The sequence below is a fragment of the Micromonospora carbonacea genome, from assembly GCF_014205165.1.
Lineage (GTDB): Bacteria > Actinomycetota > Actinomycetes > Mycobacteriales > Micromonosporaceae > Micromonospora > Micromonospora carbonacea.
This window is the reverse complement of the sequence record NZ_JACHMZ010000001.1, coordinates 1,090,001-1,320,686: the sequence shown is the minus strand read 5'-3', so window position 1 is coordinate 1,320,686 and position 230,686 is coordinate 1,090,001. Positions and strand designations below refer to the sequence as shown.

Here is a 230,686-nt window from a genome sequence, read left to right as displayed (position 1 = left end):
AGCGGATGGGCTTCAACGTCCTCGTCTACGACTCGGACACCCAGGACCTCAGCTCCCAGTCCCGGCTGGGCTGGTCCACGTTCACCGGCGTGCGGGCCGACCCGTACCGCTACGGCCTGGCGACCCTGCCCGGCTACACCCCGGCGGCGCGGCAGCCCAGCGCCCCGGTCTTCCCGGACACCGCCGCGCGCAGCGTGCACAGCCCGCAGACCATCGCCCAGTCGGCGGTCGACGGGGTGGCCCCGGCCGCCGTGGCGCGGCTGCCCGAGAAGGCGCTGCGGCTGACCGACCAGCGCCGGGTCCCCGGCGGGGTGAAGGTCACCCTGCGCGCCGACCGGTCCGGCACGGCCTACCTGTACGCCTGGGACGGCTCCGCCGCCCTCGGTGACCGGACGGTCGAGCTGAAGGCGAACCGGTCGGTGACCGTCGTCGTGCCGGTCGCCTCGGGCCGGCCGACCGCCCTGCTGGCCGCGTACGAGTCGCACGGCGCGGCCGTGGCCCGCAGCCTCCCGCTGCGCTGACCCTGTTGAAAGGAGGGGCCCCTTGTTAACGCATTCTGTTGTACAAGGGGCCCCTCCTAACACCTGGGCCGGGGCGCACGGACCCACCGGGGCGCGGCGCGTGCCTCAGCGGAGGCGGTAGACCGCCGTCCGGGCGTTCGTGTAGCGCAGGTCGGCGAGCGTGGCCAGCGCCGGGGACTCCGGCGCGACCCGCCGGTCCACCAGCAGCCAGCGCACGCCGTACGTGTCGCGCAGGTCGGCCAGCCCGTCGGCCGTGGGCGCGGTGAACGCGGCGTCGTTGGCGCGCAGCCGTCCGGCGTCCCAGAACGGGGCGTACGGGCCGCCGGGCAGGCCCACCATCCGGGGCGCGAACGCCCACCCCTCCACCAGCACCGAGCGCTCCGTGTAGGCGCTGACCCAGAACGACCGGGCGTCGCACCAGCCGTTGACCACCGCCCGGCAGTGCGCGTTGGTGGCCACCACGTCGCCGGGTGCGCTGTGCTCCTGCACGTAACGGGCCGCCGCCACCCGGGACGCCGGCATCCGCTCCACCGGGTACGCCCCGCCGTTGGGGAACCGGTGCGCGGCGGCGGCGTCCAGCACCAGCCCCGGCGCGCCCGCGACCAGGGCAGCCGTGAGCAGCACCGCCCCGCCCCGGCCGGCGAGCCCCGGCCAGCGGCCGACCAGCGCCGGCCAGCACAGCCCGACCAGCAGCGCCACCGCCGCCAGCGCCGCCGCCCAGGTCAGCAGCGGCAGCACCGGCGCGTACGACGGGGTCGACGGCGACGCCGCCGGACGCCAGAGCTGGACGGCGGTGAGCAGCACGGCGAGCCCGGCCGCGCCAGCGCCGAGCAGCGCCCGGCCCCGCGCGCCCAGCGCGGCGGAGTCGACCAGCTCGGCCCAGCCCCACGCCGACAGGACCACCCCGAACGCGAAGCCGGCCCGGGTGAAGTACTGGTTGCTGCTGCCCGGGTGCCCCACCAGCAGGTAGATCGCCGGGCCGGCGAGCGCCCCGCCGAGCAGGAACACCTGCACCGGCTCCAGCCGCCACCGGCGCAGCCGCAGCAGCGCCACCACCCCGGCCAGCCGGAGCTGGAGGTTGAGCAGGAACGCGACGGACACCGCCACCCACAGCAGCGCGGTCGTCGCCGCCGGGCGGCCCGTCCCGACGTAGGGCCGCAGCCCCGAGAACGGGTCGACGGTCACCCCGTGGCTCTCGAACGCGAACAGCACGGCGGTGGCGAACAGCTGCGCGGCCAGCGCCAGCCCGGCCGCCGCCAGCACCGCCCGCGGCAGGGTGCGCCGGAACGCCAGCGACACCGCCGCGGTGAACGCCAGCGCCGCCAGCACCACCGGCACCGAGCTGGCCTTCGCCCCGGTCGACGCGGCCAGGAACAGCGCCGCGAGCACCCACGCGCCGCGCCCCAGCGCCGGCACCGTCGAGCCCCGGGCCCGCCCGACCAGCTCGCCGAGCGCCGCCACCAGCGGCAGGAGCAACACCCAGCTGTACGTCATCGACGGGCTGCCCCACACGATGAACGTGGCCTGGGTGCCGAAGAGCTGGCGGATCCCGTTCTCGTAGCCGAACTCGCCGACGGTGAACATCAGCGCGGCGGCGGCCACCCCCGCGTACGGCCGCCCGGTGACCCGCCAGCCGACCACCGCCGCCAGCACGGCCGCCAGCGCGCAGAGCGTCGGCACGCCCAGCCGGAAGAACACCGTCGGCAGGTCCACGCCGCTGACCAGGCTGGCCGCCGCGAAGTGGGCGAACCCGAACCAGTGGTAGTGCAGGGGCTCCCCGGCGACCTGCGGCACGTCCAGCGGCACCTGGTGGGTGGCCGCCCCGGCCAGGGAGAGCTGGAACGCGAGGTCGATGTATTGCGCCTGCCCCTCGTCGCTGGGCAGCACCGGGTTGACCCGCAGGAACGACTCGTAGAGGTAGAGGGTGAAGCCGGCGACCACCCCGGCGAGGGCCCAGGCCCAGCCCGTCGGCACCGGGGTGTTCCCGGTGGCCCGCCAGTGGCGGCGCAGCCGGGGCACGACGGCGAACGGCACGAGCACCGCCAGGGGCCACAGCCACAGCAGGTGGGGCAGGCCGGCGGCGGTGAACGCCGCCCACCCGGCCAGCTCCAGCACCAGGCCGACGGCCGCGCCGAACGCCACGTCCTCGACGAGGGTGTGCGGGCGGCGGCGCAGCGCGCGGAACACCAGCGTGCCCGGCAGCAGCACGGCCAGCAGCGCGTACCCGGTCCAGCGGGCCAGGTCGGCCACGGGCGTGCCGGTGGCCAGCAGCGCGGCGGCGACGACGGCGTAGCCGGCGACGGCCGGGGCGTACCGCAGGGCGGCGGGACGCCGGGCTGGCCCGTCGCCGCCGGCCCGCGTGGCCGGGGCGGGTACGGCGTCGGCGGTCGCGGGGCCCGGCGTGGCGGCGGCGCGGCGGCGGGGGCCGGTCGGGTCTGCGCCGCCGGTGGCGAGCGCGGTCACCGGAGGCTGTCGGCCAGCTCGGCCGCGTCGCCGGCCGCCGGACCGGCGGCGTCGGCCGCGCCGGGCCCGGCGGTGTCGCTGGCCACGAAGTACGCGGGGCGGCCCTGCACGGCCGTGTAGATCCGGGCCACGTACTCGCCGAGCAGGCCGAGGCAGAGCAGCTGCACCGCGCCGAGGAAGAGGATCGCCACGTAGAGCGAGGGCCAGCCGGTGACCGTCGAGCCGGCCAGCCAGGCGGCGACGGCGACCACCACCAGCACCCCGCACACGGCCACCCCGACCAGCCCCAGCCAGGTGGCCACGCGCAGCGGCGCGGCGGAGAAGCTGGTGACGCTCTCGGCGGCCAGCCCCGCCATCCGGGACAGCGGGTACTTCGTGCGGCCGGCGGCCCGCTCCTCGCGCTGGTAGGTGACCTCGCCGCTGGGGAAGCCGAGCCAGGGCACCACCAGCCGCAGCACGGGGCTGCGCTCGGGCAGCTCGCGCAGGGCCTCCACGGCCGCCCGGCTGAGCAGCCGGAAGTCGCCGGCCTGCGCGGGCACCTGCTTGCCGACCAGGCGGCGCATCAGCCGGTAGTAGCCGGCGGCGGTCCACCGCTTGAAGCGGGTGTCGCGGCTGCGGTCGGCGCGCACCCCGTAGACGATGTCGAGGTCGTCGGCGCGGGCCCGGCGCAGCATCTCGGCGACGGTCTCGGGCGGATCCTGGAGGTCGGCGTCGAGGCTGACCACCCACCGGCCCCGGGCCCGCAGCACCCCGGCGACCAGGGCCGCCTGGTGGCCGCTGTTGCGGCGCAGCCGCAGCACCCGCAGCTGCGGCCAGCGGGCGCGCAGCCCGGCCAGGCCGGCGGGGGTGCCGTCGGTGCTGCCGTCGTCGACCACCAGCACCTCGTACGGCTCGCCGAGCGCGTCGAGGACGGCCCGCAGCCGCGGGGCGAACAGCGGCAGCACGCTCTCCTCGTTGAACATCGGCACCACGACCGACAGCGCCGGCTCCGGTGGCGTCACGGGGCTCGCCTCCGTCTCGTCTGCGGCGCTCGGACAGCCGCACGCTACCAGCCGGGCCCGGCCCGCAAGGCCCGTGCGCGCCGACCGCCGGCCGCCGCCGGTGGTCAGTTTCCGCAGGTCGTCGCGGGCAGCCCCGGCACCGGCACCGGGGCGCGGCCGGTCGGGCGGGCCCGGCCGGCGAGCACGTTCGCCAGCGCGGTCATCGACGCGGCGCTGGAGGAGTACGTCGCCAACAGCGTCGGCGACTTCGCCTTCGCCAGCACGTACGGGGTGTCCATCGCCACGGTCACCGCCGCGTCGGCGGCGAGGTCGCCGCTGCCGTCGCCGTACCCGACGAGGTGCACCCGGGTGCCGCCGCTCGGCACCACCTGCACCCCGGCGGCGGTGAGCGCCTGCGTCAGCAGGTCGCGGGTCTTCTCCCGGCCGCCGGAGGAGGTGACCGTGACGGGGGCGGCGACCCCCTTCGTGCAGGAGCCGCGCAGCACGGTGACCGCGCCGGCGGCGAGCGCCTCGGCGGCCTGACGGTGCTCCGCGTCGTTCAGGGTGGACATCGCCGGGGCGGGCGTGCCGGCCAGGGTGAACTTCATGGTCAGCACCCGGGTCACGGCCTCGACCAGCCGGGCCCGGGGCAGCGAGCCGTCGCGCAGGGCGGCGAGCAGCCCGTCGTACGCCTGGGTGACGTTGGGCGGCATCAGGATCAGGTCGTTGCCGGCCTTGAGCGCCCGCACCGCCGCCTCCCCCGGCGACCAGCGCTTGGCGGGGGCCATGTTCATGCCGTCGGTGATCACCACGCCCTTGAAGCCGAGCTGGCCGCGCAGCACGCCGGTGAGCAGCTTGTGGGAGAACGTCGCCGGGGTGCCCGGGTCGACGGCGGTGACGTCGAGGTGGGCGGACATCACGGCGAGGGCACCGGCGTCGATGCCGGCGGAGAACGGCGGGAACGCCGTGGCGTCGAGGACCTTGCGGCTCTGGCCGACCACCGGCAGCTCCTCGTGGGAGTCGGCGGCGCTCAGGCCGTGGCCCGGGAAGTGCTTGACGCTGGCCGCCACCCCGGCGCCCTGCAACCCGCGCACCGCGCCGGCCACCTGGGCCGAGGCGCGCTTCGGGTCCGCGCCGAACGACCGGGAGCCGATCACCGTGCTCCGGGTGACCAGCACGTCGGCGACGGGGGCGAAGTCGAGGTTGATCCCCATCGCGGCCAGCTCCTGACCGGCGGCCCGCCAGGCGGCCTCGGTCAGCGCCGGGTCCCCGGCCGCCCCGGCGGCCAGCGGGCTGGGCAGCAGGGTGACCCCGTCGGTGATCCGGGTGACCACCCCGTACTCCTGGTCGGTGCCGATCAGCAGCGGGGCCGCGCCGGCGGGCAGCTTCCCGGCGGCGTCGCGCAGGCCGGTGGTCAGCTCGCGGACCTGCCGCGGGTTGTCGACGTTGGTGGTCTCCTGGTTGCCGGAGGTCGGGTCGTCGGCGCTGAAGCCGACCAGGATCAGCCCGCCCAGCCGGTACTTCGCCACCATCTCGGCCGGGGTGTCCACCCCGGCGAGGGCCCGGTTGCCGGCGGCGGAGCCGGTGGAGACCTTCGTGGCGTTGTCGCCGTACGCGTAGGGCATCAGGACCTGGCCGACCAGGTCCTCGTCGGCGAGGGCGGCGACCAGGGCGGCGGCGCGGGCGGCCGGGTCGGCGGCCGTCGGCGTCGGCGCGCCCGACGAGGTCGGGTCGGCCGCGGCGGGGCTGGCCGACGGGGCGGGGCGGGGCCGGTCCGGCTCCCCCGTGCACCCGGTGAGCAGCACGGCGGTCAGGACGGCGAGCGCGACGCCGGCACGTCGCGGGGAGTTCGACACGCGGTCCATCCCACCAGTTCACCCCTTATCGGGGCAACTCGGCCCGGTCAAGTCACCGCGCCGGGGACCGGGGACGGTCGGCCGCCTCCGGATGGACGCGCGTGGGGCGGCGCTCAGCCGACCCGGGTGAGCAGCGTCACCGGCGCGCCGTCGCCCGCGTACCGGTAGGGCTCCAGCTCGGCGTCCCAGGCGGTGCCGAGCGCCTTGTCGAGCGCGTGCGCGAGGGCCTCGGGGGCCCGGGCGGCCGCCATGATGCCGCGCAGCCGGTCCTCGCCGAGCTGGATGTCGCCGGCCGCGCCGACGGTCGCCCGGAACAGGCCCCGCCCCGGAACGTACATGAAGCGTTCACCGTCGACGCCCGCGCTTGGTTCCTCGGTCACCTCGAAACGGATCATGGGCCACTGCCGGAGGGCAGCAGCCAGCTCGGCGCCCGTCCCCGGGCGACCGGTCCACCCGCACTCGGCCCGGCGGGCGCCGGGATCGACGGGCTGAGCCGTCCACTGCAGGTTGACCGGCGCGGCAAGGACGCGCGCGATCGCCCACTCGACGTGTGAGCACACGGCGAGCGGGGTCGAGTGGACGTATACGACGCCACGCGTTGGCACGGTGACCTCCCGGAGAGCGAGGTGCGTCTTCCCCTACGACCTCGGCACCCGAGTGGCTGTTGGAACACATGATGACTGGTGGGACGGATGGTGCGCCAGGGAATCGGAAAATCCGCCGCTGCGGATCGGGCGCGACGGGCGCCGCCGTTGCCCGCCCCCGGCCGGAATGCCGGGCCGGTGGCCTCGGTTGTGCCCTGGCGACAGTCGCGGTGACCAGCCAGGCATCGTGGTCGTGTACAGTTCTCTCGGCGGCTTGTGCCGCGCACATCTTCGGCGGGGCGAGGCTCTTCCCGGGCGTCACCCGTCACAGCCCCCGGACGTTCCCGTCCTCCCGTACGTCTCCAAGGAGTACCTCCGTGGCGAGCAACACCTCTAAGACCGCGCGCGCGTCAGTCCGGGCCGGCCAGGCTGGCCAGGGTGGGGCCCTCAGCGTGCTGGGCGAGTTCAAGTACCTGATCCCGCTCAACGGCGGCAAGCACGCCTACGTGCGGAACCTGACCAACGGCAAGACCGCGCACCTGCGCACCGACTCCGACGCCTTCGTCGAAGAGATCCGGGTGCTGGCCGCCGCCGGCCACGCCGCCAAGATCCGGGCCGAGCTGAACAGCCTCGCGGCCGCCCACCCCGACCACGGCTGGGACGCCACCGAGAAGCGCCTCGCCGAGGCCGGTGTCTTCGGCGGCTGAGCCCGCCCGCGACACCCGCCCGACCGCTTCACCTGCGCGACACCCGCTTCACCTGCGCCACCCCGAACCGCCCGCCGGGCCACCCGGCGGGCGGTTCGCCGTCTGCGCCCCGCCCCACCGCACGGGAAAGGTGAGAAGGGGACCCTTCTCTACCGCAGGCGTTAAGAAGGGGCCCTTCCTTGCACAGGGTTGGCGTGGTGTCATGGCGGGTAGTCGGTTTGTTACTGCTGGGTCACCCGGCGGTGAAGTTTCCGTGGCGGCCCGAGGGGAGGCGGCGATGCCGGAACACGTCGAGGTGCGGCTCGCGGACGACGTGCGCCTGCACGTGGAGGCGTCCGGGCCGGTCGACGCCGAGGTCACCGCCGTCCTGCTGCACGGCTGGACGCTCGACGGGCGCAGCTGGCACCGGCAGCTCGCCGAGCTGCGCGAGCGGTTCGGCGAGCGGGTCCGGGTGGTCACCTACGACGCCCGGGGGCACGGCCGGTCCGGCTGCATGGCGCTGCGTACCGCCACCCTGGCCCAGCTCGGCGACGACCTGGCCGCCGTGCTCGACGCCGTCGCGCCGGCCGGGCCGGTGGTGCTGGTCGGGCACTCGATGGGCGGCATGACGATCATGGAGTACGCGCACCGGCACCCCGGCCACTTCGCCGCCCGCGCGGCGGGGCTGGTGTTCGTCTCGACCACCGCCGAGGGGCACACCCACACCGTGTACGGCCTCTCCCCCCGCATCGCCCGGCTGATCCGGCTGGCCGAGACCACCGGCGCGGGGGTGCTGGCCCGCTGCGGCGCGTGGCGGCCGCCCCGGGCCCTGCTGCGCGCCCTGCGGCCCAGCATCCGCTGGATGCTCTTCGGCGACCGCTGCGACCCGACCGACATCCGGCTGGTCACCTCGGCGGTGGCCCGGGCCACGCTGCGCTCGATCGGCGGGTTCCGGGCGTCGATCGGGGCCCAGCACCGGCTGGACACCCTCGCCGCGCTGGCCCACCTGCCGGCGGCGGCGCTGGTCGGCGACCGGGACCGGCTCACCCCGCCGCCGTGCGCGGAGTCGATCGCGGCGGCCCTGCCGGCGACGGAGCTGACGGTCTGCCCGGGCGCCGGGCACATGCTGATGATGGAGCGGCCCGCGCAGGTCAACGCCGCCCTGACCGGAGTGCTGGACCGGGTGCTGGCGGGGGCGCGCGAGGCGTCCGCGCGGCCCTGACCGGGGCCGCACGGCACCTGACCGGGGCCCGCGCCGGGCCGTCCGGGACGTGGGGTGGATCGCGGCGGCGGCATGGCCCCGCGAACCCGTCGGCTGCTGGCCGTACCCTCACCCGGTCACCCCGGCGCGCCGCCGCGCCCCTGGCGCGGCCGATGCCGCCGTCTGCGAGGAGCCCGTACGTTGACCGACCGCACGACCCTGGAGCAGGAGATCGCCGCCGAGCAGCGGCACCTCGACCGGGTGTACGCCCGCCTCGCCGAGCTGCGCCGCTTCGCCGCGCAGGCCGAGAAGGACGGCTACCGCCTGGCCCGGGTGGGCAACTTCGGGGCGCTCGTCGAGCGGGACGCGATGGTCTTCCACGCCGCGCAGCGCCGGCACGTGCTCGACGCCGAGCACGAGGGGCTGGTCTTCGGCCGGCTGGACCTGCGGGAGGGGCAGGTGCTGCACGTGGGGCGGCTGGGGGTGCGCGGCGAGGACGCCGAGACCCTGGTGGTGGACTGGCGGGCCCCGGCCGCCGCCGCCTTCTACCAGGCGACGCCGGCCCAGCCGCTGGGCGTGGTGCGGCGCCGCACGATCTCCTCGTCGGCGGAGCGGGTGACCCGGATCGAGGACGACCTGCTGGACCCGGCGGCGGCCCCGCCGGACATGGCGGTGGTGGGCGACGGCGGGCTGCTGGCGACCCTGTCCCGGGCCACCGGCCGGGGGATGCGCGACATCGTGGCCACGATCCAGCGTGAGCAGGACGAGGCGATCCGCTCCCCCGCCTCCGGGGTGACGATCGTCTCGGGCGGGCCGGGCACGGGCAAGACGGCGGTGGCCCTGCACCGGGCGGCGTACCTGCTCTATTCCGACCGCAGCCGCTACGCGGGCGGCGGCATCCTGGTGGTGGGCCCGTCGGCGGTGTTCGTGGAGTACATCGCCTCGGTGCTGCCGTCGCTGGGCGAGGAGACGGCGACGTTGCGCTCGCTGGGGTCGCTGTTCCCGGGGATGGGCGCGACGCGCACCGACCCGCCGGAGGTGGCGGCGGTGAAGGGGTCGCTGCGGATGCGCCGGGTGCTGGAGCGGGCGGTGCGGGACGCGGTGCCGGGCGGGCCGGGCGAGCTGCGCCTGCTCTACCGGGGTGAGCTGCTGCGGCTCGACCGCCGGGAGCTCGACGGCATCCGGGACCGGGCGCTGGGCCGGGGCGCCCGCCGCAACGAGTCGCGCCGGGCGGGCTTCGACGGGGTGTTCGCGGCGCTGTGGGCGCAGGCCCGGCGGCTGAGCATCGGCCGGCTGCCGGAGCAGCGGGCGTTCGAGGACGAGATCGCCGAGCGGCCCGAGTTCCGCGAGTTCCTCAAGGCGTGGTGGCCGCGGCTGCACCCCCGGCACGTGCTGGGCTGGCTGGCCCGCCCCGACCGGCTGCGGCGGTACGCCGCCGGGGTGCTGTCCCGGGCGGAGGCCGGCCTGCTCGTCGAGGCGTACCGGACGCTGGACGCCGAGGGGCTCACGATCGCCGACGTCGCCCTGCTCGACGAGCTGGACGCGCTGTTGGGCAAGCCGGTGCAGCCGAAGCGGGCGAAGCGCGACCCGTTCCAGCTCGCCGGGGGCGTCCGCGAGCTGAGCACGCACGCCGACCGGCAGCGGGCGGCGCGCGAGGCGGCCCGGGAGCGGCCGGAGGACTACCGCGACTTCGCGCACGTGGTGGTCGACGAGGCGCAGGACGTGTCGCCGATGCAGTGGCGGATGATCGGCCGGCGCGGCCGGCTGGCGTCCTGGACGGTGGTGGGCGACCCGGCGCAGACCGCGTGGACGGGGGACCCGCAGGAGCTGACCCGGGCGCGGGACGCGGCGCTGGGCCGGCGGCGGCGGCACGAGTTCGAGCTGACCACCAACTACCGCAACTCGGCGGAGATCTTCGCGGTGGCGGCGGCGGAGATCCGCCGGCTCTACCCGGACCTGGCGCTGCCCCGGGCGGTGCGGTCGACCGGCGTGGCCCCGGTCGAGCTGACCGTGCCGGCGGCCGGGCTGGCGGCGGCGACCGTCGCGGCGGTCGGCGACCTGCTCGGCGAGGTGGAGGGCACGGTCGGGGTGATCACGCCGGTGCCGCGCCGCGACGAGGTCGCGGGCTGGCTGGCGGGCCGGGCCGCGCCGCGCCTGCAGGTGGTGACCAGCCTCCAGGCCAAGGGCATGGAGTACGACGGGGTGGTGCTGGTCGCCCCGGGCGAGATCCGGGCCGACCCGGGCTCGGGCGTGCGGACGCTGTACGTGGCGCTGTCCCGGGCGACCCAGCGCCTCGTCACGATCGACCCGACGGGCTGACCGCCCGCCCCGCCGTTCCCGGGGCGGGCCACTGTCGATCACTTGCACATATTGCGATGTGAGCATAGATTGGGCCCGGCGGGGATCACGGACGGAGGGTGCGGGCATGGGCGCAGGGCATGACCACCACCACGGGGCGGCGAACGTGGCGGACCGCCACTCGGGGCGGCTCTGGGCGGCGTTCGCGCTGCTCGCCGCGCTGATGATCGTCGAGGCGGTGACCGCGCTCGGCACCGGCTCGCTGGCGCTGCTCTCCGACGCCGGGCACATGTTCACCGACGTGCTCGGCATCGGCATGGCGCTCGCCGCGATCACCGCCACCCGCCGGGCCACCGCCGACCCGCAGCGCACCTTCGGGCTCTACCGGCTGGAGGTGCTCGCCGCGCTCGGCAACGCCCTGCTGCTCAGCGGCGTCGCCGTCTACGTCCTCGTCGAGGCCGTCCGCCGTTTCGGCGACCCGCCCGAGGTGACCACCGGCCCGATGCTCGTGGTGGCGGTGCTGGGCCTGCTCGCCAACGTCGCCGCGTTCGCCCTGCTGCGCAGCGGGGCGAAGGAGAGCATCAACATGCGCGGGGCGTACCTGGAGGTGCTGGGCGACCTGCTCGGGTCGGTCGGCGTGATCGGCGCGGCGGTGCTGATCATGGCGACCGGCTGGTGGTGGGCGGACCCGGCGGTGGCCGTCGCGATCGGCGTGTTCATCCTGCCCCGCACCTGGCGGCTCGGGCGGGCCGCGGTGCGCATCCTGGTGCAGGCCGCGCCGGAGCACCTCCAGGTGACCGCCGTGCACGACCGGCTGGCCGCCGTGCCCGGCGTGGTCGAGGTGCACGACCTGCACGTCTGGACGCTGACCTCCGGCATGGAGGTCGCCTCGGCCCACCTGACCATGGCGCCCGGCGCGGAGGTCGGCGCGGTGCTGACCGCCGCCCGCACCGCCCTGCACGAGGACTTCCACATCGAGCACGCCACGTTGCAGGTCGAGCCCGGAGCGGCCCGCGACGGCTGCGGCCCGGCCGGCTGGTGAGACCGGAATCCATCAATTTTTGCGACATTCGCGGCCGAATGGCCGACTTGACAGGTTTCATCCGCGTACCCTCCGTCACGGAGGCAGCGCTGGCCCCATATGCACCGGTAGGCTCAGCCCCGGCCACCGCCGGGCGGCGCCCTCCGGCGCCTGTGGTGGCCGCCGCCTAATCGCCCGTGGGCGAGCCGGGGAACCATGTGTGTGGGGTGCATCCGCTCCAGCGGTAGGGATCTTCCGTCCCGAACCCGTCAGCTAACCCGGTCGGCGGCTGACGGAAGGACACGCACATGCCAGTAGTGGCACCTGTAGGAAGGATCGCCGCCCGGGTGGCGGCGGCGCTGGCGCTGACGCTCGCCGTCGGCCTCGGGGTCGCGCCGGTGACGCCGGCCGGGGCCGCGCCGCCGGTCGGCCTGCTCGCCGCGCCCGGCGACGACGAGGAGGGCGGCACGCCCGCCCTGCGCGCCCAGCTCGAGGCGGCCAGCAAGGGCTACCTGGAGGCCAAGACCGCCCTCGACCGCTCGGTGAAGCGGCAGCAGCAGCTCGGCGGCCAGCTCAAGACGGTCGAGGCCGAGCTGGTCACCCGGGGCGCCAAGGTCGGCGAGATCGCCGGGGTGGCGTACAAGAAGGGCCGGCTCACCGCCGCCTCGGTGCTGCTCGACAGCAGCTCCCCCGAGGGGTTCCTCGACCGGGCCGCCGCGCTCGACACGATCGCCGCGAACGAGGACCGGGCGCTGCGCGAGCTGCTGACCACCCGGGACGAGGCGACGAAGACCCGGCAGGCCCTCGACGGCGAGATCCGCGAGCAGCGCAAGCAGGTCGCGCTGATGGGCAAGCGCAAGGAGCAGGCCGAACGGGCCCTCACCGTGGCCAACGACAAGGCCAGCAGCAGCGGCGGCGGGTCCAGCCCGGGCGGCACCTCCAGCGCGAACGCCACCCCCGCGAAGCGCAACTCCGACGGCTCCTGGCCGGCGGAGTCGTGCAGCGTCAACGACCCCACCCCGGCCAACGGCTGCATCACCCCGCGCACCCTGCACGCGCTCAACCAGGCCAAGGCCGCCGGCTTCACCCGGTACGTCTCCTGCTACCGCCCCGGCGGCTCCGGCGAGCACCCGAAGGGCCGGGCCTGCGACTTCGCCGCGCAGAAGGGCGGCTTCGGCGGCGTGGCCAGCGGCGGGGACCGCACCTACGGCAACAACCTGGCGGCGTACTTCGTGCGCAACGCCGACCGGCTCGCCGTGCTCTACGTGATCTGGTTCAAGCAGATCTGGCTGCCCAGCAGCGGCTGGAAGGCGTACAGCGGCGGAAACGGCGACCCGTCCAGCGACCACACGAACCACGTGCACCTGTCGGTGATCTGAGCCACGCGCCCCGGCGGCCCTCCCCCACGGGGGCGGGTCGCCGGGCGCTACGCCGCCCGGCCGAGCACCTCGCCGAGCCGGCGGGCCAGCCCGAGGTGCGCCGAGCGGGCCTGCCGGAAGGCGTAGCCGAACAGCGGCGTCGGCGCGGCCAGTGTGATCTCCACGTCGACGCGGAGGAGGCCGTCCGGCTCGTCGCGCAGCCGGGTGTGGTTACGCACCGTCGTGGCCGGCCGCTGCCGGGCCACCGTGACGATCTCGTCGTCGGTCACCGTCAGCACGTCCGCCTGGTACGTCACCCCGAAGCGCAGCGGCCCGGCGGCGAGCTGGTCGGTGATCGCGTAGCTGGCCAGGGTGCCCGGCCGGGGCGGCAGCCGGCGCACCCGCGTGATCAACGGATGCAGCTCGGTCTGCCGGGCGGGGTCACTGAGCAGCGCCACCGCCTCCGCCCGCGGGCAGCGGGCCTGGACCGAGTACTGGAAGCTCTCGCGCCGGGGCATCCGTCGATCGTCCCCCACCCGGGGGCGTGGGGGAAGGGCCGAACGCCCCGGCACGTGGACCTGCGCCGGCGGCCGCGTCAGGCGCCCGGCAGCACCTCGGGGGTGGCCGTGCCCGCGAGGTAGGGCTCCGGGGCGCCGAAGAGCCCGAGCAGGCCGGTCACCCAGAGCTGCCGGTGCACGAACCGGCTCGGCTCGGTGACGACCAGCTTCACCCCGCTGACCTCGGCGGTCTGGAAGCCGGCCACCATCGCGCTGATGCCGACGGAGTCGATGAAGGTGACGAGACGCATGTTCAGCTCGATGCGGGCGGGCCGCCCCTTGGTGAGCACCTCGGCGATGGCTTCACGCACCTCGTACGCGGTGTCGACGTCGATCTCACCGCGCGGGGCGATTTCGATGACACCACCGGAAAGAACCGACTTCACGATCGACAGGCTCACGCGAGCACCTCCACTCGCCCGTTGACGGGCGCCTCATCAGTACGCGGGCCGCGACCGAGAGTATTCCTCCGATGGCCTCGGTCGCCACCCCTCGGGATGAGCAATTCGTGGATCAGGGCAAAACACGCTGCCCTTATCCGGACTTTTCAGATCCTGTTTGCCGGACGACCGGCCCGGGGCCGGTGTCGCCGACCCAGGGTAGCGGTCTCCCCCGACCTTTGCGCGCACCCCGCACCCCGGGCGTGTGACCACCTTCCGTCACCGGCCGGACCCGCCGCCGTTGCCCGCCCCGCCTAGCATCGGCGGCATCCACACCCGTAGCACGGAAGGGACCACCCCCATGATCCGGAGACTGGCCGGCCTGGCCGGCGTCGGCGCGCTGCTCGCACTCATGCTGGCCTGCGGCTTCGGCGGCGCCGGGGACGACGACGATGACGATGACGACGACGACTTCGCCCGGGGCGCGGCGGTGGTGTCCGTACGCTGAGGGCACGGCCGACGCGCCGGGGTTTGCGGCGGCGTCGGGCGGGGCACTGCCCCGGTGGGCGGACCGCGCCGGGACAGTGCCCGGCGCGTCGGCCGCCCACCGGTCCCACGCCGCAGTCCGAAGTGGCCGCAAGCTTCGGCACCCGAGGAGGTAGCACGATGTTCGGAACCAACCTGCTGGAGCGCCGCAGCAAGCCGGAGCGGATCGCGGACCAGGCCTGGCAGCACCTGGCCTCCGCCGTCGTCTCCGCCGGGGACAGCGTGCGCGACACCGCCCGCTCCGCCCGGCGCAGCGGCTCGGGCCTCGCCGACGACGCGGGCGACCTGGTCGGCTCCGCGGCCGACGAGGCGCGCCGCCGGGCGGTGCGGGCCTTCGACGCGCTCGCCGGTCGCCGGCCCGCCCTGCCCTGGGCGCTGCTGGTCGGGGCCGCGCTGGCCGGGGCGGCGATCGGCTGGGCCGCCGGTTCGGCGGCGCGGGCCGCCGGGCGGCGGGGCGAGCGCGACGTCGAGGAGATCGAGTTCGTCGACGTCGACCGGCCCAACTCCCCGGTCGGCCTGGACGGCTGACCCCTGTCCGGCCGGGTCCTGGACGGCCGACCCCTGCCCGGCCGAGTCCCGGGCGGCTGGCCCCCGGCCGACCGTCGCCGCCGGTCCGCCGAGGAGCGCCCGAGGCCCGGCGAGCACGCGGGGCCGGCAACCGTCCGGGCCCCTTCGAGACACGAACCGGGCCGGCCTCCGTGCGGGGAGGCCGGCCCGGCGTGTCGGGACCGCGCGGGGCGGTCAGTGTGCGGTCAGTTGGCCGTGCAGGTCAGGATCGCCGGGGTCGAGTTGGCCCCGGTCCCGCTGGCGACGAAGCCGAAGGTGGTGCTGCCGCCGACCGGCAGCGCCCCGTTCCAGCCCGCGTCCCGCACCACGACCTGCGCCCCGGTCTGGGTGTAGGTGCCGCCCCAGAGCTGGGTGATCTGCTGGCCGCCGGGGAAGTTCCAGACCACTCCCCAGAAGCTCTTCGGCGAGCCGCTGTTGTTCTTCACGGTCACCTCCCCCTGGAAGCCGCCGGACCAGGAGGTCGTCACCTTGTACGTCGCCGAGCAGGCCCCGGCCGGAACGGGCGTGCCCGTCGGGGTCGCCGGAGGCGTCGTGACCGGAGGCGTGGTGGCCGGGGGCGTGGTGGCCGGCGGGGTCGTCGCGGGCGGGGTGGTCGCCGGCGGGGTCGTGACCGGGGGCGTCGTCGCCGGCGGGGTGGTCGCCCCGCCGAGCCGGTCGGCGACGATGATGCCCCGCCCGTTGGTGCCCAGGTAGGCCCGCCCGTAGACGCGCGGGTCGCCGGTCAGCGCCTCGCCCGCGTTGCCGTACTGGTGCTTGTCGTCGTTGATCCGGACCCAGGCCGCGCCGGTGTTGTCCGACCGGAACAGGCCGGCCTGCCCGTCGACGGTGCCGAAGACGAACAGCGCCGGGTACGTCTGCCCGGGGGCCGCCTTGCCGAAGCCCACGTTCACCGCCGACGACACGCCGGCCTGCTTGACGAAGGTGGCCCCGGAGTCGGTCGAGCGCCACAGCCCGCCCTCGCCGGCCAGCCAGATGTCGCCCTCCTTGCCGGGCACCGCCTTGAACTTCACGTTCCCGGTGCTCGGCAGCCCGGTGGCCGCCGACGCGGTGAAGCTCGCCCCGCCGTTGGTGCTGACGTAGAACCTGCCGCCGGAGAAGCCGTAGAACTTGTTCTTGTTGACCCGGTCGGACTCGACGACGGCGTTGGCCGGGATCCCGGTCGCCGCGGTCCACGAGTTGCCGAAGCCCACCGAGCGGACGACCTGCTGGCCGGCGTCGCCCGGCGACCAGACGAACTGGCTGCCGTCGGCGGACGCGGCGACGGTGCCGCCGTTGTTGATCCCGCCCGGCTCGCTGCCCTGGAACCAGTTGGCCCCGCCGTCGGTGGAGAACGCGACATGGCTGTCGTTGGGGCGGTCGGCGTCGGTGAAGTTGCCGGCCCGCACCATCGTCGCCGGGTTGGTCTCGGCGTAGTCGATGCTGGTGGTGCTGGTGAAGACCGGCTGGCTGAAGATCTTCGCCGGCACCGCGTCGAGGTCGGTGTGCCGGAAGCCGCCGAGGTCACCGAGCGCGCTGACCAGCGGGGCCCCGGTGGGCGGGCTGATCAGGTCGAGCACGGCGGTCTCCTCCAGGCCCTTGACCATCGGCTTGATGGTGAGCTGGCCGCCGGTGTCCCACTTGGTCAGGTCGGTGCTGCCGTAGATGGTCGCGCCGGTGCCGTACATGAACCGGTTGGAGTCGTGCGGGTCGATCTCGACCGACTCGTTCATCCAGCCCAGCTTCGGCGTCTCCTCCGGCGGGGCCGGGTTGGTGCCGAAGGTCAGCCACGGCACCGAGGAGATGTCCATGGTGTACTTCTTGCTGCGCTCCGGGTAGCTGGTGAACTCCCAGATCCGGGACCAGGTCGCGCCCCCGTCGGTGCTGCGCCAGAAGATCGCGTCCGGCCACCAGGAGATCTGGGTGGCCACCATCAGGGTGTTCGGCTTCTGCCGGTCGATGGTCAGGCCGGAGTAGCCGAAGTACGCGTCGGAGCTGGACGACGGGATCGGGCTGATCTGCGTCCACGCGCCGGTGGCCCGGTTGAACTTCCACACGTCGCCCTTGGCCCCGTCGTACGGGCCGCCGGTGTCGCTGGTGGCGATGTAGAGGTAGCCGCCCACCGGGTCCACGACGCCCTTGTGGGCGAGGTAGCCGGTCGGCTGGCCGGGGATCCGCTCCCAGGTGGCGCCGCCGTTGGTGCTGCGGTAGACCGGGTTGGCCTTGTCGGCCACGCCGACGTAGATCGTCTGGGTGGCGTTGCCGGCCGTGCCCGTGCTCTTGTCGAACGAGACCCAGGTCAGGCCCTGGTTCTGGCTCTGGTAGCCGGTGGTGTCGTTCGGGTCGGCCTTGTAGTTGCCGACGTTGGGGAAGTTGGCGACCTTGGCCCAGGTCGCGCCGTAGTCGGTGCTGCGCCACAGGCCGTTGCCGCCCTCGGCGCCGTAGTAGATCGTGCTGTTCTTGTTCGGGTCGACGGCGAGGCGCTCACCCATGCCCCGGCCGGGCATGTTGCCGCCGTTCTTGAACGGCAGCTCGGTGGCCTGCCAGGTCGCGCCCTTGTCCGACGAGCGCAGGATCGCGCCGTTGTTCGGGTCCCAGTCGTTGGTGTACATGCCGACGGCGGCGTACACCCGGTTGGTCTGCACCGGGTCGGTGGCGACGCTGACCACGCCGTTGTAGCCCCACTTGTCCGCGCCGACCCAGTCCAGCAGCGGCGTCCAGGACTGGCTGGCCTGCTCCCAGCGGTACAGGCCGCCGATGTCGGTGCGGGCGTAGATCAGGTTCTTCTCGGTGGGGTTGAAGACGACGCCGGGGACGAAGCCGCCACCGTCGATACGTACGTTCTTGAAGGAGTACGGCTCCGAGGCGGCCGCGACCGCCTCGGTGGACGGGGCGACGGTGAACTGAACGGCCACGACTGCCGTGGCGGCGGCCAGCACGGTGGTGACCGCGCCGACAAGACCTCTCCGCATCTGCGGTTTCCTCTCGGGGATGCCCGTGATGGTGGGACGAGCACGACGTCGGCGGTCGACGGACGACCGTGCCCAGGCCCGACGTCGGGGCGCGGGAAGCCTGCCCGGGCTTCCCACCGGCGCGCGCGGCTCCCGCTGCCGAGGAAGGCATTCACGGTAACCTCTACCGGGCCGAGTTAGGAAGCACTCCAAACAAACTCGCCCGGCCGGCGGGACGGCGACGGCCGATCAGTCGAGGTGGTAGACGTACCAGTCTCAGTCGAGGTGGTAGACGTACCCGTCGCCCACGGCCTCGCGCCGCACGCCCAGCCCGTCCACCGGCCGGGTCTCCGCGCCCTGCCACGGGGTGCCCGCCGTGTAGGCCGGCAGCACCACCACCGTGCGCACCCCGACGCCCCGCAGGTACGCCACCGACGCGGCGTCCGGGAAGCCCGCGCTCGCCGCCCGGATCTCCTGCTGCTTGGCCGGGACGAACGACGCCAGCCCGTTGACGATCTTCGGGAAGCCGTCGGTGGACCAGAGCATCACGTGGAACTCCCGGATGCCGTCGCTCGGCAGCACCAGCGCCGGGCCGCGCAGCCCGTGCATCGCCGCCGGCGCGACCGGGGCCGGCACGTGCGGCGTCCGGTTGACGCCCTCGGCGAGCACCAGCAGCACCGGCAGCACCAGCACCAGCCGCCCCCAGCGCCGCCACCCGCCGCCCGGCCGCCCCGCCTCCTCCGCGCCCGGCTCCGAATCGGTGTCGCCCACGGTCAGCGCCCCGGCGGCCAGCACGCCCAGCAGCAGCGTCGTCCACAGCACCAGCCGGCCCGGGGTGCGGACCCCGTCCCAGCCCGGCACGTGCTCCACCAGCGTGACGTACCCCGGGTCGCCGTCCCCGCCGAGCGTGGTGCCGGCGGCCAGCGCCACGGTCACCAGCGCCCCGACGGCCAGCGCCACCCGGTGCCGCACCCGCCAGGCCGACACGAACAGCCCGGCGGCGGCGAGCCCGATCAGCACCATCCCGGGCAGCAGCGTCATTTCCCCGGCGAAGGTCAGCGAGGCCCGCGCCGTCTCGTGCCGCTCCCCCCACAGCCACGACTCCGGCGGCGCGGTGAGGAAACCGCGCAGCGGCGGGGAGAACATCGCGATCTGCTCGACCGTGCGCCGGCCGTCCGGGTGCCGGGCCACCACCTCGAAGTAGGGCGCGGCCATCAGCAGGGTCACCCCGGCGAAGAACACGCCGCCGGCCAGGTCCGCCACCAGCAGCCGGCGGCCGAACGCCGGCCGCCGCCGACGCCGCCACCACAACCAGCCGTACCCGCCGGCCGCGCCGAGGCAGAGCAGCGCCAGCGCGTACGCGAAGGGCAGGCCGATGCCGAAGCCGAGGCTGACCTGCCAGGCGGCGACCGCCCAGCCGGCCACCGCCCAGCCGGGGCGCGCCCGCTCGGGGCGGTAGCCGTGCCGCAGCGACCAGCCGTGGCCCCGGGCCAGCATGGCCAGCGCCAGGGCGATCCCGCCGATGCTGAGCACGTGCAGGTGCCCGGCCTGGGCCAGCTTCCACGGCGCGTACGCGAAGGACGCCCCGGCCACCGCCGCGCCCGCCCGGCCCGCGCCGAGCTGCCGCGACAGCGCGTACGCGCCGACGAAGGCGAGCGCGTGCACCAGCACGTACAGCAGGTTGTAGCGGGCCACGGCGGCGACCGGCCCCTCGCCGAAGAAGCCGAACGGGGCGTAGCCGAGCAGCGTGTCCGAGTACGCGTACGTGTACGGCTCCGGCCAGAACGTGTTCGAGTGCCAGAGCTGCGTCGGGTTGGTGAGCACCGCGTGCCCGCCCCAGGCGACCTGCCACGCCTGCAACGTCGGGTCGCCGACGTCCTGCGGGATGGTGCCGGTCAGGTCGCGCGCCGTCGGCCAGGTCAGCACCACGGCCAGCAGCAGCGACCCGAGCACCGCGAGGGTCCACTCGTGCCGGGCGAACCGGGCGAGCCGTCCGGCCACCGCCCGCCCCCGACCGACGGCCGCCGGCGGCCCGGTGACGTCGACCGGTGCCGCCTCGCCAACCTCACCCATCGCCTGCTCCCCGCTCCCGACGGTCAACGCCGCCCCAGATCGTGCCGGACCGCCCGCCGTCTTGTCGACCATCATCACTGCAAGGCGGGGCCCCTTGTTAACGCTTTCTGCATAGGAAGGGCCCCTTCCTAACCGCGCGGCCCGGGGAGCGGCACGGGCGGGCCGTCAGATCAGGCGCAGCTCCCGGGCACGACGGACGGCCTCCCGGCGGCGGGTGGCGTCCAGCTTGCGGTAGATGTTGCGCACGTGCGTCTTGACGGTGTTCACCGACAGGGACAGCTCGGCGGCGATCTCCACGTTGGACAGGATGCTCTGCAGGTAGCGCAGGATGGTCAGCTCCCGCTCGGTGAGCGGCTCGTCGAGCGCCCGGTCCGACGCGGGACCCGGCGCGGGGCCCGGCCGCGCGGGCGGCTCCTGTGCCGCCCGGACCAGGTCGCTCACCGTCGGCCAGTGGGCCGTGCCGGAGTCGAGGTGCGCCGCGAGCAGGTCCCGCACCCCGGGCTCGGCCCGGGTGAACGGCCGGCGGAACCCCTCGTCGGCCGCCAGCTCCAGGACCCGCTCCAGCGTCCGCCCGGCCCGTCGGGCGTCCCCGGCCCGCGCGGCGAGCGCCGCGTCGAGCAGGCCGGCGTCGAGGCGCACCGGCAGCGGCCAGGCGGCGGCGTCCGGGCCGTCCCAGCGCGGCAGGGCGCGGGCGGCGGCGGCCGGGTCGCCGGCGCGCAGCTCGACCCGGGCCAGGGCCACGGCGGCCGCCCCGGCCGGGCCGTCCGGCCGGCCCGGCGCGCCGGCCAGCAGCTCCCGGGCGGCGTCGGCGTCGCCGTGGGCGGACCGCAGGTCCGCCTCGGCGGCCAGCAGCCAGGCCGCCAGCTCCCCCGCGCCACCGCCCCGCCCGGCCGACGCAGACGCGGACCGGCCGGCGACCCAAGCGGGCCCGGACCGGTCGACGACCAGCACGGACCCGGACCGGCCATCGGCGGGCGCGGGCCCGGACCGGTCGGCGGTGGGCGCGGGCGCGGGGCCGTCGCCGGTCGTCGGTGGGGCGAGGGCGTCCCGGGCCGCCGCCAGCAGGCGTCGGCCGGCGGCCGGGTCGCCCCGGTCGCGCAGCAGCGTCGCCCGGCACAGCGCGGCGAGCGCCGCCGCCGCCGGCTCGTCGGCGGCCGGGCCGGCCAGCGCCAGGTGCGCCTCCGCGTCGTCGGGCCGGTCCCGGTGCAGCGCGACGACGGCCAGCGCCAGGTGGGCGTACGCGCAGTCGGTGCGGCAGGACCAGCCCTGACCGGGCGGCATCGCCAGGGCCTCCCCGGCGGCCCGCTCGGCGGCCCGCAGCTCGCCGAGGGCCGCGTGCAGCAGGGCGGAGCGGCTCGCGCAGAGCAGCGCGGTGCGCGCCCGACCGGCCGCCCGCGCCGCCGCGAGCGCGGCGTCGAATTCGGCCGCCGCGCCCCGCAGGTCGCCGCCGGAGAGCGCCACCAGGCCGAGGGCCGCCCCGGCCGTCGCCCGCACGTCGGCGTCGTCGGCGGCGCCGGTGCGCGGGTCGCCCGCCGACCCCTCGGGGGTACGCGTGGCGAGCAGGCGCGCCGCCGCCCGGCGTACCTCGTCGTGGTCGCCGGCCAACCGGGCGAGGGTGACCTCCAGGGCGACGGCCAGCCGACGGAACCGGTCCCGGCGCGGCACGGGCAGCGACCGCGCGTGCCCGGCGGCCCGGCGCAGCTGCGCGGCGGCGGCGTCGGCGTCGCCCGCGTGGGCCCGCTCGGCGGCGGCGGCCAGCGCCAGCTCGGGGTCCCGCCGGACGGCGGCCTCCGGGGGCGCGGCGGGGACGGGCCCGCCCGCGCCCTCACGGTCGTACGGCACGAGGTCCGGCCAGCCGGTGACCAGCAGCTCGGTGGCCGCGTCCCAGCGCCCGGCGGCGAGGGCGTGCCGCAGCGCCTCGGCGGGGCGGGCGTGCCCGGCGTACCAGTCGGCCGCCCGCCGGTGCAGGTCCCGGCGCTCCTCGTCGGTCAGCTCGCCCAGCTCGGCGCGGAGCAGGTCGGCCAGCAGCGGATGGCAGCGGTACCAGGGCGGCCGGCTGTCGTCGCGGTCCACGAAGCCGCCGGCCGCGGCCAGCGCGGTCAGCGCCCGCCCGGCGTCGGAGCGGCCGGTCAACGCGTCGACCAGGTCGGCGCTGACGGCGTCGGCCACCGTGCTGCGGCGCAGCGCGTCCCGGGCCGCAGCGTCGAGCGGGTCGAGCACCTCCGCGCGCAGGTAGCCGGCCACGTCCGGCTCGTCGCCGCCGAACTGCTCCAGCCAGCGCACCGGGTCCGGCCGGTCCCGCGCGGCCAGCGCGGCCAGCCGCAGCCCGGCCGCCCAGCCGCCGGTACGCGCGCGCAGCCGGGGCACCGCCGCGGCCGGCAGGAGCACGCCGTGCGCGACGAGCAGGTCGGCCACCTCGTCGTCGGTGAAGGCCAGCTCGGCGGGGCCCACCGTGGTCAGCTCACCGGCGAGCCGCAGCCGGTGCAGCCCCGCCGGCGGGTCGGTGCGGGCCCCGGCCACCACCCGCAGCCGCCCCCCGGCGTGGCGGAGCAGGAACTCCAGGCCGGTCAGCGCCGCCGGGTCGGCGACCCGGTGCACGTCGTCGAGGACCAGCAGCACCGGGCGGTCCCGGGCGGCCAGCGCGGCGGCCAGCAGCTCCAGCCGGTCGGGCCGGGCCGGGTCACCGGCGGGCGCGTGCGGGTGCAGGGCGGCCGTCAGGTACGCCCACAGCCGCGCGCCCGGGTCGCCCGCCTCGACCGACACCCACGCCGGGGCGGGCTCGACGCTGCGGGCCCAGGACCCGAGCAGGGTGGTCTTGCCCCAGCCGGCGGGAGCGGTGACCAGGGTGAGCGCCCCGGCGACGCCCTCGTCCAGCCGGCGCAGCAGGCGGGGCCGGACCAGCACCGGCTCGGGCAGCGGGGCCGGCGTGAGCCGGGACGCCAGCAGCGGCCCCACCGGCCCGGGGTCGGCAGCCACGGTCGCGCCGTCCACCTCGTGCTGCGTCATGCGGCACCCCCACGCCACGCGTCCCTCCCCGGCTCGTGCGGCGGGCGGTTACCCGGCCCCGGCCGGTTCACCCCTTCGGGGGGATCCCGGTTCACCCGGCCGCCGCCGAGGCTGGGGGCACCGGCCGTCGGCCGCGCGGGTCCCGCCGTGCCGACGGCGGACCGGCGGGGCGAGCCCGTCGGCGGCCGCAGTGGAGAGGCGGGTGGGACGGATGGGACGGGGCAGGCGGGGCGGTCGGGCGCTGGCCCGTACCGCCGGGGTGGTGGCCGGTGCGGTCGCCGGGGTGACGGTGGCGCGGGTGCTGCGCGCGCCGTTTCGGGGCGGCCGCCCGCGCGAGGCCGGCCCGCGCGACGGCTGGCAGGTGGTCACGATCGACCGGCCGCCGGAGCGGGTGCTGCCCGGCGGCCGGTGGCCGGAGCCGCTGCGCCGGCTCGACGGCGCGGTGGAGGTGGCGCAGGGGCCCGCGCCCGGCGGGCGCGGCACCGAGCTGGCGGCCCGACCGGTGCGCGGCGTGCCGGTCACCGGGATGGCCGCCCACCTCGTCGGCGGCGACCCCGCGCCGCTGGTCCGCGAGGCGCTGCGCCAGGCCAAGCAGCTCGCCGAGACCGGTGAGCTGCTGCGCGCGGACCGTTCCCCGGTGGAGGGACCCCGACCGGTCGGCCCGGCGGGACCCGGCGGCGACCCGGCGGGGCCCGGATGAGGGCGCTGTGCTGGCTCGGCGCGGACGGCCTGGCGGTGCGCCAGGTGCCCGACCCCGAGCTGCGCAACTCCGCCGACGCCATCGTCCGGGTGCGGCGCAGCGCCACCTGCGGGGCGGACCTGCCGCTGCTCGCCGGGCGGGCGGCGGCGCTGTCCGTCGGCGACGTGCTCGGCCACGAGTTCCTCGGCGACGTGGTGGAGGTCGGCCCCGGGGTGCGGCGGCACCGCATCGGCGACCGGGTGGTGGTCTGCGCGGCCGTGGCCTGCGGCAACTGCTGGTACTGCCGGCAGGGCCTCTTCGCCTGCTGCGACAACGGCAGCACCGGGCCGGCGGCCGCCGAGGCGGCGTGGGGGCAGCCCACCGGCGGCTGCTTCGGCCAGCCCCGGTCGGCCGGGGGCTTCGCCGGCAGTCACGCCGAGTACGTCCGGGTGCCGTACGCCGACGTCGGGGCGTTCCCGGTGCCGGAGCCGGTGGACGACGACCGGGCGGTCTTCGCCTCGGACGCGGTGCCGGCCGGCTGGCTCGCCGCCGAGCTGGGCGAGGTGTCCTCGGGCGACGTGGTGGCGGTCTGGGGCGCGGGCGCGGTGGGCCAGATGGCCGCGCAGGCGGCGCTGCTGCGCGGCGCGGACCGGGTGGTGGTGATCGACCGCTACCCGCAGCGGCTGAGCCTGGCGCAGCGGCACGTCGGCGCGGAGACCCTCGACTACCTGAGCGTCGACGTCCCGGCCGAGCTGCGGGAACGCAGCGGCGGGCGGGGCCCCGACGTGTGCGTGGAGGCCGTCGGCATGGCGTGGGACGGCGTCGAGCCCCGGTCGCTGGCCGAGCGGTTCGCCGCCGCGTGGCCCGGCGCCGCCGCCGACCGGCCCATCGCGGTACGCGAGGCGGTGCACGCCTGCCGCAAGGGCGGCACGGTGGTGGTGCTCGGCACGTTCACCGGGTTCGTCGACACGTTCCCGCTCGGCGCGGTGATGCAGAAGGGGCTGACCGTGCGCGCCGCCCGGCAGCACGGGCAGCGCTGGATCCCGATGCTGCTGGACCGGATGGCGCGCGGCGAGATCCACACGGGGCACCTGGCCACCCACCACCTGCCCCTGGAGCAGGGCGCGCTCGGCTACGACCTGTTCCGCACCCGCGCCGACGGCTGCCTGCGCACGGTCTTCACGCCCTGAGCGCTCTGCGCGGCCTGCCGCTCTGCGCGCTCTGCGCGGCCTGACCGCTCTGCGCGGCCGTCGTCGTGCCGGGGGCTCGCCGACGGTGGCAGACTCGCGGGATGCGTGAGGATCGGGCGTACGACGTCGTGCTGTTCGGGGCGACCGGGTTCACCGGCGGGCTCACCGCCGAGTACCTCGCCCGGCACGCGCCGCCGGGGCTGCGCTGGGCGCTGGCCGGACGTAACCCGGCCAAGCTGTCGGCCGTCCGGGACCGGCTCGCCGGCATCGACCCGGCCCTGGCCGGGCTGCCGCTGCTCACCGCCGACGCCGGCGACCCGGAGTCGCTGCGCCGGGTCGCCGGGGACGCCCGCGTGGTGGCCAGCACCGTCGGGCCGTACGTGCGGCACGGGGAGCCGCTGGTCGCCGCGTGCGCGCGGGCCGGCACCGACTACGTCGACATCACCGGCGAGCCGGAGTTCGTCGACACCACGTACGTGCGGCACCACGCCGAGGCGGTCCGCACCGGGGCCCGCCTCGTGCACGCCTGCGGCTTCGACTCGGTCCCGCACGACCTGGGCGTCTGGTACACGGTCACGCAACTGCCGGCCGACGGGCCGGTCACCGTCGACGGGTTCGTCCGGGCGGGCGGCCGGTTCTCCGCCGGCACGTACCATTCGGCGCTCACCGCGTTCTCCCGGGCCGCCGAGGCGGGCCGGGCGGCGCGGGAGCGGCGGGCCGTCGAGCCGCGCCCGCCGGGCCGCCGGGTCCGGGCGGTGGCCGGCAGGGTCGGCCGGTCGGCGGAGCTGGGCATGTGGGCGGTGCCGCTGCCGACCATCGACCCGCAGGTGGTCCGCCGGTCGGCCGCGGCCCGGCCGGAGTACGGGCCGGACTTCCGCTACCGGCACTTCGCCGCCGTGCGGCGGCTGCCCACGATCGTCGTCGGCGCGGTCGGGCTCGCCGGGCTGACCGGGCTGGTGAAGGTGCCCCCGGCCCGGCGCTGGCTGCTCGGCCGGCTCGCCTCCGGGCAGGGGCCCAGCGCCGAGCAGCGGGCGAAGTCGTGGTTCCGCGTGCGCTTCGTCGGCTCCGCCGGGGACCGGCGGGTAGTGACCGAGGTGGCCGGCGGCGACCCCGGGTACGACGAGACGGCGAAGATGCTCGGCGAGTCCGCCCTCTGCCTGGCCCTCGACGACGGCCTGCCGCCGGTCGCGGGCCAGGTGACCCCGGTGACCGCGATGGGCGACGCGCTGCTGCGCCGCCTCACCGCCGCCGGCATCGCCTTCCGCACGCTGGAGGTGTAAGGAGGGGCCCCCTGTTAACGCTTTCGGTATAGGAAGGGTCCCCTGCAAACATCGCCGCCCGACGAGCGGCGTGGGCGCGGCTTGACCCTCGACCTGGTGGAGGGCACAGGATCCTCGGCGTGGAGAGCGAACTGCGCAGCATCGGCGAGCTGGCCCGCGCCAGCGGCCTGACCGTCAGCGCCCTGCGGTTCTACGACCGCTCCGGGGTGCTGGTGCCGGCGCTGGTCGACCCGGTGACCGGTTACCGCTGGTACGCCGACGAGCAGGTCGTGCCGGCCCGGCTGGTGGCCGGGCTGCGCCGGGTCGGGATGCCGCTGGCGGAGATCGCCGCCGCCGTACGGCACCGGGCCGAGCCGGCCGTGGTGGGCCGGCTGCTCGACGCGCACCTGCGCCGGCTGGAGGACGGCCTCACCGACGCCCGCCGCGAGCTCTCCCGGGTCCGAGCCCTGATCGACCACGAGGAGCAACCCATGACCACCCGTCTCGTCCTGTCCCGCGCCGACCTCGCCGCCGCGATCGACGCGGTCCGCTTCGCGGTCGGCACCGACCCGGAGCTGCCGGTGCTCTCCGGCGTCCTGTTCGACGTCGCCGCCGACGGCGTACGCCTGGTGGCCACCGACCGGCACCGGATGGCGGTGGCCCGGGTCCCCGGCACGGTCGACGGGCCCACCCGGCGGCTGCTCGCCCCGGTGGCCCTGGTCGACGCCGTCCGCGAGCTGCTGGGCGGCACCGGCGACGGGCGCGCGCCGCTGGGCGGCACCGGCGACGTGGGCGCACTGCCGGGCGGCACCGGCGACGGCGTCCGCGCACCGCTGGGCGGCGTCGGCGGGGGCGACGCCCACCTGCGGCTGGACGGCGACGGCCTCACCGTCACCGTCGCCGGCCGGGAGGTCGGCGGGGCCGCCCTGCCCGACGAGTTCCCCGACTACCAGCGGCTGCTGGGCACGCGCGTGCCCGCGTACCGGGTCACGGTGGACGTGCCGGCGCTGCGCGCGCAGGTCGCCGGCCGCCCGCCGGCGCGGGTGCTGCGGCACGAGGGCGTCGACGTGCCGGTGACCGTGCTGGGCCTGGACGACGCGGGCAGCCTGCGGGTCCTCGACGACGCCGCGCCGGCCGACGCCGCGCCGGACGCGGTGCGGCTCGGCGTCAACGGGCGCTACCTGCTCGACGCCCTCGACGCGGGCGACCGGGGGCAGCTCCTGCTGGAGCTGGACGGGCCGATCAGCCCGCTGGCGGTGCGCCGCCCGGACGACGCGGACGCGTACTCGATCCTGATGCCGATCCGGCTCTGAGCCGACGCCGCGCCCGCGCCGCGTCGGTGCCGCGCGGGGCCGCGCCGCGTCGGTGCCGGCGCGCCATGTCGGCGACATCGCGGCTTCCCACACCAGGGGACCCCGCGATGTCGCCGACATGGCGAGACCGCATCGCGGCGCGACGGCCCCGGCCGGTGGGCTCACGGCCGGGGCCGGGCGGGGGAGGCGACGACGGTAGCATCGGTGGGTTCCCACCTGAGATTCCCGGACGGAGGCGTACGGAGCGCATGCTCGACATGGAGTTGATCCGGAAGGATCGCGAGGCGGTGGCGACCGCGCTGGCGAAGCGACTGGATCCCGCCGAGGTCAACCGGGCGCTGGACGAGATCCAGCGGCTCGACCAGGAGCGCCGCGCCCTCATCACGGAGATCGACGCCGAGCGGCAGCGCCGCAAGGCGGAGGCGCGGGCGTACGCGGCGGCGAAGCGGGCCGGCACCGCGCCGGAGAGCGTCGCCCCGGAGGCCGAGCGCAAGCAGCTCGCCGAGTTGGAGTCCCAGCTCGACGAGGTGCAGTCCCGGCTGCGCGAGCGGATGAGCGAGCTGCCGAACCTGCCCGCCGACGACGTCGTCCCCGGCGGCAAGGAGGCCAACCGGGTCGTCCGCACGTTCGGCGAGCCGCCGGCGATCGAGAAGGTGCGGGACCACGTCGAGCTGAGCCGCCTGCTGGGCCTGGTCGACCACGAGCGGGGCGTCAAGCTCGGCGGCTCCGGCTTCTGGATGTACACGGGCGTGGGGGCCCGGCTGGAGTGGGCGCTGCTCAACTGGTTGATCGACCAGAACGTCGCGGCCGGCTACGACTTCCTGCTCCCGCCGCACCTGCTGCTGGACACCGCCGGCTTCGCCGCCGGCCAGTTCCCCAAGTTCTACGACGACGTCTACCACCTCGACCGGGAGTCCGCCCCGCGCGGGCAGTTCCTGCTGCCCACGGCGGAGACGGCGATCCTGGGGGCCTACCAGGACGAGATCCTGGACACGGCGACCCTGCCGCTGAAGCGGTTCGCGTACACCCCGTGCTACCGGCGGGAGGCGGCCGGTTCGCACTCCGACGAGCGCGGCACCGTGCGGGGCCACCAGTTCAACAAGGTGGAGATCTTCCAGTTCACGCTGCCCGAGCAGGCCGCCGCCGCGCTGGAGCAGATGGTCGCCCACGTGGAGGGCCTGGTCGCCCGGCTGGGCCTGCACCACCAGACCAGCCTGCTGTCGGCCGGCGACGCCAGCGCCTCGATGAGGAAGACCCTCGACATCGAGGTGTGGATGCCGAGCACCGGCAAGTACAAGGAGGTGTCGTCGGTGTCCTGGGCCGGCGACTACCAGGCCCGCCGGGCCGCGATCCGGTACCGGGAGGCGGGCGGCAAGCAGACCCGCTTCGTGCACACCCTCAACGGCTCGGCGCTGGCCACCAGCCGGCTGTTCCCGGCGATCCTGGAGCAGTTCCAGCAGGCCGACGGCTCGGTGCTGGTGCCGGAGGTGCTCCGCGACCGGGTGGGCACCGACCGGCTCACGCCGGGTCGCTGACCGTCACACCGTCGGCGGGGGTCGGGGTAACCCGGCCCCCGCCGCTTTCGTTACGCCCCCGTGCCCTGCCGGAGGCGTTAAGAAGGGGCCCCTGCTCTACAGAATGCGTTAACAGGGGGCCCTTCCTTACCCCGAGCGCAGCGAGGGCAACGAGGGCGGCGGCCAGCAGCCCGGGTCCGGCCGCGTCCAGCGCGCCGACGAGGGCCTGCTGGACGCGGGCCGCGGCGACCACCACCGGGTCGCCGAACGCGTCGTGCCGGCCCTCGGCGAGCCGCACCTCGTACCAGCCGTACCAGCCGACGTAGCCGCCGGCGGCCAGCAGCACCAGCCCGCTGAGCCGGGGCACCCACCGGCCGGTCCCGCGCAGCCGGGCGACCACCCGGTCGCGCAGCAGCGCCACGCCGAGGGCGGCCACGGCCACCACGAGGCCCATCCCGAGGGCGTACGCGACGAACAGCGCCAGCCCGCGCGGCGTCGAGCCGGCCTGGAGGCTGGTCGCCACGATCGCCAGGAACGGGGCGATGGAGCAGGTCAGCGACGCCAGCGCGTACGCCGCGCCGAACAGCACCGTCGACGGCAGCGTGCGGGTCAGCCGGGGCGCGCGGGTCAGCGGGCGCGGGGTGGGCAGCCGCCGGCCGGCGAGCAGCCATAAGCCGAGCAGCACCAGCCCCACGCCGAGGGTGACGGTGAGCCAGGGCAGCCGGGGGCGCAGCCAGCCGGCCAGCGGCGCGAAGGCCAGCCCGAACGCGCCGAAGACCAGCACGTAGCCGCAGGTGAGGCCGGCGGCGGCGGTGAGCGCCCGGCCGACGGCGCCGCGTCCGTCGCCGGGCCCGGCCACCAGGATCGACAGGTACGCGGGCAGCATCGCGAACCCGCACGGGTTGACCGCGCCGAGCATCCCGGCGGTCAGCGCCAGCAGCAGCGGGGCGTCCATCAGGCGGCCGGGGCGGTCAGCAGCGGGACGGCCAGGGCCGGGGCGGTCAGCAGCGGGACGGCCAGCGGCGGGACGGCCAGGCCGACCGGCGGCAGGAGCGGGGCGGCCATCAGCCGGCCTGGGCGGCCAGGGCGGCGACCCGGCGGGTGAGGTCCTCCCCGTCGAGGAAGCCCTGGTGGATCACCTTCCCGTCCCGGTCGATGATCAGGAACGTGCTCTGCTCGACGACCTCGAAGCGCCGCCACAGCGTGCCGGCCCGGTCGTCGAGCTGGAGGGTGCCGCCCAGCTCGAACTCGGTCACGAAGTCCCGCATCGCCGTGCGCTGGCCGAGGCCGGCGACGCCGACGATCGGCACCCGGTCACGGTACTGCGGGGCGATCTCGGCGACCGTCCACGCCTGGCTGGCGCAGGTGGCGCACCAGGGGGCCCAGAACCACAGCACCACCGGCCCGCCGGCCAGGTCGGCGGCGGCGAAGGGCTTGCCGTCGAGGGTGGTGCCGGTGAACCGGAGGCTCTCCGGCACCCGGGCCGGGGCGGCCGGCGTCGGCGGCGCGCCGGTGGACGTGCCGGTGGACGTGCCGGCCGGGGTCGCCGTGGGGTCGCCGGCGTCGGCGGGCGCGGCGGCGGCCGCGTCGACCGGCGGTCCCGGGGGGCCGACGGCGCAGGACGCCGCGCCCAGCAGGGCGGCGGACAGGGCGGCGACCAGCGCGGCGGCTGTGCCGGCCCGCCGTCGGCGGGGCGACCGTCCACCCGGGCCGGTCCGGCGGCGCGACGGCCGGCGGAACAATCGCATCCGCGTCTCCCTTCGGTAGCGGGCCGCGCGGGGCGGGGCACCACGGCGGCGCTCCGGTCTCCGCCGGTCCCGGGTGCGCTACTCGGCCTTGACCAGCCGCAGCGCGAGTTCGGGGCACACCTTGACGGCCTTCATGGCGCCCTCCCGCAGCCAGGTCGGCACGGGGGTGGTGGGGAAGGCGGGGTAGCCGTTGCCGTCGAGCCGGATGAAGTCGGGCACGACGTGGGCGCAGAGCCCGTGACCGTCGCACCGGGACCAGTCCAGGGTCAGCTTCCTCGGGTCGGCGTCGGGTGCGCCGGGCAGGCCCATGACGCCCTTGGTCCGCTTGCCGCACCCCTCGCCCGTGGTGTGCAGCTTCAGGTCGTCGGCGAAGACCTCCATGGCGGAGAGGGCGAACCGGGCGGTGCCGTCGGGGTGGCTGCACGCGCCGCGGCCCTTCACGTCCCCGGCGGCGGCGCGGACGATCTCGACGGGGGCGCTGCCGGAGACGGCCAGGTCGACGGCGCGGGCCAGGTCGGGCAGGCCCATCTTGCAGGGGCCGCACTGCCCGGCGGACTCGCCGGCCAGGTAGCGGACCACCTGGGCGGCCTCGCCGAGGGGGCAGGTGTCGCGGGCCAGCGGCACGATGATGCCCGCGCCGAGGGTGCCGCCGACGGCGGTGAGGCCCTTGCGGGACACCTCGGCCCGCTGCGCGGCCGCGGCGGTGATCCACTTGCCGTGGTACCCGCCCATGAGGATGCCCGGCCCGTCGGGCACCTCGCACAGTTCGAGGATGTCGCGCAGCGGGGTGCCGGCCGCGCACTCGACGACGGCGGGCCGCTTGGCCGAGCCGGTCACCGTGAGCAGCACGGTGCCGGGTTCGTCGTCGGTGCCGAGCGCCGCGTACTCGTACGGGCCGAGCCGGGCGGCGACGGCGAGCTGCGCGTACGTCTCGGCGTTGGACAGCAGGGTGGGCAGGCCGCCGACGCCGGAGTCGCTGGAGCGCTTCTTGGTGCCCGGCGGGATGTGCGGCAGCCCGTTGATGCCGTTGACCAGCGCGCCGCCCTCGCCGGAGATGAACCGGTGCGGCACGGTGACGATGCTGGTGGGCACCGGCATCCGGCGTTCCTGGAGCGCCTCGGTCAGCGACGGCCGGCCCACGTCGTCGTCGGCGACGCCGATGACGATCTCGTCGGCGTCCAGCGCGTACGCGACCAGGGCCGCGCCGTCGAGGATGAGGTGCGGGGCCCGGGTGAGCAGCACCTTGTCCTTCCAGCTCGCCGGCTCGCCCTCGGTGGCGTTGACCACGACGATGGCGGAGGCGTCCTGCCGCTCGCAGGACTCCAGCACGGCGCGCAGCTTGCGGGCGAACGGGAACCCCGCCCCGCCCTTGCCCTTGAGCTGGATGGCCTCGGCGAGCCGGAGCAGGTTCGCCGGCTCCATCGGCCCGATGGGGCCGTGCACCTCCTCGTGGGCCATCAGGTCGAGGCGGCCGAACTCGGCGAAGCCGGCGGTGAGCCGGGGCTCGCCGACGCACGCCACGGGGGGCACCGTCGTGCGCATCACTTCGCCTCACCCCGCAGCCCGGCCCAGTACGCGCCGTCGACGGCGTCGGCGTTGGCCCGGTCGCGGTCCCGGTCCCGCTTGCGGCGGCCGGGCCGGCCGTCCCCGGCGGCCCGCAGCGCCCGCCGGGAGGCCAGGTCGACCAGGGTCGGGGTGTCGTCCATGGGCGGCAGGTCCTCGGCGACGAACCGGGCCGGGGGCCGCCAGTAGTCGGGCTCCTCCGGGAGCTCGTCGTCGACACTGTGCCGGCCGGACCCGCTGCGCGGGGTCGCGGAGATCGGTTCGGCGGAGACGGGCGTCGAGGACTCCCAGCGGCGCGGGCTGTCCCACGGCTCCTCGGGCTCTTCGGCGCGCTGTGGCGGCGAGGAGTAGCGGGCGACGAGGTCGTCGTCGCGGCGCGAGCGCCGGCCGGGCGACACCGGGGCGACGTCCTCGTCGTAGCGGGAGCGCCGGCCGCCCGACACGGGGGCGACCTCGTCGTCGTAGCGCGCCCGGCGACCGCCCGACACCGGGGCCGCGTCCTCGTCGTAGCGGGAGCGCCGGCCACCGGACACGGGTGCGACGTCCTCGTCGTAGCGCGCCCGGCGACCGCCCGACACCGGGGCGACGTCCTCGTCGCGGCGGGAGCGGCGGGGACTGGAGACCGGGGCGACGTCCTCCTCCGAGCGCGAGCGGCGGGGGGCGGAGACGGGGGCGTCCGCGTCGCGCCGCCGCCGGCTCGACCGGTCGGGGGCCGGCTCGGCGGTACGTCGGGAGATGGGCTCCAGCTCGCGCTCGCCGCGCCGGGCCGGGGCGTCCAGTTCCTCGTCGCGGCGGCGGGTGGGCCGTACCGGCTCGCGCAGGGTGCCCGGCTCGGGCACCACCGGCACGGTGAACCGCTCGGGGTCGCGTCGCCCGCGGGCGGTGCCGGTCGGCATCGCCCAGGAGCCGGTGGTGGCGGTGGTCTCCGCCCAGCCGCCGGCGACGCGGGCGCGCCCGGCGCGGGTGTCGCGCTTCTCCTCGGCGTCGTCGCGCTTGCGGCCGATCTTGCTGAGCAGCAGCGTGGTCGTCTTGCCGTCGTCGGTGGACTTGCCGGCCATCGCCTTGTTCAGGGCGGCGGCCTGGTGCTGCTCGCGGCTGCGCTTGCCGAGGTGCACGGAGAGCCGGACCATCAGCGCCAGCACCACGAGCAGCACGCAGGCGAAGTAGCTCAGGGTCACCCAGGACGCCGCCGGCCGGCCCGCGTTCAGACCGTGGAACAGGGCGAACGGCCACGCCAGGTACGCCATCGAGTGCAGCCCCCGCCAGAACCACTTGGGGCCGACACCGACGAACCGGGCCCGGATGATGCCGGTCCACAGCACGCTGACCATGAGGAACGACGCCACCGTGCCGAGCCCGACGTAGAGCCCCCGCCCCCCGATGAACGGCACGAGGGCGTCGGTGGGCCCGGCCCGGCCGATAGCGATCTTGGTGATGACGTGGAACACCAGCCCGGCGACGCCGAGGATGCCGGTGGCCCGGTGCGCCGACTGGAGGAGCACCCGGTGCGGGATGCGCAGCACGAGCCGGTCGGTGGCGAGCAGGCCCATCATCACGGTGAGGCTGAGCGACACCAGGGCGACGACGCCGGCGAAGAACTCGGTGAAGAAGAAGCCGTAGGCGTACATCGCCGTGCCGGCGCCGGCCAGCTCGATGCCGGCCCAGACGATCGCGAGCGCCGACCCGGCCATCAGCGCGACGGAGGTCTTGGACCTGGTCCGCACCCCGCGGCTGCTGCTCGTGGTACGGACGGTCGTGGCCTTGGTGTTCTGCTGTGCCCGAGCCATCTGCTCCTCGATCGTGTAGCGGCGGCGCCCCCACCGGCCGACCCTGCTCCCCCATCGAGTACGGAGCACCGGGTTCAACGGATCAGCCGGGCCGTGAATTTTCCCGGGCTTTTTCCGTGGTGCCGTCGAACCGTTCCGCCGTGGGCTGCGTGTAGGGCGCCCCGCGCAGCGACGCCCGTCCATCCGTTGACACCCGCCGCAACGCGCTTGTAACCTTTCCGAAAATTTCAATCCTGACTGCAAGATGCCGGCAAGCAGCAGTCCAGACCGCCGCACCCTCCCCCCTCCCCCGACCCCCGTCAGGAGTCCCCGATGCATCGACGCCGATGCCGCTCGGCGGTCCTCGCCCTGGGCGTGATCGCCGGCCTGCTCGCACCGACCGCCGTGGCGGCGCCCCCGGCCGCCGCCGCCCCGTCCGGCACGAAGAAGGTCATCGCCAACCTGTTCGAGTGGAACTGGCCGTCGGTGGCCAACGAGTGCACGACCGTGCTCGGCCCGGCCGGCTACGGCTACGTGCAGGTCTCCCCGCCCCAGGAGCACGTCCGGGGCAACCAGTGGTGGCTGGCGTACCAGCCGGTCAGCTACCGCATCGAGTCCCGCAAGGGCACCCGGGCGCAGTTCCAGTCCATGGTGAACACCTGCCACGCCGCCGGTGTGAAGGTGATCGTCGACGCCGTCGTCAACCACATGTCCGGCCAGGACGCCGGGGGCACCGGCTGGGCCGGCTCCTCCTACGGTCACTACGACTACCCCGGCATCTACCAGACGCAGGATTTCCACCACTGCGGGCGTAACGGCGGCGACGACATCGCCAACTACAACGACCGGTACGAGGTGCAGAACTGCGAGCTGGTCAACCTGTCGGACCTCGCCACCGGGTCCGACTACGTCCGGTCGAGGATCGCCGGGTACCTCAACGACCTGCTCTCCCTCGGCGTCGACGGGTTCCGCCTCGACGCCAGCAAGCACATGCCGGCCGCCGACATCGCCGCCATCAAGGGCAAGCTGTCCCGCCCGGCGTACCTCGTGCAGGAGGTCATCTACGGCGCGGGCGAGCCGATCCAGCCGACCGAGTACACCGGCAACGGCGACGTGCACGAGTTCCGCTACGGCAAGGACCTCGCCCGGGTGTTCCGCAGCGAGAAGCTCGCGTACCTGAAGAACTTCGGCGAGGGGTGGGGCCACCTGCCCAGCGGCTCGGCGGCGGTCTTCGTCGACAACCACGACACCCAGCGCGACGTCGGCGGGGTGCTCACCTACCGCGACCGGGGCATCTACGCCCTGGCCAACGCCTTCATGCTGGCCTGGCCGTACGGCTCCCCCACGGTCATGTCCAGCTACACCTTCAGCGACCGGGACGCCGGCCCGCCCTCCGACGCCGACAACAAGACCCTGAACACCACCTGCTACGCGGGCTGGGAGTGCGAGCACCGCTGGCGGGTCGTCGCCAACATGGTCGGCTTCGCCAACGCCACCCAGGGCGCGGGCGTCGCCAACTGGTACGACAACGGCAACAACCACATCGCGTTCAGCCGCGCCGGCAAGGGCTACCTCACGATGAACGACGAGGACGCGGCGGTCACGGGGCGCTCGTACTACACGGGGCTGCCCGCCGGCCGGTACTGCGACGTGATCCACGGCGACTTCACGGGCGGCACGTGCAGCGGCCCGGTGATCACGGTGGACGCGAACGGCTGGTTCACGGCGAACGTCCCGGCCCACGACGCGATAGCCATCCACACCGCCGCCAAGCTGAGCTGAGCTGAGCGCGCCGCGCACGGCGCGCCGAGGTGCAAGGAAGGGCCCCTTCTTAACGCTTTCTGCATAGGAGGGGGCCCCTGCAATCACCCCCCGCCGCCGCCCACCAACGCCTACAGTACGTTTTGTGCTGTTTGACCGGATTGTGTCGCGGTGGGGGCTGGGCTGGCTGGCCGCCGCGCTCGGCGTACCCCTGCTTCTGGCGACCGGCCTGGTCACGGCCCGGGCGCTCACCCCGGAGCCGGCCCGGGTGTCCCCGCCGCCCGCCGCCCCCACCGCGCCCGTCACGGCGGCCGCGCCCACCGGCGAGCCGGTGCCCACCGCCGCGCCCGCGCCGGCCACCCTGCCGGTCGTGACCTACGACCCGGCGCCCGCCGGCTTCCCCGCCGACCCGAGCCCGTCCGACGCCACCCCGCTCACGGAAGGGCTGACGCCGACCCGCAAGGTCGCCGCCTACGACGCGCCCGGCGGCCGGCCGCTGGCCTTCCTCGCCCCCACCATCAACGGCGTCGAGGTGACCGTGCCGATCGTCGAGCGCCGCACCGGCTGGACGGCCGTGCTGCTGCCCTCGGCCACCCGGCGGATCGCCTGGCTGCCGCCCGACGGCGACTGGGCCACCGTGCCGCTGCGCGACCAGATCGTCGTGGAGCGCCGGCCGCACCGGCTCACCTGGTTCCGCGACGGACACGCCGTGCGATCGTGGCCGGTCAGCCTCGGCATGCGCGGCCAGGAGACCCCGCTGGGCCGCACCTTCGTGCTCGGCCGCACGCCGCCACCCGAGGCCGTGTACGGCGGCGTCGACGTCTTCGCCCTCGGCGCGATCCCCGACGACCCGGACGCCATCCCACCGGGCCTGGCCGGCGCGCACATCGGCCTGCACGCCTGGCAGGACGACGACACCCTCGGCGAGGACGTCACCAACGGCTGTATCCGGCTGACCCGCAGCGGCCAGCGCCAACTGCTCGCCGAGGTCCGGCCCGGCAGCGGCGTGCTGGTCGTGGACGCCCTGCCCACCCCACCTCCGACAGCCTGACCCGACGCCGCGCCGGCCTCCGGCCGCACGCTCACCGCCGCCTCGGCCGGCGGGAACACGCGCCCTCGTGGTCCGGCCGCAGCAGACACCGCCGGCCGCCGTCCATGATCCGGTCACAGAAGACCCAGTGTCGTACGTTCTGGTCGTCCTCCCGCGAGACGGTCGCGCCCCCGGGCTCGGTCTGCGGCAACACGTGCGTCCAGTGCGCCACCACCCGGGCCAACCGCTGGGCCGAAAGCAGGTCGTTGGCGACCACTGGCAGGTGGATGACGAACCGCTCGCTCACCGGCCCCACCCCCGCTCGTTGCGGGCGGGCGACGCCTCGGCGCGCAACCGGCACAGCGCAAGCTTGACCTGGCTGGTCTCCCGGCGGCTCTGCGCAAGCGCGTGGTGCGCGGCGGCCAACTCGACGGCGATCCGCTCCAGGAACTCCCGCACCTCCCGCGGGTCGAGCCCGCGCCGACCGAACCGGGCCGACCGGAACCGCCACTCGCGCACCTGCCAGGGCAGCAGCCGGCGACCCGCCGCCGGCTGACGCCCGGCCGCGCCGTGGGCCGGCGGCCGGCGACGCGGCCGGGCCCGGCGGAACAGGAAGACGCGCATGACAGACCTGCCTCTCGTCGAGATTGACCTGTGGAGGGACGGGTCCGCCGGCCCGCACCGCACCGGCGGATCCGCCCGGCACCTGCCACCGCAGCCTTCGATCAGCGAGTACGACAGCAGGGCACGCCATGGCCACTGAGCAGCGGAAATTCCACAGTGCCCGCAGAGGCAGTGAAGCACCGCGTCTGCTCAATTGCAATGTCTCAACGGAGCAGTCGGAGATGTGAATTCTCTATAGCTCAGCACTCGCTGTGACGTGTCTATTGCTAAAGGAGCAGGAGGCGGGTTCAATTGGACGCTCGGGTGTCGACGGATCGCGAGCAGCGGAGGCGAAGAGTGTCACAGGCGGTGACCGCATCGACCATGTTGCGGCGGCAGATCGGGCGCAAGTTCGAGGCGCTCCGCAAGGCGGCAGGGCTGACGATGGAACAGGCCGCCGAACGCCTGGATCGGGCACGGGCAACGCTGCACCGGATCGAGAACGGCGCGGAGCACGTCCGCTTCCGACAGGCCGACGTGCAACAGATGCTCGACCTCTACGGCGCGTCCGCCGAGGACAGCGAGCTGCTTCTCGCGATGACAGCGGCCACCCGGGAGAACAAGAACTGGTGGCACGACTACATCGGCTCCGGCCTGCCGCGATGGTTCCAGCTCTACATCGGACTGGAGGCCGGGGCTTCGCACATCCGGCAGTACGAGGCGGAGCTGGTCCCCGGGCTGCTCCAGACTCCCGCCTACGCGGAGCAGGTCTTCCGGATGCCCGGTGGCGCAATCGACGCGGAAGCCACCGAGGAGCAGCGGCGGGCCATCCAGCTCAGGACCGAGCGCCAGACCCTCCTCACCCGGTTCTCCCCGCCGCAACTGAGCGTGATAATCAACGAGGCCGTGTTACGCCGCCCGGTCGGCAACGCAACGATCATGGCCGAACAACTCCATCAGATCCTGAAGGCCACCCAGCTACCCAACGTGACCGTGCAGGTGCTTACTTTTTCTGCCGGATTGCATGCCGGGGCAATGTCGGGAGCTTTCTCGATCTTGGAGTTTCCACGGGACGAGCATGGCAAGGAGGTGGAACCACCGGTGGCCTACCTGGAAGCCGCAACCGGAGCGATCTATCTCGACAAGCCGCACGAGACAGCCGCCTACAACACCATCTGGGCCGACATGGCCAGCCGCGCCCTCAACGAGTCTCGATCCCAGAGCCTGATCCAGCAAGCCGCAGAGGAGTACTCCCGTGCCTGACCTGACCGGTGCCGTCTGGCGCAAGTCGACCCGAAGCAACAACGGCGGCAACTGCGTCGAGGTCGCCGACAACCTCCCGGGCGTCGTCGGGCTACGTGACAGCAAGGACGTGACCGGGCCGGTGCTGACCTTCACCCCGTCGTCCTGGGCCACCTTCATCGAGGACGTCAAGGCCCAGCCACCTGGCTGCTGAAACTGGCAGGAGGCTGCGCCACGGTTCCTCTCCTGCCCACCGAAAACGCCGGTCAACTCGTAGGCTGTTCACCACCTAGCCTGGACGCCCAGCCACCACTCAGGATGTGATCTTGGCCAGCAAAGTGAATGAAATCCGCGCAGTTGATCTATGGCGCCCCAGGTCAGGAAGCCTGTGCCCCGCGCACGCGGGGGTGATCCTCCGCACGATGTCCGGGTAGCCGAACCCCGGTACTGTGCCCCGCGCACGCGGGGGTGATCCCAGCTCCGCGACGGCCTCGTCATCGCCGTTGGCCTGTGCCCCGCGCACGCGGGGGTGATCCATAGGGAAGTGTAGAAACTGGGGTCACTTCGTCCTGTGCCCCGCGCACGCGGGGGTGATCCCGTCAACTCGACGACGCAGGTCGCCGCCGCGCTCTGTGCCCCGCGCACGCGGGGGTGATCCTCGAGCCGATCGGCCCGCCGACCGATCACGAACCTGTGCCCCGCGCACGCGGGGGTGATCCCGCCACCGACGCCGCCGTCGGCGCACCACCCTCCTGTGCCCCGCGCACGCGGGGGTGATCCGCACGCTGTCGGCTTGACCGCCGTGGACGCGAACTGTGCCCCGCGCACGCGGGGGTGATCCCGTGCTGTCGACCACCGAGGCTTGGCCCGCACGCTGCTCCCCGCGCACGCGGGGGTGATCCTCCCGGCCCGTTGTGCGGGTCCAGCTCCACGACCTGCTCCGCGCGCATGCGGGGTGCCCCGTGTGTCCTGTAGGTGTGAAGCTGCCGCACAACGGCAGTCGGGGCGATGGCGCGCTGCGACTGTCAGCGACTACTATCGATCGGCGCAGTCGCGCACCGGTCGTGATGTTGCAGTGACCTGGAGTCATGGTGCCTCGTCCCGAACGCCAGATTGACCCTGAAGCGGGCCCCATCCAGTCGTTTGCCGCAGAGCTTCGACAGCTCCGCGAAGCAGCAGGCTCGCCGAAGTACCTCCAGATGTCGCGCGCGTCGGGCCGGTCCAGAACCGCCCTGGCCGAAGCTGCCGGCGGCGATCATCTGCCCACCTGGGAGACGGTCGAGGCGTTCGTCAGGGCATGCGGCGGCGATGTCCGTCAGTGGCGGGTGAGGTGGGAGACGGCGCAGGAGGCGATACGGCCGGCAGAGTCGCCGTCACGCAGTGGCGCGGCAGCTACCGTCGCCGATCTCCCTGACGATGCGTCGCCCCTGGTCGCCGGACAGCCGGCGATCCGCCGTCGGCTCCGCTGGGCCCTCCTTGCCGTGGTCCCGCTGGGCGTACTCCTGCTGTCAGTGCCGCTGGCCCTCGGGTCCCGCAGCTCCGAGGGAGGGGGCAACCAGGCACCGGCCGCGCCGTCGGCCGGCGCTCCTGCCGCGCTCGTCGTACAGAACAAGGTGGCGATCGGGCCATCCGGCCTCGCCGAGGACACCACGCCGGCCTACCTGTCCGGCAGGCCGGCGCCGTTCTGCGCCAAGCGGGGTTGCAAGGTGCCCGGCACCGAGGTCTGGAGCGGCGCGGTCCTGGTGGCGCGCTGCCAGGTCGTCGGCGACAAGATCACCAACCGGGATCTCACCAGCGAGGGCATCGAGACGAACCCGAATGGGGTGTCCTCCAACATCTGGTACGAGGTCGTCCTGCACGACGGGCGGACGGGATACCTGTCGGAGGTGTACGTCGAAGCACGGTACCGGGGCGGCATGGGACTGCCGACCTGCACGCCCCGCTGACCTCGCTGCTCTCGCCGGGACGGATGCACGCGGTGCCCCGGCCTGCCGGCGTCGCCGCCGATAGACCGTCGCCGGCCCTGGTAGTCCGTCGCCGGGCCCGAACAACGCTGCGGCGTGCGGAGATGGCATCACCGGGGCACCCGCCGCGGTCGATGATCTCCGGAGGACAGCATGTTGAACCCCAAGCGCGGGCCCGTCCGCGTCGCCACAGCCGCCTTCGCGGGCCTGCTGACGGGGGCGCTCGCTCTCGCCGCGCCCGCCTTGGCGGTCGATCCGACCAAGTGCACCAAGGGCTACAACAACGCGAACACCGCGTGGGGAACCTGCACCGGGCGGGGAGAGTGGCGGGTCGTCACCTGGTGCTACTACGCCGGTTCGACCAACTCGGGCTGGTACGGCTGGTCCGACGGCGGCACCCACACCGCCTACTCGTCCTGCAAGAGCCCGAGCCACGTGACCGACATCTTCATCGAGGCCCGCTGACCGACGCCTCCGCGCGGGGCCCTGCTCGGGCAGGGCCCCGCGCGGAGGCAGTTCCGGAGGCCGGGCGGGTCCGCCCCGGCCACCGCAGCACCTGATCGATCACCGTTACGAATCGCCATCCGAGAAGGGGCTTTCCGTTCGCCTGAAAACAACAATTGAACAATGGTGTTAATAATCGGCAAGCGCATATCCAGCAAATCAGAGCAAAGCCCCCGGACGCTGACTGTCTGATAATGGACTTGAAATGAATACGCCTCCCCCTGTGGCATACTTCTAACTCCGCCACCCAGGATGCGCCGCCGGCGCCGGCCGCCCCAGCGAAAGGACGTCGGATGACCCAATACCAGGCACTCTCTGGCTACGTGGGCCAATTGCAGCAGAAGACCAACTGGTGCTGGAATGCGACCACCGCCAGCGTCGCCCATCACTACAACAAGATGACCGACTGGACTCAGTGCGGCCTGGCCACGGCGGTGCTCAACGACAAGTACAGTGAGTGGTTCAGGCAGAACCCCGGCCAGCCGAAGTTCGACTGCTGCGGACCCAACGGGGGCCCCTGGAACTGCAACGAGGGCTGGTGGCCCGACGAAGGGCCACTCCAGAAGGTCGGGCACAAGGCCGCCGGCCCGAGACTCGGAGTGCTGTCGAAGCAGGAGATCACGCAGGAGGTGGCGAACAACCGGCCAATTCTCCTGAATATCGCGTGGGCAGGCGGCGGCGGCCACATAGTGAACATCTTCGGGTACAGCCAACTCGAAGACGGCACCGTGACGGACGTCTGGGTTCACGACCCCTGGGACGGCACGTACATCATTCCGTACGAGGAATTGCGGGACAAATACAAGACGAATGGCACCTGGACCGCTTCCATGAAGTCCCAGCCCTGAGGAGCTTCGCAATGCCGTTGAATATGCCTGAGCCGCCGGGGCGGATGCGGGAGGAGACACGCGCCAAGCTCGGCCGCGTCGCCGGAGTTCGGGGCATGGGCCTGCCCGCGCTGGGCGCCGCCGCCCCCGAGGACGTGCAGGTGTCCACCCCACACCAGGTGTTCACCATGGGCCTCGACGACGTCGAGGCCGGCGGCGGCCTGGATCGGGCACGCCCGGGAGGCTGGCGCTTCCTGCTCGAATCCGGTGGCGAGGTGATCGCCAGCGCCGAGAGTACGGAGACACCGGACGGCAGTCGTCCGCCATCGTTCAACGAAGGCCCGTACGTCAGAGCCACCGCGACCGCCGTACGGGCCGCGCGGGCGCTGCCCCAACTCGCGACGGCCGGTTTCGAACTACGGCTGCTGCGGATTCCCGCGCTGTACCTGATGGCCCTGTGGCTGCACTCACCCAACACCGACCTGCTCATCCCGCTCGCGCCCTCACCGATCGGAAACGAGGGCAGGGTCGTGCTGCCACCGGTGTTCTTCCGGGAACTCTCCGGCCACGCCCGCGACCGGAGGACCGGTGAACCCGGCCAGGGAGCGGACCAGCCGCAGCCCAACGGGTAGCCGGCGCACCTCCGCGACAGCGGGCGGTCCCCGAAAACGCAGCGACAGGGTAGGCAGAATGCCGCAACCAGCCATGGCCGTCTGCGGGGGAGACGGGCGGCGGCGTGTCGTCTCCGGAAGCGACGGACGACCGTACCCGAGCCGTCCGTGGCCCGGTGAGGGACACGCCGGCCGCCGAAGCCCCTCCCCCGCCCTCCCCCTCCCCGCGCCGATCTTGCACTTGCGGCCCCAGCAAAAGGGGTGAAACGCCCATCTGGGGGGCCCAAAGTGCAAGATCGGCGCAGGGCGGCGCGGGGCGGGGCAGGGCGGGGCAGGGCAGGGCCGCAGCGAAGCCGCGCACCGGGCAGGGCGCCGCAGGGCGCTACGCCCGCTGCGCCTACTGCGTCTGCTGCGCCGGTTCGGCCAGGTGGTGCCAGAGGAACTCCAGGGTCAGGGCCCACACGAACGCCCGTTGCGCGTTGTTCGCCGCCGCGCCGTGCCCGCCCTCCACGTTCTCGTAGTACGCCACCTCGTGCCCGCGCTCGCGCAGCCGGGCGGCCATCTTGCGGGCGTGCCCCGGGTGCACCCGGTCGTCGCGGGTGGAGGTGACCAGCAGCGTCGGCGGATACGCCCGATCTTCGTCGACGTTGTGGTACGGCGAGTATTCGCGCAGGAAGGCCCAGTCGGCGGGGTCGTCGGGGTCGCCGTACTCGGCCATCCAGGACGCCCCGGCGAGCAGCTTGTGGTAGCGGCGCATGTCCAGCAGCGGCACGTGCGCGACGACCGCGCCGAACAGCTCGGGATAGCGGGTCAGCATCACGCCCGCCAGCAGGCCGCCGTTGCTGCCGCCCTCCATGCCGAGGCGCGCCGGGGTGGTGATGCCCCGGGCCACCAGGTCGGCGGCGACGGCGGCGAAGTCCTCGTACGCCCTGGGTCGGTTCTCCCGCAGCGCGGCCCGGTGCCACGCGGGGCCGTATTCGCCGCCGCCCCGGATGTTCGCCACCACGTAGCTGCCGCCCCGGGCCAGCCAGCCCCGGCCGACGATGCCGCTGTAGTGCGGCAGCTCGGGGACCTCGAAGCCGCCGTACCCGGTGAGCAGGGTCGGCCCGCCGGCCGCGTCGGGGTCACCGACCAGGAAGTACGGGACCCGGGTGCCGTCGGCGGAGGTGGCGAAGTGCTGGCGTTCGGTGAGGCCGGCGGCGTCGAAGAACGCCGGTGCCCGCTTGAGCGTCTCGACGGGGCCGCCGACCTGCCCGAGCCGCAGCGTCGCCGGCTGCCGGAACCCCTCGGAGGCCAGCAGGTACGCGTCGCCGACGTCCGGGTCGGTGTCCACGAGCCGGGTGTGCTCGAACTCCGGCACGCCGGCGAGCGGCTCCCGCCGCCAGCCCTCCGCCGGGCCGGAAGCGCCGGGAACGCCGGGGGTGAGCACCTCTAGTCTGCTGCGCACGTCGGCGAGGGTGGCCAGGATCAGGCGGTCGCGGGTCCACGCGTGGTAGCTCAGCGCGGTGCGCTCGTCCGGCGTGAACAGCGTCGTCAGCTCCCGCCCGCCGGCGAGGAACGCGTCGAACCGGGCCGCCAGCAGCGCGCCCGCGGGATGGGTCACCCCGTCGACCGTCCACGGCGAGCGCAGCCCGATCAGCAGCCACTCCCGGTGCGCGTCCCAGTGGGCGTCGGCCGGCACGTCGATGCGCACCCGCTCCCCGGCGGGCGTCAGCAGGTAGGGCTCCGAGCGGAAGAAGTCGAGGCGGCGGCCCACGAAGGTGCGCTCGAAGCCGGGCGTGTGGTCGTGCGAGGCGTACGCGGAGACGTCGTCGGCCTGGCCGGCGAAGACGACCTCGGCGGACGGCAGTGGCGTGCCCCGCCGCCACCGGCGGACCGTGCGGGGGTAGCCGGAGGTGGTGAGCGAGCCGGGGCCGAAGTCGGTGGCGACGAGTATGTGGTCGGCGTCGACCCAGGTGACGTCGCTCTTGGCCTCGGCGAGGGTGAAGCCGTCGGCGACGAAGGCCCGGCGGACCAGGTCGAACTCGCGCACGACGGTGGCGTCGGAGCCGCCCCGGGAGAGGCTGACCAGGCACCGGTCGTGCCCGGGGCGCAGCACCGTCACCCCCTGCCAGGTCCAGTTCTCGCCCTCCTGCGCGGCGAGCGCGTCGACGTCGAGCAGGACGTCCCACCGCGGCTCGGGCCGGCGGTACTCGTCGCCGGTGGTGCGCCGCCAGATCCCCCGGGGGTGGGCCGCGTCGATCCAGTAGTTGTAGTAGAGGTGGTCGCCGCGCCAGCTCGGGTAGGGGATGCGGTCGTCGGCGTCGAGCACCTCGCGGATCTCGGCCCGCAGGGCGGCGAACCGGTCGCCGCCGGTGAGGGCGGCCATGGTCTCGGCGTTGCGGTCGTGCACCCAGCCGGCGGCGTCCGGGCCGTGCAGGTCCTCCAGCCAGCGGTACGGGTCGTCGTCGGTGTCCGTCAGCCTCGTCACGTTTGCCACTATTCCCGGCCGGGTCAACCCTGGCGCCGCCCCGCCGGCATTCGGACAAGGGGGCCGTCGGCCCTGGCATGGGCGGTGTCTCGCGGGGTATGACGGGCAGATGAGGGCGAGTTTCCGGATCGGCCGGATCGCGGGCGTACCCGTCGGGGTCAACTGGAGCGTCCTGGTCATCTTCGGGCTGATCGCCTGGGGGCTGGCGGGCAGCCAGTTCCCCCGGTCATACCCGGACAGGCCGACCTGGGCGTACGTGCTCGCGGGGCTGAGCGCGGCGGTGGTGTTCTTCCTCGGGCTGCTCGCCCACGAGGTGTCGCACGCCGTGGTCGCCAAGCGCAACGGGCTGGAGGTCTCCGGGATCACCCTGTGGCTGTTCGGCGGGGTCGCCGAGCTGCGCGGGGAGGCCCGCGACCCGGGGGCGGAGCTGCGCATCGCCGGCGTCGGGCCGCTGGTCAGCCTGATCGTCGGCGTGTTCTTCGGCGGCGTCGCCGCGCTGCTGGCCCTGGCCGGGGTGCACGGGCTACTGCTCGGCGCGCTGGCCTGGCTGGCCGGCATCAACGTCCTGCTGGCGGTCTTCAACGTGCTGCCGGCCGCCCCGCTGGACGGGGGCCGGCTGCTGCGGGCCGCCGTGTGGAAGGCCACCGGCGACCGGACGCGGGCGTCGGTGGTGGCGGCCCGCGCGGGCTGGGTCCTCGGCGCGCTGCTGATCGGGCTGGGCCTGTGGCAGTTCCTGCGCGGGGCCGGGGTCGGCGGGCTGTGGCTGGCGCTGATCGGCTGGTTCCTGATCGGGGCCGCCGGGATGGAGGAACGGCAGGCCCGGCTGGGCAGCGCGCTGCGCGGGGTGCGGGTCGCCGACGTGATGACCCCGCAGCCGCAGACCGCGTCGGGCGACATGACCGTGGCCGACTTCGTCGACCACTACCTCTTCGCGTACCGGCACTCGGCGCTGCCGCTGACCGACGACGGGCGGCCGGTCGGCCTGGTCACCCTCGACCGGGTACGCGGCATCCCGGCCGAGGCCCGGTCGGCGACCAGGCTGGCCGAGGTGGCCTGCCGGGCCGACCAGCTCGTGCTGGCCGACCCGGACGAGCAGCTCACCGACCTGCTGCCCCGGCTCAGCGAGTGCGCCGACGGCCGGGCGCTGGTGGTGGCCGGCGGGCGGCTGGTCGGCATCGTCTCGCCCAGCGACATCAGCCGGGCGGTGCAGCGCGGCAACCTCCGCGACCAGGCGACGCGGGCGGGCGCCTGAGCGGGCGGGCGCCTGAGCGGGCGGGCGCCTGAGCGGGCGGGTGCTGAGCGGGCGGGTCAGGAGTGCGGGCAGGTGTCGCGGTACTCCTCGATGGTGGCGTCACTCGGGGCGGGGCAGAGGAACTGCTCGTAACGGGTGTCGTCGTCGACGAAGCGCTTCAGCCACGAGATGCCGTACTTCGCGATGGTCACGTTCGGCGCGGTCGGGGTGGCGTGGGTCGCGCCGTCCAGCTCCAGGTACGCCTTGTCCAGGGTCGCCGGCAGGGTGGAGTAGAACAGCTCGGAGTGCAGGGCGACGGGGGCCACCTCGTCGTCCTCCGCGCCCACGATGAACGTCGGCACGCGTACGCCGGGCCAGTTCTTGGTGGTGTGCCAGCCGGTCAGCGAGATCGCCGCCTGGAGCGTGGGCCGGGTGTTCGCCGCCGACAGGCTGCCGCCGCCGCCCAGGGAGTGGCCCATGACGGCGAGCCGGTTGTGGTCGATGCGGTTGCGGACGACGCTCGCGCCGACGAGGTAGTCGAGCGCCGCGAGGAGTTGGGTGCCCCGGCTGTCCGGCGGGTCGTCGGGCGTGAGGGTGTCGATGGTGAGGACGACGAAACCCTGGGAGGCCAGGCGGGGGCCAAGCCAGGCGATGGTGGCCTTGCCCGCCTTGTAGCCGGGCGCGATCGCGACCGCGCCGAACGTGCCCTCGGCCGTGCTCGTCGGATACCACATGGTCCCGCCGCCGAAGCCGGTGACGGCGGACGGCGCGACGGCGGCATCGGCGACGGCGAACGGCCCACGGGGCGCCTCGATGCTGGCGACGGTCGGGGCGGGGCCGCGCTCGTAGGGGTTGTCGGCGGCGCGGGCCGGGGCGGCGTGGCCGACCGTGAGGGCGAGCAGCGCCGTGAGGGCGACCGGGCGCCAGCGGCGACGCGGTCCGGGCCGGGGGCGGGACGGACGGCGGGAGGACGGGCGGGACGGCAGCGGCATGGCCGGGCTCCTGCGGGTGCGGGGCGGGCGGCCCGGCGCGTGAGACCGCCCCGGGCCGGTCGACGAGACACATCGATCGATATCATCGTCGTCGCGCCGACCCGGGCGGGCAATCCCCTGCCCGGACCGCCTGTGCGGCAGGTGCCGGGAAGGGGTCAGCGGGGCAGGTAGCGGTCCAGCAGGTCGGTGCGGAACTTGCCCGCCGGGTCCAGCTCGCGCGCCAGCGCCGCGAAGTCGGCGAACCGGGGGTACGCGGCGGCGACCGCCGCCGGGTCGACCGTGAACACCTTGCCCCAGTGCGGCCGGGGCGTGAACGGGGCGAGCGCCCGTTCCACCTCGGCGAGCACGGGGGCCACCGCGTCGCCGTCGCCGATCCAGGTGAAGTGCACGGCAAGGCTGTCGCGCCCGTGCTGCGGGCTCAGCCACAGCTCGTCGGCGGCGACCGTACGCAGCTCGCAGATCTGGAGCACGGCGGCGATCCGGTCCGCCAGCGGGTCCAACGCGGCCAGCGCCCCGGCCGCCGCCGCCCGCGGCAGGTGGTATTCCGACTGGAGCTCGTCGCCGCTGCTCGGGGTGAAGCCGAGCTGGAAGTGCGGCAGCCGCTCGTGCCACGGCCCCGGCTCGCCGAGCTGGGCGGTGCAGTTGCGCGCCGGCATGCCCGGCACCGGGTGCACGGGCCCGGCCGCCGCCGTGGTGCCGAGCCAGTCGGCCGGCGGCGGTGGGGCGTCGGCGAGCTGCTTGCGCCACACCTGGCCGATCCGGCCGTCGGCCCCGCCGCGCCAGTCGGTGAAGAGGCTGACGCTGTACGCCGACGCGAACGCCTCGTCCAGCGCCGCCCTCGGCAGGCCGAGCCGGACGTACTGGCGCACCTCGAAGGCGGGCACGACGTCCAGGGTGAGCCGGGTGACCACGCCCAGCGCGCCGAGCGCCACCACCATCCCGGCGAACCGGTCGCCGCCTTCGTCCCGGCGTACGGTCAGCAGGTCGCCGTCGGCCGTGACCAGCTCCAGCGCCGAGACGGCGGTGGCCAGGTTGCCGATCCCGTCGCCCGAGCCGTGGGTGGCGGTGGCCACCGCGCCGGCCACCGAGATGTGCGGCAGCGACGCCATCGTCGGCAGGGCGAAACCGGCGGCGTGCAGCCGGGTGGCCAGGTCGCCGTAGCGCATGGCGGCGGCGACGGTGACCGTCGCCCGCTCCCGGTCGACCTCGACCGTCTGCGGCAGCCCGGCCAACGACACCAGGTCACCGGCGGTGTCGCCGAGCCGGTTGAACGAGTGGCCCGAGCCGACCGCCCGGATCCGGTCGCTGCCGGCGACCAGCCGGCGCAGCTCGTCCAGCCCGGCCGGGCGGTGCCGCCGCGCCGCCGCGTAGCGGACGTTGCCGGCCCAGTTGCGCTCCGGCACGCCGGCGTCGTCCGGCCCGCCGCCGCCCGGCTTCCCGTCGCTCGCGTCCACGTGGCCTCTCCCGTCACTCGGCGTCGTCGGGTCGACACCCGGGCGGCACCGGCGGGCCGGGCACTGGTTGCCCGGGGCGTCGTCGGGGAACCATACGCCCATGAGCAGCTACCCGGATCCCGCCCTGCGCGGCGACGTGTACCCGTCCGAGGAGGAGATCGACCCGACCGGCGTCGGCCCGGACCCGCAGACCGACGCGCCGCTCGGGGCGTATCCGCAGGCCGGCCCGGCCGTCGGGGCGTACCCCGCGCCGTCGCCCAGCCCCGCGCCGCCGCCGAGGCCGGCACCCGGGCCGGTGCCGGTGCCGGTGCCCGCGCCGTCGCCGGGGCCGGCCCCGCGCCCGCCGGTCGAGTCGCACTCGATCGTCACCCACCACCTCGACGGCTCGACCGAGGTGGTCACCGACCTCGACGGCGACGGCATCGCCGACGTGGTGCAGTTCGACCTCGACGGCGACGGTGTCCCGGACATCACCTACCTCGACAGCGACCGCGACGGCCGCCTCGACACCGTCGTCCGGGACCCGCGCCCGACGGGCTGAGGGGCAGCGCCACCGCCGCCCTCGCCGCCCGAAGCCGGGGCGTTGCCGGGCGTCCCTACCCTCGCGGTCATGGCCGACGAGGCGAACATGTCCACCCGGGGATTCGAGATCGCGCTCTTCGTCGTCGCCGCGCTGGTCTGCTGCGGCACGCCGATCAGCGGCTTCTATCTCCAGCGCAAGGACAAGGCGGACGAGCCGGGCATGCGCGCCGCCGGCGAGGCGTACCTCGACGCCGCCGTGCGGGGCGACAACGGCGCGGCGTACGACCTGCTCTGCGCGGCCGACCGGCGCGGGCGGTCCCGGGCGGGCTGGGACGCCACCGCCGGCGTGATCGTCGACCCGACCGGGTTCCGCATCACCGACCTCGCCGTCCGGCGGAGCAGCGACGCCCCCACGCAGTACGTCGTGACCGCCGAGGTCACCTACCCGGGCCACCCGAGCAGGGAGGTGCAGTTCCACCTCAGGAAGCAGGACGGCGGCTGGAAGGTGTGCGGCCCGCCGCCGCTGTGACCCGCGCGGGCCCCCACCGGCCGGGCCCGACCCGGCGCTCCTGTCGGTCACCGGCCGGGCAGGCAGACCCGCCCGGACGCCCCCGCCGGTCACCGGCCCGGCACGCAGACCCGGCCGGTGAACGCCGGATCCGGCTCCCGGACGTCCGCCCACGCCGGATTGGCCGAGATGTCCAGCGGCGGCGCCTGCCAGCCGGCGGTGAGCCGCTGGATCAGCGTGTACTCGGGCCGGGTCCGCTGCACCGGCGCGCCCGCGAGGAAGGCGACCAGGTTGTCCCGGACCTGCGTCCGGTCGAGCAGGCCGCCGTGCACGCCCACGGTCTGGAAGACCGGGATGCCGGTGTAGTCGCCCGGCGGCGCCTCGGCGGCCGTCGTGTACGGCAGGAAGGCGACCATCCGCACGCCGGGCACCGGGCACATGAACCGGTTGCGGTAGAACGGCGCGTCGTCGAGCAGCGACCGGATGAACGGCTCGTCCGGCCCCTTGCCGGGCCCGCCGGTGAGGCGGACGGGTTCGAAGAGGGCCCGCAGGTACCAGCCGGTGACCAGGCCCCACCCCCGGCGCGCGCCCGGCGGCGGATAGTAGGCCCGACCGGCCCCGACCAGCGGGCTGAACATGACCAGCGCGTCGACCGCCGGATGGGGCCGCCGGGCGAGGTAGGTGCGGGCCACGAGCGCCCCCTCGCTCTCCCCGACCAGGGCCACCTTCCGTCCGGTACGCCGGTGCAGCCGCTCCACCTGCGCGGCGAGCAGCTCCACGCTCTCGGCCATCGAGATCGTGGTGTCCGTCGGCCCGTAGGGCAGGGGCTCACCGTCGGGGCCCAGCCCCCGGTAGGAGAACCACTCCACCCTCGGGTCGTCCGGCCGCACGCCCCCGTACGCGGAGCCGTAGCCGGCCAGCACCACCACCGCCTGGGTGATCTCCGGTGGCAGCGGCCGGTCGAGCAGCACCCGCTCGGCCCGCAGGCTGGCCGGCACCGCGTCCACCGCCAGCGGGATCAGCACCGGCACGGTGAACGCGACCAGCACCACGAACGGCGTCACGGGCACCCGGGCCCACCTCGGCGGCGGCGCGAGCAGGGCCACCCGGAGGATCCGGATCCACAGCAGCCCGTTCACCACGCCCGCCACGGCGGCCACCAGCACCGTCCACCAGCTCGGCACGCTCCACGCCACCGCGCCGGCCACCGTGAGCGCCACCAGGTTCAGCAGCGACCAGCCGACCAGCCGGACCGACGGCAGCCCGCCCCACCACACCCGGACCATGGCGGCCCGCTGCATGAACGGGGCGATCAGGAACATCGGCAGCAGGGACGCGAGCAGCACCCAGGACAACGCCACCACCGACGCGGCCACCGAGATCACCGCCCACGGCGCGACGACGACCGTGACCACCACGACGAGGACGAAGCCCCGCCGGAGCATCCAGGGCACCGACGGCATCGGCATCCCGTCCGGCCACGCCAGCCGCACCATGAGGACGTGGTAACCGGTGCGGGCCAGCACCACCAGCCAGAACGTCGTCAGGAACTCCGGCCACGACTGGTGGTAGACGAACATCCACCGCAGGTCGTGGTAGGTGTCGTACGGCCAGACCGCGCCGGTCTGCGGCGCGAGCCCCTCGGCGGCCACGAAGCCCATCGCCACGAGCACGACGGCCTCGACGGTGGGGAACAGGCCGGTGAGGACGAGCAGCCAGACCTGCCTGCGGCCCACGCGCCCCCACCTCCGCCCGAAGCTCCCCTCGCAGGTTCCATCAGCGGGGCCCCGGTGTCAGCGGATCCGGCGAACTCGCGCCGACGGCCGGGTCCCCCGCCGGGGGCCGGGTCCCCGCCGGGTGGCCGCTAGAGCTGGGGCATCACCTCGGCGGCCACCAGCTCGACGTGGTCCAGGTCGGCCAGGTCGAGAACCTGGAGGTAGATCCGGCCGCTGCCGATCTCGGCAAACCGGCCGATCGTGTCGACGACCTCGGCGGGGGTGCCAGCGAGGCCGTTCTCGCGCAGCTCGGCCGGCTCCCGCCCGATCCGCTCGGCCCGCCGCCGCACCTCCGCCTCGTCCCGCCCGCAGCACAGCACCAGGGCGTTGGACCAGTTCATCCCGGCCGGGTCCCGGCCGATCTCCGCGCACGCGGCCCGGACCCGCTCGAACTGCGCGGCCGTCTCCTCAACCGAGACGAACGGCAGGTTGAACTCGTCGGCGTACCGGGCCGCGAGGCGCGGCGTGCGCTTCGGCCCCTTCCCGCCGAGCAGGATCGGCGGGCGCGGCTGCTGCACCGGCTTCGGCAGGGCCGGCGAACCCTGCACCGGGTAGTAGCGCCCGGCGAAGTCGAAGGTCTCACCGGCCGGGGTCTCCCAGAGCCCGGTGATGACGGCGAGCTGCTCCTCCAGCCGGTCGAACCGCTCCCCCAACGGCGGGAACGGGATGCCGTACGCGCTGTGCTCCTCGGCGAACCAGCCGGCGCCGATGCCCAGCTCCACCCGCCCGCCGCTCATCTGGTCGACCTGCGCGACGGTGATCGCGAGGGGCCCGGGGAACCGGAAGGTGGCGGCCGTCATCAGCGTGCCCAGCCGGATCCGGGAGGTGTCCCGGGCCAGGCCGGCGAGGGTGGTCCAGGCGTCGGTGGGGCCGGGGTCGCCGCTGACCGAGCCCATCTTCAGGTAGTGGTCGGACCGGAAGAACGCGCCGTAGCCGGCGTCCTCGGCGCAGCGGGCCACGGCGAGGAGCTGGTCGTAGGTGGCGCCCTGCTGGGGTTCGGTGAAGATCCGCAGTTCCATCCCCCGAGCATAGGGAGTCGCAAGGAAGGGCCCCTTGTTAACGCCTCCGGTAGAGAAGGGGACCCCTCTCACGCCCCGGACCTGCCCCGGGGCCACCCGGGGGCCGCCCGGGGCCGCCCGGGGTCCGCCCCGCGACGCCCGCGCCGGGTGGATGACAGACCACCCGCCCGGCAGGTGGCACCCGCCGCAGGGGAGACGCCCGTGGGGCGGGCGGGTCAGGGCTGGCCGAGGCCGGCCTCGCGGGCCCGCCGGATGGCCTGGCTGCGGTCGGCGACCTGGAGCTTGCCGAGCACGTTGGACAGGTGGTTGCGGACGGTCTTCGGGCTCAGGGTCAGGCGGCGGGCGACGACGAGGTTGCTCAGCCCCTGGGCGACCAGGTCGAGCACCTCGCGCTCCCGGTCGGTCAGCCCGGGGAAGGGCGTCGGGCCGCTCGCCCGGCCCCCGGCCAGGAAGCCGATCGCCCGGCTCGCCACCACCGGCCCGAGCAGCACCTCCCCGTTGGCCACCGCCCGGACGGCGCGGTCCACCTCGCCCGGCGCGGCGCCCTTGAGCAGGTAGCCCCGCGCCCCGGCGCGCAGCGCGGCGAAGACGGAGTCGTCGTCGTCCAGCATCGTCACCACCAGCACCCCGGTCCCCGGGTGCCGGCCGACGATCTCGCGGGTGGCCTCCACGCCGGACCGGCCGCCGCCGAGATGGAGATCCATGATGATCACCTCCGGGCGGGTGAGGTCGGCGACCTGGAGGGCCTCGTCGGCGTCCGCGGCCTCGCCGACGACCTCCAGCCCCGGCGTCGACGCCAGCAGCGCCGTCATGCCGAGCCGGAACACGGGATGGTCGTCGACGACCACCACCCGGATCGCCCCCTCGTCACCGCCCACGAACGGTCACCCCCGACCCGCCCGACGCGGCCCCCACCGGCCGCGCACCATCCACCGCGGCGTCCACCGGCAGCCGACCGCCCTCCAGGCGCGGAGCGTCCACCGGCGGCGCACCGCCCACCGCGGCGTCCACCGGCGGCGCACCGCCCACCGGCCGCACACCGCCGGCCGGGAGCCCGACCAGGGGCGGTGGGGGCGGCGGGAGCCGGTCGGCGGGCACGTGCACGCTGACGACCGTCCCGCCGTCCGGACCCGGGCCGACCGCGCACACCCCGCCGATCCCCTCGGCCCGCTCCCGCATCGAGAGCATGCCGACCCCGGCCGCAATGCCCGCCCCGATGCCCCGCCCGGCGTCGGCGACCCGCACGGCGAGCCCGTCGGCGTCGCGCTCGACCAGCACCGTGCAGACCGACGCACCCGAATGCCGTTGGGCGTTGCGGACGGCCTCGGCGACGATGCCGTACACGGCGGTGGCCACCGGCTCGGGCAGCGGCAGCGGCGGGGCGTCCACCTGCACGGCCAGCCCCGAGCCGTCGTACCGCCCGGCCAGCTCGTGCAGGGCGGGGGCCAGCCCGCGCTCGCCGAGGACCGGCGGCAGCAGGCCGCGGGCCAGGTCACGGACCTGCTCGACGCCCTGGTCCGTCTCGTCGCGCAGCCGGTCCAGCAGCCGACCGGCGGCGGCCGGGTCGACCCCGAGCAGGTTGCGGGCCGCCTGGAGGCCGAGCGCCACCCCGGCGAGGGTGGGGCCGAGGCCGTCGTGCAGGTCCCGGCGCAGCTTGCGGCGTTCCGAGTCGCGGGCCTCGGCCAGCCGGGACCGCGAGGCCACCAGCGCCCGGCTGGTGGCGGCCAGGCTGGCCGCCGAGGCGACCACGGGCGCCAGGTCGACCAGCGCCGATCGGGTACGCCCGTCGAGCCGCTCGCCGGCCCGCGCCCACGCGGTGAGCCGCCCGACCTCCCGTTCGCCCCGCCGCAGCGGCAGCACCAGCGGCTCACCAACCGGCCCGGTCGAGGCGCAGTGGGCGGTGCAGGGCTCCGGGCCGTCCACCTCGATGCCGCATGCGCCCAGCCGCAGCGAGTCGGTGAGGCTCCGCGCCACCCCGGTCAGCACGTCGGCCGGGTCCTCGCTGGCGCTGATCCGGTCCCCCACGCCCCGGACCACCCCGAGCGGCTCGGCGGCGGCACCGTGGATGAGCCGGTCCACCCGCCGCTGCACCCACCAGCGGCCCGGCTGCACGGCGGCGGCGACGAGGGCCGTGACCAGCACCCCGGGCACCGCCCGGCTGGCCGGGAGCAGGGCGTCCAGGGTGGTCACCCCGACGACGTACGCGGCGACCAGCAGGAACGTCAGCAGGAACCAGACCAGCGTACGGCGGACGGCGATCTCGATCCCCCACAGCCGCTGCCGCAGCACGACGGCCAGCACGGCGGCCGGGAAGAACGCCTGGGCGGCCAGCATGCCCGTCGGCGGCAGCCAGGGCGGCACCAGGTGCGCCCGGTCGGGGGGCAGCGCCACCGGGGCGAAGCTGACCGCGAGCAGCGCCGTGCCCACGGCGAGCCAGCCCAGCCCGACCCGTTCGGTGGTCGACGCGACCCGTCGCCGCCACAGCAGCCCACCGGCGGCGACCAGCCCGAGCACCGGCACCAGGGCGGCGAGCACGGGCAGTGCCAGCTCGACCAGCGTCGCCCAGGCGGCGCTGCGGATCGGCAGCGGCGACGTGGAGCCGGTGGCACCCGGGCCGGGCCAGGTGAGCTGGCCCAGTTCGAAGGCGGCCACGACCACCGCGCCCGTCGTCACCGCCGCCCGCGCCGGCGCCGGCAGCCGCCCCTCCCGCACCAGCCACGGCAGCACCACGATCAGCGACAGCATGCCCGGCGCCCAGCCCCAGTGCCGGGCCGAGGTGAGCCAGGTGAGCTCGGGCAGCTCGGGGTGCACCCGGAGCAGGTCGGCGTACTGGGCGCCCAGGGCGGAGACCCCGCCGCCGATCCCGGTCACGGCCAGCAGCCAGGCGACCGGGTGCCCCCGGCGCAGCAGGACCAGCCAGGCCACCGCCCCGTAGACGGCGCAGTCGGTGAAGTCGACGAGGAAGTAGAGCTGGGCCAGCCCCCACGGGCGGTGGGCCAGCGCCCAGCACAGCGCGGTGCCGGTGAACAGCAGCGCGCAGACGACGGCGACGGCCCGGGCGGCGACCGGGCGGCGGTGGTCGTCGCCGGCGCCCGGGACGGGGCGGGCACGCGGCGGCGGGTCGGCCAGCATGACGTGATCCTGTCAGCCGGATCGTCGGTTGCCGATGGCCCGTTGCTCCAGGGCGGCTGTCGGTCCCGCGACAGTCGTCCACCGGCGGGCGGGGACGGGGTGGCCGCTGACGGGCACGGGAACCTCCGGGATCTGGCGGCTGGCGGGCGGACCGGCGGAGCGCGCTGCCGGCGACGGCCCGAGCCCGTTCGAGCATGCCGGTCCCGGTGTCCCGGGCGCCTGGTGCGTGCCGTCCCGGCCGGTCGGGAACTTCCGCAGCGCGCCGCGGGCCCGGACCGCCGGTACCGCTGTCCCTTCCCGCCGGGACGTCGGGCGACGGACCGTCTGTGCCGAGGGCGTCGACGTCGGCGTCGCGGACCGTGGCGTCGCAGGGGCGTCGCGGGTCAGGGGTGAGCAGGAGGCCACAGTGGACGACCAGGACCGGATTCGCCTGACCGGGGCCGTGCGGGAGCTGGCCCCGGAGCTGGCCCGGCGGGCGGAGGAGATCGAGGCGGCCCGGGAGCTGCCCGTCGACCTGCTCGACCGGCTGCGGGCCGCCGGCTGCTTCCGGATGTTCGTGCCGCGCAGCCACGGCGGGTACGACGCCGACCCGCACACCGGGCTGACGGTGCTGGAGGCGCTGGCCCGCGCGGACGGGTCGACGGGCTGGACGGTGATGATCGGCGCGGAGACCCCGCACCTGTTGGCGATGCTGTCCCGGGACCAGTTCGACAAGCTGTACGCCCACGGCCCCGACGTCGTGGTGGCCGGCGGCTTCGCCCCGCAGGGGCGGGCGGAGCTGGCCGACGGCGGGTTCCAGGTGACGGGGCGGTGGGCGTTCGCCAGCGGATCCCGGCACGCCGACTGGATCTTCGGTAACTGCGTGCTCACCGGCGACGGTCAGCCGCTGCCCGGCCCGGCCGGCCAGCCGGTGGAGGTCCGCTCGATGCTGTTGCCGGCCGGGCAGGTGACGGTGGCGGACACCTGGCACGCCCTCGGGCTGCGCGGCACCGGCAGTCACGACGTGCGGGCCGACTGGGTCTACTGCCCGGTCGAGCGGAGCTTCGACCTGTTCGCCGGCGTGCCGTGCGTGCCGGGGCCGGGCTTCGTCGCGCCGCTGGCCCAGTTCGTCCTGCACCTGGGCGCGGTGGCCGTCGGGATCGCCCAGGGCGCCCTGGACGACACGGTCGCCCTGCTCGACGGCGACCGACGGCGGCTCTACGCCCGGCAGCCGCTGGCCGACTCGCCGGCCTTCCGGGAGCGGCTGGGCCGGGCCGACCTGCACGTCCGGGCGACCCGGGCGCTGCTGCGGTCGCTGGCCGACGACCTGTTCCGGGCGGCGCACGACGGTGGTCCGGTCGCGCTCGCTGGGTTGCAGCCGCGCATCTCGGCCAGCCTGCCCTGGGTCACCGAGATCGCCACCGCCGCCGTGGACGCCTGTTACCGGGCGGCCGGGGGCGGCGCGGCACGGGACTCCTCGCCCGTGCAGCGCCGGTTCCGGGACATCCACACGTTCTCGCAGCACGCGGCGGCGGCCGAGGGCTGGCTGGGCAACAACGGCAGCCAGCTGCTCGGCCGCCCGGTCGAGCTCGCCTACTGACACGCCGGGCCCACGACGGCGGCCCGGCGCGGGCCCGACCAGGCGTGCCCCGGCCAGGCGCGGCCAGGCCCACGACGGGCCCGACCAGGCACGCCCCGGCCAAGCCCGACCAGGCGCGGCCAGGCACGCCCCGGCGCGGACCAGGCCAGGCCCGACCGGTCCCGACCAGGCGCGGGCCGGCCGGGACCGGTGGGGTCAGTCGCCGGCGCCCAGGGCGGCCACCGGGCTCACCCGGGCCGCCCGGCGCGCCGGCAGCAGCCCGGCGAGCGCCGTCGCCACCGCGAGGGCCAGCACCACCCCGGCGAGCTGCCCCGCCGGGAACTCGACGGGCGCGTCCTGGCCCAGCGCCGCGACGGTCAGCCACGAGTAGGGCAACGCCAGCAGCAGTCCGAGGGCCGCGCCGAGGACGCCGTACAGGCCCGCCTCGACCGTCAGCATCGCCCCGAGCCGGCGACGCGACATCCCGACGGCCCGCAGCAGGCCGGACTCCCGGGTGCGTTCCACCACGGACAGCGCCGTGGTGGTGCCGACGCCGACCACGGCGACGACCACGGTCAGGCCCAGCACCCCCAGCAGCACCCCCAGCAGCGCGCCGAGCTGGCCGTCCAGCTCGTCGCGGTCGTCGGCGGTCACGACGATGCCCACCTGCTGACCGCCGGCGGCGCGCAGGGCCCGCACCGCCGCCGTGCGGGCCTGCTCGTCGTCGCCCGCCACGTCGGCCAGCAGTCCGGTCGGGCCGGCCGGCACACCGAGGCGGTCCAGGTCCGCCGGGTCGACCAGCAGCCCCGCGCCGACCGGGGTGTTCGCCATGGTCGCGGCCACCCGCAGCCGCACCGACCGGTCGCCCCGGGTGACGGTCACCTCGTCGCCCGGCCGCGCGCCCGCCTCTTCGGCGAGGAACCGCAGCAGCACCACCCGCCCGGGGCCGGCGTCGGTGAGCCGGCCGGCGCTCGCGCCGAAGTCCGCCCAGGTGGCCAACGCGCGCAGGTCCAGGTCGGTGGCGGTGAGCCCGTCGACCTCCGCGCCGGCGACGCGCACGTCGGGGCTGCTGCGGTACGGCACCACCCGGTCCAGCTCGCCGATGCCCCGGACCCGCTGCACGAGCCCGGCCGGCAGCGGCCCGTCGCCCCGGGCGGTCACGGCGACGTCGGCCGGCGCCATGCCGGCGAGTTCCCGCTTGAGCAGCGCCCCGAGCGAGGCGCTGCCGACGAGCGCGCCCGCGACCAGGGTGACCCCGAGCGCGACGACGACGCTGACGGCCGACGCCCGGCGGGGCGCCCCGCCGACCCCGCCGACGGCCAGCCGGCCGAGCGGGCCGAGGCGGCGCAGCGGCCAGCCGACGACGGCCAGCACCGGGCGCACCAGCAGCGGGCCGAGGGCCACCAGCGCGGCGTACGCGAGCGCGCCGGACGCCACGATCGCCAGCAGCGGCCCCACCGGGTCGTAGTTCTCCGTGTCGGGGCCGGGCAGCCGGCTCGCCACCAGCAGGGCGGCCAGCACCGCGCCGGCCGCGAGCAGGACGCCGGCTCCGGCGCGCGCCCAGCCGATGCCGCGCCGGCCGGCCGTGGTGCTGGCGGTGCGCAGCGCCTCCAGCGGGGCGACCCGGGCGGCGGTGACCGCCGGGGCGAGCACCGCCAGCGCCGTGACCAGGGCCGCGCCGAGCGCCACGGCGACCGCCGCCGCGATCGGGTGGCCGGGCGAGGCCACGGCGAGGCCGAACGCCCGCAGCACCGGCGGCAGCCCGTGCCCGACGCCGTACGCGGCCAGCACGCCGGCCAGGCCCGCGACGATGCCGGTGCCCGCCCCCTCGACGACCAGCGCCCCGAACAGGCCGGCGCGGGGCGCCCCGACGGCGCGCAGCAGGGCGAGCTGCCGCATCCGCTGGGCGAAGACGATCCGGAACGTAGAGGTGGCGACCAGCACCGCCGCCACGACGGCGATCGCCACGAACATCGTGACGAGGGCGAAGAGGTCCTGGACACGCCCGCTGACCTCGTCGGCCTCCGCGCGGCGGGCCTCCGCCCCGGTGCGGACGACGACGCCGTCACCGGCGCGGTCGGACGGGCCTGCCGACGCACCGGGAGCCGACGCACCGGAGGCCGACGCGGCGCGGGTCAGCGCGGCGGACACGGCGTCGGGGTCGGCGCCGGGAGCGAGCCGCACCTCGACCTGCCGGAGCTGGTCGGAGCCGCCGAGCCGGGCAGCGAACGCGTCCGTGGTGTAGGCGGCCTCCCCCGAGTCGTCCGGCGCGTCCACCACGCCGACGACGGTCAGCCCGACCGGCCGGTCCGGCGCGACGCCCGCGAGCCGCACGGTGCCGCCGACGGCCAGCCCGAGCCGGTCGACGGTGCGCCGGGTGACGGCCAGCTCGCCCGCCGTGGCCGGGTACCGCCCCTGCACGACGCGGGCCGTGGCGAGCGGGCCGGCACCGGGGTCGGCGTACACGGACAGGCCCGCGCCCCGGTCGTCGGCGAACTCGTGGAAGGCGTCCGTGCGGCCGACCGCCTCGGCGACGCCGGGCAGCCGGCGGGCCGCGTCCAGCGTCCGCAGGGAGACGCCGTCGCCGCCGGTGACGACCAGGTCGGCCGCCGCCGGGGTCCCGCTGAAGCCGGCGAGCACGGTCCGCTCGGTGACCTGGTAGGCCAGCACGGTGCCGAACACGACGAACGCCGCGACGATCACGGCCAGGCCCGTCAGCAGCGTCCGGGCGGGGCGGCGGGCCGCCTCGACGAGCTGCGCGCGCAGCAGCACGGCACGCCGGCTCACCGGGCCGCCAGGCCGTGCAGGGCGGCGGTGACCGCGCCCCGGTCGGGCTCGGCCAGGTCGCCGGCGACCCGGCCGTCCGCGAGCAGCACCACCCGGTCGGCGTACGCGGCGGCGACCGGATCGTGGGTCACCATGACGACGGTCTGCCCGAGGGTACGCACGCAGTCGCGCAGCAGGCCGAGCACCTCGGCGCCGGCGCGGGAGTCGAGGTTGCCCGTCGGCTCGTCGGCGAAGACGACCTCGGGGCGGGACACCAGGGCCCGGGCGAGGGCGACCCGCTGCTGCTGGCCCCCGGACAGCTCGCTGGGGCGGTGCGCCAGCCGGTCGCCGATGCCGAGCGCGTCCACCACGTGGTCGAGGAACTCCCGGTCGACGCCGCGCCCGGCGAGGTCGAGCGGCAGGGTGACGTTCTGCGCGGCGGTGAGCTGGGGCAGCAGGTTGAACGACTGGAAGACGAACCCGATGCGCTCCCGGCGGACCCGGGTCAGCACCCGGTCGGACTGCCGGCCGAGGTCGGTGCCGCCGAGCAGCACCTGCCCGGAGGTGGCCGGGTCGAGGCCCGCCAGGCAGTGCATGAGGGTGGACTTGCCGGAGCCGGACGGGCCCATGATCGCCGTGAACGCGGCGCGGCGGAAGCCCACCGTCACGCCGTCGAGGGCGCGTACCGCCGTGGCTCCCCTGCCGTACACCTTGACCAGGTCGACCGCCGCGACGGCCGCCGTGGGGTCGGGATGGTGCGTCGTCATGTCTCCTCCACCTCCGGTGCCGGTCACCGGGACGCCGCCGAGCCTCCCGGCACGGGGGCCGGCGGCGCATCCGTCCGGAGTCGGGTCCGCGCCCGCCGGCTCCGACTTTCGGCAGATCCACCGGCCCGGCCGGGTGGCTACGGTGGGATGCGATGACCGGAACCCTCAGCGGCGGGTGGCGGCGGGCCGGGCAGGCCGCCGCCCTGGCCGGCATGGCCCTGCTCGGCCTGGTCGACGTCGTCGGCGGCCGGATCTTCCCCGTCGACGGCGCGCTGGCCGTGCCGGTCGCGCTGGCGCAGGTCGCGCTGGCCGTCGCCACCGCGGCGGTGTGGCTGCCCGCCCACCGGCAGGGCTCCCGCCGGCTGGCGGCGGCCGGCGGCGCGGTGGCGGCCTGGTCGCTGGCGACGACGATCGCGTGCGCCACCCTGCGCGGCACCTACGGCCTGGACGGCCGCGTGCCGGTGCGGGAATCGGCCCACCTGTGGGGGCTGGCCGAGTCGGCCGGGCTGCTCGGGGTGGTCTTCGTGCTGGCCCGGCGGGCCGCCCCGCTGCCCGCCCTGGCCGCCGTGGCCGCGACCGGCCTCGCCGCCGCCGCGCTGCCGCTGCGCGCCGAGGTCGACGCCGACCACCTGATCATCGGCATGGCCTACGCGTTGCTCGCGGCCGGGGCCGCCGCCGCCGGCATGTACCTGCGGCTCACGGAGACCGCCCGGGAGCGCCAGCTCGCGACGGTACGCGCCGAGCAGCGCGCCGAGTTCGCCCGGGACCTGCACGACTTCGTCGCCCACCACGTCACCGGGATCGTGGTGCAGGCCCAGGGCGCGCGCTACGTCGCCGAGCGGGACCCGCAGCGGGCCGTCGCCGCGCTGGAGCAGATCGAGCGGGCCGGCGCGGAGGCCATGACGGCGATGCGCCGCATGATCGGGATGCTGCGCGGCCAGGGCGGGCCGGCAGACGTCCCGGTGACGCCCCTGGCCGGGGCGGCCGACCTCGCGGAGCTGGTGACGGCGTTCACCGCGGCCGGCCCGGTCCCGGCCCACCTGCACGCCGACGGGCCGCTCGGCGACCTGCCGGTCGAGGTGACCACGTCGGCCTACCGGGTGGTGATGGAGGCGCTGACGAACGTCCGGCGGCACGCCACCGGGGCACGGCGGGTGGACGTGCTGGTCAGCCGTACGCCGCAGTGGTTGTCGGTGCGGGTGGCCGACGACGGGCGGGGGCAGCGCGGCGGCCGGCCGGGGTTCGGGCTGACCGGGCTGACCGAGCGGGTGGGCGCGCTCGGTGGCCGGCTGCGGGCCGGTCCCGGCGTCGACGGCGGATGGCTGGTCGACGCGACGCTGCCGCTGGGCGGCGGGTCGCCTGCCGGGCGGGGCCTTTCCGGCCCGGCGGCTCGGGGGCCCGCGGGCGGGGAGGGCGGCCGGTGATCCGGGTGCTGGTGGCCGACGACCAGGCGATGGTGCGCACCGGGTTCGGGATGATCATCGACGCGCAGCCGGACATGGAGCTGGCCGGCGAGGCGGCCGACGGCGTCGAGGCGGTCGAGCTGGCCCGCCGGCTGCGCCCCGACGTCGTGCTGCTGGACATCCGCATGCCGAGGCTGAACGGGCTGGACGCCCTGCGCCGGCTCGCCGGCCCCGGCGTCGTCGACCCGGTGCGGGTGGTCGTGGTGACCACCTTCGACCTGGACGAGTACGTGCACGCGGCGCTGCGCAGCGGCGCGTGCGGGTTCCTGCTGAAGGACTCCGGCCCCGCCCTGCTGGTGGAGGCGGTCCGGGCCGCCGTCTCCGGCGAGGCCCTGATCAGCCCGTCGATCACCGTACGACTGCTGCGGCAGCTCAGTCCGCCGGAGCCGGCGCGCCCCGACCCGGCGGGGCTGTCACCGCGGGAGCTGGACGTGGTGCGGCTGGTGGCGCGGGGCGCGACCAACGCGGAGATCGCCGCGAAGCTGTTCATCTCCGTCGGCACGGTCAAGACGCACCTCGGCAGCGTGCAGGCGAAGCTGGACGCCCGCAACCGGGTGGAGATCGCCGCCTGGGCCTGGGAACGCCGCCTCGTGGGCTGACGGCGAGCGGGTCACCGGCTGGCCCGGGGCGCCGGTCACCCGGGCCGGCGGCCGGGCGGTGGACGGGCCGCCCGGCCGCCGGACCCTCCGGCTACAGGTAGGGGCGGGTGATCAGCTCGATGGCGTGGCCCGCCGGGTCCTTGAAGTAGACGCCCCGGCCGCCGTGCTCGGTGTTGGTCTCGCCGGGGCGGCGCATCTGCGGATCGGCCCAGTGCTCGATGCCCTGCTCGCACAGCCGTGCGTACGCCCGGTCGAACAGGTCGTCGTCGACCAGGAACGCGTAGTGCTGCATCTGGATCTCCACCGGCGGCTCGGCGAACTGGAGCAGCACGCCGTCGGTGAGCTGGATGTTGGTGAACACGCCCCAGGACGGCGCTGCCGGCAGCTCCAACAACTGGCGGAAGAAGCGGGCCGACTCCTCGCGGTCCCTGGCGGCGATGATGGTGTGGTTGAACGTGACGGTCATTCGGTTGGCCTCGCGGTGCTCGACGCGGACGGGGGACCTGCGGTGCGCAGGCCGCCGGGAGGTCCACGTGCCGAGCCTCGGGGGTGCCCTGCCGGCACCCGCCGTGCGGTCAGCCCTCCACCGGATCGCCGATCCGTGCGTGGCGAGATGCCGGTCCGGTGTTCACGATCGGTGACGCTACCGGGGGCGGATTGCGCAGACAACACCGGCCGCCGAGTCGGAGGTCAGGTTAGGCTAACCTTTGCAGGCATGTCGACCTTCCGCAACTCGCCCAACGTGCTGTTCGAGACGACCGTGACGGCGACCCGGCGACTGTCGCCCGGGTTCGTCCGCGTCACGCTCGGCGACGAACGACTGCGGGAGCTGGCCCCGCACCAGCGCGACCAGCGCATCAAGATCATGCTGCCGGTCGGCGGCGACTACCCGGCCGGGCTGCGGGCGGGGCTGCCCGAGCAGGGGTGGCGGCGCGAGTGGCGGTCCACGCCCGACCGCGAACGGCCACTGCTGCGCAGCTACACCGCATACCGGACCCGGCCGGCAGCGGGCGAGCTGGACCTGGACTTCTACCTGCACCAGCCGCACGGCCCGGCGAGCACATGGGCGGCGGGGGCCCGGCCGGGCGACCGGCTGATCCTGTCGGGTCCGCACGTCCGGGCCGGTCAGCCCGGCTACGGCGTGCAGTGGGAGCCGGGGCCGGCGACGCGGGTGCTGATCGCGGCGGACGAGACGGCGTACCCGGCGGTGCGGGGCATCCTGCCCAGCCTCGGGCCGGGGGTGCGGGCGACCGTCCTGCTGGAGGCCGGCACGGCGGCGGACGCCGCCGCCCTCGACGACGTGACCGCCGGCCACTCGGTCGAGGTCGGGCTGCGCGACGGGGCCCGGGGCGGGACGGCGCTGGCCGCCATGGTGGGCGACTGGCTGGCCGAGCACGGCGCGGCGGCGGCCGGGGCGGGCAGCCGCTTCTACGCCTGGGCAGCTACGGAGAGTAGCAGGATCGCGCACCTGCGCCGGCTCTTCACGGAGGCGCACATCGCCCCCGAGCGGGTCCACACGCAGGGGTACTGGCACGACCGCCCCACCCGTGAGGAGATCGCAGATTAGGTTACGCTAACCTAATCCTACCACCCTGACATCACCGTAAGTCACCAGACGGGAACCTGCACCATGCGCTCGACACCCCCTCGAACAGCCCGCCGACGTCTCCTCGCCCTCACGGTCGCCTCGGCGACGGCGCTCGTCGTGGCCGCCTGCGGCTCCGCCGACTCCGACCCGGCGAGCAGCGTCGGCGACACCAGAAGCGTCGAGCACGCGCGCGGCAAGACCGACGTGCCGGCCACGCCGACCCGGGTCGTCGTCCTCGAACCGGTGCAGCTCGACACCGCCATCGCCCTGGAGATCACCCCGGTCGGCGCGGCCGTGCTCAACGAGGCCGCCGGGGTGCCCAAGTACCTCGGGGACAAGGCCGCCGGCATCACCACCGTCGGCACCGTCCAGGAACCCAACGTGCAGAAGATCGCGGCCCTCAAGCCCGACCTGATCATCGGCACCGAGTCCCGCCACTCCGCCCTCTACGACCAGCTCACCGACGTCGCCCCGACCGTCTTCATGGCGTCCCAGGCCGACCCGTGGCAGGACAACGTGACGTTCACCGCCACCGCGCTCGGTGGCGCGGACTCCGCCGGCAAGCTGCTCACCGGCTACCAGCAGCGGTGCGCGGAGATCGCCAAGAAGTTCGGCACCGCCGGCAAGACCGCGCAGCTCATCCGCCCCCGCGACGGCGTCCTCACGTTGTACGGGCCCACCTCGTTCGCCGGCAGCACGCTGGAGTGCGTCGGCTTCACCACCCCGAAGCGCGACTGGGAGAACTCCATCTCGGTCGACGTCTCCCCCGAGCGGGTGCTGGAGGCCAGGGCCGACCACGTCTTCGTCACCACCGTCGACGTCAACGACCGCAGCACCATCCCGGCCTCGGTCAGCGCCAACGCCGCCGCCTTCCCCCGCCTGCACCTGGTCGACCAGTCCTTCTGGATCACCGGGGTCGGCACGGTCGGCGGGCAGGCCGTCCTCGACGACCTCGAACGCATCCTCGCCGCGTCGAGTTGACCACCACCGCATCCGCCCGCGCGGCACGGCCGGTCCACGGCCGTGCCGCGCGTCGCCGTACCACCCGGCGGTGGCTGGCCGGCGCGGTCGCCGTACTCCTCGGGTCGTTGGTGTTGTCGATCTTCGTGGGCGCGAACCCGGTGCCCCCGTCGGACGTCTGGGCGGCGCTGCGGGGCGCCGGCACCGACGCCGCGCAGTACGTCGTCTGGGGGCAGCGCCTGCCGCGCACCCTGGCCGGGCTGCTGGTCGGCGCCGCGCTCGGGCTCGCGGGCGCCCTGATGCAGGCGTTCACCCGCAACGCGCTCGCCGAACCGGGCATCCTCGGCGTCAACGCCGGAGCCGCGGCGTTCGTCGCCGTGGGCATCGCCTTCTTCGGGATCACCTCGCCGGCCGGCTACATGTGGCTCGCCCTGCTGGGCGCGCTCCTGGTCGCCCTCGCCGTGTACGCCGTCGGCGGCGCCGCCGACCTGCGGGCCACCCCCACCCGGCTGCTGGTGACCGGCGTGGCGGCGGGCGCGGTGCTGTCCGGGCTGACCACCGCGGTCACCCTCACCCACCCCGACACCTTCGACCGGATGCGCGGCTGGAACGCCGGCAGCCTGCTCGAACGCGACACCGCCGTGGTGCTGCCGGTGCTGCCGCTGATCGTGGCCGGGCTGGTCGCGGCGCTGGTCGCGGCGCGCAGCCTCAACGCGCTCGCGCTCGGCCCCGACCTCGCCGCCGCGCAGGGCGTCAGCCTCGTCCGGACCCGGCTGCTCGTGCTGGGCGCGGTGACCCTGCTCGCCGGTGGGGCGAGCGCCGTCGCCGGCCCCATCTCGTTCGTCGGGCTCGTGGTGCCGCACCTGGTGCGCTGGGGCGTCGGCACCGACCAGCGCCGGATCCTCGCCGGCTCCGTGCTGGCCGGCGGGATCCTGGTGCTGCTCGCCGACGTGCTCGGCCGGATCGCCGTCCTGCCCAGCGAGATGCCGGTCGGCATCGTCACCGCGTTCGTGGGCGCGCCGGTGCTGATCGCGCTGGCCCGGCGGCGACGGGCCACCGCGCTGTGAGCGCCGGGAGCCGGCCGGTCCGCCGCGCCGCCGGCCGTCGCCGGCTGGTGCTCGGCACCGACCGCGCCCACGTGGCCGTCGGCGTACGCGAGGCCGCCGTCTGCGCCGTCGCCGCGCTCGTCGTCGCCGCGCTGGCGGTGGTCGGCCTCTGGCTGGGCGACTTCCCGCTCCGCTTCGACGAGGTCCTCGGCGTGCTCGGCGGCCGGACCGGCGGGCTGACCCGCACCGTCGTGCTGGAGTGGCGGCTGCCCCGCGTCGCCGCCGCCATCGCCTTCGGCGCGGCGCTCGGCGTCGCCGGTGCGATCTTCCAGACCATCACCCGCAACCCGTTGGCCAGCCCGGACATCATCGGCCTGGCCAACGGCTCGTTCTGCGGCATGCTGATCGCCCTGCTGCTGCTCGGCGGCGGCTGGCACCTGCTGATGCTCGGCTCGCTCGCCGGTGGCCTGCTGGCCGCCCTGGCGATCTACCTGCTCGCCTACCGGGACGGCCTCTCCGGGTTCCGGTTCATCGTCGTCGGGGTCGGGGTCTCCTCGATGCTCGCCGCCACCAACACCTGGCTGCTGCTCCGCGCCGACCTGGAGACGGCGCTCTTCGCCGCCGCCTGGGGCGCCGGCTCCCTCAACACCGCCACCGCCGAGGTGGTCTGGCCCGCCGCCGGGGTGGTCCTGGCGCTGCTGGCGGTCACCCCCCTGTGGGCGGCGGCCCTGGCCCAGCTCGAGCTGGGCGACGACGTCGCCGCCGCCAGCGGGGTCGCGGTCGACCGGGACCGCGCCGCCCTCGTCCTGGTCGCGGTCGTCCTGGTCAGCGCCGTCACCACCGTCGCCGGCCCGATCTCCTTCGTGGCCCTGGCCGCCCCGCAGATCGCCCGCCGGCTCGTCCGGGCACCGGGCCTGCCGCTCGCCGCCACCGCCGGGGTGGGGGCGGCGCTGCTGCTCGGCGCAGACCTGGTCGCCCAGCACGTGATCCCGCTGACCGTGCCGGTGGGGGTCGTCACGGTCACCCTCGGCGGCGGGTACCTGCTCTGGCTGCTCGTCCACGAGTTCAGGAGGAACCGATGGTCGACCAACTGAACGCCCGGCTCCGCGCGGAACGCGTCACCCTCCGCTACGACCAGCGGATCGTCAGCGAGGAGCTGTCGTTCGCGGTGCCGGACGGCTCGTTCACCGTGCTCATCGGCCCGAACGCGTGCGGCAAGTCGACGCTCCTGCGGGCGCTGTCCGGGCTGCTCCGCCCCGCCGCGGGCCGGGTCCTGCTGGACGGCTCGGACCTGGTCGCCCTGCCGGCGAAGGAACGCGCCCGCCGGCTCGCGCTGCTGCCGCAGACCATGACCGCGCCCGAGGGGATCACCGTCCGGGAGCTGGTCGGCCGGGGCCGCTACGCCCACCAGCGGGTGCTCCGCCGCTTCTCCCGGGCCGACGAGGCGGCCGTCGAAGCGGCCCTGGACTCGACCGGCACGACCGACCTGGCCGACCGCCGGGCCGACGAGCTCTCCGGCGGGCAGCGGCAACGCGCCTGGATCGCCATGGTGCTGGCCCAGGAGACGCCGCTCGTGCTGCTCGACGAGCCCACCACCTACCTGGACGTCGCCCACCAGATCGACGTGCTCAACGTGCTGCACCGCCTGGTCACCCAGGGTCGCACCGTCGTGGCCGTGCTGCACGACCTCAACCACGCCGCCCGGTACGCCACCCACCTCGTGGCGATGCGCGACGGACGGATCGTGGCCGAGGGCCCGCCCGCCACGACGGTCGGCAGCGGACTCGTCACCGAGGTCTTCGGGATGCCGAACCAGGTCGTCCCCGACCCGGTCACCGGCGCGCCGCTGGTCGTGCCGGCCGACACCCGGGAACCGGGGCTCACCGGCCGGGCACCCGCTACTTCGCGAGGAGTTCGAGAAGCGGTCCGTCCGCCTGGGCAAGGGTCGGTGGGCCAGCCGACCGGCTGACCAGGACACGTCGGCAGTGGTCGAGTTCCACGTACAGCTCGCCGCCCGTGCCGTCGCTGGCCCGCAGCACGGCGAACCTGTCGGCAGCGCCCGCGCACCGCGCGGCCGGGGGTAGCGCGGCCAGCGAACGCAGCAGCGCTTCCCGTGCCGAGGGCGGGACCGGACGCCCGTACGCGAACGAGCCGGCGGGCTTACTCGCGCCCTGCTGGTCTGCCGGCACGCGGAACACACAAAGCCGCAGCGGCGCGGCCGGCGGGAAGGGCGGCACGGTGCGACCGGCACGCGGCCGGCTGCCCTGTTGGCCGGTCTCGGTGGCGACCATGTCCGACCAGGACTGGCCACAGCCCGAGGCGGCCGCCCCCGCCGACTCGACCTCCCGCACGACGGCCCGAAACGTGCTGCTCAGTCGTAGGCCCCGGACCGCCTGCAAGACCTCGGGGAGGGGTTTGCCACAGCCGTCGACCGGCAGCCCCGGTCGGATCCACCGGCCTGACGCGTCGAACAGCAGCAGGTTCGGCACCAGCGGGAGTTCCAGGGTGCAGGCGTCGGCGATGGTCCGGCCGTCAGGCAGACGCAGGGCCGCGAGCAGGGCCGTCAGCTCGGTGGACCGGCCCTCGGTGAGGACCAGGTCGGTGCCGCCGTCAGGGCGTCGGGTCCGCTCCTGTCGGCAGATGACCGCCGCCGTGGCCGCGAAGCCGACGCCGAGGCGGGGCAGGGTGAGGGCCCCGGTCGATGGGCCAGCCTCCGCTTCGGGCGCATCGACCGCGCAGGACGTCCAGCCTGACTCGACAGCCGGCGTTCCGGTTGCCCGGGTCAGCGCTGGAGCCGGTCGTGAGCCGGCTGGCGGCTCGGCGACCGCGCCGCACGCTGCAAGCACGGCCACGGCCACGGCCGCCACGCCGAAGACCTTCCGAACGACAGCGCCCACGTCGTTCTCTAACGATCCGCCGCGCCGAGCCGTTGCGCGGAGTTGGACGACGCGCGACCCGCCGGATGTGGTCTCCGTCGCTGCGGTCGCCACGCCAACGCCCCGGCCAGAACCGACCCAGGAGCAACCCCACCACGATCGCGGCGACCCGCTACCGACGAGTTTGCGCAGCCCATCTGGTGCACCGGGTGACGCCATCGGGTCGAGTCGACTAAGTTGTTAGCTAAACGAGGAGGTCGAATGATGTCGGCTGACGCCGTGCACTACAACATGCATGACGCCAAGACCCACCTGTCACGCATCATCGAACGGGTGGAACGCGGCGAAGAGATCATCATCGACCGGGCCGGCACCCCGGTGGCGAAGGTGGTGCCGCTCGTACGACGGGCCAACCGCACCGCGGTCGGCTCCCTCGCCGGACAGGTGGACCTCTCCGGCGACTGGGACTCCCCCCAGACCAACGCCGAGATCGCCGCCGACTTCGGCATCGGCGCATGACCCTGCTGCTGGACACGCACGTCGCGCTCTGGGCCATCACCGGTGATGCGACCCTCGGCGTCGATTTCCTCGACCAGCTTCGCCACGACCCAGACATCCTTCTCTCCCCCGTCACCTTGTGGGAGATCACCATCAAGCAGGGCGCGGGAAAGCTCGTCGGGCCGCCTGACCTCGCCGAGCGGGTAAGGGAGATGGGCTTCCGTGAGCTCCCGGTGACCCATGCCCACGCCATCGCCGCCAGCCGCCTGCCGCCCCACCACCGCGACCCCTTCGACCGCATGCTGGTGGCGCAGGCGATCACCGAGGGTCTGACGCTGGCCACCCGCGACGCATCGATAGCGCTGTACGACGTGGACGTCCTCAAGGTGTGATGGACGAGCTCGTCCCGGCACGCCCGAACGAGACAACCCTGATGACGCCAGGAGCTGGAAAGGTAGAACATCTCGTTCTACACTTTGCCCATGGAGCGCATCGGTGTCCGGGAGCTGAACCAGAACACGAGCCAGGTGCTGGCCCGGGTGAGCGGCGGCGAGACCGTCGAGATCACCGACCGCGGGCATCCGATCGCCCGGCTTGTTCCAGTTGGTGACGACCGGTCGATGCTAGCCAGGCTGGTGGCTGCGGGGCGGGCCGTCGCCCCGACCGGCGGCGGTCCTGTTCCGCTTCCACCGCAACTCGGTGACGAGGATGTGGACGTAGCCGCCACGCTCGCCGCGATGCGGGACGAGGAGCGCTGGTGATCTACCTCGATTCCGCCGCCGTCGTCAAGTTGGTCCGGCAGGAGGCGTGCAGTGCCGACCTTGTCTCCTGGCTCAACGCTCACGACGACGTGCCGCTGGTCTCCTCCGCACTCGTCGAGGTGGAAGTGCCCAGAGCGTTACGCCGGTCGGCGCCGCAAGCCTTGATCGGCGTGCCGGCGGCAGTCGGACGGCTCTTCCGACTGGAGATCGACAGCACGATCCGCGCAACCGCAGCCGCGTTCGATGAGCCGAACCTGCGTAGCCTCGACGCCATCCACCTGGCCACCGCCCAGCTTCTGACCAACGAGTCCGGAACGGCACTCATCGCCTTCGTCACCTACGACCGACGACTGCTCGAATGCGCCAAGGAAGCAGGACTGCCCGTAGCGAGCCCCGGCCAGAACTGACCCACGCGTCCACCACTGCGGATACGCAGTCGGCGGCAGGGCCACGGCATCGGCCGTGGCCTGCGGCGTCGGGCAGTTCAGCCGGACAGCGACGACAGGGCTGCCGTTACACGGCGACCAGGACCTTGCCCCGGTTTCCTCCCCGGTCGTGGTAGAGGCTGTGGTAGGCGTTGGGTATCTCGTCGAAGCCGTGGTGGACGGTCTGCTGGTAGCTCAGCTCCCCGCGACGGATCATGCCGCCGAGTTCGTCGCGCATCCTCGACAGGTTCTCCTCGGTGAACCACTCGTGGGCGAAGATGCCGCGGATGGTCGTCCGGGGATACATGATCATCGGCAGCAGGCGCAGCCCGGTCTGCTCGCGGCCCACCTGGGTGGACCACTGCCAGCAGACCGCCACCTGGCTGTGCACGTTCAGCATCGTGAAGACCATGTCGGTGATCGTGCCGCCGAGATTGTCGAAGTACTTGTCGACGCCGTCCGGGGCTGCTTCGACCAGCTTCTCCCGCACCCGTCCCGGCTCGTCACCGTGCCGGTACTCGACCACGGCGTCGAAGCCGAGTTCGGTGAGGAACGGGACCTTCTCCACGGACGCGGTGCTGCCCACCACGCGGGCGCCGAGCCGCTTGGCGAGCTGCCCGACCAGCGTCCCGATGGCGCCCGAGGCACCGCTGATCACCACCGTGTCACCCGGGCGGACCGTCATGAAGTGAGCCAGCGTGCCCCACGCGGTCACGCCCGGCCCTCCCATGATCCCCAGCGCCGTCGTCACCGGCAGCGCATCGTCGTAGTGCTGCGGATTCAGCTTGCGGTAGGCGGGAAACACCATCGGGAACGTCTCCCCCTGCCACAGCACCTCGCCGCCGGTGCCGACGACGTGGCTGCGCCAGCCGCCGTAGCCCTGGACCAGGTCGCCCACCTGGAAACGGGCGTCCGGCCCGGCCTCGACCACCTCCATGATCGAGTCGCCGACCATGTGCTGCCCGACCGGCGTCTCCAGGGCGAGCCCGTGCAGGTACGGGTCGACCGAGACGTACCGGGTCTGGAACAGCATCTCGTCGTCGCCCAGCGCGACCGGCGCCTCCTCGATCACCTTCTCGTAGATCCGGCCGGCGTCCGGGACGCCGTCGACATGCTCGCGCACGACCCACTTCTCGAACTTCAACTCAGGCTCCTTGCCGGGTGAGGACGGACGGGTGCCCCTGGGCCGTGGAGGTCGGCGAGGGCTTGGCGGGCACGGGCACCACCACCTGCGTGGGCGGCGGCGCCACGTCGTCGATGTCGGCCGTGAAGGGCCGACCGTCGTCGCGGCAGATGAACTGCACGACATGCCGGCCGCTGGCGGCGGCCCGGATGAGGCCGCCGATCGTGGTCCAGACGCCGGCCAGGTAGAAGTTGGCCAACCCGGGCAGCACCGGGCCGTGCTTCTCCAGTTCCTTCTCCATCGTCTCGCCGCCGTCGACGAACGGCTGCCAGCCGGCGATCGAGCCGGCGTAGTTGGCGGTGTAGCGGATCTGGGTCAGCGGCGTCGCGATGTCGTGGGCGACGACCGCGTCGGCGAATCCGGGGTAGCGCTGGTCCAGCAGGCCGAGCAGGGCGTTGCGCACCTGTCGCTTCGCGGCGTAGTACGCCCGGCCCCGCCGCACCCGCAGGGTGTGCAGCAGTTCGCCCTTGCGCACCCGGCTGGCCTGTTCCGGTCCTTCCACCAGTTGCCGCCAGGCGTCGGTGTCGGAGAAGAAGGTGACGAACACGACCGAGGTCTGCGCCGGGGAGAGCTCGGGATAGTGCCGGCTGCGGAACTGCACGTTGATGCTGGGGTGTTCGCCGACGCCGACCAGGTCCGTCGCCTCCTGCGGGGTCAGCAGGTGGGTGGTGCACGGGTCGGCGTCCGGATAGGGCCGGTTGAGGCCGAAGAACGCGCTGACGTACCCGGGGTAGACCTGGCCGGGCTCGTCGATGGTCTCGGTGTAGAGACGCCGGTAGGTCTCGTTGAGGTAGCGGCCGTCGAGGAGCCTGGTGACCGTCGTGTGACCGTCGCAGGCGGAGACGACGATGTCGGCGCGGTGCTCACTGCCGTCGCTGAGCCGGACGCCGACGGCGCGGTCGTCCTCGACCAGCACCTCGTCGACCTTCGCGTTGTACGTGATCTCGCCGCCGAGGCGCAGGTAGCGCTGCTCGATCGAGCGGGCCAACCCCAGCGAACCCCCCTGCGGCACGCCGGCGGTGCGCCCGGCGTGCGCCGCGAGCTGGAAGTAGAACGGCAGCACCGGGAAGCTGGCATGCCGCTCGTACAGGATGAAGTTGAACGCCTCCCGCAACAGCGGATCCTTGAACCTGGCGGAGTAGTCGGTCATCAACGTCGTGATCGACTTCCGGATGGTGTTGAAGTGCGGCAGGAAGGCGGCGAGCATCCGCCACCGTTCCCACGGCCGCATCAGGCCGACCGGCTTGAGGAACGGGTAGGCGTTGAGCAGCCTCTTGAAGGTACGGATTCCGGCGCAGAAGTCGCGGATGAGGCGCGCGTCGGCGGGCGAGTGCCACAGCAGGTGCTCCTGCAACCGGTCGGGATCGGAATAGAAGTAGACGGTCCGCCCGTCCCGGCCGCGCACGATGTTGAACGTCTCGAAGTCGCGCATCTCCTTCCCCTGGAGCGCGCCGAGTTCGAGCCAGATCTGGTGCATGTCGTTGCCCGGTCCGCTGCCGAGCAGCCAGCTCACGCACCAGTCGAAGGTGAACTCGCCCTGGTCCCAGGCGGTGCAGCAGCCGCCCGGCAGCTCGTGCATCTCGAACGTCCGCGTGCGGTAGCCGTTCATCTGGGCATAGCAGCCGGTGGAGAGACCACCCAGACCACCACCGATGATGATCATCGTTTCCCTGGCGGTGCTCGGTTCTGGCATAGTCGACGTCTCCTCCATGGTCAGTCCACCGGGGCGAGCGATGGGTTGCGGGTCGCGGCGTGGTCGGCGCCGGCGAGGACGTCACGGACCAGGCCGGCGTTGCGGGAGACGTACTCCTGGTCGAACATCTCGGCGTGCGTGCCGAACCCGGCGAGCAGCCCGTCCTGGCTGCGCGACGCGCCGGACCAGCTGCCGTGCGCACCCGCCGCGTAGAACTCCACCCGGTGCTGGTCGCTGATCACCGTCACCGGCGCCGCGACGGTGCCCAGGTTCGGGGTACGGGCGCAGAACCCGATGTACTCGCGGGCCTGTTCCCGGGTTTCCCGGGCGACGATCTCCGAGCCGGTGTGCCGGCGCAGGTGCTCGGCGAGTTCCCGCTCGAACGCCGCGAACTGCTCCGGGCCGAACTCGAACTCCGCGCCGATGCGGTAGGAGTCGACGATGACCACGTGCCGCACCGTCCGGCCCCGGCGTTCGAGCTCCTTCGCCACCTCGAAGGCGACGTTCCCGCCGAGCGAGTAGCCGAGCAGCCGGCAGGCCCCGTCCGGCTGTAGTTCGTCGACCAGGTCCGCGTACCGGACGACCTTGTCGTCGCCGGGAACGTGGTTGAACCCCACGACGTGGTACTCCGGCAGGTGCATGACGAACTGCCGGTAGACCAGGCCGTGCCCACCGGCCGGCGGGAAGCAGAACAGCGTCGGTCGGTCCGCCGGGTTGAACGTCAGGTACGGCCGCCCGCCGGCGAGCCGGCCGGTGACGATGAGCTCCAGCGTCTTCGACATGCCGTGCAGGGTGGTGATCTGGAAGAGGCGGCTGACCGGGATCTCGATGTTGAACTCGACCTGGAGGCCGTAGATCAGCTCGACGAGCTTGATGGAGCTCCCCCCGACCGCGAAGAAGTCCTGCTGGAGCCCGACCTCGTCGAGGCCGAGCAGCGCCCGCCAGTGTTCGGCCATCCGGGTCTCGTACAGCGTCACCGGCGGGTCGTACCGCCCCTGCTCGGGGTCGGGCCCGGGCGGCGGGAGCGCCGCCTGGTCGACCTTGCCGTTGGGGGTCAGCGGCAGCGCCGTCAGTTGGTCCAGGTGTGCCGGGATCATGAACGTGGGCAGGTGGTCGGCGAGGTGGCCGCGCAGCTCCCGCCGGTCCAGCACCGCGCCGTCGGCCGGCACGCAGTACGCGCAGAGGACGGGCTCGCCCGCGGCGTCCGGGCGGACCACCACCACCGCCTCCGCCACGCTGGGCAGCGCCTTCAGGCGCGACTCGACCTCACCGGTCTCGACCCGGTGTCCGCGTACCTTGACCTGGGTGTCGGCCCGGCCGAGCAGGTGCAGGACGCCGCCGGCGCCCCAGCGGGCCAGGTCCCCGGTGCGGTAGAGGCGCACCGGGGCGGCACCCGGCCGGCGGCTCAGCGTCCGGGTGACGAAGCGCTGCCCGGTCTGCTCGGCGTCGCCGACATAGCCGGTCGCCACGCCGTGGCCACCGACCCACAGCTCGCCGGGCACGCCGGGCGGCACCGGTTCGCCCTGCTCGTCGAGCAGGTAGACGGCGCTGTTCGGGAACGGCCGCCCGATCGGCACGACGTGGCCGGGGTCGAGGGTGTCCAGCGGGCCCTCGAAGTAGGTGCTGTCGATGGTCGCCTCGCTCAGGCCGTAGGAGTTGATCACGCGGGTGTGCGGGCCGCCGAGTGCGCCCAGGCGCTGGTACTCCTCGACCGTCCAGACGTCGGAGCCGACGATCAACAGGCGCATGAACTCCAGCCGGCGCCCCTCCCGCTCGCAGTAGCTGAGCAGCCCCCGGGCGACGGCGGGGACGAACTCGCCGCAGTCGACGCGTTCGCCGACCATCGTGCGGTACAGCCGGTCGGTGTTGAACAACAGGTCACGGGTGACCAGGACCAGGGTGCCACCGGAGCAGAGGGCGCGGACGAGATCGCCGGCGAACACGTCGAACGCGAAGCTGGCCATCTGCAGGTGCACCCGCACCTCGTCGAGGCGGTACTCCTGCCGCCAGCCGCCGTACACCGCGGCCAGGTTGCGGTGGGTGACCTGGACGGCCTTCGGCAGACCGGTCGAACCGGAGGTGTAGATGACGTAGGCGGGGTCGTCCGGGCCGACGCGCACGTCGGGGGCGGCGGCGGGCTCGTTCTCGGCCTCCCGCAGCAACGCGTGCAGGTCGAGCACCCGGGCAGCCGTTCCGGACGCCTCGGTGAGGCTGTCGCGGGCCGCGCCGTCGGCGAGCACCAGGGCGGCCCCGGCGTTGCGCAGCATGTACGCCAGCCGCTCCTGCGGATAGTCGGCGTCGAGCGGCAGGTAGGCGCCGCCGGCCCGGAGCACCGCGAGCACCGCGACGACCAGCTCCGGGGACTTGTCCAGGCAGAGCGCGACCACCGCGCCGTCGCGCACACCGAGGTGGCGCAGCCGGTGGGCGAGCTGCTGCGAGCGCCGTTCCAGGGTGGCGTAGTCGAGCCGGCGGGTGGCGGCCGCGCCGCCGGAGCCGGCCGGCGCCACGACGGCGACGGCGTCCGGCCGCTGCGCGGCGATCCTGGAGACCAGCTCGTGGACCGGGGTGTCGCACGGGGCCTGCCGCCGTGCGCCGCTCCAGTCGTCGAGCAGGAGTTCGCGCTCGTCCGTGCCGAGCAGTTCCAGCCGGCGGACCGGCTGCTCGGCCGCCGACCGGGTCATCGTGTCGAGCAGTTGGACGTAGTGCCGCGCGATCCGTCGCACCGTCTCCGGCAGGAACAGGTCGGTGTTGTACTTGAGGACGCAGTGGAACTGATGGTCGGCCTCGTCCTCGTAGACCGACAGGGTCAGGTCGAACTGCCCCTCCTCCTCCGGCAGTTCGATGTACTCCAGCCGGTAGCCGTACTTCTCGGTCGCCACCTTGTGGGTGAGCAGGATGAACATCACCTGGAAGACCGCCGAGCGGCTCGGGTCGTGTTGCAGGCCCAGCTGCTCCACCAGCAGCACGAACGGGTACTCCTGGTTGTCCAGCCCGTTGAGCACCGTGGTGCGCACCTGGGCCAGCAGATCGGCGATCGAGGGGTCGCCGGACAGGTCCGCGCGGAGCGGCAACGGGTTGACGAAGTACCCGTAGGTCGAGGCGAACTCCTCCTCGGTCCGCCCGGTCACCGGGCTGCCCACGATGACGTCGTCCTGCCCGCAGTAGCGGTGCAGCAGGACGTAGTAGGCGCACAGCAGCACCATGAACACGGTCGCGTTGTGGTCGCGGGCCATCGCGTGCACGCGTGCGGTCAGGCCCGGGTCCAGGGTGAAGAACTCCGACGCGCCGTTGTTGGTCTGCACCACCGGACGTGGCTTGTCGGTGGGCAGGTTGAGGATCGGCACCTCAGCCGGCAGGTGCGCCCGCCAGTAGTCGAGCGACCTGCGGGCCTGCGGGCTGCCGAGGAACCGGTTCTGCCAGTTGAGGAAGTCCAGGTAGCGGGCGGACACCGGGGGGAGCTGCGCGGGTCTGCCCTGCCGCAGCCCCTCGTAGACGGCGAGCAGTTCCTCGATGAAGGTGAAGGTGGAGATGGCGTCCGAGACGATGTGGTGGACGGCCTTCATGATGACCCACCGCTGCGGGCCGAGCCGGAACAGCCGGAAGCGCACCAACGGGTCGCGTTCGAGGTCGTACGGGCGTCGGTACTCCTGGATGATCGTCTGGTAGGTGTCGGCCCACGCCTGGTCGCGCACGTCGAACAGGGCGACGTCCGCCCGGCCCTGCGGGTGGATCCGCTGCACCGGCCGGCCCTGTTCGAGCAGGAAGTTCGCCCGCAGGCTGGGATGACGCGCGACGAGGACCCGGACGGCCTCGAACATCAACTCCGGGTCCAGTTCGACCCGCACCTCGACCGCGCCACCGATGTTGTAGGCGAAGCCGTCGGGGTTGAGCTGCTTGAGGAACCACAGCGCCTGCTGGTTCTGGGTCAACGGATAGCACTGTTCGTCGGTGTGGACCTCCACGTCGGCGCCGCCCGTGGCGGTGTCCGCGGCGAGCAGGTCGACCAGTCCCTCGTACGCCTGCTCGACCAGGTCGGCCAGCGGCGCGCCGCTGAGCAGTGCCACCACCGGCAGCGACACGTGCATCTCGGCGGCGACGCGGGCGCGCAGCTCCATGGCGAGCAGCGAGTCCAGGCCCAGGGCGGTGACGTTGGCCGCCGGGGCCACCCGCTCCGGGGGCACCCTGAGCACGGCCGCCACCACCGCGGTGAACCGCTCTCCGAGCAGCAGCCGCCGCTGGTCGGCGTCGGCGGCGCGGAACGCGTCCAGGAAGCTGTCGCGGTCGGCGTCCGGCGGCTGCGCCGCCGTCACGGCGAGGTCGGCCACCAGCGGCGGCACGGAGGGGTACCAGGCCAGGAAGGTCGGCCAGTCCACGATGGTGGCCACCAGCAACTGCGCCCGGTCCTGCCCGATCACCCGTTCGAGCACCGCCATCCCCGCCTCCGGCGACAGCGAGCTCATGCCGCGGCTGTGCCGGTAGTGGTGGACCAGGCCGAGTTCGGTGATCATGCCGGTGGCCCACGGCCCCCAGTCCAGGCTCAGCGCCGGCAGCCCGCTGGCGCGGCGGTGCTGCGCCAGCGCGTCCAGGAAGGCGTTGCCGGCGGCGTAGTTGCTCTGCCCGGCGGTGGTGAGCAGCGAGGCGATCGAGGCGAACAGCACGAAGTGCTCCAGCGGCTCGTCGCTCAGGTGGCGGTGCAGCAGGTAGGCGCCGAGCACCTTCGGCCCGTACGCGGTGTCGAACGCCGCCCGGTCGGTGTCGGCGAGCAGCGTGTCGCGGACCTGGCCGGCGAGGTGGAACACGCCCCGGATCGGCGGTGCCTGGCTGGCGCGGTAGTCGGCCAGCCAGCCGGTGATCGCGGTCTCGTCGGTGACGTCGAGCCGGGCCAGGACCGGTTGGCAGCCGAGCATCTCCAACTCCATGAGGAAGGCGATGCGGTCGCGGGTCGCGTCGTCCCAGCCCGGCTCGCCCCACCGCTGCCGGGGCGGGACCGGGCTGCGCCCGAGGAGGACGAGCCGGCGGGCCCCCCGGCGCACGAGGGTGCGGCACAGCAGCCGACCCAGCGCGCCGAACGCGCCGGTCACCAGGTAGGCGCCGTCGGCGCGCAGGCGCAGCGGCAGCGGGCGGGTCAGTTCGTCGGCCGGGCGCAACCGGCTGGTGAACCGGCCGTCGCCGCGCAGGGCGATCTCGTCCTCGTCGGCGACGACCAGTTCCCGGAGCAGGGCCGCCGCCTCCGCCCGTCGGGCGGTCCGGTCCCGGCCGCCGGCCGGGTCGAGGTCGACCAGCTTGCCCGGGTGGTTGAGCAGTTCCTGGTGGCGCAGCACCCGGCAGACGCCCCAGGCGGGCGCGCCCAGCGGCCGCACCCGGTCCGTCTCCTGCACCGCCTGCGTGCCCCTGGCGACGACGTGCAGCCGGCCGTCGGTCCCCTGGGCCTGTAGCGCCTGGGCGAGCGCCACCAGGGAGTAGACGCCGATGCTGGTGTGCTCGGCGACCTCGCCGGCGGCGACGTGGTCCAGCGGCGGCAGGTCCAGGCCCCACAGGTGCACGACGTCGTGCGACGGTCCGGAGCCGGCCGCGCGCAACTCGGTGAGGAGGCGGTGCATGTCGTCGGCGTGGCCCGGCCGCACGGTCGAGCCCGCACCGTCGCGGTCGAGGTGGTAGCCGGGTCCCGGCCGGACCAGGTGGCAGTGACCACCGCGGGCCGCCACCAGATCGGCCAGTTCCTCGGCCAGACCGTCCCGGTCGGCGAGGACCAGCCACCGGTCGCCGGCCAGGTCGGTGCTCCCGGGTCGCGTCTCGGGGTCGGCCAGCGGCTCCCGCCGCACCCACCGGAGTTCGGCGAGCCAGCTGTCGATCGTGCCGACGCCGACGGCGGCGGTGGCCTTCTCCACGTCCGCGGCGCGGAAGCCTCCGACGTGGCCCAGCGGGGTGCCGTCGTCGGCGTAGACCGCGATGTCGCCGACCAGCTCGTCGGCGTCGCGCCGCACGATCGTCGCGTGTGCCCACAGCGCCTGGTCGCCGACCGGGTCGAGGCGGACCTCCGCGATCGACAGCGGCAGCCGGATGCCGGTGTGCCCGTCGTCCGGATCTTCGGCGTCGAGCAGTTGCGGGGTCAGCAGGGTCTGGAAGCAGGCGTCGAGCAGCACCGGGTGGACGTGGTGGCCGGCGGCGGAGCCGTCGAGCACGGCCGGGGGTCGGATCCGCGCCAGAGCCTCGCCCGGGCCGATCCACACCTGCTCGATCCCCCGGAAGGCCGGGCCGTAGTGGTAGCCGAGGGCGGCGAGGTCCGCGTAACACCGCGCGCCGTCGAGGTGGTGCGCCAGGCGTTGCGTCACCGCGTCGACGGCCAGCCGGGAGACGCGCCGGCCGGGTTGGCCGGCGAGCAGGGCGCCGGTGGCGTGCACGGCAGGCTCGGACGAGTCGGCGACGATCGAGGCCACGGTGAACTCGCCGGAGTTGGCGGCCACCGACAGCTGCACGGTCCGGGACTCGCTGGCGGACAGGAACAGGGCCTTGCGCAGTTCGATGCCGGCCAGCGTCGCCGCGCCGCCGTCGGTGAGCGCGCGGACCGCCTGCGCCGCCATCTCGAGGTAGCCGGCGGCCGGGAACACCGCGTTTCCCTGGATGCGATGGTCGTCGAGGTACGGCAGGTCCTCGGTGTCGAGCCGCACCTCCCAGGTGGGTTCGGCGCTGGCCAACCGCCGGCCGAGCAGCGGATGGTCCCGCTGCCCGAGCCTGACCTGCGCGACGGGGCGCGGCTCCGCCCAGTATCGGTCGCGCCGGAAGGGGTAGCGGGGCAGCGGCACCGGCGTTCCGGCCGGGTGCAGGACGTCCCAGGCGATCTCCACGCCGAGGTTGTGCAGGGCGGCGAGGGACAGGAGCATGCGCGCCGACTCGTCTTCCCCGCGCCGGATCGACGGCAGGGTGCGACCTTGCAGGCCCCTGCCGGCGAGGCACTCCTGGATGGAGTAGCCGAGGACCGGATGCGGGCCGATCTCGAGAAAGAGGCGGTACCCGTCGTCGGCGAGCCGGTCGACCGCGCCACGGAACCGCACGCTGTCGCGGACGTTGCGCCACCAGTAGTCGGCGTCGAGTTCGGGGCCGCGGGCCACCCCGTCCTGCCCGGTGAGGTAGACGGGTACCCGGGTCGGGCGCGGGGCGAGGCCGTGCAGCGAGGTGAGCAGCTCGTCCTTGATCATGTCCATGGCGGCGCTGTGGTACGGCACGCGCACCGCGACGAACTTGGCGAACGTCTGTTCCGCGGCGAGCTCGGCGGCCAGCTCGGCGAGGGCGCTCTCGTCACCGGCGAGGGTCACCGCGCCGGGGCTGTTGACCGCGGCCACGGAGACCCGGCCGCCGTAGCGCCGGCTCCGCTGCCCGGCCTCGGCCTCGGTCAGCCCGACCGCGAGCATGGTGCCGGTGCCGACGAGCTTCTGCTGCAACCGGCTGCGGTGCACGACGATCCTGACCGCCTCTTCGAGGGAGTAGACGCCGGCCTCGTAGAAGGCGGCGACCTCACCGGTGCTGTGCCCCACGATCGCGTCGGGACGTACGCCGTAGCTGCGCCACAGGGCCGCCAGGCCGACCTGGACCGCGAAGTTGGCCGGCTGCGCGAGCCAGGTCTCGGCCATGCGCGAGTCGGCCTCGTCGGCGTTCAGCTCGTCGAGCAACGACCAGCCGGTGATCCGCCGGATCTCCCGGTCGCAGCGGTCGACCGCCTCCCGGTACACCGGCTCGTCGGCGTAGAGCTGGCGGCCCATCGCCCACCACTGTGGGCCCATGCCGGTGAACACCCAGACCAGCCCGCGCTCGGCCGCGTCGTGCCGGTGGCCGGTGAGCACGTGTGGGTGCGGCTCGCCGCGCAGGTAGGCGCCCAGCGCCTCGTCCACCGAGGCCCGGTTCGCGTCCGCCGTGGGATACACGACGGACAGGCGATGCTCGTGGTGCTGGCGGCGGCGGGCCAGCGTGTAGCCGAGATCGGCCAGCGCGACGGCGTCGGGTCCGCCGGCCCCGGCCAGCTCCTCGCGGATGCCCGCGGCGAGCTCCGGGAGGGCGGCGGGGTCGCGCGCGGTCAGGGGAAGGATCGTGTACGCCGGTGCGCCGGCCGGGGGCGCGGCCGGGGCCGGCCGTTGTGGTGCCTCCTCGATCAGCACGTGCGCGTTGGTGCCGCCGAAGCCGAAGGAGTTGACCCCGGCGCGGGCCGGCCCCCGGTGCTGCGGCCACGGTGTGGGCGCGGTGGGGATCTCGAACGGCAGGGAGGCCAGGTCGATCTCGGAGTTGACCTGATCGAGATTGATGTGCGGGGCGATGACGCGGTGCTTGACGGACATCGCGGTCTTGATCAGGCCCGCGACGCCGGCGGCTGACTCGGTGTGCCCGATGTTCGTCTTCACCGACCCGACGTAGCAGGTCTCCCCGGGCCGGCGGCCGATCGCCAGCGCCCGGCCCAGCGCGTTGGCCTCGATGGGGTCGCCCACCGGGGTGGAGGTGCCGTGCGCCTCCACGTACTGGAGGCTGCCGGGGGCGATCCCGGCCTCGGCACACACCCGCTCGATGAGGGTGACCTGGGCGTCGGCGCTCGGCACGGTGATGCCGTTGGTGCGGCCGTCCTGGTTGACGCCGCTGCCGATAATCACCGCGTGGATCGGATCGCCGTCCCGTAGCGCGTCCGACAGCCGCTTCAACGCGACCGCCCCGACGCCCTCGGCCCGGACGTAGCCGTCGGCCGACGCGTCGAAGGTGCGCGAGCGGCCCTGCGGGGACAGGAATCCGCCTTTCGTCTCGGCGATGGTGTACTGCGGGGTCAGGTGCAGCAGTGTCCCGCCGGCGAGCGCAAGGTCGATCTCGCCGCGCAACAGGCTCTGCCGGGCCAGGTGCACGGCGACCAGGGAGGAACTGCACGCGGTGTCGATCGACATGCTCGGGCCCCGGAAGTCGAAGCAGTACGAGATGCGGTTCGACACCATGGTCATCATGGTTCCGGTCGCCGTGTGCGCCGCCAGGGTCTCGAAGCTCAGGTCCGAGAACTGGAGGATCTTGTAGTCCAGGGTGAACGCGCCGACGAACACCCCGACGTTCCGTCCGGCCAGCTCCGCCGGCTTCTGCCCACCGTCCTCCAGCGCCTCCCAGCTGACCTCCAACAGCTTGCGCTGCTGCGGATCCATGTGTTCGGCCTCGCGTGGGCTGATGCCGAAGAAGGCCGGGTCGAATTCGGCAATTCCGTCGATGTAGCCGCCCCGACCGCCGACCAGCCGCCCCGGCTTGGCCCGGTCCCGACTACCGAGCGTGGCGATATCGTAGCGATCCACGGGCGTCTCGGTAATGCAGTCCTTGCCGGCGAGGACGTTCTGCCAGAAGGTCCGATAGTCCGATGCGCCACCGGGCATACGACACCCGATACCGATGATGGCGATCTTTTCCGAGTCGCCGGCGCCCGACGAGTTCTGCTCTTGCGCACCGGCAGCACGGGAATACGTCATTGTCGAGTCCTTCTGGGTCGCGGACGGGACGAACGGAAGACACGCATGCGGGGTGTCAGCCACGCGCACCTCGGGCAGCGGCTCGGGAGCGCCACGGGTGCACCAGGCTGGCGACGATTTCACCGGTCGGTGGGAACGATTTCGGATTGTGCAGCCCGACCGCGGCCGGACGGCGGCCCGAACGCCACGTGAAGGTGCCGAAGAGCTGATCCCAGATGGAAAGATCGGAGCCGAAATTGCCGGCCTCGGCGAGGTCCGTGCTGTGATGGAGACGGTGCTGCTCAGGGCTGCTGAAAACATGGTTCAGCCAACCGATGCGCACATCGATGTTGGCGTGGATGAAGTAACCCTGGACGATGACGAACAAGCCGATGGCGAAGACGGCCGGCTCGGAGAATCCGGCGAAGGCGAGCGCCAACTGCACCGCGCCCTGGGCGAGCACGATGTCGAAGATATGGTTGACGCCGTTGTTGCCGACGTTGACCTTGTCCGGCACGTGGTGCACCCCGTGGAGTCGCCACAGCCACGCGTTGGTGTGCCCGAGCCGGTGCATGACATAGCTGGCCAGCGAGCCGAGCAGCACCGCGAACGGCACCTCCACCCACAGCGGGAGCCACCCCTGGGGCACGGCGACCACCCCGACGAGCGCCATGATCGGCAACTGGGCCAGCCCGCCGCCGAGCACCGTGAGCAGAAAGTAGATCCCGTACCAGCGCCATTCACGCAGACTCGGATGCCAGGCCGGTTCGTACGGGATCAGGCGCTCAAGGACGGCGAAATAGGTGAGCGAACCGACCAGAAAGGCGAAGTTGACGGCCCCGAGGTTCCACCCGTACCGCAGCGCGGCCACGCCGACCACGACCATGGCGACGACCAGTGTCGGGTAGGCCGCGATCCGCCCGACGGCGCGCGCGGCCGAGCTGGCACGGGCCCTCGGCGCGGGCGACGCCAGAGCGGTGTCGCAGTCATAGGAAATGTCCACGCTCTCTCCATCGCAGGTCTTGTCGGCCGCTCAACCCAAGCGGGCTGGCGATTACGTCTTGGCACACCGTGAGGCGCGGTGGAGACGGGCTGTCTCAGCGCACGGAACAGCCGGTTCGACACGACATGACGACAGCACGGGACGGGGTACGGCCGTCTTTCGGGGACACGCTTGCATCAACAACGAAATGGCATTGGCGAGCCTGGGATTCTTACGCGGCCCAGGTTTGGTGCGGCATCGGCCCGACATCGACCATGCGGGCATCTTCCGTGAGCGCCGAGCGTGGGCGCGAGTGGCACAAGACCCCTCTCCCCCTTTGCACTGCCGTGCTCACAGACAGTAAAACGATTGGCGTCGAGATCGGTAGCCGCCTATCACCATCTGAACGCTGCAAACCTGACACCCGGAGCGGACCGGGTTACTGTTTGTCACGAAATTACAGTCTTTGGTGGATCAGAATTGCCGACCTGGCGCGCAGGATCGGATGCGTGCGCGCCGGTCCTGCGGGACACCCACCTGGGAATGGGCGCACCGCTGTCGGCCTTGGCGCGACTAGTCGGCTCGCGCCCCACCCGGATGCTCGACAAGCGGATGGCCTCGAACGATTGGCGCGCTGGCGGCAACACCGGTCGCGGCGGAACGTCGCGGCGGCCGAACGGCATCAACAGCCGCCGGTCGGCGAGGGACCGGGGTATCTGTTTCGGGTGGGGCGGACGGGACTCGAACCCGTGACCGAGGGATTATGAGTCCCCTGCTCTAACCCGCTGAGCTACCGCCCCGCAACCGCGCCGGATCGTAACCCGCCCGGCGAACACCGGCCAGCACGAAACGGCCCCACCCGTCGGCGGCGGATCGATGATCCAGCACGATGGGCAACGCGAGGATAACAGCACGCAGCGGTCCGCGACGGCCTCAGCCCGGCGCGCGCAGCTCGGCCAACACCGCCCCAGCGGCCCGCCAGCCGCTGGCCAGCGCGCCCTGGATGGACGGGCTGTCGCGGTGGTCCCCGGCGACGAAGAGGCCGCCGCCGAGCGCCACCGGTTTGCGCAGCCGCCCCTGCGGCGGCGGCGCGGCGGGCAGCGCGGCGGGGACGTCGACGGTGGTCAGGTGCTCCCAGTCCGCCGTGGGGCGGCCGTAGAGGCGGGCCAGCTCGGCGCGGACGATCGGCTCGGGCGGGGCGGACGGGCCGACGACGGAGGTGGCGACGAGGTGCCGCCCGGCGGGCGCGTACGTGGGCGCGGCGTGGCTCAGCACGACGGTGTTGGCGACGAGTTCCCGGCGGTCGCCGTCGACGAGCAGGATCGGCTCGTCCAGGGGCGGGGTGTCGGTGGCGTGGTAGTAGGTGGTGTAGGCGTGCATGCGTACCCGGTCGAGGGCCGGCAGCAGCGTGCCGGCGGTGGGCGGGTCGACGGCGACGAGCACGGCGCGGCAGCGCAGCTCGCCGGCCTGGGTGCGTACCCGGTGGGGGTCGACCCCGGTGACGGGCGCGCGCAGCTCGACCAGGTCGGCGGGCAGCGGCGCGGCGATGGCCCGGGGCAGCGCCCCCATCCCCTGCGCCGGCACGCCGACGCGCCCCCGGGCGAACGAGCGCAGCACCATCGCGAGCACGTGGCCGGAGGTCTCCAGCGCCCGGCCGACGAGCACGCCGGACAGGAAGGGCCGCAGCAGTTCCTCGATGATCGCGCTGGAGAGGCCGGCGCGGCGCAACGCCGCCTCGGCGGTGGTCTCGGGGGCGTCGAGCAGCCGGCCGGGCGGCAGGGTGGCGCAGCCGGCGGCGAGCGCCGCGAACCGGAGCCGGTCGCGCAGCGAGCCGACGCCGGCCCGCGCGGTGCCCGCCGCCCCGGCCGGCTCGCGCAGCGGGTTGACCAGCCGGGCGACGGTCGCGCCGCGCCGGACCAGCACCCCGGGGGTGAACCAGCCCAGGTCGAGGGTGGCCAGGTCGAGCAGCGTGCCGAGCCGGGGGTACGCGGTGTTGAGCACCTGGAAGCCCCGGTCGATCAGGTACCCGTCGACCGTGTCGGTGGCGACCCGGCCGCCGAGCCGGTCGCCGGCCTCCAGCAGCCGCCAGGACACGCCGGCGCGGTGCAGCCGGCGGGCGGCGGCGAGCCCGGCGAGGCCGCCGCCGACGATGACGACGTCGTGCTCAGCGGGCATGGCGCGCCTTCCGGTCCGTGCGGCCGAGCCGGCCGGGCCACCAGATCCGGGCCCCGATGTCGTACGACAGGGCGGGCACCAGCAGCGACCGGACGACGATGGTGTCGAGCAGGACCCCGACGGCGACGGCGACGCCCAGCTCGACGAGGACGACCAGCGGCAGCACGGCGAGCGCGGAGAACGTCGCGGCGAGCACGATGCCGGCGGAGGTGATGACGCCGCCGGTGACGGCGAGGCCGGCGAGGACGCCGGGGCGGGTGCCCCGGTGCACCGACTCCTCGCGGACGCGGCTCATCAGGAAGATGTTGTAGTCGATGCCGAGGGCGACGAGGAAGACGAACGCGAACAGCGGGAACGACTGGTCGACGCCCGGGTAGTCGAGCAGGTGGCGGAAGATCAGCGCGCACAGCCCGAGGGTGGCGAGGAACGACAGCACCACGGTCGCGATGAGCAGCAGCGGGGCGAGCAGGGCGCGCAGCAGCAGGGCCAGGATGACGGCGATCACCAGGAGCACCACGGGGATGATCACGTTGCGGTCGCGGGCGGACGCGTCGGAGGTGTCCACGTTGATCGCGGTGAACCCGCCGACGACGGAGTCCGAGCCGGGCACGCCGTGCACCGCCTCGCGCAGGTCGCGGATGGTCCGCTCCGCGCCGTCGCTGTCGGGCGGGTCGGCGAGGGTGGCCTCGAACTCGACGCGGCCGTCGACCACCTTCGGCGGGGCGTTCGGCTCGGGCGGGCCGGCCTGGCTGCCCTGGGTGACGGGGCGGACGGCGGCGACGCCGGGCACCCGCTGGGCCACCTCGGCGACCTGGCCGGCGGTCTCCTGCCGGGTGAAGATGGTGGCCGGGCTGCCGGTGCCGGCCGGGTAGTGGGCGGCGATCACGTCCTGGCCGGCGACGGAGTCGGTGCGCTGGGTGAACATGGCGCTCTGGCCGAGGGTGGTGACGCCGAGCTGGGTGAGGCCGATGGTGAGCAGGGCCAGCACGGCGGCGGTGGTGAGCCAGACGACCCGGGCGCGGCGGGCGACGAAGCCGGCGATGCGGCTCCAGAGGCCGTGCTCGGTCTGCGGGTCGGCCTGGTCGACGGCGGGGCGGCGCGGCCAGAACGCCCAGCGCCCGCCGAGCACGAGCAGGGCGGGCAGGAAGGTCAGCATGACCAGCAGGGTGGCGGCGATGCCGATGGCGGCGATCGGGCCGAGCGCCCGGTTGGAGTTGAGGCTGGACAGCAGCAGGCAGAGCAGGCTGAGGATGACGGTGCCGCCGGAGGCGATGATCGCCGGGGCGGCGCCGCGCCAGGCGGCCCGCATGGCGGCCCAGGGGCGTTCGTGCCGGTGCAGTTCCTCCCGGTAGCGGGCGATGAGCAGCAGCGCGTAGTCGGTGCCCGCGCCGAAGACGAGGACGGTGAGGATGCCCTGCGCCTGCCCGTTGAGCTTGACCACGTCGTGGTCGGCGAGGAGATAGACGAAGACCGCCGCGAGGGCGTACGAGGTGCCGGCGGCGAGGAGCGGGAAGACCCACAGCACCGGGCTGCGGTAGACGACCAGCAGGATGACCAGCACCACGCTGAGGGTGACCAGCAGCAGCGGCCCGTCGATGGCGCCGAAGACCTCGATGAGGTCGGCGAGCAGCCCGGCGGGCCCGGCGACGTCCACGGTGAGGCCGTCCCGGTCGGCGCCGGCGATGGCGCGCAGCTCGTTGACGACCTGCCCGATCCGCTCCCCTTCGGCCTCGTCGATGGGCACGACCACCTGGAGGGCCTGGCCGTCCTGGCTGGGCACGGGTGGCGGGATCGGTGTGACGACGCCGGGGACCCGGGCGAACCGGGCGGCGTCGGCGGCGGCCCGCTGCCGGTCGGCGTCGGTGATGCCGGTGGTCCGCGCGTAGACGACGAGCGCCGGGGTGGTCTGCTGGTCGGCGAACTGGGCGGTCAGGTCCTGCGCCCGGGTGGCCTCGGCGTCGGCGGGCAGGAAGGAGGCGTTGTCGTTGGTGGAGACGTCCCCCAGCTTCCCGGCGTACGGCCCGGCGACCCCGCCGACGACCAGCCAGCCGATGACGACCAGCGCAGCGACAAGCGTGGCGGTGCCGCCCCGTCTTCCGGCCATCCCACCCACCCACCTCTTGAATCGACGCAGCGATCGACGCAGCGGGAGTCTAAGTCGACATCGACCATCCTGCCGGCCGGGTGCGCCCAGGCGGGCCGAAACGGCCCCGATACCCCCGCCCGGCCGGCCCTGACTCGGCGCGCGGGCTCCGCGCCCGCCTGCCGGGTCCACGGGGTGAGCGGGGAACCCCGCTCTACCGCAGGCGTTAAGAGGGGGCCCTTCCTTGCGTCAAGCGCATGCGAGGAGGCCCGCCGGCTGGGCCGGCGGGCCTCCTCGCTGTCTGCTCCCCCGTTTGGACTCGAACCAAAAACCTGCCGGTTAACAGCCGGCTGCTCTGCCAATTGAGCTACGGGGGATCGCTCGTCGCCCGGATCGGATCTCTCCGGCACCCCCGGCGACGGCACAAGAGTACAGGATTCACCCGGGGTTTGGTCCAGGGGGTTCCGACGCGGGGCGCGCCGGCGGTGGGGGCGTCCGACGCTCCCGGCAGGCGGACAATTCGTCATCCGGGCACAACCAGGCATGAGCGCGGTGGAGGATGGGTAGTTAGCTGCCGACAGAGGACTAGGCGCGAAATGCTCGTCGCCAGCGGGGTCCGCCCCGGGGAGGCGACGGCGCGTCAGGCACGGAAGGAGCCGCCATGCGCGGAAAGATCATGTTTCTTGGCGGGCTGGCTGCGGGATTCGTCCTGGGCGCCCGCGCCGGCCGGGAGAAGTACGAGGAGCTGGTCGTCCGGGGCCGCAAGGTGCTCGACCACCCGACCGTCCAGGAGGCGGCCGGCGTCGCGCAGGCCCAGGCCAACCGGCTCTACAGCGAGGGCAGGGACAAGCTCAGCCAGTCGCGGCTCGGCGAGAAGCTGAGCGGCAGCAGCAACGGCAGCGGCGACAGCGGCAAGCACGAGCTGACCGCCGCCGACAAGCCGTTCGCGGGCACCCCGGCGACGGTCGGCGCGAAGGCGGGCGGCGCGTCGGGCACCGGCGCGTCCGGGTCGGCCACGGGCGGCTCGGCCCGGCCGACGAAGCCGTCCGGCACGGGCACCAACGGCAGCACCGTCTGACTCACGGCTCACGGCGGGCCGGTCACCTCCGGGTGGCCGGCCCGCCGCTTGCCGTCGCCGGCCGCAGGCGGGGGGCGTCGGCCCGGCTCAGCCGACGACCCCCGCAGGTCACTCCAGTACGCCGGGACCAGCCACCGGCACAGGTCGGGCCTGCGCGGCTGAGCCGATCCGACCCGAGAGGGCTGCGCCCGGGACGACCGGGTGCGGCCCCGCCCCGCGTCCGGGGTGACCTGGCACTCGTTGTCGCCCTCGACGGGCGCGGCCGGGGGACGACGAGGGAGGATTCCGGACGGAGGTGGTCACGACATGACGTACGACGGCCCGGACAACGCCGACCAGGCCCGGCTGCTGCGGTTGCTCCGCGACGACGGCCCGCGTTCCCGGGTCGAGCTCGGCGACGCCGCGGGGCTCACCCGGGCCCGGCTCGTCGCGGAGGTCGACCGCCTGGTCGCCCTGGGCCTGGTGGAGACCGCCGGCCCGGCCGCGTCCCGGGGCGGCCGCCGCTCGTCGCTGCTGCGCGTCGCCGGCACGGTCCGCTTCGCCGGGGTCACGATCGGTCCCCGGCAGATCGACGTCGCGGTCACCGACGGCGAGCTGTCCGTCCTGGCCCGACGCCGCGAGCCCGTCGACGTCCGCCTCGGCCCGGAGGCGACCATCGCCCGTACGCTCGAACTGCTCGGCAAGGTCCGCGCGAACCTCGGCCTGGGCGGGCTGACCGGGGTGGGGGTGGCCCTGCCCGCCCCGGTCGCGTTCCGCGAGGGGTCCCCGGTCTCCCCGCCGGCCCTGCCCGGCTGGCACGGGTACGGCGTCCGTGACGCGCTCGCCGCCGAGCTGGGCTGCCCGGTGCTGGTCGACAACGACGCCAACGTGATGGCGCTCGGCGAGCAGCACGCCGGCACCGGCCGCGCCTTCGACGACTTCCTCTACGTCAAGCTGGGCACCGCCATCGGCTGCGGCCTGGTGCTCGGCGGCGCGCTGCACCGGGGGGCCACCAGCGGCGCGGGCGGCATCGCGCACCTGCGGCAGGGCGACGACGGCCCGACCTGCGCGTGCGGCGAGACGGGTTGCCTGGAGGCGTACTGCTCGGACGCGGCCCTGGTCCGGGAGGCGCGCGCGGCGGTAGAGGACGGCCGGTCGCCGGCGCTCGCCGCCCGGCTCGCCGAGGCCGGCACGCTCACCGTCGCGGACGTGGGCCGGGCGACGGTGGCCGGCGACCCCGCCGCGCAGGCGCTGGTCCGCGACGCGGCCCGGCGGCTCGGCCGCGTCCTGGTCGGCCTGGTCAACTTCGTCAACCCCGGCATCGTGATCATCGGCGGGACGGCCGTGGGCCTCGGGCCGACCATGCTCGCCGAGATCCGGTCGGTGGTCTACCGGCGGTCGCCGCCGCTGGCCACCGGCAACCTGCCGATCGTGCTGTCCGACCTGGACGACACCGCCGGGGTGGTGGGCGCGGCCCGCCTGGCCAGCGACGACGTCTTCGGCGTGGCGTGACCGGCGCGGCCGGCCGGACCCGGACGGGTCCGGCCGGCGTGGTCCCTGCGGCCGGGCGAGCGTCAGCGCCCGCGGCCGTCGCGCGTCAGCCCCTGCGGCCGGGCGAGCGTCAGTCCTTGCTGCTGAACGCGGCGTCGAAGGCCGCCGACGGGGCGTCGAAGGCGAGCCGCCGGACGAACTGCAACGCCTCGGGCGCGCCCACCAGGCGGTCCATCCCGGCGTCCTCCCACTCGATGGAGATGGGGCCGGAGTAGCCGATCGCGTTCAGCGCCCGGAAGGAGTCCTCCCACGGCACGTCGCCGTGCCCGGTGGAGACGAAGTCCCAGCCCCGGCGCAGGTCGGCCCAGGGCAGGTGGGACGCCAGCCGGCCGCGCCGGCCGTCGCCGGTGCGGACCTTCGCGTCCTTGCAGTCGACGTGGTAGATCCGGTCCGCGAAGTCGAAGATGAAGTTCACCGGGTCCAGCTCCTGCCACACGAAGTGCGACGGGTCCCAGTTCAGCCCGAACGCGGGCCGGTGACCGATCGCCTCCAGCGTCCGCTTGGTGGTGTAGTAGTCGTAGGCGATCTCGCTGGGGTGGACCTCGTGGGCGAAGCGCACCCCCACCTCGTCGAAGACGTCGAGGATCGGGTTCCACCGGTCGGCGAAGTCCTGGTAGCCGCGCTCGATCATCTCCGGCGGCACCGGCGGGAACATCGCCAGGGTGTGCCAGACCGACGAGCCGGTGAACCCGACGACGGTGTCCACGCCCAGCTTCGCCGCCGCCCGCGCGGTGTCCTTGATCTCCTCGGCGGCCCGCTGGCGTACCCCTTCGGGCTCGCCGTCGCCCCAGATCCGGGCGGGCAGGATGCCCTGGTGCCGCTCGTCGATCGGGTGGTCGCAGACGGCCTGACCGACCAGGTGGTTGGAGATCGTGAAGACCTTCAGGTTGTGCTTCGCCAGGGTCGCGAGCTTCCGTTCGACGTACGAGTCGTCGGCGAGGGCCTTGTCGACCTCGAAGTGGTCGCCCCAGCAGGCGATCTCCAGCCCGTCGTAGCCCCACTCGGAGGCGAGCCGGCAGACCTCGTCGAACGGAAGATCGGCCCACTGGCCGGTGAAGAGCGTGATGGGTCGCGCCATGAGTCCTACTCCCCTGTGGTGATGATGGGGGATTCCGTGTGCGTGACCGGGCGAGGGTGACCGGGCGGGGCCGGGCTGGTGCGTGGCGGCCGATGGCCGGTGCCGGTGGGCGCGAAGGGGCGCCTGGGCCCAGCGGGTTGCGCCTCCCGCCGGGTCACCGGCAACCGCGTACGGTCGCCGCCGCTCACTCTATGACCGCCTGCGGCGGTTAGGAAGGGCCCCCTGTGCAACAGAATGCGTTAACAAGGGGCCCTTCCTTACCGGCACCGCCTAGCTGGGCAGGGTCCACTTCTGGTTGGCCCCGCCGTGGCAGGACCACTGGTGCACGACCGCGCCGTCGGCCGAGTTGTTGCCGGAGACGTCCAGGCACTTGCCCGACTGCGTGTTGCGCAGGCTCCCGTCGGACTGCGCCGCCCACCGCTGGGCACCGCCGCCGTTGCACGACCAGAGCTGCACCTTCGCCCCGTCGGCCGAGGAGCCGCCGTTGACGTCCAGGCACTTGCCCAGCGACCGCAGCGTGCTGTCCGTGCCCACCGTCCACTGCTGGCCGGCGGCGCCGTTGCAGGTGAACAGCTGGATCTGGGTGCCGTCGGCCGACGAGCCGTTGCGCACGTCCAGGCACTTGCCGGCCAGCCCGACGATCCGCCCGGTGCGGGTCGTCGGCGGGTTCGTGCCGCCCAGCTCCTTGATCCGGATGTTGCGGAACGACACGTCGTCACCGGTGCCGTGGTTCTGGACGCCGACGTAGCCGGCGAGCGAGCGGGCCGGGTCGGTGTTGGTGAAGTCGTTGATCTTCACGCCGTTGAGCAGGACCTGGAGCCGCTCCCCCTCGACCAGCAGCTCGTAGGTGTTCCACTCCCCCGGCGGGTTGAGCGCGGCGTCGCGGGCGGCCAGGTCGGCGGACTTGACCCCGTAGATCGAGCCGGTGGTGCGGTCGTCGGAGTCGGTGGCGTCGATCTGCACCTCGTACCCGTTGGTCATCGCCGAGTTCGGGTCGGTGGAGGCGGGGAAGCCGACGAAGACCCCGGAGTTGTCGTCCCCGGGGATCCGCCAGTCCAGCTTGAGCGAGTAGTTGGTGAACTGCTTCGCGCTGTACCAGTACAGGCCGAGGCCGCCGGAGGAGCTGAGGGTGGCGTCGGTGTTGGTGAAGCCGCCCGGCCCCGCCTGGCTCCAGCCGGTCGTGGAGCCGTTGTAGAGGGCGGTGTAGCCGGTCTCGGGCCGGCAGTCGGCCTTCGTGCGCCCGGCCGCGTACCGGATGCCGCCGAGCAGGTGGGCGCGGAACGCCGCCTCGGAGTACGACGACTGGCTGTGGCCGCCGCCGGTGTAGAAGGACCGGCCGCCGTTGTAGGTCTTGCACCAGGCGTGCGGGTGGTCGCCGCCCATCGCCCCGCCGGAGTACGACGACTCGTCGAGGCTGGCCAGCACGTGCGCGGTGGAGCGGGCGTTGGTGCGGAAGTCGTACCACTCGTCGGTGCGGGTCCAGGTCTGGCCGAGGTGGGCGGTGGCGGCGTGCGCCCGGTCCTCCACCTTCACCCGGGCCTGCTGGATGGCCGGGTGGGAGGCGAACCACGCGCCGACGAGGTTGCCGTAGAACGGCCAGTTGTACTCGGTGTCGGCGGCGGCGTGCACGCCGACGTAGCCACCGCCGGCCCCGATGTACGACTCGAACGCCGCCTGCTGGCTGTCGTTGAGCACGTCGCCGGTGGTGTTGAGGAAGATCACCGCCTCGAAGCGGGCCAGGTTGGCGGTGGTGAACTGGGCGGCGTCCTCGGTGGCGGTGACGGTGAAGCTGTTGGCCGCGCCGAGGTCACGGATGGCCTGGGTGCCCACGGCGATGGAGTCGTGCCGGAAGCCGGCGGTCTTGGAGAAGACCAGCACGTCGTACGGGGCGTCGGCGGCCGACGCCGGGGTGGCCGGGGTGGTGCAGGCGAGCACGGCCAGGGCGGCGGTGGCCGCGCCGAGGAGGGGACGGAGGAGTCTTCGCATGTCGTTCTCCTGGGTGTGGTGGCGGTGCGGTCCCCCGCCCGGGGCGGGGGACCGCAGGGAGACCGCAGAGGTGCCTTAGGGCAGGGTCCACTTCTGGTTGGCCCCGCCGTTGCAGGTCCACAGGTGCACGACCGTGCCGTCGGCGGAGTTGTTGCCGGAGACGTCCAGGCACTTGCCCGTCGGGGTGTTGCGCAGCGAGCCGTCGGACTGCGCCGCCCACCGCTGGGCGTTGCCGCCGTTGCACGACCAGAGCTGGACCTTCGTCCCGTCGGCCGAGGCGCCGCCGTTGACGTCGAGGCACTTGCCCAACGACCGGATCGTGGCGTCGCTGCCCACCGTCCACTGCTGGCCGGCGGCGCCGTTGCAGGTGAACAACTGCACCTGCGTGCCGTCGGTCGAGGAGCCGTTGCGCACGTCCAGGCACTTGCCGGCCAACCCGACGATCCGCCCGGTGCCGGTCGGCGGCGTCACGGTGCCGGTGTTCAGGGTGAACGCGTCGACGTCGTACAGCGTCCCGGAGCCACCGGCGAAGGTGAGGTAGAGCGTGGTGGTGCCGGTCGGCGGGTTGGAGATCGACCCGGTGACGGTGGTGAAGGTCTCCCACGACCCGGTCACCGGGACGGTCACCGAGCCGAGCACCGTGCCGGTCGCCGAGCCGGTGCGGACCTGGAGGGTGCCGCCCGCGCCGGCCGAGGAGACCCGGGCGGTGAAGGAGGTGACGTTGCCGATCCGGTACGGCTCGAAGGCGATCCACTCCCCGTTCTGGATGTCGCCCACGGTCTTGCCGCCCTCGGCGGTGGTCTTGTCGTAGGTGCTGATGCCGGACGAGGTCTTGAAGTGCTCGGCCTGCCGGTGCCGGGGCTGGAGGATGTGCTGGGTGTGGGTGGTCAGGCCGCCGGCGTCGGTGTACTCGGCGTCGAAGACGGCGAAGATGTTCGCCGCGTCGTCGTGCTCGCCGTCGACGGGGATGGTGATGTTGCCGGAGCAGCCGTTCTGCGAGGCGATCTGGTGGCCGTGCTGGTCGTGGCCGAGCACGTAGGTCATCTTGACCTTGGTGCAGTCGATGTTGCCGTCCTCGGGGTCGGTGACGGTGATGCTGAACGGCACGGTGTCACCGAAGGAGAACAGGCTGCCGTTGGCCGGCCCGGTGATGGTGACCGTCGGGGCGGTGTTGCCGACGTTGACAGTGACGCTGCTGGAGCCGGTCGCGCCCTGCGGGTCGCGCACGGTCAGCGTCGCGGTGTACGACCCGTCCGTGGTGTACGTCTTCGTCGGGTTGGCCGCCGTGGAGGTGGTGCCGTCGCCGAACGCCCACGAGTAGGTCAGCGCCCCGCCCTCCGGGTCGGCGGACCCGGCGGAGGAGAAGTTCACGGTCAGCGGGGCCGGCCCGGAGGTCCGGTCCGCGCCGGCGCGGGCGACCGGCGCCCGGTTGCCGACGCCGACGTAGTCGAAGCGGTACAGCGCCGAGTTGGCGTCGCCGTTGTAGTAGCCGGTGCCGTAGTCGAGCACGTAGTACGCCCCGTCGGGGCCGAACGCGGAGTCCATCACCTGCTTGCCGACCCACGGGAAGCTGTCGATGGTGCCGGGCGACCCGTCGGTGTTGAGGTGGATCGGCTTGATCCAGCCCCGGCCGAACTCGGTGGCGAAGAACTGCCCGTCGAAGGACTGCGGGAACTTCGTCGCCGAGGGGTTGTTGGCGTCGAACCGGTAGACCGGGCCGGCCGCCGGCGACTCGGAGCCGCTGCCGAACGCGGGCGGGCTGCCGGAGTCGCCGCCGTACTTGATCCAGGAGGGCTTGGCCGGCGGGAGGGTGGTCAGGCCGGTGTTGCGGAACGAGTTGTTCGTGGGTCCGCCGGTGCAGTTGAACTTGGGGCCGGTGGAGTTGCTGGCGAAGTCCCACTCGTTGTAGGTCTCGGCGGTGGTGTTGGTGCCGGTGCAGTACGGCCAGCCGTAGTTGCCGGGGCCGGTGACCCGGTTGAACTCGACCTGGCCGGCGGGGCCCCGGTTGGAGTTGGTGCTGCCGGCGTCCGGCCCGTAGTCGCCGACGTAGACGACGCCGGTGGCCTTGTCGACGCTGATCCGGAACGGGTTGCGGAAGCCCATCGCGTAGATCTCGGGGCGGGTCTTCGCGGTGCCGGGGGCGAAGAGGTTGCCGGCCGGGATCGAGTACGTGCCGTCGGCGTTCACCTTGATCCGCAGGAGCTTGCCCCGCAGGTCGTTGGTGTTGCCGGCGCTGCGCTGCGCGTCGTACGCCGGGTTGCGGTTGGTGCGCTCGTCGAGCGGCGAGTAGCCGGCGGAGTCGAACGGGTTGCTGTCGTCGCCGGTGGACAGGTAGAGGTTGCCGGCGGCGTCGAAGTCCATGTCGCTGCCGACGTGGCAGCAGATGCCCCGGTCGGTGCCGACGTCGAGGATGTCGACCTTGCTGGACATGTTGATGGTGAAGTCGGAGTTCAGGGTGAAGCGGGACAGCCGGTTGACGCCCTGCCAGGCGGACCAGTTGGTGCCGGTGGCGGGCGCGTCGCCGCCGGGGGTGGACAGCGGCGGGGCGTAGTAGAGGTAGATGTGCCGGTTGGTGGCGAAGTTCGGGTCGACCCCGAGGCTCTGCATCCCGTCCTCGTCGTGGGTGTAGACGGGGATCGTGCCGATGGTCCGGGTGGTGCCGGTGGCGTCGGTGCGCCGCACCGTGCCGTTGCGGGCGGTGTGCAGCACCGACCGGTCCGGCAGCACGGCCAGCGACATCGGCTCGCCCATCTCGGAGACGCCGCGGGCCAGCTCGACCTGCTGGAAGTCGCTGGCGTTGATGGTGTGCGCGGCGGCCGGCGCCGCCGACACGGTCACGGCGGTGGCCGCGGCGAACACCGTGAGCAGGGCGGTGCCCGCCGCCGCCCAGCTGCGGGCCGGGCCGTGGTGACCGGTGGCGCGGCGGTGGTGACGAAGTCTTCTGTACATGCAGGGGTGCCCTCTCTGGCCGGTGGTGGAGGCGCGTCGTCGCGCCGGCTGCCGCGGCGGACGTCCCTTCGGCACGGCGGTGGACGTTCCTCGGCGGGCTGCGCTCGTCGACAGGGACGAGACCGTCGGCACGCGGGGACGGAGATGGCGGCCGGCAGCTCGTCGACGAGGGCACCGCGCCCACTGGAAACACCTCGTCGAACCGGTTCGCAGCAGATTTACATTAATCTATGTGCGCGGTTGTGTCGAGGATGTTTCGAAAATGTGCGGCTGCCGCCGGCCCGGCACGAACGGGCTGCGCCCAGCACCGCTGACCCGGCGGAGGGCGTCAGACCGTCCGGACTATGGTCCGGGCGGCCAGCCCGGCGAGCGCCTCCCGGGCGGCGGGGGCGAGCGGCGCGTCGGCCAGGGCCCGCAGGCCCGCCTTGGCGCGCATCCGGATCATCCGCTCGATCTCGTCCCGGGCCCCCGTGGCCTCGATGATGGCCCGCAGCTCGGCGGCGCCGTCGTCGTCCAGGTCGGCGTTGCCGAACAGCTCCCGCAGCCGGGCGCTCTGCGCCCGGTCCGCCGCCTGCCGGGCCAGCGCCATCATCACCGTCGGCTTGCCCTCCCGCAGGTCGTCCAGGACGGACTTGCCGGTGACCTGCGGGTCGCCGAAGACGCCCAGCACGTCGTCGCGGAGCTGGAAGGCGTCGCCGAGCGGGTCGCCGAACTCCGCCAGCGCCTCCGCCAGCTCCGGCGGGCCGCCGGCCAGGGCCGCGCCGATCTGCAACGGCCGGGTCACCGTGTACCGGGCGGCCTTGAGCCGGATCACGGTGAGCGCGCTGGCCACCGAGCCGTCGCCCACCCCGGAGACCAGGTCCAGGTACTCCCCCGCGATCACCTCGGTACGCATCAGCGCGAACACCGCGTACCCGCGTTGCAGCTCGTCGCGGCCCAGCCCGCACTCGTGGAACATCTGGTCCGCCCAGGCGGCGCAGAGGTCACCGCAGAGCAGGGCGGTGTTGCGCCCGTACGCCTCCGGGTCGCCCCGCCACGCGGAGCGGGTGTGCAGGTCGGCGAAGATGCGGTGCACCGACGGCGCGCCCCGCCGCCGGTCGCTGTGGTCGAGGATGTCGTCGTGGATCAGCGCGAAGGCGTGGAACAGCTCCAGCGCCGCCGAGGCGACCAGGATCGGGGTGCCGTCCCCGCCGTCGTCCTGGCCGCCGGCGGCCCGCCAGCCCCAGTAGCAGAACTGGGGCCGCAGCCGCTTGCCGCCGGCCAGGACGAACCGGTGCAGGGCCGCGAAGATGCCCCGCGGCGCGCCGTCGGGCCAGTCGGGGGCCTGCCGGTCGAGGAAGGCGGCCAGCTCGGTGTCGACCCGGGTGCGCAGGCCGCTCGCGTCGCTGGGCGCGGCCGTCACCGTCATGTTGTTTCTCCCTGTTCAGTGGCGAGGCCGGTTCACCCGTGGCGGGTCAGGCCGGCCAGCTCCAGCAGCAGCGCCTTCACCTCGGTCGCCGCCACCGCGTCGCGGGCCGGGCCGGGGTCGGAGCAGAGCAGCACCGGACCGTCGGCCGGGTCGGCCGGCAGCCGGCCGTGCGACCCGCGCACCGCCCGCGCGCCCGCGTCCAGCCCCACCACGCTCATCAGGTACCGCATACCCAACTTCTTCCGGGCCAGCGCGGTCGCGGCCCGGCGCTTCGCCGCCCCGGGGGCGGCCGGGTCGAAGAACAACTCGGCGGGGTCGTAGCCGGGCTTACGGTGGATCTCCACGAGCCGGGCGAAGTCGGGGGCGCGGGCGTCGTCGAGCCAGTAGTAGTACGTGAACCAGGCGTCCGGCTCGGCCACCAGCACCAGCTCGCCGCTGCGCGGGTGCGCCAGCCCGTACGCGGCCTGGCCGTCGGCGTCGAGCACCTCGGCCACCCCGGGCAGCCCCGCGCAGAGCTTCGCCACCGCCGGCACGTCGGCCGGGTCGCGGACGTACACGTGGGCGATCTGGTGGTCGGCGACGGCGAACGCCCGGGACGTCCACGGGTCCAGGTACTCCATGCCGTCCTGGGTGTGGACCCGCAGCAGCCCCTCGGCGCGCAGCAGCCGGTTGACGTCCACCGGGCAGGCGACGTCGGTGATGCCGTACTCGGACAGGGCCACCACCGTGGCGCCCTTGGCGCGGGCGGCGTCGATCAGCGGGCCGAGCACCTTGTCCAGCTCCGCCGCCGCGGCGGCGGCCTGCGGCGAGGACGGCCCGAACCGTTGCAGGTCGTAGTCCAGGTGCGGGACGTAGACCAGGGTCAGGTCGGGGGCGTGGTCGGCGAGGATCTGCTCGGCCGCCCGGCAGATCCACGCCGACGACGGCAGCCCGGCCCCCGGCCCCCAGTACGTGAACAGCGGGAACGTGCCCAGCTTCGCGGTCAGCGCGTCGTGCAGCTCGGGCGGGTCGGTGTAGCAGTCGGGCTCCTTGCGGCCGTCGGCGTAGTAGACCGGGCGGGGGGTGACCGTCCAGTCCACGTCCGCGCCCATGGCGTACCACCAGCACACGTTGGCCACCGTGTAGCCCGGCTCGACCTTCCGGGCGGCCTGCCACAGCTTCTCCCCGCCGACCAGGGCGTTGTGCTGCCGCCACAGCAGAACCTCGCCGAGCTCCCGGAAATACCAGCCGTTGCCGACGATGCCGTGCCCGGCCGGCGGCTCGCCGGTGAGGAACGTGGACTGCACCGCGCAGGTGACCGCCGGCAGCACCGTGCCGAGCGGGGCGGTGAAGCCGCCGTCGGCCACCGACCGCAGCCGGGGCATGTGGGCCAGCAGGCGTGGGGTCAGGCCCACCACGTCCAGCACCACCAGTCGCCTGCTCACCGCAGCACCCCCGTCCCGAGTGATGTGAGACCCACGGCGACCAGCTCGTCGCGGGCGAAGGCCAGTTCGGCGGCGATCCCGGCGGCCAGCTCGGCCGCGTCGCGGGGCCGCCGCTGGACCGGCAGCACCCCCCAGGTGTACGTCTCGACGTCGAGGTGGTCGCAGCCGGCGACCGGGCCGGCGAACAGCGCGGCCAGCGCGGCGCGCAGCACCGGCACGGTCGCGGTCAGCGGCGGCTCGGGCGGGGCGTGCAGCGGCACGTGGTAGTGCACCCGCCACGCGCCGGGCAGCGACGCGGCGAGGGCCGCGTCGAGGTCGTCGGCGGCGTACGCCGGGTCGGCCGGGTCGGCGGCGTGGCCGCAGCCGGCCGCGCGGGTCTGGTGCAGGAAGCGCGGCTCCACCCACGGGCGCAGCGCCTCCACCGCCGTGGCCGGGGCCTCGATCGCGGCGGACACCTGCACCTTCACCACCGGCAGCCCGGCGGCGGCGAGCCGGCCCAGGGCGGCGGCCGGCTCCTCCCACGCGCAGGCCAGGTGGGCCAGGTCCAGGCAGACGCCGAGCCGCGCCGGGTCGGTGCCGGCGAGCAGGGCGGCGGCCTGGCCGGTGGACTCCACCACGCAGCCCGGCTCCGGCTCGAAGCCGACCCGCACGGTGCGGCCGGTGTCGCGCTCGACGCCGGCCAGCCCGGCGGCCAGCGCGTCGAGCCGCCGCCGCGCCGCGTCGGCCCGGTCGGCGTCCCACGGGGTGCGCCAGGCCAGCGGCAGGGTGGAGACCGAGCCCCGGGCCGCGTCGTCGGGCAGCAGGTCGGCCAGCACCCGGGCCAGGTCCAGGGTGTACGCGAGCCGCTCGGGCGTCGTCCAGTCCGGGTGGTAGACGGCGTGCTTCACCACCGGGGCCTGGAACGCCGCGTACGGGAAGCCGTTGAGCGTCACCACCTCCAGCCCGCGCGCGGTCAGCTCGGCGCGCAGCCGGCGGCGCAGGCCCTCGTCGGCGGCGAGCGCGGCGGCCACCGGGGCGGCCAGCCACAGCCCCAGCCCGAGGCGGTCGGAGTCGAGGGCGCGGCGCACCGGCACGGCGTAGGTGTCCAGTTGGGCGAGGATGCCGGCGAGGTTCTCGGCGGGGTGCACGTTGGTGCAGTAGCCGAGGTGGACGGTCTCGCCGCCGCCGTGGCGCAGCCGCATCAGCTGCCGCCGCGCAGGATCGAGTTGCCGGCGAACGTGCCGCCGGCCGGGGCCGCCCCGCCGGAGCCGCCCGTGCCCGGCTGCCCGGCCGCCGCGTCGGCGTCGACGACGCCGGTCAGGTCGAGCCGGCCGGACTGGGCGTAGAACTCGACCGGGTTGCGCCACAGCACCCGGTCGACGTCGTCGGCGGTGAACCCGGCCAGCAGCATCGCCTCGCCGGTGGCCCGGGTCAGCAGCGGGTCGGACCGGCCCCAGTCGGCGGCCGAGTTGACCAGCATCCGCTCGGTGCCGTACAGCCGCAGCAGCTCCACCATCCGCGGCGGCGACATCTTGGTGTCGGGATAGATGGAGAAGCCCAGCCAGCAGCCGGAGTCCCGGACCGGGCCGGCGGTCACCTCGTTGAGGTGGTCGAGCACCACCAGGCCCGGGTCGATGCCGGACTCGGCGACCACCGCGAGGCTACGCTCCACGCCCCGGGCCTTGTCCCGGTGCGGGGTGTGCACCATGGCCGGCAGCTCGTGTGCGACGGCCAGGGCGAGCTGGGCGGCGAACGCCTCGTCCTCGGCCGGGGTCATCGAGTCGTACCCGATCTCGCCGACCGCGACCACGCCGTCCTTCTCCAGGTAGCGGGGCAGCAGGTCGAGCACCGGCCGGCAGCGCGGGTCGTTGGCCTCCTTCGGGTTCAGCGCGATGGTGGCGTGGTGCCGGACGCCGAACTGCGCGGCCCGGAACGGCTCCCACCCGATGATCGAGTCGAAGTAGTCGGCGAAGCTGTCCGGGCTGGTGCGCGGCTGGCCCAGCCAGAACGCCGGCTCCACCACGGCCCGGACCCCGGCGGCGGCCATCCGCTCGTAGTCGTCGGTGGTGCGCGAGGTCATGTGGATGTGCGGGTCGAAGATGCGCATGGTCACGCCTTCCGGGCGTCGGACGGTACGGCGGGGTCCGCGACCGGGTTCGCGGCGGGGCCTGCGGCGGGGCTCCCGGTGGGGCTCCCAGTGGGGCTCGCGGCGGCGGTGAGCCGGTCGAGCAGGGCGGCGGCGTCGGCCGGCACCTCCCGGCCGGCGGCGCGCCGCTCGACGGCGAACCCACCCAACATGGCGGCCAGCCCGGCGTCGGCGCGGGCGTCGAGGTCGTGCACCACGGCCAGCGGCACGCCGGTGAAGACGCACTTGAGCACGGCCTGCCGCCAGGCGTCCGCGTCGAGGTGCCGGGAGTACGGGCCGAGGGCGGCGGCGATCAGCCGGGTGTCGTTGGTGCGGATCGCGTCGTGCAGCAGCGGCTCGCACTCCGCGCCGATCGGCAGCAGCGGCAGGGCCCGCAGCACGGCCCGCTTCTCGGCGGCGTCGCCGTGCCGGTAGACGTCGGCGGCGTGGCCGGCGTGGTCGGCGGGCAGCGCCGCCAGCAGCAGCGCGCGGGCCGCCTCGTCGGCCGTCCAGCCGGGGGCGTCGGGCAGCGGGTCCCGGCCGCAGCGGCGCGCGGCGGCGGCGACGAACCGCGCGACCGTCGCCGGCTCGGCCGCGACGCGCTCGACCGCCGCGTCCAGCCACTCCGGGTCCGGTGCGCCGCGCAGGGCGGCGCGTAGTCGTTCGGGTGTCATCCCGCTCTCCCTTCCGAGCTGGTGCGGACGGTGCTCAGCCGCCGCCGGGGTGGTCGGACGGTGTGCCGGGCCCGGCGGCGGCGCGCGCCACGGCGACGTGCCCGGCGGCGGAGTGCCCGGCGGCCACGGCGCGCTCGGCGGCGGCGCGGAGGAAGTCGAGGGACCGGGCGGCCACCTGCGGGGCGGCGTGCGAGTGCCGGGGCAGCTCCACGGCGACCAGCCCGGCGTAGCCGACCTCGGCGAGCGCGGCGAGCACCGGCGGGAAGTCGATCTCGCCGGTGCCGAACTCCAGGTGTTCGTGCACGCCCCGGCGCATGTCGTCGATCTGCACGTTGACCAGGTGCGCGCCGACGGACCGGACGCAGTCGGGCACGTCGGCCGGCTCCAGGCAGCGGCAGTGTCCGATGTCGAGGGTGAGGCCGAACGCCGCCGGGCGGCCCAGGGCGTCGCGCAGCCGCCGCCAGCCGGCGATGTCCTCGACGAGCATCCCCGGCTCCGGCTCGAAGCCGAGCCGCATCCCGGCGGCGTCGGCCGCCGCGCAGACGGTGGCGCAGCCGGCCACGAGGCGGTCCCAGGCGACGGCCGGCGCGACGTCGGCGGGGCGCACCCCGGCCCAGAAGGAGACCGCCTCGGCGCCCAGGTCCGCGCCGACCGCGACGGCCCGGCGGAGGAACTCGACGCGGCGGGCCGGGTCGTCGTGCAGCAGGGTGGGCGCGTGCTTGTGCCACGGGTCGAGCAGGAACCGGGCCCCCGTCTCGACCACCACGGCGAGCCCGAGCGCGTCGAGGCGGCGGGCCACGGCGGCCGTGCGGCGGGCCAGGTCGGGGGCGAACGGGTCGAGGTGGTCGTGGTCGAGGGTGAGCGCCACCCCCCGGTAGCCGAGGTCGGCGACGACGGCGAGCGCGTCGTCGAGCCGGTGGTTGGCGAAGCCGTTCGTGCCGTAGCCGAACCGCAGCGAGCCGGGCCCGGTCGGGGCGGCGGGTCGGTCGACGGTGACGGGTCGGTCGGCGGTGGCGGGGTCGGCCGGCGGGTCGGCGGTCACGTCGGGGACACCTTCCGGGCCAGCAGCCGGCCCAGCGGCGCGGCGGCGGCGACCGCGAGGCCCAGCAGCCCCGCGCCGGCCCGGGCGGTCAGCGCGCCCTGCAACGCGGGCAGCCCGGTGATGCCCGCGCCGACGGCGGCCCGGACCCGCCCCGCCGAACCGTCGGCGAGCACCCGGGCCTGCGCCCCGCCGTAGCGGGCGAGGTAACCGGCGGCGAGGGCCGCCGGGGCGGCGGCGGGCCGGGGGCCCACTGCCGCGGCGGCGACGAGGGCCGTGCCGGCGAGGGTCGCGCCGGGCAGGACCCGGTCGGTCCCGCCGACCTCGCGGCGGGACAGGGCGGTGACCGTCCAGGTGTGCGCGGCGACGGTGGCCGCCGCCGGCACGGCCCGGGACAGCCGGCCGCCGGTCGCGCCGAGCAGCACGTCCAGCCCCCGGCAGGCCGCCATCACGGCGGGGCCGGCGGCGGTGTTCTTGGCCGCCAGGTCGTACGCCCAGACGGCGGCGGCCAGCGGCACGGCGACGGCGGCGGCGCGCCGGCCGCCCGCCGCGGCGGCCAGGGCCACCCCGGCGGCGGTGAGGCCGGCGGCGACGCCGAGCGCGGCGGGCGGGCTGACCCGGCCGCTGGGAATGGGCCGCTCCGGGCGCTCGACCGCGTCGAGGCCCCGGTCGGCCCAGTCGTTGGCGGCCATCCCGGCCCAGTAGAGCAGCACCGACGCGGCGGCCAGGCCGGGCGTACGCCGACCGAGCGCGCCGGCCGCCGCCGCGCCGGCCAGCACGTCGCCGGGCACGGAGAGCCCGGCCGGGGCGCGGACCAGCTCGGCCAGGTCGCCGAGGGTGCTCACGCGGCACCGCCGGCCGGCGGCGTCCCGGCCCCGGCGTGCAGGTCGGCGGCGAACGCGGCCAGCCGGGCCCACTGCTCGCCCAGCGCGTGACCGGGGGCACGATCGGCGGTCGCACCCGCGTCCGGCCCGGAGTCGGCGGGGCCGAGCGGGTCCTTGAAGAAGAACGCCAGGTCGGTCAGGGGCCCGTGCCGGCCGGCGGCGTGCGCGGCGGCGGTGATCCGGGCCAGGTCGAGCACGAGCGGGGCGGCCAGCGCGGAGTCGCAGCCGTGCCAGGTGAACTCCAGCCGCATGCCGGTGCCGAGGAAGCCGGCGAAGGTGATCAGATCCCAGGCCGTCTTGAAGTCGCCCAGCTCCTCGACGTAGTCGATGCGGGTGTCGCCCTGCGGGACGTACCCGAGGATCTCGCCGAGGACGCGCTGCTTGCTGGCGACCTTGGCGGCGTTGGCGTCCGGCTGGGCCAGGGTCGCGCCGTCGCCGCCGCCGAGCAGGTTCGTGCCGGACCAGGAGCGCACCGCGAGGTGCCGCATCGCGAACATCGGGGCGAGCACCGACTTGAGCAGGGTCTCCCCGGTCTTGCCGTCGTGCCCCGCGTACGGCACGGCGTGCCGGGCGGCCAGCGCCGCGAGGGCGGGCAGCCGGGCCCCGGTCGACGGGGTGAAGTCCACGTAGGGGCAGCCGGCGGTGAACGCCGCGTACGCGTACAGCGAGCTGGGCGGCAGCACCTCCGCGCCGGCGGCGAGCGCGGCGGCCAGGGCGTCGGGGTCGGCGTGCGCGGGGTGCGGGCGGGCGGCCGGCTCGGTGGCCGAGACGTTGACCACCACCACCCGGTCCAGCCCGTGCCGTTCGCGGAACGCGGCGAGGTCGGCGACGACGGCCGCGGCCCGGTCGGCCTGGGTCCCGCCCATCGGGGCGGGGCGCACGTCGTCGTCGACGGCGGCCAACTCCTCGCCGAGCGCGGCGACCAGCCGGGCCGGGACCACCCCGGCGTCGGCCAGGGCCTCGGCCCGCTTGGCCAGCGGGGTGGCGGCCACGTCGTGACCGCCGAACACGAGGTCGGCGAACGAGGGCCACGCGGGGCCCCGCAGCTCGGACAGCTCGGTGACGCAGCCGGTCGGGCCGGTGAGCCCGGCCCGCAGGGCGAGCGCCCCGACGATGCTGGTGGTCGCGACCGAGCCGCGCGCCCCCACCAGCCAGACACCCGTACGCATGGTGCTCCTTCCGCCAGTGGTCCCAGCATAGATCAACGTCGATATTATGCGCCCCGCCCGGCCGCCCGGCCCGACTCCCCACGTCCGGCGCCGAAAGCGGCGACAACGGTGCCGGGCGGGTTCGCCGGATCGGGCGGCGGACGGAGCTGGCAGGCAGGGTCGGTCGGCGTCCCGTCCCTGTCTCCCCCGCAGTGCGTGGTGCCCGGCCCTCCGGCGCGACCGGGGAATCCCGGTCCGGCCGCGCCGGAGAAGCCGTCGTGCTGTCGTGCGCGCCGGGCGGGTGCCCGCCGTCGCACGCCCTCCGGAGCCGACCCCGTCCCCGCCGCGGGGCGCAACCGCGGCGGGTCCCTCGCCGGCCGGTCCGGAAAGCCTCTGGTCGGGCGGCGCGGCCCGTGGGCCGCACCGCCGTCCGGTCAGGCGGCGACCGCCTCCAACGCCGGCTCCACGTCGGTCCAGCTGGAGCCCTGCTCCGCCGAGTGGGTCACCGCGTCCAGCACGAGCTGGACCTGCAACCCGTCGACGAACGACGGCGCGGGGTCGACGCCGGTGGCGATCGCCTCGACGAGGTCGCGCGCCTGGTGGGTGAAGCTGTGCTCGTAGCCGATGATGTGGCCCGGCGGCCACCACGCCGACATGTACGGGTGCTCGGCCTCGGTCACCAGGATGCGGGTGAAGCCCTGCTCGGCGGCGGGCCGCGTCGCGTCGTAGAACTCCAGCTCGTTGAGGCGTTCCAGGTCGAAGACCAGGGTGCCCAGCGAACCGTTGATCTCGATCCGCAGCGCGTTCTTGCGGCCGGTGGCGAAGCGGCTCGCCTCGTACGTGGCCAGCGCGCCGTCGGCGAGCCGGGCCACGAAGACCGCCGCGTCGTCCACGGTGACCGGTCCCGTGTCCGGGCCCGGACCGTCGGCCGCGCCGTTGCCGGCGGCCTGCGCGGCCAGGCCGCTGTACTCCGCCGGCAACGGACGCTGCTTGACGAACGTCTCGGTGATCGCGCTGACCCCCGTGATCCGCTGGCCCGTGACGTACTGGGTCATGTCGATGATGTGCGCACCGATGTCACCCAGCGCGCCGGAGCCCGCCTTGTCCCTCTGCAACCGCCAGACCAGCGGGAACTGCGGGTCGACGATCCAGTCCTGGAGGTACGCCGCCCGGACGTGGCGGATGGTGCCGAGTCTTCCGTCGGCGATCATCTGCCGCATCAGGGTGACCGCCGGGACCCGGCGGTAGGTGAAGCCGCACATGGACCGGACCCCCGACGCCTGCGCGGCGATCGCCGCGGCGGCCATCTCGCGGGCCTCGGCGACCGTGTTGGCCAGCGGCTTCTCGCAGAGCACGTGCTTGCCGGCGGCCAGCGCGGCCAGCGCGATCTCGGCGTGGCTGTCCCCCGGTGTGCAGATGTCGACCACGTCGATCTCGTCGGACTCGACGAGGCTACGCCAGTCCGTGGTGTACCCGTCCCAGCCGAGCCGGTCGGCGGCCTCGGCCACCTTGCCGGTGTCCCGGCCGCAGACCAACGACATCCGCACCTGCGCCGGCAGGTCGTACACCCGGTTCACGGTGCGCCACGCCTGTGAGTGCGCGGCGCCCATGAACGCGTAGCCGACCATCCCGACCCGCAGTTGACTGTGGTGAGTGGACAAGGTGGGTCTCCCCCCGTGTGTCAGAACCCGAGCTTGAGGTAGTTGCTCGCGTTCTCCTTGGTGATCGTCTCGGACGCCAGCACGATCTCCTTGGGCACCTGGAGCTCCACCAGGTCGGACATGCCCTTGCCCTGGCCGATGAGCCGGGCGAGCGAGATCGCGGAGGACGCCATCGACGGGCTGTAGGTGACGGTGGCCTTCAGGACCGTGTTGTCGGCCTGGATGTCCTCCATCGCCTTCTTCGAGCCGGCGCCGCCGACCATGAAGAATTCCTTGCGGTTGGCCTGGTTGACGGCGGCGAGCACCCCGATGCCCTGGTCGTCGTCGTGGTTCCAGATCGCGTCGATCTTCGGCAGCGCCTGGAACAGGCCGGTGGCGGCCTGCTGGCCGGAGTCCGCCGTGAACTCCGCCGGACGCCGGTTGGCCACCTTGAAGCCGCTCGCGGCGAGCGTGTCCGCGAAGCCCTTCGAGCGCTCCTGGGTCAGCTCCAGCGAGTCGATGCCGGGGATCTCGCCGATGATCGGGTTGCTGACGCCCTTGGCCTTGAGCTGCTCGATGATGAAGGTGGCCGCGGCCACCCCCATGCCGTAGTTGTCGCCCTTGATCTGGAGCCGGTAGGCCCGGGCGTCCGGGAAGGCCCGGTCCAGGTTGACCACGGGGATGCCGGCCTTCATGGCCTCCAGGCCGAAGGCGTTGAGCTCCTTGCCGTCGTGCGGCAGCAGCACGATGACGTCCGGCTTCTGGGCGACCAGGGTGGACAGCGCCGCCCGCTGGGCCGCCGCGTCCGCGCCGGCCTCGACCGACGTGAACTTCACGTCGGAGTACGCGCCGGCCTGCGCCTTGGCGTTGTTGGTGATGGCGGCGATCCAGCCGTGGTCGGCGGCCGGGGCGGAGAAGCCGATGGTCACCTGCTTGCCCGGGGCGCTGTTGCCGCCTGAGGCGGCCTCGGCCACCTTGGTCTGCGCCGCCGTGGGCGCCGCCTCGTTGCTGGTGCACGCGGTGAGCAGCGCGCCCGCGCCGAGCGCGGCCCCGCCGAACAGCAGCCGCCGACGGGACAGGTCCCGACTGTGCTGGGTCATGACGACCTCCTGGAAGAGGGTGGTGGGCGGAAGAAGGGTGTGGTGCGCCGAGCCACCGTCGGTGCGACGGTCGCCGGATGTGCTGGGCGGTGTGGTGCCTCGGGTGGTGGTGCGGGTGGTGCTCGGGTGCCTCGGGCGGATCAGGTGGTGGTGAGGCGGTTGCGGCCGAGGAACTGGGTGAAGCTGCGGAACTGGAACTGCTGGATCAGGACGGCGGCCACGATGATCCCGCCCTTGACCATGTTCTGGGCCTCGGTGGAGAGGCCGTTGATGGCGAAGAGGTTGGTGATGGTGGAGAAGATGATCACCCCGAGCAGGGAGCCGACGATGGTCCCCCGCCCGCCGCTGAGCAGCGTGCCGCCGATGATCGCGGCGGCGATCGCGTCCAGCTCGTAGAGGTTCGCCATCGCCGCCTGGGCGGAGTTGGCCTGCGCGGTCAGCATGATCGCGGCGATGCCGCAGCAGAGGCCGGACAGCGCGTAGAGCAGCACGGTGTGCCGCCGCACGTTGATGCCGGCGAGCCGGGCCGCCTCCGGGTTGCCGCCGACGGCGACGGTGCGCCGGCCGAACGTCGTCCGGTTGAGCAGCACCCAGCCGGCGACCACCACGGCGGCGAGGATGTAGACCAGCAGGGGGATGCCGAGCGGGCTGGTGCTGGCGATCCCGTTGATCACACTGTTGCTCGACACCTGGGTCTGCTTGTCGGAGATCTCCGCGGCCAGGCCCCGGGCGGCCACCATCATGGCCAGGGTGGCGATGAACGGCACCAGCTTCCCGTAGGAGACGAGCAGGCCGTTGACCAGGCCGACGCCCAGCCCGACGGCGAGCGCCGTGAAGATCATGCCACCCGTGCCGTAGCTCTGGGTGGCCAGCGTGGTGGCCCACACCCCGGCCAGCGCCACGATCGCGCCGACCGACAGGTCGATCCCGCCGCCGATGATCACGAACGTCATGCCGACGGTGACCACGCCGACCACGGACGCGAGCTTGAGGATGGTGAGGATGTTGTCCCACACCCAGCTCGAGTTGCCGTACAGGTCGGGGCGGGTCGCGATGCCGATCACGACCAGCACGACGAGGACGCCGATCAGGCCGAGGTTGCGCCGGGCGCCCTCGCCGCTGTCGCCGCGCCAGAAGGAGAGCCGGCCGGCAGGGGCGGCCCCGTGGTGACCGGGGCTCTTGGCGGTCGCCGCCGTCGCGGCGGGGTCCACGGGCGGGGACTGGGCCGGCAGCTCCGCCGGCCGCTCCGGTGTGGCGGTGGGTGTGCTATCGGTCATGCTGGTGCGCCTTCCATCAGCGACCCCGCCATGACGAGGTCGAGCACCGTGTCTTCGTCCAGTTCACCGGCGGGCGCCTCGCGCACCATCCGGCCCTCGCGCATCACCAGCACCCGATCGGCCAGGCCGAGCACCTCGGGCACCTCGCTGGAGACCAGCAGCACCCCGACGCCCTGGGCGGCCAGCCCCCGGATCACCTGGTACAGCTCCGCCCGGGCACCGACGTCGACGCCCCGGGTGGGCTCGTCGAGCAGCAGCAGCTTCGTGCCGCCGAGCAGCCAGCGCCCGACCACGACCTTCTGCTGGTTGCCGCCGGAGAGGGTGCGCACCGGCCGGCGCACGTCGCGGGGACGCAGCTCCAGGGAGTCGGCGATTCCCTCCGCCTCGGCCCGTTCCCGCCCGGCGTCGGTGAAGCCGAGGCGGGCGAACCGGCCGAACGTGGCCAGCGTGACGTTGCGGAAGATCGGTTCGCCGAGCAGCAGCGCCTGGCTCTTGCGCTCCTCGGGGGCCAGCCCCATGCCGGCCCGTACCGCCGCGCCGACGCTGCCCGGACGCAGCGCGTGCCCGCCCATCCGGACCGTGCCGGCATCCGCGCGGCGTGCGCCGTAGATGGTCTCCATCAGCTCGGAGCGGCCGGAGCCGACCAGCCCCGCGATGCCGACGATCTCGCCGGCCCGCACGCGCAGCGACACGTCGGCGAACTCCCCGGCCCGGGTCAGCCCGTCGACCTGGAGCAGCTCCGCGCCGGCGCCGGTGTCGGCGGGACGGTCCGGGAAGACGTACTCGATGGTGCGGCCCGTCATCTTCGCGACCAGCTCGCCGGTCGGGGTGTCGCGCGCCGGCAGGTTCGCCGCCGTGGTCCGGCCGTCCTTGAGTACGGTCACCCGGTCGCCGATCTCGCGGATCTCCTCCATGCGGTGGGAGATGTAGATGACGGCGATGCCCTGCGCGGTCAGCTCACGGATGATCCGGAACAGGTTGCCCACCTCGTCGTGGGCCAGCACCGCGCTCGGCTCGTCCATGATGATCAGTCGGGCCTCGTGGGAGAGCGCCCGGGCCATGCTGACGATCTGCTTGCCGGCCGCCGGCAGCGCCCGCACCATCCGGCCCGGCGGGATCTCGCCGTGGCCGAGCCGGCCCAGGATCTCCCGGGTCCGGCGGGCCATGTGGCCGCGGCGGACGAAACCGCCCCGGCGCGGCTCGTGGCCGAGGAACGCGTTCTCGGCGACCGACAGGTCGTCGACCAGGTCGAGTTCCTGGTAGATCGTGGCGATGCCGGCGCGCATGGCGGCCTGTGGGTTGGTGAACTCGACCGGCTGGCCCCGCCACTGCACCTGGCCCGAGTCGGGGCGGTGCACCCCCGCGAGGACCTTGATCAGGGTGGACTTGCCGGCGCCGTTCTGGCCGAGCAGGCAGTGCACCTCGCCGGCCCGCACCTCGAGCTGCACCCCGCCCAGCGCCCGTACGCCGGGGAAGGTCTTCACCACGTCGGTCAGCCGCAGCACCACCTCACCGGCCACGGTGTCGGCGGGGGCCTCGACCAGCGGGGCCGCGTTCTCGTCCTGGCTCATGACGCCTCCCCGAAGGCCACGTCGCTGGCGAGCACGGCGGCGCCGGCCACCCCGGCGCGCGAGCCCAGCTCGGACAGGACGACCGGCAGGTTGCCGGTGGCCAGTGGCAGCGACCGGCGGTAGACCACGCTGCGGATCTCGGCGAGCAGGATGTGGCCCAGCCTGGCCAGCCCGCCGCCGATCACGATCATCGACGGGTTGGTGAAGCTGACCAGCCCGGCCAGCACGCCGCCGACCCGCCGGCCGCCGTCGCGGATGAGCTGGATGCAGACCACGTCGCCCTCGATGGCGCCCTCGGCGACGTCCTCCGCCGTGACGGTGCCCCGGGTGGACAGTCGCTCGGCCAGGGCCGGCGAGGAGCCGTTGCGGGCGGCGGCGTTCGCGTCGCGGGCCAGGGCGGCCCCGCTGAACAGCGCCTCCAGGCAGCCGGCGTTGCCGCAGGAGCACGTCGGCCCGTGCGTGTCGACCTGGATGTGGCCGATGTCCCCGGCGCAGCCGTCGGTGCCCCGGTAGACCTCGCCGCTGAGGTAGATCCCGCACCCGATGCCGGTGCCGATCTTGACGAACAGGAAGTCGTCCACCGAGTGGGCGACGCCGCCGTGCCGCTCGCCGATCGCCATGATGTTGACGTCGTTGTCGACCACCGCGGGGCAGCCGTGCTCGCGGGTCAGCAGCTCGCGGACGGGGAAGCGGTCCCAGCCCGGCATGATCGGCGGCGAGACCGGCACCCCGTCGCGGAAGCTCACGGGCCCGGGGACGCCGATGCCCACGGCGTGCAGCCGCTCGTACGCCCCGTCGACCCGGAACTTGTGCAGCAGCTCGTTGACCCGCTGGAGGGTCACCTTCGGACCGTTGCGGATGTCGGCCGGCTCCGCGTACGCGGACACCGGCTCCAGCCGCCCGTTGACCACCTCGACGTCGATCGAGCTCGCCCCGAGGTCGACCGCCGCGAAGCGCAGCTGCGGGTTGAGCTCGACCAGGGTCGACCGGCGCCCGCCCCGCGACGCCGCGAGGCCGGCCTCGGCGACGTAGCCGAGGTCCACCAGCCGCTCCAGCTCGGCGAGCAGCCGGGGGCGCGCCATCTCCAGCCGGTCGCCCAGCTCCGCCCGGGACACGGCTCCCTCGTCGCGGAGCAACCGCAACAGCCGCAGGTGCAGGGGCTCCACCGTTCGCACCGGCAACTCACCTCCGCATCGGAGTCGTTCACATCGACGAAATCGCGACGTGTTGTGTGCGACACAGTAGAAGCGTTCTGCGGCCACTGTCCAGAGCTTCGGCCAATCCGACCACAACTTTCGTCCGTTCGAACAAAAGCAAGTAGTCGACCTAGAAAAGCCTTCGCCCCGCCGCCGGGAGGAGCGAACGGGGCGGAAGGGGCGAACGAGACGGTGACCGGCGATGCGACGGCTAGCGACCGACGGTGGAACTGCACAGCTTGCGGTCGTCGCGCAGCTCAACGCACGGCCTCCGCATCGGCCGACCGCCCGACGGAGAGCGCCCGACCGCGCCCCCGCTCGGCGTCGAACTCCGCAGGCGGAAGCCTCGGCGGAGGCCATCGCCTCCCCCCTCGCGGTCGCACCTCCCCAAGGACGCGCCCCGGGGGAAGCGGCCGCTTGCCCGCCAACCGGCGACAGCCGACCGAGCCACCGAAGAAACTCAGGGACATCTACATGACAGGGCGCATCAACCCCATCGCACTCCGCGTCCGACGCTAGCCGTTGATCACGGACAGGCTATCGAAGGCACGGACGGCACCCCTGTCCTCGACCCGAACGGAGAAGAACCTGCCATGGCGATGAGCCTGTCACGCAAAACGTACTTCTGGACCGCGGCGGGCGTCGTCGTCGCCGCAGTCGCGGTGGGCGTCAAATTAGCTCGCTCTGAAGCCAACCCCGCTCCCCGGACCGACCTGAACCAGTCGGGGACCGGGAACGTGCAGCTCAACGGCGACAACAACGTCGTGACCGTCGCCTCGACTCTAAAGGGCCTGACCCGCGAGGCAGCCGAGGCCAGAGCGAAGAACTTCGATTACCTCGCACCGCCCGCAGGACAACCGGCCCCCTTTCTCGTGATTGAGGCGCCAAACCACCTGTGGGTCCGCTCGTCGGGCACGACGTCCGGCCACCACATCGGCGCCGCGCACAACGAGACCGTGGTGTGGGCCGACTGCACCGCCACGACCGACTTCGACCCCGATCCGACCGACTCCATCGGACCGGTGTGGCTGCGCATCCGCTGGAACACCGACAAGCCCAACGACAACTTGAGCAATTCGCAGCCGGGCGACCGCTACCCCGGCTGGGTCTACGCCGGCCAGACGATCCGGGTCGGCCACAACGGCGAGATTCCGACCTGCGTCAACCCGTGAACTACCCGCCCCGGCCCCGCCGGCGCCGGGCGAGCCGCGTCAGGGCACCGGCCTGGACGCGGTGGCCGGGCCGGCAAACGCGACCAGGCACATCGCGACGCCGTCGAGCAGGTGACGCGACGAGCGTCAGAGGTCGGTGGGGGCCGTGGCGGCGCGGGCGGCGGCGACCAGGCGGTCGGTCTCCGCGACCACCGGCTCGTCGTCGGTCGGGGTCCCCGGGTCGTAGCGCACCGTCCAGGTCAGACCATCCACCCCGGGCACGCGGCGGGCGGCGATCCGGCCCGCGCCGCCGGGCACCGGGTGGTGCTGGGTGTACGCCACCGAACGCGTCACCCGCGCCCGCACCTGGTGCGGCAGCTCAGCCGGCGCGAGCAGCAGGTACGTCTCGACGGGGCCGTCGGCCACCACCACGTACCCGGCGCGCTCGGCGACCCGCTCGGCCGGGGTGACGGTCAGCTCCCGCCCCGACCAGACGGCCTTGAGGACGTCGTGCCAGCCCAGCCGGGCGTCCCGCCCCGGCAGCCAGAGCCCCAGGTTGGTGGCGACCAGCACGCCACCGCCACCACCCTCGGCACCGCCCTCGGCACCGGCCGCGCCCGGTCCGGCGGCGGCCCAGGCCAGCACCCGCTCGGCGTCGGACAGCGGCGGACGCGCCGCCGGAGGCAGCTTCGGCTTACGGCGCAACAGCCCCATCACAGCCCTCCCGCGGCCTGCTCGCGCAGCGCCCGCGCGTGCTGCTCCAACGACAGCAGCTCCCCGAACAGCGCGAAGTACTCGTCCTTGTTGCTGACCGGGTTGACCCGCTGGATCTTCGACTTGAGATCCCGGATCCGGCCGGTCACCGAGCCCCACTGCAACCGGGCGATGGTCACCGAGACGTACCGGGGGTCGGGCTCCCCGTCGATGCGCAGCGGCTCCACGGCCAGCTCGCCCACGAGAGCCTGGGCGGCGAGGTCGGCGCAGGCGTCGCGGACCGCCTCGACCCAGACCGCGCCCTGCGTGGCGGCGGCGGCCCCGCCGGCCGCCGCGATCGCCTCCCGCACGGCCACGTGCACCGGGTGGTGGTATTCCGCCGCCTCGACCGCGTCGAACATCGGCCCGGCCAGCACCGGCTCCTGGAGGGCGAGCTTCAGCGCCTCCCGCTCGACCAGCGACATCGGGCTGTCCGTGGCGGGCGCGGGCCGGGCGGCGCGCGCCGGTGCCGCCGCCGCGCCGCCGGCGGGCTGGCCGGAGGCGGCGGCGAGCACGGCCCGCTGCACCGGCTCGATCTCCATGCCGAGGTCGCCGGCGAGCTTGCGGACGTACTCGGGGCGCTTCTCCCGGTCCTTGATCTTCGCGACGATCGGCGCGGCCCGGCGCATCGCCTCCACCCGGCCGTCGACGGTGTCCAGGTCGTACCGGTTGATCACGTGGCGCAGCGCGAAGTCGACGAGCGGCTCGCGGCGGGCGACCAGGTCGCGCACGGCCAGGTCGCCCTTTGCCAGGCGCAGGTCGCACGGGTCCATGTTGTCGGGGCTGACCGCGATGAAGGTGCGCCCGACGAAGCGCTGGTCGTCGTCGAACGCGCGCAGCGCCGCCTTCTGCCCGGCGGCGTCGCCGTCGAAGGTGAAGATGATCTCGCCCGCCACGTCGTCGGTGTCCAGCAGCAGCCGGCGCAGCACCGAGATGTGGTCCGCGCCGAACGCCGTGCCGCAGGTCGCCACCGCCGTCGGGACGTCGGCCAGGTGGCAGGCCATCACGTCGGTGTAGCCCTCGACGACGACCACCTTGCCCTGCTTGGCGATCTCCCGCTTGGCCTGGTCGATGCCGTAGAGGACGTGCGACTTCTTGTAGATCGGCGTCTCGGGGGTGTTCAGGTATTTCGGGCCGTCGTCGTCGTCGAACAGCTTGCGGGCGCCGAACCCGATCGGGTCGCCGGTGATGTCGCGGATCGGCCACATCAGCCGGCGACGGAACCGGTCGATCAGGGTGCCGGAACGCGACGGGCGCGACAGCCCGGCCGTGACCAGCTCGTCGTGGGTGAAGCCCTGCTGCCGCAGGTGCTTGGTGAGCAGGTCCCAGGCGTCCGGGGCGAAGCCGCAGGCGTACCGCTGGGCGGCGGCCCGGTCGAAGCCCCGCCGGGCGAGGAACTCCCGGGCCGGTCGGGCCCCGGCCGTGCCGAGCTGCGCCTGGTAGAACTCGACGGCGGCGGCGTGCGCGGCCACCAGGCGCTGCCGCTGCCCCTGCTGGGGGCGGGCGGCGCGCGGGGCGGCCTGGTCGTTCTCGACGTACCGAAGCTGGATGCCGGCGCGGGCGGCGAGCCGCTCGACGGACTCGACGAAGCTGAGGTGGTCGGCGTCCATCAGGAACTTGATCGCGTCGCCGCCGGCCCCGCAGCCGAAGCAGTACCAGACGTTACGGGCGGGCGAGACGTTGAACGAGGGGCTCTTCTCGTCGTGGAACGGGCACAGCCCCTTGAGGTTGCCGCCGCCGGCCGACCGGAGCGTCACCGTGTCCGAGATGACCTCGGCGATCGAGGTGCGCTCCCGGACCAGCGCGATGTCCTCGTCGCGGATCCGCCCAGCCATTCGCCACCCCCTCGGCCCTACATCCTGCCCTGCCGGGATGACCCACACGGCGTCGGGGGGACGGCGGGTTCACCGCGTATCGCGGGCGTATCGAAAAGTGCATACGCCACCGCAACCGTCGCGCGTCTTGAGTACGGGAATGAACCAGAGCGCATCACTGTCAGCGCAGGTCTCGTCGACCGGGAAAGGAGCATGACCATGGGCCCGGACAACGCACGCGGTGTCGACCGGCGACGGCTGATCACCTGGGGCGGGATGGCCGCCGCCGGGATGGTGGCGGCCGGCGGGCCGCTGCTGGGCGCCGGGATCGGCCACGCCGCCCCGGCCCCCACCGGCCCGGCCGGGCACGACCGAATCCCGCCGGACACCCGGCCCGGCGGAGCCTACGACCGGTACGTGGCGCAGCTGGCCGCCGAGGGCAGGTTCTCCGGCGTGGTGCTGCTGTCGCACCGGGGCCGGACGGTGCTGTCGCGCAGCTACGGCATGGCCGACCGGGAGCGGGGGATCCGCAACCACGAGGGCGTCGCGTTCAACCTCTCCTCGGGAAGCCAGCCGTTCCTGTCGGTGGCCGTCCTACAGCTGGTGCAGCAGGGCAGAGTGACGCTGTCGGACCCGGTGGGCGCCCACCTCACGGGCCTCGCCCGAGAGATCGCCGAGCAGGTGACCATCCACCACCTGCTCACCAGCACGTCCGGGCTGGACGCCCCGATGCCGGACTGGCAGCGCGTCTACCACAGCCGGGAGGAGGTGCACGAGCACTACGAGCAGTGGGTTCGGCAGGCGACACTGGTGGGGGTCCCCGGCGCGGGATCCAACGGCCACCTTCCCGGCGGCGGCGTCGGCCTGGCCATGGCCGCGCAGATCGTGGAGGCCGTGTCCGGCGTGACGTTCTGGGACTACGTGCACGAGCACGTCCTCGGGCGCTCCGGCATGAGCGGCTCGGCGTTCTACACCCGGGAGCAGTGGCTCACCGACGAGCACATCGCGCACCCGTACATGATGCAGGCCGACGGGAGTCTGGTGGACGCGGTCCGCAACCTGGACAAGGGCAGCGTCGACCCGTACACGCAGGGCAGGAACCCGGGCCGCAGCTTCATCGGCTACGCCTCGGGCGACGGCTTCGCCACCGCGCCGGACCTGGTGCGGTTCGCGGAGGCGTTGCGCCACGGCACGGTGCTGGACCGGCCCCACGCCGAGTTGTTCGCCGGGGCCAAGCTCCCCGGCCCGGCACCCATGGCGTACGCGGGCTACACCATGCCGGTCAGCATCGTCAACGGCCAGTGGGTGATCGGGCGCGGCGGCGGGGCCCCTGGCATCGGCGCCAACTGGAGCATCTACCCCGACACTGGTTGGGTCGGCGTCGTCCTCACCAACGAGGACGGCGCGCCGCTGCTGGACATCTGCCTGCGGGAGGCGGAGGCCGTCACCGGCGGGCCGGTCGATCCACCCGGCGGCGGCTGAGCGGTCGGGCAGCAGGCCCGCCGTGGACCGGGCCGCCGCGTCACCGGTGGATCGAGCCGCCGGTGGCGCGGCGGCCGGATCGGATGCGTGTATCGCGGACGTATGGAGAATCGCATACGCCACCGCAACGGCCCGTCGGCTTCGATGGGGGCATGAACCGCAGCGAATCTCCGTCCGCGCCGTCCCGCCGCACGCGCCGGATCGTGCTCCTGAGCCTGGCGATCCTCGGCGCGGCGTGCGCCGCGTTCGTGGTGCGGCGGCCGCTCATGATGGCCGCGCCGAGGTGCCTGGCCGGACGGTGGCACGGCTGCTACGACACGGAGAACGGCGTGGTGCTCATGACGCTGGTCGGGCTGCCGCTGGCGGCTCTGGCGGCGTGGAGCCTGTCGAGCCGGCGGCGCGCCGTCGGCGTCGCGTCGGCGGGGCGGATGTCGCTGGCCGAGGTGGGCCTGGCCTACGGGACGGCGCCGTTCGTGTGGCTGACCCTGATGCCGGGCCCCGGAGCCGGCATCGTCGCTGGTCGGGTGAGCCTGGTCCCGCTGCGGGACCTGGTCACGATGGGGCCGCTCGGGATCGGCGGCAACCTGTTGGTCTTCGCGGCGCTGGGGTTCTTCGCTCCGCTGCGGTTCGCGGCGCTGGCGTCCGTGCCGCGGGTCCTGGCCCTCGGCGCGGCCTGCTCGGCCCTGGTCGAGACCGCGCAGTACGTCCTGCGGCTGGACCGGGTGTCCTCCGTGGACGACGTGCTGGTCAACGCCACCGGCGCCGCGCTGGCCGCGCTGGCGTCACGCCGCTGGTGGCGCACCACGGCCGAGCCGGCTGCGGACCAGCCTCGCCCCGCGCCGGCACCGGCCGGCTGAGTCGCGTGCCCGGTGTGCGTGGGTGGGTGAGGCTTCGCGACGATCATAGGGTTCAGGCATGCGCGTACTGATCGTGGAGGATGAGCCCTACCTGGCCGAGGCCGTCCGTGACGGTCTGCGGCTGGAGGCGATCGCCGCCGACATCGCCGGCGACGGCGACTCCGCCCTGCAACTGCTCGGGGTCAACTCCTACGACCTCGCGGTCCTCGACCGGGACATCCCCGGCCCCTCCGGCGACGAGGTCGCCCGGCGCATCGTCGCCTCCGGCAGCGGCATCCCGATCCTCATGCTCACCGCTGCCGACCGGATCGACGACAAGGCCTCCGGGTTCGAGATCGGCGCCGACGACTACCTCACCAAACCGTTCGAACTCCGGGAACTCGTGCTCCGGCTCAAAGCCCTCGACCGCAGGCGCGGGCACGCCCGGCCCCCGGTCCGCGAGATCGCGGGCCTGCGGCTCGACCCCTTCCGCCGGGAGGTCTTCCGCGACGGACGCTACGTCGCGCTCACCCGCAAACAGTTCGCCGTCCTGGAGGTCCTCGTCGCCGCCGAGGGCGGGGTCGTCAGCGCCGAGGAACTGCTGGAACGGGCCTGGGACGAGAACGCCAACCCCTTCACCAACGCCGTACGCATCACCGTCTCCGCACTGCGTAAACGGCTCGGGGAACCATGGATCATCGCCACCGTGCCCGGTGTCGGCTACCGCATCGCCACGGCACCCGGCACCGCGCGTACGGGAGGAGACCGTGGCTAGGGAGCCCGGTTTGAGCGTCCGCCTCAAGATGACCCTCAGCTACGCCGGGTTCGTCATGCTGGCAGGCGGCTTGCTCCTCGGCACGGTGTGGGTGTTCCTGCTGCGCTACGTACCCGAGGTGATCGACACCCCCCGGCTGCCCGAACCGGGCCGCTATCCTCTCCACCTCCCCGTGATGTTCGTGCCGAACCGCTCCGACCTGCTCCGCGCCTTCGCCCCGAGGGCAGCCGAGGTGCTGGCCTTCCTGCTGATGTTCGGCCTCCTGGGCGGATGGATCCTCGCCGGGCGGATGCTCGCGCCGCTGACCCGCATCACACATGCCACCCGCTTGGCCGCGGACGGATCGCTGTCCCACCGGACGCGCATGGAGGGCCGCAGCGACGAGTTCCGGGAACTCTCCGACGCCTTCGACTCGATGCTCGAACGACTCGAGTCCCACGTCGCGGAGCAGCAGAGGTTCGCCGCGAACGCCTCCCACGAACTGCGCACCCCGCTCGCGATCTCGCGGACGCTGCTCGACGTCGCCCGCAGGGACCCCGCTCGGGGCCGGGACGAACTCATCGAACGCCTGCACGCCGCCAACAAGCGGGCGATCGACCTCACCGAGGCCCTCCTGCTGCTCAGCCGGGGCGACCGCGGAGACTTCACCCGAGAGAGCATCGACCTCTCCCTCCTCGCCGAAGAAGCCGCCGAAACGCTGCTGCCCCTCGCCGAACAGCGCCGGATCACGCTCGAAGTCACCGGCGGGGCGGCCCGGACCAGCGGCTCCGCCGACCTCCTGGCGCAGGTGGTGGCGAACCTCGTCCAGAACGCCGTCGTCCACAACCTTCCCGGCGGCGGCACGGTGACGATCCACACCGAGGCGCACGGCGGCATCAGCGTGCTGCGGGTCGAAAACACGGGTCGCCGGCTCCCACCGGAGCTGGTGCCGCTCCTCGTCGAACCGTTCCAGCGCGGAACGGAACGCGTACGCACCGACGAACACGCCGGCGTCGGCCTCGGCCTGGCCATCGTGCACAGCATCGTCCGCGCCCACGACGGGACCCTCGACCTCGTCCCCGGCCCCGACGGCGGTCTCCTCGTCACGGTCCGGTTCCCCGGCGCGCCGTAGGTCGACGGGAGTGGGGTCGCGTCAGGCGGGCGCGGTGGCCTCGTCGGCCTCGACCTGCCGGTTCCAGTCGGGCTTGGTCGAGCGCCAGCCCTCGTCGTCCATCCCCCGCCGCCAGTAGCCGGAGATCGACAGCCACTCGCGGGGCACGCCGCGCTCGACGCGCAGCAGCCGGCGCAGCTCGCGGACGAAGGTCGCCTCACCGTGGACGAAGGCGTGCACGTCGCCGGGCGGGAAGTCCAGCGCCCGCACCGCCGCCACCAGCGCCTCGCCGACCGGCCGGTCGCCCCGGTGCAGCCAGGTCAGCTCGACGTCGCCCTTGCTGGGCAGCGGCTGCTCCTCGCCGGCGTCGGCCACCTCCAGGAAGACCCGCGCCGGGGCGCCGGCCGGGAGCCGTTCCAGGGCCGCGGCGATCGCCGGCAGCGCGCTCTCGTCGCCCACCAGCAGGTGCCAGTCGGCGTCGGGGCTCGGCGCGTACGCCCCGCCGGGGCCGACGAACCGCACCGGGTCGCCGGGCCGCAGCCGGGCCGCCCAGGGGCCGGCCACCCCCTCGTCGCCGTGGTGCACCACGTCGATGGTCAGCTCGTTGGCCGCCGCGTCGAAGGCCCGCACCGTGTACGCGCGCAGCCGCGGCCACTGGTCGGCGGGCAGGCGGCGGATCGCCGCGAGGTCGACCGGCTCCGGATAGGTCACCCCGTCCGGCGGGAAGACGAGCTTCACGTAGTGGTCGGTGTGCTCGCCCACCGGGAGGCCGGTCAGCTCCTCCCCGCCGAGCACCAGCCGGATCACGTGCGGGGTGGGCCGCCAGGTCCGCAGGACCCGCGCGGTGGTGACCTTCTTCGGGCGCTCCGTCATGCGCTTAGGCTAACCTAAGTTCGCTCGGGTGCCCACCGGCCGGATCGGTGAGCGTTCAGCCGGCGCGCAGCCGCTCGTGCCAGGCGACGGCGGCCGGGTCGGTGAGCGAGGCGACCTGGTCGATCACCACGCGCAGCCGGGCGGCGTCGTCCGGGGCGTCCCGCCACAGCGGGGCGAAGACCGGGTCCAGCGCCTCGGGGGCCCGCCGGGTCAGGGCGGTGACCAGCTCGGTGAGGACCTCCCGCTGCCGCTCGTAGCGGCGCCGGGCGCCGGGGCGGCGCATCACGTAGCGCAGCGCCAGCCCCTTGAGCAGCGCGCACTCGGCCCGGACCCGGCGCGGCACCACCAGGTCGGCCGCGTACCGGCGCAGCGGGCCGGGCCCGCAGCGCTCCCGGGTGGCGGCCACCACCGTCGAGACGAACCGGCCGGTGAGCACGCTGGTGGTCGCCTTCAGCGCGGCCTGGGCCCGGTGGCTGCCGTCGTAGCCGGCGAGGGGGGCGAGCACCGGGTCGGCGAGCAGCTCGACCAGCACGACGCCCAGGTCCGCCGGGGACTCCCCGGAGTAGGTGGCGGCCACGTCGGCGCAGAGCGCCGCCCGCTCGTCGGGGTCGGCCAGCAGCGGGCCGAGGCCCACGTACCCGCCGTGGACGCCGTCCTCGACGTCGTGCACCGAGTACGCCACGTCGTCGGCCCAGTCCATCACCTGGGCCTCCAGGCAGCGCCGCCCCTCGGCCGGGGCGCCAGCGCGCAGCCAGTCGAAGACCGGCCGGTCGTCGGCGTACACCCCGAACTTGCCGCCCGCCGGCCGGCGCGGCCACGGGTATTTCGTGGTGGCGTCGAGCGACGCCCGGGTCAGGTTGAGCCCGGCGGACCCGCCGCCCGGGGCGAGCACCTTGGCCTCCAGCCGGGTGAGCACCCGCAGCGTCTGGGCGTTGCCCTCGAAGCCGCCGCACGGCGCGGCGAGCTGGTCCAGGGCGGCCTCGCCGTTGTGACCGAACGGCGGGTGGCCGAGGTCGTGGGCCAGCCCGGCGGTGTCGACCACGTCTGGGTCGCAGCCCAGCCGGGCGCCCATCTCCCGGGCGATCTGCGCCACCTCCAGCGAGTGGGTCAGCCGGGTACGCAGGAAGTCGTCGGTGCCGGCGGTGTGCACCTGGGTCTTCGCGGCGAGCCGGCGGAACGCGGCCGAGTGCAGCACCCGCGCCCGGTCCCGCTCGTACGGCGAGCGGCCGGCGCCGGTGTCCTTGGCCGGCTCGTCGACCCAGCGCGCGCCGCCGCAGCCGCCCCGGCGGTGACGGTCGGGGCCGCCCGGGTGGCCGGCGGAGCAGTCGGAGCCGCCCGCGTCGCCGGCGGAGCCCGCGTCCCGGGCGCTGGTCATGCGGTCCACCCTCCACCGGCGCTACGACATCCTTCGCGAGAGCCACCAGGCTACGCCCGACGACCGCCGGTGGCGCGGCGCCGGCTCCCCGCCCCCCGCGGCGCGCGACGAGTCCCCGCCCGGCGGCGCGCAACAGCCGATCAGTCGAGAGTTGTCGGCTAATTGCCGACCGTGACGGGTCGCGGTCCACCATGGCGACCGGTAGCGTTCCCAGAGCAGAACGTTACCGATGATCCGCCCACCTGAATCAGATCCGAACCTGATGAATCGGACGACGGGAAGTGACGCTCGTGGACGCTGACACGGTGCTGGAAACGGAACTCCGGGGGCTACGCCAGCGCCGGCCGGAGGTCGCCGGGGGCGTGCTCGCCGGCACCGACGGCCTGCTCATCTCCAGCGACCTGCCGACGACCGACGCCACCCACCTGGCGGCCCTGGCCGCGGCCAGCTTCGGCCTCGGCCACCGGGTCGCCGACACGGTCCGGCACGGCGAGTTCCAGGAGTCGGTCGTGTTCACCGCCCGGGGCTGCGTGGTGACCTACCCGGCCGGTCGGCACGCCCTGCTGACCCTGGTCACCGGGGCCCGCACCGACCTGGAGGCCCTGCACCGGGAGGCCCGCGAGGTGGCCGCCCGGACCGGCTCGGCCTTCGACCAGGAGCGCAGCGCGCCCGTCAGCATGCCCGCGCCCGACCCGCGTGCGCCGCTGGCCATGCGGACCCCGATGGCGACGCTGCCGGGGCGCACGCCGAACGCGCCCCGCGCGACCGGCTGGCGGCGTCCGCCGATCTGAGCCCGCCGGCCCCGGTGCGGGATGCGTGCGGCTTCCCCACCGGGGCCGGCGCCTGGCCGACGGTTCAGCGGCTGTCGGAGCCGACCGTCTCGACCGCCGCGCGACCGGCCTCCAGGCGGGCCACCGGCACGCGGAACGGCGAGCAGGAGACATAGTCCAGGCCGACGGAGTGGAAGAAGTGGACGGACTCCGGGTCGCCGCCGTGCTCGCCGCAGACGCCGAGCTTCAGCCCCGGCCGGGCGGCCCGGCCCTCCTCGGCGGCGATCCGCACCAGCCGGCCCACGCCGTCACGGTCGATCGACTCGAACGGCGAGATGCCGAAGATGCCCAGCTCCAGGTAGCGCCAGAAGAAGGCCCCCTCCACGTCGTCGCGGGAGAAGCCCCAGCCCATCTGGGTCAGGTCGTTGGTGCCGAAGGAGAAGAACTGCGCCGCCTCGGCGATCTGGCCGGCGGTCAGCGCCGCCCGGGGCACCTCGATCATCGTGCCGATCAGCACCTCGACGCCGCTGTCCCCGACCACCTCGGCGATGATCTTCTCGGCCTCGGCGCGCACCGTCTCCAGCTCCTGGACCGCCCCGACCAGCGGGACCATGATCTCCGGGCAGGCCGACCCGCCCTCGCGGGTGACCCGCACGGCGGCCTCGGCGATCGCCCGCACCTGCATGGCGAACAGGCCGGGGATGACCAGGCCGAGCCGCACCCCGCGCAGGCCCAGCATCGGGTTCTCCTCGTGCATCCGCCGGACGGCGGCGAGCAGCGCCTCCTCCTTCGCCACGTCCTCGCCGCGTTCCTGGGCGACGGCGACGTCGACCGCGAGCTGTTCCAGCGGGGGCAGGAACTCGTGCAGCGGCGGGTCGATCAGCCGCACCGTGACCGGCAGGCCGTCCATCTCGCGGAAGATCTCCACGAAGTCGTCGCGCTGCAACGGCAGCAGCGCGGCGAGGGCGTCGGCGCGTTCGGTGTCGGTGCGGGCCAGGATCAGCCGCTCGACCAGCTCGCGCCGGTCGCCGAGGAACATGTGCTCGGTGCGGCACAGGCCGATGCCCTGCGCGCCGAAGCGCCGGGCCCGGGCGGCGTCCGCGCCGGTGTCGGCGTTCGCGCGCACCGCCAGCCGCCGGGCCGCGTCGGCGTGCGTCATGATCCGGTGCACGGCCCCGACCAGCGCGTCGTCGGCCTCGTGCGGGTCGAGCGTGCCCTCGAAGTAGCGCACCACCTCCGACGGCGTGACCGGCACCTCGCCGAGGTAGACCTTGCCGGTGGTGCCGTCGATCGAGACGACGTCACCCTCGTTCACGGTCTGCCCGGCGACGGTGAACCGCTTCGCGGGCACGTTGACGTCGATCTCGTCGGCGCCGGACACGCAGGTCTTGCCCATGCCCCGGGCGACCACGGCGGCATGGCTGGTCTTGCCGCCGCGCGAGGTGAGGATGCCCCTCGCGGCGATCATGCCGTTGAGGTCGTCGGGGTTGGTCTCCCGGCGGACCAGGATCACCGCCTCGCCCTCGGCGGCCAGCTCGACGGCGCGGGCGGAGGTGAAGACCACCTTGCCGGACGCCGCGCCCGGCGACGCCCCGACGCCCCTGGCGACCGGCTCGAAGTCGTGGTCGAGCTGGAACCGGGGGAACATGAGCTGGGCGAGCTGCGCGCCGTTGACCCGGTGCAGCGCCTCGTCGAGGTCGATCAGGCCCTCGTCGACCAGCTGGCCGGCGATGACGAACGCCGCCGCGGCGGTGCGCTTGCCGACCCGGGTCTGGAGCATCCAGAGCTTGCCGCGTTCGATGGTGAACTCGATGTCGCACAGGTCCCGGTAGTGCCCCTCCAGCCGGGCCATGATGTCGAGCAGCTCGTCGTAGGACCGCTTGTCGAGGCGCTCCAGGTCCTGCAACGGCACGGTGTTGCGGATGCCGGCGACGACGTCCTCGCCCTGGGCGTTGGCCAGGTAGTCGCCGTAGATGCCCTGCGCGCCGCTGGCCGGGTCGCGGGTGAAGGCGACGCCGGTGCCGGAGTCCGGGCCGAGGTTGCCGAAGACCATGGCCACCACGTTGACGGCGGTGCCGAGGTCGGCGGGGATGCGCTCCTGCCGGCGGTAGAGCACCGCGCGCTCGGCGTTCCACGACTCGAAGACCGCGCGGATGGCCAGGTCGAGCTGCTCGCGGGGCTCCTGCGGGAAGTCGCGCCCGGTGTGCTTGAGGAAGATCTTCTTGTACGCGTCGACCAGCCCCCGCAGGTCGTCGGCGTCCAGGTCGAGGTCGCTGGTGGTGCCCCGGGCGCGCTTGGCCCCGTCGAGCGCGTGCTCGAACTCCTCGCCCGGCACCTCGCAGACGGTCTTGCCGAACATCTGGATCAGCCGGCGGTAGGAGTCCCAGGCGAACCGTTCGTTGCCGCCCGCCTGGGCGGCGAGCCCGACGACGCTGCGGTCGTTGAGGCCGACGTTGAGGACGGTCTCCATCATGCCCGGCATGGAGAACTTCGCCCCGGAGCGCACGGAGACCAGCAGCGGGTCGTGCGGGTCGCCGAGGCGGCGGCCCATGCCCCGCTCCAGCGACTCCAGGTGCGCCTCGATCTGGCCGGCGAGCCCGTCCGGTTCCCGTCCGGTGGCGAGGTACGCCTGGCAGGCCTCGGTGGTGATGGTGAAGCCGGGCGGCACCGGCAGGCCGAGGTTCGTCATCTCGGCGAGGTTGGCCCCCTTGCCGCCGAGCAGGTCCTTGAGGTCCCTGTTGCCCTCGGCGAAGTCGTAGACGTACTTGTGATCGACCGTCTCTTGCGATGTCACCAGAGCCTCCCACGCGCGCCGGACTGACACTTAACGAAGGTTCAGTTTTCCGATACCCCAGGGCTGACCACCGCTAATCCGGTGTCGTCGCCGATCGGTGGGCGAAGGCTAAGCGAACATCGCGTGACCTGGGGCTACTTGGTGACAATCGGCACAGCCGTCACGACTATCCGCGTCCGTACCGGTTGTTGGGAACGTTTCCACGCGCACGATCACGCAATTCTCGGGTCCCCTCGTACTCTTGAGCGCACCGGTTCTGCCGAACTTCACCTTTGCCATATCCCTCGCGAATACACCCCCGGAGTCCGCACCGTGCCGCCCACCGCGCCCCGCCCCGCCGAGCCCGGCCGCCGCCCGCTCGACCCGACCGGCCCGGCGGTCGACCCGACCGGCCACGAGCCGGCCGCCGCCGACCTGGCCCGCGCCGCCGCCCGCGCCGCCGCCGACCGGCTCGCGCCGCCGGCCCCCGTCGGGCTGGGCGACGTGGTTCCCGCACCGGAACGGGTCGAGCCCGACCCGGCCGCCGACTTCACGCTCCCCGCCGACGCGGCCGTCCGGGTCAGCCCCGACCCGGCCGCCCGGGACGTCGCCGAGCAGCTCGCCGACCTGCTGCGGCCCGCCACCGGCTATCCGCTCCCGGTGACCGACGCCGCGCCAGCCGCCGAGGGCCTGGCCCTCCAGCTCTCCGCCGCGTCCGGCGACGGCCCGGTCGCCGGGCCCGCCACCCCGGGCCCGGTCGCCGAGCTCGGCGCGGAGGGCTACCGGCTCGACGTGACCCCCGACGCGGTACGCATCACCGCCGCCACCCCGGCCGGCCTCCTGCACGGCGTGCAGACCCTGCGTCAGCTCCTGCCGCCCGCGGTCGAGAGCCCCGCCCCCGTGGCCGCCCGGTGGGCGGTGCCCGGCGGGGTGATCGTCGACCGGCCCCGGTTCCCCTACCGGGGCGCGATGCTCGACGTGGCGCGGCACTTCTTCGGCGTCGCCGACGTGCTGCGGGTGATCGACCACCTGGCCCGGTACAAGCTCAACCACCTGCACCTGCACCTCACCGACGACCAGGGCTGGCGGATCGCCGTCGACGGCTGGCCGGGGCTGGCCACCGTCGGCGGGGCGACCCAGGTCGGCGGCGGCCCCGGCGGGGCGTACACCCGGGCCGACTACCGGCGCATCGTCTCCTACGCCGCCCGCCGGCACGTCACCGTCGTCCCGGAGATCGACCTGCCCGGCCACACCAACGCGGCGCTGACCGCGTACCCGCAGCTCGCGCCGGACGGGGTCGCGCCGCCGCCGTACACGGGCACCGAGGTCGGCTTCAGCTATCTCGACCCGGACGACGAGCGCACGTACGCCTTCGTCGCCGACGTGCTCGGCGAGGTCGCCGCGCTCACCCCCGGGCCGTGGCTGCACATCGGCGGGGACGAGGCGTTCAAGGTCCCGGCCGACGCGTACGCCCGCTTCGTCGAGCGGGCGCAGGGCATCGTCGCCGGCACCGGCAAGACCGTGGTCGGCTGGCACCAGATCGCCCCGGCCGGGCACACCGACGGGCGGGTCCTCCAGTGGTGGGGCACCACGGGCGACGACCCCGCGACGGCCGAGGCGGTCCGGCGCGGCGCGCGGGTCATCCTCTCCCCGGGAAACCACGCATACCTGGACATGAAGTACGCCCCGGACACCCCGATCGGGCACGACTGGGCGGGCCTCGTCGACGTGGAACGGGCGTACCGGTGGGATCCGGGGACGCACCTGGCCGGGGTGCCGGCGGACGCGGTGCTCGGCGTGGAGGCCCCGCTCTGGACCGAGTCGGTGACCTCGCTGGCCGAGATCGAGTTCATGCTGCTGCCCCGGCTGCCCGCCCTCGCCGAGCTGGGCTGGTCGCCCCGGCGCACCCACGACTGGGCGTCCTTCCGCCGTCGCCTCGCCGGGCACGGCCCCCGCTGGCACACCGCCGGCATCACCTTCCACCCCGCCCCGGAGATCCCCTGGCCGACCACTGGCCCCACCGGGCTCCCCAGCCCTCGTCCGGCGTCGCAGCCGACCACCCCCACGGCCGACCTGCCCTGACGTCACCCGCGCGCCCAAACCGGCGGCTCTCGGCGATTCGTGGCCGCCTGCGGTGCAACCGCATCGGCGTGTCGTGTCGCGGAGCCAGCCAACGATCCGGCGCGGACGAACCGAGGCCGATGTCCGGTTCATCCCGCCGCGTCCCGTGGGCCGGGTCACCCCCGGCGCGGAATCGGCGTGGGGGTGGGGGCGTTGTACCTGGCATGCGACCGGGGCTCCCCCGCCTGGTCGGTCCCCGGTCAAGCCCCGCCCCCACGAGCCCGGATCCGGGTCGGGGAATGGCGGGCGGGCCGGGGTCGTTACACCCTCTCGACGCCCCGAGCAGGCCATCGCCGCCGGGTGTGTGTCCCCCGAGTCTTCTCGCGGTGCCGCCGCTCCCCCGTGTGTGGCGCCGTGTCTTTCCCCCGAGCAGAGGAGCACGCTGTTATGCGTACCGATCTGATTCGTCGTACCGCTCTGACCGTCGCCGGCATCGCCGCCACCGCGGGTGGGATCGCTGGTCCCGCGCTGGCCGCGCAGGCCGCCCCCGCGCCCGCCGAGCGGGCCGCCGCGTCGGTGCAGGCCGAGCGTCGGCCGGCGGGTGAGCGTCAGCTGGACGTGCGCTACGAGGCGCAGCCCAACTTCTTCTACTGTGGCCCGGCGGCGGCGCGCAACGCGCTGAGCGTGCAGGGCAAGAACATCGACGTGGACACCATGGCCAAGGAGATGGGCACCACCGAGGCCGGCACCAACTCCATCAACGACATCACCCCCGTGCTCAACAAGGAGACCGGCCGCAAGGCGTACCACAGCACGGAGCTGCCGGCCGACAAGGTCGACGGCAAGCGCATCGACAAGCTGCGCGCCGACGTCGTGCGCGCGGTCGACGACGGCCGGGCCGTGGTGGCCAACATCGCCGGCACCGCCACCGACACCGACGGCGTCAGCCACTCCTTCGAGGGCGGCCACTACATCAGCGTCGTCGGCTACTCCGAGGGCGGAAAGACCGTGACGATCGCCGACTCGGCCAACCCGGACCAGGCCAGCTACCGCATCGACGTCGACGCCCTGGCGCACTGGATCGCCAGCCGCGGCTACGCCTCCTGACCCGGCGAGCACCACACGAAGGGCCCGACCCCCGCGGGGGTCGGGCCCTTCGGCGTAAGGAAGGGCCCCTTGTTAACGCTTTCTGTTGTACAGGGGGCCCCTGCAATCCGTCAGCCGCCGGAGTCGGCCAGCTCCGCGCCCTCCGGGACCGTGTCGTCGTCCCGGCTGGCCAGCCAGCCGTCGGGCAGGAAGACCTTGCCGGGCGAGTTCGTCCGGCCGCGCGGCTGGCCCAGCGTCGCCACCGGGAAGGGCTCGGCCGGGTCGAGCTTGCCGAGCAGGTCGTCGAGCTGGGCCAGGCTCTCGATCATCGCCAGCTCGCGGCGCAGCTCGCTGCCGACCGGGAAGCCCTTGAGATACCAGGCCACGTGCTTGCGGAAGTCCGTGCAGCCGTCCCGCTCGCCCCGGGCCGGGTTGCGCGCGCCCGCCGTGAACTGGTCGACCAGCAGCTCGGCGTGCCGGCGCATGGTCGCCGCCACCTCGCCGAGGGTGGGCAGCCGCCGCTCCGGCCGGCCCTCGAACGCGGCCTCCAGGTCGGCGAACAGCCACGGCCGACCCAGGCAGCCGCGCCCGATCACCACGCCGTCGACGCCGGTGTGGGCCACCATCCGCAGCGCGTCGTCGGCCTCCCAGATGTCGCCGTTGCCGAGCACCGGCACGTCGAGCGCCTGCTTGAGGGTGGCGATGGCGTCCCAGTCGGCGGTGCCCGAATAGCGCTGCGCGGCCGTACGCCCGTGCAGGGCCACCGCCGCGACGCCCGCGTCCTGGGCGGCGAGCCCCGCCTCGACGTACGTCAGGTGGTCGTCGTCGATGCCCTTGCGCATCTTCACGGTGACCGGCACCCCGGCGGGCGACGCGGCGTCCACGGCGGCCCGGACGAGGCGGGCGAAGAGCCGCCGCCGCCAGGGCAGGGCCGATCCGCCGCCGCGCCGGGTGACCTTCGGGACGGGGCAGCCGAAGTTGAGGTCGATGTGGTCGGCGAGATCCTTCTCCACCACGATCCGCACGGCGGCGGCGGTGATCTCCGGGTCGGTGCCGTAGAGCTGGAGGCTGCGCGGGCGCTCATCGTCGCCGAAGGCGATCATCCGCAGCGTCTTCGGGTTCCGCTCGACCAACGCGACCGTGGTGATCATCTCGCAGACGTAGATGCCGCCGCCCTGCTCCCGGCACAGCCGGCGGAAGCCGACGTTGGTGATCCCGGCCATCGGGGCGAGCACCACCGGCGGCCACACCTCGTGCCGCCCGATGCGCAGCCCGCCGCCCGGCCCGCTCCCCTGCCTTCCGCTCCCACTCACCCGCCAAGTGTAAGGAGGGGCCCCCTGTTAACGCCTTTTGCATAGCAGGGGACCCCGGTTAACAACCGCCCGTAGCACACCCGCCGGCCCGACGGGGCTTGTCCACAGGGCCGGTCGTTGTCCACAGGCAGGGCCGCCGGGCGGGACAGCGCAGGGGCGGCGCGGCCATGCTGCGGGGCATGGCCGACTTCCCACCCGAGCTGGACCGGGCCGCGCAGGGCCAGCAGCAGATCGTCACGCGGGCCCAGCTGCTCGCCGCCGGCTTCGACGACATGTACCTCTACCGGCAGGCCCGCCGGGGCCGCTGGCAGCGCGTCCTTCCGGCCACGTACGCCCTGTTCACCGGCGCGCTGACCGACGAGCAGCGGCGCATCTCCGCCGCCCTCTACGCGGGCGGGCAGGCGCAGCTCACCGGGCTGGCCGCCCTGACCTGGTACGGCTTCCGCTACAGCCCGCGCAGCGACGACGTACACCTGATCGTGCCGCACCACGCGCGACGCCGGTCGGCCGGGCACGCGGTGATCTCCCGGGCGCTGGCGCTCGACGAGCGGGCCCGGCGGACGGCGCTCTACCCGGTGTGCTCGCCCGCCCGCGCCGTGGTCGACGCGGCCCGGGACCTGCGCGAGCTGCGGCCGGTCCGCGCGATCGTCGCCGAGGCGGTGCAACGGGGGTACGCCGACCTGCCCGCGCTGGACGAGGAGATCCGCCGGGCGAGGCGCAGCCGGACGGCGCTGGTCCGGAAGGCGTTCGCGGAGGTCGTCGACGGCACCCGGTCGGCGCCGGAGGCCGAGCTGCGGGAGTGCCTCGCCGGTAGCCGGGTGGTGCCGCAGATCCGGTGGAACGCGCGCCTGGTCAGCGGCGACGGCGCTGTGCTGCCGACCCCGGACGGCTACCTCGCCGACGCTGCGGTGGCCCTGGAGGTGGACTCGCAGGAGTTCCACTTCAGCCCGGCCGACTGGGCGCGGACGCTGGACCGGCACAACGAGCTGAGCCGGCACGGGGTGCTGATCATGCACTTCACGCCGGCGCAGATCCGCCGGGAGCCGGAGCGCGTGCGCCGCATGGTGGAGGACGCGTACGAGTCGCGGCGCGGCCTCGGCGCGACGACCGGCGTACGCGTCGAGCCCCGCCCCGCCGACGCCCCACCCCCGGCGGAAGCCTCGCCCACCGCGGAAGCCCCGCCCCCGGCGGACGCTCCGCCCACCGGGGAGGGGCGGTGAGAAGGGGCCCCTTCTATACCGGAAACGTTAAGAAGGGGCCCTTCCTTACACCGTCAGCAGCCGGGGAGGCGCTCGATCAGGTAGCGCTCCACCTGGTCCAGGCCGATGCGCTCCTGGGCCATGGTGTCCCGGTTGCGCACCGTCACCGCGTTGTCGTCGAGGGTGTCGAAGTCGACGGTCACGCAGAACGGGGTGCCGATCTCGTCCTGGCGGCGGTAGCGGCGGCCGATGGCCTGCGAGTCGTCGAACTCGACCACCCAGCGCTTGCGCAGGTCGGCGGCGAGCTGCTTGGCCTTCGGCGAGAGCGCCTCGTTGCGCGACAGCGGCAGCACGGCCACCTTCACCGGGGCCAGGCGCGGGTCGAAGCGCATGACGGTGCGCTTGTCCACCCCGCCCTTGGTGTTCGGGGCCTCGTCCTCGTCGTACGCCTCCAGCAGGAACGCCAGCACCGCGCGGGTGAGGCCGGCGGCCGGCTCGATCACGTACGGGATCCAGCGCTCGCCCTTGCCCTGGTCGAAGTACGACAGGTCGACGCCGGAGTGCTTGCTGTGCGTGGACAGGTCGAAGTCGGTGCGGTTGGCGATGCCCTCCAGCTCGGCGAACTCGCTGCCGCCGAACTGGAACTTGTACTCGATGTCGACGGTGCGCTTCGAGTAGTGGGAGAGCTTCTCCTTGGGGTGCTCGTAGAAGCGCAGGTTCTCCTCCGACAGGCCGAGGTCGAGGTACCAGTTCCAGCGCTCCTGAAGCCAGTACTCGTGCCACTGCTCGTCGGTGCCCGGCTCGACGAAGAACTCCATCTCCATCTGCTCGAACTCGCGGGTGCGGAAGATGAAGTTGCCCGGGGTGATCTCGTTGCGGAACGACTTGCCGGTCTGCGCGATGCCGAACGGCGGCTTCTTGCGGGCGACCGTCTCGACGTTCTTGTAGTTGACGAAGATGCCCTGGGCGGTCTCCGGCCGCAGGTAGTGCAGGCCCTCGTCGCTCTCCACCGGGCCGAGGTAGGTCTTCATCAGGCCGTTGAACATCTTCGGCTCGGTGAAGGTGCCCTTGTTGCCGCAGTTGGGGCAGTTCAGCTCCGTCAGCGAGGTCAGCGGCTTGCCGTGCTTGGCCTCGTACGCCTCCTCCAGGTGGTCGGCGCGGAACCGCTTGTGGCAGGACTGGCACTCGGTGAGCGGGTCGACGAACTCGGCGATGTGGCCGCTGGCCTCCCAGACCTTGCGGGCCAGGATGACCGCCGAGTCCAGGCCGACGACGTCGTCGCGCTGCTGGACCATGGTCCGCCACCACTGCCGGCGGACGTTCTCCTTCAGCTCCACGCCGAGCGGGCCGTAGTCCCACGCCGACCGGGTGCCCCCGTAGATCTCACTGGAGGGGAAGACGAAGCCCCGGCGCTTGGCGAGGCTGACGACGGCGTCGATACGGTCGGCTGGCATGTTGTTTCCTCCTACGCCGGCTGGCGGTCGGCGGGGGCGCGCGGTGGATGGAACGGTCGGTTCGGGACCCACGGTACGACCGCGGGGACCCCGGGCCCAGCAGAATACCGGGGGCGGTGGTCAGCTCACCCCGCAGACCTCCATGGCGCCGGTCTCCCCGTCGGGGGTGAGGGTGACCTCCTGCTCGCCCCGGTCGCCGCCGCTGAAGGTGACCGAGACCGGCACGGTGAGGTTGACCGTGTCGACGTCGCCCACCCGGTACGAGTCGACCTGCGGCTCGGCGGCGACCCGCCGCTCGAACTCCTGGCGGGACTCGCGCCGCTGCGCGTCGTCGCAGAGCGCGTCGTACGACTGGTCGTACTTGCGCTCGGCCAGCCCCCGGTAGTAGTCGTCGGTGACCGACCGGCCCTGCTCGCGTACGGCCTGCACGTTGCTGACCGCGAGGCCCACCACGGCCGTGCCGCCCCCGCCGCAGCAGATCAGCACCGCGAGCGCCCCCGCGCCGAGGCCGAGCCACAGACGGGCGCGGCGTCCCTCGGTGGGGGGCGCGGCGAACGGCGGGACCACCCCGGGGCCGGCCGGGGGCGCGGGGACCTGCGGCTCCGACGGCGTCGGCGGCACGCCGGGGGCCGGCGGGCCGTCGGGCCCGGGCGCCACGGGGTACAGGGGTGGACCGGACGGTCCGGGTGCGGTCATAGGTGCAGGGTAGTGCCCGGCGGCTCAGCGCAGCGGATCAGCGGCCCGATCACTGGGGTTGACCTCCACGGCCCCGCCGGGGGCCGCGCCGGCCAGCGTCTCGTACGCGGACGGCTCGTCCAGCGACTCGGCCAGCAGCGGCGTGGCGTGCACCTTCACGTCGAAGCCGCCGAGCGCCCGCCGGTACGTCCCGACGGACTCCCACTCGGTGACCAGGCACCAGTGGCGGGGGTCGTCGAGGGCCCGCAGCAGCTCCCCGCGCAGGTAGCCGGGGCGGGCGGCGAGCGCGGCGAGGGCGGCGTGCGCGCGTTCGGTGAAGGCGGGGGCGACGTCCTCGTCGACCACGAACCGGTTGGTGACCAGCACCCGGGTCCTCCTCGTAGGGCCGGTGGGGGTGAGCCTCGTAGAGTCTGTGGGATGCAGCGTACGCAGCGCTCCCTGCCGCTCCGGCTGGCCCGGGCGAACCCGACGACGGTCTTCCTGGTCGCCCTGGTGCTGGTGCTGGTGGGGCTGTTCGCGCCGGGGGTGCTCGGCGGGGCGCTGCTGCTGGCGCTCGCCGCCGCGCTGGTGGCGCTGCTGGTCACCACCTGGCCGGTGCAGGCCCCGGCGACCCGGGTGATCCGGCTGGTGATGCTCACCCTGTTGGTGGCCGTGGCGCTGGCGAAGCTGCTCTGAGCCGCCCTGCCCGGGTGGCAGAGTCGGCACTAGCAGAAGACCCGCTCGCATGCAAGCATGCGTTTTTGACAATCAATTTCGTTATCGCGGAGAGTTGGGGGCATGATGCTCCGCCGCCCCACCGTACGTGTCCTGGCCGCCGCGACCGCCCTGGTCGCGCTCGGTGCCGCCACCGCCTGCGCCGACGACGGCACGGCAGGCGCCGACCCGCAGCGGGTCGACGTGGCCGCCGCCTTCTACCCGCTCCAGTTCGTCGCCGAGCGGGTCGGCGGCGACGCGGTCCGGGTGACGAACCTGACCAAGCCCGGCGCCGAGCCGCACGACCTGGAGCTCACCCCGAGCCAGGTCGGCGAGGTCAACCGGGCCGAGCTGATCGTCTACCTCAAGGGCTTCCAGCCGGCCGTGGACGAGGCGATCGCACAGAGCGGCGGCGACCGGGCCTTCGACGTGGCCGGGGTGCAGCCGCTGCTGGCCGCGAGCGCCGGCGGCCACGACCACGGGGGCGGGGGCGCGGGCCAGCAGGAGCACGCCGACGAGGAGGGCACCGGCGGCAAGGACCCGCACCTGTGGCTCGACCCGACCCGGCTGGCCGGCGTCGCCGACCAGCTCGCCGAGCGGCTCGGCAAGGCCGACCCGGAGCGCGCCGCCGACTACACCGCGCGGGCGAAGACCCTGCGCGCCGACCTGGAGAAGCTGGACGCCGACTTCGCCGCCGGGCTGAAGACCTGCCAGCGGCGGGAGATCGTGGTCAGCCACACCGCGTTCGGCTACCTGGCCGAGCGCTACCGGCTCGAACAGGTCGGCATCACCGGGCTCACCCCGGAGACCGAGCCCTCCCCGCAGCGCCTCGCCGAGGTGGCCGGGGAGGCCCGCGAGCACGGCGCGACCACGATCTTCTTCGAGACCCTGGTCAGCCCGAAGGTCGCCGAGACCATCGCCCGCGAGGTCGGCGCGCAGACGGCGGTGCTCGACCCGCTGGAGGGGCTGTCGGCCGACGGCGGCGGGCAGGACTACCTTTCGGTGATGCGCACCAACCTGCAGACCCTGAGGACGGCGTTGAGCTGCTCGTGACCGAACCTGTCATCACCGTCGCGCACGGGGTGGTCGGCTACGACGGCCGCCCCGTGCTGCGGGACGTCTCCCTCGCCGTCGACGCCGGCGAGGTCGTCGCCGTGCTCGGCGCCAACGGCTCCGGCAAGTCCACCCTGATCCGCGCGGTGCTCGGGCTGGTCCCGCTGCACGCCGGGTCCGTCTCGCTGTTCGGCACCCCACTGCGCCGGTTCCGGCAGTGGAAACGCATCGGGTACGTCCCGCAGCGGCTCGGCGCGGGCGGCGGGGTCCCCGCCACGGTCCGCGAGGTGGTCGCCTCCGGCCGGCTGGCCCGCCGGGGCGTGCTGCGCCCACCGGGGCGGGCCGACCGGGCGGCGGTCGACGCCGCGCTGGCGTCGGTGGGCCTGGCCGACCGGGCCGGCGATCCGGTGGCCACCCTCTCCGGCGGCCAGCAGCAGCGCACCCTGATCGCCAGGGCGCTGGCCGGCGAGCCGGAGCTGCTGGTCCTCGACGAGCCGACCGCCGGGGTCGACGCGGCCAGCCAGGAGGCGTTCGCGGGGGCGCTGCGCGGCTTCCTCGACGGCGGCGGGACGGTGCTGCTGGTCGCCCACGAGCTGGGGCCGCTGCGCCCGCTGATCAGCCGCGCCGTGGTGGTGCACCAGGGCGGGATCGCGCACGACGGGGCGGTCCCCGAACCGGCCGGGCACCACGCCGACCCCGACCACGACCACGTGCACCCGCACGCACCCGACGAGCCCGCAGGGCTGTGGAGCAGTTGAGCATGGAGCTTTTCCAGTACCCGTACATGCAGCGGGCCCTGATCGGCGCGCTGGTCATCGGCCTGGCCGCCCCGGCGCTCGGCATCTACCTGGTGCAGCGCCGGCTGGCGCTGATCGGCGACGGGGTGGGGCACGTGGCGCTGACCGGGGTCGGCGCGGGGCTGCTGCTCAACCGCTCCCCCGTGCTGGTGGCGGTGGTCGTGGCGACGCTCGGCGCGGTCGCCATCGAGCTGGTCCGGGCCCGGGGCCGCACCTCCGGCGACCTCGCGCTGGCGCTGCTGTTCTACGGCGGCATCGCCGGCGGGGTGATGCTGGTGGGGCTCTCCGACGCCACCAGCGCCAACCTCAACGCCTACCTCTTCGGGTCGCTGACCACCATCTCGCCGCAGGACCTGACCACCATCGTGGTGCTCGGCGCGGCGATCCTGGTCACCATGCTGGCGCTGCGCCCGGCGCTGTTCGCGGTCTGCCACGACGAGGAGTACGCCCGGGTCGCCGGCCTGCCGGTGCGGGCGCTGAACCTGCTGCTGGCGGTCGGCACCGCGGTCACCGTGACGATCGCCATGCGGGCCGTGGGGGTGCTGCTGATCAGCGCGCTGATGGTGGTCCCGGTGGCCACCGCCCAGCAGGTCACCCGGGGGTTCCGGGCCACGATGACGGCGGCGATGGCGCTCGGGCTGTTCGCCGCCGGCTCTGGCGTCTGGGTCGCCGCCAACGCCGACACCGCGCCGGGGGCGTCCGTGGTGCTGCTGGCGATCGCCTCCTTCCTCGTCGTCGCGGTCGCTGCGGCGGCCTGGCGGGCGCTGCGCCGCCGGCGCGCGGAGTCCTGCGCGCCGGCACCGGAGCCCCACGAGGTGGTGCTTCGTTGATCCTGCGCCCCGGCGTGTCGGCGGTATTGGTTACCGTTGTCCAGTGACCAGCGGATCAGGGTACGAGGCATACGAGGGCGCCGGTGAGCTGCTGCGCGCGCTCTCGGCCCCCATCCGACTGGCGATCGTGAGCGAGCTGGCGCAGGGTGAACGGTGCGTGCACGAGCTGGTGGAGAAGCTCGGGGCCGCCCAGCCGCTGGTCTCCCAGCACCTGCGGGTGCTGCGCGGGGCCGGCGTGGTCCGGGGCTCCCGGCGTGGCCGCGAGATCGCGTACGCGTTGGTCGACGAGCACGTCGCGCACATCGTGGCCGACGCGGTCAGTCACGCCGGGGAGGCATCATGAGCGAGGGCACCGCCGTCCGGAACACCCGGCAACGCTCCGCGGTGAGCGCGCTGCTGGGCGAGGTGGAGGGCTTCCACAGCGCGCAGGACCTGCACGCCATGCTCCGCGAGCGCGGCGAGCGGGTGGGGCTGACCACGGTCTACCGCACCCTCCAGGGGCTCGCCGACGCGGGCGAGATCGACGTGATGCGCCCGCCGGGCGGCGAGCACCTCTACCGGCGGTGCAGCGAGGGCCACCACCACCACCTCGTGTGCCGGGTCTGCGGGCGCACGGTCGAGGTCGCGGGGCCGACGGTGGAGACCTGGGCGGAGCGGGTGGCCGCGCAGCACGGGTACGCCGACGTCAGCCACACCCTGGAGATCTTCGGCACCTGCCCGGCCTGCACCGGCTGACAATTCCGACCCGTGCCGAGCCGGGGCGGCCGTGGCACGCTGTGCGGCGTGAAAATCTACGCTGATCGCTTCCCGACCGCCGCCCGTCAGTTGCTCACCGACCTGCTCGTCCTCGCCTGGGTGTACGCCGCGATCCGCTTCGCCGGCTGGGTGCACGACCTGGTGCAGAAGCTCGCCGTGCCGGGGCAGAAGCTGGAGGGGGCCGGCGGCGGCCTGGCCGACAACCTGGCCGAGGCCGGTGGCAAGGTCGGCCGGCTGCCGCTGGTGGGCGACGAGCTGACCGCCCCGTTCACGAAGGCCGCCGACGCGGCGCGGGCCGTCGCCGAGGCGGGCCGCGACCAGCAGGACCTCGTCGGCCAGCTCGCGCTGGCGCTCAGCATCGCGGTGCTGGTCTTCCCGCTCGGCCTGGTGCTGTTCGGCTGGCTGCCGCTGCGGCTGCGCTGGATGCGCCGCGCCGCCTCGGCGAAGGCGCTGGCCGTCGCCCCCGCCGGGCGGGACCTGCTGGCCCTGCGGGCGCTGGCCGGGCAGCCGCTGGGCAAGCTGGCCCGGATCGCCCCGGACGTGGCCGAGGCGTGGCGGCGCGGCGACGACGCCACCGTCGACGCGCTCGCGGCGCTGGAGCTGCGCCGGCTCGGCCTGCGCGCGGGCCGCTGACCGGCCCGCACCGCGACCGCCGGGCCCGGCACGGTTGTGCGCGCCATGGGAAGGGGATTAGATAGGTATCGATGCGTGCGCCTTGGGATGCCTGCCCCACGCCGGTGCCGGGTGCCGGGAGGGAGCGACCCATGTCCGTGTCTCGCAGGCGGTCGATCGTCGCGGCCGGCGTCGTCGGCGTGGTGGCGATGCTCGCCGCCACGCTCCTCGGGCTGCCGCCGGCCCGGGCGGCGACCGGCGACGGCTCACCCACGGACCCGAACATCGTGTTCGTCGGCCGCTGGGACAGGAGCAACAGCACCGCGTACGTGCCGAACTGGGCCGGGGCCTACCTGAAGACCGGGTTCACCGGCACCACGGTCAAGCTGCGGCAACGCCGCACCATCGACCTCTACTACAGCATCGACGGGGCCGACTTCACCTACCTGACCAACGTCAGCGGCACCGTCAACCTGACCCCGACCCCGCTGCGCGCCGGCAACCACACGCTGCTGGTGTCGTACCGGGTGGTGGGCGGCTCGTACACCGGGGACGCGGTGTTCCAGGGGCTGACCCTCGACTCCGGCGCGACCACCCTGCCGACCCCGGTGCGGCCCCGGCTGATCGAGTTCGTCGGCGACTCCATCACGCTCGGCACCACGTCGTCGCGGGTGGCGCTGACCGCGTACGGCTGGCTGACCGGCGAGCAGCTCGGCACCGAGCACACCCAGCTCGGCTACGGCGGCGGCTGCCTGGTGGCCACCGCCGACGGCTGCGTCAGCGTGGCCGCGCAGTTCCTCAAGACCGGGTACGCGGCCACCAGCCCGAACTGGGACTTCAGCCGCTACCAGGCCGACGCCGTCGTGATCAACCTGGGCACCAACGACCGCGGCCACGGGGTGAGCGGGGCGGACTTCCAGAGCCAGTACGCCACGTTCATCCGTACCGTGCGGGGCAAGTACCCGCGCGCGGCGATCTTCGCCCTGCGCACCTTCAGCGGCCGGTACGCCGCGGAGACGGCCGCCGCCGTCGCGGCGGCGACCGGCGGCGGGGACCGCAACGTGTTCTACGTGGACACCACCGGCTGGCTGCCGGCCGACGGGCTGAGCGACTCGGTGCACCCGAACGACGCCGGGCACCGGGCGATCGCGGCCCGGCTCGCCCCGGTCGTCGCCGCCAAGCTGGGCGGCACCACCACCCCGCCGGCCACCACCCCGCCGGCCACGACCCCGCCGGCCACCACCCCACCCGCCACCACGCCGCCGCCCGGCACGACGGGCTGCTCCGTCGGGTACGCGGTCACCGGCCAGTGGCAGGGCGGCTTCCAGGGCGAGGTGACCGTCCGCAACACCGGAGCCGCGCCGGTCGACGGCTGGACGGTGCAGTGGACGTTCGCCGACGGCCAGCGGATCAGCCAGGCGTGGAACGCCAGCTACACGCAGAGCGGCGGCACCGTGCGGGCGACCAACGCGAGCTGGAACGGCACGATCGCGGCCGGCGCGACGGTGAGCTTCGGCTTCCTGGCCGACGCCCCCGGCGCGAACAACCGGCCGACCGCGTTCACCCTCAACGGCGCCGCCTGCGCGCTCTCCTGACCCGTCGCCCGTCAACGCAGGTAGGCCGCCAGGCCGATCTGCTGGTCGCGCAGCGCGGTGGCGACCACGCCGGCGATCTGCCGGGCCCCCGCCGTCTCGAAGTGCGTGTGGTCGTTGCAGAAGAACGCGCCCACCGCACCCGAGCCGTAGTCGCCGTTGTTCGGGCACAGCCCGAGCCGGTTGTAGAGCGTGTAGCTCAGCCGGTGCAGGTCGATGACCGGCACGTTGTTGGCCGCGCCCGCGTCGAACGTCTCGGTGAGGAAGCCGCGGTTGCCGACGGCGGTGCTGCCCGAGCAGGTGATCGCGGCGGCCGGCGTGAGGAAGACCGGGCGCGCGCCGCGCTGCTTGGCCGCGTTGGCCATCACACCGAGCAGCTGCTTGTACCGCGCGGAGCCGACGTGCCGGTTGCAGTTGGGGTCGCCGTCGTTGATGCCGAACTGGATGAACAGGTAGTCGCCGGCCTTCATCCCGGTGCCGGAGTTCAGCATGGCCTGCCAGCGGGTCGAGTACGTCTCCGGGCTGACCACGCACTCGCCGGCCGAGTTCTTCGTGGTGGTGACGTTCGGGTCGTACAGCCAGGTCTGGATGCTGCGCCCGCCGACCGCGCTGTTCACCACGGTCGCGTTGGCGTTGAGGTACTGGCCGAACTGGTTGCCCCAGCCGACCGGGCAGGCCCCGCTTGAGGACGGGTTGGCGACCGTGGAGTCGCCGGCCAGCCAGACGGTGACGGGGGCCTGCGTCGAGGGCGTCGGGGTCGGCGTGCGGGACGGGGTGGCCGACGGCGACGACGGCGACGACGGCGACGACGGCGACGACGGGGTCGACGGCGGCGCGCACGGCGTGGCGGTCGGCGCGCCGGTGCACGGGGCCCCGTTGAGCGAGAACGCCGTCGGCGCCGGGTTGGCGGTGGTCCACGCGCCGTTGAAGCCGAAGCCGACGCTGGCGTTGGTGGCGATCGCGCCGTTGTAGCCGGCGTCCCTGGCGCTGACCGCCGCCCCGCTCTGGGTGACGGTGGCGTTCCACGCCTGGGTGACCCGCTGCCCGGTGGCGAACGTCCAGGTGAGCGTCCAGCCGGAGACCGGGTCGCCGAGGTTCGTGACGGTGACGTCCGCGCCGAAGCCGCCCTGCCACTCGCTGGTGACCTTGTAGTCGACCCGGCAGCCCGTGGCCGCCGCCGTGGCGGCACCGGCCGCGACGGCCACCCCGCCCGCCAGGACCGCCAGCGCGATCGCGATCACCCCGGCGGCGCGCCGGTACGCCGCGCCCCACCTATCAATTGATGAGATTCGATTCATACGGGCATGCTACCCGGCCGCGCCCGCCGACCGGCCCGCCCCGGCGGCCGACCGCCGGCCGGCCGCCGGGCCGCTCGTCTAGGGTGGGGCGGTGCTCTACTTCCTGATCGTCGTCGCCGTGCTGCTGCTGGCGTACGCCGCCGTGCTGGTCAGCTTCGTCAGGCGGGGGCGCAAGATCCCGCCGCAGGCGTACCTGGTGCTGGCGCTGCTCAACGGGCTCATCCTGGCGGCCGTGCTGGCCTGGGCGGTCGCCCGCTGAACGGCCCTGCGCTCACTCCGGCGGGATGCGGCGGCGGACGTCGGCGGCGGTGGACGGGCCCGGGGTCCAGCGGGCCACCCAGGGCAGGTCGGCCGGCGGCGTGATCACCCCGTCCTCCAGGGCGGCGTACCGGCCGGCGAGGATCCGCCGCGCCGCCGCCACGTCGACCGAGTCGGTGTTGGCCCACAGGCCGGTGAACAGGGCGTCGACCCGCAGCCGGGCCTGGCGGCAGAACAGGTCGGCCAGCTCGACGTTCTCCGGGCGGGTGTCCTTCTCCGCGTACGCCCGGACGCAGACCGCGCTCATCGCGAACAACTCCGCGCCGATGTCCACCACCCGGCCGAGGAACGCCTGCTTGCGCTCCATCTTCCCCTGCCAGCGGGACATCGCGTAGAACGTCGACCGGGCCAGCTTGCGGCTGTACCGCTCGACCTGCCGCAGGTGCCCGGCGAGCGGGCCGAACTCCGCGTACGCCGTCGGGGCCTGACCCCGGCCGACGGCGAGGGTCGGCAGCCACCGCGCGTAGAACGCGCCCGCCCGCGCGCCGGCCCTCGCCTTGCGGCCGAGCCCGGCGTCCGGGTCGATGATGTCGCCCGCCACGGACAGGTGGGCGTCGACGGCCTCGCGGGCGATCAGCAGGTGCATGATCTCGGTGGAGCCCTCGAAGATGCGGTTGATCCGCAGGTCCCGCAGCAGCTGCTCGACCGCCGCCGGGCGCTCGCCCCGGGCGGCCAGGGAGTCGGCGGTCTCGTACCCACGCCCGCCCCGGATCTGGATCAGCTCGTCGCCGATCTTCCAGGCCATCTCGCTGGCGTACAGCTTCACCAGCGCCGCCTCGATCCGGATGTCGTTGCGGTCGTCGTCGGCGAGCAGGCAGCACAGGTCGAGCATGGTCTCCATGCCGTAGGTGGTGGCGGCGACGAAGGCGAGCTTCTGGGCGACCGCCTCGTGCTCGCCCACCGGCCGGCCCCACTGGACGCGGTCGGCGGCCCACTCCCGGGCCACGTTCAGCGACCACTTGCCCGCCCCGACGCACATCGCCGGCAGCGAGAGCCGCCCCGTGTTGAGGGTGGTCAGGGCGATCTTGAGGCCCTTGCCCTCGCCGCCGATGACGTTCTCGGCCGGCACGAACACGTCGTGGAACCGGGTGAGGCTGTTCTCCAGGCCGCGCAGGCCCGTGAACTCGTTGCGCCGCTCCACGGTGATGCCCTCGGCGTCGCCGTCGACGACGAACGCGGTGATCCCGCCGCGCCGCCCCTGCGTCGCCGGCACCCGGGCCATCACCACCAGCAGCGTGGCCACGGTGCCGTTGGTGGCCCAGAGCTTCACCCCGTTGAGCCGGTAGCCGGTGCCGTCGGCGGTCGGCTCGGCGATGGTCGCCAGCCGCGCCGGGTCGGAACCGACGTCCGGCTCGGTGAGCAGGAACGCCGACACCTCGCCGGCGGCGAGCCGGGGCAGGAAGCGCTGCTTCTGCTCGTCGGTGCCGAACATCTTGAGCGGCTGCGGCACGCCGATCGACTGGTGCGCCGACAGCAGCGCGCCGATCGCGGGGCTGACCGAGCCGGCCAGCATCAGCGCCCGGCAGTAGTGCAGGTTGCTCAGCCCGAGCCCGCCGTACTTCCGGTCGATCTTCATGCCGAACGCGCCGAGCCGGGCCAGGCCCCGGAACACCTCGTCGGGGATGCGGGCGTCCCGCTCGATCGCCGCGCCGTCGACCTCGGCGGCCAGGTACGCCCGCAGCCGCCCCAGGAACTCCTCGGCGCGGGCGTCCTCGGCCGGATCGGTGCGCGGCCACGGGTGGATCAGGTCGAGCCGGAACCGCCCGAGGAACAGCTCCCTGCCGAAGCTGGGCCGGTCCCAGGCGGATTCGCGGGCCGCCTCGGCGACCTGCCGGGCCTCCTTCTCGGACACCTGCCCGGCCTCCGCCGGCAGCGGGCCGGTGCCGCCCGGGGCCGGCGGCGGGCCGGCGTCGCCCGCCCCCGCGCTCCCCTGCGCCGGCAGCGGCCCGGCGTCCGGGGTGGCCCGCTCCGCCGGGTCGGGCGCGGGTCGACTGTTCTGCGTCGTGGTCACGGCGGCCTCCTCGAACCTCGGTCCGGATGCGTCAACGTGCTCGACAGAGCAACGCTCCCCCCGGTTGTTACCCAGGGGTAGCGTCGCGTGCACTTCGGATTCCCGACCGCGTCTCCGCTGGTCGGAGCCGGCGTGGTCAGTCGCCCGTCAGCGTCCGCGGGTCGTCATCGTCGTCGTCGATGTCGTCCTCGCCCCAGTTGCGGCGGGCGAACGGCAGGAGGACCCAGAAGGTCAGGAACCACACGGCGGTGACCGCGGTGAGCACGAACGCGATGCCCCGGTCCAGCACGAAGTCGGTGATCAGCAGGACCGCGCTGACCATCGAGACGAGCATGAACCCGAGCCCGCCGCTGGCCATCCGGTGCGCGAAGCGGACCAGCTCCGGCTTGCGCCCCTGCCGGAACAGCGCCCGGTGGAAGGCCACCGGCGAAATGATCATCGCGGTGGCGGCGGCGGCCGACAGCAGCGCGACGATGTAGACGTCCTTCTGGAAGTCGCTGGTCCGGGTGAAACCGTTGCTGAACGGCAGCGTCAGCAGGAAGGCGAAGAGGATCTGCACGCCGGTCTGCGCGACCCGCAGCTCCTGGAGCAGGTCGGCGAAGTTGCGCTGCCAGCGCTGCCGCTCGGTTTCCTTGGACACGCGTTACCTCCGGGGCGACGATCGTGCCGGCGGGTGCGGCCCGCCGGCAGCATCGCCATTGCCCGATCGGCCCGACGGCGAAACCCGTTCACACCCGGGCCCACGCGCGACGGCGGGGCGCGGTCGGGCCCGATCGGAAGCGGTCACGCCCCCCGGCGGATCCGGCCCGCGTACCGGGCCTCCAGGGCGTCGTTGTGCGCGTCGCCGCCGGCGATGTTGGCCGACAGGTAGACCGGGGGCGGCTCCCCCGCCGCGAGCATCCGGGCCACCACCTCGACCGTGATCTGCTGCGCGAGCAGGGCCGCCGTGATCGAGGAGACCGCGCCGACCGCGCCGCCGCCGGGCAGCGGCAGGGTCGCGTCGCCGTACGGCGCGCCGTTGTCCAGCACCACGTCGGCGAAGTCGGCCAGCTTGCGCCCCGACGGGTGCCGGGACGCCATCCGCGCCGAGTGCTGCGCCGACGTGATGGCGACCAGCCGGTGCCCCCGCCCGGTCACCAGCGCCGCGAACTCCACGACCGCCCCGTTGACCCCGGAGTTGGAGGCCACCACGAACACGTCGGACGGGTGGACCGGGGCCAGCTCGTAGAGGCGGTGGGCCACCGCCGGGTCCCGCTCCAGCCGCGGGCCCAGGACGTCGGCCGACGCCCCGCCGCGCAGCACCACGTCGCGCAGCGCGATCCGGTTGGTCGGCACCAGGCCGCCGGCCCGGCCGGCGATCTCCATGGCGAGGGCCTCGGAGTGGCCCGTGCCGAACGCGTGGACCACCCCGTCGGCGCGCAGCGCGTCGGCGATCAGGTCGGCCGCCCGGCCCACCGCCTCCCGTTGGCTGGTCGACACCCGGCCGACCGCCTCCGTCACCACCGCCAGGTAGTCCTCGGCGCTGACCGTCATGCGTCCTCCGTCCCTCGGCTGCCGTCCGCCGTCCCACCTGTCCTGTCGGTCCTTGTCCGGCCGCCGGCCGCCGTTGCCCGGTGGCGGGCCAGCCAGTCCACCGCGAAGTCGACCGCCGCCCGCTGGCGCATCAGCCGCCCCGTCCCGTCGCCGACCGGGCCGACCCGCACCGCGCCGGTCGCCTCCAGCGCCGCCCCGAGCCGGGGGAAGTCGCTCTCGTCGAGCACGACGTCGTCCCACCGCGCCCAGCGCCGGCCGCCGTCCGGGGTGCGCACCGCCGCGCCCTCCCGCCGGGTCGGCGGGGCGGGCTGCCGGTATTCGGCCAGGTGCAGCGACGTGTTCGAGTCGTGGCCGACGCCGAGCAGCAGCACGTCGGCGTCGGCGGCGTAGAGCCGGCCCAGCGGGGAGTCCTCGCCGAGCATCCCGGCCAGCGGGTGCCCGGCCACGATCCGCCCGGCGGCGGGCCCGAGGGCGGCGAAGGAGACCTGCGGGTGGTCGCTGCGCCGGGCACCCGGCCAGCCCCGGACGGTCTCGGCCAGCGCCCCCATGAACCGGCTCGGGGTGACCGCCGGGTCGAAGCCGGGCGTCTCGGCCCGGATCACCGGCCACCACTGCGCCGGCACCGGCGGGTTGGTCCATTCGGCCGGGTCGCTGTTCTCCGGCGTGTGGGTGGGCACCACGACCGTGCCCCGCTCGCCGAGCGCGTCGCGCAGGGCGAGGACCACCGCCTGCGCGCCGCCGCAGACGAACCCGAGCGCCTTCAGCCCGGCGTGCACGAGGACCACCGCGCCGGGGCGTACCCCCAGGTCGGTGAGCTGCGCGGCGAGCGAGGCGCGGGTGTGCGGCCGGGCGGCCGGCGTCGGCGTCATCGGGCCGTGGCCGCGCGGGCCAGGATCGCCTCGGCCAGCGGGCCGGGTGCGGCGTCGGGGATCCAGTGCGACACCCCGGCCAGCGTGACCATGCGGTAGTCGCCGGTGACGTGGGCGGCGCAGGCCCCGGCGGCGGCCCGGCCGACCGCCGAGTCCCGGTCGCTCCACACGTAGGTGGTCGGCACCGGCACCGGCCCGACCGCCGCCAGGTCCCTCCCGGCCATCGCGCGGTACCAGTTCAGGGCGGCGGTCAGCGCGCCCGGGGCGCGCATCGGGTCGGCGTACCGGGCCACCCGGGCGGCGTCGCCGACGTCGCCGAGCAGCCGGCGCAGGGCGGCGGCCCGGAACGCCAGCAGCACCCGCTCGGCAGTGCCCGGCCTGCGGAACAACGCCATGTACGACGAGCGGGCCTTCTGCCGGGCGTCGGTGGCCAGGGCGTGCGCCATCGCGGCGGGGTGCGGGACCGACACGGCGGTGAGGGTGCGCACCCGGTCGGGGTGGGCGGCGGCCAGCCCCCAGGCGACGATCGCGCCCCAGTCGTGCCCGACCACGTGGGCCGCGTCGACGCCCAGCGCGTCGAGCACCGCCGCCGCGTCGGCGACCAGCTCCGGGATGCGGTACGCCTCGACCTCCGCCGGCCGGGCGTCGGGCGAGTAGCCGCGCTGGTCGAGCGCGTACGTGCGCAGCCCATCGGCGTGCAGCGCCGGGGTGACCTCGTCCCACTCGCCGCTGTGCTGGGGGAAGCCGTGCAGCAGCAGCACCGGCTCGCCGTCGACCGGCCCGCCCGTGCGCACCTCGAACGTCAGCCCTCGCGCACCGATCCGCATGATCGGCAGCCTACCCAGGGCGGGGCCGGTCACTCGTACTGGTTCCGCGGGGCGGGCACCTCCCGCCAGGACTCCACGGCGAGGTAGGGGATCTCGGCGTCGTTGACCGGGTCCCGCCCGACCCGGTCGCTGTAGCGGCCGGTGACCTCGACCCAGGTGTCGGGCGGCAGCCCCTGGGGCACGTCGCCGGTCATCCCCAGCTTGACGGGGCGGCCGTCGGCGGCGCAGCAGGAGAGCACCATGCGGGCCAGGATCGGCTGCCCGTCGGGGCCGGGCGCGACGAACCCGGTGAGCCGGACCCGCCGCTCGCCGATCGACGCGCCCCGCTCGAACAGGGCGCGGGAGGCGTAGTCGAGGACGGTGACCGGGGCCGGGTCGCCCGGCGGCAGCGGCGGGTAGTCCGACTGCTGCTGGCCGGCGAGCGCGGTGCCGGACCGGCCCACCGCGTACGAGCCGAGGGCCGGCGGGGCGACCAGCAGCAGCCCGAGCACGGGCAGCAGGAGCAGCCAGCCGACGCGCGGCCCGTGGTGGCCGTGCCCGTGCCCGTCGTCGTCGGCCGGGTGCCCGCCGGGCCCGGCCCCGGGCCCGTCGTCGTCGGCCGGGTGGGCGTCGCCGCGCGGGGCGGGGCGCAGGTCGTACCACAGGGTCATGACCGCGGCGGCGACCAGCACGAGCCCGGCGGCGATCAGGAACGGCCGCAGCCCCTCCTTGACGTAGCGCAGGTAGAGGTCGGTGACGCTGGCCCGGACCACCGCGCCGCCGAGCAGCAGCAGGACGACGGCCTGCGCCTGCCGGTTCACAGCAGCACCGCCCCGGCGAGGCCGGCCACGCCGACGGCGACCACGAACGTCGCCGGGGCGAACCGGACCGCGAACCGGCGGCCGAAGACGCCGGCCTGCATCGAGATCAGCTTGAGGTCGACCATCGGCCCGACCACCAGGAAGACGAGCCGGGAGGTGAGGGAGAACTGCGACAGCGACGCCGCGACGAAGGCGTCGGCCTCCGAGCAGATGGACAGCAGCACGGCGAGCACGGCCAGGGCGAGCACCGACAGCACCGGGGAGTCGGCGAGGGTCTGCAACCAGCGCTCCGGCACCAGCACGTTGATGCTGGCGGCGGCCATCGCGCCGACGACCAGGAAGCCCCCGGCGTGCACGATGTCGTGCCGCACGGCCGCCCAGAAGGCCGCGCCGCGCGACGCGCCGTCGAGCTCGGGCCGGCGCGGCAGCCGGATCCAGTCGGCGCGGCCGAGCCGCAGCCAGAGCCACCCCATGACCATGGCGACGACCAGGCTGGCGACCGCCCGGCCGAGCACCATCTCCGGAGCGCCGGGGAAGGCGACGGCGGTGGCGGCGAGCACGACCGGGTTGACCGCCGGGGCGGCGAGCAGGAACGCCAGGGCCGCCGCCGGGGTGACGCCGCGCCGGATCAGCGACCCGGCGATCGGCACCGAACCGCACTCGCAGCCGGGCAGCACCACCCCGGCGGCGCTGGCCACCGGCACCGCGAGGGCCGGGTGCCGGGGCAGCGCCCGGGCCCAGAACGAACGCGGCACGAAGACCGCGATCACCGCCGAGAGCAGCACCCCGAAGACGAGGAAGGGCACGGCCTGCACCAGCACCGAGACGAAGACCGTCGTCCAGGTCTGCAACCGGGGCGCGGACAGCGCACCGGCCAGCGGCGCGCGGAACACGATGAGCAGGACCAGCAGCGCGGCCAGCACCTCGACCGAGCCGATCCGGCCGCCGACCGACCGTCGCGGCCCGCCCGACGCCGCCTCCCGCTCCGGTACGTCCGGACGGTCCCCGCCGCCCGGCCCCGTCGCCGGGGCCCGCCCGTCGGGGCCGGCGGGCGGCGCGGAGCTGTCGGTCGTCGACGCCACGGTCTGCTCCCTGGAGGCGGGTGAGGTCCGGCGGCGCGACACTATCGCGCCCGGCGGGCCGGGTCGACGGACGACGCCGGGACGGCGGTGACCGGGTTCCGGGATCCTCCCTCGTGAGCTGCGGAAAGATCACTTTGCCCGGTGATCTTCCCGGGTGTTAGCGTCGGGAAGACAACTTCACATCCGACAGGGGAGCGCACAGCGCTGAGAGTGCGGGCACCGCCCGCAGACCCTCGAACCTGATCTGGGTAATGCCAGCGCAGGGAGTTCGGTCGACCTCCAGCCGCGTCGACGTCCGGTGCCACCGGGCGCGGCGTGCGTCTTCTCCTGGTTCGTCAAGGACTGGGAGCCACCATGAACCACACCGACAGCAACCGCTGGCGCACGATCGACATCGTGGTCGCCTCGGTGATCGCCGTCGCCTTCGGCGTCATCTTCTGGGCCTGGGGCCTGGTCTGGAGCGCCACCGAGGGGGCGTTCGCGTTCTTCCCGCCCGCGCAGACCCTGCTCTACGGCGTCTGGCTGATGCCGGCCGTGCTCGGCGGCCTGGTGATCCGCAAGCCGGGCGCGGCCCTGTACTGCGAGACCGTCGCCGCCGTCCTGTCCGCCCTGCTGGGCAGCCAGTGGGCCGGCACGGTGATCCCGCAGGGCATGGTCCAGGGCCTCGGCGCGGAGCTGGCGTTCGCCGCGTTCCGCTACCGCTCGTTCCGGCTGCCGACCGCGCTGCTCGCCGGGGCGCTCACCGGCGTCGGCGCCGCCCTGTTCGACTTCTTCGTGTGGAACGCCGAGTACGACCTGACCGGCTACCGCCTCCCGTACGCCCTGCTCACCGTGGTCAGCGCCACGGTCATCGCGGGCGCGGGCGCGTGGTCCCTCCTGCGCGCCCTGCTCACCACGGGCGTCCTGGACCGCTTCCCCGCCGCCCGCACCCGCACCCCGATCTAGCGCGATCGTTCCACATGCCGACCGGGGAGGGGGACGGGTGACGGCGCGGGTGGTGGTGCGGGGGTTCGGGTGGCGGCACGCCGGGCGGCGGGCCTGGGCCGTGCGCGGGGTCGACCTGAGCGTCGGGGCCGGCGAGCGGGTGCTGCTGCTGGGGCCCTCCGGGGCCGGCAAGAGCACGCTGCTGGCCGCGCTGGCCGGGCTGCTCTCCGCCGACTCGGGCGAGCAGGAGGGCGTCGTCGAGGTCGACGGCGTCGACCCCCGCGCCGACCGGGACCGGGTCGGCATCGTCTTCCAGGACCCGGAGAGCCAGCTCGTGATGGCCCGCTGCGGCGACGACGTCGCGTTCGGGCTGGAGAACCGGGGCGTGCCCGCCGGTGAGATCTGGCCCCGGGTGGACGAGGCGCTGCGCCGGGTCGGCTTCCCCTACCACCGGGACCGCCCGACCGCCGCCCTCTCCGGCGGCGAACAGCAGCGGCTCGCGCTGGCCGGGGCGCTCGCCCTGCGGCCGGGGCTGCTGCTGCTCGACGAGCCGACCGCCAACCTCGACCCGGCCGGGGCGGCGCTGGTCCGCCGGGCCGTGGCCGACGCCGTCACCGCCGACACCGCGCTGGTCCTGGTCGAGCACCGGGTCGCCGAGGCGCTGCCGCTGGTCGACCGGGTGGTGGTGCTGGAGCCGGGCGGCGGCGTGCGCGCCGACGGGCCGCCGGAGGCCGTCTTCGCCGCCCACGGCGACGCGCTCGCCGCCGAGGGGGTCTGGGTGCCCGGCCGGACGGTGCCGCCCCGGCGGGCCGCCGCCGCCCCCGGCGAGGCGCTGCTCACCGCCGACCGGGCCGCCCTGCCGCCCCGCCTCGCCCCGACCGACCTGGCGGTACGCGCCGGCGAGGCGCTCGCCGTCCTCGGCCCGAACGGGGTGGGCAAGTCGACGCTGGCGCTGCTGCTGGGCGGCCTGCTGCGCCCCGGGGTCGGGCGGGTGGCGGCGACCCGGGAACTGGCCGGGCGGGACGCCGCCACCGCGCCGCACCGCTGGCGGGCACCCGCCCTGGCCCGCCGGATCGGGTCGGTGTTCCAGGACCCGGAGCACCAGTTCGTCACCGGGACGGTCTACGACGAGCTGGCCCTCGGCCCGCGCCGCACCGGCCACGGCGAGGCCGCCGTCCGGGCCACCGTGGACGGGCTGCTGGACCGGCTGCGCCTGGCGCGGCTGGCGCGCGCGAACCCGTACACCCTCTCGGGTGGGGAGGCGCGGCGGCTGAGCGTGGCGACGGCCCTGGCCACCGCGCCCCGCCTGCTGGTCTGCGACGAGCCCACCTTCGGCCAGGACCGGCGCACCTGGCTGGAGCTGGTGGACCTGTTCGCCGAGCTGCGTGACGACGGGCACGGCGTCGTCGCCGTCACCCACGACGCGGACTTCGTGGCGGCCCTGGCCGACCGGCGGCTCACCCTCACCCGCGACCCGGCGGCGGTGGCGGCGTGACCGGCACCGGCCACGGCACCGGCCGCCGGGGGGCGGTGGTCGCGTGATCAGCATCGAGCCGGTCGCCGCGCCCGGGGCCCCGCTGGCCCGGCGCAACCCCGTGGCGAAGGTCGCCGCCGCGCTGGTCTTCTCGTTCGCCCTGCTCGCCACCCTGGACCCGGTGGCGCCGGCCGTCGCCATCGGCGTGGAGCTGGCCGTGCTGCCGCTGTTCGGCATCCGCTACGGGGTGCTCGCCCGGCGGGCCGCGCCGCTGCTGCTCAGCGCTGCCGGCATCGTGGTGACCCTGGTCCTGTTCGCCGCCGAGCGCACCGGCCGGACGCTGGTCGAGGCGGGGCCGGTGGCGGTCACCAGCGGGGTGCTGCTGACCGCGCTCGGGCTGGCCCTGCGCATGCTCGCGGTGGCGCTGCCCGGGGTGATGGTCTTCGCCACCACCGACCCGACCGACCTGGCCGACGCGCTGGTGCAGAACGCGAAGGCCCCGGCCCGCTTCGCGATCGGGGCGCTGGCGGCGTTCCGGCTGGTGCCGCTGCTCGGCCAGGAGTGGCAGATGATCAGCATGGCCCGACGGGCGCGCGGGGTGGACGCCGGCCGCAACCCGGTGGCCCGGCTGCGGCTGTTCGTCTCGACCGCGTTCGCGCTGCTGGTCGGCGCGATCCGGCGGGGCACCCGGCTGGCCGTGGCGATGGACGCCCGGGGCTTCGACGCGGCCACGCCCCGCACGGTCGCCCGGCGGCAGCGGTTCGGCCCCGCCGACGGGCTGCTGGTCGCCGGGGCGGCGGCGCTGGCCGGCGCGGCGCTGGCGGTCAGCGTCGCCCTGGGCACGTTCCGCCCGCTGATCGGCTGACCCACAGGTCAGCGCGGCGGCCCCGGCGCGGACGCCACCACACTGTGACACCGCGTCGCCCACCGGTCCCGGTCCGCCCGGCGGCGCGATACCGTCGCAGCACTACAGGCGACGCGAGAGGTGGCGGGTACGGATGACGCAACAGGCGACGGCGCAGATCGGCGTGACGGGGCTGGCGGTGATGGGCCGGAACCTGGCCCGGAACCTGGCCCGGAACGGATTCACGGTGGCGGTGCACAACCGGTCGCCGGAGCGGACCCGCAGCCTGGTCGCCGAGCACGGTGACGAGGGGACGTTCGTGCCGTCCGAGTCCCTGGCGGACTTCGTCGGCTCGCTGGAACGCCCCCGCGCCGTGATCATCATGGTCAAGGCGGGCGCACCGACCGACGCGGTGATCGACGAGCTGGTGCCGCTGCTCGACGAGGGCGACATCATCGTCGACTGCGGCAACGCCCACTTCGCCGACACGCGGCGGCGGGAGGAGGCGCTGCGCGCCAAGGGGCTGCACTTCTCCGGCACCGGCGTGTCCGGCGGCGAGGAGGGCGCGCTGCTCGGGCCCAGCATCATGCCGGGCGGCTCCGCCGAGTCGTACGCGAAGCTCGGCCCGATGTTCGAGAAGATCGCCGCGCAGGTGGACGGCACGTCGTGCTGCCGGCACATCGGGCCCGACGGCGCCGGCCACTTCGTCAAGATGGTCCACAACGGCATCGAGTACGCCGACATGCAGCTCATCGCCGAGGCGTACGACCTGCTGCGGGCGGGGCTGTCGGCGAGCCCGGCGGAGATCGCGGAGATCTTCCGGGAGTGGAACACCGGCGAGCTGGAGTCGTTCCTCATCGAGATCACCGCCGAGGTCCTCGGGCACACCGACGCGGCGACCGGCCGGGCCTTCGTGGACGTGGTGCTCGACCAGGCCGAGCAGAAGGGCACCGGCCGCTGGACGGTGCAGAGCGCGCTCGACCTGGGCATCCCGATCACCGGCATCGCCGAGGCGACGTTCGCCCGGTCGCTGTCCGGGCACGCCGGCCAGCGCGAGGCCGCCCGCCGCGCCTTCGGCGACGCCGGGGAGAAGTGGCAGGTCGAGGACCGCGACACCTTCGTCGAGGACGTGCGGCGCGCGCTGCTGGCCAGCAAGATCGTCGCGTACGCGCAGGGCTTCGACCACATCCGCGCCGGCAGCAGCGAGTACGACTGGGACATCGACCTGGGCGGCACCGCCACGATCTGGCGGGGCGGCTGCATCATCCGGGCCCGCTTCCTGGACCGGATCAAGGAGGCGTACGACGCCGAGCCGGAGCTGCCGTCGCTGCTGGTCGCGCCGTACTTCGCCGAGGCGGTCAGCGCGGGCGTGCCGAGCTGGCGGCGGGTCGTCGTCGACGCGGCGCGGGCCGGGGTGCCGACGCCGGCGTTCTCGTCGTCGCTGGCGTACTTCGACGGGCTGCGCGCCGAGCGGCTGCCCGCCGCGCTGTTGCAGGGGCTGCGGGACAACTTCGGCGCGCACACCTACCGCCGGGTGGACCGGGACGGCTCGTTCCACACCCTGTGGGCCACCGAGGGCCGCGCCGAAGTGGAGGCCTGAGCAGCGACGCCACCGCGCCGGTGCCGCCCCAGGGTTCGGGGGCGGCACCGGCGCAGTCGGGTCGGCAGGACCGGGCTCGGTCGGCAGGACTCGGGCCGCGGCGGGTCAGGGCTGTGGCGGGGCGACCGGGTTGGGCAGCGCCCCGCCGAACCGGCGGTCCCGCTGGGCGTACAGCTCGCACGCGTACCACAGGTGCCGGCGGTCGAAGTCGGGCCAGAGGGTGTCGAGGAACACCAGCTCCGCGTACGCGGTCTGCCAGAGCAGGAAGTTGGAGATCCGCTCCTCGCCGGACGGGCGGAGGAAGAGGTCCACGTCGGGGACCTCCGGGTGGTAGAGGTACTTCGCCACGGTCTTCTCGGTGACCTTGCCCGGGTCGAGCCGGCCCGCCGCCACGTCGCGGGCGATCGCGGCGGCCGCGTCGGCGATCTCGGCCTGCCCGCCGTAGTTGACGCAGAACTGCAGCGTCAGCGTCGAGTTGCCGCGCGACATCTCCTCGGCGGTCTGCAACTCGGAGATGACGCTCTTCCACAGCCGACCGGCCCGGCCCGACCAGACGACCCGCACGCCCAGGTCGACGAGCTGGTCGCGGCGGCGACGGATGACGTCCCGGTTGAAGCCCATCAGGAACCGGACCTCGTCCGGGGAACGCCGCCAGTTCTCGGTGGAGAACGCGTACGCCGACAGGTAGGGGATGCCCAGCTCGATCGCGCCCTCGACGGTGTCGAAGAGGCTGTGCTCGCCCTGCTCGTGGCCCTTCGTGCGGGGCAGCCCCCGCTCCTTGGCCCACCGGCCGTTGCCGTCCATGACGATCGCGACGTGCTTCGGCAGCGCGTCGCCCGGCAGCGCCGGGGGCCGGGCGCCCGACGGGTGCGGAGTCGGCGGCACCGGCTCGCGCCGGCCGGCCCTCATCGAACGGATCACTCGGTCTTCCCCCTGTCCACGGCGGCGGCACCGCCGGCCGTCGGGCCACCCCGGTCGACCAGCGGCAGCGAGCGTAGCGCGCGCTCCAGGTGCCACTGCAGGTGCGCCGCGACCAGGCCGCTGCACTCCCGGCGTACGCCGGTCTCGGTGGCGTCGGCGAGCACCCAGTCGCCGGTGGTGAGCGCGGACATCAGGTCGACGGTCGCCGGGGCGGGGTGGGCCGCGCCGGGGGGCCGGCAGTCCGGGCAGACCGCGCCGCCGGCCGGCACGGAGAACGCCCGGTGCCGGCCCGGGGTGCCGCAGACCGCGCAGGCCGTCAGCGCGGGGGCCCAGCCCGCCAGGGCCATCCCCCGCAGCAGGTACGCGTCGAGCACCAGCGTGGTGGCGTGCTCGCCCCGGGCGAGCGACTTGAGCGCGCCGAGGGTGAGCTGGAACAGCCGCAGCGACGGCTCCCGCTCGACCGGGGTGAGCCGCTCGGCGGTCTCGGCGATCGCGCTGGCCGCCGTGTAGCGCGGATAGTCGCCGAGGAACCGCTTGCCGTACAGGTCGATCCCCTCGACCTGGCTGACGCTGTGCAGCGAGCTGCCGACGTTGCCCTTCGGGTCGCCGGCGAGCTGCACGTCGACGTGGCCGAACGGCTCCAGCCGCGCGCCGAACTTGCTGGTGGTGCGGCGGACCCCCCGGGCCACCGCGCGCAGCCGCCCGTGCCGGCGGGTCAGCAGGGTGATGATCCGGTCGGACTCGCCGAGCTTCTGCACGCGCAGGACCACCGCGTCGTCGCGGTAGAGCTGTCGGCGGTACCCGGCCATCCGATCATTCTCCCCCGACGGGCGGAATCAGGGTCGAATCGGGGTGCCCGGCGGGTGATCCCCGATGCGCGGCGGGCCGGGGCGGCCGTAGCGTGCCGACCATGGCCTCGCACCGGACCGCCCCCGCCACGCGCCCCGCCCTCCCCGCCCGCGCCGTCGCCGTCGGGGCGGCCGCCACCCTGGTCCTCCTCGCCGGGTGCGACAACCTGTCGCTGCGCCGGCTGGACTTCGACGACGTCGAGTCGACGCGGATCGCCCGGGTCACCGTGCTGCCGGGCTCGGGCGACGTGACGGTCGTCGGCAGCGGCCCCGCCGGCCAGGTCCGGATCAAGCGGGTGCTGCGCTACCACGGCGACCAGCCCGGGGCCCGGTACGAGATCCGGGGCGACGAGCTGGTGCTCGACTCCGACTGCGGTGACCGCTGCTCGATCTCCTACGAGGTGACCGCCCCGGAGGGCATCGCCGTGAACGGCGAGACCGGGTCGGGCAACGTCGTGCTGAGCCGGGTCGGCGTGGTGGACGTGCGGCTCGGCTCCGGGAACCTGGAGATCACCCGGGCGACCGGCCCCGTGCGGGCCGAGACCGACTCCGGCAACGTCGAGGTCGACGACGTGCGCGGCCCGGCGACCCTGCGCGCCGGGTCGGGCAACGTCACGGGCAGCCGCCTGGGCGGTCAGGTGGACGCCGAGACCGACTCCGGCGACGTCACCGTCGAACTGTCCGCCCCGGCCTCGGTGCGGGCGCACGCCGGCAGCGGCGACGTGCAGGTCGTCGTGCCCGCCGGCCGGTACCGGGTGCGCTCGGACGTCGGCACCGGCGAGACCGAGCTGGGCATCGTGGACGATCCGGGCGCGCCGCTGCTGCTCGACCTGGCCGCCGACAGCGGCGACGTGGCGGTCACCGCGCGCTGAGCTTGAGCGTGTGCTCCTCGGGGGCGCGGGGCGCGGGCAGCACCACCCGGCCGGGCCCGGCCGGCGCGGGGCTGACGGGCACGGGGGCGCCGCCGGCCGGCACGGGGCGGCCGGGGGCGTCCCCGCGGGCCGGCACGGAACGGCCGGGGGCGCCCCCTCGGGCCGGCACGGGGCGGGCGCTGCCGGGGAACAGCTCCGGGGGCCGGCGGGCGGCGACGTCCTCCACCCAGCCGACCAGCGCGGTGACCGCGCCGACCAGCGCGAAGACCAGCACCACCCGGATCGCCAGGCCCACCGGGTCCTGATGGGACCAACCGACCACGTCGACCAGCGGGGTGAGCGCCACCACGAACGGCATGTGCCACAGGTAGACGGTGAGCGCCCGCCGGTTCAGCACCGTCACCGCCCGGCCCGCCACGGCGGAACGGTCCACCCAGGCCGCCGACGCCGGGGCCCGGCCGATCGCCACGAGGATGAACGCCGCCGACCAGAGCGCGTTGCCCAGCGGGATGTCGTTCAGGTCGTACCCGCGCGGGCCGGGGTGGGTGACGATCCACGCCGCCCCGGCGACGCCGAGGGCCAGCGCCGCCGGTACCAGCACCCGATTGGCCGTACGCCGCAGCAGCCCGTCGTGGTGGGCGAAGCCGAGCAGCCACGCGCCGAAGTAGAGGCCGAACTCCCGCAGCACGGTGGGCGCGGCGGGCAACAGTCCGAACTCGATGGTGGCCAGCAGCGCGTACGGGGCGAGCAGGGTGGGCCACGGGGCCCGCCGGAACAGCCACAGCGCGACGGGCGAGGCGAACACGAACCACAGGTAGTCGCGCAGGTACCAGATCACGCTGAGCGCCAGCGCCCCCCAGTAGTTGGCGGGCGGGTCGGCGACCGGGAACGCCCACAGCAGCACCTTCGGCGTCAGCGGCAGCCCGGCGAGCAGCATGGCGGGGACGAAGATCGCGGCCAGCACCCACAGCGAGGGCAGCAGGCGGCGCAGCCGCCGGCGGACCGCCGACGGGCCGGACCGGTCCAGCGACGCCGCCATCAGCGACCCGGCGAGCGCGAACATCACCGACATGGCCGGGAAGACCAGGGTCAGCGTGGCCCAACCGGTCACGTGGTAGACGACGACACGGACGATCGCCAGGGCACGGAGCAGATCCAGGTACCGGTTTCGCATCAGCCGGCTTCCGGTCGGGAGCAGAGGGGGCGGTGGCTTCCTACCCTCCGGCCCCCGCCGCAAAACAGCCAGGGAACCGCCTAAAAAGTGAAAAATGACATTCTGGAGTCAGAAGCCCAGTTTGCGGAGTTGTCTGGGGTCGCGTTGCCAGTCCTTGGCCACCCGGACGTGCAAGTCCAGGTAGATGCGGGTGCCGAGCAGCTCCTCGATCTGCCGGCGGGCGGTGGTGCCGACCTCCTTGAGCCGGCTCGCCCGGTGGCCGATCACGATGGCCTTCTGGCTGGGCCGCTCGACGTACACGTCGGCGTAGATCTTCATGAGGTTGCCCTCGGGGATCATCTCCTCCACCACCACGGCGATGGAGTGCGGCAGCTCGTCGCGGACCCCCTCCAGCGCCGCCTCCCGGATCAGCTCGGCGACCAGCACCTGCTCCGGGTCGTCGGTGAGCATGTCGTCCGGGTAGAGCTGCGGCGACTCGGGCAGGTAGCCGGTCATCACGTCGACCAGCGTGTCGAGCTGGTGCCCGGAGACGGCGCTGACCGGCACCACGGCCGCGAACTCGCCCAGCTCGCTGACCGCCAGCAACTGCTCGGCCAGCCGCTTCTTGTCGACCAGGTCCGTCTTGGTCACCACCGCCAGCACGGTCGCCTTCAGCTCGGCCAGTTCCCCGGTGATGAACCGGTCGCCCCGGCCGACCGGCTCGTCGGCCGGGATGCACAGGCCGATCACGTCGACCTCGCTCCAGGTGGAGCGGACCAGGTCGTTGAGGCGCTCGCCGAGCAGCGTGCGCGGGCGGTGCAGCCCGGGGGTGTCGACCAGCACGAGCTGCGACTCCGGCCGGTGCAGCACGGCCCGGATCACGTGCCGGGTGGTCTGCGGCTTGTTCGAGGTGATCGCGATCTTCGTGCCGACGATCGCGTTGGTCAGCGTCGACTTGCCGGCGTTCGGACGGCCCACGAAGCAGGCGAACCCCGCCCGGTACGGGCGCGTCCCGCCGCCGCCGGCGTCGCCCGGCCGGCCACTCCGCACGTCGCTCACTCGACCACCGTGCCGAGGACGGCACCATCCGGCGCGGCCACGTGGATCGGCGCGTCGGCGGCGAGGTCACGGACGGCGGCGTGCCCCGCCCCGTCCAGGGTCGACGCCTCCGTCACCACGACGGCGGCCTCCAGCCGGGTCGCCCCGGCCGCCACGGCGGAGGCCACCGCGAGCTGGAGGGCGGTGAGGGTCAGCGAGGGCAGCGACACGCTCGCCGCCGCGTACGTCCGGCCGTCCTGGTCGCGTACCGCGGCGCCCTCCACGGCGCCCACCCGGCCCCGGGCCCCCCGGGCGAGGATGACCAGCTTGCCGTCCTCGGCGCTCAGCTCGACCGGCGCGGACGGGGTGGGTAGCGCGGCGGGCGCGGCGGGTGACTCAGGCATCGGCGGGTTGCCTCTCCTCGGCTCGGTTCTGGGTGCCCCGGGCCTCGGCGGGCTCGCCGCGCCCGGGGGTCGGGTCGGGGTGGTCGGTCGGCTCGACCCGGCTCACCAGCACGGTGTCGATCCGGTTGCGCCGGCCCGTGGTGCCCTCGGCGACCAGGCGCAGCCCGGCCACCTCGGCCTCCGCGCCGGGGATCGGGACCCGGCCGAGGGCCTGCGCGAGCAGGCCGCCGACCGTCTCGACCTCGTCGGCGGGCAGCTCGACGTCGAACAGCTCGCCGAGGGTCTCGACGGGCAGCCGGGCGGTGACCCGCACCGCGCCGTCCGCCAGCCGCTCGACCGGCGGGCGTTCGACATCGTACTCGTCGGTGATCTCGCCGACGATCTCCTCCAGGATGTCCTCGATCGTGACGAGGCCGCCGGTGCCGCCGTACTCGTCGACGACGATGACCAGGTGGTTGCGCGCGGCCTGCATCTCCGACAGCAGGTCGTCGACCGGCTTGGACTCCGGGACGAACGTCGCCGGGCGCATCAGCTCCGACACCGGCAGCCGGGACGCCGCCGGGTCGCCGCCCTGGGTGCGGCGGATCAGGTCCTTGAGGTAGAGCACGCCGAGCACGTCGTCGACGCTCTCCCCGATCACCGGGATGCGGGAGAAGCCGGAACGCAGGAACAGGGCGAGGGCCTGCGAGAGGGTCTTGCTCTCCTCGATCCACACCATCTCGGTGCGCGGCACCATCACCTCGCGGGCGATGGTGTCGCCGAGCGCGAACACCGAGTGGATCATCTGCCGCTCGCCGTGCTCGACGACGCCCCGCTGCTCGGCCAGGTCGACCAGCTCGCGCAGCTCCACCTGGGTGGCGAACGGCCCCTCCCGGAAACCGCGCCCCGGGGTGACCGCGTTGCCGATCAGGATCAGCAGCGAGGCCAGCGGGTTGAGCGCCCGGCCCAGCCAGCGCACCAGCGGCGCGACGGCCCGGCCGACCGCGTACGCGTGCTGCCGGCCGAGGGTGCGCGGCCCGACCCCGACCACCACGAAGCTGATCACGGTCATCGCGCCGGCGGTGACCAGCGCCGCCCGCCAGCCCGCGCCGAACGTGTCGACCGCCACCAGGGCGACCAGCGTGGTGGCGGTCAGCTCGGCCAGCAGCCGCAACAGCAGCAGCAGGTTGAGGTGGCGGACCACGTCACCGGCGACGGCCTGGAGCGTACGCGCGCCCCGGGCCCCGTCGCGGGCCAGCTCGGCCGCGCGGGCCGGTGACACGGCGGCCAGCGCCGCCTCGGTCATCGCGATCAGGCCGGCGAGCACCACCAGCCCGGCCGCGAAGACGAGCAGTTGCAGGTCGGGCAGGCCAGCGGTCGCGCCGGCAGCCGACACCTGGAGGGGCATCACGCGGACCGGGTCGACCGCCAGCTGGCCAGCAGCCGGGCCTGGAGCTCGAACATCTCCCGCTCCTCCTCCGGCTCGGCGTGGTCGTAACCGAGCAGGTGCAGCACCCCGTGCACGGTGAGCAGGTGCAGCTCGTCGGCCGAGGAGTGGCCGGCCGTCGCGGCCTGCTTGGCCGCCACCTCCGGGCAGAGCACGATGTCGCCCAGCAGCGCCGGCTCGCCGCCGGCCGCGCTGGACTCGCCCGGCCCGTGGTCGACGCTGCCCTCGTCCATGGGGAAGGCGAGCACGTCGGTCGGGCCGTCGCCGCCCATCCAGCGGTGGTTCAGCTCGGTCATGTAGTCGATGTCGACCAGCAGCACGGACAGCTCGGCGAGGGGGTTGACCCCCATCTCGTCGAGGGCGTGCCGGGCGACGGCGAGCACGGCGTCGGTGTCGACGTCGACACCGGACTCGTTGGCGATCTCGATGGACAACTGGGTTCCCTAGGTCTGACGGCGCCGGCCGGCCCGGCCGCCCTGGGCGGTGCGCCCCGGCACGGCGTGCACGCCCTGCGCCTGCTGGTTCTCCCGCTCGGCGTCCCAGCGGGCGTACGCGTCGACGATCTCCCCGACCAGCCGGTGCCGCACCACGTCGGAGCTGGACAACTGCGCGAAGTGCACGTCCTCCACGTTCTCCAGGATCTCCCGGACCACCCGCAGGCCGCTGGTCGTCCCGCCCGGAAGGTCCACCTGGGTGACGTCGCCGGTGACCACGATCTTGGAGCCGAAGCCGAGCCGGGTGAGGAACATCTTCATCTGCTCGGGCGTGGTGTTCTGCGCCTCGTCGAGGATGATGAACGCATCATTAAGGGTCCTGCCCCTCATGTATGCCAGGGGCGCGACCTCGATCGTCCCGGCCGCCATGAGCTTCGGGATCGTCTCCGGGTCGAGCATGTCGTGCAGCGCGTCGTAGAGCGGGCGCAGGTAGGGGTCGATCTTCTCGTTGAGCGTGCCGGGCAGGAAGCCCAGCCGCTCCCCCGCCTCGACCGCCGGCCGGGTCAGGATGATCCGGTTGACCTGCTTGGCCTGGAGCGCCTGGACGGCCTTCGCCATCGCCAGGTAGGTCTTGCCGGTGCCGGCGGGGCCGATGCCGAAGACGATGGTGTGCGCGTCGATCGCGTCGACGTATTTCTTCTGCCCGAGCGTCTTGGGGCGGATGGTGCGCCCGCGCCGGGAGAGGATGTTGAGCGTCAGGACCTCGGCGGGCCGCTCGGTGCCGCCCTGTTCCAGCATCCCGACGGTGCGCCGCACGGCGTCAGTGGTCAGGGTCTCGCCTTTCTCGATCAGTTCGAGCAGCTCGCTGAAGAGGCGCTCGGCGATGGCGTTGTCCGCCGGGGCACCGGTGATGGTGATCTCGTTGCCGCGGACGTGCACGTCGCTGTCGACCGAACGCTCGACGAGTCGCAGGATCTCGTCGCCCGCGCCCAGCAGGTTGACCATGATCTTCGAGTCGGGGACGGTGATCCTGGTCTGCACCCGGGGCGGGCCGGGAGGTGGGGTGCCGGTCATGGGTCGGGCCGAGGGGCCCTGCGCACCTGCTCTCGATCTCGGCGCCGGGCTCTGCTGGCGCGGCGGTCGGACGTTACCCCCATCGTAACGTTTCCCGCCCGGCGGCACCTCGCCCATTTCCCCCGGCCGGCGACGGATGGCGGGGGCGGGGGTCAGCGCCGGAAGTCGTACCCGTCGAAGGTCTCCTGGCCCCGGGTGAAGCGGTAGGTCGCCCAGTGCAGCCGGACCACCGTCCCGGTCGCGTCCCGGGTCAGCCGCAGCAGCTCGCCGGTCTCCCGCCCGGAGACGGTGCGGAACACGTCGGGCCGGTCCGGCAGCGGGGCGAAGACCGCCGGGGGCTTGCCGGCCGGGTCGTCGACGCCCCGGGCCCGCAGGGTGCCGTCGTGCCAGGTGAAGACGTACGCGAAGCCCTCGCCCCACCAGTGGCCCAGCATGCCGCGCAGGTGCGGCGGGGCCGGCGGGCCCGGCCGCCACGGCACGACGTCGGCCGGGTCGTGCTCGACGGCGGCGGCGAGCAGCCGGTGCGGCAGGTCGATCACGTCCACGCCGGTCCCGGACGAGCCGAGCACCGCCGCGCCCATCGCGCCGGGGGTGCCGTCGCCGCCCCGGCGGCCGTAGACGGCGGCGAGGAAGCCGGGCATCGCCCCGTCGTGGCCGACGTGCACCACCCGGCCGCCCTGCGGCAGCAGGATCAGCCCCAGCCCGAAGCCGGCGCCCCAGGACGTCTCGTCGGTGACGGTCAGCGGCCAGCGCATCTCGTCGAGCGTCGCCGGGGCGAGCACCGCGCCGGTGGGGTCGAGCGCCGCCGGGTCGGCCAGGAACGCCGCCCAGCGGGCCATGTCGGCGGCGGTGCTCCAGAGCTGGGCGGCCGGGCCGACCGCACCGAAGTCGGTCGGCGGCTCCGGGTGCGCCTCGTCGGAGTACGCGTCGACGAGGAACCCGGTGGCCGCCGCCGGGCCCGGCCGGTCGGTGGTGGCGGTCAGGGCGAGCGGGGCGAGCACCCGGTCGGCGAGCACCTCGGCCCAGGTGCCGCCGCGCAGCCGGGCGACGAGCTGGCCGAGCACCGCCAGGCCCAGGTTGGAGTAGTGGAAGCGGCGGGCCGGCGGCAGGACCCGCTCGGCGCGGGCCAGGTCGGCCAGCAGCTCGTCCGCCCCGGGGGCGCGCAGGGTGTCCCAGACGTCGCCGTGCGGCTCCCGTTGCAGGCCGGCGGTGTGCGACAGCAGCCGGCGCACGGTCAGCTCGCCGTGCGCGGGCACGTCGAGGTGCGCGCCGACGGGGTCGTCGAGGTCGAGCAGGCCGGCGTCACGGCACTGCATGACCAGCACGGCGGTGAACGTCTTGGTGACCGAGCCGATCCGGAACAGCGTCTGCGGGCCGAGCGCGGTGTCGTTGCCGGTGCCGCCGGCCTCGCAGGTCCAGAGCGGGCGGTCCGCCCGGTGCAGGGCCGCGGCGACCGCCGGCACCCGCCCCTCGGCCTGGACCCGCCGCACCATCCGCCCGAGCCGCTCGCCGATTCCACCCACGCCCGCAGTGTAAGGAGGGGCCCCTTGTTAACGCATTCTGCATAGGAAGGGCCCCTTCCTAACACCTCCGCGCGGGACGCGTCGGCGACGGACGCGCCCGCACGGACGCGCCCGCTCCCTCAGCGGCAGAGCATCGGGCCCAGCGGCGCGCCGCCGAGCAGGTGCGCGTGCACGTGGAAGACCTCCTGGCCGCCGTACGCCCCGGTGTTGAACATGAGCCGGAAGCCGTCGCCGAGCAGCCCCTCGTCCTCGGCGACGACGGCGGCCGTGGCCAGCAGCTCGCCGGCGAGCGCCGGGTCGCCCTGGCCGAGGGTCGCCACGTCGGCGTAGTGCTCCTTGGGGATGACCAGCACGTGCACCGGGGCCTTCGGGTCGATGTCGCGGAAGGCGAGGGTGGTGGCGGTCTCCCGGACGACGGTGGCCGGGATCTCCCCGGCGACGATGCGGCAGAACAGGCAGTCGGATCCCATCGGGGCATGGTAAGTGGTGCCGGGCGGCTGGGGCATGATGGCCGCGTGACTTCACGGGCGGTGCTGGTGACGGGGGCCTCGCGGGGCATCGGGCGCGCGGTGGCGACGCGCTTCGCTGCCGGCGGGGACCGGGTGGCGGTCCACCACCGGGGCTCCGGGGAGCTGGCCGAGCGGCTGCGCGCGGAGCTGCCGGGCGACGGTCACGTCGTGGTCCGCGCGGACCTGGCCGACCCCGAGGCGGTACGGGTGATGGTCGACGACGCGGCGGCCCGCCTCGGCGGGCTCGACGTGCTGGTCAACAACGCCGGGGTGTACGGCGAGCGGAACGCGCCGCACCCGGTCTTCGGCGCGTCCTACGCCGACTGGCAGCGGCGCTGGCGGCTGGTGCTGGAGACCAACCTGACGGGGGCGGCCAACGTGACCTGGTGCGCGGCCCAGCACATGCGGGGGCGGGGCGGCCGGGTCGTCAACGTGTCGTCGCGGGGCGCGTTCCGGGGCGAGCCGGAGCAGCCGGCGTACGGGGCGAGCAAGGCGGGGCTCAACGCGCTCGGCCAGTCCCTCGCGGTGGCGCTGGCCCCGTACGGCATCGCGGTCGCGACGGTGGCCCCCGGCTTCGTGGAGACGGACATGACCACGGAGCACCTGGCCGGCGAGAGCGGCGCGGCGATCCGGGCGCAGAGCCCGTTCGGCCGGGTGGCCCGCCCGGAGGAGGTCGCGGCGGCGGTCCACTGGCTGGCGTCGGCGGAGGCGGAGTGGGCCTCCGGCACGGTCGTCGACCTCAACGGCGCGTCCTACCTGCGCACCTGACCCGGCCAGGGTTCACCAGCGGGACAGGCGGGCCACCGACGGGACAGGCGGGTCACCAGCGGGACAGGCGGGTGGCCAGGACGCAGAGGGCGGCGACGCCCGCCGTGGAGGTGCGCAGCACGTGCGGGCCGAGGCGCACCGGGCGGGCGCCGGCCTGAGTGAACGCGGTCACCTCCGCGTCGGTGATGCCGCCCTCGGGGCCGACGACCAGCACGATCTCGCCCGCGGCGGGCAGCTCGGCGGCGGTCAGCGGCTCCTGCGCCTCCTCGTGCAGGACGAACGCGGCGGCGGCCCCCGCGATCCGGCGGGCCACCGTGGCCGTGGACTCGTCGGGGGCGCCGGCCACCACCGGCAGCCACGCCCGGCGGGCCTGCTTCGCCGCCTCCCGGGCGGTCGCCGCCCACTTCTCCCGGGCCCGTACGCCCCGGTCGCCGCGCCACTGCGCCACGGAGCGGGCCGCCGCCCAGGGCACGATCTCGTCGACCCCGACCTCGGTCATCGCCTGCACGGCCAGCTCGCCCCGGTCGCCCTTGGCGATGCCCTGCGCCACGACGAGCCGGGGGACGGGCGCGTCGACGTGCCCCCGGGCGGTGACCCGCAGGTCGAGGGCGCCCCTGCCGACGGCGGTGACCACGGCGGTGGCCGTGCCGCCCCGGCCGTCGGCCAGCAGCAGCTCCTCGCCGGCGCGCAGCCGCTTCACGGTGGCCGCGTGGTGCCCCTCCGGGCCGCCGAGGGTCAGCGAGTCGCCGGTGGGCAGCGCGTCGACCAGGAACAGCGGCGCCGACACCTCAGGCGTGCCCGTTGAAGGCGTCGCGCATCCGGGAGAAGAAGCCGCCCTGCTTGCTCAGCTCGGCGACCTCCTCGCCCCGGGTCTTGGCGAAGTCGCGCAGCATCTTCTCCTGGTCGGCGTCGAGCTTGGTCGGGGTGCGCACGTCGAGGTGGACGTAGAGGTCGCCCCGCCCGGTGCCGCGCAGGTGCGGCACGCCCCGGGCGCGCAGCCGCAGGGTGCTGCCCGGCTGGGTGCCGGCCTTGACGTCGACCGTCTCCTCGCTGTCGAGGGTCTTGATGGTCAGCCGGGTGCCGAGCGCGGCGGCGGTCATCGGGACGGTGACCCGGCAGTGCAGGTCGTCGCCCTTGCGGGAGTAGACGTCGTGCGGGCGCTCGTGGATCTCGACGTAGAGGTCGCCGGCGGTGCCGCCGCCCGGGCCGACCTCGCCCTGCTGGGCGAGCCGGATGCGCATGCCGTCCTCGACCCCGGCGGGGATCTTGACGGTCAGCGAGCGGCGGGTGCGCACCCGACCGTCGCCGGTGCAGGTCGGGCAGGGGTGCGGGATGGTGGTGCCGTAGCCCTGGCAGACCGTGCACGGCCGGGCGGAGACCACCTGGCCGAGGAAGGTGCGCTGCACCGACTGGACCTCGCCCCGGCCGCCGCACGCCTCGCAGGTGGCCAGGTGGGTGCCGGCCGCCGTGCCCGCCCCGGAGCAGGTGGTGCAGAGCACCGCCGTGTCGACGGTGATCGGGGCCTCGACGCCGAACGCCGTCTCGTGCAGGTCCAGCTCCAGGCGCAGGATCGCGTCCGCGCCGGGGCGGGTGCGCGGGCGCGGGCCCCGGGAGCCGCCGGCCGCGCCGCCGAAGAAGGCGTCCATGATGTCCTGGAAGCCGACGAACGGGCCGGCCCCGCCGGGCCCGCCCGGGCCGCCCATGCCACCGCCGCCGGGGGCGAGGGGGTCGCCGCCGAGGTCGACGATCTGCCGTTTCCGGTCGTCCGAGAGGACCTCGTACGCGGCGTTGATGTCCTTGAACTTCTCCTGTGCCTCCGGGTCCGGATTGACGTCCGGGTGGAACTGCCGCGCCAGCTTGCGGTAGGCGCGCTTGATCTCGTCGTCGGAGGCCTCCCGGCTCACGCCGAGGATGCCGTAGTAGTCCCTGGCCACTGCGTCCCGTGTCCTCATGTTCTTGTCGCGTTGCGCCGGTCGTCGGCCGGAGCCGGCCGTCGGCCCTGACTGGTCAGTTCTGGGCCAGCAGCTCGCCCACGTAGCGTGCCACGGCCCGCACCGTGGCGATGGTGCCGGGGTAGTCCATCCGGGTGGGCCCGACCACGCCCAGTCCGCCGAGCGCGGTCGCCCCCGGGCCGTAGCCGGTGCTCACCACCGAGGCGGCCCGCAGGTTGTCGATCTCGTTCTCGTCGCCGATCAGCACGCGGGTGGTGGTCGACTCGGCCTCGCCGATGAGCTTGAGCATCACCACCTCCTCCTCCAGCGCCTCCAGGATGGGCCGCAGGGACCCCTGGAAGTCGAGCAGGCCGCCCCGGGTCAGGTTGGCGGTGCCGGCCAGCGCGATGCGCTCCTCGTGCCGCTCGACCAGCGTCTCCAGCAGGACGGTGGAGAGCGTGGTCATGGTGCCGCGCAGGTGCGGGGTCGACTCCTCGACCAGCGCCTGCACCAGCGGCGGGGTCTCCGACAGCCGGCTGCCGACGAGCTTCTCGTTGACCAGCCGACGCAGGTCGGTGACGTCGTCGGCGCTCACCGGCGCGGGCAGCTCGACCAGCCGCTGCTCGACCCGGCCCGTGTCGGCGATCATCACCAGCATCAGCCGGGTGGTGGAGATCGGCACCAGCTCCAGGTGCCGCACCGACGAGCGGGCCAGCGAGGGATACTGCACCACGGCGACCTGCCGGGTGAGCTGCGCCAGCAGCCGCACCGTGCGGTGCACCACGTCGTCGAGGTCGACCGCGCCGACCAGGAAGCGCTCGATCGCCCGGCGCTCGGCCGGGCTGAGCGGCTTGACCCGGGACAGCCGGTCGACGAAGAGGCGGTAGCCCCGGTCGGTGGGGACCCGGCCGGCGCTGGTGTGCGGCTGCCGGATGTAGCCCTCCTCCTCCAGCACCGCCATGTCGTTGCGGACCGTCGCGGGGGAGACGCCGAGCTGGTGCCGCTCGACCAGCGCCTTGCTGCCGACCGGCTCCTGGGTGGCGACGTAGTCCTCGACGATCGCGCGGAGCACGGCGAGCTTGCGGTCGTCCAGACCCACCCTGCCACCTCCTGTCGCACGTCGGGCCCGGCGGCGCGGCGGCACCGCAGGTCGGCGCTCCGCCGGTGCGTCGACGCCTGGCACTCGACTGTAACGAGTGCCAGTCTACGTCGGCTGCCCCGTCCTGGGTAAGATCAACGACGGACCGTGGGTGCGGTGGCCGCCGCGCGGGCGCGTGCCGGCCGGTCGACGGCCGCCCGGCGCGGGCCGTCACCTGCGCACGCGGGCCGAAGATCCGCCCCGCCGAGCTGGTGTCGCACTGGTGCCGACTTGCCCGCAACCCCTACCGTGACGTGCATGACTGAACCACCTCGCCCTCCCGGATCGGGCGACCCCGGCGGCTACCCGCCGGAGCCGAACCCGTCGGCACCGTACGGCTCGCCGGGGCACGAGCCCACCGCACCACTGTCCGGCGCGCCCGGGGCGGGCGGCTATCCCCCGCCCGGTGGCTATCCGCCGCCCACCGGCGACCAGCCGCCGTCGGCCGGCTACCCGCCGCCCGGGGCGGGCGGCTTCCCCCCGCCCGGTGGCGGCTACCCGACCGGCGGCGCGTACGGCCCGCCCTCCGGCGGCTACGCCAACAACGAGGACAAGACCTGGGTCCTGGTGGCCCACTTCGGCGGCGCGGCGGGGATGTTCCTCGGCGGCGGCGTGCTCGGCTGGCTCGCGCCGCTGATCGCCCTGCTCGCCCGGGGCAACCAGTCGCCGACGGTCCGCGCACACGCGGTGGCGGCGCTGAACTTCCAGCTCCTCTGGTCGGTCATCGCCCTGATCGGCTGGATCCTCACCTGCATCCTGGTGGGGCTCCTGATCGGGTTCGGCGCGATGATCGTGGGCATCATCTTCGGCATCGTCGCCGGCATCAAGGCGAACGAGGGCAGCCCCTACCGCTACCCGATGACCGTCAACCTGATCAAGTGACCCTCGACCGGCCGCTCCCCCGGCCGGTCGGGGCCACCCCCGTCAGGGCAGCAGGTCGCGCACGACCGCGTCGGCCAGCAGCCGGCCGCGCAGCGTGAGCACCGCCCGGCCCTCCGCGTGCCCGGCCGGGTCGAGCAGGCCGTCGGCTAGCGCCCGCCGGGCCCCGGCGCGGCCCGCGTCGTCCAGCACGGCCAGCGGCAGCCCCGAGGCGAGCCGCAGCCGCAGCATCACGTCCTCCGTGTGGGCCTCGTCGGGCGTGAGCACCTCCCGGGCCAGGCCGGGCGACTCCCCCGCCGTGAGGCGCTTCGCGTACGCGGCCGGGTGCTTGACGTTCCACCAGCGCACCCCGTCGACGTGGCTGTGCGCCCCCGGCCCGAGGCCCCACCAGTCGCCGCCGTTCCAGTAGAGCAGGTTGTGCCGGCACCGGCCGGCCGGCGTGCGGGCCCAGTTGGACACCTCGTACCAGGAGAAACCGGCCGCGTCGAGGGCGGACTCCGCGGCCAGGTAGCGGTCCGCCGCCACGTCGTCGGAGGGGTACGGCAGCTCGCCGCGCCGCATCCGCGCGGCCAGCCGGGTGCCGTCCTCCACGATCAGGGCGTACGCGCTGACGTGGTCCACCCCGGCGGCCACCACCTGCGCCAGGGACGCGGCGAAGTCGTCGGCGCTCTCCCCCGGCGTACCGTAGATCAAATCGAGGTTGACGTGGTCGAACCCGGCGTCGCGGGCCTCCCGGGCGGCCTCGGTGGCCCGACCGGCGCGGTGCCGGCGGTCGAGGATCGCCAGCACCCCCGGCGCGGCCGACTGCATGCCCAGCGAGATCCGGGTGTACCCGGCGGCCCGCAGGGTCTTCAGCGACTCCGGCGTCACCGACTCGGGGTTGGCCTCGGTGGTCACCTCCGCGTCGGCGGCCAGCCCCCAGGCGCCGTCGATGCCGTCGAGGATGCGGGCCAGGTCGTCGGCGGGCAGCAGGGTGGGCGTGCCGCCGCCGACGAACACGGTGTCGACCCTCGGCGGCGGGGCGTCGCCGAGCACCCGGGCGGCCAGCGTCAGCTCGGCGAGCACCGTGTCGGCGTACCCCTCGCGGCTCGCCCCGCCGCCCAGCTCGTCGGCGGTGTAGGTGTTGAAGTCGCAGTAGCCGCAGCGGCTGGCGCAGAACGGCACGTGCACGTACACGCCGAAGCCGCGCGCGCCGACGGCGCGGGTCGCGGTGGCGGGCAGCGAGCCGTCGGCCGGGACGGGCTCGCCTTCTGGAAGGACGCCGGGCATGGCCACTAGTGTGCCCGGCATGACCTCCACCGCCGCGCTCGTGCGGGTCGCCACGGCCCGTGGGGTGACCACCCTCACCCTGGACAGCCCGCACAACCGCAACGCGCTCTCCACGCCGCTGATGACCGAGCTGCTGGCCGGGCTGGCCGCCGCCGTGGCCGACGACACGGTCCGGGTGGTGGTGCTCGACCACGCCGGCCCCGTCTTCTGCTCCGGCGCGGACCTGAAGGAGACCGCCGCCGCGTACGCCAGCGGCACGGTCCCGGCCGGGATGCTCGGCGACGTGCTCGCGGCGGTCTGGGAGTGCCCGAAGCCGGTGGTGGCCCGGGTGGCCGGGCCGGCGCGGGCCGGCGGGCTGGGCCTGATCGCGGCGGCCGACCTGGCGATCTGCGCGCAGGAGGCGACGTTCGCGTTCACCGAGGTGCGGATCGGGGTGATCCCGGCGGTGATCTCGGCGACCGTGCTGCCCCGGCTGACGCCCCGGGCCGCCGCCGAGCTGTACCTCACCGGCGACACCTTCGACGGGCGGCGGGCCGCCGAGATCGGGCTGGTCACCTCGGCGGTGCCGGCGGACGCGCTGGACGCGGCGGTGGCGCGGGCCTGCGCCTCGCTGGTGCGGGGCGCGCCGAACGCGCTGGCCGGGGCGAAGGCGCTGCTGCGCCGCCCCCCGGCGGCCGACCTGCGGGCCGGGGTCTCCGAGCTGGCCGCCCTGTCGACCGGGTTCTTCCTCTCCGACGAGGGGCGCGAGGGGGTGCTCGCGTTCCGCGAGAAGCGCGACGCGAGCTGGGTGCCGACGGACTGACCGGCCCCGGGCCGGCCGGCTCCGCTCCCGGGCCGGCAGATCGGCTCCTGGGCCGGCTGCGGTTTCCGGGCCGGGGCACCGGGAAGGCGGACACGCATCGCGGCCGACCCGCCACGGAACGGAGCGAACCGGTCGGACGGGTCGGACGGCGGCGGCGGGGACGTACTCTTGGCGAACGCCGTCGAACAGGGGGTGCGGGTGCGAAGTCGGGCAGTCGTCGCGACCGGTGTCGTCGTCGCCGTGATCGCCGTGGTGGGGATCTGGCTCGTCGTCCGGCAGGCCGGCGGGCAGCTACGCCTGCCGCTGTCCCTGACCAGCCGCACCTGCACGGTGCAGGCCGACGGCCAGGTGCGCCTGGACGCCGACCAGATGGCCAACGCCGCCACGATCGCCGCCATCGGCGTCCAGCGGAAGATGCCCGAGCGGGCCGTGGTGGTCGCCCTCGCGACGGCCTACCAGGAGTCCGGGCTGCGCAACCTCTCCGGCGGCGACCGGGACTCGCTGGGCCTGTTCCAGCAGCGGCCGAGCCAGGGCTGGGGCACCGAGGCGCAGATCGCCGACCCCCGGTACGCGACCCGGAAGTTCTACGCCGCGCTCAAGCGGGTACGCGGCTGGGAGAAGATGCGGGTCACCGACGCCGCGCAGAAGGTGCAGCGCTCGGCGTTCCCCGAGGCGTACCAGAAGTGGGCGGACGAGTCGGAGGTGCTGACGCGGGCGCTGCTCGGCGAGGCGACCGGCGCGGTGGCCTGCACGGTCGGCGCGACGCCGGTGATGCGGGGCGCGGCCGCCACCGCCGCGCTGACCCGGGGCCTACGCCTGGACTGGGGGCTGCCGGAGGCGGCGTCCCCGGCCGAGCTGACCGGCGTCGCGGTGCCGGCCGACGACCGGCGCGACGGCTGGCGGTACGCGCACTGGCTGGTCTCGCACGCCTCCGACCACGGGGTGAAGCGGGTGCGCTTCGCCGGCCTGGAGTGGACCGCGAAGGCCGGCACCTGGGGCCGGGTGGGCGACGCGACGGCGAACGACGGCGAGGTGCTCGCCGAGGTCTTCGCCGACGCCTGAGCGGTCGCGATTCTCCACACCGACGGTTACCGCACAATCCTCCATATCCGGCGAAAGCCGCCGAACAAACACCCATTCTCACTCTCCGCACCCAAGCGGGTGCCAACGGTCCGAGCACTCCCCCACACCGTCGGGCGCGCTCCGCACCCCCCCGAAGGGGCGCAGTAGCATCGGCGTCCTGTGCCAGAAATGGTTTCACCTCATGGGGAGGGGTACTACGCGGTGTTCGATTACGACGGCCGGACCGGCTACGAACCGATCAGCGACACCGACCGCAAGGAGTTCCACGAGCAGGGCTTCCTCCTGCTGCGGAACGTGCTGACGGAGGACCACCGGGCCGCCCTGGAGGAGGCCGTCGACCGCGTGTACGCGGAGGAGAAGGCCAAGGGCAACACCACCAAGGACGGCACCCTGCACCTGCTGGGCTTCCTGGAGCGCGACGAGCTCTTCGGCCAGCTGCTGACCCACCCGATCGCCTTCCCGTACATGTGGGGCCTGGCCGGGTGGAACATCTACACCCACCACAACCACCTCGACGTCACCCCGCCGGCGCTGGAGCCGGAGAAGCCGTACTGGGGGTGGCACCAGGACGGCTACCGGCAGAACTCCGACCCGGAGACGATGGACCCGAACCTGCCCCGGCCGATGTTCTCGCTGAAGGTGGCGTACGTGCTCTCCGACCTGTCGGAGACCGGCCGCGGCGCGACCAAGGTGATCCCGGGCAGCCACCTGTGGAACTCGCTGCCCCGCCCGGCGGACCTGACGGTGCACAACCCGGACCCGGAGGGCACGGTGGAGATCACCGCGAACCCGGGCGACGCGTTCATCTTCGACCGCCGCCAGTGGCACTCCCGGTCGACGAACCTGTCGAACATCACCCGCAAGATGCTCTTCGTCGGCTACACCTACCGGTGGATCCGCCCGCTGGACGAGCTGCACATCGACGCCGACGGCGAGTGGTGGGCCAACCGCACGCCGGTGCAGCGCCAGCTCTGCGGCGAGGGCACCCACACCGCCAACTACTGGGGCATCAACTGGAACGGGTACATCGACGACGAGATCCCGCTGCGCAAGGAGCTCAAGGAGCGCGGCCTGCTCGACCGCAGCATCCCCTGGCTCCGCTGACGGTGTAAGGAAGGGCCCCCTGTTAACGCATTCCGCATAGCAGGGGGCCCTTGTTAACGCCTGGGCACGGCGATCGGCGGCGGGGCGGGCGCGGCGATCGGCGCTCGGGCGCGGCGCCCCTGGGGCCGCCGGGGCCCCTCAGGCGTCGGGCATGGCGAGCCTGCGTTCGACCTTCCGCCGCAGCGACTCGGGCAGCTCGGGCACGTCGAGCAGCCGGGGCAGCAGCTCCGGTTCGAGCGTGCTCGCCCGGAACACCTCGCCGACGGTCACGCCGTGCTCCGGCCGCTCCACCACCTCCACCGGGTCGCCCGCGCCGACCTCGCCCTCCCGCAGCACCCGCAGGTACGCCCCGGGGGCGGCGCGCGCCGTGAACCGCTTGATCAGATCCGGCACGCCCCAGAACCCGGCGAACGTCCGGCACGGCGTGCGCGGCTTGGTCACCTCCAGCAGGGCCGACCCGATCTGCCACCGCTCGCCGACGACCGCGCCGGTCACGTCCACCGCGTACGTCGTCAGGTTCTCGCCGAAGGCCCCCGGCGGGATGTCGCGGCCCAGCTCGACCGCCCACCACGCGGCGTCCTCCTCGGCGTACGCGTAGACCGTCTGGTCGGGCCCGCCGTGGTGGGCCCGCTCGCCGATGAAGTCGCCGGCCACCCCGTCGACGCGCAGCAGCACCGGCCCGCCCGCAGGCCGCTTGTCGATGCCGCTGCGGCCGCTCGCGTCGCCCGCCCACTCCGCCTCGGTCGCCGCGCCGAGGTTCACCGTCACCAGCCTGCCCGTCATGGCGACAGCCTACGGCGGCATCGCGGCCCGCCGATCCCCGCCCGACGCGGCCCGGCTGCCCGACGGGGTGTGAGAAGGGGACCCTTCTCGACAGAATGCGTTAACAAGGGGCCCTTCCTTGCACCTCAGCCCTTGACGGCGCCCGCCACCAGGCCGGAGACCATCCGGCGTTGCACCAGCAGGAAGAAGACGATCACCGGCAGGGTGAACAGCGTCGAGGCGGCCATCACCGGCCCCCAGGCGGTGTCGTCGCGGCCGAAGAAGAACGTCATCGCCACCGGCAGGGTGTAGCGGTCCTGGTCGTTGACGAAGGTCAGCGCGAAGATCAGCTCGTTCCAGGCGGTGATGAAGGAGAAGATGCTGGTGGCCACCAGGCCCGGCGCGACCAGCGGGAACAGGACGCGGCGGAAGGTCTGGGCGCGGCTCGCGCCGTCGATCGCCGCGGCCTCCTCCAGTTCCTTGGGCACCGCGGCCACGAACCCGCGCAGCATCCAGACCGCGAACGGCAGCGAGAACCCGAGGTACGTCAGGACGAGGCTGGGCAGCGTGTTGTAGAGGCCCAGCCGCTGGATCATCAGGAACAGCGGGATGACCAGCGCCTCCAGCGGGATCATCTGCACCACCAGCAGCATGATCAGGAAGCTGGTGCGCAGCTTGAACCGGAACCGGGCCACCGCCGTCGCGGCGAGCAGCGCGACGAGGCCGCTGAGCACCACGGTCGACACCGCCACGAGCACGGAGTTGAGGAAGAAGTCCAGGAACGTCACGCCGGGGATGAGGTTGCCGGTGAGGATCTCCCGGTAGTGCTCCAGCGTCGGCGCGGTCGGCACCGGCCGGGGCGTGGCCGAGAAGATCTCCCGGTTGGGCTTGAGCGACGTCGCGATCATCCAGTAGACGGGGAACGCCGCGAAGAGCGCCACCAGCAGGCCCGCCCCGTTGAGGGCGATCCGCTTCACCACCGCGCCGCGCTTCACGCGTCCTCCTCCTGCTTGAGCACCATCCGCACGTAGAGGCCGGTAACCACCAGCAGGATCAGCGTGAGGATGACGGCGATCGCCGCGCCGAGGCCGTACTTGGGGGGCGGGGAGAACGCCTCGGCGTACGAGTAGATCGACAGCATGAACGTCGGCCGGTCCTGGGTGCCGCCGGCCAGCACGAACTGCTGGGTGAACACCTTGAAGTCCCAGATCGTGGAGAGCACCACGAGGATGCCGAAGACGGGCCGCAGCAGCGGGAAGGTGATCTTCCAGAAGACCCTCCACGGGCCGGCCCCGTCGACCCGGGCGGCCTCGTGCAGCTCGCTCGGCACGCTCTTGAGCCCCGCCAGCACGCTCACCGCGATGAATGGGAACGAGTGCCAGACCACCACGAGGGTGAGGATCGAGAAGAACATCAGCGGCGAGTTGAACCAGCCGTACCCGGTCCAGTCGGCGCGGCCGAACAGCGCGTTCGACAGCCCGTCGGGCAGGGCGTTGAACAGCCAGGTCACCAGGCCCGAGGTGTCGTCGAACAGCCACTTCCACACGATGGTGCCGGTCAGCGCCGGGGTGGCCCAGGCCAGCATCACGCAACTCGCGACGAAGGTGGCCATCCGCCGGCCGAGCCGGTTGAGCAGCAGCCCGACCAGCGTGCCGAGGACCATCGTGAGGGCGACGTTGGCCGCGGCGAAGAGCACCGTGTTGCGCAGCACGGTGTGGAAGAACGGGTCGCCGAGGATCTCGGCGTAGTTGCCGAGCCCGACCCATGGCCAGTCCCGGTCGCCGCGCAGTTGCCGGACGTTGTCGAGCCGGAAGAAGGACATCGCCACGACCTGGCCGAGCGGCCACAGCAGCAGGACGCCGATGATCGCCAGGCAGGGCAGGAGCAGCAGGTAGGGCAGGCGGTCGACCCGGCGACGCCGCCGCGCGGGGGTCTCCCGCTCGGCGGGCGTCTCCGGCGCCTGGGTCAGCGTGGTCACTTCGCGTTGAGGATGCTTTCCATCTCGGCGGCCGCGTCGGCGGTGGCCTGTTCGACCGTCTTCTGACCCTTGATGACCGAGCTGTTCATAGCCTGGGTCACCGTCTTGGTGCGGCTGACCTCGACCCACTTCGGGGTGAGCGGGGTCAGCCTGGTGTTCTGCAACGAGGTGGCGAACGCGGCCATGATCTTGTCGTTGGCGTACTCGCCGCCGCCGACGAGGTCGGAGTAGACCGGGAAGAAGCCGAGGCTGCTGGCGAACTCCTTGTCCTTCTGCTTGCTCAGCAGCACGGTCAGGTAGTCCCAGGCGAGGTCCTGCTTCTTGCTGTCCTGCCACAGGGCGACGTCCGAGCCGCCGGCGAAGGCCGGGGCCGGCTTGCCGTCCGGGCCGGGGATGGGGAAGGTGCCCCAGACCTTCTCGATCTCGGGGTTGTCCTTCTTGATGGCGCCGGCCTGCCAGCTGCCGGCGAAGGCCATCGCCGCCTTGCCGGTGGCGAACTGGGTGCGGGCGTCGATCTCGTTCCACCCGGCGGCGGCGGGCGGGGCGACCTTGTGCACGGTGACGAGGTCGGTCCAGAACTTGACCGCCTGCTGGGCCGGCGGGCTGGTGTAGCCGGACTTCCAGGCGTCGCCCTGCCGGGTGGCGATCTCGCCGCCCGCGCCCCAGAGGAAGGAGTAGAAGGGCAGCTCCGAGTTGCCCGGCAGCGCGATGCCGTAGGTGCCCGGCTTCTTGGCCTGCACGGCCTTGGCGGCGGCGACCAGCTCGTCCCAGTTCGTCGGCGGCTTGACGCCGGCCTCGGCGAACCAGTCGGTGCGGTAGTAGAGGGCGCGGACGCCGGCGTACCACGGCACGCCGTACTGCTTGCCGTCGAGCTGGGCGTTGCGGACGAGGTCGGGCAGGATGTCCTTGCCCTCGGGCCAGGCGGCGAACTTGGCGGTGACGTCGGCGAGCGCCTCCTGGGCGGCCCAGCCCTGGGTCTCGGTGTTGCCGAGCTCGGTCACGTCGGGGCCTTCGCCGCCGGCGAGCGCCGCCTGGAACTTCTTCGGCGCCTCGAGCCAGGGGATGTACTGGACGACGACGTCGGTGTCGGGGTGCTTCTTCTGGAACTCGGCCTCGACGCCGTCGAGGAACGCCGTCTGCGCCTCGCTGCCCTCGCCCATCATCCAGACGGTCAGCTTGCCGCCGTCGGCGGCCTCGTCGTCGCCCGAGCCGCCGCAGCCGGCGAGCACCATCGCGGCCGACGCCACCACGGCGGTGACCGGGGCCAGCCGTTTCCACCTGTTCACGCCACATCTCCCTCGCGCCGTCCTGGCACTAACCTTCTCTGCCGCACCCTAGTAGGTAAAATTCCTTTACGACAGGGGGCGGGCGGGGGCGAGGCGACCGTACCGCAGGCCAGGCGGCCGAGGGCAGCCCGACATCGGGGCAAAGCCGGGCGTACGCACGCGAACGGGCGTCCGACCCGGAGGCCGGACGCCCGTTCGTGTGCCGTGGGGTGCTTACCGGTGGGTGACGCTGCGGCGACCGCCCACCCCGGCCACGATCGCGACCGCGATGGCGGCGACCACGACCTGCACGAGCAGCTCGGCCCAGTCGATGCCGGCGGTCTCGGTGGCGATGCCCACCGCCCGGGCGAGCACGGTGCCGAGCAGGGCCGCGCCCACGCCGATCAGCATGTGCAGCCAGATCGGCATGTTCTGCCGACCCGGGACGACCAGGCGGCCCAGCGCGCCCACGATCAGACCGACGATGAGCGCGGTGATGATTCCGACAACGGTCATGGTCGTTCTCCTCAGAAAGCTCAGAAAGACTCGTTCACTGTCGCGACCATCAAGTTCCCGGGCCGCCGGAAATTCAAACCCGTCATCGCGGGATGTATTTGGCAAGGCGTCGTCGCGGCGCGCCTCCGCCGGCCGGAGGCACCGACCGGAATGCGAACGGGCGCCCGACCGGAATGGTCGGACGCCCGTCGGGCCAGCGATGTGTCGTTACCGGTGGGTGACGCTGCGGCGGCGGCCCACCCCGGCGACCAGGGCCACGGCGATGGCGGCCAGGACGACCTGGACCAGCAGCTCACCCCAGTCCACGCCGGCGGTCTCGGTGGCGATGCCCATCGCCCGGGCGAGCACGGTGCCGAGCAGGGCCGCGCCGATGCCGATCAGCATGTGCAGCCAGATCGGCATGTTCTGCCGACCCGGGACGACCAGGCGGCCCAGCGCGCCGACGATGAGACCAACGACGATGGCGGTGATGATGCCCCAAACGGTGAGCTCCACGGTCGTCCTCCTCAGGAAGTGTCACAACGGTGTGTTGAAGCTGTCGTGACCGCTAAGTTCCCGGGGGCCCGAAATTCCAAACCCGGCCGGGGCGTCGCGCCCCGGCCGGGTCGGTGTCGCGCAGTGGCGACACCGTTCACTTCTTGCCGGCGGCCTTGCCGTCGCCGGAGTCGGACGAGAGGGCGGCGATGAACGCCTCCTGGGGGACCTCGACCCGGCCCACCATCTTCATCCGCTTCTTGCCCTCCTTCTGCTTCTCCAGCAGCTTGCGCTTGCGGCTGATGTCGCCGCCGTAGCACTTGGCGAGCACGTCCTTGCGGATCGCCCGGATGGTCTCCCGGGCGATCACCCGGCTGCCGATGGCCGCCTGGATCGGCACCTCGAACTGCTGGCGCGGGATCAGGTTGCGCAGCTTCGCGGCGATGGTGACGCCGTAGTTGTACGCCTTGTCCTTGTGCACGATGGCGCTGAACGCGTCCACCGGCTCGCCGTGCAGCAGGATGTCCACCTTCACCAGGTCGGACGCCTGCTCGCCGGAGGGCTCGTAGTCCAGCGAGGCGTAGCCCTTGGTGCGGCTCTTGAGCTGGTCGAAGAAGTCGAAGATGATCTCGGCCAGGGGCAGGGTGTAGCGCAGCTCGACGCGGTCGGCCGAGAGGTAGTCCATGCCGAGCAGGCTGCCCCGGCGACCCTGGCACAGCTCCATGACCGCGCCGACGTAGTCGTTCGGGGTCAGGACCGTGGCCCGCACCACCGGCTCGTACACCTCGGCGATCCTGCCGGTGGGGTACTCGCTCGGGTTGGTCACCACCAGTTCCTGGCCGTCCTCGGTGATGGCCCGGTAGACCACGTTCGGGGCGGTGGAGATCAGGTCGAGGTTGTACTCCCGCTCCAGCCGCTCCCGGATGATCTCCAGATGCAGCAGGCCGAGGAAGCCGCAGCGGAAGCCGAACCCGAGCGCGCCCGAGGTCTCCGGCTCGTAGTCCAGCGCGGCGTCGTTGAGCTTGAGCTTGTCCAGCGCCTCGCGCAGGTTGGGGTAGTCGGACCCGTCGATCGGGTAGAGGCCGGAGTAGACCATCGGCTTCGGGTCCTTGTAGCCGCCGAGGGCCTGGGTCGCGGGCCTGCCGTTGATGGTGACGGTGTCACCGACCCGGGACTGGCGGACGTCCTTCACGCCGGTGATCAGGTAACCCACCTCGCCGACGCCGAGCGCGTCGGCCTTCACCATCTCCGGGGAGATGACGCCGATCTCCAGCAGCTCGTGGACCGCGCCGGTCGACATCATCTTGATCCGGTCCCGGGCGCTGATCCGACCGTCGATCACCCGGACGTAGGTGACCACGCCCCGGTAGACGTCGTACACCGAGTCGAAGATCATCGCGCGGGCGGGCGCGGCGGCGTCGCCGACCGGCGGGACGAACTGCCGGACGATCTCGTCGAGCAGGTACGGCACCCCGTCGCCGGTCTTGCCGGAGACCCGGATGCAGTCCGCCGGGTCGCCGCCGATCAGGTGGGCCAGCTCCTCGGCGTACTTCTCGGGCTGGGCGGCCGGCAGGTCGATCTTGTTGAGCACCGGAATGATCTTCAGATCGTTCTCGAGCGCCAGGTAGAGGTTCGCCAGGGTCTGCGCCTCGATGCCCTGCGCGGCGTCGACCAGCAGCAGCGCGCCCTCGCAGGCGGCCAGGGACCGGGACACCTCGTACGTGAAGTCGACGTGCCCCGGGGTGTCGATCATGTTGAGGACGGCCTGCTCGCCGGCCCGGTCGCCCTCCCGGATCGTCCACGGCATCCGCACGGCCTGGCTCTTGATGGTGATGCCGCGCTCGCGCTCGATGTCCATCCGGTCCAGGTACTGCGCGCGCATCTGCCGGGGGTCGACCACACCGGTGAGCTGCAACATCCGGTCGGCCAGGGTCGACTTCCCATGGTCGATGTGGGCGATGATGCAGAAGTTCCGGATGCGCGCCGGGTCGGTGGCACCAGGAGCGTTCGCGCCGGAATCGAGCGTCGGTGGCACAGCGGTCCGTTCTGGTCGGCTGACGTGAGCGGGCCGGCGCGGACGCCAGCCCCCTCTATGCTCCCACGTCGCCCCGGGGGCGGTCGGATCACTCCTCCCGGCGGCCCGCCCGCCCGGCACTCCCCGCAGGCCCCGGCCCGCCTCCCAGGGGGCTCCGCGCGCACCGCCGGGGCCCTGCTCGTCTCTCCGTGGCCCTGGCCCACTCCGCCGGAGGCTCACTCCGTCGGGGCCTGGCTCACTCCGCCGGGGCCTCCACGAACAGGGCGGCGAGCTTCGGCAGCTGGCGGCGGGCCTCGTCCTCGTCGTCGAAGTCCCAGAACTCGCCCAACTCCGGGTAGGGGACGTCCTCCACCGGCGGCAGCTCGGCGGCGGTCGCCTTCCGGTACGCCTCCTCCGCGACCGTCAGCATCGCCTCCGCCTCGAACTCCTCCCCGGTGAGCGCCGCCTGACGGATCTTCGGCAGCTCGGCCAGCGAGTCCGGGTCGGCCACGGCACGGGCGAAGACCTGCCGGCCCTGGGTCATCAGCCAACCCCGGAAGTACTCGAACCCGTCGTCGGACGCGCCGCCGTTGATCAGGTAGGCCGCGCCCCAGAGCTCGGCCCGGTAGGAGGCCGCCATCACCCGGCGCTGGTGCCGCGCGTACCCGATGATGTCGGCGGCGTCGCGCTCGGCCAGCAGCGCGACCGCCCGGGCGGCGACCGCGCCGGCCGCGCCGCCCCCGCCGGCCCGGGCCTGGTCGATCAACTGCCAGAAGTCGTCGGTCCTCATGGTCAGGCAGTCTGGCAGAGCCGTCCGACGCCGGCGGGCGACACGGTACGGCGGGAGTGGGCGGGGTGGGGCAGCATGGGCTGGTGACCCCGAGCGCGCTCCCCCCGGTGTCGTACGACGCGACCGCCCAGCGGCCCTCCTGGGCCGACCTGCCGGCGGGGCTGCGGGCGGCGGTGACCGCCCGGCTGGGCACGCCGGTGTCGGTGGTGAAGGTGGCCGGCGCCGGGTTCACCCGGGGCTTCGCCGCCGTGGTGGCGGGCGCCGACGGCCGGCGCGTGTTCGTCAAGGCGGCGTCGCTGACCGAGCAGCGTCACCTCGTCGACTGGTACGCCCGGGAGGCCGCCGTGCTCGACCGGCTCCCCGCCGGCCTGCCGGTCCCCCGCCCGCGCTGGACGGTCTCGGCGGCCGGCTGGTACGCCCTCGGCCTGGACGCCATCGACGGCCGGACGCCCACGCTGCCCTGGGCCCGCGCCGACCTCGACGCCACCCTGGCCGGCTACGCCGAGGTGGCGGCGGCCCTGGCCGACCCGCCGCCCGGCCTGGTCGCGCTCGGCCTGCCCCGGCTGGCCGACCTGGCCCGGGAAAACATCCTCTGGTGGGGCGAGGTGGCCGCCGGCCGGGAGCCGGCCCCGGACCTGCCGCCCGGGGCGGGGCGGCGGCTGCCCGACCTGGTCGCGCTGGAGTCCCGCCTCCCCGACTACGCCGCCCGCGGCGGCCTCGCCCACGGCGACCTGCGCCTGGACAACGTGCTCGTCGACCCGGCCGGGCGGGCCTGGTTCTGCGACTGGAACTGGCTCTGCCACGGGCCGGCCTGGTTCGACCTGGTCAGCCTGCTGATCACCGCCCACGCCAGCGGCCTCGACGCCGACGCGCGCTTCGCGGGGCACCCGGCGACGGCCGGGGCGCCCGCGGACGCCCTCGACGTCACCCTCGCCGCGCTCTCGGGGTACCTGCTCACCTCGGCGGCCGCCGGCCCGACCGACGCGTCCCCGCACCTGCGGGCCCACCAGCGCTGGAGCGGCGAGCAGGCCCTCGGCTGGCTCGCCGCCCGCCAGGGCTGGGACCTCGCCACCTGACGGGGCCCGGACCTCCCGGCCTGACCACGTGCGACGCCTCCACCGGACGGGGCCCGGACCTCACCGCCTGACCACGTGCGACGCCGGTCACCAGGCTGGGACGGCGCCGCCCGGCCCCGACCGCCCGCGACGCCCTGTCCGGCGGGGCGCGAAGGGCCGTTTTGGCTCGTCCCGACGGACCTGGTAACCTGGCTCTTCGCGCAGCGATGACGCATGCTCGTCGCGCGCACAAGCAGACCAACCCGAGCTATCAAGACGAGGCTGTCGCGTGGCGAACATCAAGTCCCAGATCAAGCGCAACCGGCAGAACGAGAAGCGCCGGCTGCGTAACAAGTCGGTCAAGTCGTCGCTGAAGACCGCCATCCGGAAGTTCCACGAGGCCGCTGAGGCTGGCGACGCCGAGAAGGCTGCCGTTCTCATGCGGGATGCCTCGCGCAAGCTGGACAAGGCGGTCAGCAAGGGCGTGATCCACTCCAACCAGGCGGCCAACCGCAAGTCGGCGATCGCCAAGCGCGTGGTCTCGCTCTCCGCCTGACGCGGCGAACACGGACCTGAGCCGGAAGCCCCGGGATCACCGGGGCTTCCGGCTTTCCGCGTGCCGGCCCGCCCGGCGCGGGGCCTTCCCGACGCGCGGGGCCTCCCGACGGCGCCGGCACTGCCATGTCGGCGACATGGGGCCTTCCGGCGGCGCTGATACCACCATGTCGGCGACATGGAGTCGATCACCTCAGTCCGCCACCGGCCCAGCGCGGGATCGTGCGTCCAGAGGATCGCCCGTCCTGGAGGATCGCTCCTCTCCGGAGGATCCCGTTTCCCGGGCCGGGAGTCGGATCACCGGTCGGGTCGGGTCTCCTCCACCCAGGGTTCCGGCCCGAACCCGGCGAACTCGGAGCCGGCGAACTCGGAGCCGGCGAACTCGGAGCCGGCGAACCGAGCGTCGGGGCCCACGCCCGGAGTCACGGGCGGTCCGCCGGACCGCATGCCGCTGATGGCGACCCGACCCCGGGCGCCTGCCGCGCCGGCCGCACCAGCGTGGCCGCCGGCACCGGGCACGGTGACACCGACGTTCCGGGCCGACGCAGCGGGGTCGCCGAAAGAGGCACCCGGGCTGCCGAACGGCGCTGCCGCCGCGCTCCGCACCGTGGCGCGGCCGACGACAGGTGCCAACTGCCGGCGGAAGCGGTCCCGCTCCTGCTCGGGCACCAGGGCGGCCGTCCGGACCACCAGCTCGGCGACCATGTCGTTGAGCTTGACCATCACGGCCACGGCGGCGGGCAGGACGAGCACCGCCCACCAGGTCACCAGCTCGGCCAGGGCGAGCAGGGCGGCCAGCGAGACGGCCCCCTCGAAGAAGAGGAAGCAGAGCACCCCGCCGGGGTTGACGAACCGGAGGCCCAGGGCCCGGGCGTAGAGGGGACGGTAGCGCTCCTCCTCGGTGGGCACTGTCGCCCACGCCGCCCGGACCGGCCGGTTCACCGGGCGCCGCCCTGCCGGGCCGCCGCGACCGAGAAGACCGCCCGCTCCAGGGCGTACGCCCGGTCGTCCGAGCCGCCCTTGACCGCCGCGTTGCACTCGGCGGCCGCCTGCATCGCCCGCACTAGCCCCTCCGGGGTCCAGCCCCGGGCCCGCTGCTGGGCGCTCCTGACCTTCCACGCCGGCATGCCGAGGCTGCTCGCCAGCTGGTACGGGTCACCCCGCCCCGCCGCCGCGACCCGGGCGACGGTGCGCACGCCGTCGGCGAGCGCGTCGGCGATCGGGACCGGGTCCACGCCGACGTGCAACGCCCAGCGCAGCGCCTCCAGCGCCGCCGGCACGTCGCCGACCATGGTGGCGTCGGCGACGGTGAAGCCGCTCACCTCCACCCGCCCCTTGTAGTAGCGGGCCACGGTGTCCGCGCCGATCCGGCCGTCGGTGTCGGCGACCAGTTGGGAGCAGGCGGCGGCCAGCTCGCGCAGGTCGGTGCCGACCGCCGCGATGAGCGCCTCCGCCGCGTCGTCGGTGCATGTGCCGCCGGCCCGGCGGACCTCGTCGCGGACGAAGGCCACCCGCTCGCGGTGCCCCTTGAGCTTCGCCGCCGGCACCACGGTCGCGCCGGCCGCCCGCAGCCCGTCCGCGAACGCCTTGCCCTTGGCCGCCCCGAGGTGCAGCACCACGAGGTGCACCTCGGGGTCGGGGTTCTTCGCATACGCCAGCAGGGCGGCGACCAGGTCCTTGCGGGCGTCCTGACCGGAGCGCAGGACCAGCACCCGCCGGCCGCCGAACAGCGACGGACTGAGCATCTCGGCGATCTCGCCGACGGTCAGTGTGCCGGCCTGGTATTCCCGGACGTCCACGCCCGCGTCGACGGCGCGGACCCGGGTCACCGCTTCGGTCACCGCGCGCGTGGCGAGCAGCTCCTCGTCGCCAAGGACCAGCAGAATGGGGGCAAGGTCGGGCGCGGTCACGCCGCCCATGTTCGCACGTCCGCTCCGCCGCGCGTGCCTGCTCGTCGAGCCCCGTGACGGCAGACCCCGCACTCAACGCAAATCTAGACATTCAACTCTCTCCACCATCAATGCCACCAATGCCCAGGGTCCTCACGGGCGGCTCCCGGCCGGCACGCCCCTGACCACCACGGCCATCCGGTCGCCGCCGCCGCGCACCACCGCCACGTCCCCGTCGGTGTCCGTGCGCAGCACCCGGGCTCCGCCCCGCGCCAGCCGGGCGAGCACGGCGGCGTTCGGGTGCCCGTACGAGTTGCCGGCCCCGACCGGCACCAGCGCCACGCTCGGCCGGACGGCGTCCAGGAACGCCGGATCCTGGTAGGCCGACCCGTGATGGGCGACCTTCAGCACGTCGGCCCGGAGGCCGCCGGCCGCCGTGTGGTCCAGCAGCGCCCGCTGCTCCTCCGTCTCGGCGTCCCCGGCGAGCAGGATCCGCACCCCGGCGACCGTGGCGCGCAGCACCAGCGAGTTGTTGTTCGGATCCGACCGGGTGCCCCGCAGCGGATACGGCGGCCCGAGCACGACCAGTTCCGCCCCGCCGCCCCGGTACGCCCACCCGGCCCCCGCCGGGGCCACCGCCGCCCCGCCCGCCGCTGCGACGGCCCGCACCAGGTCCCGCCCGGCGGCGGGCTCAGGCCACTGCGGGGTGCGTACCGCCGCGACCCGGCGGCCCCGGAACACCCCGGCGACCCCACCGGTGTGGTCGGCGTGGAAGTGGCTGAACAGCAGCAGCGGCACCTCCCGTACGCCCAGCCGCCGCAGGCAGCCGTCCACCGCCGCCGGGTCCGGACCGGCGTCGACCACCACCGCCCGGCCGACCGCCACCGGCAGCACCAGCGCGTCACCCTGGCCCACCGCGCACGCCACCGCCACCCAGCCCTCGGGCGGCCAGCCGCCGGCGACGAGGCGGACCGGCAGGGTGCCGGCGACCACCGCGACGGCGACCACCGCCACCAGCCGGCGCACCACCGGCCGCCGGGTGGCGACCAGCAGCGCCACGGTCAGCCCGGCCAGCAGCAGCGCGCCCGGCGCGCCATCCGGCCAGGGCAGCGTGCCGGCCGGCAGCCGGGCACCGTACCGGGCGACGGTGACCAGCCACCAGGCCGGCCAACTCGCCAACCAGGCCGCCAACCCCGCGCCGGAGGGCCAGACCGGGGAGAGCACCGCCGCCGCCACGCCGAGCACCGTGGCGGGCGCGATCGCCGGGACGGCCAGCAGGTTCGCCGGGACCGCCACCAGGCTCACCGTGCCGGAGATCCCGGCGACCACCGGGCCGCAGGCGAGCTGCGCGGCGGCCGGCACGGCCAGCGCCTCGGCGAACCCGGGCGGCACGCCCCGCCGGCGCAGCCCGTCGCGCCAGCCCGGGGCGAGCAGCAGCAGCCCGGCCGTGGCCAGCACGGACAGGGCGAACCCCGGGTCGCCGGCCAGGTCCGGGTCGAACAGCACCAGCGCGGCCACCGCCGCGGCGAGCGCCGGCAGGGCGGCCCGGGGCCGGCCGGCGGCGAGCGCCGCCAGCCCGATCGCGCCCATGGTCGCGGCGCGCACCACGCTCGGCGAGGGGCGGACCAGGATGACGAACCCGACCAGGGCCAGCACACACAGCCCGGCGGCCACCCGGGGGCCGGCCCTGGACCACCGGGCCAGCAGCAGCACCGCGCCGACGACGATCGCCACGTTGGAGCCCGAGACGGCGTTCAGGTGGGTCATCCCGGTCGTGCGGAAGTCCTCCTCCACGGCCGGCAGCAGTCGGCTGGTGTCGCCCACCACGAGGCCGGGCAGCAGCCCGCCCTGCTCGTCGGGCAGCGGCTCGCAGACGCGTTGCAGGCCGGCCCGGAGGGTGCCGGCGGCCCGCTGCGCCCATGGGGGCGGCCCGTGCGGCGTCGGCGGGCCGCGCACCGTGAGCACCGCAGCGGTCAGGTCGCCACCGCGCGGCGCGCCGAGCCGCCCCTCGGCGCTGAGCCGCTGCCCGGGGAGCACCGCCCGCCAGGCCGGGTCGGTGGCGAGCAGCAGGACCCGCAGCGGCGCGCCGACCCGGACGCCGTCGGGGCCGGTCAGGGCGACCAGCTCGGCCCGGACCAGCAGGGTGGCGGGCCGGCCCGCGACGCCCCGGACCGGACGGGGGTCGGCCCGGACGATCAGGTCGGCGCCGACCGTGGCCCGGTCGTCGACGAGCGCGCGGACGGCGGGGGCGTCCCGGACGCCGAGCCGGGCGGCCGTCGCCGTCGCCCCGCACACCACGCCGAGCAGCACGGCCACGGCGATCCATCCGTGCCGCCGGACGGGGCCCGCCGGGCGTCCCAACCGACCGAGCAGGTGCGCCGCGACGAGCGCGGCCAGCCCGGCCGCCCCGGCGGCGAGCAGCGCCGCCGCGCGGGCGCTCAGGTGCAGGCTCACCAGCGCGGCCAGCCAGGCGGCCACGGCCAGCCCCGCCAGCCGCAGGTCGGGCCCGTCCACGGCACCGGCGGCCCGCTCGGCCGGCACATCGCCCGCCGTGCCGACCCCGGCCGGGGCACCGGGTGCGGTGACGACCGCGCCGCCGTGGCCTGGCGACGCGCCCGCCGCCGGCGGCCCCGCGCTTGCGCTCACACCGTCACCAGTTCCTTGAGCTGCTCGTACCGGGAATCGCCGATGCCCTCCACCTGGCGCAGGTCGCCCACCGAACGGAACCCGCCGGCGCGGTCGCGGTGGTCGAGGATGCGCTGGGCCAGCACCGGCCCCACCCCGGGCAGCGTGTCGAGCTGGGCGAGGGTGGCCGTGTTCAGGTTGACCAGCCCGGCGGGGGCCGCCGGACCCCCGCCGGCCGGCTGCCCCGGGGCGGCACCGGGCTGGCCCGGCGGGGCGGTGACGCCGACCAGGATCAGCTCGCCGTCGGCGACCTTGCGGGCCGGGTTGAGCAACGCCACGTCGACACCGGGCAACGCGCCGCCGGCCGCCTGCACGGCGTCGCCGACCCGCGCGCCCGCCGGCACCCGGACCAGCCCGGGGCGGCGCACCTTTCCGGCTACCGCCACCACCAGCTCGCCGCCCGGCGTCGGGGCGGCGGCCGGCGCTCCCGCCTCCGGCGCCGCGTCGAAGCCGGCGGCGGCGGACGGCTCGGCCCGGACCGGTTCGGCCTGCGGGCGGGAGCGCCACGCCCAGAAGCCGGCACCGAGCACCACCGCGACGGCGACCGCCGCCAGCGCCCGCACGCCCCGCCGGCCGGGGTCGAACGCACCGGGCCCCGGCAGCCGCGACGACCACCCGGACGCCGGCTCGCCGTCGGGGCCGGGTGTCGACTCATCGGTATGCCCCGGATCGTCGCCCCCGAGCGGACCGTCGCGCCCCAGACCCTCGCCCCCGGGCAGGCCGACGCGCCCCAGACCGTCATCTCCGAGCGAGCCAGCCCGGCCCAGGCCACCGCTTCCGAGCGAGCCCGGGACGGGAGACGACGCGCGGGCGACCCGTCGGCCCGAGCCGGGATGCCGTTCCCCCGGCCAGGGCACCGGCCGCTCGACCAGCGGCTCGCCGGCGAGCGGCCACCGGTCCTCCGGCGGCACCACGAGAGCCCGCCCGACAGCAGGCCCGCCCATCGGCCCCGGCGGCGGCCCGGCCGCCTCGGGCCGCCCGATTGTCGGTGGCGCGACCGGTTCGGCCGGCACTGCCGGCACAGCTGGGCGTACCGGGGGCGTGGTCGCCGGCGGTCCACCCGCCAACCATCGCAGCCGCCGCCGTACGACCGTCTCCTCGTCGTCTGACACGGCGCGAGGTTAGGCCGGCAACAGGTCCCTCCGGGGCCCAGCGACCGCCTCCTGTGGACAACGAAAGCCTCTGTGGACAATCACCTGATCATGCCCACCATCTGCTATACGCCCACCCCACCCCGCCCGGTGGCCAAGAGGTCTGCGTCATCGCAGAGATCAACTCTGACGCCTTCTCTTGATCGACGGGCTAGGGGGCGTGCCGGTGGGGAGCGGTGTCGGCGTTGGCTGCTGCCAGGTCTGGTGATGTCGTATTCGACTCAGCTCCCTACGCAGCAGGATGTCAGCGGACCTCCGGCTCATCGACCGAAGCCAGGCCGGCCGAAGCCGCACCGGGCGAGTCCACGCCGGCCCTGCCTGCGCCGGAACCCGCCTCGGCCGGGCCGGGGCGGCGGTGCACGACGACGCAGGCCAGGCCCGGGCCGGCGTGCGCGGCGACCACCGCGCCGGCCTCCGTGACGTACGTCGAGCGCACCCGGCCGCCGAGCCGCTCGGTGAGCGCCGCGAGGAGGTGCTCGGCGCGTTGCGGGGCGGCGAGGTGGTGCACGGCGAGGTCGACGTCGGCGTCGCCGGCCGCCTCGACGGCGAGGTCGACCAGGCGGGCCACGCCCCGGCTGGCGGTGCGCACCTTGTCCCGGAGCACGATCGCCCCGTCCGGCATGTGCATGATCGGCTTGACCGACAGGGCGGTGCCGAGCAGCGCCTCGGCGGCCCCGATCCGGCCACCCCGGCGCAGGAACTCCAGCGTGTCGACGTAGAAGTAGATCGTGGTGCGGTCGATCGCGTCGGCCGCCGCGCGGCGTACCCCCGGAAGGTCGGCGCCGTCGACGGCGGCCGCGGCGGCCGCGAGCGCCGGGAAGCCGAGGCCCATGCCGGTGGAGCGGCTGTCGACGACCGCGACCCGGTCGTCGCCGACCTGCGCGGCGGCCAGCCGGGCCGCCTCGACGGTGCCGGACAGCTCGGCCGACAGGTGCACCGAGACCACCGCGTCTGCGCCGGCGTCGAGCAGCTCACGGTACGTCCGCGCGAACTGCTCCGGTGCCGGCCGGGAGGTGCTGACGGTGACCCGCCGGCCGCCGAGCGCCCGGGTGGCGTCGCCGGGGTACATCTCGACGCCCTCCAGCCCCTCCGCGCCGTTGAGCACCACGGTCAGCGGCACGACGGTGAGTCGGTGTCGGCGCACCAGCTCGGGCGGGAGGTAGGCGGTGGAGTCGGTGACGACCGCGACGGGCATTCCGGCACCGTAGCCGATCCGGGCCCGGACCGCCGTGGCCGCCCGGCCCGGCCGCCCCCGAAAGGCCACCCGGAAGCGGTGGCCCGCGACCGGCCGCCCGGGGACCCTGGCCTGGAAGGACACGGCCCGGGAACCGCAGCCCCGGAAGCCGTGAACCGGGGGCGCCGGGTCAGACCGCCTCGGCCGCCGCCGTGGTGGTCAGCACGCCGACGTTGTGCGCCCGCAGGTGCCAGCCGCGCGTGCCGCTGTCGCGCAGCTCGGTCCAGTGGCAGTTGCGCAGCGAGCCGATGGCCCGCAGCACCGCGTGGTCCCAGCCGAGCAGGTGCCCACAGCCCTGCCGGGCCGCGCCGCCGTGGGTGGCGATCACGATCGTCGCGCCGGGCCCGGCGTCGGCCGCCTCCTGGAGGGCGGCGCCGACCCGCTTGCCGAGGTCGTCGAGGCTCTCGATGTCGGCGCCCGGGTCGGGATCGCCGGCCCGCCACCGGGCGTGCTCGTCGGGGTAGAGCCGCGCCGCCTCGGCGAGCTCCAGCCCCTGCCACCGCCCGAAGTGCCGCTCGCGCAGCCGGGCGTCGGCGCGCACCGGCAGGCCGGTGAGCGCGGCGAGGGCGGCGGCCGTGTCGGCGGCGCGGCGCAGGTCGCTGGCCACGATCGCGTCGGGGCGCAGCGCCGCGAGCAGCGGCGCGGCGGCGGCGGCCTGCTCGCGGCCGAGGTCGTTGAGGGGTACGTCGGTCTGCCCCTGCACCCGGCTCGCGGCGTTCCAGTCGGTGTTGCCGTGCCGCCAGACGATCAGTCGGGTCATTCGGCCGGTGCGGTGCCGGCGGCGGCCTCGGCCTCGACCAGGTCCCGGTCGACGAACGGGATCTGCGGGCAGTCCTTCCAGAGCCGGTCGAGGGCGTAGAACTCGCGCTCCTCGGTGTGCTGGACGTGCACGACCATGTCGACGTAGTCGAGCAGCACCCAGCGGCCGCCCCGCTCGCCCTCGCGCCGGACCGGCTTGGCCTTCTCCGGCAGCTCCAGCAGCCGCTCCTCGATGGCGTCGACGATGGCCAGCACCTGACGCTCGTTGGGGGCGGCGGCGAGCAGGAACGCGTCGGTGATGGCGAGCTGGTCACCCACGTCGATGATGACGATGTCCTGCGCCTTCTTGTCGGCCGCGGCCTGGGCGGCGGCCATCGCCAGCTCGTGAGCGCGTTCGGAAACTGTCACCGTTCTCCTTCGATCAACCGTGCGACCCTCCAAGCGTCTCACACCCGCTGACGTGACGACCTGTCGGTTCTGGCCGGTTTCGGGGACGAACGACCGCATATCCGGCGCGATCACCGCTGATAGAGCCGCCGTTTCGCGATGTACTGCACCACACCGTCGGGCACCAGATACCAGACCGGTTCGCCCCGGGCCACCCGGGCGCGGCAGTCCGTCGACGAGATGGCCATCGCGGGCACCTGCACCAGGCTCACCGTGTCGGCGGGCACGTGCTTGTCGGTCAGCTCGAAGCCGGGGCGGGTGACCCCGATGAAGTGGGCCAGCGCGAAGATCTCGTCGAGGTCCTTCCAGGACAGGATCCGCTCCAGCGCGTCCGCCCCGGTGATGAAGTAGAGCTGCACCTCGGGCCCGTACTCGGCGTGCAGGTCGCGCAGCGTGTCGACGGTGTACGTCGGCCCGCCCCGGTCGATGTCGACCCGGCTGACCTGGAACCGGGGGTTGGACGCGGTGGCGATCACCGTCATCAGGTAGCGGTCCTCGGCCGGGGTGACCGGCTGGTCCGCCTTCTGCCACGGCTGCCCGGTCGGCACGAAGACGACCTCGTCCAGCCCGAACCGGTCGGCCACCTCGCTGGCCGCGACCAGGTGACCGTGGTGGATCGGGTCGAACGTGCCGCCCATGATCCCGACCCGCCGGATGTCTTCCCGCACCCGCCGATCGTATGCGGGCCGCGCGCGGCGGTGCCTCCGGCCCGGGTCGCGGCCCCTCCCCCGGCCCAGGTCACGGGACGCGACCAGGGCCGGGGGAAGGCCGAAAACGTGACGAATCTGGGCTTTCCGGGCCCGGGCTGCGGCGGATCAGGCCGAGGCGGCGGCCACGGCGGTGCGGGCCACCAGGGCGCGGCGCAGGTCGTCGTCGGCGTCGGTGACCACCCGGCGCAGGCCGGGCGTGAGGTCGTCGCGGGCCAGCAGCGCCGCGGCCAGCTCCCGGGTGGGCTGCGCCACGGCGTAGCAGGGGTAGGCGTCGGCCGCGACCTGGTCGGCGACCCAGGGGGTACGCCGGCGCGCCGCCGCCGGCATGTCGGCGAAGTACCGCTCGACGTACGGCCGGGTCAGCTCGGCCTGCTCCGGCTGCCAGAACCCCTGCGCAGCGGCCTCGACCAGCCGGTTGGACAGCTCGGTGTTGCGCACCACGACCTCCCACGCCGCCTCCTTCGCGGCCGGGTCGGGCAGCGCGGCCCGGCACCGGGCGGCCCGCTCGGCGCCGGTGGCGCTCGGGTCGGCCGCCGCCTCGGCGGCGATCTCGGCCGCCCCGGCCGCGCCGAGCACGACGAGCCGGCCGAGCAGCGTCCAGCGCAGCTCGGTGTCCACGGCCAGCCCGGCGGGGACGTCCTTGCCGGCCAGCCAGCCGGCGAGCAGGTCGGCGTCGGTGCTCGCGCCGATCAGGCCCCGGGCGGCGGCGAGCTGCCGCGACCCGCCCGGCTCGGCGGCGGCGAGCAGCCGTTGGCAGGCGTCGGCGAGCCGGAGCAGCGCCCCGTCCCGGGCGAGGGGGTCGAGGTGCTGGTCGACCAGCGGCCGGACGCTGCGCAGCACGTCCTCCACGATGATCACCTCGGTCTCGGCGGGCAGCGCGGTGGCGACCAGCTCCACCAGGGCGGCGACGGGGCGCTCGCCGTCGGTGGCCGCGTCCAGCGCCTCGCCCCACAGCAGGGCCCGGGCCAGCGGGTCAGCCAGGGTCGGCAGCACCAGCGGCACCGCGTCGACGGAGGCGGGGTCGAGACGGATCTTGGCGAAGGTGAGGTCACCGGCGTTGGGCAGCAGCAGCCGGGCGGCCGGCTGCCCGCGCAGCCCGGCGAGGACCGTCCGGCCGCCGTCGGCGTCCGGGTCGAGGTCGACCTCGTCGTGGGTGACGGTGCCGTCGGCGGCGTACCGGGCGACGCCGACGCGGTGCGGGCGCAGCACCGGGTGACCGACCGGGGCGGTCTGCACGATCGCCGCGTCCGCGTACCGGCCGTCGGCGTCGAGCGTGACGTCGACCCGCAGCGTGTTGACCTGGGCCGAGCGCAGCCAGCGCTCGGCCCAGCCCGACAGGTCCCGCCCGGCGGCGGCGGAGAGCGCGCCGAGCAGGTCGGCGAGGGTGGCGTTGCCGAACCGGTGCGCCGCGAAGTGGGCGTTCAGCCCGGCCAGGAACGTGTCGTCACCGAGCCAGGCGACGAGCTGGCGCAGGACGCTGGCCCCCTTGGCGTACGAGATGCCGTCGAAGTTGAGCAGCGCCAGGGCGGCGTCGGCGACCTCCTCCGGCGCGACGGGGTGGGTGGAGGGGCGCTGGTCGGCCGCGTACCCCCAGCCCTTGCGGCGCAGCGCGAACGTCGTCCACGCGCGGTCGAACCGGGTCGCCTCGGCGGTGACCCGGGTCCCCAGGTACTCCGCGAACGACTCGTTGAGCCACAGGTCGTCCCACCAGCGCATGGTGACCAGGTCGCCGAACCACATGTGGGCCATCTCGTGAGCGATCGTGGTGGCCCGCAGCTCGCGCTGGGTGTCGGTGACCGCCGAGCGGAACACGAGGTCGTCGCGGAAGGTGACCAGGCCCGGGTTCTCCATCGCGCCGGCGTTGAACTCCGGCACGAACGCCTGGTCGTACTTGCCGAAGGGGTAACGCTCGGCGAACAGCTCGTGGAACCGGTCCAGGCACTGCCGGGTGACGGTGAGGATCTCCTCGACGTCGGCGTCCAGGTGGGCGGCGAGGGAGCGCCGGCACCAGACGCCCAGCGGGATGCCGTCGTGCTCGGCGCGGCGCACGTGCCACGGCCCGGCGATCAGCGTGACGAAGTACGGCGCCAGCGGGGCCGTCTGGGCGAACTCCCAACGCCCCGGCCGGGGCGTGGCGGCCAGCGCGCCGTTGGCGGCGACCGTCCACCGCGGCGGGGCGGTCACGGCGAGCCGGACCGGGGCCTTCAGGTCGGGCTGGTCGAAGGCGGCGAAGATGCGCTGCGCGTTGTCCAGGAAGGACATCGCGTAGAGGTAGGTCTCGCCGTCGGCGGGGTCGACGAACCGGTGCAGCCCCTCGCCGGTGTTCGAGTAGGCCATCTCGGCCTCGACGACCAGCGTGTTGGCCTCGGCGAGGCCGGTCAGCGGCAGCCGGTTGCCGGCGAGCGTCGCCGGGTCGAGCGGTCGCCCGTTCAGGCGCGCCCCCAGCAGCCGCGCGGGCAGCACCTCGACGAAGGTCTCCGCGCCGGGGGTCGCCCGGAAACGGATCGTGGCGTGCGAGCGGAATCGCTCGTCGCCTGCGGTCAGGTCGAGGTCCACGTGGTAGGACTCGACGGTAATCAACGCGCCACGCGCGGTCGCCTCTACACGGCTCAGGCTCGGCATCCGCTTATCCTGCCCGATGGGGAAGCACACTCGTTTCCCGTCACGGCATGCGATGGAGGAAGCAACAATGGGTCAGCACCCCAAGGGCGACTTCGACCTGTCCCGGGCGGTCTGGCAGCGGGCCGAGGGCGACACCTCGGAAGGCGCGGTCGAGGTGGCCTTCGTCGACGACCTGATCGGCATGCGCAACTCCGCCGAGCCGGACGGCCCGGTGCTCGTCTTCACCCAGGCCGAGTGGGACGCGTTCGTCGCCGGGGCCCAGGACGGCGAGTTCGACCTGGACTGAGCCGGCGGGCCGCCGGGCCGGGACCGCCTGCCGCCCCCGGGGACGGGGCGCGACGTGCGCCTTCCCCGGGCAGCAGACGGTCCCGGCCCGGCCCCGAACCGCCCGTCAGTCGCCGTCGCCCCAGCCGAGGCCGCCGGGCCCCGGGGCGTGGTGGAAGCCGGGGTGACCGGCCACGTCGGCGCAGCGCTCGCCGTCGGGGCCGACCGCCCCGCAGAACAGCCGCTCGGCCCGGTGCCAGGCGTCGGCCGGGGACAGCGCGGCGGCCCCGAGGGCCAGCTCGGGGCGGAGCACGCTCAGCCCCTCGGCGTACGTCACGGCGAGCTCGCGGGCCGCGTCGGGCCCGGCGGCGGCGAAGCCGAGATGCACGGTGAACCAGCGCGGCGGCCGCTGCTCCCGGCGGGGCCGGGCGAGCAGCGGCCCCGCCGGCTCCCCGCCGCCGGCCCGGCCCGCGCCCAGCGCGTCGACCGCCCGCCGCTGTCGCCAGTAGCGCGACGCGTTCTCCCGCATGTGCCCTCCCCGTCGTGATCACCCGACGCTCCCGCCACCGGCGGCCCGAGCGCCCCGGGCCGACCGGTCGCCGGCCCGTGCGCTCCAGCAAACCAGGTTCCCGCCGCCCTGGGAGGGGCCAGCCGGCGCGCGCCGCGCGGACGGACGCCACGCCGTCGACCTCGACCGGGCTCGACAGGGGCGGCGGGGATTCGGTCGCCGCGAGATGGGTAGACGAACCCCCACCGCGCGGTGCCGCCGGGCGGGGAACACCAGGAGGGGTCCGATGGCCAGCATGCCGGCCGACCGCAGCCCGGACAGCACCCTGGCCCTGCTGCGCGAGGGCTACCGGTTCATCGGCGACCGCTGCGACCGGTACGGCACGGACATCTTCCAGACCCGGCTGCTGCTCGAACCGACCATCTGCCTGCGCGGCCGACCGGCGGCGGCGCTCTTCTACGACCCCGAGCGGTTCGTCCGGGCGGGCGCGGCGCCGAAGCGGATGCAGCGGACCCTCACCGGCGTGGGCGGGGTGCAGGGCCTCGACGGGACGGCCCACCACGAGCGCAAGGCCATGTTCATGTCGATCATGACGCCGTCGGCGGTTCGGCAGCTCGGCCAGCTCTTCGACGACGAGTGGCGGGCCCGGGTGCCGGTCTGGGAGCGCGCCGGCCGGGTGGTGCTGCACGACGAGGTGGCCCCGCTGCTCACCCGGGCCGTCTGCGCCTGGGCGGGCGTGCCGCTGGCCGACGCCGAGGTGCCCCGGCGCACCGCGGTGATGCGGTCGATGATCGAGGGTCCCACCGCGTTCGGCCCCCGGCACTGGCGGGGCCGGATCGGTCGCCGCCGCGGCGAGCGGTGGCTCGGGGAGGTCGTCGAGCGCGCCCGGGTGGGCGTCCTGCCGGCCCCGCCGGGCAGCGCGCTGCGGGCGATCGCCGAGCACCGGGACGGCCAGGGGCGGCTGCTGCCCCGCCGGATCGCCGCCGTGGAGCTGCTCAACGTGCTGCGCCCCACCGTCGCCGTCGACCGTTTCGTGGTCTTCGCCGCGCTCGCCCTGCACGACCACCCGCAGTGGCGCGACCAGGTACGCGGCGACGACGACGCCACCGAGTGCTTCGTGCAGGAGGTCCGCCGCTACTACCCGTTCTTCCCGGTCGCCGCCGCCCGGGTGCGGCGCTCCTTCGACTGGCAGGGGCACCACTTCCCGCAGGGGCGGCGGGTGCTGCTCGACCTGTACGGCACCAACCACCACGAGGCGCTCTGGCCCGAGCCGGAGCGGTTCCGCCCGGAGCGCTTCGCCGGCTGGCGCGGCGACCCGTTCGCGCTGGTGCCGCAGGGCGGCGGCGAACACCTGACCGGGCACCGCTGCGCCGGCGAGTGGATCACGATCGAGCTGCTCAAGCGGGCCGTCACCAACCTGACCACGACCATCCGCTACGAGGTGCCGCCGCAGGACCTCGCGATCGACCTGCGGCGGATGCCCGCCCTGCCGCCGAGCGGCCTCGTCGTCACCGACGTGCGCCGCACCGCCTGACGACTGCGCAAGGAAGGGCCCCCCGTTAACGCATTCTGTTGCACAGGGACCCTTCCTAACGCTCCCGACCCGGGCGACGCTCCCGACGCGGGCGGCCACGCCGTCACCGGGTGTCCCGTCAGTGCCGGGCCTGCTCGCGGGCCTGCTGGGCGTGGTCCCGCACGTCGTGGGCGGCCGACCGGGTGTCGTCGCGGACGGCGTGCACGGCGTCCTGGGCGGTGGCCCGCACCGACTCGCCCGCGTGCTGCGCCGGCTCGCGCAGCTCCTCCCGCAGCTCGCCGGCGACCTCGCCGAGCTTCTCCTGCACCGCGCCGACGTGCGCGCCGGCCCGCTCCCTGACCTGGGTGGCCACCTGCTGCTCGCGGCGGCTCGCCGGGATCAGGGAGGAGACCAGCATGCCGACGCCGAAGGCGATCAGGCCGGCGGCCAGCGGGTTGCCCTCGGACTTCTCCCGCAGCACGTGCGGCGCGCGCTGGGCGGCGTCGCCGACGGTGGCGGCCGCCGAGTGCGCCTTGTCGCTCACCGTGGACGCGGCCGACGAGGCCCGGTCGGCGACCGCGTGGGCGGCGTGTCCGGTGCTGTGGCCGTAGTCGGAAGCGGTGCCCATGACCTTGTCCCTCACATTCTGGAGCGCGGTGCGCGCCCGCTGCTTGCGGTCGTCGACGATGCGGCCGGGGCTGACCTTGTACGCCAGGACGTCCACGTCGCTGCTGAGGCTGTCGCGGGTGGCCTCGATCTCCCGGCGGATCTGGTCGGGATCGGTGCTCATCGGGTGACTCCCTCCGGGTGGGGCTTGAGCGCGTCGGGGATGCGCTGCACGCTGTCGTTGGTCTGCCTGAGGCCCCGGACACGCCGGGCGTGCTGCTTGGCCAGGGTGTAGAGGACGGCGGCGAGCGCGCCCCAGAGCACGGCGACGATCAGCGCGGCCCAGCCGGCGTCCAGCACGTTGGACAGCCCGGCCCAGAGCGCGAGGGACAGGAACAGCGCCACCATGTACCCGCCGAAGCCGGCGCCGCCGAACAGCCCGGCGGCCCTGCCCGCCTTCCTGCCCTCCTGGCGGATCTCGGCCTTGGCCAGCTCCACCTCCTGACGCAGCAGCGTGGACAGGTCGGTGGTCACCTGGCGCAGCAGCTCCCCCACCGAGCTGCTCCTGACCTCGTCGGCGGTGTGCGGGGCACCTGTGGGGTCGTACCCGGCGTCCAGTCCGGGATCCTGCGTCGGCGCGGTCATTCCGTCGCCTCCCTTCGGCTGGCGCGGCGGCTCACGGGCGGGCTGCGCCGCTGGACGGCATGCCCGGCAGCGGGTCGGTCTGGGTCACCGGGGGCAGCGGCGTTCCGGTGCCGTCCGCCGGGTCGGCGTAGCCGGTGGTGGTGCCGGGGTCGGGGTAGGCCGCGCCCTGGCCGGTGTGGCCGGCTTCGGGGGTCGGGTCGAGATAGCCGCCCGGGGGGATCTGGTCCGGCACGGCGCGCTGGGCAGGCGGGGTCGGGATGACGGCGGTGCGCTCCGGGTCGTCCGCCCCGGTCGAGCCGCCGCCGGTGGCGTCGGACGCCGCGGACAGGCCCCGGGTGAGCCGGCCGGCGAGCACGCCGAGCACGGCGGCGCCGACGAGGAAGGTGCCCGGGTTGCGGCGGGCGTAGTCCTTGACCTCGGTGAGGATGTCGCCGGGCCGCCGCTGTTCCAGCCAGCCGGCCACGCCGTCGGCCCGCTCGGCGGCCTGGTGGGCCAGCTCGGTCACCGGCCCGGAGCGGCCGCTGTTCTGCGCCATGACGCGCATCTCGTCGGCCAGCGAGCGCAGCCCGCCGGCCGCCCGGCGCTGCTGCTCCCCGGCCTGCCCGGCGAGCTGGTCGCGGGCCTCGCCGTAGAGGTTGCGGGCCTGCCGCGCCGCCTCGTCGACGACCTCCCGGCCCTGCTCCCTGGCCGTCTGCGCGACCGCGCCGCCCGCGTGCGCGGCCTCCGCGCCCACCTGCCGGGCCTGATCGCGTACGCCGTGGCCGTTGCTCGACTCCTGCCCGTACGTGGACGTCGTGGGGGCGAGATCGTAGGTCATGATGTCCCTTCCGCTCGTAAAGTCGTAGCGGTAGTCAATTCATGGGATTCGCCAGCGTTCATCCGGCCGGCGTCTTTTGACCTACCCTGGCCCCGGCGGCCCACACCTGATTCCCGGTTTCGCTGCGGAACGTGTCGGCGCGCACCCAAAATGGAGGATCGTCGAGGGCTGCTGATCCACGGAGGTGACGCCGATGGCGCATGACCGGCACCGCCCACGGGCCCGGGTGCAGGTGGCCGCCGTCGCGGTGGCCGCGCTCTTCCTCCTGCTCGGGGTCCTCGGCTTCGTCCCCGGCGTCACCACCGGATACGACGACCTGACCTTCGCCGGGCACCACTCGGGCGCCAAGCTGCTGGGGCTGTTCCAGGTCTCGGTCCTGCACAACGCCCTGCACCTGCTCTTCGGGCTGGCCGGGCTGGCCCTGGCCCGCAGCGTCGCGGGGGCGCGGCTCTTCCTGGCCGGGGGCGGCGCGCTCTACCTCGGCCTCTGCCTCTACGGGCTGTTCGTCAAGTTCGCCGAAAACGAGCAGGGCGCGGCCAACTTCATCCCGCTCAACGGCGCGGACGACTTCCTGCACCTGCTGCTCGGCCTCGGCATGCTCGCGCTGGGCCTGCTGCTGTCGAACGGGGTGGGCACGGGCGGTCGGCTGGACGACCCGATCGACCGCCCCTGACCGGGCCACCCGACCGGCCGGCGCGCCCCTGACCGCTCAGGCGGCCACCGGGAGGCGCTTGGCGAAGCAGCGGCTGTACGGGTTGTCGACGTACTCGCCGTACCCGGGGATGGGGGCGTACCCGCAGGAGGTGTAGAGGCCGATGGCCGCCGGCAGGTAGCTGCCGGTCTCCAGCCACAGCTCGGCGTACCCCTGCTGGAAGGCCAGGTCCTCCAGGGCGGCCAGCAGCTGGCGGGCGATCCCCCGCCCCCGGTGGGCGGGCCGGACGTACATCCGCTTCAGCTCGCCGGTGTGGGGGTCCAGCTCCTGGATGCCGCCGCACGCGACGACCCGGCCGGCGTCGACGACGGCGAGGTAGCGGATGTCGTCGTGGGTGAGGGTCGCCTGCCCGTCCAGCCCGCCGTCGGCCTCGCGCAGCTCACGCTGCTGCGCCACGACCAGGGTGGCGATCTCCGGGTCGGTCGTGGGCCGCGATTCGATCAGCATTCCGTCAAGCTAGGCGCGGCGGATTTCCGGCAGGTTTCCGGCGGGCGACCCGCCGGCGGAGGCCCCGCGAGCGGTCGTGGTCGCGCGGGCGGGCCGGTCCCCGTCGCCGGCCTGCCCGCCCCCGCCGGCCTACTCCTCGTCGTCGAGGTCGTCGTCGAGGTCCGCGCCGGCGGTCGGCTCGTCGTCGCTGACGTCGGCCCCCAGCTCGTCGGCGGACCGCACCCGGCGGGCCTTGCGCGCGGCGAGCCGCTCGGCGGCCGAGGGGCGGCTCGACTTCTCCTCCAGCCGCACGTCGGTGCCCCGGTTGCCGGGGACGAAGTCGACGCCCGCGTAGAGGGTGGGCTGCCAGTCGAACTCGCGCTCACCGATCCGCACCAGGTCGCCCGGGTTGGCCCCGGCCTTGGCCAGCTTGTCCTCGACGCCGAGGCGGGCCAGCCGGTCGGCCAGGTAGCCCACCGCCTCGTCGTTGTCGAAGTTGGTCTGCCGCACCCAGCGCTCCGGCCGGTCGCCCCGCACGGTGAACGAGCCGTCCGGCTCGGCCTCGATGGTGAAGCCGGTGTCGTCGACCGCCCTCGGGCGGATGACGATGCGGGTCGGCTCGGCCGGCGGGGCGGCGGCGCGGGCCTTCTCGACCAGCTCCGCCATGGCGAACATCAGCTCCTTGAGGCCCTCGCGGGTCGCCGCGGAGACCTCGAACACCCGCAGGCCACGGGCCTCCAGGTCGGCGCGGACGATCTCGGCGAGGTCCCGGCCGTCCGGCACGTCGATCTTGTTGAGGGCGACGAGGCGGGGCCGGTCGGCCAGCCCGCCGTACTGGCTCAGCTCCGACTCGATGGCGTCGATGTCGGCCAGCGGATCCCGGCCCGGCTCCAGCGTCGCCGTGTCGATCACGTGCACCAGCACCGCGCAGCGCTCGACGTGCCGGAGGAACTCCAGCCCGAGGCCCTTGCCGGTGGCCGCGCCGGGAATGAGGCCGGGCACGTCGGCCACGGTGAAGGTGTGGTTGTCGACCCGGACCACGCCCAGGTTCGGCACGAGGGTGGTGAAGGGGTAGTCGGCGATCTTCGGCTTGGCCGCGGAGATGACCGAGATCAGCGACGACTTGCCGGCCGACGGGAAGCCGACCAGGCCCACGTCGGCGACGCTCTTGAGCTCCAGCACCACGTCGAGCTGCTCGCCGGGCTCGCCGAGCTCGGCGAAGCCGGGCGCCTTGCGCCGCGCGTTGGCCAGCGAGGCGTTGCCCCGGCCGCCCCGGCCGCCCCGGGCCACCTCGAACGTGGTGCCGGCGCCGACCATGTCGGCCAGCACCTCACCGCCGGGGGTCTGCACGACGGTGCCGTTGGGCACCTTCAGCACCAGGCCGCGCCCGTTCGCGCCGTCCCGGTTCGAGCCCGCGCCGCCCTTGCCGTTCTCGCCCTTGACGTGCGGGTGGAAGTGGAAGTCGAGCAGGGTGTGCACCTGCGGGTCGACGACCAGCGTCACGCTGCCGCCGTGCCCGCCGTTGCCGCCGTCGGGGCCGCCGAACGGCTTGAACTTCTCCCGGTGGATCGAGACACAGCCGTGCCCGCCGTCACCGGCCTGCAGGTGCAGGACGACCCGGTCCACGAACATCGTCACGTCGTCAATCCTTCCAGCGGGAGACACCCCGCACGTGCGAGAAATGCGAAGCGGGCCGGGACCAACCGGTCCGCGGCCCGCGACGCGTCGAAACTACTGCTGCGGCACGATGCTGACGGTCTTGCGACCGCGCTTGGTGCCGAACAGGACCGAGCCGGCGGCCAGCGCGAAGAGCGTGTCGTCGCCGCCACGGCCGACCAGGTCACCGGGGTGGAACTTGGTGCCACGCTGCCGGATGAGGATCTCACCCGCGCTGACGACCTGACCACCGAAGCGCTTCACGCCGAGCCGCTGGGCCGCGGAGTCACGGCCGTTACGCGAGCTGGACGCACCCTTTTTGTGAGCCATCTGAGGACGACCTACTTCCCGCTGGAGATGCCGGTCACCTTGACCTGGGTCAGCGGCTGGCGGTGACCCTGGCGCTTGTGGTAGCCGGTCTTGTTCTTGAACTTGTGGATCTTGATCTTCGGGCCCTTGGTGTGCGCGGCGATCTCGCCGGACACCGCGACCTCGGCAAGCTTCGCCGCGTCGGTCACCAGGTCGTCACCGTCGACGAGGAGCACCGCGGTGAGCTTCACCGCGTCGCCGGGGGCACCGGCGAGCTTCTCGACCTCGATCACGTCGCCCTCGGCGACCTTGTACTGCTTGCCGCCGGTCTTGACGATCGCGTACATCGGAGGCGGACTCCCTGTCGTTGAGGCTGCTGGCGGTCGTTCCCTCGGCGGCTCGCCGGGTAGCAGAAGCGCGGCGGCGCGGGCACGCGGGAACTCGGCACACCAAAGTGCGCCGCAAGATAGCGTACGCCATCGGCGGGGCGACACCCAAACCGGGGTGCGCCACCCCGCCCACCCGCACCGGGCCGGTCAGCGGGCGCAGAGCTGGTCGAGGCGCTGCTGGAGCTCGTCCAGCTCCTCCTCGTCGATCGCGTCCACGTCGGTGCCGAGCATCCCCACCTCGGTGGCGAGATCGGCCAGGAGCGTCCGCAGCTGCGGGTCGGTCGCCCGGGTCGACTGCTCCCGCAGCGCCGTGCGCCAGCCGGTCAGCGCCGCCTCCGCCCGCTTGCGGGCGGCCTCCGCCGTGGCGCTGTCGCTCGCGCCGACCGCCCCGATCATCCGGCCCAGCTCCGCCACGTACGTGCGGACCGCCGTGCCGCTGGCCTGCTGGGCGGCGGCGCAGACCTCCGGGGCGTTCCCCCCGGCCGCGCCGCTCGCGGCGGGCGGCCCGCCCGGCGCGCCGGGCGCCGCGCCCCCACCGCCCGGGGTGGCCCCGCCGGCCGGGGCCGGGGAGGAGCCGCCCGGCCCGTCGGCGGGGTCGGAGCCGGAACGCCCGGCGGAACAGGCCGCCGTGGCCGACAGGACGACCGCGGCGACGGTGAGGGCGAGCAGACGACGCATTCTTCTTCTCCTGACCGGGGGTGGCCGATCCTAACCGGGGTCGGGCACGCGACAGGACCCCCGCCCCGGTGCTGTCACCCGGGCAGGGGTCCTGCGAAACGCGCGGCCGGTCAGCCGGTCAGCCGGTCAGGGGCGGGTACGCCGCCGGGCGCCGCCCCGGCGGGACCGCCGCCGGCCCCCGCCCGTGTCGCCGCCGTCGCCGTCGCCCTCGTCGTCGCCGAGCGCGTCCGGGTCGTCGGCGCCCGCCAGCCGGGCGGACTCGCCCTGCTGGCTGTCCGCCACGGCCGGCGCGGCGGCGGTGTCCGCCTCGTACCGGGACAGGTCGTAGCCCATCGTGTCGTGGTAGTCGGTGTCGGTGTCGGCAGGGGCCTCGACCACCTCGACGACCGTGCGCTCCGGGGCAGCGCTCTTGCGCGCCCGGCGTCGCGACGACGCCCCGCCGACCGGCTCGGCCGGAGCCGGGGCGGCGGCGGGAGCGGGGGCCGCCGAGGCGACCGCCTTGACCTTCTCCCCCGCGCCACCGCCCGAACGCGGCTTCTCCGGCACCGGCTCGGTGTGCATGATCAGGCCCCGGCCCTTGCAGCACTCGCAGGGCTCGCTGAACGCCTCCAGCAGCCCCGCGCCGATGCGCTTGCGGGTCATCTGCACCAGGCCGAGCGAGGTGATCTCGGTGACCTGGTGCTTCGTGCGGTCCCGGCCGAGGCACTCCGTGAGCCGGCGCAGCACCAGCTCACGGTTCGACTCCAGCACCATGTCGATGAAGTCGATCACCACGATGCCGCCGATGTCGCGCAACCGGAGCTGGCGGACGATCTCCTCGGCCGCCTCCAGGTTGTTCCGGGTGACCGTCTCCTCCAGGTTCCCGCCGGAGCCGGTGTACTTGCCGGTGTTGACGTCGATGACGGTCATCGCCTCGGTGCGGTCGATCACCAGCGAGCCGCCGGAGGGCAGGAAGACCTTCCGGTCCAGGCCCTTGAGGATCTGCTCGTCGATCCGGTAGGTGGCGAACACGTCGGCCGCGCCCGCGTGCCGGCGCACCCGGTCGACCAGGTCCGGGGAGACGTGCGAGAGGTACGACTCGACCATCCCGTACGACTCGTCGCCCTCGATCACCAGCTCGCGGAAGTCCTCGTTGAACAGGTCCCGCACGACCCGGATGACCAGGTCCGGCTCCTCGTAGAGCAGCACCGGCGCGCCGCCGGAGGCGGCCTTGGCCTGGATGTCCTCCCACTGGGCCTGGAGGCGCTTGACGTCGCGGGCCAGCTCGTCCTCGCTCGCCCCCTCGGCGGCAGTGCGGACGATCACGCCCGCGCCGTCCGGGACCAGCTTCTTGAGCGCGTCGCGCAGCCGCTTGCGCTCGGTGTCGGGCAGCTTGCGGCTGATGCCGGAGGCGTTGCCGTTCGGCACGTAGACCAGGTGCCGGCCGGAGAGCGCGATGTGGCTGGTCAGCCGGGCCCCCTTGTGCCCGATCGGGTCCTTGGTGACCTGCACCAGCACCGAGTCGCCGGAGCGCAGGGCCTGCTCGATGGACCGGGCCCGCCCCTCCAGGCCGGTGGTGTCCCAGTTGACCTCGCCCGCGTACAGGACGGCGTTGCGGCCGCGCCCGATGTCGACGAAGGCCGCCTCCATGCTCGGCAGGACGTTCTGCACCTTGCCGAGGTAGACGTTGCCGGCCATCGTGCCGGAGGAGTTGCGGGTGACGTAGTGCTCGACCAGCACGCCGTCCTCCAGGACGGCGATCTGGGTGCGGTCACCGCGCTGGCGGACCGCCATCACCCGGTCGACCGCCTCCCGGCGGGCCAGGAACTCGGACTCGCTCAGGATCGGCGGGCGGGTCCGGCGCTGCTCCCGGCCGTCCCGGCGGCGCTGCCGCTTGGCCTCCAGCCGGGTCGAGCCGGAGACGCCCTGCACCTCGTCGACGGCCTTGCGCGGCTCACGGATCTTGACGACCGTCGGCACGCCGTCGTCGGCACCCCCGTCGGTGTCCCCCGCGCCGCGGCGGCGACGTCGCCGCCGGCGACGGGTCAGCCCGTCGCCGCCCTCGTCGGTCTCGCCCTCGCCCTCGTCCTCGTCGCCCTCGGCCTCGGGCTCCTCGGCCTGGGCGGCCTCCTCGGCGTCCTCGTCGTCGGCCTCGTCCGCGCCGCCCTTGCCCCGGCCCCGGCCCCGGCGGCCCCGGCGGCGACGCCGACGGGCGGCGGTCTCCTCGTCCTCCTCGTCGTCGGCGGCCTCGGCCTCCTCCGCCTCGGCGGCCGGCTCCTCCTCGACCTCCGGCACCTCGGCCTGCTCGACCGGCTCGGCCTCGCGCCGGGCGCGGCGACGCCGGCGGGACGGCTCGGGCTGCTCCTCGACCGCCTCCGGCTCCACCGGGGCCGGCACCACGACGCGGGCCACCGGCAGCTCGTCCGGCTGCGGGGCCATGAACAGGACGGTCGGCGCGGAGAGGGCGGCCCGCCGCCGGCGGGTCCTCGGCTCGGCGGGCTCGTCGGCCGCCACGGGCTCGGCGGCCCTGGCGACCTCGGCCGGCGCGACCACCGCGGCGGGCTCGACGGCCTCGGCGGGCTCCGCGACCCCGGACGGCGGCTCGGCCACGCCGGGGACGGCCACCCCGGGCGGCACCTCTCCGGAACGGTTCTCGGCGCCACTGGACCGGCGGCGGCCGCGCCCGGCGGTGGCCCGGCCGGAGGCGGGCTTACCGGAGGCGGCCGACTGGTCGGCGTCGGTCGCGCCGGCCGGCGGCTGGTCCGGCGCACCACCGGCAGCGCCGGCGTCGGGCTCGGCGGCGGCAGCGACCGGGGGCTGGGCCACCGCCGGCTCGGCCACCGCCGGCGTCGGCTGCTCGGCGGGCCCCTCGCCCGCCACGGCGGCCTCGCCCGCGACCGGCTCGGCCGCCGGGGCCTCCACCGGGGGCGCGGTGGCCTTGCGGCGGCGGGTCCTGGTCACCTTGACCGGGGGTACGACCTCCGCGCCGGCCTCCTCGGCGGCGGCGACGACGATCGGCTCCTCCGCCGCCTTCGCGGTGGTCGCCTTCCGGCGTCGACGCGGCGTCTTCGGCATCTCCTCCAGCTCACCGGCGACCGGGGCGAGGACCTCGGCCTGGGGGGCCTCGCCGCTGGCCGAGCCGGCGGAGGTGGACGCCTCCACCGGAGCCTCGGTCTGCTCCGGCTGGTTGAGCGGGGTGGCCCGCCGACGGGTGGCCCGCTTGCGGGGCGGCGGGGCCGGCGCCTCGGCGGCGGCGGCCCCGGCGGCCTCGCCCTGCGCGGCGGTGGGGCCGCCGGCCGGAGCCGCGCCCTCGGCGGTGGGGCCGCCCGCGGTGAGATCCGCCGTGCCGGTGACGGTGTCACCGCTGGCGCGGCCGGTGTCGGTGGTGCGGTCAGCGGTCTCGCCGGCCGGCTGGGAACCGGTCCGTTCGCCGCCCTCGGGCTCGTTCTCGAGCATGGACGTTCTCCAGTTCTGGCTGCCCCGGGCGCGGGTAAGCGCTGCCACGCAGGGTCGCCGCAAAAGTGTTTCCGCCGGGCGCGCGAGCTGCACGACCGCCGAAGTCTGCCTGCCAGAACGCTGACCGTCGGTCAACGCTCACACGATGGCTGCCCCGTCGCGATCCGCGTCCAACGGATCGACGATCTCGCCCTGTGCGGTCAGCGTGCCCTGCGCCAGCCGGATCACCCTCGGGGAGACCGGCGGCTCCAGGTCGGCCACCGCGCGCAGGCCGGAAAGGACGTCATCGGGTCGTACGGACGGGGTGACCTGCCGGACGACCAGTTCGAGTATCGCACACGACACGCCCGGTGCCCCGGAAGGCGTCTCGACGGACCGGATCACATCGATCTTCATGACTGCCGCGCGGGCGTCGAAGGTGCGCCGCCCCTGCTTCGTCATCCGCTCGACCTGAACCTCCCCCGCCGCCGTGAAGGCGGCCACGGCGCGCTCCAGCACGGCCGGCTCCACCTCCGGCAGCTCGATCCGCCAGTGCGACGCCTCGATCCGGTCGGCCAGGCTGCCCCCGGCGGCGACGACCGCGTCGAGGACGTCGAGCCCGGGCGAGAGCGCGGCGTCCAGCGCCGCCCGGAGTTGCCCCGGGTCGACCGGCTCCCGCAGCCCGATCTCCAGGTACTCCGCCTCGCTGGCCACCCCGGTCGGGGCCGCGCTGGCGTACGAGATCTTGGGGTGCGGGGTGAAGCCCTGGGAGAAGGCGATCGGCACCCCGGCCCGCCGCAGCGCCCGCTCGAACGCGCGGGCGAAGTCGCGGTGCGAGGTGAACCGCAACGGCCCACGCTTGGCGTACCGGATGCGGACGCGCTGGACGACCGGCGCCTGACCGCCCTCCGGCTGTGGTTTCCTACTGATCGTCGTGCTCCTCGGATCGGTTGGTCATCCCGCGCGGGGGATCACTGCGGGGTGGGGGCGGGAATCCGCAGCCCGGCACCGTTGATCGGGGTCAGTGGGAGCAGCTTCCTGCCCGTGGGGCCGATCTGGATCTCGGTGTCCATCGACGGGCAGACTCCGCAGTCGAAACACGGGGTCCACCGGCAGTCGTCCTGCTCGTACTCGGACAGGGCGTCCTGCCAGTCCTGCCAGAGCCAGTCCTTGTCCAGACCCGAGTCCAGGTGGTCCCAGGGCAGGACCTCCAGCTCGTCGCGCTGGCGGGTGGTGTACCAGTCGAGGTCGACGCCGAAGGCCGGCAGCACCTCGGCTGCGGCGTCCACCCACCGCTGGTACGAGAAGTGCTCGCTCCAGCCGTCGAACCGGCCACCGTTCTCCCACACCCGCCGGATGACCGCGCCGACCCGGCGGTCGCCCCGGCTGAGCAGGCCCTCGATCAGCGACGGCTCGCCGTCGTGGTAGCGGAAGCCGATCGCCCGGCCGAGCGAACGGTCGGCGTTGATCGCCTGCTTGAGCAGCCGCAGCCGGCCGTCGATGACCTCCGGCCGCTCCATCGCCGCCCACTGGAACGGGGTGTGCGGCTTCGGCACGAACCCGCCGATCGAGACGGTGCAGCGGATGTCCTTGCTGCCGGTGGCGGACCGGCCCGCCCGGATCACCTCGTGCGCCATGTCCGCGATCTCCAGGACGTCGGCGTCGGTCTCGGTGGGCAGGCCGCACATGAAGTAGAGCTTCACCTGCCGCCAGCCGTTGGTGTACGCGGTGACGACCGTGCGGATCAGGTCTTCCTTCGACACCATCTTGTTGATGACCTTGCGGATCCGCTCCGACCCGCCCTCGGGGGCGAAGGTCAGCCCGGTGCGCCGGCCGTTGCGCGACAGCTCCTGCGCCAGGTCGATGTTGAACGCGTCGACCCGCGTCGACGGCAGCGACAGCGACACGTTGGTGCCGGCGTACTGCTCGGCCAGGCCCGAGCACATGTCGCCGATCTCCGAGTGGTCGGCCGACGACAGCGACAGCAGGCCCACCTCGTGGAAGCCGGAGAACTCCAGCCCCTGCTGCACCATCTGCCCCACCGTCGTGATGGACCGCTCCCGCACCGGCCGGGTGATCATGCCGGCCTGGCAGAACCGGCAGCCCCGGGTGCACCCCCGGAAGATCTCCACCGCGTACCGCTCGTGGACCGTCTCGGCCAGTGGGACGAGGGGCTTCTTCGGGTACGGCCAGGCGTCCAGGTCCATCGTCGTGCGCTTGTGCACCCGGAACGGCACGTCCGCCCGGTTTGGCACGACCCGCTGGATCCGGCCGTCGGGCAGGTAGTCCACGTCGTAGAAACGCGGCACGTAGACGCTCTCCGTGCGGGCCAGCCGCAGCAGCAGCTCGTCGCGGCCGCCCGGGGAGCCCTCCGCCTTCCACTCCCGGACGATCGCGGTGATCTCCAGGACCGCCTCCTCGCCGTCGCCGAGCACGGCGGCGTCGACGAAGTCGGCGATCGGCTCCGGGTTGAACGCGGCGTGCCCACCGGCCACGATCACCGGGTCGGCGTCGCTGCGGTCGGCCGCCAGCAGCGGAATGCCCGCCAGGTCGATCGCGGTGAGCAGGTTGGTGTAGCCCAGCTCGGTGGAGAACGAGACGCCGAACACGTCGAACCCGCGCACCGAGCGGTGGGCGTCGACGGTGAACTGCGGCACGCCGTGGGCGCGCATCAGCCGCTCCAGGTCGGGCCAGACCGCGTACGTCCGCTCGGCCAGCACGTCGGGCAGCTCGTTGAGCACCTCGTAGAGGATCTGCACGCCCTGGTTGGGCAGGCCCACCTCGTACGCGTCGGGATACATCAGCGCCCAGCGCACGGTCGCCGCGTCCCAGTCCTTGACCACCGCGCCCAGCTCGCCACCGACGTACTGGATGGGCTTGGTCACCTGGGGCAGCAGCGGCTCCAGGCGGGGCCAGATCGACGGCTCCACGGCGGGACTCGGCGTGGTGGACGGAACGCTCATGATGCCCAAGGGTACGCGGCCGCCCGCCGCCCGCCGCGGCGCGCCCACCCGCCTGCCCCACCCGGAAGAACGTCCGTCGCCGAGGCACGGCCCGGTCACCGCGGCGGGATCCCCCGGCCCGCGGCGTCCGGGAGCGTGCCACGGGCCCGGTCGTGATCGTCCCGGACGTGGGCGGATCGCCGCCGGTGGCACGCCGGTACTAACCTCGGACCGGCGCGAGAGGAGATTGCCGCGATGCCGCACCCGCAGCCGGGAGCAGATCGGCCGGCCGACGGGGGCACCCCGGCCGTCGACCGGGACCAGGATCCGGCGGTCGTCGGAGAGGCGGCCCCCTCCCCCGTACCATCGCCGGTCGCACCGGCCCCGCGCGGCTCCGCCGAGCCGACCGACAGCGAGCCGACCGACAGCGGGCAGGCCGACCCCACGCAGGCCGACCCCACGCAGGCCGGGCAGACCGACACCGAGCAGGTCGACACCCAGCGGGTCGAGCCGGTCGATGCCGTGCAGGCCCCCTCCGCCGAGCCGGCCACCGACACGACGGCGACCGACGACACGACGGCGACCGACACGACGGCGACCGGCTCCACGGCGACCGACGACACGACGGCCCCGGTCGAGACGGCGGCCATCGGGCACGCGCCGACCGACCCGGAGACGCCGACCGACGGTGAGCCGAGGACGAACGGCGCGACAGGCGCCGACGGAGAGCCGCCGACCGGCGGTACGACGAGGGCCGACGGTGGGGTGAGGGCCGGCGGTTCGGCGACCGACGGGGCGACCGGCGACGAGGCGGAAGCGACCGGCGACGGGGCGGTGGCGACCGACGACGAGCCGGAAGCGACCGGCGACCGGACGGAGGTGACCGACGGGGCGATCGACCACGGAACCGACGCGACCAGGACCGCCGCGCTCCCCGACGGCGGGGCCGCCGAGGCGACCGTCCCGGTCGCGGACGCCTCGCCGGAGCCCGGGTCGTCGCCGGGGCCGGAGCCCACCCGGGTCGATCCGGCCGGCGCCCACGGGGCACCTCCCGCGCCACCTCGACCGGTCGGCACTGCCACCCCGGTGCGCCCCGGCCCGGACCCGACCCGGATCGCCCCCACCCCGCCGCTGTCCGGCCCGGACCCGACCAGGGTCGAGCCCACGCCGCCGCGGCCCGCCCTCGGCCGGGCCGGCGTGACCCCGCCGGCCTTCGCCCCGGGCCGCGCCAGGGCCGGCAGGCCGACCCTCACCCCGGACCCGACGAGGATCGACGCCCACCCGGACGCGAAGCTGGGCCCGCGCCCGGACGCCACGAGGCTGGACACCGGCCCGGACGCCCCGGAATCCGCCGCCCGCCCCGACGCCACGAAGCTGGACCCGCGTCCGGACCGGACGACCGTCGACCCCGCCGCCGCCGAGCCGCCCGCGCCCCGCTTGCGCGGGTCCGCATCGGTCCCGCCGCCGGCCCCGCGCAAGCGGAGCTGGGGGGAGTCCGTCGTGTTCACCCCGCCCGCCCCTCCGCCACCGACCCCGGCTCCGCCGCCGCCCGCACCGGTCGGGCACGGGCCGCTGCCGCCCCCGGAGAGCCAGGTTCCGGTGGACCCGTGGGCCGGCGTGGACACCGGCAGTTGGGACCTGCACGCCGCCGAGCTGCCGCCGGCCATGCCGTACCCCGCGACGCCACCCACCCGGCAGTACCCGGGGCCGGCGGCCGGCTCAGCGCCCGTCGTCGGTCGCGGCACCCCGGCGGCGTCCCACCCGGTGACCCCGCCGCAGCCGGCCCGGCCTGTGTCGCCGGCGGCCCGGCCCGTGAGCCCGCCGCCGGCCGCCCGGTCCGCGCCGCCGCCCATGGCCCAGCCGCTGCCGCCGCCAGCCCGGCAGGTGTCGCCGCCCCGACCCGTGTCGCCGCCGGCTCGGCCGGTGTCGCCGCCCGCGGCCCGTCCGGTGGCACCGCCGCCACCGCCTCCGCAGCAACACCGGCCCGCCCCTCCCCCGCCCGCGCCGAAGGCGCCCCGCCGACGCCGGCGGCGCTGGCCGTGGGTGCTGCTGCTGAGCATCGCCTGCTGCTGCGGCTGCCCCGCGTACTGGGTCAAGCCGATGTGGGAGCAGTATCCGGCGAAGGCGGCGCTGCCGGCGCAGATCGCCGACCTGTCGCTGCGCGAGGACGCCCGCAGCAAGACCACCGCGAATCAGCTGGAGGCCGAGACGCGCAAGGCGCACCTCCTGGCCGAGGACACCTTCGCCGGCGTGTACGTCTCGTCGGCCGGCAAGCCCGCCGTCGTGTTCGGCGGCACCGGCTTCCGGCTGACCCCCGAGAGCGACGCGGACGACGAGTTGGCCCGGCTCAAGCCGCGATACCAACTCGGCGATCCCCAGGTGGTCGACACCGGCGTGCGGGGGCGGTTCGCCCGCTGCGCCGTCGGCGCGCTCGACGGCACAGACGTGGTGGTCTGCACCTCGGTCGACCACGGCAGCCTCACCAACGGGATCTTCTCCCAGCTCTCCGTGGACGACAGCGCCCGACTGCTCGACGAGATGCGCGAGCAGATCATCACCCCGGAGCAGGTGGGCTCCGGCTCGGCGTGACCCGACCGGGCGCACGGATTCCTGGACAGCTGCCGTCCGCCTCGTGCGGGAACCGTCCAGGGCCGGGGGTTCCCTGGGCAGCGCCCGGGTTTTCCGGCTTCCGGGCCGGACGGCGACCGGCCCGGGCCACAATCGGGGCATGTCGCGGCGTTGGCTCTTCGCTGATCAGCTGGGGCCGCACTTCCTCGACGACCGCCGCCAGCCGGTCCTGCTGGTCGAGTCGAAGGCGGTCTTCCGCCGCCGCGTCTACCACCGGCAGAAGGCGCACCTGATCCTCTCCGCGCTGCGTCACCGCGCCGCCGAACTCGGCGCGCAGGCCACCTACCTGCGCGCCGAGACGTACGCGGAGGGGCTGCGCAAGGTCCGCGAGCCGGTCGAGGTCTGCCATCCCACCTCGCGCCGGGCCCTGGAGTTCGTCCGGCGGCGGGACGGGGTGACCGTGCTGCCGCCGCGCGGCTTCGTCACCAGCCTGGACGACTTCGCCGAGTGGGCCGGCGGGCGGAGCGGCGCGCTGCGGATGGAGGCGTTCTACCGGTTCGCCCGCGAGCACCACCGGGTGCTGGTCGACGGCGACGAGCCGGTCGGCGGGCGGTGGAGCCTCGACGTCGAGAACCGGGAGCCGCCGCCGAAGGACGGCAGGCTCGCCGTCCCCGCCCCGCCGGTGCCGAAGGAGGACGACGTCGACGCCGAGGTCCGCGCCGACCTCGACCGCTGGGAACGGGAGGGCATCCGGTTCGTCGGCCGGGACGGGCCGCGGCGCTTCCCGGCGACCGCGAAGGAGGCCCAGGCCCGGCTACGCCACTTCCTGCGGCACCGGCTGCCCGCCTTCGGCCCGTACGAGGACGCGATGCTCTCCACCGACCCGTGGCTGGCGCACAGCGTGCTCTCCTCCTCGTTCAACCTCGGCCTGCTCGACCCCCTCGACGCGGTCCGGGGCGCGGAGAGGGCGTACCGGAGCCAGGGCGCGCCGCTGGCCAGCGTCGAGGGCTTCGTCCGGCAGATCCTGGGCTGGCGGGACTTCGTCTGGCACCTGTACTGGCACTTCGACGCCGGCTGGCGGCGCAGCAACGCGCTCGCCGCCCGCCGCCCGGTGCCCGGCTGGTTCCAGGAGCTGGACGCCGAGGCGGTGCAGGCGCACTGCCTGTCGGACGTGCTGGCCGGGGTGCGCGACCACGGCTGGGTGCACCACATCCCCCGGCTGATGGTGCTCGGCAACTACGCCCTGCAACGCGGCTGGCGGCCGGCCGAGTTGGTGGAGTGGTTCCACACCCGCTTCGTGGACGGCTACGAGTGGGTGATGACCGCCAACGTGGTCGGCATGAGCCAGTACGCCGACCTGGGCCGGATGACCACCAAGCCGTACGTCTCCGGCGGCGCGTACGTCAACCGGATGAGCGACTACTGCGGCGGCTGCCGGTACGACCCGCGCAAGCGTCTCGGCGCGGACGCGTGCCCGTACACGGCGGGGTACTGGGCGTTCCTGGACCGCAACCGGGACCGGATCCCGGCGAACGCCCGGATGGCCCGCACGATGAAGCAGTTGGACCACCTCGCGGACGTCGACCGGCTCGTGGCGCAGGAACGCCGACGCGGCAGCGACGCGCCGTGACGACAGGTCGTGACGACACCCCATGGCACCCGGCCCGTCCTGACGGATCGACCCGTGCACACGACCCGACCCGTGGAGACGAAACCGGCCCGTGAACCCGCCCCGGCCCGAGAAGTCGGGCGCGCCCGGGCGGGTCAGGCCCCGGCCGGGGGCTCGCCGGCGACCGGCGCGTTGGCGCGCGGCGGGGCGTAGCGCGGGACGTACTCCTGGCCGGTGAGCTTCTGGATCTCGCTCATCAGCTCGTCGGTCATCTCGCGCAGCGACGTCCGGTCGTCGGGGCGGCCGGTGAAGTCCAGCGGCTTGCCGAACCGGACGATGATCTTCGCCTTGCCCGGCCGGGGCACCCGGGCGCCGATCGGCTGGGCCTTGTCGGTGCCGATCATGCCGACCGGGATGATCGGCACGCCGGCCGCGACGGCCAACCGGGCCGCGCCGGTGCGCCCCCGGTAGAGCCGGCCGTCGGGCGAGCGGGTGCCCTCCGGGTAGACGGCGACCAGGTCGCCGCCCTGGAGGGCCGGGATCGCCGCGTCGAACGCGGACAGCGCGGCCCGGCCGCCGGCCCGCTCGACGGGGATCGCCCCCAGGCCCGTGAGCACGAACTTGGAGAAGGCACCCTTCACGCCGGTGCCCTTGAAGTACTCCGACTTCGCCCAGAACGCCAGGTGCCGGGGCACGACCGTGCCGAGGAACAGCTCGTCGGCGACCGAGAGGTGGTTGCCGGCGAAGATCGCGCCGCCGGCCGCCGGGATGTGCTCGAGACCCTCCACGGTCGGTCGGAACGCCAACCGGAGCGTGGGTGCCACGGTGAGCTTGCCGATGGTGTAGAGCAGCGGCACTGGTCCTCCGGGGTCGTGCTGGGACAGGCGGCCGTGCGGGGACGGCCGGTCGGGCCGGTAACCAGCGGTCGGCCGATACCGGTGGTCCGTGCTGGCACGGGTGTTGTCACGTTAGCCGACGCTGTCGAGCCCGCCCGCACGGGTCGCCGCCGCGACCGCTCCGTGGCCGGCACGCCCGCTCGGATGGCCGGCACCGCCCCGGGCCATCGCGCGACGCGGCCCGGGGCGGTTGAGAGGGGCCCCCTCCTATACAGAAAGCGTTAACAGGGGGCCCCTCCTTACACCTCAGGCGCGGCGCACCGCGACCGTCACGCCCTCGCCGTCGCCGACCTCGCCGGCGAAGCCGGGCCGACCGGCGCGGTCGGCGAGGTCGGCGTCCTCCGCCACCACCTCGATCGCGTCGGCGAGCACCTCGCGGGCCACGAAGTCCCGGTACGCCGCCACCGCCGCCCGGACCTCCGCCGACGCCGACAGCGTCAGCGCGATCCGGTCCGACACCTCCAGGTCGGCGTCGCGGCGGGCCTGCTGCACCACCCGCACCACGTCGCGGGCCAGCCCCTCGGCGGCCAGCTCCGGGGTGACCGCCGTGTCGAGCACGACCACGCCCTGCGCGCCGGGCAGCGGCGCGGAGTGCTCGGCGTCGGCGGCGACGAGGCGCAGCTCGTACTCGCCCTCGGCGAGGGTGACCCCGGCGGCGACGGGGGCGCCGTCGACCAGCTCCCACTCGCCCGCCTTGACCGCCTTGATCACCTGCTGCACCTGCTTGCCGACGCGGGGCCCGAGGGCCCGGGGCACCACGGTCAGCACCTGCTGGCAATAGCTGGCGACCTCCTCGGAGAACTCCACGGCCTTCACGTTGACCTCGTCGGCGACCAGGTCGGCGAACGGGCGCAGCTGCGCCGCCACCGGCGAGGCGACGGTCAGCTTCGACAGCGGCAGCCGCACCCGCAGCCCCTTGGCCTTGCGCAGCGACAGCGCCGCCGAGCAGACGTCCCGGACGGCGTCCATCGCCGCGACGAGCTCGTGGTCGGCGGGGAACTCCTCGGCCGTCGGCCAGTCGGTCAGGTGCACCGACCGCTCGCCGGTGAGGCCGCGCCAGATCTCCTCGGCGGTCAGCGGCGCCAGCGGGGCCACCACCCGGCACAGCGTCTCCAGCACCGTCCAGAGCGTGTCGAACGCGTCGGCGTCGCCGGACCAGAACCGGTCGCGGGACCGGCGGACGTACCAGTTGGTCAGCGCGTCGAGGAACGACCGGACCGTGGCGCAGGCCCCCGAGATGTCGTACGCGTCGAGCTGTGCCTGCGTCGTGGCGACCAGCTCGTTGGTCTTCGCCAGCACGTACCGGTCGAGCAGGTGGGTGGAGTCCACCCGCCGCCGGGCGGTGTGGCCGTCGGCGTTGGCGTAGAGCGAGAAGAAGTACCACACGTTCCACAGCGGCAGCAGCACCTGCCGGACGGCGTCGCGGATCGACCCCTCGGTGACCGGCATGTCCCCGCCGCGCAGCACCGGCGACGACATCAGCATCCAGCGCATCGCGTCGGAGCCGTACGAGTCGAAGACGTGGTAGACGTCCGGGTAGTTGCGCAGGCTCTTGGACATCTTGCGTCCGTCGGAGCCGAGCAGGATGCCGTGGCTGAGGCAGTTGCGGAACGCCGGCCGGTCGAACAGCGCCGTGGCCAGCACGTGCATGGTGTAGAACCAGCCGCGGGTCTGCCCGATGTACTCGACGATGAAGTCGCCCGGGTAGTGGTGCTCGAACCAGTCGCGGTTCTCGAACGGGTAGTGCACCTGGGCGAACGGCATCGAGCCGGACTCGAACCAGCAGTCCAGCACCTCGGGCACCCGGCGCATGGTCGACTTGCCGGTCGGGTCGTCCGGGTTGGGGCGCACCAGGTCGTCGACCGCCGGCCGGTGCAGGTCGGTCAGGCGCACGCCGAAGTCCCGCTCGATCTCGTCCAGCGACCCGTAGACGTCGACGCGCGGGTGGGTCGGGTCGTCGGACTTCCACACCGGGATCGGCGAGCCCCAGAACCGGTTGCGGCTGATCGACCAGTCCCGGGCGTTGGCCAGCCACTTGCCGAACGAGCCGTCCTTGATGTGCCCCGGGGTCCAGTTGATCTGCTGGTTCAGCTCGACCATCCGGTCCTTGAACCGCGTCACCGCCACGAACCACGACGACACCGCCTTGTAGACCAGCGGGGTGTCGCAGCGCCAGCAGTGCGGGTAGGAGTGGGTGTAGGTGTCCTGCCGCAGCACCACCCCCCGTTCCTTCAGCTCCCGGATCACCGGCTTGTTGACGTCGAAGACCTGCTCGCCCTCGTAGGGCGGGACCAGCGCGGTGAACCGGGTGTGGTCGTCGACGGTGACGACGGTCGGGATGCCGGCCGCGTTGCAGACGTTCTGGTCGTCCTCGCCGAAGGCCGGGGCGAGGTGGACGATCCCGGTGCCGTCCTCGGTGGTGACGAACTCCGCCCCGAGCACCTGGTAGGCGTTCTCGCCGGCCCGGGAGACGAGGAAGTCGTACAGCGGGGTGTAGCGGCGGCCAACCAGGTCGCGGCCGTGCACCGTCCCGAGTTGCTCGTACCCCTCCAGCTCCTTCGCGTACGCGCCCAGCCGCGCCGCGCCGACGACGAACCGGTCGCCGTCGCGCTCCAGCACCGCGTACTCGATGTCGGGGCCGACGGCGAGCGCCAGGTTCGACGGCAGCGTCCACGGCGTGGTGGTCCACACGCCCAGCTTCACCGGCCCGCGCAGCAGCTCGGGGGCGGCGTCGTCGGCGGTCAGCCCGAACCACACGGTCAGCGTGGGGTCGTGCCGGTCCTTGTAGACGTCGTCCATCCGGGTCTCGGTGTTCGACAGCGGGGTCTCGCACCGCCAGCAGTACGCCAGCACCCGGAAGCCCTCGTAGACCAGGCCCTTGTCGTGCAGGGTCTTGAAGGCCCACATGACGCTTTCCATGTAGTCCAGGTCGAGGGTCTTGTAGTCGTTGGCGAAGTCGACCCAGCGGGCCTGCCGGGTGACGTACCGCTCCCAGTCCTGGGTGAACTCCAGCACCGAGGCGCGGCACGCCTCGTTGAACCGGGCCACGCCCAGGTCGAGGATCTCCGCCTTGCTGGTGATGCCGAGCTGCTTCTCGGCGACGACCTCGGCCGGCAGGCCGTGGCAGTCCCAGCCGAAGCGCCGCTCGACGTGCCGGCCGCGCATCGTCTGGTAGCGGGGCACCGCGTCCTTGACGTACCCCGTGAAGAGGTGGCCGTAGTGCGGCAGGCCGTTGGCGAACGGCGGGCCGTCGTAGAAGACGTACTCGTTCTTGCCGTCGTCCCCGGCGGGGCGGGCCTCGACGGACGCCTCGAAGGTCTTGTCGGCCGCCCAGTGCTCCAGCACCCGGCGCTCGACCGCGGGCAGGTCGGGGCTCGCCGGGACGCCGGCGGCGGTCGGGTCGTGCAACGGATAGGCCATCGGGGGTCGCTCTCCTCGCGCAGCTCACTCAGTGTGGGTCTGCGAGGACGAGCCCTCCTCCGGTACGCCGTCGCCGGCGCGCCGGGGCAGGCCCGCGGTACCACCCCGCTTGGCGGCCAGGATCGACCGCCCGCTCGTTGCCGGCTGTGACGGGCCGGACCCGTCCGGTTCTACTGGGCCGGGTTGCGCCGGCTGTTCTTCCGGAGGCTCACCGGTGATGGCCGGGTCGTCGCCTTGCTGAGGGTCAAGGATACGCGATCGGCGTCGTCGCCCGCCGCCGACTTGACCGCTCCGCCCGGCCCCGGGGGCGGTTGCCGTCTCGCGCGCCACGGCAACCGCCCGCGGACCGGGTCGGGATCGGGTCAGCGGCCCGGGGCGGGCAGGGTGGTGGTCCAGAGCGAGGCCCCGTCGCGGTCGCGCAGGTGCACCGTGAACGCGCCCGACCCGCCGTCGATGGCCACCTCGCCGAAGTGCTGGAAGCCCTCAGCCGGCGACGTGTTCGCCCGCGGCGGGGCGTTGACGAAGACCGCCTGCGGGCCGAACGTGCCGTCCAGGGCGTTCGGCCCGAACGCGCCCGCGTGCGCCGGCCCGGAGACGAACTCCCAGAACGGGGTGAAGTCGGCCACCGCCGCCCGCGCCGGGTCGTAGTGGTGCGCCGCCGTGTAGTGCACGTCGGCCGTGAGGAACACGATCCCGGTCACCCCGGCCCGGTGCGTCGCGCCCAGCACCTCGGCGAACTCCAGCTCCCGCCCGGCGGGCGCGCCGGGGTCGCCCTGCGCCACGCCCTCCTGCGCCGCCCCGTCCGGCACCACCAGGCCGATCGGCAGGTCGTTGGCGATCACCTTCCACGTCGCCCGGGACCGCTTCAGCTCCCGGACCAGCCACGCCCGCTGCTCCCGGCCGAGCAGGCCGCGCTTCGGGTCGGCGTACGTGTTGCCGTCGTTGGGGTCCTTGTAGGTGCGCATGTCCAGCACGAACACGTCCAGCAGCGGCCCGTACGACAGCTTCCGGTACAGCGGCCCGCCCGCCGGCACCGGCAGCCACTCGCCGAACGCCTGCCGGGCCCGCGCGGCGAGCACGTCGACCCGCTGCTCGGTGTACCGGGCGTCGGCCAGGACCTCCCCGGGATACCAGTTGTTGGTCACCTCGTGGTCGTCCCACTGGTTGACCTGCGGCACCTCGGCGACGAACGCGCGCAGGTGCTCGTCGAGCAGGTTGTACGCGAACTGCCCCCGGTACTCGGCGAGGGTCTCGGCGACCTTGCTCTTCTCCGGGGTGACCAGGTTTCGCCAGATCCGGCCGTCGGGCAGCGTCACCGTCTCGGCGAGCGGCCCGTCGGCGTACACGGTGTCGCCGCTGCACAGGAAGAAGTCGGGGCGGACGGACCGCATCGCCTGGAAGATCCGCATCCCGCCGAAGTCGGGGGCGATGCCCCACCCCTGCCCGGCGATGTCGCCGGTCCAGACGAACCGCACGCCCCGCCGGCCGTGCGCGCCGGGCGCGGTGGCGAACGAGCCGACCAGCGGCTCGCTGCGCACCCCGTGCCGGTCCAGGCTCTCCACCGACACCCGGTAGTGCAGCCGCTCGCCGCACGGCAGGCCGCGCACCCGCACCCGGCCGGTGAAGTCGGCGGACGGGTCGAGCACCGGGCCGCGCAGCAGCCGCGCGCCGCGCAGGTCGGGCCGGCGGCTCACCTCCACCCACATCCGGCCCGGCCGGTCGGCGCGGGTCCACACCAGCGCCGAGTCGGCCGTGACGTCGCCGCTCTGCACGCCGTGGGTGAGCACGGGCCGGCCGGCGGGCCGCCAGGCGGGCGCGCCGGCCGGCGGAGTCGCCCCGGCACCGGCAGCCCGGCCGTCGGCCGCGCCGAACAGCGTGCCGCCGGCCAGGCCCGCCCCGGTCGCGAGGCCGGCGCGCAGCAGGGTACGTCGGTCGAGAGAAGTCATCTGTCCCCTCCACGGGAAGTTGGTCACCAGTGGTGTACCGGGGGCAGGTGTGCTGTCGCGGCGGGCCGGATGACCGGCGGGGAAAGGCCGACTGACCAGTCGGGGCCGCCGTGACCCGCGCGCCGCCGCCGATGACGCGCGTCACACCGCGAGCTGTCACATCCGGGCCCCGTCGGCCGTCGTCCCGGGTGCATGCTCACGACGAGGGGAGACACGATGAGCCGGATCGACCTGACGGCGGTGGCGCCGGAGGCCCACCGGGCGGTGTCCGGGCTGGAGCGCTACGCCCGGGACAACGTCGACCACACCGTGCTGGAGCTGGTGAAGCTCCGGGCGTCCATGCTGAACGGCTGCGCGTTCTGCGTGGACATGCACAGCCGGGAGGCGCTCGCGGCGGGCGAGTCCAGCCGGCGGCTGTTCGCCGTGGCCGCCTGGCGGGAGGCGCCCTTCTTCGACGAGCGGGAACGCACCGCGCTCGCGCTCACCGACGCGCTCACCCGCCTCGGCGAGCACGGGGTCCCCGACGACGTGTGGGACGCCGCCACGAAGGTCTGGTCGGAGCGGGAACTGGCGGACCTGACGGTCGCGATCGCCACCATCAACGTGTGGAACCGGATCGTGGCGGCCACCCGACGCCGCCCCTCGACGCACGAGTGACGGCACCGGGGGCGCGGCTGGCCGGGAGCGGGGGCCGGCCCGGTCGCGCGCCGGTCCCGCCGACGGAGCCGGCCGGGACGACGGCAGCCGACGCGACGGGGGCGGCCGGCGTGCTCGACGCGCACCGGCCGATGTTGCTCGGGCTGGCGTACCGGCTGCTCGGCAGCCTGCACGACGCCGAGGACGTGCTCCAGGACGCCTACCTGCGGTGGGTCGGCGTCGACCGGTCGGCCGTGGCCGAGCCGCGCCGCTACCTGTCCCGGGTGGTCACCCGGCTCGCGATCGACCGGCTCCGCGCGCGGCAGGCGGCCCGGGAGACGTACGTCGGGACGTGGCTGCCCGAGCCCGTGGCCACCGCGCCCTCGCCGTTCGGGCCTCCGGTCGAGCCGCCCTTCGGGCCAGCCGAGCACGCGGAGCTGCGCGACTCGCTCTCGCTGGCGCTGCTGCACCTGTTGGAGCGGCTGACCGCGCCGGAACGCGCCGTCTACGTGCTGCGCACCGCGTTCGCGCTGCCGTTCGCCGAGATCGCCGGGATCGTCGGCCGGTCGGCGGCGGACTGCCGGCAGCTGCACCACCGGGCGGCGGACAAGGTCGCCGTGGGCCGCCGCCGCTTCACCGCGAGCCCCGGCGAGCAGCGGCGGCTGCTCGACGCGTTCCTCGCCGCCGCCCGCGACGGCGACCTGGCCCGGCTGACCGACCTGGTGGCCGACGACGTCACGGTGTGGGCCGACGGCGGCGGGCGGGTCCGGTCGGCCCGCAACCCGGTGCACGGGGCGGACCGGGTCGCCCGCTTCTTCGCCGGCATCCACGGGCCCCGCCGCCGGCCGGCGGCCCGGGTCGCCCCGACCGAGCTCAACAGCCGGCCCGGGGTCGTCATCCACTGGCCCGACGGCCGGCGGTACGCGCTGGCCGTGGCCGCCGCCGACGGCCGGATCACCGGCCTCTACCTGGTGGGCAACCCGGACAAGCTGACCCGGCTGGCGGAGTGAGGCGGCCACCGGGCCGCCTCACCGCCCGCGCGGTCGGAAACCCGTCAGTTCGCCCGGGGGCCGTCAGTCCAGCTCGGGGAACCAGAGCGCGATCTCGCGCTTGGCGCTGTCGGCCGAGTCGGAGGCGTGCACCAGGTTCTCCCGGTTGGACAGGGAGAAGTCGCCGCGGATGGTGCCGGCGGCGGCGCGGCGACCGTCGGTGCTGCCGATCATGCCGCGCACGACCTCGACGACCTGGTCGCCGGCGAGCACGAGGGCGACCAGCGGGCCGCTGGTCATGAAGCCCTTCAGCGGCGGGTAGAACGGCTTGTCGACGTGCTCGGCATAGTGCTGGTCGGCGAAGTCGCCGTCCAGCGCCCGGGTCACCATGGCGTCGATCCGCAGGCCCTTGCGCTCGAAGCGGGAGAGGATCTCGCCGACCAGGCCACGGCGGACCGCGTCGGGCTTGATCAGGACGAGGGTGCGCTCGTCCGGGCTGCTGCTGGACACGCTGGGTTCCTCCTGTGCGCGGAAGGCGGCTCGGCTGGGTACGGTCAGCCTAGCGACCCGGTCCCGGCGCCGGCGCGGCGGCTGCTCTTTCCCTGGGTCGCCGATCCGGCCTAGCCTGGCCCTTGACTCCAGGGAGGTCCACTGTGGCTAACGGGAACCGACCCATCGCGCCGGTACGCAAGCTCATCGCCGCGGTGCTCGGCACCGTGGCGACCTTCGTGGTCCTGTTCGGGCTGGGCATGACCAGTTGGGCGATCGTGGCGCTGGGCGTGGCGCTGGTGGTGCTGGCGGTCGCGCTGGCCACCGTGCGCGGCGGCGGGCGCACCTGGGTCGTCGGCATCGGGCACGTGCACAGCGCCTCCGAGCCCCCCACCACGTACGCGTTCGGCCGCTGCGAGCTGCAACTGGTCATCGACGCGCCCGGCATGCCGCCCCGGTCGAAGAAGATCATCGAGCCGAGGGTGCCGGTGGCGAAGTGGCCGGCGGTCGGCCAGGCCCTGCCGATCCGGGTGGCCCTCGACGACCAGCGCCACGTCCGGGTCCTCTGGGACGACGTGCCCACCCATTCGGAGACCGCCGCAGCGGCGGCCGCCGACCTGCCGCCCGAGTTCGCCGCGCCCGACCCCGTCGACGAGGTGCTCATCGGGCAGGAGGCGCCGCCGTGGGCCGGTCGCGCCCCGGACGACGACTTCCACGACGACCCGCGCGACGCGCCGGTGCCCGACGACCTGCACCCGCTGCACGACGACCTCGGCCCGCTGCCGGAGGACCGGGAACCCGTCGTGATGCACCACCGCCCCGGCGGACCGGTCGTGCTGGAGGGGACGCTGGTGGAGCCGAGCACCGGCCAGTTGCCCCGCCGGGCCACCCCGGCCCCCCGTTCCCCGGCCGAGGAGCGGTTCGCGGCGACCGACGAGCGGTTCGACCCGGCCGACGACCGGTTCGACCGGACCGTGCCGGTGGAGACCATCGACGCGGGCCCCGCGCCCGCCGACCCGGTCGAGGCGCGCCCGCCCGCCGACCCGATCGCCGACCCGCCCGCCGACCCGATCGACGTGCCGCTGGACGACCCGGGCACCCGGGCGGCCCCCCTGGACCAGGCCGAACTGGACGAGGCGATCTTCGGCTACGACCCGGAGGCCGAGCCGGCCGACGCCGCCGCCCCGATCAGCGGCGTCGGCATCACCCTGCTGGTCACCGACCTGGGCCGCTCGCTGGAGTTCTACCGCGACACCCTCGGCTTCACCGAGGTCGACCGGGGCTCCGGCAACGCCGTGCTCGCCTCCGGGGCGACCCGGCTGGTGCTGCGCGAGGTCGCCGGTGCCGCCCCCATGAGCCGCCGCCTCGTCCACGTCAACCTGGAGGTCGACGACATCCAGGGCGCGTACGAGCGGATGCGCGACTCCGGCGTCCGCTTCACCTACGCCCCCCGGGTGGTCAACCGGGGCACCAAGCTGGAGGTGTGGGCGGCCGCGTTCCGCGACCCGGACGGCCACGGGGTCGCCCTCACCCAGTGGCGCACCCGCGCCGACGCCTGAGGCGCAAGGAAGGGCCCCCTGTTAACGCATTCCGTAGCGCAGGGGCCCCTTCCTAACAGCCTCCGCCCGCACCCGAAGCGACGGCGCGAGGCGGGCGACAGGGCGACGGGAGGAGCGCTCAGCGGCCGAGGATCACCCGGCGCACGTGCAGGGCATAGCCCCAGACCAGCGCGAAGATGATCCCCAGCGCCAGCAGCGACCAGTGCAGCAGCCCGGCGAGCAGCAGCGCCCCCTGGAGCACGGTGCCGGCGTGCCAGGCCCACGGGCGGCGCATCATGCCGGCGAGCGCCACCGCCGCCACGGCCAACGCCACGATCACCGCGATGGCCGCGCCGCTGAGCTCGCCGCCGACCACCCGGATCGGCTGGATGGCGAGCAGCAGCACCAGCGCCTCCAGGCCCAGCGTCCCCGCGCCGAGGCCCCGCACGGCCCCCTCTGGGTTACGCAGCCCGGACCGCCGCTGCCCCGCCCCGCCCAGCGAGGAGGAGCCCTCCTCGGCGGCGGCGGAGGAAGGACGCTCCTCGGAGGACGTCATCGCTTCAGCAGCCGGCGGGCGTCGGCCACGGTCACCACCGACCCGGTGATGAGCACGCCGACCCCGGCCAGCTCGCCGGGCACGTCGGACTCGGCCTGCGCCACCGCCGCCTCGATCGCGTCGGGCATCTCCTCGGCCACCTCCACCCGTTCCGGCCCGAAGACCTCCCGGGCCAGCCCGGCCAGTTCCTCGGCCGGCATCGCCCGGGGCGAGGAGTTGCGGGCGACCACCAGGTGATCGAGCACTGGTTCCAGCAGCTCCAGCAGGCCCGCGGCGTCCTTGTCGCCGAGCACGGCGAGCACGCCGACGAGTTTGCTGAACGCGAACTCCTCCTGCAACGCGGTGACCGTCGCGGCCATCCCGTGCGGGTTGTGCGCGCCGTCGAGCAGGATCGTCGGTGCCGTGCGCACCTTCTCCAGCCGGCCGGGCGAGCTGACGGAGGCGAACCCCTCCCGGACGGCCTCGACGTCGAGCTGCCGCTTCGCGCCCGCACCGAGGAACGCCTCCACGGCGGCCAGCGCCACCGCCGCGTTCTGCGCCTGGTGCGCGCCGTGCAGCGGGACGAACACCTCCTCGTACACCCCGCCGAGCCCCTGGATGTTCAGGACCTGGCCGCCGACGGCGACCGACCGGCGCAGCACGCCGAACTCGGACCCCTCGCGGGCGACGGTCGCGCCGACCTCGGCGCAGCGTTCCAGGATGGGCCGGGCGGCCTCCTCCTCCTGCGCCGCGCAGACGACCGTGGCGCCCTTGTGGATGATCCCGGCCTTGTGCAGGGCGATGTCCTGGAGGGTGTCGCCCAGCCACTCGGTGTGGTCGAGCCCGATCGGGGTGAGCACCGCCACCCCGGCCTGGAGCACGTTGGTGGCGTCCTCCGCGCCGCCGAGCCCCACCTCGACCACGGCGACGTCCACCGGGGCGTCGGCGAACGTCGCGAACGCCAGCGCCGTGGTCATGTCGAAGTACGTCAGCGGCTCGGCGGAGCGCTGGTCGACCAGCTCGGCCAGGGGGGCGACCTCGCGGTACGTGGCCACGAACCGGTCCTCGGTCACCGGCTCCCCGTCGAGGCTGATCCGCTCCCGCACGCTCTCCAGGTGCGGGCTGGTGTAGCGGCCGGTGTGCAGCCCGAACGCCCGCAGCAGCGAGTCGATCATCCGGGCGGTGGACGTCTTGCCGTTGGTCCCGGTGAGGTGGATCGACGGGTACGCCCGCTGCGGGCTGCCGAGCAGGTCGAGCAGCGTCTCGATGCGGTCCAGCTCGAAGTGCATGCGGGTGAAGCCGCGCCCGTTGAGCGCGGCCTCCACCTCGGCGAACTCGGTGCGGCCACCGCCGTCGCCCCCACGGGCGCGGTCGGTGCGGTCGGTGCGGTCGGTCACGAGGGCAGCGCCTCCAGAGCGGCGTCGATGCGGACCAGGTCGGCCTCGGCGGTGGCCAGCCGCTCCCGGATCTTGGCGACCACCGGCTCCGGGGCCTTCCCCACGAACGCCGGGTTGTCGAGCTTCGCCCGGGCCTGGGCGACCTCCTTCTCGGCCGCCGCCCGGTCCTTGGTGAGCCGGGCCCGCTCGGCGGCCACGTCGATCGAACCCCGGGTGTCCAGCGCGACGCTCACCTCGCCGGGCATGGCGAGGGTGGCGCTGGCCTGGAAGTCGTCGGCGGGCAGGTCGAGCCGGACCAGCGACCGGATCAGCCGCTCGTGGCCCGCGATGCCCGCGCCGGCCAGGCCGTCGAGCCGCGCGACGACCCGCTGCGTGGGCCGCAGGCCCTGGTCGGACCGGAAGCGCCGGATCTCGGTCACCACCCGCTGGACGGTGCCGACCTCGCCCTCCGCGGCGTCGTCGATTCCGGTACGGTCGGCAGCCGGCCAGGCGGCCGTCATGACGGTCTCCCTGCCGGTGAGGGCGATCCACAGCTCCTCGGTGACGAAGGGGATCACCGGGTGCAGCAGCCGCAGCAGCTGGTCGAGCACGTGCCCGAGCACCCGGCGGGTGGCGTCGGCGGCGGGCCCGCCCTCGGCGAGCACCGGCTTGCTCAGCTCCACGTACCAGTCGCAGACGTCGTCCCACGCGAAGTGGTAGAGCAGGTCGCAGACCTTCGCGAACTCGTACGCCTCGAACTGCTCGTCCACCTCGGCGGTGACGTGCGCCAGCCGGGACAGGATCCACCGGTCGACGGTCGAGAGCTGCCCGGCGTCCGGCAGCGGGCCGTCGACGTGCGCGCCGTTCATCAGCGCGAAGCGGGTGGCGTTCCAGAGCTTGTTGCAGAAGTTGCGGGAGCCCTGGCACCAGTCCTCGCTGACCGGGACGTCCTGGCCGGGGTTGGCGCCCCGGGCGAGGGTGAACCGGGTCGCGTCGGCGCCGAACCGGTCGATCCAGTCCAGCGGGTCGACCACGTTGCCGAACGACTTCGACATCTTCTTGCCGTGCTCGTCGCGCACCATGCCGTGCAGGGCGACGACGTCGAACGGCTGCCGGCCGTCCATCGCGTACAGGCCGAACATCATCATCCGGGCGACCCAGAAGAACAGGATGTCGTAGCCGGTGACCAGGACGCTGGTCGGGTAGAACTTCGCCAGGTCCGGCGTCTGCTCCGGCCAGCCCAGCGTGGAGAACGGCCACAGGCCGCTGGAGAACCAGGTGTCCAGCACGTCCTCGTCCTGGTGCCAGCCCGCGCCGGTCGGCGGCTCCTCGTCGGGCCCGACGCAGACGATCTCGCCGTCCGGCCCGTACCAGACGGGGATGCGGTGGCCCCACCAGAGCTGGCGGGAGATGCACCAGTCGTGCATGTTGTCGACCCACGCGAAGTACCGCTTCGCCAGCTCGGCGGGCTCGATCTTCACCCGGCCGTCGCGCACCGCGTCACCGGCCGCCTTGGCCAGCGGGCCGGTGTTGACGAACCACTGCAACGACAGCCGCGGCTCGACCGTGGTCTTGCACCGGGAGCAGTGGCCGACGGCGTGCACGTACGGCCGCTTCTCGGCCACGACGAGGCCCTGCTCGCGCAGCGCGGCCACGATCGCCGGCCGGGCCTCGTAGCGGTCGAGGCCCTGGAACGGCCCGTGAGCGGTGATCACCCCGCGCTCGTCCATGATCGCCAGGGCGGGCAGGCCGTGCCGCTGGCCGATCTCGAAGTCGTTCGGGTCGTGCGCCGGGGTCACCTTCACCATGCCCGTGCCGAAGGCCGGGTCGACGTGCTCGTCGGCCACGATCGGGATCCGGCGGCCGGTCAGCGGCACCTCGACCTCGGTGCCGATCAGGTGCTGGTACCGCTCGTCGTCGGGGTGCACCGCCACGGCGGTGTCGCCGAGCATCGTCTCGGCGCGGGTCGTGGCCACCACCACGTCGGCGGAGTAGCGGATCGAAACCAGCTCGCCCTCGTCGTCGGTGTGCTCGACCTCGATGTCGGAGAGCGCGGTCAGGCAGCGCGGGCACCAGTTGATGATCCGGTTGGCCCGGTAGATCAGCCCGTCGTCGAAGAGCTTCTTGAACATGGTCTGCACGGCCCGGGAGAGGCCGGCGTCCATGGTGAAACGCTCCCGGTCCCAGTCGACGGCGTCGCCGAGGCGACGCATCTGGCCCAGGATCGCGCCGCCGGACTCGGCCTTCCACTGCCACACCCGCTCGACGAACTTCTCGCGGCCCAGGTCGTGACGGGACAGGCCCTCCCCCGCCAGCTGCCGCTCCACGAGGTTCTGGGTGGCGATGCCGGCGTGGTCCATGCCCGGCAGCCAGAGCGCCTCGTAGCCCTGCATCCGCTTGCGCCGGGTCAGCGCGTCCATCAGCGTGTGCTCGAAGGCGTGGCCCATGTGCAGCGAACCGGTGACGTTCGGCGGGGGGATGACCACGGTGAACGGCGGCTTGTCGCTCTGGGCCGACGCCCGGAACCGGCCACCGGCTACCCACTGCTCGTACCGTCGCTGCTCTACCTCGCCCGGCTGGTACTGGGCGGAGAGGGTCGGGGCGGCGGGGCGTCGGGCATCCAGTCTCTCGGTCACCCTCAAAGTCTACGGAGCGCTTCCGAGGACCCGACGTGCGCCACCTGTTGTTCGCGTACGGTGTCGGCTATGTCCGACGCGCATCTCACGCAGCGTTCGCTCGCCGACGAGCCCGAGCCGATCGACCTCACCGAGGAGCCGATCCGCCTCGGCAACCAGGATCCGGAGGACGGCCCCGGCCGCGCGCCCCGGTCCCGGCGGCGGCGGATCGTCCTCGCGGCGGTCCTGGCGGCCGGCCTCGCCGGCGTGGGCGCGCTCGGCATCGCCGGCTGGCGGGTGGCACAGCAGAAGGACACCGAGCTGTCCAGCCCCGAGGCCGTCGCCGGCCTACAGCGGGACGACAGCGAACGCGCCCGCAGCACCGCCGACTACCTGCGCGACGGGCTCTCCGCCGACATCGACCTGGACCGCAGCTTCGGCACCGTCTACCGGGACCCGGCGGACGACAAGCGGGCGGTGCTCATCTTCGGCGGTACGACGCTGCTGTGGCAGCCCGAACGCGATCTCGACACCCTGTTCCGCCTCATGACGGACGAGACCGGGAAGGTCACCGGCCTGCGGGAGGTCTCCCCCGGGCGGCTCGGCGGGGTGATGAAGTGCGGCACCACCAGCGGCGAGGGCGGCGACTTCGCGATCTGCGGCTGGGCCGACCACGGCAGCGTCGCGATGGCGATGTTCCCGGGCCGTCCGGTGGATTCCGCCGGTGACCTGCTGCGCCAGATCCGCGAGGAGATCCAGACACGCGCCTGATCCCGTCCGGGGTCTGCGACCGCTGGCGGCACCCCGGGTGCTGCGGGCGGTGTTCGGGCCGGTATGCGTTTCAGGGCCACCCCGGATCGGGGTGGCCCTGAAACGAAAGAATGTCCGGCGGTGTCCTACTCTCCCACACCCTCCCGAGTGCAGTACCATCGGCGCTGGAGGGCTTAGCTTCCGGGTTCGGAATGTAACCGGGCGTTTCCCCTCCGCCATGACCGCCGTAACTCTATGAACATATCAAACAACCACCCAGGGCCGCCTGTTTGTTCAGAGTTGCACAGTGGACGCGTAGCAGCTTCGTAGTCAAGTCCTCGGCCTATTAGTACCGGTCAACTCAACCCGTTACCGAGCTTACATCTCCGGCCTATCAACCCAGTCGTCTAGCTGGGGGCCTTACCCCACCAAAGGTGGGTGGGATACCTCATCTTGAAGCAGGCTTCCCGCTTAGATGCTTTCAGCGGTTATCCCTTCCGAACGTAGCCAACCAGCCGTGCCCCTGGCGGGACAACTGGCACACCAGAGGTTCGTCCGTCCCGGTCCTCTCGTACTAGGGACAGCCCTTCTCAAGTATCCTACGCGCACGGCGGATAGGGACCGAACTGTCTCACGACGTTCTAAACCCAGCTCGCGTACCGCTTTAATGGGCGAACAGCCCAACCCTTGGGACCTGCTACAGCCCCAGGATGCGACGAGCCGACATCGAGGTGCCAAACCATCCCGTCGATATGGACTCTTGGGGAAGATCAGCCTGTTATCCCCGGGGTACCTTTTATCCGTTGAGCGACACCGCTTCCACACGCAAGTGCCGGATCACTAGTCCCGACTTTCGTCCCTGCTCGACCTGTCAGTCTCACAGTCAAGCCCCCTTGTGCACTTGCACTCAACACCTGATTGCCAACCAGGCTGAGGGAACCTTTGGGCGCCTCCGTTACCCTTTAGGAGGCAACCGCCCCAGTTAAACTACCCACCAGACACTGTCCCTGAACCGGATAACGGCCCGAAGTTAGATACCCGAATCAACCAGAGTGGTATTTCAAGATTGCCTCCACCCATACTGGCGTATAGGCTTCACCGGCTCCCACCTATCCTACACAAGCTAACTCAGATACCAATGTCAAGCTATAGTAAAGGTCCCGGGGTCTTTCCGTCCTGCCGCGCGTAACGAGCATCTTTACTCGTAATGCAATTTCGCCGGGCCTGTGGTTGAGACAGTGGGGAAGTCGTTACGCCATTCGTGCAGGTCGGAACTTACCCGACAAGGAATTTCGCTACCTTAGGATGGTTATAGTTACCACCGCCGTTTACTGGCGCTTAAGTTCTCCGCTTCGCCCCCCGAAAGGAGCTAACAGGTCCCCTTAACGTTCCAGCACCGGGCAGGCGTCAGTCCATATACATCGAATTACTTCTTCGCATGGACCTGTGTTTTTAGTAAACAGTCGCTTCCCCCTGCTCTCTGCGGCCATACAACGCTCCACCCGCAAGGGGCTTCACGTCTCCGGCCCCCCTTCTCCCTAAGTTACGGGGGCAATTTGCCGAGTTCCTTAACCACAGTTCGCCCGATCGCCTCGGTATTCTCTACCTGACCACCTGTGTCGGTTTGGGGTACGGGCCGCTCGGAACTCGCTAGAGGCTTTTCTCGGCAGCATAGGATCACTGACTTCACCTGAATCGGCTCGGCATCACGTCTCAGCCACATGTGTTGCGGATTTGCCTACAACACGGCCTACACGCTTACCCCGGCACAACCACCGGCCGGGATCAGCTACCTTCCTGCGTCACCCCATCGCTTGACTACTACCCGCCAGGTTCCCACGCTCCCCAACCTTGACCCGAAGGCCTCAGCGGTTTGGGTGGTTAGCACAACGAGGTTCATCACGGGCGCTCCTTCGCGGGTACGGGAATATCAACCCGTTGTCCATCGACTACGCCTCTCGGCCTCGCCTTAGGTCCCGACTCACCCAGGGCGGATTAGCCTGGCCCTGGAACCCTTGGTCATCCGGCGGAAGGGTTTCTCACCCTTCTTTCGCTACTCATGCCTGCATTCTCACTCGTGCCGCGTCCACAACTAGGTCACCCCGCTGCTTCACCCCCGGCACGACGCTCCCCTACCCACCCACACACCTGCACCAGACATCAAGGCCTGGCGAAGTATCATGTGAGTGCCACAGCTTCGGCGGTGTGCTTGAGCCCCGCTACATTGTCGGCGCGGAACCACTTGACCAGTGAGCTATTACGCACTCTTTAAAGGGTGG

At 74.3% G+C, this 230,686-nt stretch carries 191 protein-coding genes, 2 tRNA genes, 2 rRNA genes, 1 pseudogene, 1 CRISPR repeat array and 2 riboswitches (2 of these 199 cut by a window edge); of the genes and pseudogenes, 77 read left to right on the top strand and 119 right to left on the bottom strand.

The window, feature by feature from the left end; all coding sequences use genetic code 11:
* Positions 1-521: the end of a sugar-binding protein gene (locus HDA31_RS05985; protein WP_178066006.1), read on the top strand. The gene continues 2,197 nt to the left of window position 1, outside the view; the window shows 521 of its 2,718 coding nt (coding positions 2,198-2,718); its start codon lies beyond the left edge, outside the window; the stop codon is at positions 519-521.
* Between the two features lie 105 nt (positions 522-626).
* Here the strand turns inward: HDA31_RS05985 and HDA31_RS05980 are convergent, their stop codons facing one another.
* The 4 genes from HDA31_RS05980 to HDA31_RS05965 all read right to left on the bottom strand — a co-directional run bounded on the left by HDA31_RS05980 (position 627) and on the right by HDA31_RS05965 (position 6,425).
* The gene (locus HDA31_RS05980) at positions 627-2,984 is read right to left on the bottom strand and encodes a hypothetical protein (RefSeq protein ID WP_178066007.1); all 2,358 of its coding nucleotides are present in this window, start codon (positions 2,982-2,984) and stop codon (positions 627-629) included.
* A complete protein-coding gene (locus tag HDA31_RS05975; RefSeq protein WP_256095445.1) occupies positions 2,981-3,985 on the bottom strand; it encodes a glycosyltransferase family 2 protein in 1,005 nt (334 codons plus the stop codon). The genes HDA31_RS05980 and HDA31_RS05975 overlap by 4 nt, the downstream gene beginning before the upstream one ends.
* Before the next feature lie 104 nt (positions 3,986-4,089).
* The gene (locus HDA31_RS05970; RefSeq protein WP_178066008.1) at positions 4,090-5,829 is read right to left on the bottom strand and encodes a glycoside hydrolase family 3 protein; all 1,740 of its coding nucleotides are present in this window, start codon (positions 5,827-5,829) and stop codon (positions 4,090-4,092) included.
* Between the two features lie 104 nt (positions 5,830-5,933).
* Positions 5,934-6,425, bottom strand: coding sequence for a DUF3145 domain-containing protein (locus HDA31_RS05965; RefSeq protein WP_043966937.1), 492 nt, complete (start codon positions 6,423-6,425; stop codon positions 5,934-5,936).
* A gap of 356 nt (positions 6,426-6,781) precedes the next feature.
* Here HDA31_RS05965 and HDA31_RS05960 point away from each other — a divergent pair, with 356 nt between their 5' ends.
* The 5 genes from HDA31_RS05960 (at position 6,782) to HDA31_RS05940 (ending at position 12,989) form a co-directional block, all read left to right on the top strand.
* Positions 6,782-7,111, top strand: a complete 330-nt coding sequence (locus tag HDA31_RS05960) for a hypothetical protein (RefSeq protein WP_074474676.1) — start codon at positions 6,782-6,784, stop codon at positions 7,109-7,111.
* Between the two features lie 277 nt (positions 7,112-7,388).
* Positions 7,389-8,312, top strand: coding sequence for an alpha/beta fold hydrolase (locus HDA31_RS05955; protein WP_178066009.1), 924 nt, complete (start codon positions 7,389-7,391; stop codon positions 8,310-8,312).
* 180 nt (positions 8,313-8,492) lie between these two features.
* Positions 8,493-10,610: a HelD family protein gene (locus tag HDA31_RS05950; protein ID WP_178066010.1), complete on the top strand. Its 2,118-nt coding sequence runs from the start codon at positions 8,493-8,495 to the stop codon at positions 10,608-10,610.
* 106 nt (positions 10,611-10,716) lie between these two features.
* Positions 10,717-11,631 carry a cation diffusion facilitator family transporter gene (locus tag HDA31_RS05945; RefSeq protein WP_178066011.1) on the top strand — a complete coding sequence of 305 codons (915 nt, stop codon included), beginning with the start codon at positions 10,717-10,719 and terminating at the stop codon, positions 11,629-11,631.
* Positions 11,632-11,784: 153 nt separating this feature from the next.
* Positions 11,785-11,914: riboswitch (cyclic di-AMP (ydaO/yuaA leader) on the top strand.
* A gap of 4 nt (positions 11,915-11,918) precedes the next feature.
* Complete coding sequence (locus tag HDA31_RS05940; protein WP_074474673.1) at positions 11,919-12,989, top strand: coiled-coil domain-containing protein; 1,071 nt, start codon at positions 11,919-11,921, stop codon at positions 12,987-12,989.
* A 47-nt stretch (positions 12,990-13,036) separates the two neighbouring features.
* Here HDA31_RS05940 and HDA31_RS05935 read toward each other — a convergent pair whose 3' ends face one another.
* Entirely contained in the window at positions 13,037-13,486 is a 450-nt protein-coding gene (locus HDA31_RS05935) for an SRPBCC family protein (protein WP_178066012.1), read from the bottom strand.
* Positions 13,487-13,563: 77 nt separating this feature from the next.
* Positions 13,564-13,926 carry an STAS domain-containing protein gene (locus tag HDA31_RS05930; protein ID WP_043966924.1) on the bottom strand — a complete coding sequence of 121 codons (363 nt, stop codon included), beginning with the start codon at positions 13,924-13,926 and terminating at the stop codon, positions 13,564-13,566.
* Positions 13,927-14,266: 340 nt separating this feature from the next.
* Between HDA31_RS05930 and HDA31_RS05925 the strand changes: the two genes are divergently transcribed.
* On the top strand, positions 14,267-14,413 hold the full coding sequence (locus tag HDA31_RS05925; RefSeq protein WP_165878219.1) for a hypothetical protein: 147 nt from the start codon (positions 14,267-14,269) through the stop codon (positions 14,411-14,413).
* Between the two features lie 158 nt (positions 14,414-14,571).
* The gene (locus HDA31_RS05920; protein ID WP_074474671.1) at positions 14,572-14,979 is read left to right on the top strand and encodes a hypothetical protein; all 408 of its coding nucleotides are present in this window, start codon (positions 14,572-14,574) and stop codon (positions 14,977-14,979) included.
* 224 nt (positions 14,980-15,203) lie between these two features.
* On the opposite strand, the gene HDA31_RS05915 is transcribed toward HDA31_RS05920, so the two are convergent.
* From HDA31_RS05915 to HDA31_RS05905, 3 genes are all read right to left on the bottom strand, one after another.
* The gene (locus tag HDA31_RS05915; protein ID WP_178066013.1) at positions 15,204-17,966 is read right to left on the bottom strand and encodes a cellulose-binding domain-containing protein; all 2,763 of its coding nucleotides are present in this window, start codon (positions 17,964-17,966) and stop codon (positions 15,204-15,206) included.
* Positions 17,967-18,221: 255 nt separating this feature from the next.
* A complete protein-coding gene (locus HDA31_RS05910; protein ID WP_178066014.1) occupies positions 18,222-20,018 on the bottom strand; it encodes a hypothetical protein in 1,797 nt (598 codons plus the stop codon).
* 165 nt (positions 20,019-20,183) lie between these two features.
* A complete protein-coding gene (locus HDA31_RS05905) occupies positions 20,184-23,024 on the bottom strand; it encodes a LuxR family transcriptional regulator (protein WP_178066015.1) in 2,841 nt (946 codons plus the stop codon).
* Positions 23,025-23,235: 211 nt separating this feature from the next.
* On the opposite strand from HDA31_RS05905, the gene HDA31_RS05900 reads away from it, so the two are divergent.
* The 5 genes from HDA31_RS05900 (at position 23,236) to serS (ending at position 29,000) form a co-directional block, all read left to right on the top strand.
* Positions 23,236-23,724, top strand: coding sequence for a hypothetical protein (locus tag HDA31_RS05900; RefSeq protein WP_246384076.1), 489 nt, complete (start codon positions 23,236-23,238; stop codon positions 23,722-23,724).
* A complete protein-coding gene (locus tag HDA31_RS05895) occupies positions 23,721-24,893 on the top strand; it encodes an alcohol dehydrogenase catalytic domain-containing protein (RefSeq protein ID WP_178066016.1) in 1,173 nt (390 codons plus the stop codon). Before HDA31_RS05900 ends, HDA31_RS05895 begins: the two co-directional genes overlap by 4 nt.
* 101 nt (positions 24,894-24,994) lie before the next feature.
* Positions 24,995-26,173, top strand: a complete 1,179-nt coding sequence (locus HDA31_RS05890) for a saccharopine dehydrogenase family protein (RefSeq protein ID WP_074474667.1) — start codon at positions 24,995-24,997, stop codon at positions 26,171-26,173.
* Between the two features lie 131 nt (positions 26,174-26,304).
* Positions 26,305-27,465, top strand: coding sequence for a DNA polymerase III subunit beta family protein (locus tag HDA31_RS05885; protein WP_178067716.1), 1,161 nt, complete (start codon positions 26,305-26,307; stop codon positions 27,463-27,465).
* Positions 27,466-27,713: 248 nt separating this feature from the next.
* Entirely contained in the window at positions 27,714-29,000 is a 1,287-nt protein-coding gene (gene serS / locus HDA31_RS05880; protein WP_178066017.1) for a serine--tRNA ligase, read from the top strand.
* Here the strand turns inward: serS and HDA31_RS05875 are convergent.
* From HDA31_RS05875 to HDA31_RS05860, 4 genes are all read right to left on the bottom strand, one after another.
* Positions 28,984-29,934 (bottom strand): cytochrome c biogenesis CcdA family protein, encoded by a 951-nt coding sequence (locus HDA31_RS05875; RefSeq protein WP_178066018.1) that lies wholly within the window; start codon positions 29,932-29,934, stop codon positions 28,984-28,986. The two genes, serS and HDA31_RS05875, sit on opposite strands and share 17 nt — an antisense overlap.
* A gap of 109 nt (positions 29,935-30,043) precedes the next feature.
* Positions 30,044-30,727: a TlpA family protein disulfide reductase gene (locus HDA31_RS05870; protein ID WP_178066019.1), complete on the bottom strand. Its 684-nt coding sequence runs from the start codon at positions 30,725-30,727 to the stop codon at positions 30,044-30,046.
* Between the two features lie 78 nt (positions 30,728-30,805).
* Positions 30,806-32,272 carry an NADH-quinone oxidoreductase subunit NuoF family protein gene (locus HDA31_RS05865; RefSeq protein WP_219824947.1) on the bottom strand — a complete coding sequence of 489 codons (1,467 nt, stop codon included), beginning with the start codon at positions 32,270-32,272 and terminating at the stop codon, positions 30,806-30,808.
* Positions 32,269-34,077: a hypothetical protein gene (locus HDA31_RS05860; RefSeq protein ID WP_178066021.1), complete on the bottom strand. Its 1,809-nt coding sequence runs from the start codon at positions 34,075-34,077 to the stop codon at positions 32,269-32,271. Before HDA31_RS05860 ends, HDA31_RS05865 begins: the two co-directional genes overlap by 4 nt.
* A 312-nt stretch (positions 34,078-34,389) precedes the next feature.
* Here HDA31_RS05860 and HDA31_RS05855 point away from each other — a divergent pair, with 312 nt between their 5' ends.
* Positions 34,390-35,838: an alpha-amylase gene (locus HDA31_RS05855; RefSeq protein ID WP_178066022.1), complete on the top strand. Its 1,449-nt coding sequence runs from the start codon at positions 34,390-34,392 to the stop codon at positions 35,836-35,838.
* Positions 35,839-35,962: 124 nt separating this feature from the next.
* Positions 35,963-36,868, top strand: a complete 906-nt coding sequence (locus HDA31_RS05850) for a L,D-transpeptidase (protein WP_178066023.1) — start codon at positions 35,963-35,965, stop codon at positions 36,866-36,868.
* A 31-nt stretch (positions 36,869-36,899) separates the two neighbouring features.
* Here the strand turns inward: HDA31_RS05850 and HDA31_RS05845 are convergent, their stop codons facing one another.
* Both HDA31_RS05845 and HDA31_RS05840 read right to left on the bottom strand, forming a co-directional pair.
* Positions 36,900-37,154, bottom strand: a complete 255-nt coding sequence (locus HDA31_RS05845; RefSeq protein ID WP_178066024.1) for a hypothetical protein — start codon at positions 37,152-37,154, stop codon at positions 36,900-36,902.
* Positions 37,151-37,471 carry a DivIVA domain-containing protein gene (locus HDA31_RS05840; protein WP_178066025.1) on the bottom strand — a complete coding sequence of 107 codons (321 nt, stop codon included), beginning with the start codon at positions 37,469-37,471 and terminating at the stop codon, positions 37,151-37,153. Before HDA31_RS05840 ends, HDA31_RS05845 begins: the two co-directional genes overlap by 4 nt.
* Before the next feature lie 363 nt (positions 37,472-37,834).
* Here HDA31_RS05840 and HDA31_RS05835 point away from each other — a divergent pair, with 363 nt between their 5' ends.
* From HDA31_RS05835 to HDA31_RS05810, 6 genes are all read left to right on the top strand, one after another.
* Complete coding sequence (locus HDA31_RS05835) at positions 37,835-38,713, top strand: helix-turn-helix domain-containing protein (RefSeq protein ID WP_178067718.1); 879 nt, start codon at positions 37,835-37,837, stop codon at positions 38,711-38,713.
* On the top strand, positions 38,706-38,906 hold the full coding sequence (locus HDA31_RS05830; protein WP_178066026.1) for a DUF397 domain-containing protein: 201 nt from the start codon (positions 38,706-38,708) through the stop codon (positions 38,904-38,906). The genes HDA31_RS05835 and HDA31_RS05830 overlap by 8 nt, the downstream gene beginning before the upstream one ends.
* 172 nt (positions 38,907-39,078) lie before the next feature.
* Positions 39,079-39,594: a CRISPR direct-repeat array (repeat unit 28 nt; unit sequence CTGTGCCCCGCGCACGCGGGGGTGATCC).
* A gap of 186 nt (positions 39,595-39,780) precedes the next feature.
* On the top strand, positions 39,781-40,638 hold the full coding sequence (locus tag HDA31_RS05825; protein ID WP_178066027.1) for a helix-turn-helix domain-containing protein: 858 nt from the start codon (positions 39,781-39,783) through the stop codon (positions 40,636-40,638).
* A gap of 171 nt (positions 40,639-40,809) precedes the next feature.
* Positions 40,810-41,121 carry a hypothetical protein gene (locus HDA31_RS05820; protein ID WP_178066028.1) on the top strand — a complete coding sequence of 104 codons (312 nt, stop codon included), beginning with the start codon at positions 40,810-40,812 and terminating at the stop codon, positions 41,119-41,121.
* A 332-nt stretch (positions 41,122-41,453) separates the two neighbouring features.
* A complete protein-coding gene (locus tag HDA31_RS05815) occupies positions 41,454-42,008 on the top strand; it encodes a C39 family peptidase (RefSeq protein ID WP_178066029.1) in 555 nt (184 codons plus the stop codon).
* Positions 42,009-42,103: 95 nt separating this feature from the next.
* A complete protein-coding gene (locus HDA31_RS05810) occupies positions 42,104-42,619 on the top strand; it encodes a hypothetical protein (RefSeq protein WP_246384078.1) in 516 nt (171 codons plus the stop codon).
* Between the two features lie 376 nt (positions 42,620-42,995).
* Here the strand turns inward: HDA31_RS05810 and HDA31_RS05805 are convergent, their stop codons facing one another.
* Positions 42,996-45,068 carry a prolyl oligopeptidase family serine peptidase gene (locus tag HDA31_RS05805; protein WP_246384080.1) on the bottom strand — a complete coding sequence of 691 codons (2,073 nt, stop codon included), beginning with the start codon at positions 45,066-45,068 and terminating at the stop codon, positions 42,996-42,998.
* Positions 45,069-45,177: 109 nt separating this feature from the next.
* Between HDA31_RS05805 and HDA31_RS05800 the strand changes: the two genes are divergently transcribed.
* On the top strand, positions 45,178-46,320 hold the full coding sequence (locus HDA31_RS05800) for a site-2 protease family protein (protein ID WP_178066032.1): 1,143 nt from the start codon (positions 45,178-45,180) through the stop codon (positions 46,318-46,320).
* Positions 46,321-46,376: 56 nt separating this feature from the next.
* Here the strand turns inward: HDA31_RS05800 and HDA31_RS05795 are convergent, their stop codons facing one another.
* Together HDA31_RS05795 and HDA31_RS05790 are read right to left on the bottom strand one after the other, a co-directional pair.
* The gene (locus tag HDA31_RS05795; RefSeq protein ID WP_219824948.1) at positions 46,377-47,291 is read right to left on the bottom strand and encodes a poly(ethylene terephthalate) hydrolase family protein; all 915 of its coding nucleotides are present in this window, start codon (positions 47,289-47,291) and stop codon (positions 46,377-46,379) included.
* A gap of 155 nt (positions 47,292-47,446) precedes the next feature.
* Entirely contained in the window at positions 47,447-48,694 is a 1,248-nt protein-coding gene (locus HDA31_RS05790; protein WP_178067722.1) for a D-arabinono-1,4-lactone oxidase, read from the bottom strand.
* Positions 48,695-48,845: 151 nt separating this feature from the next.
* Between HDA31_RS05790 and HDA31_RS05785 the strand changes: the two genes are divergently transcribed.
* The gene (locus HDA31_RS05785) at positions 48,846-49,286 is read left to right on the top strand and encodes a hypothetical protein (protein ID WP_178066033.1); all 441 of its coding nucleotides are present in this window, start codon (positions 48,846-48,848) and stop codon (positions 49,284-49,286) included.
* Positions 49,287-49,355: 69 nt separating this feature from the next.
* Positions 49,356-49,796, top strand: a complete 441-nt coding sequence (locus tag HDA31_RS05780; protein WP_178066034.1) for a nuclear transport factor 2 family protein — start codon at positions 49,356-49,358, stop codon at positions 49,794-49,796.
* 89 nt (positions 49,797-49,885) lie between these two features.
* On the opposite strand, the gene HDA31_RS05775 is transcribed toward HDA31_RS05780, so the two are convergent.
* From HDA31_RS05775 to HDA31_RS05760, 4 genes are all read right to left on the bottom strand, one after another.
* A complete protein-coding gene (locus HDA31_RS05775) occupies positions 49,886-51,511 on the bottom strand; it encodes a hypothetical protein (protein ID WP_178066035.1) in 1,626 nt (541 codons plus the stop codon).
* Positions 51,512-51,639: 128 nt separating this feature from the next.
* On the bottom strand, positions 51,640-52,569 hold the full coding sequence (locus HDA31_RS05770; RefSeq protein WP_178066036.1) for an LLM class F420-dependent oxidoreductase: 930 nt from the start codon (positions 52,567-52,569) through the stop codon (positions 51,640-51,642).
* Positions 52,570-52,784: 215 nt separating this feature from the next.
* Complete coding sequence (locus HDA31_RS32875) at positions 52,785-53,447, bottom strand: response regulator transcription factor (RefSeq protein ID WP_246384082.1); 663 nt, start codon at positions 53,445-53,447, stop codon at positions 52,785-52,787.
* Positions 53,437-55,701, bottom strand: coding sequence for a sensor histidine kinase (locus HDA31_RS05760; protein ID WP_178066037.1), 2,265 nt, complete (start codon positions 55,699-55,701; stop codon positions 53,437-53,439). Before HDA31_RS05760 ends, HDA31_RS32875 begins: the two co-directional genes overlap by 11 nt.
* A 406-nt stretch (positions 55,702-56,107) precedes the next feature.
* Between HDA31_RS05760 and HDA31_RS05755 the strand changes: the two genes are divergently transcribed.
* The gene (locus HDA31_RS05755) at positions 56,108-57,280 is read left to right on the top strand and encodes an acyl-CoA dehydrogenase family protein (RefSeq protein ID WP_246384085.1); all 1,173 of its coding nucleotides are present in this window, start codon (positions 56,108-56,110) and stop codon (positions 57,278-57,280) included.
* Positions 57,281-57,475: 195 nt separating this feature from the next.
* Here the strand turns inward: HDA31_RS05755 and HDA31_RS05750 are convergent, their stop codons facing one another.
* Both HDA31_RS05750 and HDA31_RS05745 read right to left on the bottom strand, forming a co-directional pair.
* Positions 57,476-60,046: an ABC transporter permease gene (locus tag HDA31_RS05750; protein ID WP_178066039.1), complete on the bottom strand. Its 2,571-nt coding sequence runs from the start codon at positions 60,044-60,046 to the stop codon at positions 57,476-57,478.
* Positions 60,043-60,792, bottom strand: coding sequence for an ABC transporter ATP-binding protein (locus HDA31_RS05745; RefSeq protein WP_178066040.1), 750 nt, complete (start codon positions 60,790-60,792; stop codon positions 60,043-60,045). The genes HDA31_RS05750 and HDA31_RS05745 overlap by 4 nt, the downstream gene beginning before the upstream one ends.
* A 152-nt stretch (positions 60,793-60,944) precedes the next feature.
* On the opposite strand from HDA31_RS05745, the gene HDA31_RS05740 reads away from it, so the two are divergent.
* On the top strand, positions 60,945-62,216 hold the full coding sequence (locus HDA31_RS05740; protein WP_178066041.1) for a sensor histidine kinase: 1,272 nt from the start codon (positions 60,945-60,947) through the stop codon (positions 62,214-62,216).
* Positions 62,213-62,854 carry a response regulator gene (locus HDA31_RS05735; RefSeq protein WP_178066042.1) on the top strand — a complete coding sequence of 214 codons (642 nt, stop codon included), beginning with the start codon at positions 62,213-62,215 and terminating at the stop codon, positions 62,852-62,854. Before HDA31_RS05740 ends, HDA31_RS05735 begins: the two co-directional genes overlap by 4 nt.
* 91 nt (positions 62,855-62,945) lie before the next feature.
* On the opposite strand, the gene HDA31_RS05730 is transcribed toward HDA31_RS05735, so the two are convergent.
* Positions 62,946-63,320, bottom strand: a complete 375-nt coding sequence (locus HDA31_RS05730) for a VOC family protein (protein ID WP_178066043.1) — start codon at positions 63,318-63,320, stop codon at positions 62,946-62,948.
* A gap of 249 nt (positions 63,321-63,569) precedes the next feature.
* Here HDA31_RS05730 and HDA31_RS05725 point away from each other — a divergent pair, with 249 nt between their 5' ends.
* From HDA31_RS05725 to HDA31_RS05705, 5 genes are all read left to right on the top strand, one after another.
* Positions 63,570-64,421 (top strand): siderophore-interacting protein, encoded by an 852-nt coding sequence (locus HDA31_RS05725; protein ID WP_178066044.1) that lies wholly within the window; start codon positions 63,570-63,572, stop codon positions 64,419-64,421.
* Positions 64,422-64,484: 63 nt separating this feature from the next.
* Positions 64,485-65,423 carry an ABC transporter substrate-binding protein gene (locus HDA31_RS05720; RefSeq protein WP_074474642.1) on the top strand — a complete coding sequence of 313 codons (939 nt, stop codon included), beginning with the start codon at positions 64,485-64,487 and terminating at the stop codon, positions 65,421-65,423.
* Entirely contained in the window at positions 65,420-66,469 is a 1,050-nt protein-coding gene (locus tag HDA31_RS05715) for an iron chelate uptake ABC transporter family permease subunit (protein ID WP_083302629.1), read from the top strand. Before HDA31_RS05720 ends, HDA31_RS05715 begins: the two co-directional genes overlap by 4 nt.
* Positions 66,466-67,542, top strand: coding sequence for a FecCD family ABC transporter permease (locus HDA31_RS05710; protein WP_219824949.1), 1,077 nt, complete (start codon positions 66,466-66,468; stop codon positions 67,540-67,542). Before HDA31_RS05715 ends, HDA31_RS05710 begins: the two co-directional genes overlap by 4 nt.
* The gene (locus HDA31_RS05705) at positions 67,539-68,417 is read left to right on the top strand and encodes an ABC transporter ATP-binding protein (RefSeq protein WP_219825137.1); all 879 of its coding nucleotides are present in this window, start codon (positions 67,539-67,541) and stop codon (positions 68,415-68,417) included. Before HDA31_RS05710 ends, HDA31_RS05705 begins: the two co-directional genes overlap by 4 nt.
* Here the strand turns inward: HDA31_RS05705 and HDA31_RS05700 are convergent.
* Positions 68,347-69,438: a hypothetical protein gene (locus HDA31_RS05700; RefSeq protein ID WP_178066046.1), complete on the bottom strand. Its 1,092-nt coding sequence runs from the start codon at positions 69,436-69,438 to the stop codon at positions 68,347-68,349. The genes HDA31_RS05705 and HDA31_RS05700 overlap by 71 nt on opposite strands.
* A gap of 150 nt (positions 69,439-69,588) precedes the next feature.
* Here HDA31_RS05700 and HDA31_RS05695 point away from each other — a divergent pair, with 150 nt between their 5' ends.
* The 4 genes from HDA31_RS05695 to HDA31_RS05680 all read left to right on the top strand — a co-directional run bounded on the left by HDA31_RS05695 (position 69,589) and on the right by HDA31_RS05680 (position 70,990).
* On the top strand, positions 69,589-69,843 hold the full coding sequence (locus tag HDA31_RS05695; RefSeq protein WP_178067727.1) for a type II toxin-antitoxin system Phd/YefM family antitoxin: 255 nt from the start codon (positions 69,589-69,591) through the stop codon (positions 69,841-69,843).
* A complete protein-coding gene (locus HDA31_RS05690) occupies positions 69,840-70,214 on the top strand; it encodes a type II toxin-antitoxin system VapC family toxin (protein ID WP_178066047.1) in 375 nt (124 codons plus the stop codon). The genes HDA31_RS05695 and HDA31_RS05690 overlap by 4 nt, the downstream gene beginning before the upstream one ends.
* A 90-nt stretch (positions 70,215-70,304) precedes the next feature.
* Positions 70,305-70,583, top strand: a complete 279-nt coding sequence (locus tag HDA31_RS05685) for a type II toxin-antitoxin system Phd/YefM family antitoxin (RefSeq protein ID WP_181019396.1) — start codon at positions 70,305-70,307, stop codon at positions 70,581-70,583.
* Entirely contained in the window at positions 70,580-70,990 is a 411-nt protein-coding gene (locus HDA31_RS05680; protein ID WP_178066049.1) for a type II toxin-antitoxin system VapC family toxin, read from the top strand. Before HDA31_RS05685 ends, HDA31_RS05680 begins: the two co-directional genes overlap by 4 nt.
* A 106-nt stretch (positions 70,991-71,096) precedes the next feature.
* Here the strand turns inward: HDA31_RS05680 and HDA31_RS05675 are convergent, their stop codons facing one another.
* The 8 genes from HDA31_RS05675 to HDA31_RS05640 form a co-directional block, all read right to left on the bottom strand.
* Positions 71,097-72,152 carry an MDR family NADP-dependent oxidoreductase gene (locus HDA31_RS05675; protein WP_178066050.1) on the bottom strand — a complete coding sequence of 352 codons (1,056 nt, stop codon included), beginning with the start codon at positions 72,150-72,152 and terminating at the stop codon, positions 71,097-71,099.
* 1 nt (position 72,153) lies between these two features.
* Positions 72,154-73,884 (bottom strand): phytoene desaturase family protein, encoded by a 1,731-nt coding sequence (locus tag HDA31_RS05670; RefSeq protein WP_246384088.1) that lies wholly within the window; start codon positions 73,882-73,884, stop codon positions 72,154-72,156.
* A gap of 20 nt (positions 73,885-73,904) precedes the next feature.
* Positions 73,905-83,267 (bottom strand): non-ribosomal peptide synthetase/type I polyketide synthase, encoded by a 9,363-nt coding sequence (locus HDA31_RS05665; protein WP_376701362.1) that lies wholly within the window; start codon positions 83,265-83,267, stop codon positions 73,905-73,907.
* A 148-nt stretch (positions 83,268-83,415) separates the two neighbouring features.
* The gene (locus tag HDA31_RS32870) at positions 83,416-84,342 is read right to left on the bottom strand and encodes a sterol desaturase family protein (protein ID WP_219824950.1); all 927 of its coding nucleotides are present in this window, start codon (positions 84,340-84,342) and stop codon (positions 83,416-83,418) included.
* A 705-nt stretch (positions 84,343-85,047) separates the two neighbouring features.
* Positions 85,048-85,121 (bottom strand) — tRNA-Ile (locus HDA31_RS05655).
* Between the two features lie 133 nt (positions 85,122-85,254).
* Positions 85,255-86,496, bottom strand: a complete 1,242-nt coding sequence (locus tag HDA31_RS05650) for an NAD(P)/FAD-dependent oxidoreductase (protein WP_178066052.1) — start codon at positions 86,494-86,496, stop codon at positions 85,255-85,257.
* Positions 86,486-88,600, bottom strand: coding sequence for an MMPL family transporter (locus HDA31_RS05645; protein WP_178066053.1), 2,115 nt, complete (start codon positions 88,598-88,600; stop codon positions 86,486-86,488). Before HDA31_RS05645 ends, HDA31_RS05650 begins: the two co-directional genes overlap by 11 nt.
* A 283-nt stretch (positions 88,601-88,883) precedes the next feature.
* A tRNA-Asn gene (locus tag HDA31_RS05640) sits at positions 88,884-88,956 on the bottom strand.
* 284 nt (positions 88,957-89,240) lie between these two features.
* On the opposite strand from HDA31_RS05640, the gene HDA31_RS05635 reads away from it, so the two are divergent.
* Complete coding sequence (locus HDA31_RS05635) at positions 89,241-89,657, top strand: hypothetical protein (protein WP_178066054.1); 417 nt, start codon at positions 89,241-89,243, stop codon at positions 89,655-89,657.
* A 306-nt stretch (positions 89,658-89,963) separates the two neighbouring features.
* On the top strand, positions 89,964-91,148 hold the full coding sequence (locus HDA31_RS05630; protein ID WP_178066055.1) for an ROK family transcriptional regulator: 1,185 nt from the start codon (positions 89,964-89,966) through the stop codon (positions 91,146-91,148).
* Between the two features lie 109 nt (positions 91,149-91,257).
* Here the strand turns inward: HDA31_RS05630 and HDA31_RS05625 are convergent, their stop codons facing one another.
* The 16 genes from HDA31_RS05625 to HDA31_RS05550 all read right to left on the bottom strand — a co-directional run bounded on the left by HDA31_RS05625 (position 91,258) and on the right by HDA31_RS05550 (position 112,644).
* Positions 91,258-92,265: a sugar phosphate isomerase/epimerase family protein gene (locus tag HDA31_RS05625; RefSeq protein ID WP_178066056.1), complete on the bottom strand. Its 1,008-nt coding sequence runs from the start codon at positions 92,263-92,265 to the stop codon at positions 91,258-91,260.
* 270 nt (positions 92,266-92,535) lie between these two features.
* The gene (locus tag HDA31_RS05620; RefSeq protein ID WP_074474628.1) at positions 92,536-94,251 is read right to left on the bottom strand and encodes a ThuA domain-containing protein; all 1,716 of its coding nucleotides are present in this window, start codon (positions 94,249-94,251) and stop codon (positions 92,536-92,538) included.
* Positions 94,252-94,326: 75 nt separating this feature from the next.
* Positions 94,327-97,200 carry a carbohydrate-binding protein gene (locus tag HDA31_RS05615; protein ID WP_178066057.1) on the bottom strand — a complete coding sequence of 958 codons (2,874 nt, stop codon included), beginning with the start codon at positions 97,198-97,200 and terminating at the stop codon, positions 94,327-94,329.
* A gap of 328 nt (positions 97,201-97,528) precedes the next feature.
* Positions 97,529-98,608 (bottom strand): polyprenyl synthetase family protein, encoded by a 1,080-nt coding sequence (locus HDA31_RS05610; RefSeq protein WP_074474626.1) that lies wholly within the window; start codon positions 98,606-98,608, stop codon positions 97,529-97,531.
* Positions 98,609-98,640: 32 nt separating this feature from the next.
* Positions 98,641-100,032 (bottom strand): alkaline phosphatase family protein, encoded by a 1,392-nt coding sequence (locus tag HDA31_RS05605; protein ID WP_178066058.1) that lies wholly within the window; start codon positions 100,030-100,032, stop codon positions 98,641-98,643.
* Positions 100,029-101,213 carry a metabolite traffic protein EboE gene (gene eboE / locus HDA31_RS05600; RefSeq protein WP_178066059.1) on the bottom strand — a complete coding sequence of 395 codons (1,185 nt, stop codon included), beginning with the start codon at positions 101,211-101,213 and terminating at the stop codon, positions 100,029-100,031. Before eboE ends, HDA31_RS05605 begins: the two co-directional genes overlap by 4 nt.
* Positions 101,213-102,118 carry a TatD family hydrolase gene (locus HDA31_RS05595; protein WP_178066060.1) on the bottom strand — a complete coding sequence of 302 codons (906 nt, stop codon included), beginning with the start codon at positions 102,116-102,118 and terminating at the stop codon, positions 101,213-101,215. Before HDA31_RS05595 ends, eboE begins: the two co-directional genes overlap by 1 nt.
* Positions 102,119-102,120: 2 nt before the next feature.
* Positions 102,121-102,810 carry an EboA domain-containing protein gene (locus tag HDA31_RS05590; protein ID WP_178066061.1) on the bottom strand — a complete coding sequence of 230 codons (690 nt, stop codon included), beginning with the start codon at positions 102,808-102,810 and terminating at the stop codon, positions 102,121-102,123.
* Positions 102,811-102,844: 34 nt separating this feature from the next.
* On the bottom strand, positions 102,845-103,765 hold the full coding sequence (locus HDA31_RS05585; RefSeq protein ID WP_178067733.1) for a sugar phosphate isomerase/epimerase family protein: 921 nt from the start codon (positions 103,763-103,765) through the stop codon (positions 102,845-102,847).
* A gap of 83 nt (positions 103,766-103,848) precedes the next feature.
* Positions 103,849-104,694, bottom strand: a complete 846-nt coding sequence (locus HDA31_RS05580) for an SCO3242 family prenyltransferase (RefSeq protein ID WP_178066062.1) — start codon at positions 104,692-104,694, stop codon at positions 103,849-103,851.
* Entirely contained in the window at positions 104,691-105,902 is a 1,212-nt protein-coding gene (locus HDA31_RS05575; protein ID WP_178066063.1) for an inositol-3-phosphate synthase, read from the bottom strand. The genes HDA31_RS05580 and HDA31_RS05575 overlap by 4 nt, the downstream gene beginning before the upstream one ends.
* Before the next feature lie 413 nt (positions 105,903-106,315).
* Complete coding sequence (locus tag HDA31_RS05570) at positions 106,316-107,509, bottom strand: Gfo/Idh/MocA family protein (RefSeq protein ID WP_178067735.1); 1,194 nt, start codon at positions 107,507-107,509, stop codon at positions 106,316-106,318.
* Positions 107,510-107,562: 53 nt separating this feature from the next.
* The gene (locus HDA31_RS05565) at positions 107,563-108,621 is read right to left on the bottom strand and encodes a substrate-binding domain-containing protein (RefSeq protein WP_178066064.1); all 1,059 of its coding nucleotides are present in this window, start codon (positions 108,619-108,621) and stop codon (positions 107,563-107,565) included.
* Between the two features lie 140 nt (positions 108,622-108,761).
* A complete protein-coding gene (locus tag HDA31_RS05560; RefSeq protein WP_178066065.1) occupies positions 108,762-109,898 on the bottom strand; it encodes an ABC transporter permease in 1,137 nt (378 codons plus the stop codon).
* Entirely contained in the window at positions 109,895-111,469 is a 1,575-nt protein-coding gene (locus tag HDA31_RS05555; RefSeq protein WP_178066066.1) for a sugar ABC transporter ATP-binding protein, read from the bottom strand. Before HDA31_RS05555 ends, HDA31_RS05560 begins: the two co-directional genes overlap by 4 nt.
* Positions 111,466-112,644 carry an ROK family protein gene (locus tag HDA31_RS05550; protein ID WP_178066067.1) on the bottom strand — a complete coding sequence of 393 codons (1,179 nt, stop codon included), beginning with the start codon at positions 112,642-112,644 and terminating at the stop codon, positions 111,466-111,468. The genes HDA31_RS05555 and HDA31_RS05550 overlap by 4 nt, the downstream gene beginning before the upstream one ends.
* A gap of 614 nt (positions 112,645-113,258) precedes the next feature.
* Here HDA31_RS05550 and HDA31_RS05545 point away from each other — a divergent pair.
* Positions 113,259-113,837, top strand: coding sequence for a hypothetical protein (locus tag HDA31_RS05545; protein ID WP_178066068.1), 579 nt, complete (start codon positions 113,259-113,261; stop codon positions 113,835-113,837).
* 126 nt (positions 113,838-113,963) lie between these two features.
* On the opposite strand, the gene HDA31_RS05540 is transcribed toward HDA31_RS05545, so the two are convergent.
* Complete coding sequence (locus HDA31_RS05540; protein WP_178066069.1) at positions 113,964-114,530, bottom strand: hypothetical protein; 567 nt, start codon at positions 114,528-114,530, stop codon at positions 113,964-113,966.
* Positions 114,530-116,404, bottom strand: a complete 1,875-nt coding sequence (dnaG, locus tag HDA31_RS05535; protein ID WP_178066070.1) for a DNA primase — start codon at positions 116,402-116,404, stop codon at positions 114,530-114,532. Before dnaG ends, HDA31_RS05540 begins: the two co-directional genes overlap by 1 nt.
* A gap of 198 nt (positions 116,405-116,602) precedes the next feature.
* Between dnaG and HDA31_RS05530 the strand changes: the two genes are divergently transcribed.
* The 4 genes from HDA31_RS05530 (at position 116,603) to HDA31_RS05515 (ending at position 120,587) form a co-directional block, all read left to right on the top strand.
* On the top strand, positions 116,603-117,865 hold the full coding sequence (locus HDA31_RS05530) for a serine hydrolase domain-containing protein (RefSeq protein ID WP_178066071.1): 1,263 nt from the start codon (positions 116,603-116,605) through the stop codon (positions 117,863-117,865).
* 152 nt (positions 117,866-118,017) lie between these two features.
* Positions 118,018-118,722: a VanZ family protein gene (locus HDA31_RS05525; RefSeq protein ID WP_178066072.1), complete on the top strand. Its 705-nt coding sequence runs from the start codon at positions 118,018-118,020 to the stop codon at positions 118,720-118,722.
* 58 nt (positions 118,723-118,780) lie between these two features.
* Positions 118,781-119,476, top strand: coding sequence for a response regulator transcription factor (locus HDA31_RS05520; protein ID WP_074474610.1), 696 nt, complete (start codon positions 118,781-118,783; stop codon positions 119,474-119,476).
* 10 nt (positions 119,477-119,486) lie between these two features.
* Positions 119,487-120,587 (top strand): sensor histidine kinase, encoded by a 1,101-nt coding sequence (locus HDA31_RS05515; RefSeq protein WP_281370208.1) that lies wholly within the window; start codon positions 119,487-119,489, stop codon positions 120,585-120,587.
* 21 nt (positions 120,588-120,608) lie between these two features.
* Here the strand turns inward: HDA31_RS05515 and HDA31_RS05510 are convergent, their stop codons facing one another.
* On the bottom strand, positions 120,609-121,439 hold the full coding sequence (locus tag HDA31_RS05510; RefSeq protein WP_178066074.1) for a siderophore-interacting protein: 831 nt from the start codon (positions 121,437-121,439) through the stop codon (positions 120,609-120,611).
* Positions 121,440-121,494: 55 nt separating this feature from the next.
* Positions 121,495-122,814 (bottom strand): deoxyguanosinetriphosphate triphosphohydrolase, encoded by a 1,320-nt coding sequence (locus tag HDA31_RS05505; protein ID WP_246384091.1) that lies wholly within the window; start codon positions 122,812-122,814, stop codon positions 121,495-121,497.
* Between the two features lie 290 nt (positions 122,815-123,104).
* Between HDA31_RS05505 and HDA31_RS05500 the strand changes: the two genes are divergently transcribed.
* Entirely contained in the window at positions 123,105-123,605 is a 501-nt protein-coding gene (locus HDA31_RS05500) for a roadblock/LC7 domain-containing protein (protein ID WP_074474930.1), read from the top strand.
* Between the two features lie 64 nt (positions 123,606-123,669).
* On the opposite strand, the gene ppdK is transcribed toward HDA31_RS05500, so the two are convergent.
* Positions 123,670-126,378, bottom strand: coding sequence for a pyruvate, phosphate dikinase (gene ppdK / locus HDA31_RS05495; RefSeq protein ID WP_178066075.1), 2,709 nt, complete (start codon positions 126,376-126,378; stop codon positions 123,670-123,672).
* A gap of 279 nt (positions 126,379-126,657) precedes the next feature.
* Between ppdK and HDA31_RS05490 the strand changes: the two genes are divergently transcribed.
* Complete coding sequence (locus tag HDA31_RS05490) at positions 126,658-128,439, top strand: beta-N-acetylhexosaminidase (RefSeq protein WP_376701440.1); 1,782 nt, start codon at positions 126,658-126,660, stop codon at positions 128,437-128,439.
* A gap of 426 nt (positions 128,440-128,865) precedes the next feature.
* Positions 128,866-129,525 (top strand): C39 family peptidase, encoded by a 660-nt coding sequence (locus HDA31_RS05485; protein WP_178066077.1) that lies wholly within the window; start codon positions 128,866-128,868, stop codon positions 129,523-129,525.
* A 110-nt stretch (positions 129,526-129,635) separates the two neighbouring features.
* Here the strand turns inward: HDA31_RS05485 and dusB are convergent, their stop codons facing one another.
* Positions 129,636-130,817, bottom strand: a complete 1,182-nt coding sequence (gene dusB / locus HDA31_RS05480; protein WP_376701361.1) for a tRNA dihydrouridine synthase DusB — start codon at positions 130,815-130,817, stop codon at positions 129,636-129,638.
* A 179-nt stretch (positions 130,818-130,996) separates the two neighbouring features.
* Between dusB and HDA31_RS05475 the strand changes: the two genes are divergently transcribed.
* Positions 130,997-132,037, top strand: a complete 1,041-nt coding sequence (locus HDA31_RS05475; RefSeq protein ID WP_246384093.1) for a type IV toxin-antitoxin system AbiEi family antitoxin domain-containing protein — start codon at positions 130,997-130,999, stop codon at positions 132,035-132,037.
* A gap of 53 nt (positions 132,038-132,090) precedes the next feature.
* On the opposite strand, the gene HDA31_RS05470 is transcribed toward HDA31_RS05475, so the two are convergent.
* From HDA31_RS05470 to HDA31_RS05460, 3 genes are all read right to left on the bottom strand, one after another.
* Positions 132,091-133,470 (bottom strand): glycine--tRNA ligase, encoded by a 1,380-nt coding sequence (locus HDA31_RS05470; RefSeq protein ID WP_074474605.1) that lies wholly within the window; start codon positions 133,468-133,470, stop codon positions 132,091-132,093.
* Positions 133,471-133,590: 120 nt separating this feature from the next.
* The gene (locus HDA31_RS05465) at positions 133,591-134,166 is read right to left on the bottom strand and encodes an Rv0361 family membrane protein (protein ID WP_221486565.1); all 576 of its coding nucleotides are present in this window, start codon (positions 134,164-134,166) and stop codon (positions 133,591-133,593) included.
* Between the two features lie 24 nt (positions 134,167-134,190).
* On the bottom strand, positions 134,191-134,532 hold the full coding sequence (locus HDA31_RS05460; protein WP_074474604.1) for an antibiotic biosynthesis monooxygenase family protein: 342 nt from the start codon (positions 134,530-134,532) through the stop codon (positions 134,191-134,193).
* Here HDA31_RS05460 and HDA31_RS05455 point away from each other — a divergent pair.
* From HDA31_RS05455 to HDA31_RS05420, 8 genes are all read left to right on the top strand, one after another.
* Positions 134,467-134,841 (top strand): DUF6703 family protein, encoded by a 375-nt coding sequence (locus HDA31_RS05455; protein WP_311774337.1) that lies wholly within the window; start codon positions 134,467-134,469, stop codon positions 134,839-134,841. The genes HDA31_RS05460 and HDA31_RS05455 overlap by 66 nt on opposite strands.
* Positions 134,842-134,946: 105 nt before the next feature.
* Entirely contained in the window at positions 134,947-135,912 is a 966-nt protein-coding gene (locus tag HDA31_RS05450) for a metal ABC transporter substrate-binding protein (protein WP_178067738.1), read from the top strand.
* On the top strand, positions 135,909-136,670 hold the full coding sequence (locus HDA31_RS05445; RefSeq protein ID WP_074474601.1) for a metal ABC transporter ATP-binding protein: 762 nt from the start codon (positions 135,909-135,911) through the stop codon (positions 136,668-136,670). Before HDA31_RS05450 ends, HDA31_RS05445 begins: the two co-directional genes overlap by 4 nt.
* 2 nt (positions 136,671-136,672) lie before the next feature.
* Positions 136,673-137,539 carry a metal ABC transporter permease gene (locus HDA31_RS05440; protein WP_074474600.1) on the top strand — a complete coding sequence of 289 codons (867 nt, stop codon included), beginning with the start codon at positions 136,673-136,675 and terminating at the stop codon, positions 137,537-137,539.
* 43 nt (positions 137,540-137,582) lie between these two features.
* Entirely contained in the window at positions 137,583-137,882 is a 300-nt protein-coding gene (locus tag HDA31_RS05435) for an ArsR/SmtB family transcription factor (RefSeq protein ID WP_043966807.1), read from the top strand.
* Entirely contained in the window at positions 137,879-138,274 is a 396-nt protein-coding gene (locus tag HDA31_RS05430; RefSeq protein ID WP_074474599.1) for a Fur family transcriptional regulator, read from the top strand. Before HDA31_RS05435 ends, HDA31_RS05430 begins: the two co-directional genes overlap by 4 nt.
* A 48-nt stretch (positions 138,275-138,322) precedes the next feature.
* A complete protein-coding gene (locus tag HDA31_RS05425) occupies positions 138,323-138,928 on the top strand; it encodes a hypothetical protein (protein ID WP_178066078.1) in 606 nt (201 codons plus the stop codon).
* A 131-nt stretch (positions 138,929-139,059) separates the two neighbouring features.
* Positions 139,060-140,502, top strand: a complete 1,443-nt coding sequence (locus HDA31_RS05420) for a cellulose binding domain-containing protein (RefSeq protein WP_219824952.1) — start codon at positions 139,060-139,062, stop codon at positions 140,500-140,502.
* Positions 140,503-140,513: 11 nt separating this feature from the next.
* Here HDA31_RS05420 and HDA31_RS05415 read toward each other — a convergent pair whose 3' ends face one another.
* Positions 140,514-141,797: a cellulose binding domain-containing protein gene (locus HDA31_RS05415; RefSeq protein ID WP_178066080.1), complete on the bottom strand. Its 1,284-nt coding sequence runs from the start codon at positions 141,795-141,797 to the stop codon at positions 140,514-140,516.
* Between the two features lie 91 nt (positions 141,798-141,888).
* Here HDA31_RS05415 and HDA31_RS05410 point away from each other — a divergent pair, with 91 nt between their 5' ends.
* Positions 141,889-142,056, top strand: coding sequence for a hypothetical protein (locus tag HDA31_RS05410; RefSeq protein ID WP_176734845.1), 168 nt, complete (start codon positions 141,889-141,891; stop codon positions 142,054-142,056).
* A gap of 12 nt (positions 142,057-142,068) precedes the next feature.
* Here HDA31_RS05410 and HDA31_RS05405 read toward each other — a convergent pair whose 3' ends face one another.
* The 7 genes from HDA31_RS05405 to HDA31_RS05375 all read right to left on the bottom strand — a co-directional run bounded on the left by HDA31_RS05405 (position 142,069) and on the right by HDA31_RS05375 (position 149,093).
* A complete protein-coding gene (locus HDA31_RS05405; protein ID WP_376701360.1) occupies positions 142,069-144,126 on the bottom strand; it encodes an acyl-CoA dehydrogenase family protein in 2,058 nt (685 codons plus the stop codon).
* A gap of 136 nt (positions 144,127-144,262) precedes the next feature.
* Entirely contained in the window at positions 144,263-144,766 is a 504-nt protein-coding gene (locus tag HDA31_RS05400; RefSeq protein ID WP_178066081.1) for a DUF6328 family protein, read from the bottom strand.
* A gap of 143 nt (positions 144,767-144,909) precedes the next feature.
* Entirely contained in the window at positions 144,910-145,659 is a 750-nt protein-coding gene (locus HDA31_RS05395) for a sugar isomerase domain-containing protein (protein WP_178066082.1), read from the bottom strand.
* The gene (locus HDA31_RS05390) at positions 145,656-146,528 is read right to left on the bottom strand and encodes an AAC(3) family N-acetyltransferase (RefSeq protein WP_178066083.1); all 873 of its coding nucleotides are present in this window, start codon (positions 146,526-146,528) and stop codon (positions 145,656-145,658) included. Before HDA31_RS05390 ends, HDA31_RS05395 begins: the two co-directional genes overlap by 4 nt.
* Positions 146,525-147,355: an alpha/beta fold hydrolase gene (locus HDA31_RS05385; protein ID WP_178066084.1), complete on the bottom strand. Its 831-nt coding sequence runs from the start codon at positions 147,353-147,355 to the stop codon at positions 146,525-146,527. Before HDA31_RS05385 ends, HDA31_RS05390 begins: the two co-directional genes overlap by 4 nt.
* A 29-nt stretch (positions 147,356-147,384) precedes the next feature.
* A complete protein-coding gene (locus tag HDA31_RS05380; RefSeq protein WP_178066085.1) occupies positions 147,385-148,155 on the bottom strand; it encodes a TIGR03943 family putative permease subunit in 771 nt (256 codons plus the stop codon).
* Entirely contained in the window at positions 148,152-149,093 is a 942-nt protein-coding gene (locus HDA31_RS05375) for a permease (protein ID WP_219825138.1), read from the bottom strand. The genes HDA31_RS05380 and HDA31_RS05375 overlap by 4 nt, the downstream gene beginning before the upstream one ends.
* A 322-nt stretch (positions 149,094-149,415) precedes the next feature.
* Positions 149,416-149,521: riboswitch (TPP riboswitch) on the top strand.
* A gap of 70 nt (positions 149,522-149,591) precedes the next feature.
* Here HDA31_RS05375 and HDA31_RS05370 point away from each other — a divergent pair.
* The 4 genes from HDA31_RS05370 (at position 149,592) to gnd (ending at position 154,079) form a co-directional block, all read left to right on the top strand.
* On the top strand, positions 149,592-150,182 hold the full coding sequence (locus HDA31_RS05370; RefSeq protein WP_178066087.1) for an ECF transporter S component: 591 nt from the start codon (positions 149,592-149,594) through the stop codon (positions 150,180-150,182).
* A 37-nt stretch (positions 150,183-150,219) separates the two neighbouring features.
* Positions 150,220-151,656 carry an ABC transporter ATP-binding protein gene (locus HDA31_RS05365; RefSeq protein ID WP_246384095.1) on the top strand — a complete coding sequence of 479 codons (1,437 nt, stop codon included), beginning with the start codon at positions 150,220-150,222 and terminating at the stop codon, positions 151,654-151,656.
* A 43-nt stretch (positions 151,657-151,699) separates the two neighbouring features.
* Positions 151,700-152,500 (top strand): energy-coupling factor transporter transmembrane component T family protein, encoded by an 801-nt coding sequence (locus HDA31_RS05360; RefSeq protein ID WP_074474591.1) that lies wholly within the window; start codon positions 151,700-151,702, stop codon positions 152,498-152,500.
* Positions 152,501-152,633: 133 nt separating this feature from the next.
* Positions 152,634-154,079, top strand: coding sequence for an NADP-dependent phosphogluconate dehydrogenase (gene gnd, locus HDA31_RS05355; RefSeq protein ID WP_178066088.1), 1,446 nt, complete (start codon positions 152,634-152,636; stop codon positions 154,077-154,079).
* Between the two features lie 105 nt (positions 154,080-154,184).
* Here the strand turns inward: gnd and HDA31_RS05350 are convergent, their stop codons facing one another.
* Both HDA31_RS05350 and recO read right to left on the bottom strand, forming a co-directional pair.
* The gene (locus tag HDA31_RS05350; protein WP_141723764.1) at positions 154,185-154,988 is read right to left on the bottom strand and encodes an isoprenyl transferase; all 804 of its coding nucleotides are present in this window, start codon (positions 154,986-154,988) and stop codon (positions 154,185-154,187) included.
* An 8-nt stretch (positions 154,989-154,996) separates the two neighbouring features.
* A complete protein-coding gene (recO, locus tag HDA31_RS05345) occupies positions 154,997-155,809 on the bottom strand; it encodes a DNA repair protein RecO (RefSeq protein WP_178066089.1) in 813 nt (270 codons plus the stop codon).
* 101 nt (positions 155,810-155,910) lie between these two features.
* Here recO and HDA31_RS05340 point away from each other — a divergent pair, with 101 nt between their 5' ends.
* Positions 155,911-156,720: a DUF4097 family beta strand repeat-containing protein gene (locus HDA31_RS05340; protein WP_178066090.1), complete on the top strand. Its 810-nt coding sequence runs from the start codon at positions 155,911-155,913 to the stop codon at positions 156,718-156,720.
* Here the strand turns inward: HDA31_RS05340 and HDA31_RS05335 are convergent.
* From HDA31_RS05335 to HDA31_RS05300, 8 genes are all read right to left on the bottom strand, one after another.
* Positions 156,707-157,894 carry an acyltransferase family protein gene (locus tag HDA31_RS05335; protein ID WP_178066091.1) on the bottom strand — a complete coding sequence of 396 codons (1,188 nt, stop codon included), beginning with the start codon at positions 157,892-157,894 and terminating at the stop codon, positions 156,707-156,709. The two genes, HDA31_RS05340 and HDA31_RS05335, sit on opposite strands and share 14 nt — an antisense overlap.
* A 108-nt stretch (positions 157,895-158,002) precedes the next feature.
* The gene (gene era / locus HDA31_RS05330) at positions 158,003-158,932 is read right to left on the bottom strand and encodes a GTPase Era (RefSeq protein ID WP_376701359.1); all 930 of its coding nucleotides are present in this window, start codon (positions 158,930-158,932) and stop codon (positions 158,003-158,005) included.
* Positions 158,929-159,315, bottom strand: a complete 387-nt coding sequence (locus HDA31_RS05325) for a cytidine deaminase-like protein (RefSeq protein WP_074474584.1) — start codon at positions 159,313-159,315, stop codon at positions 158,929-158,931. Before HDA31_RS05325 ends, era begins: the two co-directional genes overlap by 4 nt.
* Complete coding sequence (locus HDA31_RS05320) at positions 159,308-160,726, bottom strand: hemolysin family protein (protein WP_376701438.1); 1,419 nt, start codon at positions 160,724-160,726, stop codon at positions 159,308-159,310. Before HDA31_RS05320 ends, HDA31_RS05325 begins: the two co-directional genes overlap by 8 nt.
* The gene (gene ybeY, locus HDA31_RS05315) at positions 160,702-161,175 is read right to left on the bottom strand and encodes an rRNA maturation RNase YbeY (protein WP_074474582.1); all 474 of its coding nucleotides are present in this window, start codon (positions 161,173-161,175) and stop codon (positions 160,702-160,704) included. Before ybeY ends, HDA31_RS05320 begins: the two co-directional genes overlap by 25 nt.
* Positions 161,176-161,184: 9 nt before the next feature.
* Positions 161,185-162,249: a PhoH family protein gene (locus HDA31_RS05310; protein ID WP_074474581.1), complete on the bottom strand. Its 1,065-nt coding sequence runs from the start codon at positions 162,247-162,249 to the stop codon at positions 161,185-161,187.
* A 152-nt stretch (positions 162,250-162,401) separates the two neighbouring features.
* Complete coding sequence (locus HDA31_RS05305) at positions 162,402-163,742, bottom strand: serine hydrolase domain-containing protein (RefSeq protein ID WP_221486967.1); 1,341 nt, start codon at positions 163,740-163,742, stop codon at positions 162,402-162,404.
* Between the two features lie 149 nt (positions 163,743-163,891).
* Positions 163,892-164,242: a histidine triad nucleotide-binding protein gene (locus HDA31_RS05300; RefSeq protein ID WP_178066094.1), complete on the bottom strand. Its 351-nt coding sequence runs from the start codon at positions 164,240-164,242 to the stop codon at positions 163,892-163,894.
* Positions 164,243-164,287: 45 nt separating this feature from the next.
* Between HDA31_RS05300 and HDA31_RS05295 the strand changes: the two genes are divergently transcribed.
* Positions 164,288-165,049 carry an SDR family NAD(P)-dependent oxidoreductase gene (locus tag HDA31_RS05295; RefSeq protein WP_219824953.1) on the top strand — a complete coding sequence of 254 codons (762 nt, stop codon included), beginning with the start codon at positions 164,288-164,290 and terminating at the stop codon, positions 165,047-165,049.
* Positions 165,050-165,101: 52 nt separating this feature from the next.
* Here HDA31_RS05295 and HDA31_RS05290 read toward each other — a convergent pair whose 3' ends face one another.
* From HDA31_RS05290 to hrcA, 3 genes are all read right to left on the bottom strand, one after another.
* On the bottom strand, positions 165,102-165,836 hold the full coding sequence (locus HDA31_RS05290; protein ID WP_178066096.1) for a 16S rRNA (uracil(1498)-N(3))-methyltransferase: 735 nt from the start codon (positions 165,834-165,836) through the stop codon (positions 165,102-165,104).
* Position 165,837: 1 nt separating this feature from the next.
* The gene (gene dnaJ, locus HDA31_RS05285; protein ID WP_176734858.1) at positions 165,838-166,983 is read right to left on the bottom strand and encodes a molecular chaperone DnaJ; all 1,146 of its coding nucleotides are present in this window, start codon (positions 166,981-166,983) and stop codon (positions 165,838-165,840) included.
* A gap of 73 nt (positions 166,984-167,056) precedes the next feature.
* Positions 167,057-168,079: a heat-inducible transcriptional repressor HrcA gene (gene hrcA / locus HDA31_RS05280; RefSeq protein ID WP_074474576.1), complete on the bottom strand. Its 1,023-nt coding sequence runs from the start codon at positions 168,077-168,079 to the stop codon at positions 167,057-167,059.
* A gap of 297 nt (positions 168,080-168,376) precedes the next feature.
* On the opposite strand from hrcA, the gene HDA31_RS05275 reads away from it, so the two are divergent.
* Positions 168,377-169,000, top strand: a complete 624-nt coding sequence (locus HDA31_RS05275) for a DUF4870 domain-containing protein (protein ID WP_178066097.1) — start codon at positions 168,377-168,379, stop codon at positions 168,998-169,000.
* A gap of 42 nt (positions 169,001-169,042) precedes the next feature.
* Here HDA31_RS05275 and hemW read toward each other — a convergent pair whose 3' ends face one another.
* Positions 169,043-170,266 (bottom strand): radical SAM family heme chaperone HemW, encoded by a 1,224-nt coding sequence (gene hemW / locus HDA31_RS05270; RefSeq protein ID WP_178066098.1) that lies wholly within the window; start codon positions 170,264-170,266, stop codon positions 169,043-169,045.
* A 19-nt stretch (positions 170,267-170,285) separates the two neighbouring features.
* Here hemW and HDA31_RS05265 point away from each other — a divergent pair, with 19 nt between their 5' ends.
* The 3 genes from HDA31_RS05265 to HDA31_RS05255 all read left to right on the top strand — a co-directional run bounded on the left by HDA31_RS05265 (position 170,286) and on the right by HDA31_RS05255 (position 173,255).
* Positions 170,286-171,068 carry an enoyl-CoA hydratase-related protein gene (locus tag HDA31_RS05265; RefSeq protein WP_178067745.1) on the top strand — a complete coding sequence of 261 codons (783 nt, stop codon included), beginning with the start codon at positions 170,286-170,288 and terminating at the stop codon, positions 171,066-171,068.
* A 192-nt stretch (positions 171,069-171,260) separates the two neighbouring features.
* Complete coding sequence (locus tag HDA31_RS05260; protein WP_178067747.1) at positions 171,261-172,130, top strand: hypothetical protein; 870 nt, start codon at positions 171,261-171,263, stop codon at positions 172,128-172,130.
* A gap of 222 nt (positions 172,131-172,352) precedes the next feature.
* The gene (locus HDA31_RS05255) at positions 172,353-173,255 is read left to right on the top strand and encodes a phytanoyl-CoA dioxygenase family protein (protein WP_246384096.1); all 903 of its coding nucleotides are present in this window, start codon (positions 172,353-172,355) and stop codon (positions 173,253-173,255) included.
* A gap of 138 nt (positions 173,256-173,393) precedes the next feature.
* Here HDA31_RS05255 and HDA31_RS05250 read toward each other — a convergent pair whose 3' ends face one another.
* From HDA31_RS05250 to HDA31_RS05215, 8 genes are all read right to left on the bottom strand, one after another.
* Positions 173,394-174,038: an MOSC domain-containing protein gene (locus HDA31_RS05250; RefSeq protein ID WP_178066100.1), complete on the bottom strand. Its 645-nt coding sequence runs from the start codon at positions 174,036-174,038 to the stop codon at positions 173,394-173,396.
* A 125-nt stretch (positions 174,039-174,163) separates the two neighbouring features.
* Positions 174,164-174,997 (bottom strand): carbohydrate ABC transporter permease, encoded by an 834-nt coding sequence (locus HDA31_RS05245; protein ID WP_074474918.1) that lies wholly within the window; start codon positions 174,995-174,997, stop codon positions 174,164-174,166.
* An 11-nt stretch (positions 174,998-175,008) separates the two neighbouring features.
* Positions 175,009-175,995, bottom strand: coding sequence for a carbohydrate ABC transporter permease (locus tag HDA31_RS05240; RefSeq protein WP_178066101.1), 987 nt, complete (start codon positions 175,993-175,995; stop codon positions 175,009-175,011).
* The gene (locus HDA31_RS05235; RefSeq protein WP_178066102.1) at positions 175,992-177,281 is read right to left on the bottom strand and encodes a sugar ABC transporter substrate-binding protein; all 1,290 of its coding nucleotides are present in this window, start codon (positions 177,279-177,281) and stop codon (positions 175,992-175,994) included. Before HDA31_RS05235 ends, HDA31_RS05240 begins: the two co-directional genes overlap by 4 nt.
* Before the next feature lie 213 nt (positions 177,282-177,494).
* Positions 177,495-177,776, bottom strand: a complete 282-nt coding sequence (locus tag HDA31_RS05230; protein WP_178066103.1) for a GlsB/YeaQ/YmgE family stress response membrane protein — start codon at positions 177,774-177,776, stop codon at positions 177,495-177,497.
* Between the two features lie 207 nt (positions 177,777-177,983).
* Complete coding sequence (locus HDA31_RS05225; protein ID WP_043966762.1) at positions 177,984-178,271, bottom strand: GlsB/YeaQ/YmgE family stress response membrane protein; 288 nt, start codon at positions 178,269-178,271, stop codon at positions 177,984-177,986.
* Positions 178,272-178,407: 136 nt separating this feature from the next.
* A complete protein-coding gene (gene lepA / locus HDA31_RS05220; protein ID WP_074474568.1) occupies positions 178,408-180,285 on the bottom strand; it encodes a translation elongation factor 4 in 1,878 nt (625 codons plus the stop codon).
* 235 nt (positions 180,286-180,520) lie between these two features.
* Positions 180,521-181,054 (bottom strand): DUF4240 domain-containing protein, encoded by a 534-nt coding sequence (locus HDA31_RS05215; RefSeq protein ID WP_178066104.1) that lies wholly within the window; start codon positions 181,052-181,054, stop codon positions 180,521-180,523.
* A gap of 83 nt (positions 181,055-181,137) precedes the next feature.
* On the opposite strand from HDA31_RS05215, the gene HDA31_RS05210 reads away from it, so the two are divergent.
* Together HDA31_RS05210 and rpsT are read left to right on the top strand one after the other, a co-directional pair.
* Positions 181,138-182,130: a phosphotransferase family protein gene (locus HDA31_RS05210; protein ID WP_246384098.1), complete on the top strand. Its 993-nt coding sequence runs from the start codon at positions 181,138-181,140 to the stop codon at positions 182,128-182,130.
* A 268-nt stretch (positions 182,131-182,398) separates the two neighbouring features.
* Positions 182,399-182,665 (top strand): 30S ribosomal protein S20, encoded by a 267-nt coding sequence (gene rpsT / locus HDA31_RS05205; protein WP_043966753.1) that lies wholly within the window; start codon positions 182,399-182,401, stop codon positions 182,663-182,665.
* A gap of 601 nt (positions 182,666-183,266) precedes the next feature.
* Here rpsT and HDA31_RS05200 read toward each other — a convergent pair.
* From HDA31_RS05200 to pepN, 9 genes and pseudogenes are all read right to left on the bottom strand, one after another.
* Positions 183,267-183,573: pseudogene (locus tag HDA31_RS05200) on the bottom strand (hypothetical protein); the annotation flags it as partial.
* Between the two features lie 29 nt (positions 183,574-183,602).
* Positions 183,603-184,583 carry a DNA polymerase III subunit delta gene (gene holA / locus HDA31_RS05195; protein ID WP_178066106.1) on the bottom strand — a complete coding sequence of 327 codons (981 nt, stop codon included), beginning with the start codon at positions 184,581-184,583 and terminating at the stop codon, positions 183,603-183,605.
* 123 nt (positions 184,584-184,706) lie between these two features.
* Complete coding sequence (locus HDA31_RS05190) at positions 184,707-187,094, bottom strand: ComEC/Rec2 family competence protein (RefSeq protein WP_178067749.1); 2,388 nt, start codon at positions 187,092-187,094, stop codon at positions 184,707-184,709.
* A gap of 101 nt (positions 187,095-187,195) precedes the next feature.
* On the bottom strand, positions 187,196-187,939 hold the full coding sequence (locus tag HDA31_RS05185) for a ComEA family DNA-binding protein (protein ID WP_246384714.1): 744 nt from the start codon (positions 187,937-187,939) through the stop codon (positions 187,196-187,198).
* A gap of 694 nt (positions 187,940-188,633) precedes the next feature.
* Positions 188,634-189,584, bottom strand: coding sequence for a DegV family protein (locus tag HDA31_RS05180; protein WP_178066107.1), 951 nt, complete (start codon positions 189,582-189,584; stop codon positions 188,634-188,636).
* Between the two features lie 169 nt (positions 189,585-189,753).
* Positions 189,754-190,383, bottom strand: coding sequence for a histidine phosphatase family protein (locus HDA31_RS05175; protein WP_178066108.1), 630 nt, complete (start codon positions 190,381-190,383; stop codon positions 189,754-189,756).
* Entirely contained in the window at positions 190,380-190,790 is a 411-nt protein-coding gene (gene rsfS, locus HDA31_RS05170; RefSeq protein ID WP_178066109.1) for a ribosome silencing factor, read from the bottom strand. Before rsfS ends, HDA31_RS05175 begins: the two co-directional genes overlap by 4 nt.
* Positions 190,791-190,900: 110 nt before the next feature.
* The gene (gene nadD / locus HDA31_RS05165; protein ID WP_074474562.1) at positions 190,901-191,497 is read right to left on the bottom strand and encodes a nicotinate-nucleotide adenylyltransferase; all 597 of its coding nucleotides are present in this window, start codon (positions 191,495-191,497) and stop codon (positions 190,901-190,903) included.
* Between the two features lie 147 nt (positions 191,498-191,644).
* A complete protein-coding gene (pepN, locus tag HDA31_RS05160) occupies positions 191,645-194,161 on the bottom strand; it encodes an aminopeptidase N (RefSeq protein ID WP_178066110.1) in 2,517 nt (838 codons plus the stop codon).
* Between the two features lie 67 nt (positions 194,162-194,228).
* Between pepN and HDA31_RS05155 the strand changes: the two genes are divergently transcribed.
* A complete protein-coding gene (locus HDA31_RS05155; RefSeq protein WP_013287999.1) occupies positions 194,229-194,447 on the top strand; it encodes a DUF397 domain-containing protein in 219 nt (72 codons plus the stop codon).
* A 105-nt stretch (positions 194,448-194,552) separates the two neighbouring features.
* On the opposite strand, the gene HDA31_RS05150 is transcribed toward HDA31_RS05155, so the two are convergent.
* Positions 194,553-194,954 (bottom strand): hypothetical protein, encoded by a 402-nt coding sequence (locus tag HDA31_RS05150; RefSeq protein ID WP_178066111.1) that lies wholly within the window; start codon positions 194,952-194,954, stop codon positions 194,553-194,555.
* Between the two features lie 265 nt (positions 194,955-195,219).
* Here HDA31_RS05150 and HDA31_RS05145 point away from each other — a divergent pair, with 265 nt between their 5' ends.
* A complete protein-coding gene (locus HDA31_RS05145) occupies positions 195,220-196,467 on the top strand; it encodes a cytochrome P450 (protein WP_074474559.1) in 1,248 nt (415 codons plus the stop codon).
* 118 nt (positions 196,468-196,585) lie between these two features.
* On the opposite strand, the gene HDA31_RS05140 is transcribed toward HDA31_RS05145, so the two are convergent.
* From HDA31_RS05140 to HDA31_RS05130, 3 genes are read right to left on the bottom strand one after another with little or no spacing between them, the layout of a single operon-like run.
* Positions 196,586-197,236: a DUF3618 domain-containing protein gene (locus HDA31_RS05140; RefSeq protein ID WP_178066112.1), complete on the bottom strand. Its 651-nt coding sequence runs from the start codon at positions 197,234-197,236 to the stop codon at positions 196,586-196,588.
* A complete protein-coding gene (locus HDA31_RS05135) occupies positions 197,233-197,697 on the bottom strand; it encodes a phage holin family protein (RefSeq protein WP_178066113.1) in 465 nt (154 codons plus the stop codon). Before HDA31_RS05135 ends, HDA31_RS05140 begins: the two co-directional genes overlap by 4 nt.
* Positions 197,698-197,728: 31 nt before the next feature.
* Positions 197,729-198,514 (bottom strand): hypothetical protein, encoded by a 786-nt coding sequence (locus tag HDA31_RS05130; RefSeq protein WP_178066114.1) that lies wholly within the window; start codon positions 198,512-198,514, stop codon positions 197,729-197,731.
* A gap of 193 nt (positions 198,515-198,707) precedes the next feature.
* Here HDA31_RS05130 and HDA31_RS05125 point away from each other — a divergent pair, with 193 nt between their 5' ends.
* Positions 198,708-199,187, top strand: coding sequence for a DUF4383 domain-containing protein (locus HDA31_RS05125; protein ID WP_178066115.1), 480 nt, complete (start codon positions 198,708-198,710; stop codon positions 199,185-199,187).
* Between the two features lie 36 nt (positions 199,188-199,223).
* Here HDA31_RS05125 and HDA31_RS05120 read toward each other — a convergent pair whose 3' ends face one another.
* From HDA31_RS05120 to HDA31_RS05085, 8 genes are all read right to left on the bottom strand, one after another.
* A complete protein-coding gene (locus tag HDA31_RS05120; protein ID WP_178066116.1) occupies positions 199,224-199,673 on the bottom strand; it encodes a GNAT family N-acetyltransferase in 450 nt (149 codons plus the stop codon).
* A gap of 129 nt (positions 199,674-199,802) precedes the next feature.
* A complete protein-coding gene (gene obgE / locus HDA31_RS05115) occupies positions 199,803-201,290 on the bottom strand; it encodes a GTPase ObgE (protein ID WP_178066117.1) in 1,488 nt (495 codons plus the stop codon).
* A 93-nt stretch (positions 201,291-201,383) separates the two neighbouring features.
* A complete protein-coding gene (rpmA, locus tag HDA31_RS05110) occupies positions 201,384-201,638 on the bottom strand; it encodes a 50S ribosomal protein L27 (RefSeq protein ID WP_043966727.1) in 255 nt (84 codons plus the stop codon).
* Between the two features lie 11 nt (positions 201,639-201,649).
* A complete protein-coding gene (rplU, locus tag HDA31_RS05105) occupies positions 201,650-201,964 on the bottom strand; it encodes a 50S ribosomal protein L21 (protein WP_007072512.1) in 315 nt (104 codons plus the stop codon).
* A gap of 189 nt (positions 201,965-202,153) precedes the next feature.
* Entirely contained in the window at positions 202,154-202,684 is a 531-nt protein-coding gene (locus HDA31_RS05100; protein ID WP_074474555.1) for a hypothetical protein, read from the bottom strand.
* A gap of 126 nt (positions 202,685-202,810) precedes the next feature.
* Positions 202,811-206,119 (bottom strand): Rne/Rng family ribonuclease, encoded by a 3,309-nt coding sequence (locus HDA31_RS05095; protein ID WP_178066118.1) that lies wholly within the window; start codon positions 206,117-206,119, stop codon positions 202,811-202,813.
* A gap of 138 nt (positions 206,120-206,257) precedes the next feature.
* Positions 206,258-206,971, bottom strand: a complete 714-nt coding sequence (locus HDA31_RS05090; protein ID WP_178067753.1) for a TIGR03936 family radical SAM-associated protein — start codon at positions 206,969-206,971, stop codon at positions 206,258-206,260.
* Between the two features lie 98 nt (positions 206,972-207,069).
* Positions 207,070-209,061 carry a TIGR03960 family B12-binding radical SAM protein gene (locus HDA31_RS05085; protein WP_178066119.1) on the bottom strand — a complete coding sequence of 664 codons (1,992 nt, stop codon included), beginning with the start codon at positions 209,059-209,061 and terminating at the stop codon, positions 207,070-207,072.
* A 234-nt stretch (positions 209,062-209,295) separates the two neighbouring features.
* Between HDA31_RS05085 and HDA31_RS31955 the strand changes: the two genes are divergently transcribed.
* On the top strand, positions 209,296-211,629 hold the full coding sequence (locus HDA31_RS31955; RefSeq protein WP_246384100.1) for a hypothetical protein: 2,334 nt from the start codon (positions 209,296-209,298) through the stop codon (positions 211,627-211,629).
* A 139-nt stretch (positions 211,630-211,768) separates the two neighbouring features.
* On the top strand, positions 211,769-213,238 hold the full coding sequence (locus HDA31_RS05075) for a cryptochrome/photolyase family protein (protein WP_178066120.1): 1,470 nt from the start codon (positions 211,769-211,771) through the stop codon (positions 213,236-213,238).
* A 134-nt stretch (positions 213,239-213,372) separates the two neighbouring features.
* On the opposite strand, the gene HDA31_RS05070 is transcribed toward HDA31_RS05075, so the two are convergent.
* From HDA31_RS05070 to HDA31_RS05060, 3 genes are all read right to left on the bottom strand, one after another.
* The gene (locus HDA31_RS05070) at positions 213,373-214,074 is read right to left on the bottom strand and encodes a lysophospholipid acyltransferase family protein (RefSeq protein WP_074474551.1); all 702 of its coding nucleotides are present in this window, start codon (positions 214,072-214,074) and stop codon (positions 213,373-213,375) included.
* A gap of 285 nt (positions 214,075-214,359) precedes the next feature.
* Entirely contained in the window at positions 214,360-217,533 is a 3,174-nt protein-coding gene (gene ileS, locus HDA31_RS05065) for an isoleucine--tRNA ligase (RefSeq protein ID WP_178066121.1), read from the bottom strand.
* A 362-nt stretch (positions 217,534-217,895) separates the two neighbouring features.
* Positions 217,896-219,479 carry an alkaline phosphatase D family protein gene (locus HDA31_RS05060; RefSeq protein ID WP_178066122.1) on the bottom strand — a complete coding sequence of 528 codons (1,584 nt, stop codon included), beginning with the start codon at positions 219,477-219,479 and terminating at the stop codon, positions 217,896-217,898.
* 216 nt (positions 219,480-219,695) lie between these two features.
* On the opposite strand from HDA31_RS05060, the gene HDA31_RS05055 reads away from it, so the two are divergent.
* Positions 219,696-220,136, top strand: coding sequence for a carboxymuconolactone decarboxylase family protein (locus HDA31_RS05055; RefSeq protein ID WP_178066123.1), 441 nt, complete (start codon positions 219,696-219,698; stop codon positions 220,134-220,136).
* A complete protein-coding gene (gene sigJ / locus HDA31_RS05050) occupies positions 220,085-221,125 on the top strand; it encodes an RNA polymerase sigma factor SigJ (RefSeq protein WP_246384103.1) in 1,041 nt (346 codons plus the stop codon). The genes HDA31_RS05055 and sigJ overlap by 52 nt, the downstream gene beginning before the upstream one ends.
* A gap of 63 nt (positions 221,126-221,188) precedes the next feature.
* Here sigJ and ndk read toward each other — a convergent pair whose 3' ends face one another.
* Positions 221,189-221,614 (bottom strand): nucleoside-diphosphate kinase, encoded by a 426-nt coding sequence (gene ndk / locus HDA31_RS05045; protein WP_178066124.1) that lies wholly within the window; start codon positions 221,612-221,614, stop codon positions 221,189-221,191.
* A 143-nt stretch (positions 221,615-221,757) separates the two neighbouring features.
* On the opposite strand from ndk, the gene HDA31_RS05040 reads away from it, so the two are divergent.
* Positions 221,758-223,152, top strand: a complete 1,395-nt coding sequence (locus tag HDA31_RS05040) for a VOC family protein (protein WP_178066125.1) — start codon at positions 221,758-221,760, stop codon at positions 223,150-223,152.
* A 118-nt stretch (positions 223,153-223,270) separates the two neighbouring features.
* On the opposite strand, the gene HDA31_RS05035 is transcribed toward HDA31_RS05040, so the two are convergent.
* The 3 genes from HDA31_RS05035 to HDA31_RS05025 form a co-directional block, all read right to left on the bottom strand.
* Entirely contained in the window at positions 223,271-223,687 is a 417-nt protein-coding gene (locus HDA31_RS05035; RefSeq protein ID WP_178066126.1) for a DUF4233 domain-containing protein, read from the bottom strand.
* Positions 223,684-224,955 (bottom strand): bifunctional folylpolyglutamate synthase/dihydrofolate synthase, encoded by a 1,272-nt coding sequence (locus tag HDA31_RS05030; protein WP_221486952.1) that lies wholly within the window; start codon positions 224,953-224,955, stop codon positions 223,684-223,686. Before HDA31_RS05030 ends, HDA31_RS05035 begins: the two co-directional genes overlap by 4 nt.
* A gap of 104 nt (positions 224,956-225,059) precedes the next feature.
* Positions 225,060-227,678: a valine--tRNA ligase gene (locus HDA31_RS05025; RefSeq protein ID WP_178066128.1), complete on the bottom strand. Its 2,619-nt coding sequence runs from the start codon at positions 227,676-227,678 to the stop codon at positions 225,060-225,062.
* Between the two features lie 69 nt (positions 227,679-227,747).
* On the opposite strand from HDA31_RS05025, the gene HDA31_RS05020 reads away from it, so the two are divergent.
* A complete protein-coding gene (locus HDA31_RS05020) occupies positions 227,748-228,428 on the top strand; it encodes a hypothetical protein (protein WP_178066129.1) in 681 nt (226 codons plus the stop codon).
* 112 nt (positions 228,429-228,540) lie between these two features.
* Here the strand turns inward: HDA31_RS05020 and rrf are convergent.
* Positions 228,541-228,657 (bottom strand): 5S ribosomal RNA (gene rrf / locus HDA31_RS05015).
* A gap of 76 nt (positions 228,658-228,733) precedes the next feature.
* Positions 228,734-230,686 (bottom strand): 23S ribosomal RNA (locus HDA31_RS05010); it runs 1,157 nt beyond the window's last position.

Coding starts and splice junctions, on each gene's coding strand:
- HDA31_RS05970 (WP_178066008.1), bottom strand. CDS start 5,829: ATGGACCGCGTGTCGAACTCCCCGCGACGTGCCGGCGTCGCGCTCGCC.
- HDA31_RS05955 (WP_178066009.1), top strand. CDS start 7,389: ATGCCGGAACACGTCGAGGTGCGGCTCGCGGACGACGTGCGCCTGCAC.
- HDA31_RS05945 (WP_178066011.1), top strand. CDS start 10,717: ATGGGCGCAGGGCATGACCACCACCACGGGGCGGCGAACGTGGCGGAC.
- HDA31_RS05940 (WP_074474673.1), top strand. CDS start 11,919: ATGCCAGTAGTGGCACCTGTAGGAAGGATCGCCGCCCGGGTGGCGGCG.
- HDA31_RS05935 (WP_178066012.1), bottom strand. CDS start 13,486: ATGCCCCGGCGCGAGAGCTTCCAGTACTCGGTCCAGGCCCGCTGCCCG.
- HDA31_RS05925 (WP_165878219.1), top strand. CDS start 14,267: ATGATCCGGAGACTGGCCGGCCTGGCCGGCGTCGGCGCGCTGCTCGCA.
- HDA31_RS05920 (WP_074474671.1), top strand. CDS start 14,572: ATGTTCGGAACCAACCTGCTGGAGCGCCGCAGCAAGCCGGAGCGGATC.
- HDA31_RS05915 (WP_178066013.1), bottom strand. CDS start 17,966: ATGCGGAGAGGTCTTGTCGGCGCGGTCACCACCGTGCTGGCCGCCGCC.
- HDA31_RS05910 (WP_178066014.1), bottom strand. CDS start 20,018: ATGGGTGAGGTTGGCGAGGCGGCACCGGTCGACGTCACCGGGCCGCCG.
- HDA31_RS05905 (WP_178066015.1), bottom strand. CDS start 23,024: ATGACGCAGCACGAGGTGGACGGCGCGACCGTGGCTGCCGACCCCGGG.
- HDA31_RS05900 (WP_246384076.1), top strand. CDS start 23,236: ATGGGACGGGGCAGGCGGGGCGGTCGGGCGCTGGCCCGTACCGCCGGG.
- HDA31_RS05895 (WP_178066016.1), top strand. CDS start 23,721: ATGAGGGCGCTGTGCTGGCTCGGCGCGGACGGCCTGGCGGTGCGCCAG.
- HDA31_RS05890 (WP_074474667.1), top strand. CDS start 24,995: ATGCGTGAGGATCGGGCGTACGACGTCGTGCTGTTCGGGGCGACCGGG.
- serS (WP_178066017.1), top strand. CDS start 27,714: ATGCTCGACATGGAGTTGATCCGGAAGGATCGCGAGGCGGTGGCGACC.
- HDA31_RS05875 (WP_178066018.1), bottom strand. CDS start 29,934: ATGGACGCCCCGCTGCTGCTGGCGCTGACCGCCGGGATGCTCGGCGCG.
- HDA31_RS05870 (WP_178066019.1), bottom strand. CDS start 30,727: ATGCGATTGTTCCGCCGGCCGTCGCGCCGCCGGACCGGCCCGGGTGGA.
- HDA31_RS05860 (WP_178066021.1), bottom strand. CDS start 34,077: ATGGCTCGGGCACAGCAGAACACCAAGGCCACGACCGTCCGTACCACG.
- HDA31_RS05855 (WP_178066022.1), top strand. CDS start 34,390: ATGCATCGACGCCGATGCCGCTCGGCGGTCCTCGCCCTGGGCGTGATC.
- HDA31_RS05840 (WP_178066025.1), bottom strand. CDS start 37,471: ATGCGCGTCTTCCTGTTCCGCCGGGCCCGGCCGCGTCGCCGGCCGCCG.
- HDA31_RS05835 (WP_178067718.1), top strand. CDS start 37,835: ATGTTGCGGCGGCAGATCGGGCGCAAGTTCGAGGCGCTCCGCAAGGCG.
- HDA31_RS05825 (WP_178066027.1), top strand. CDS start 39,781: ATGGTGCCTCGTCCCGAACGCCAGATTGACCCTGAAGCGGGCCCCATC.
- HDA31_RS05820 (WP_178066028.1), top strand. CDS start 40,810: ATGTTGAACCCCAAGCGCGGGCCCGTCCGCGTCGCCACAGCCGCCTTC.
- HDA31_RS05815 (WP_178066029.1), top strand. CDS start 41,454: ATGACCCAATACCAGGCACTCTCTGGCTACGTGGGCCAATTGCAGCAG.
- HDA31_RS05810 (WP_246384078.1), top strand. CDS start 42,104: ATGGGCCTGCCCGCGCTGGGCGCCGCCGCCCCCGAGGACGTGCAGGTG.
- HDA31_RS05800 (WP_178066032.1), top strand. CDS start 45,178: ATGAGGGCGAGTTTCCGGATCGGCCGGATCGCGGGCGTACCCGTCGGG.
- HDA31_RS05795 (WP_219824948.1), bottom strand. CDS start 47,291: ATGCCGCTGCCGTCCCGCCCGTCCTCCCGCCGTCCGTCCCGCCCCCGG.
- HDA31_RS05785 (WP_178066033.1), top strand. CDS start 48,846: ATGAGCAGCTACCCGGATCCCGCCCTGCGCGGCGACGTGTACCCGTCC.
- HDA31_RS05780 (WP_178066034.1), top strand. CDS start 49,356: ATGGCCGACGAGGCGAACATGTCCACCCGGGGATTCGAGATCGCGCTC.
- HDA31_RS05770 (WP_178066036.1), bottom strand. CDS start 52,569: ATGGAACTGCGGATCTTCACCGAACCCCAGCAGGGCGCCACCTACGAC.
- HDA31_RS05760 (WP_178066037.1), bottom strand. CDS start 55,701: ATGCTGGCCGACCCGCCGCCGCGTGCCCGCCCCGTCCCGGGCGCCGGC.
- HDA31_RS05745 (WP_178066040.1), bottom strand. CDS start 60,792: ATGACGACGCACCATCCCGACCCCACGGCGGCCGTCGCGGCGGTCGAC.
- HDA31_RS05740 (WP_178066041.1), top strand. CDS start 60,945: ATGACCGGAACCCTCAGCGGCGGGTGGCGGCGGGCCGGGCAGGCCGCC.
- HDA31_RS05730 (WP_178066043.1), bottom strand. CDS start 63,320: ATGACCGTCACGTTCAACCACACCATCATCGCCGCCAGGGACCGCGAG.
- HDA31_RS05725 (WP_178066044.1), top strand. CDS start 63,570: ATGTCGACCTTCCGCAACTCGCCCAACGTGCTGTTCGAGACGACCGTG.
- HDA31_RS05720 (WP_074474642.1), top strand. CDS start 64,485: ATGCGCTCGACACCCCCTCGAACAGCCCGCCGACGTCTCCTCGCCCTC.
- HDA31_RS05695 (WP_178067727.1), top strand. CDS start 69,589: ATGTCGGCTGACGCCGTGCACTACAACATGCATGACGCCAAGACCCAC.
- HDA31_RS05690 (WP_178066047.1), top strand. CDS start 69,840: ATGACCCTGCTGCTGGACACGCACGTCGCGCTCTGGGCCATCACCGGT.
- HDA31_RS05685 (WP_181019396.1), top strand. CDS start 70,305: ATGGAGCGCATCGGTGTCCGGGAGCTGAACCAGAACACGAGCCAGGTG.
- HDA31_RS05670 (WP_246384088.1), bottom strand. CDS start 73,884: ATGCCAGAACCGAGCACCGCCAGGGAAACGATGATCATCATCGGTGGT.
- HDA31_RS05665 (WP_376701362.1), bottom strand. CDS start 83,267: ATGCCCGGTGGCGCATCGGACTATCGGACCTTCTGGCAGAACGTCCTC.
- HDA31_RS05650 (WP_178066052.1), bottom strand. CDS start 86,496: ATGCCCGCTGAGCACGACGTCGTCATCGTCGGCGGCGGCCTCGCCGGG.
- HDA31_RS05645 (WP_178066053.1), bottom strand. CDS start 88,600: ATGGCCGGAAGACGGGGCGGCACCGCCACGCTTGTCGCTGCGCTGGTC.
- HDA31_RS05635 (WP_178066054.1), top strand. CDS start 89,241: ATGCGCGGAAAGATCATGTTTCTTGGCGGGCTGGCTGCGGGATTCGTC.
- HDA31_RS05630 (WP_178066055.1), top strand. CDS start 89,964: ATGACGTACGACGGCCCGGACAACGCCGACCAGGCCCGGCTGCTGCGG.
- HDA31_RS05625 (WP_178066056.1), bottom strand. CDS start 92,265: ATGGCGCGACCCATCACGCTCTTCACCGGCCAGTGGGCCGATCTTCCG.
- HDA31_RS05620 (WP_074474628.1), bottom strand. CDS start 94,251: ATGCGAAGACTCCTCCGTCCCCTCCTCGGCGCGGCCACCGCCGCCCTG.
- HDA31_RS05615 (WP_178066057.1), bottom strand. CDS start 97,200: ATGTACAGAAGACTTCGTCACCACCGCCGCGCCACCGGTCACCACGGC.
- HDA31_RS05610 (WP_074474626.1), bottom strand. CDS start 98,608: ATGACGGTGACGGCCGCGCCCAGCGACGCGAGCGGCCTGCGCACCCGG.
- eboE (WP_178066059.1), bottom strand. CDS start 101,213: ATGCGGCTGCGCCACGGCGGCGGCGAGACCGTCCACCTCGGCTACTGC.
- HDA31_RS05595 (WP_178066060.1), bottom strand. CDS start 102,118: ATGCGCATCTTCGACCCGCACATCCACATGACCTCGCGCACCACCGAC.
- HDA31_RS05590 (WP_178066061.1), bottom strand. CDS start 102,810: ATGACACCCGAACGACTACGCGCCGCCCTGCGCGGCGCACCGGACCCG.
- HDA31_RS05575 (WP_178066063.1), bottom strand. CDS start 105,902: ATGCGTACGGGTGTCTGGCTGGTGGGGGCGCGCGGCTCGGTCGCGACC.
- HDA31_RS05570 (WP_178067735.1), bottom strand. CDS start 107,509: ATGGTCGGCTACGCGTTCATGGGCGCCGCGCACTCACAGGCGTGGCGC.
- HDA31_RS05565 (WP_178066064.1), bottom strand. CDS start 108,621: ATGACCCAGCACAGTCGGGACCTGTCCCGTCGGCGGCTGCTGTTCGGC.
- HDA31_RS05560 (WP_178066065.1), bottom strand. CDS start 109,898: ATGACCGATAGCACACCCACCGCCACACCGGAGCGGCCGGCGGAGCTG.
- HDA31_RS05555 (WP_178066066.1), bottom strand. CDS start 111,469: ATGAGCCAGGACGAGAACGCGGCCCCGCTGGTCGAGGCCCCCGCCGAC.
- HDA31_RS05545 (WP_178066068.1), top strand. CDS start 113,259: ATGGCGATGAGCCTGTCACGCAAAACGTACTTCTGGACCGCGGCGGGC.
- HDA31_RS05540 (WP_178066069.1), bottom strand. CDS start 114,530: ATGGGGCTGTTGCGCCGTAAGCCGAAGCTGCCTCCGGCGGCGCGTCCG.
- dnaG (WP_178066070.1), bottom strand. CDS start 116,404: ATGGCTGGGCGGATCCGCGACGAGGACATCGCGCTGGTCCGGGAGCGC.
- HDA31_RS05530 (WP_178066071.1), top strand. CDS start 116,603: ATGGGCCCGGACAACGCACGCGGTGTCGACCGGCGACGGCTGATCACC.
- HDA31_RS05525 (WP_178066072.1), top strand. CDS start 118,018: ATGAACCGCAGCGAATCTCCGTCCGCGCCGTCCCGCCGCACGCGCCGG.
- HDA31_RS05520 (WP_074474610.1), top strand. CDS start 118,781: ATGCGCGTACTGATCGTGGAGGATGAGCCCTACCTGGCCGAGGCCGTC.
- HDA31_RS05510 (WP_178066074.1), bottom strand. CDS start 121,439: ATGACGGAGCGCCCGAAGAAGGTCACCACCGCGCGGGTCCTGCGGACC.
- HDA31_RS05505 (WP_246384091.1), bottom strand. CDS start 122,814: ATGACCAGCGCCCGGGACGCGGGCTCCGCCGGCGACGCGGGCGGCTCC.
- HDA31_RS05485 (WP_178066077.1), top strand. CDS start 128,866: ATGCGTACCGATCTGATTCGTCGTACCGCTCTGACCGTCGCCGGCATC.
- HDA31_RS05475 (WP_246384093.1), top strand. CDS start 130,997: ATGGCCGACTTCCCACCCGAGCTGGACCGGGCCGCGCAGGGCCAGCAG.
- HDA31_RS05470 (WP_074474605.1), bottom strand. CDS start 133,470: ATGCCAGCCGACCGTATCGACGCCGTCGTCAGCCTCGCCAAGCGCCGG.
- HDA31_RS05465 (WP_221486565.1), bottom strand. CDS start 134,166: ATGACCGCACCCGGACCGTCCGGTCCACCCCTGTACCCCGTGGCGCCC.
- HDA31_RS05450 (WP_178067738.1), top strand. CDS start 134,947: ATGCTCCGCCGCCCCACCGTACGTGTCCTGGCCGCCGCGACCGCCCTG.
- HDA31_RS05440 (WP_074474600.1), top strand. CDS start 136,673: ATGGAGCTTTTCCAGTACCCGTACATGCAGCGGGCCCTGATCGGCGCG.
- HDA31_RS05430 (WP_074474599.1), top strand. CDS start 137,879: ATGAGCGAGGGCACCGCCGTCCGGAACACCCGGCAACGCTCCGCGGTG.
- HDA31_RS05420 (WP_219824952.1), top strand. CDS start 139,060: ATGTCCGTGTCTCGCAGGCGGTCGATCGTCGCGGCCGGCGTCGTCGGC.
- HDA31_RS05415 (WP_178066080.1), bottom strand. CDS start 141,797: ATGAATCGAATCTCATCAATTGATAGGTGGGGCGCGGCGTACCGGCGC.
- HDA31_RS05395 (WP_178066082.1), bottom strand. CDS start 145,659: ATGACGGTCAGCGCCGAGGACTACCTGGCGGTGGTGACGGAGGCGGTC.
- HDA31_RS05390 (WP_178066083.1), bottom strand. CDS start 146,528: ATGACGCCGACGCCGGCCGCCCGGCCGCACACCCGCGCCTCGCTCGCC.
- HDA31_RS05385 (WP_178066084.1), bottom strand. CDS start 147,355: ATGCGGATCGGTGCGCGAGGGCTGACGTTCGAGGTGCGCACGGGCGGG.
- HDA31_RS05370 (WP_178066087.1), top strand. CDS start 149,592: ATGAACCACACCGACAGCAACCGCTGGCGCACGATCGACATCGTGGTC.
- gnd (WP_178066088.1), top strand. CDS start 152,634: ATGACGCAACAGGCGACGGCGCAGATCGGCGTGACGGGGCTGGCGGTG.
- HDA31_RS05350 (WP_141723764.1), bottom strand. CDS start 154,988: ATGAGGGCCGGCCGGCGCGAGCCGGTGCCGCCGACTCCGCACCCGTCG.
- recO (WP_178066089.1), bottom strand. CDS start 155,809: ATGGCCGGGTACCGCCGACAGCTCTACCGCGACGACGCGGTGGTCCTG.
- HDA31_RS05340 (WP_178066090.1), top strand. CDS start 155,911: ATGGCCTCGCACCGGACCGCCCCCGCCACGCGCCCCGCCCTCCCCGCC.
- HDA31_RS05335 (WP_178066091.1), bottom strand. CDS start 157,894: ATGCGAAACCGGTACCTGGATCTGCTCCGTGCCCTGGCGATCGTCCGT.
- HDA31_RS05325 (WP_074474584.1), bottom strand. CDS start 159,315: ATGCCTGAGTCACCCGCCGCGCCCGCCGCGCTACCCACCCCGTCCGCG.
- HDA31_RS05310 (WP_074474581.1), bottom strand. CDS start 162,249: ATGACCGGCACCCCACCTCCCGGCCCGCCCCGGGTGCAGACCAGGATC.
- HDA31_RS05305 (WP_221486967.1), bottom strand. CDS start 163,742: ATGGTGCGGCGGGTCCAGGCCGAGGGGCGGGTGCCGGCGGTCGCCGCG.
- HDA31_RS05300 (WP_178066094.1), bottom strand. CDS start 164,242: ATGGGATCCGACTGCCTGTTCTGCCGCATCGTCGCCGGGGAGATCCCG.
- HDA31_RS05275 (WP_178066097.1), top strand. CDS start 168,377: ATGACTGAACCACCTCGCCCTCCCGGATCGGGCGACCCCGGCGGCTAC.
- hemW (WP_178066098.1), bottom strand. CDS start 170,266: ATGCCCGGCGTCCTTCCAGAAGGCGAGCCCGTCCCGGCCGACGGCTCG.
- HDA31_RS05265 (WP_178067745.1), top strand. CDS start 170,286: ATGACCTCCACCGCCGCGCTCGTGCGGGTCGCCACGGCCCGTGGGGTG.
- HDA31_RS05250 (WP_178066100.1), bottom strand. CDS start 174,038: ATGACGGGCAGGCTGGTGACGGTGAACCTCGGCGCGGCGACCGAGGCG.
- HDA31_RS05230 (WP_178066103.1), bottom strand. CDS start 177,776: ATGACCGTTGTCGGAATCATCACCGCGCTCATCGTCGGTCTGATCGTG.
- HDA31_RS05215 (WP_178066104.1), bottom strand. CDS start 181,054: ATGAGGACCGACGACTTCTGGCAGTTGATCGACCAGGCCCGGGCCGGC.
- holA (WP_178066106.1), bottom strand. CDS start 184,583: ATGGGCGGCGTGACCGCGCCCGACCTTGCCCCCATTCTGCTGGTCCTT.
- HDA31_RS05180 (WP_178066107.1), bottom strand. CDS start 189,584: ATGCCCGTCGCGGTCGTCACCGACTCCACCGCCTACCTCCCGCCCGAG.
- HDA31_RS05175 (WP_178066108.1), bottom strand. CDS start 190,383: ATGACCCGACTGATCGTCTGGCGGCACGGCAACACCGACTGGAACGCC.
- pepN (WP_178066110.1), bottom strand. CDS start 194,161: ATGCCGAGCCTGAGCCGTGTAGAGGCGACCGCGCGTGGCGCGTTGATT.
- HDA31_RS05155 (WP_013287999.1), top strand. CDS start 194,229: ATGGGTCAGCACCCCAAGGGCGACTTCGACCTGTCCCGGGCGGTCTGG.
- HDA31_RS05150 (WP_178066111.1), bottom strand. CDS start 194,954: ATGCGGGAGAACGCGTCGCGCTACTGGCGACAGCGGCGGGCGGTCGAC.
- HDA31_RS05145 (WP_074474559.1), top strand. CDS start 195,220: ATGGCCAGCATGCCGGCCGACCGCAGCCCGGACAGCACCCTGGCCCTG.
- HDA31_RS05140 (WP_178066112.1), bottom strand. CDS start 197,236: ATGAGCACCGATCCCGACCAGATCCGCCGGGAGATCGAGGCCACCCGC.
- HDA31_RS05135 (WP_178066113.1), bottom strand. CDS start 197,697: ATGACCGCGCCGACGCAGGATCCCGGACTGGACGCCGGGTACGACCCC.
- HDA31_RS05130 (WP_178066114.1), bottom strand. CDS start 198,514: ATGACCTACGATCTCGCCCCCACGACGTCCACGTACGGGCAGGAGTCG.
- HDA31_RS05125 (WP_178066115.1), top strand. CDS start 198,708: ATGGCGCATGACCGGCACCGCCCACGGGCCCGGGTGCAGGTGGCCGCC.
- HDA31_RS05120 (WP_178066116.1), bottom strand. CDS start 199,673: ATGCTGATCGAATCGCGGCCCACGACCGACCCGGAGATCGCCACCCTG.
- rpmA (WP_043966727.1), bottom strand. CDS start 201,638: ATGGCTCACAAAAAGGGTGCGTCCAGCTCGCGTAACGGCCGTGACTCC.
- rplU (WP_007072512.1), bottom strand. CDS start 201,964: ATGTACGCGATCGTCAAGACCGGCGGCAAGCAGTACAAGGTCGCCGAG.
- HDA31_RS05100 (WP_074474555.1), bottom strand. CDS start 202,684: ATGCGTCGTCTGCTCGCCCTCACCGTCGCCGCGGTCGTCCTGTCGGCC.
- HDA31_RS05095 (WP_178066118.1), bottom strand. CDS start 206,119: ATGCTCGAGAACGAGCCCGAGGGCGGCGAACGGACCGGTTCCCAGCCG.
- HDA31_RS05085 (WP_178066119.1), bottom strand. CDS start 209,061: ATGAGCGTTCCGTCCACCACGCCGAGTCCCGCCGTGGAGCCGTCGATC.
- HDA31_RS31955 (WP_246384100.1), top strand. CDS start 209,296: ATGCCGCACCCGCAGCCGGGAGCAGATCGGCCGGCCGACGGGGGCACC.
- HDA31_RS05075 (WP_178066120.1), top strand. CDS start 211,769: ATGTCGCGGCGTTGGCTCTTCGCTGATCAGCTGGGGCCGCACTTCCTC.
- ileS (WP_178066121.1), bottom strand. CDS start 217,533: ATGGCCTATCCGTTGCACGACCCGACCGCCGCCGGCGTCCCGGCGAGC.
- HDA31_RS05060 (WP_178066122.1), bottom strand. CDS start 219,479: ATGACTTCTCTCGACCGACGTACCCTGCTGCGCGCCGGCCTCGCGACC.
- HDA31_RS05055 (WP_178066123.1), top strand. CDS start 219,696: ATGAGCCGGATCGACCTGACGGCGGTGGCGCCGGAGGCCCACCGGGCG.
- HDA31_RS05035 (WP_178066126.1), bottom strand. CDS start 223,687: ATGACGTCCTCCGAGGAGCGTCCTTCCTCCGCCGCCGCCGAGGAGGGC.
- HDA31_RS05030 (WP_221486952.1), bottom strand. CDS start 224,955: ATGCACTTCGAGCTGGACCGCATCGAGACGCTGCTCGACCTGCTCGGC.
- HDA31_RS05020 (WP_178066129.1), top strand. CDS start 227,748: ATGTCCGACGCGCATCTCACGCAGCGTTCGCTCGCCGACGAGCCCGAG.